The following is a 228567-nucleotide window of genomic DNA, read 5'->3' as shown; positions in this document are numbered from 1 at the left end:
GGGGACACAATCGACATGCGCGCTGATGCCCTGCCCTGGAAAGTATTCGTTCGCGATAACCTGATCAGGCAAGTTCTCGCAGTGGCCGTTCCTCACTAATCTTCTGGCGAATACGCCCAGCCATGGCGGCAAAGGCCCGAGATAAGGCATCCGGCGCAACTGCGCGGGCTTTATAGTCATACCGATAACCGAAATGCTGCACACGACGCTTCAGTTCCGTGCTCCATCCACCGGCATCCAATATGGTTGCGGTGGCAGCTTCCTCTTGCGGCGAAAGGAAGTCACCGAAATATATGACGCCGGGCGGTAAAGAAGATGGAATTACAGTATGATCCATTTGCGGGCTGTTCTCCCTTTACGATGACAAACGTGTGTTACAAACTCGTCATTCTCATCTAGCGCAGAGGTGCCGTCATCTTTCGTTTTATGTGTGCGTATCCCGGATAGTCGGAAAACTGAAACGGGTACGCAACCGGTCTAGCAAAACCACTGCGTTCAGCAGCCCGATCCATATCAAAGGCTCCATCGTAGTGAGAACTGTTTACGACAGTAATTGCAACTTTGCCGGAGCTCAAAAGATGGGCTGCGGCACTCCCAAGAAAACGGCGATCAATTTTGTTGTCACGAGCATCTCACGCCAAACGGTCACCGGAATGGCAAATCGCCAAGCTGGGCAAAAAATCCATTAAGCAAAGGTTAAGAATCTGCCAAACATCTGATATTTCTGGGATAATGTTAGCGGATGAAATACACTCACCCAAAAAACATATTTACGAGGATTTTCGCCTACCCGCCCACGAGGCAAATGTTTATTGCCATTATGGCTATCGTTGAATCTCAAAAGATTAGGTCGGATCGGTCCGAACACGCACCTATATAAATTTATCAGTCTGGAGATTTAATGGTGCCCGGAGGCGGATTTGAACCACCGACACGCGGATTTTCAATCCGCTGCTCTACCAACTGAGCTATCCGGGCACTTCAGGTCCTTGAAGAACCTCCGCTTTTCGCGGTCGGGGTCGTTTGCGCCCCGAAAGTGAACGGGGTTATAACATCTTGTTCGAACATGGCAAGCGCCCTTCCGAAGTTTTTTGACAGTTTTTTCACGGCGCCTGTGGATGGCTGGAAAGAGCGCAGGGCGAAGGCCGGTTCACGCAGGAAAACTCATTGTGTGGCCCCCTGATGCCAGAGCGCATTTGCCCGCCGTCATGTTTGCGAGGGACCGATCCCGGCCGGTGGCGGGCGCAGCATGGCAGGTGGGGCTATGCCCCTTCGCGGCGCCGTGCTGCGAAACCAAGCGCGAAAGGCACCACGGCTACCAGCGCCGCCATGACGGGCGAAGACGCAAAGATGCGGCTTGCAAGCGAGGTGACGGCTACGGAGCGCACGACCGTCATCAGGCGGGAATTCTCGCGGTCGCGTTCATGGTGGGGCTGTGCGGGCTTGTGGCGGGACATCCCGGCCGCCTCAAGCCGCTTGACATCACGCCGGATCTTTTCGACCTGTTGGCGAAGCTCGTCTAGTTCGGCACGCAGCGCCGGGTCGACGGTATTGGCGGCAGGTGTCCTCCTGGCTGCGGTTTTTTCCACCGTCTCTTCGGCGGCCACAGCTTCCGCCTCTTCGACCAGTTCGGCCAACTCGTCGTCCAGGTCTGATGGCTTATCGAAACCGTGGGATCGCAGTGGTGCTTTCATCGCTGTCTCCTGAGGCGTGCTGAATTGCGGCGGCGGGCGCTTTTGCCCGGTCAGCCTTTTCAACGCCTCAGCCCGGCAAAGGATGCATGGAAAGCGGGTAGACAGGCATAATAAAACAGGCCCCGAAGGGCCTGTTCAATCATCTCACTGGAGCCTCAGGCCGCCTTCGCGGCGCTGGCATAGGGATCGAAGCGACCGTAGAAGGTCTCGCCCTTGGCGGCCATATCCTTCAGCAGCGGCGTTGGCTGGAAGCGCGGTCCGTATGTCTCGCTGAGCTTTTCGGCGAGCGCCACGAAGCTCTTCACGCCCATGCCGTCAATGTAGGACAGCGCGCCTCCGGTATAGGGCGCGAAGCCGAAACCGAGGATGGAACCGACATCCGCCTCACGCGGATCGGTGACGATGCCTTCTTCAACCGTGCGAGCGGCTTCCAGCGCCACGGTGACGAGGAAGCGCTGCTTCAGCACCTCCATATCCACGTCTTCAGGCTTCTGCTGCGGATAGAGGTCCTTCAGGCCAGGCCAGAGGGACTTCTTGGCGGGCTTTGGCGGGTAGTCGTAAAAGCCCTTGGCGTTCTTACGGCCAAAGCGGCCCTCGCCTTCCACCAGCTTCTTCACCAGCTCCATATGGCGCGGATCGACCGCCTTTTCGCCGAGATCGGCGACGGTGGCTTTCAGGATCTTGTAGGAAAGATCGATGGCCACTTCGTCGTTCAACGCCAGCGGGCCGACCGGCATGCCGGCGAATTTCGCTGCATTTTCGATCATCGCGGGCGGCACGCCTTCGATCAGCATGTCGTAGCTTTCGGCCATGTAACGCAGCACGCAGCGATTGACGAAGAAGCCGCGGGTGTCGTTGACGACGATCGGGGTCTTCTTGATCTTGGCCACATAATCAAGTGCGACGGCGAGCGCCTTGTCGCCAGTTTCCTTGCCGAGGATCACTTCCGTCAGCATCATCTTCTCGACCGGCGAGAAGAAGTGGATGCCTATGAAATCGGTCGGACGCCTGGAGTTCTTTGCCAGCCCCGTGATTGGCAAGGTGGAGGTGTTGGAGGCAAAGATCGCTCCTTCGGGCAGAACGGCTTCCACGGCCTCAATGACGGCCTTCTTCACGTCGCGGTCTTCAAAGACGGCCTCGATAACGAGATCGGCATCAGACAATGCAGTGTAATCCGCCGTGGGAGTGACGAGATCGAGCAAGGCCTTGCCTTCATCCTGCGTCAACTTACCCTTGCCGATGGCGGCCTTGACGCTTTCCTCGCAATGGCCCTTGCCCTTGTCTGCGGCTTCCTGATCGCGATCCACCAGCGTGACGGGAATACCCGCTGCGGCGGTGACGTAAGCGACGGCCGCCCCCATGAAGCCCGCGCCAACGACGCCGACCTTTTTGAACTCCGTCTTCGGCTGGCCGGACGGACGGCGCGCACCCTTGCCGAGCTCCTGCATGGAAATGAACAGCGAGCGGATCATGCCGAAGGCTTCCTTCGAGCGAAGGATTTCGGTGAAATAACGCTGCTCTACCTTCAGCGCCGTATCGAAGGGTAATTGCAGGCCTTCATAAACGCATTTGAGGATGGCGAGTGCGGCCGGATAGTTGCCGGCACTTTCGCGGCGGAGGATCGCCGGAGCGGCGGGCCACAGCTGGGCAGCCGCAGGCGTCCAGATGCCGCCGCCGGGCGCCTTGAAGCCCTTTTCATCCCAGGGCGCGACCGGCTTCAGGCCGTCCTTGATCATCTGCTTTGCGGTTGCGACCAGCTGATCCGGCTCGACTACCTGGTGCACCAGCCCCATGGCCTTGGCGCGCGCACCGGTCAGCGACTGGCCTGTCGTCATCATCTGCAAGGCGGATTGCGCGTCCGTCAGACGCGGCACGCGCTGCGTGCCGCCAGCACCTGGAAAGATGCCGACCTTGACTTCCGGCAGTGCAATCTTGAGGCTCTTGGCGCTGGAGGCCACGCGGCCGTGGCAGGCGAGTGACAGTTCGAAAGCGCCCCCCATGCAGGTGCCGTTGATGGCCGAAACCCAGGGCTTGCCGTTGGTCTCGATCTTGCGGAACAGGCCGGTCATGCGGCCCACCAGCTCGAACAGCTTTGCTGCCGCCTGATCCGGGTTCTTCGTCTTCTCGTCATTGTAGAAGGAGAACATCGACTTGATCATCGACAGATCGGCGCCGCCGGAAAAGGTACTTTTGCCCGACGTGAAGACGACGCCCTTGACGGCGCTATCGGCGACGGTGGCGTCGAGAATGGCGTTCAGCTCGTCCATCACCTCTGACGTGAAGACGTTCATGGACTTTTCCGGCATGTCCCAGGTGACGAGGGCAATGCCGTCTGCGTCCGTCTCGATGGTGAAATTGGTGTAAGTGCTCATTTGGGATTCCTCTTCCCTGAATCGTAATGGCCGCTCCGCTTTCCTCGTCACCCTCGGGCTTGACCCGAGGATCCAAGCACCGGGGATAGATCCTCGGGTCAAGCCCGAGGATGACGGAAACGGGCCGTAGCCGCTGCCTTAAACCCGCTCGATGACGGTTGCTGTACCCATGCCTGCACCGATGCAAAGCGTGACGAGCGCGGTGTTCAGATCGCGCCGTTCCAGCTCATCCAGCACCGTACCGAGGATCATCGCGCCGGTTGCACCTAGCGGATGACCCATGGCGATTGCGCCGCCATTGACGTTCATCCGGTCGTGGTCGATGTCGAAAGCCTGCATGTAGCGCAGGACCACGGCGGCGAAGGCTTCGTTGAGTTCGAAGAGATCGATATCGGCAAGCGACATGCCGGTCTTCTTCAGAAGCTTTTTGGTAACATCCACCGGGCCGGTAAGCATCAGCGCCGGGTCGGAGCCGATATTGGCGAAGGCCTTGATACGGGCACGCGGTTTCATCCCCATTGCCTCGCCGCCCGCTTTCGAACCAACCAGCACGGCGGCGGCACCATCAACGATGCCGGATGAGTTGCCGGCGTGGTGCACATAGTTGATCCGCTCCACTTCCGGGTGGGCCATGATGCCGACAGCTTCGAAGCCGCCCATTTCGCCGGGCATCTGGAAGGACGGGTTGAGCGAAGCCAGCGCCTGCATATCGGTGCCGGGGCGCATGTGCTCGTCGCGGTCAAGGATCGTCAGGCCGTTCTGGTCCTTCACCGGAATGACCGACCTGTTGAAATAGCCCTTTTCCCAGGCGTGCGCGGCGCGCTTCTGGCTTTCGACGGCATAGGCGTCGACGTCGTCACGGGAGAAACCGTATTTCGTGGCGATCAGATCGGCCGACACGCCCTGCGGCATGAAGAAGGCCGGAAAGTTGACCGAGGGGTCCATGTACCAGGCGCCGCCCGACATGCCCATACCGACGCGCGACATGCTTTCGACACCGCCGGCGATGACGATATCGTCCGAACCGGCTTTGACCTTGCCGGCTGCGAAGTTGATGGCATCGAGACCGGAGGCGCAGAAGCGCGAGATCTGCATACCCGGCGCCTTGTTGGAGTAACCGGCCTCGAAGGCGGCGGCCTTGGGGATGACGGCGCCGGCATCCATGACAGGATCGACGCAGCCCATGATGATGTCATCGACAGCGGAAGTGTCGAGCCCGTTGCGGTCGCGGATGGCTTCCAGCGTCTTGGCGGCAAGGCGAACGGATGGCACCTCATGCAGGCTGCCATCCTTCTTGCCGCGTCCGCGCGGGGTGCGGACATGGTCGTAGATAAATACGTCGGTCATAACTCTCTCCCTGTGGCGTCAGAAACGCCAGATGTCTCAGAATGCTTCCGCGGCCAGTTCCATCATGGTGTCCGCCCCGGTTTCGATGCGGGCCTTGCGCAGCGCCGTTTCCGGCATGATGCGCTCCATGTAAAACTTCGCCGTGACAAGCTTGGTCTTGAGGTAATCCTCATCCGAAGCGCTGCCTGCTGCAAGCGCTTCGCTGGCGGCTTTCGCCATGCGCGCCTGCATGTAGCCCAGCACCACGATGCCGAAGAGATGCATGTAGTCGGTCGAGCCGGCACCGGCATTGTCTGGCTTGGCCATGGCGTTCTGCATGAACCACATGGTTGCGGCCTGAAGGTCGTTCAAGCCCTTCTTCAAACCCTTGGTGTAGAGGCTGAGCTTTTCATCGCCGCGGTTTTCCTCGCAGAAATCGCCAATCTCCTTGAACAGCGCCATGACGGCGCGGCCGCCATTCATGCCGAGCTTGCGGCCCACCAGATCAAGCGCCTGAATGCCGTTAGCGCCCTCATAGATCATGGTAATACGCGCATCGCGGACATATTGGCTCATGCCATGTTCTTCGATGTAGCCATGACCGCCAAACACCTGCTGCGCCATCACGGCGTGGTCGAAGCCCTTGTCAGTCAGAACACCCTTGAGGATCGGCGTGACGAGACCGAGCAGGTCGTCTGCCGCCTGCCGCTCCTTCTCATCGGTCGAGCGGTGGGCGATGTCCGATTGCAGCGCTGTCCACAAAAGGAAAGCGCGGCCAGCCTCGTTATAGGCCTTGATGGTCATCAGCGTGCGGCGGATATCCGGGTGCACGATGATCGGATCGGCCTTTTTGTCCGGGAATTTCGCGCCGGAAAGCGAACGGCCCTGAATACGCTCACGGGCATATTCCACCGCATTCTGATAGGCGATTTCGCCCACGGAAAGCCCCTGCAGGCCGACGCCGAGGCGCGCCTCGTTCATCATCACGAACATGGCCGAAAGGCCCTTGTTTTCCGCACCGAGCAGATAACCCGTCGCATCATCGTAATTCATGACGCAGGTGGCGTTGCCGTGAATACCCATCTTGTGCTCGATCGCACCACAGGTGACGCCGTTGCGCTCACCGGGCGTGCCGTCTTGGCTGACCAGGAATTTCGGCACGATGAAAAGCGAAATACCCTTCGTGCCTTCAGGTGCGCCCTCGATGCGGGCGAGCACCAGATGGACGATATTATCGGTCATGGAATGTTCACCAGCCGAGATGAAGATCTTCTGGCCGGAAATCTTGTAAGTGCCATCTCCCTGCGGCACCGCCTTGGTGCGCAGGAGACCGAGATCGGTGCCGCAATGGGGTTCGGTGAGGTTCATGGTGCCGGACCAGGTACCTTCAACCATATTCGGCAGATAGGTTTGCTTCTGTTCCTGCGTGCCATGCACGAGGATGGCGGCAATAGCGCCCTGTGTCAGGCCGGGATACATCATCAAGGACAGGTTGGCGGAAGACATATATTCGCCGATCGCCGCATGCAGCGTATAGGGCAGGCCCTGCCCGCCAAATTCCTGGGGAACGGCAAGGCCGATCCAGCCGCCTTCGCAATAGGCGTCATAGGCTTCCTTGAAACCATCGGGCACGGAGACAGAACCGTCATCGGCGCGCTTGCAACCCTGCTGGTCCCCGGAAAGATTGAGTGGGAAAAGCCGTTCCTCGGCAAGCTTTGCCGCTTCGCCGGTGATTGCCTCGATCATGTCGGGCGTCGCATCCTCGAAGCCGGGCAGGTTGTTATACCGCTCCAGGCCGAGAACGTCATTCAGGATAAAAAGCGTGTCCTTAACTGGGGCCTTGTAAACAGGCATTACCGATGTTCCTCCGCATCGTGGGCGCCGGAGATAATCCGGCCGATATGACGTGACAATATTTGACGTGCGCGTAAACGTCAAATAAATTCCATGGGGTTATCGCTCTCCCTTTTTGCGTAATTGTCCTCCGCACCACCGCGGGGCTCGGCCTGCATCGCAAAAGTTAAAAATTCCGACCTTGGTTAACCACTTCTTTACCACGTTTCGTGAATTCTCCCGATGGAGGTAACTGCTTCGTTCATCGGCGCATTTTCCTCCACGGGGGCAAATACCGGCTCTAGAATTGCTGCATGTTGCGGCGACGGCGTGTCCAAACAGGCAACGTCGCGACAGATAACCGGGCACGGCGGGCGGAAGCGAAGCGAGCGAAAAGATGAACGGATTGCGATCGAAAACCCAACAGCCAAGCGACAGGTCGTCTCTTGATGCTCTCAATCGCACCATTGAAGGCCTTGAAGCCCGCATCGAAGGGTTGATGAGCCAGAAGTTTCCGCGCGACCAGCGGGCCGCTGGCGCCACGCCGGAAACGAAGAGCGAAACCTATGCCGCACCACGCGAGCCACGCACAAGCGTGACGCCACCGCAACTTGATCCCGTCAATGAAATACGCCAGCGCCAGCGTCTGCTGGAGACCAGCTTCCAGCGCCCGCAGGAACCTGCCGCCCGCCCGGAACGCACGATCACACGGCCGCTCGCGCCGGAATATCGGCAGAGGGAGCCCCAGCCGGCTCCTCAGGCCGCACCGCGCGCACGCGCCATCCCGCCCTATCAGGAGCCACGCAATGACGCGGCCCTGCAGGAAATCGCGCAGGCACTCGTGAACCTCCGCCACGAATTGAAGCACGATATTGCCGAGGGCGTTGCGCGGGAGGCGCAGGGACTGCGCGCGGAAATCCGCAATATCCGCGCCGCGGCGGAAGACCAGCAATTCATCGGCGATCTGCGCGATGACATCGCACGGCTTGCCGGAAGCATCGACCAGCTCGGCAATCTGGCATCTCCGGATGTCTATGCGCTGCGCAACGAATTCGAGGACCTACGCCTCACCATTGACCAGCTCGCACGCGAAGACAGCGTCCATCGGATCGAAAGCCGCTGGAACAATGTGGAAGACACGCTGCGTGGTTTCGATGCCGGCGCCCTTCAGGATGAAATCGTTTCCCTCGCCTATCGTCTCGATGACATCAAGACGCAGCTCGGCGGCATGAGCAACAATCCGGCCGTTCGCGTGCTCGAGGAGAAGCTGATCGCGATCGCCAGCGCGGTCGAGCAGCTCGGCAAGCACATGCAGCCGAATGAAGCGGTCTTCAGCGAACAGTTTTCCGGTCTCGATCAGCGGCTGGACGAAATCAGCCGCGCCATTGCGGCGACCGGCACACGCCCCAATGCGCAGGCAACCGACAATGCGCTCGCCCAGCGACTGGAAAACCGCCTGAACGGCCTCGCCGAACAGCTCGGTGATATCAACCGCCTCGCCGCTGCAAAACCGGAACCCTCCGTTGATCTTACCGCGCGCCTCGAAGCGCTGGCCGGCAAGATCGATGAGCTGAGCACCGCGCGCGATGCAGCGCAACTGCATGAGCGACTGGACCAGCTTTCACTGCTTCTGGAACGGTCGCAGCGCCCTTCGCAACAGGCGGAGCTGACGTCTTTCCTCAGCGACATTTCCCGCAAGATCGATGCGCTCGACCACGGCACCGTCAATGAGGGTCTGGCCGAACGGCTCGACACGCTCTCTCGGCAGATCGAGGAGCTCGATTATCGCTATAGCCAGCCGCAGCTGGCATCGGGCCTCAGTGAAAGCGCCTTTTCGCGCCTGGAAGAGCGGCTTGGCACTATCGCCGCGCGACTGGATGAGACCGCCCATGCCGCCCCCGCTGACAGCCATGCGCTAGCGAGCCTTGAAAACCAGATCGCCCATCTCTCGACGCTGATCAGCCAGCCGGTTCAGATGCAGGCCGCAGGCATGTCGCCTGAACTCGATGCGCGCATGGCGGCGATCGAAGACTATATGGCTTCGAACGACGAATATATCATCGAAGCGGCCCGGCAGGCAGCCGAGGCCGTTCTCGACGCCTATACCCGCAACAACCTCTCGGCCGGCGCGAACATCGCCGACATGTCGATGCTGACCGACCTTGCGGCCGATTTGCGCAACCTTGAAGCGCTGAGCCGCAACACCGAAGAGCGCACGCACCGCACCTTCGAAGCACTGCACGAAACGCTGGTGCAGATTGCCGGCCGCCTGGATAATCTCGACAACGGACCGTCCTACCGCGAAGAGCCCACCCGTCACGTTGCACAGCAGGCTGTTGCCGCAGGCCGCGACGACGTCGCGATGCCGGCCGCCATATTCTCGGAAGAGGGCTATATAGCCGAAGAGCAGGCCATTCTCGAGGATGTCAGCGACAACGACGCGACCGCCATCGTGCCGCCCGCTGCCGTCAAGCCCGCAAAAGCAGAGAAAACGAGCCTGCTCGCCGGGCTGACGAAGCGCTTCAAAACAAGCACGGCGAAGCCCGCAAAGACCAAGGAAGAACCCGTATCGGCCTCTTCCGCCCGCACCCAGGTTGAGCCTGCCCCGTCGCTTGATCCGATCGACGTTCTGCCAGCCGGTCAGGAGAACGAACTCCTGGAGCCCGGTTCGGGCGCGCCTGATATCAAGAAAATCCTGGAACGCGTGCGCGCCAGCCAGGTGGCCGCCACCGGCAAGGCCGTGGACGCGGAAGGACGGACGGACTTCATCGCCGCCGCCCGCCGTGCCGCGCAGGCCGCCGCGATGGAAACAGCGCCGGAAAAGCTTGAAACCGGCAAGAAGAAAAGGAAGACCGAAACTTCGGCTCTTTCGCGTTATCGCCGGCCGCTGCTGCTCGGTATCGGTGCCATCCTTCTGGCGATGATGGCCATGCCCCTCGTCAAGACACTGATCAGCGGCACGGAAGCCCCGGCGCCGGTGATTGAACAGAAGATGGACAATGCACCGGTTTCCGCCCTTCCCGAAACCGGCGACAAGGCCGTCACCATACCGTCTGACCTCGCGATCGGATCCGAGCAGGCAGCCCCGGCCGACAGCATCGGGAACTCCGCTCCTGCACAGAATACCATTGACCACCGGACCATTGGCGGTGCGCCGCTACCCGAGGAGCCGCCGGTCGCCGATGTTCCCGCCGTGGATCCCGCAAAATCCGGCACCGTCGCGCAGGCGGAACCGCCGAAACCGGCTGAGGCCGTCTTCACGGCCGCTCCCGCCGACGGCGCCATCGTCGTTCCCGCCGGGATAGAGCCCGCATCGCTTGCTGAAGCCGCCGCCAAGGGCGACACGCAGGCGCTTTTCGAAATCGCAGCCCGCTACACCGACGGTCGCGGCGTTGCCGCCGACCGTGCCGAAGCCGCGAAGTGGTACAAACTGGCTGCCGATCGCGGTCTTGCGCCCGCGCAATATCGTCTCGCCAATCTCTACGAGAAGGCGAACGGCGTCGAACGCAACCTTCCGGAAGCCAAGCGCTATTACACGCTGGCCGCCGAACAGGGCAATGCGGGCGCCATGCACAATCTTGCCGTCCTGCTGGCTTCCGACGCGGCGGGCCAGCCGGATTTTGCTGCCGCCGCGCAGTGGTTCATCAAGGCCTCCGAACTCGGCGTCCGCGACAGCCAGTTCAATCTTGCCATCCTCTATGCGCGCGGCAGCGGCGTGAAACAGGATATCGAGGAATCTTACAAGTGGTTCGCCATTGCCGCCAAGGATGGCGATGCCGATGCCGCCCAGAAGCGCGACGAAGTGGCGGGGGCCTTGAACCCGCAGCAGCTCCAGAGCGCCAAGGCCAAGGTGGAGGCGTGGAAGGTCAAGCCGCTTTCGGAAGATGCCAACAGCGTCAACCCGCCGGAAGAGTGGGCTGGCAAGGAAGGCGTGAAAACCGCCTCCGTGGACATGGAAAAGGCGATCCGCAACATTCAGGCGATCCTCAACAAGAACGGCTTCGATGCCGGGCAGCCGGACGGCAAGCTCGGCAAGAACACCGTGACGGCCATCAAGGACTTTCAGAAATCCGTGGGCCAGACCCCGGACGGGCGCATTACCAACGAACTGGTGACAGCGCTTCTCGCCCGCAATAAATAATGGTTCTGAAACCCAAAAAGCGGCCCCCGGCCGCTTTTTTGCAACGCCTGACAGGAATGTGGGCGGCTGCCTTCGCCAGACCTCTATCTTTCCAAATTATCAACGTATTTACCGTTGAATGTTGACAGGTTAGGCCCTCGCGGGCATGACGGATGAAGGCTGGGCATGCCCGGTCTTTTCAGACAGAAAGTGTAAATCGCGGCAAGGCCCCCTCACCGGACAAGCCATGCCGCCCGGAACCATTTGCCCGAGGTCCGAGCCGTGACTGTCTATCTGCCGATCGCAGAACTGTCGGTGAATATTTTCATCATTCTCGGCATGGGCGCGGCCGTCGGTTTTTTGTCCGGCATGTTCGGTGTCGGCGGTGGCTTCCTAATCACCCCGCTTCTGATCTTCTACAATATTCCGCCTGTGGTCGCCGTGGCGACCGGCGCGAACCAGGTAGTGGCCTCCTCCGTCTCAGGCTCGATCACGCATTTCCGGCGCGGGACGCTCGACGTCAAGCTCGGCAGCGTTCTGCTCGTGGGCGGCCTCATGGGCGCCACGGTCGGCGTGTGGATATTCTCGTTCCTTCGCAGCATCGGCCAGCTCGACCTCATCGTTTCGCTGCTCTACGTCATCCTGCTTGGCACCGTTGGCGGGTTGATGCTGAAAGAAAGCATCTCGGCGCTGAGACGTGCCGCCCGCAACGAGACGGTGACGCTGCGCCGGCCGGGACACCACAACTGGGTACACCGCCTGCCGCTGAAAATGCGGTTCAAGAAATCGAAGATCTATCTCAGCATCATTCCAGTCGTCACGCTCGGTTTCGGCATCGGCATACTCACCTCTATCATGGGTGTGGGCGGCGGTTTCATCATGGTGCCGGCGATGATCTATCTGTTACGCATTCCCACCAGTGTGGTTGTCGGCACCTCACTGTTCCAGATCATTTTCGTCACCGCATACACGACCGTCGTACAGGCAGCGACCAACTACTCCGTCGATGTGGTGCTGGCTTTCATCCTGATGGTGGCTGGCGTCATCGGCGCGCAATATGGTGTACGCGTCGGCCAGAAACTGCGCGGCGAACAGCTGCGTGCGCTGCTGGCGCTTCTTGTTCTCGCCGTCGCCCTTCGCCTTGCGGTATCGCTGGTGGTTCGGCCGGAAGATCTGTTTTCGGTCGCCGTCGGGGGGTTAGGTTATTGACCCGCCATTTGTTGCTTGCCGCCCTTGCCCTGCTCTCCTGTCTTTCCTTCGGGCAAACTGCTTCCGCCCAGACGCCGCCGCTTGCGCTGCCGCCGGGTCCGCAGCAGCGCCCCCTGCAGGAAAACATCGAAATCGGCGCTTCGACGACGGAAATTCCGATAGCCTCGGATTTTCGCGGGGCGGATTTCACCCTCTTCGGCGCACTCAACAATACCGACCAGCTGCTACTGGCCATCGGGCAATATGATATCGTGGTGACGCTGGAAGGGCCGAGCGACTACATGACCGTGCGCAAGAAGGAGCGTGTGGCAGGCATCTGGATCAATACCAGCGCCATCACCTTCACGCCGCTGCCGGAATCCTACTCCATGGCCAGCACCCGCAATATCAGCGATGTCGCCTCCCCCGGAACGCTGCGCGCCATGGGGCTCGGCGTCGACCATCTGTCGCTCAAAAGCGCTGTCTTTTCGGGCGTGCCCGACAATGTCTTCGATTTTCAGGAGGCCTATCGTCGGCTCAAGCTTTCGAGCGGCATCTACCGCAATGATACGACCGGGGTGCGGCTGGAACGCACGGGCCTGTTTTGGGCGACCTTGCGCCTGCCCGCCAACGTGCCAAACGGGGTGCACACGGCACGCGCCTATCTCTTCAAGAGCGGCAAATTCATCGCCCAGCGCGAATTAAAACTGCGCGTCGTCAAGACCGGCATGGAACAGGCGATCACCGATGCCGCGCATCAGACGCCGCTTGCTTACGGCGCGCTTTGCGTTCTGCTCGCCGTCGTTACCGGCTGGGGCGCCAGCATCATCTTCCGCAAGGACTGAGCGTTTTCAATCGCGCAAAAGAGAGCGTCTGCCACCCGCACGGGCAAAGATAGCATTCGCTTCCTTCCGGGGTTTGCTGTAAAATTCAAGGCGTTACAAACGCACGCAGCTGATGGCGGCAAGTGCGGTTGTAACAGGGATGAAAAGGAGAAATGTCATGTTCAAGCACATTCTCATTCCCACCGATGGTTCGCCGCTGGCGCAGATCGCAATCGACCAAGGGTTCGCTCTCGCCAAGGAGGCAGGCGCAAAGGTGACCGTGGTGACGGTATCGGAACCCTTTCATGTGATTGCCAGCGATGTCGAGGACATTGCCGCCATTGCCGAAGAGGAATTCCACCGTTGCGAAGAGGCGGAGCATCTGCTTCGCGATACGCAGGCGCATGCCACCGCCATGGGGCTGGATTGCGAGGCCCTGCTGGCGCGGGCGGGGCGGCCGGACGAGGCGATCATTGAAATAGCCGACAAGACCGGCTGCGACCTCATCGCCATGGCCTCGCACCGGCGCAGGAGTTTCGTCGAGATGCTGCTCGGCAGTGTCACCGCCAAGGTGCTGAAGAATTCGAAGATACCGGTATTGGTCTACCGCCAATAGGCTGCGCTAAAATCTCAGCCGAGCAGACTGGAAAACCGCACCGAGTAGATGCGATCTCTCCCCATCAGATGCGCGACGAGAGCGGCATGATCGAACAGGCCGCGCATTGCCTTGTGGCGCAAATCCAGCCCGCCGCTCAAGACCCCGAATGCCGGCATCAACAGACGCGAACCATCGGTGGCGAAACAGGGCCGCCGCACCGTCTTCTCGCGGCGTCGCACAGTGGCGGAGGGGTGCAGGTGACCGGCGATTTCACCGGCCGCATCGCCCGGCTTAGGCTCGTGGCGGAAAACGAGATTGCCGTAAAACATCTCATCCACCGAAGAACCCGGCAGATCGACCGTGCCATCGGGGTCGTGGTTACCGTTGATCCATATCCATTCGCGACCGCGGGCCATCTCGCGGATAAGTTCGCGCAACGGCAGCGGCAGGTGCTGGGAGCCGACGCGATCATGAAAATTGTCGCCGAGGCTGACGACGATCTTCGGATCGTAGCGGCTGACGAGGGAAGACAGTATCTTGAGGGTGGCGATGGTGTCGTAGGGCGGCAGCATGCGTCCACGCCTTGCAAAAGCCGCACCCTTTTCCAGATGCAGGTCGGAAACGACGAGCAGCGACAGGTCGGGCAGGTAGAGCCCACCCAAAGGGTCGCACCATGCGGAAACGCCGTTGATGGCGGTCTCGCTGCCCAGGCATTCGAAGCCGTTGGAAAACCTGTCGCTCAATGTCAGCCGGCTCAGCACTTTTATCGTTGTTCCTTCAATGCATACTTCAGCACATGGGCATATTTCAGGACATGGCCTCGGCGATCAGCTCATCAGCGGCTTCCGCCAGCACATCGTCCATCGCTTCGCCCGCCACCGTCTCCCTCCCGATTTCCAGCATGACCGGAACGGCGAGGGGCGAGACGTGCTCCAGCGCGCGATGCGTGGTGTGTCCCTTGATTCGCTTCAGCATATCGCCAAGACGGCCAATATCCAAAAGTCCTGCTGCGGCATCCCGTCGCGTCGCTTCCAGCAGGATATGATCCGGCTCATGGCTGCGAAGAACGTCATAAATAAGATCGGCGGACACCGTGACCTGCCGGCCGGTCTTTTCCTTGCCGGGATGGCGGCGTTCGATCAGCCCGGAAATGACTGCGCAATTGCGGAAGGTGCGTTTCAGCATGAAGGATTCGTCAAGCCATGCTTCCAGATCGTCGCCAAGCATGTCCTCATCGAGAAGGTCGGCCAGCGACAGGCGGCGAGACTTCAGCCGCATGCCGATATCCTCCATGGCCCAGATGGCCAGCGAATAATCGGTGGCGACGAAACCCATCGGTTTTGCCCCGGCCCGCTCCAGCCGCCGCGTCAGAAGCATGCCGAGCGTCTGATGCGCCAGCCGTCCCTCAAAGGGATACATGACCATGAAGAAGCGCTTACGGAAGGGGAAGGTCTCCACCAATAGCTCGTCGCGCTTGGGAATGATCGACTTCTCCTTCTGGATTGCCAGCCAGTCGCGAACCTGATCCGGCAGGGCATGCCACCGTGTCGGGTCTGCCAGCATGGAGCGCACTTGATCTGCCAGGTAGGTGGAAAGCGGAAATTTGCCACCGGCATAGGAGGGTATCTTCGGATCCATGGAAAAGGCCTGTGAGACCAGGCATTCATTCTCCCTGATGCCCTCGAACCGCAGCACCTTGCCGGCAAAGAGAAAAGTATCGCCCTGCACCAGCTGCTCTAGGAAATATTCCTCGACCTTGCCGAGCGACATGCCACCGCGACCGACCGTGCCCTTGGCATTGCGCTTGACCATGCGGACATTGAGTTCCGCCGCCTCGACGATGGTGCCGAGGTTGAGGCGATATTGCTGCGCTACCGCCGGATTGGACACGCGCCAGCGACCGTCCTTCATCTGGCGGATGCGGGCATAACGTTCATAGGTGCGCAGCGCGTAGCCGCCGGTGGCAGTAAAATCCACCACCCGATCGAAGGTGGCACGCGGCAGGTCGGCATAGGGCGAGGCGCTGGTGACTTCGCGATAAAGTTCATCCGCATCGAAAGGCTCGGCACAGGCCATGCCGAGTACGTGCTGGGCGAGAACATCAAGCGCGCCTTCGGCGATCGGCGGCGTATCCTGCGCGCCGATATAGTTGGCATCCAGCGCTGCCCGGCATTCCATCACCTCGAAGCGGTTGGCGGGAACGAGGATCGCCTTTGACGGCTCATCCATGCGGTGGTTGGCACGGCCGATACGCTGAGCGAGGCGGCTAGCGCCCTTCGGCGCGCCGACATGCACGACAAGGTCAACGTCACCCCAGTCTATGCCGAGATCGAGGGTGGAGGTGGCAACAACGGCACGTAACCTGTTTTCCGCCATGGCCGCTTCCACCCTGCGGCGCTGCCCGGCATCCAGCGAGCCGTGATGCAGTGCGATCGGCAAATTGTCGTCATTGATCGTCCAGAGCTCCTGAAAGACCCTTTCCGCCTGCGAGCGTGTGTTGACAAACACCAGCGTCGTCTGATGCTGCTTCAACGCTTCGTATAAGTCCTTTCCGGCATAACGTGCTGAATGGCCGGACCATGGGATGCGTTCTTCCGTGTGCAAGATGGAAATATCCGGCTTTGCACCGCCTTCGACGGTTATCAAACCGGCGGGCGGCTTCCCCTGCCCCTGCGGTGCAAGATAACGGCGCAAATCCATCGGCTCCGCCACCGTGGCCGAAAGGCCGATGAAACGGACATCGGGCGCATGCCGGCGCACGCGGGCGAGCGCCAGCGACAGCAGATGGCCGCGTTTGGAGGTGACGAGCGAATGCAGCTCATCCAGCACCACATATTTCAGGTCACGGAAAAAGCGCTCGGCCTCCTTGTTGGCGAGCAGCAGCGAGACCTGTTCCGGTGTGGTCAGCAGGATATCCGGCGGGCGCACCTTCTGGCGCTGGCGTTTCGCCTGGGGCGTATCGCCGGTGCGGGTTTCGATGACAATCGGCAGACCCATTTCGGAAACGGGCTTGGTGAGATTACGCTCGATATCGACTGCAAGCGCCTTCAGCGGTGAGATGTAGAGGGTGTGCACGCCGACAAAGCCGGAGCCAGGCGGTATCTTGCCCCGCTCTGTCAGGTCGGTGAGCGAGGCCATGAAGCCGCCCAACGTCTTGCCAGCACCGGTGGGCGCGATCAGCAACATGTTCTCGCCGCCCCGTGCCCGCGCCATAAGCTCCAGCTGATGGGCGCGCGGAGACCACCCTTTTTCGACAAACCATTTCTGGAATGAAAGGGGCAAGGTGCCGACATCTATGCCGGAAATGGGGGGCTCGGTGTGTTCCACGCCTTTAACGTAGTGAAAAACCTGAGAAAAAGAAGGGCGGAACAGGGCCGCTTGACAGGAAAACATAATCATGGATAAATAATGTCCATGATAGCGCAGCAACAGGACATGGAAAAGACCGATGAAACTCGGGGACGGCGTTGAACAGGCCATTCACAGCGTGGGAATGCTGGCGGGACTTTCCGAAGGCGGCGTGTTGTCCGCGGCCGCGCTCGCGGAATTCCACGGCGTTTCCACCAGCTATCTTCTGAAGCACCTGCAATCATTGTCCAGCGCGGGAATAGTTGCCACGGTGCCGGGGCCGAAGGGCGGCTATCGTCTGGCGCGACCGACTGACAAGATCACCCTGCTGGACATCGTTCTGGCCGTTGAAGGGCCGCAGCCGGCTTTCCGTTGCGCGGAAATCCGGCAACGCGGTCCAAACCCATTGCCGGGCCGGTATTTCACCAAGCCCTGTGGTATCAATGCAGCGATGTTGAAGGCAGAGAAGGTCTATAGGGCCGAACTCGCCAAAACCACCATTGCCGATATTCTGGGCGATCTTGCCGCCACTGACGATGGTGGAATTGCTGCGCGTGGCTGTGCCTTCCTGGAGTTGAACGAGCGCAAGACAGCAGCGCGCTGAGACTGGAAAACAGGCTCCGAAGAAAAACCGATCTACGCTGGAGGGCTTCGTCGCTTTCCGGACTGATGACGCATGACTTCAAACTGACCCAACCAACGGAGAGACCCATGAAAACCCGTATCAACTATGCCAAAGCATCCCCCGAAGCCTTCAAGGCCGTCATGGCGCTTGAAAATTACGTTCAGGGCAGCGGACTTGAACGCCGTTTCGTTCACCTCATCAAGCTGCGTGCCTCGATCATCAATGGCTGTGCCTTCTGCGTGGATATGCATGTAAAGGAAAGCCGCCATGACGGGCTTTCCGAACAATGGATCAACCTGATGAGCGTCTGGCGGGAATCTCCCGTTTACACACAACAGGAACGCGCATTGCTCGGCTGGGTGGATGCAGTGACGAAGATTGCTGAGACCGGAGCTCCGGACGATGCCTTCGAAACGCTGAAAGCACATTTCTCCGATGAGGAAATCGTGAAGATTACGGTGGCCATCGGCGCCATCAACACCTGGAACCGTATTGCCGTCGGTTTCCGCTCGCAGCATCCGGTTGATGCGGCTGCGAAGGCGGCCTGACCTCGCAAACCCGCGACCGGCGACCGCTACATGGCAATGTAGCGGTCGTTCCTGTGATTGATAGCAAGCGTGAGGTTCATAACCAGTGCTCCGAGAACGGAGCAGATAATGACAAAAGGTGTGGCAACGAAGAATGAGCAGGCCAGCACCATGCCGTCAAAGGCGAGCTGCACGAGGCCGGCGCGCCAGCCGAAACGATCCTGCAGATAAAGCGCCAGAATGCCGAAACCGCCGAGGCTGGTGCGATGACGAAACAGCGCCAGCATGCCCGCCGCAACCGTCAATCCGCCGAAAAGTGCTGCGGCAACCGGATTGATGCTCTGAAAGGCGAAAAAGCCGGGCATATATTCCGACAGCAGCGCTGTCAGAGCGATGGCGCAGAAGGTCTTCACCGTGAAGGCGAGGCCGAGGCGGCGGAAGGCGAGATAATAAAACGGCAGATTGACGAGGAAGAAGACCGTACCAAAGCTGAGGTCGGTACCGTAATGCACGAGGAACGCCAGACCAACCGTGCCACCCGTCAAAAGACCGGCTGCGGAAAACAGCGTGACGCCGAGCGATACCAGCATGCTGCCCGCAAGAACGCCCTGCGCGTCTTCCAGCAGCGAATGACGATCCGGCGCGGAGGCCCAAAGATTAAGACGCCTGCGCGCGCTCGTATCGTCCATGCCTTGTCCCCTGAATACCAAGCCCTGCCGAGCTATTGCGCTGAAGTGCGGGAGATTTCAACCACCCTCGCTCAGCGCACGACGATATATCTGTCCGAACGGTGATTGATGGCCAGAAACATGTTGAGGACAAAGGCGCCGACGATCGAATAGACAACCGTGACCGGATCGATGACGAGGAAAGCACAGAGCATGACGAAGGCATCGAAGGCGAGCTGGATCAGGCCGGCGCGGATGCCAAAGCGATCCTGAATATAGATGGCCAGAATGCCGATGCCGCCAAGGCTGGCGCGGTGGCGATAAAGCGCCAGCAATCCGTAACCCAGCAGCAGACCGCCGAGCAGCGCCGCCCACAGCGGATTGATGCTGTCGATCACCATCCAGCGCGCTTCCACTTCCGTCAGCACCGAAACAAGGCCGATGGCGATGAATGTCTTGAAGGAAAAGGCAAGGCCGAGCCGACGGAAGGACAAGTAATAGAATGGCAGATTGACGAGGAAGAACAGCAGCCCGAAGCTGATGCCGAAGGCATAATGCAGAAGAAAGGCGACACCTGCGGTCCCGCCCGTCAAAAGGCCGACCTTGGCCAGCAGATAAAAGCCGAGCGCCGAGACAATGGCGCCGGTGACGATGCCCTGCACGTCTTCCACCGGCGCGTGTCTGGCCGGATCGGAACTCCACATGCCGTAAACGCTTCTCGTTCTCAAGCTTTGCCCTCGGTTTCTTTCATATTTTGCACTGCAAAACGAACCCGATCAAGATGGATACGTAAGGAAGGCTGACCTATCGAGAAAATGGAAAGAAATGAGATGTTCAGACCTTGGCCCGGGCAAGAAAAAGAATGCCGGAAAGGGGTTTTCCGGCATCCTTGCGAATGGTGGTCTTGCGAATTTCCATGAGATCAAAACCCGCCCGTTCCAGAAGACCGCTGACATAGGTTTTCGAATGGGCGTAACGAAGGGATTCCCGCAGAACGAAACCATCCTCCCCTGCCGCATCCTCAACCGAAAAGGCAAAGAAGCCGGAGGGCGCCAACAGGGCGGAAACGAGGGGCATGACGGTTTCGAGACTGCCGAGATACATCATTACATCGGCGGCGGCGACGAGATTGGCGCGCTTCGGCGCCAGGGTCGTGGTGAAGAGCCCCGAAGTTTCCGCTTCGAGGGAAAGATCGGCCTGGCCGAGGTGATCGTAGAGATCTTTTTCCTCCGCCTTGGCAAGCATGTTCTGTGAAATATCGAAACCTTCCAGCCGTTTTGCGAAGGCTCTGATTTCAACGCCGAGGAGTCCCGTGCCGCAGCCGATGTCGACGACAGTGTCGAACACCCCGCCATCCGCCGCCTTCTCGATCAGTTCCGCCAGTTTCTGCGGCACGCTGTAATCGAGCTTTTCGACCAGCGAAGTTTCGAAACGATCGGCATAATCGTCGAACAGCCCTTCCACATAACGGCTCGGCGGCTGTTCCGGTGTTTCTGCGGCGCCGAGAACCGCAAGCTTCAGTTCGGCTGCAAACAGCCCTTCCTCGTCCATCTCGGCGACCTTTTCGTAAGCCGCCACGGCCTTGTTCGTTTCCCCCGCCTTTTCGTGATATTCCCCGAAGCGAAACCAGCCCGCCGTCCACCGTGGCGCTAGTTCCAGCGCCTGTTCCATGAGTTCGGCGGCGGCGGGATAATCACCGCCCTCCGCCAACATGCGGGCATAGTCCGCCCGGCGGTCGGCAATGACGTCACCGGAAGAAAACTGGTTTGGGGCCATTCAAGATTCCTGAGAAGATGCGCGCTGTCATTTATCAAGCCATAAAAAAACTCAAGTCCTATTTCATGGCGCACTCGTGGAATTGGCTGATATGCGCGATATAGTGCGCAAAAACTTGCATCGATGTGGTCCGTTTCATATGTCAGGACAAAACAGGAGACTTGCTGATGGCCGGTGAGGTCAACAAATTGCTGGGCGACACAGTGGCCCGAACGGTGGTGAAGCTGCTCGTGGTTTCACTGCTCGTCGGCTTTCTGATGGCGATCTTCGGCTTGACGCCGTGGAACATCATTTACGGCGCGCGCGACTTCGTCGTCGACCTGTGGCGCAGCGGTTTCCATGCGCTGGGGGCGATCGGCGACTATCTGATCCTGGGCGCCACGATCGTCATTCCCGTCTTCATCATCCTGCGCCTTCTGAGCTATCGCCGCTGACATGACCGACACTTCTCTCCAGACGCTTACACGGCGCGGTTTCGTGCTGCTTTCCGCCGGTTCGGTTCTTTCCGCCTGCGTTTCCGTTCCAACCAACAAGGGCGTACCTTCAGGCACCCGCGATGAGACCGCAGCGGCGCTTCCAATGGTCAACGACCTGCGACGCTCGAAAGGACTTTCGCCGCTTTCCATCAATGGTGCAGCCAGCAGCGCCGCCGCCTATCAGGCCGGACGCATGGTCAAGGCGCAGAAGATGGCGCATCTGATCGGACTGACCGACAGTTTCCTGATCCGAATGAAGGAGGGGAATGTGCCGCTTCCTGCGGCGGAGAATGTGGCCGCCGGTCAGGATAGCGTGGAGCGGGTGGTGAAGGCCTGGATCGGCTCCAAACACCACCTCGAAAACATGCTTGGGCCTTATAACGGCCTCGGCGTGGCGGTCGCCTACGATGCCACCAGCCGCAACCGGCCCTATTGGGCGATGGTGCTCTGCGCCTGAGGTAAAGGGCGGGAAACCACCCTCGTCCCTCATTCCTGTGCTTGTCACAGGGATGTGGAGGGAGAGCCCCTGAGGAAGCGCTGCCCCGACCTTCCAGGCTCGCTGTCAGCCCAGCTTACGATCCGCCCAGCGGTCAACCGCGCTGTCGCGCAGATCGCGGATCGATTCCACGCCCTCACGGGCAACCAGCTTCGACAGGCCCTTGACGATGGCAGATGGCAGACCGGGGCCTTCATAGACCATGCAGGAGTACAGCTGTACCAGATCCGCACCTGCCCTTACCTTTTCCAAAGCCGTTTCCGGGGACGAAACGCCGCCGACACCGATGATCGGCAAATTGACGCCGACGCGACGGCGCACCTTGGCCAGAACCGTGGTGGAGAGCTCGAAGAGAGGCTTGCCGGAAAGGCCACCCGCCTCACCCTTGTGCGGGCTGGCTCGCAGGCCGTCGCGTGAGAGGGTGGTATTGGCAACGATCAGGCCGTCCAGATCATGGGCAAGCGCTTCTTCAGCAACGTCGTCCAGTCCCTCTTCGGTCAGATCGGGCGCGATCTTGAGGAAGACGGGGATGCGTCTGCCGAAACGTTCAGCTTCCGCCCTGCGGCGTTCCAGCACAGCCGAGAGAAGGGCGGCAAGGCTTTCGCGCGCCTGCAGGTCGCGGAGACCGGGTGTGTTGGGGGACGAAATATTGACGGTGAAATAGGATGCGACCGAATAAAACGCCTCGATGCCCTGCACATAATCGGCGATACGGTCTTCACTGTCCTTGTTGGCGCCGATATTGACGCCGACAATGCCACGCAGATGCGCCTGCTTCAGACGCTCCAGCGCAGCGGCATGGCCTTCATTGTTGAAACCGAGGCGATTGATGACGCCCTCATCTTCCACAAGGCGAAAGATACGCGGCTTCGGGTTGCCGGCCTGCGCCCGCGGCGTGACGGTGCCGATTTCGGTGAAGCCGAAACCGAGCTTCAGAAGCGGTCCCGGTACTTCCGCATTCTTGTCGTAACCCGCCGCCATGCCGAGCGGATTGGGGAAGACGAGGCCCGCCACGGTCTGCTGCAGTCGCGGATCGTGCGGCACCATGCAGGTGGGCAGGAAGCCGCTTTTCAGGGCCGCAATGGACAGCCCGTGGGCCTTTTCCGGATCGACCAGGAACAGGCCCTTGCGGCCGATCGAGGAAAATAATCCGCTCATCACAAAATCTCCGGAAACTGGTGCTGGCCGTCGTGATCGAGTGCAAGCGGCGTCTCCCAGAGCACGGCGGTCAAGGGAAGAGGCCCATAAAGGTGAGGGAAAAGATCGCCGCCTCTTGAGGGTTCATAGACCAGCTTGTCGCCGAGGGCCGCGCCGTCGACTGCAATCAGCAGCAGATCGGCCTGGCCGGAAAAATGCCGCGCGGCTGTTTCCGCCACCTGCCTGGCCGTGGAAAAATGGATGAAGCCATCGGTCAGGTCGATGGCGGCGCCGTCGAAGACACCCTTTGCCCTGGCCTCGTTCCACAACGTCTCCGGCACGATTTTATAGATGATCGCGGGCGTTTCCTGCATGCGCTCTCCATGGCTTTCCAACCATCGCGGTTTGCCGTAAAGCTAGGGGATTGTCCACAGTTTCCACGGTATTTTTATTGCTGAAAGCCTGAAAGACCGCCTGTCCACAAGCTTTTCCTTGTAAAGAGGAACCGATTGGCGCAACCTTTGGCGGAGGAGCCGGGCGTGTTTCGACCACCGGCAAAGGGAGTGAGTCAATAACTGGAAAAGAACCGCATAATGCCCTTGGGAGGGGGCCAGAATGTCGGAACTTGTCATTATCATTGCAGATGATCATCCACTTTTTCGCGGCGCCCTGAAACAGGCCGTATCCGGCCTCGACGGACACCAGACCATCGTTGAAGCCGGTGATTTCGAGGCTGCCAGACGCGCAGCCGCAGCCCGTAACGATGCGGATCTGATGCTGCTTGACCTTGCCATGCCAGGGGTCAGCGGGTTTTCGGGCCTCATGGCGCTGCGCGCAGAGTTTTCCAGCCTGCCGATCGTCATCGTATCGGCGACGGATGACGCGACGACCGTCCGCCGCTCAATCGAACTCGGCGCTTCCGGTTTCATTTCAAAATCCTCCGGCATCGATGACATCCGTGATGGCATCCGCGCGGTTCTGGAAGGCGACCTGTGGGTACCGGCCGGCCATCACGGCGAAAAGGAGCACGATCCGGATGTCGCCGATCTCATCGGCAGGCTGCGAACGCTGACGCCGCAGCAGAGCCGTGTTCTCGGCATGCTGGCAGAAGGCCTGCTGAACAAGCAAATCGCCTATGAGCTCAATGTCTCGGAGGCGACGATCAAGGCACATGTCTCCGCGATCCTGTTGAAGCTCAAGGTGGACAGCCGCACGCAGGCGGTCATCCAGCTCGCCAAGATCAACACATCGGCTCTTGTGGCGTAAGCAAGGATTTTATTCCTTTCCTTCCTTTACTCCGGACCGGATATGGTCTAGATTTCGAGGTGTTAACGACAGGAGCTTTTCCGCTATCGGCTCCGTTTGCGGGCTTTCTACCATGCTTTCACATGAGACGATCTGGAGCGCCATCGATACGCTTGCCGAACGCCATCAGCTGACGCCTTCGGCATTGGCGAAGCGTGCCGGTCTCGACCCTACTTCATTCAATAAGTCGAAGCGTTTCGGGCCGGACGGCCGCAAACGCTGGCCCTCGACGGAGTCCGTTTCCAAGGTGCTCGAAGCAACGGGAGCGAGCGTGGATCAGTTTTTCGGTTATGCTTTTGGAAAGGCGCAGACGCGACCTGCCGGTGCGGAAAGTGCCATCCCCCTGCTCGGTTTCGCTCAGGCCGGTTCCGGCGGTTTTTTTGACGACGGCGGCTTTCCGGCAGGTCAGGGCTGGGACGTGGTTGAGTTTCCCTCGTCTCCCGAACGCAAACAGGGAGTCTACGCGCTGGAAGTGCAGGGAGAGAGCATGATGCCGCTTTACCGCGACGGCGACATCCTCATCGTGGAGCCTGGCGCGCAGGTACGGCGCGGCGACCGCGTGGTGTTGAAGAGCCGTGACGGTGAAGTGATGGCCAAGGTGCTGGCGCGGCAAAGCCCCAAGAGCATCGAACTTCTTTCCCTCAATCCTGAGCATCCCAATCGGAGCTTCGAGATGGCCGATGTGGAATGGATCGCCCGCATCATATGGGCCAGCCAGTAGGCCGATATCCTACACGTCATAATCGCTTTCACCGCGACGGCTAAAAGCGCGCAGCACTGTGCCGTGCCTTAGAGGCCGAGTGCCGTCACGGCCGCGTCAACCGTCATGACTTTTGCGCCACCGGATGCCGCCTTACGCACGAAACCCTGAAACCTGTCTTCCGGGCAACCGTAAAAGCTTGGCGCAGACGACACATCGTGGGTAAAAATGACGAGCCAGCCGCCGTTTTGCAGGACGTCGTCAAGCCAGCGATCAGCGGCATCGAGATAGTTCGGATCGGGCCGCAATTCGACGGCAGCAAGATTATGCGGATCGATGCTGCCGCGGTTGATGCCGGGCATGATCCCGCGGGCAGTCCTGAACCTGCGCCGCAGCATGGGCTGCATGAGTGGCGAAGCCATGCCGAAGGGGGTGGAGAAATTCCGCCTGTGGCCGTTCTCGTCGAACGAGGCCAGCACCTTTTCATTACGATCGAGATCCTCTTCCAGCCCTCGCCGTGAAAAGCTTGAGAGTTTGCGATGGGAATAGGTATGGCAGGCGAGCTCATGACCGGCCGTAGCCAGTTCCGAACAGCCCCTAGCGGAAATCATGTCCTGCGGTTCGTCATGCCTGTCGATGAAGACCCCGGAAATATAAAAGGTCCCGCGAACATTCTCGTTTTCCAGAATGCGGGCACCGCTGGTCCAGGCGCTCGCCGGAACATCGTCGAATGTGAAGGAGACAATCGGTTCGGATGTCTCGATCCGCGCCGTCGGTCCAGGGAAATACCGCACGAGCCGGTTATTGACCCGGTCTGCGATTGTTCCGATTTTCTGCGTCATACTAGCCCCCCGGCCCGCCGTGCAAATTACTGTCCCTGTTCCAGTATGTCGTAAGCCTGATGTCTCAAACAATAGATCGCAATAAGAAGAGAAGACCAGATAGGCCCGGTTCCGGTAAAGAAATTACTCTCAAGACAGGAAGAAAGCAGCGCATATACCCAGATTCGCCCAAAAAGCCGCGTCAGGCCGGGATCCGTGCCTCTGTCCACCGCTGTTCGGAAATCATTTGCGGGGATGATCACGAGCCATATGAGAGTGAGGACGAAGGCGGGCAGTCCGCCATTCAAAAGGCTCTCGACATAGCCATTATGCGCGTGAAAGGCCGTGACCGCCCAAGTCTCGGCAATATCGGCCTGCGACAGAAGCCGGTCGCTTGTCCAGAAGGCCTGAAATCCCTGCCCGAAGATCGGCGATTGCGCAAAGGTGTCCAAAGAAAGGCGCCATATATCCGTCCGTCCGGTGAACGTGGAATCGATGCCCAGGCTTTCGACGAGGCTCTGTATGCTCGGGAAATAGGTGGAGCCGATTGCAACGATATTGAGAAACGCCAGAAGGCCACCGATCATCAGCAATGTCCGCCCGGCATGCCGCTCCATGACCCAGACCAGGGCGATGGTGACGGGCAAAAGCATCGCTGCAGTTTTCCCGTTGGTCTTCCAGAGAAAAAAGCCGGCCAGCAGCGTGATCGCTATTCCGCCCAGCGTGGACCAGGCATTGCGCAGATAAAGCCCCACCATGAAAAGAATGATCATTGCCGGCGCGGCGGCGTTCTTATGATTGAATATTCCGCGCCAATCGCCTGCAAGCGCCTTCTCATCGAGATCGTAAGGCTGATGGATTGCGCGCGAACTCAGGAAGATAACCCCGAGATAACAAAGCGCCAGCAGGAGAATGGCGAAAACGGCCATCATCCGGTCGAATTGCCGCCTGTCGCGCGGCATGACGACCAGCACGCTGGTGATAAAACACAGGAGCGCCGTGAAAATCAGGCGCTGCAACGACGTGCCGGGCTCCGCACCAAGGACCGAACAAAGCGCGAGCCAGGAAAAGAGCAGCAGGATTGGCAAGCGGGGCCTCAGCAAAAGCCCCGTCAGACGATGGCGCAGTGCGAAGACACCGAGGATCAGCGCGATCACCAGACCGGTCAGCTGATTGGCGGCGGCGCGCGGCACGGGCGGCGCCGCGAGATTTTCAAAGGGCGCGACAGAAATCCAGATGTAAAGCATCGTGGCGACAAAAAAAATCGCGTCGCGACGGCCGCCCGACAGGGACATGGCACTGCTGTTTTCCGCAGAAATGGACCGCGTATCAGCAAAACGCGGCATGGTAGCCTGCTTCGGCAACGGAAAATCGGATCATGGACCTGCCCTGCAACGAACAACGAAACCCTTCTGAACCGGGCGATGTCCTAATAACCATAAACAGTCATTATCATCATTATTGTGTAATTGCTTTAACCCTCTCTTACCTCAACAGGGCTAAGACAGGAGAAACTGTCATTCATTCAGGTCGTCGGTGTCGAGTACCGCCCGGTTGCCGCCCTTTCAGTTCGTAAGACTTTAAAAGGGACAGTCCTTTTGAATTCGCCCGGCAATGCCGGAAAAAACGGAGAATGAGGTGTCGTTGAACACGCCGCGGCTCGGCCATCTTGTCAGACTTGGATTGGCCTATATGGCATCCGGAGGCGCGCTGCTGATGTCCAGCGCCGCCCAGCTCTTGACCTTCGCGCTGCTAGCCCGCCATCTGGGTGTCGAACAATTCGCGCTTTACGCTTCGATCACGGCCGTGACCAATCTGGGCGTTCAGATTTGCGGTATCGGCTCACAGGAATCGCTCATTCGTCGCGTGGCGCAGGATCGCGGCATGTTCCCCGTCATGCTTGGCCACAGTTATCTCCTCAGCGCGGCGACGGGTGTGGTCCTGACGCTCATCGGCATGGTGACGATCCCGGTGTTTTTCCCGACGTCGGAAACGTTGCTGCACACGCTGATCACCACTTTCCTGATCCTGTTCACCAACCTCGTTCTCCTGAAGGTTATTTCGCTTTCCACGCAAAGCTTCATCGCCCATTCCGACTTTGCCTCGGCCAACAAGCTGGAGGTGATGTTTGCCATCGCCCGCACCATTGCCGCCGTGGTTGCCTGCCTCGTCTTCAAGGTGGAAACGGTCGAGGCCTGGGCACTCTGGAACCTCGCCGCCCACACGATTGCAGCCGTGATTTCCGTCAAGGCAATAGGAAGGCTCGGCCGACCGGTCTTTCGGATCGTCCGGGAGGAAATTCGCATCGGCATCCTGTTCTCCACCCAGTTCCTGTTCAAGGCGGTACGCGGCAATGCCGATATTCTCGTCCTTGGAGCCATCGCCAGTGCGGAGGTCCTGGGCAGCTATTCCATCGCCCGCCGGATTCTCGACAGCTCCTATCTTTCCGTCGAGGCTCTGAACCGGCTCATCTATCCCGGATCCGCCTCTGCAGCGCTGCAGGGTATCAGCAAAACCATCGAACGCGCCTATAATGTGCTGAAAGCGGCGCTGTTCATCGCGACAGGCAGTGCGCTGGCAATCTTCATCATCGCGCCCTTCCTGCCGCTTTTATTTGGCGACGAATATGTTTCGCTTCCCACCATCACCCGCGTGCTTTGCTGGGTCGTACTGCCGATGGCGGTGGCCGCTACCGCGCTGGAAGCGTTGGGGGCCTCCGGGCGCCAGGATATCCGCGCCAAGATATGGAATAGCGGCAATCTCATAGGCTCCGTCGTCGTTGCCTTCTTCACCTGGTCTTTCAGCATTTCGGGAACGATCGGCAGCTATTTCATCGTCGAAACCGCCATAGCGGCAGCTGTGTGGGTGGCGCTTCTACGGCTGCGGCGGAGCGAAGAGGCTTTCGCTGCGGTCAAATAGAGCCCGCCTCATTCAGTTGAATCGAGTCGGTCCGGGTCTCCCCTAGTAGAGCCCGTAGGGAAAATAACGACGATAGATCTCTTCGAGCCGGCCGTTGCGGGAAAGAGCGGCAAGCGCCTGATCGAAGGCCGGCACCAGCACATTATCCGGATCGACCGTCATGATGGAAAGGCCCTCGCCGAGGAACCTGTCCGACATATAAGGCCCCCCAAAAAGAGCGCAGCAGCCTTCGGATGCGCTTCCTGAAACCCAGAACGGCAAGCGCAGGGCATCGGCAAAGATGGCGTCGACCTTACCGGCCTTCAGAGCACCGTACATGGGTTCGTAGCCGTCAAAACCCTCAACCACCGCCTTGGGAAAAAATGCCTTGAGCATCTGTTCGTGCCGGGAACCGGTCACCACGCCCACTTTCTTGCCGGACAGTGCGTCGGCGCCGGAGCCGGCAAGTTTCGTCGCCTTGTTGACAGCCAGCCGGGCCGGCAACAGAAGATAGGGCCGCGAAAAGGTGAAGCTCTTGCGCAACTCGGCCGTGACGGCGAGACCGGAAATCACCGCTTCGCCCTCTCCCATCTCCAGAGCCGCCTCCAGCTCGTCAAAGGGTAAGGCCTGTACCTGACATTTGCTCTCCACCTTGAGCTGCGCGCACACCTCGCGGACGAGATCGACATGGAAACCCGCAAGCCGGCCTTCCTGATCGGTAAAATTGAAGGGCGGAAAATCCACCGACATCAAAAACCTGATGCGGGGGACGGAGGAAAGGTCGCCACCGGGAAACCGCTCCTGAGCGTCGAAAAGCACTGGCATGCGGTTCCCGTCCGACAGGCCCTCCGCATGAAGCTTTTCGAAAATACCGACAACTTGCAAAGCGAACACTAAAGTAAAAACAAGAATTATATTTCGCGTTACAATCGTCATTCTCATCTATACTATCCGCAGCAGGAAGTGGGGCGTTACCATGACGGTGGCGGCAGTGCATGGATTATTTGCGACACTATACACGAGAATCGTTTCGCACGACGCCTGCCGGGCGAAAAATTGTATTTTCCCGCATACGCGACAATCCACCCCAGACGGTTCCTGATCGGGGTGAAGCCGGACACATGCGCTTCCTTCGGGGGCTGGGATTTGGCAAGCCGTATATCAGCGCGTGCGAACGGCTGGCGCTGGAAAACGGCTCGACGCTGGAAGCGGAACTGCTCGCCGGCGGCCTTGTCGCGACGGATGCCTATTTTGGCGCTTTCGCCAGGTTTTTGCGGTTACCCTTTGTCGCGGAGATCGATCCGGAGCGGGTCGCAGATGTCCATCGTCTCGATACGCAGCTAGCCGAGCCGCGCTTGCTACGGCTGACGCCTGCGAACGGTAAACCAGCACTTCTGATCGTGCCCGAGCTGGCGCGGATGGAATTACTGAAAAGCCTGCTGGATCGACATCCGCATCTTCTGGACGAACTCGTGGTGACGACGCCGCATGCCATGCGCGATGCGATCTGGAAGGCGGGTGAAACACGCCGCTGTCGTGAGGCTCGCCAGCAACTCTTCAACACCGCGCCGCAGTACTCTGCCAGGATCACGCGTCAAGGTCATCAGGGCTTTTATAGCGGTATCGTCGTCACCCTGCTTACGCTCTCGCTGCTGTTTCACACGCAGACGGCCATGGCCGTCATCCACGTCGCCCTGACGATGCTTTATTTCTTCACACTGCTGTTCAGGCTGTTTGTGCTGATACAGACGTCAGGAGAAAAAGACACGACGACCGCAGCTGCGCTCGAACCCGACGGAAATCTGCCGGTCTATACCATTCTGGTGGCGCTCTATCGTGAGGACGCCATCGTCAGCCAGCTCATCGGCGCGCTGGAGCGGCTCGACTGGCCCAAATCCCGACTGGATATCAAGCTCGTCTGCGAGGCAGATGACGGGGCCACAATCGACGCCATCCTTAGATTAAATCCCGGACAGCATATTGAGATCGTGAGAGTGCCGCCTTCCCTGCCGAGGACCAAGCCCAAGGCGCTTACCTATGCGCTCTCCGGCGCGCGTGGGGCGTTCGTTGCCATCTATGACGCGGAAGATCGGCCACATCCGCTGCAATTGCGTGAAGCCTATGCGACCTTCCGCCATCAGCCGGAGAACGTGGCCTGCCTGCAGGCGCCGCTTATCATCAGCAATGCGCGCTCTTCCTGGATCAGTGCCTGTTTCGCCCTGGAATATGCCGGTCTGTTCCGTTCAATGTTGCCCGTGCTTGCGGCGCACCGGCTACCGCTGCCGCTTGGCGGCACGTCCAACCATTTCCGCACCGCCGTATTGCGTCGCGTCGGCGCCTGGGATCCTTACAATGTGACTGAGGATGCCGATATTGGCCTCAGGCTGCACCAACTCGGCTATCGATGCGGCGTCATATACCGCCAGACGCTGGAGGACGCGCCCACCACGCTTCCCGTGTGGCTCAACCAGCGGGCACGCTGGTACAAGGGTTGGCTGCAGAGCTGGCTGGTGATGACCCGCGCGCCCGTTGCGACGGCGCGCCGCATGGGATGGCTCTCCTATATCGTCTTCCAACTGTTGATCGGCGGCATGCTGGTGTCGTCGATGGCTCATCCCCTGCTCTTCGTTTCCGTGGCGTGGATGGCCACGGCTATCGGGGACAGCGGTGCAGACATGCTGTTTTCGTGGCAGGGCGTTCTGTTTCTTACCGATACGCTGAACATCGCCGGCAGTTACGCCATATTCGTGCTGATGGGCAGGAACAGGATGATCGATTACGAGAGGAGGCAGGTGGGAAAACGCTGGCTGGCAATTCCGCTTTATTGGCTGATATTGTCTCTGGCGGCCTGGCGTGCCGTGCTTGAGTTAAAAACCAAGCCTTTCGTCTGGAACAAGACGCCTCACGTACCAAGCGTTAGCAACACTACCTGAAACGGTTGCCGCTTCGATCCTTTACCTGGTCGCAGAAGGCGGCTTCTATTTTCTGCCGATATCGTCGCGGTTTGCAAAACCAAAGCCGGCCTTACGCAACTCGCCCACCGATGCGCATATAATCGACGTCTGCCGGAGCGCTTCGTCCGGCAGACGTCCCGTTTCATTTCAAGCGCGGTCGATTATCGTGCAACAAGCTTGTTCTTGATCAGGCCGACAATGACCTGGACGATCAAACCGCCGACACCGCCGCCAACGAGCTGGCCGGCAAGGACGCCGATATCCACACCGCCGGCTGCGGCGTCTCCCGCTGCCCCAAGCAGCGATCCGAGCACGGTTCCACCGCCAATACCGCCAATGGCCCCGGCAATCAGGTTGCCGAGCGCGCCAAGGTCAGAGTCCTTCAGTATCTTTCCACCGGCTGTCCCACCAGCCGCACCGCCGATGATCTGGGCCAATATCGAAGCAAGATCCATGTCATCCTCCTCACTTGTTTTCCCGACCATTCGGAAAAACAAAGCCTCCTAATCACGTCTGTGCGGGCTGGATGGAGCCGGCATGGCCGACCTTCTCTTCCTCACCGAAAATTTTCCAGATTACAGCGCCAATCGCCCCACCGACGATCGGGGCAAGCCAGAACAGCCACAGCTGCTGCAGAGCCCATCCACCGACAAACAGGGCCTGCCCCGTGGAGCGGGCCGGGTTGACCGACGTGTTGGTGACCGGAATGGAGATCAGATGAATGAGAGTAAGTGCAAGACCGATGGCGATCGGCGCGAAACCGACCGGCACCCTGCCATGCGTCGACCCCAGAATGATGATCAGGAAAAACGCCGTCAGAATAACCTCGATCAGCAACGCCGACAGGAGCGAATATCCCCCCGGCGAATGCTCCCCATAGCCATTGGCAGCAAAACCGCCAATGTCAGCCCCCGCCTTGCCGGTGACGATCACGTAAAGAGCCGCCGCGGCAACGACCGCCCCCAAGACCTGGGCAACGATATAGGGCAGTAGGTTTGCTGCCGGAAATTTACCGGCAACGGACAGGCCGACCGAAACAGCTGGATTGAAATGCCCGCCGGAAATACCGCCAACCGCGTAGGCCATGGTCAGAACCGTCAGGCCGAAGGCGAACGCGACACCCAGGAAGCCAATGCCGAGTTCAGGAAAAGCAGCAGCAAAAACCGCGCTGCCACAGCCACCAAAGACCAGCCAGAAGGTTCCCAAAAATTCAGAAAGAAGTTTGCGACTCATAACATTTCCCCATCATGTTACGACTGGATCAACTATTACGTGCAATTTAATCGTAGTCAAGCAAAATCACATAGTCCCGCGGCCACCGACGTGGCAGCAGACAGGGGCCAATATTTTTGGCGAGGGGATCAAGGGGAGACTGGAGCGGGTGAAGGGAATCGAACCCTCGTATTCAGCTTGGGAAGCTGCTGCTCTACCATTGAGCTACACCCGCACCCACAAACAAGACATCGGATAGTTCGCGGCGGGTGTCAAGCGCCCGCCGGGGCTCATTATCCGGCGCGAAAGTGCTTGGAGAGCTTCAGCCCCTGCGCCTGATAGTTGGAGCCGAGACCGGTGCCATAAAGGCCTTCCGGTTTCTGCAGCATATGCTCATAAACCAACCGGCCGACGATCTGGCCATGCTCGAGGATAAAGGGCACCTCATGGCTGCGCACTTCCAGCACGGCGCGGCTGCCGGTGCCCCCCGCCTGCGCGTGGCCGAAGCCGGGGTCAAAGAAACCGGCATAGTGCACACGGAATTCGCCCACCAGCGGATCGAAGGGCGTCATTTCGGCCGCATAAAGCGGCGGCACGTGGACGGCTTCGCGCGAAACGAGAATATAGAATTCGTCCGGGTCGAGGATCAGTTCGGCGCGGCCGCGCGCATAGAGCGGTTCCCAGAAATCGAGAACATCGTGCTGGGCCTTCTTGTCGACATCCACCACCGCCGTATGGTGTTTGCCGCGATAACCGATCAGCCCGTTTTCGCCAAATCCCTTGAGGTCGATCGAGAGTGCGATACCACCGCCCGTCACGTTCGGGCTTTCGCTGGCGACCAGCGTTTCCGTCTCGTGCAGTTTCAGAAGCTCGCTTTCATTCAGCAGCGAATGGCCAATGCGGAAACGGATCTGCGACAGGCGCGAGCCACGGCGAACCACCACGGGGAAGGTGCGCGGGCTGATTTCCAGATAGAGCGGACCTGTGTATCCCGCCGGTATCTTGTCGAATTCCTGCGCATTGTCGGTCATGACGCGGGTGAAGATATCGAGGCGACCGGTGGAACTCTTAGGATTGGCCGAAGCCGACATGTCCGCCGGCAGCGCAAGGCTTTCCATCAGCGGAACGATATAGACACAGCCGGTTTCCAGCACCGCGCCCTGACTGAGATCCACCTCGTGCAGGCTGAGACGATTGAGCTTGTCGATGACCTTGGTTCCGGGGCCGGGCATGAAACTTGCACGAACACGATAGGCCCTGGAGCCAAGCCTGAGGTCGAGGCTGGCGGGCTGCACCTGATCGACATCGAGATCGGCCTCGCTTTTCAGTTTGCCGCCTGCAAACAGCGCGCGGATTGCGCCATCCGCCAAAATGCCCGTGGTTCTCATCATGGTCGTCATTCCTTTTTACGGCGACAAAACCAAAAGGAAAGCATTGACGCAAGCCGGTAACGGCAGTATGGCAAGCTTATCCCGTGGTGATTTGGCCGGTCGGCTTGCAGCCACGTTAAACAAGTGGCTAAAAAGACCGGGTGCTAGGAACCGGTCTGCTTTTGCGGCCGGTTTTTTTGTTTTGAAGGTGATCACATGAGCAATAAATGGCGCCCGGCAACCCAGCTCGTTCACGGCGGTACGCTACGCTCCCCTTACGGTGAAACGTCGGAAGCGATTTATCTGACCCAGGGTTTCGTCTACGAAAACTCTGAAGCAGCCGAAGCGCGCTTCAAGGGTGAAACCGACGGCTTTATCTACGCCCGATACGCCAGCCCGACCAATGATATGTTCGAAAAGCGCATGTGCCTGCTGGAAGGCGCTGAAGACGCCCGCGCACTTGCTTCGGGCATGGCCGCCGTCACCGCCGCCATCATGTGTCAGCTGCGCGCCGGCGACCATATCGTTGCCGCCCGTGCCCTCTTCGGCTCCTGCCGCTGGGTGGTTGAAACGCTCGCGCCGAAATATGGCATCGAATGCACGCTGATCGACGGACGTGATCTCGGCAACTGGGAAAAGGCAATCCAGCCAAACACCAAGCTGTTTTTCCTCGAAAGCCCGACCAATCCGACACTCGAAGTGGTGGATATCGCCGGCGTAGCGAAGCTTGCCAACCAGATCGGTGCGAAAGTGGTCGTTGACAATGTCTTCGCCACACCGCTTTTCCAGAAGCCGCTCGAACTCGGCGCCCATATCGTCGTTTATTCGGCCACCAAACATATTGACGGCCAGGGTCGCTGCCTCGGCGGCGTGATCCTTTCCGACAAGAAATGGATTGAGGAAGAGCTGCAGGATTATTTCCGCCACACCGGCCCGGCCATGTCGCCGTTCAATGCCTGGACGCTTCTGAAGGGCATCGAGACGCTGCCGCTGCGCGTGAAGCAGCAGACGGCCAATGCCTCGAAGATCGCGGATTTCCTGGCCGACAGCGGCAAGGTCGCCAAGGTCATCTATCCCGGGCGCGCCGATCACCCGCAGGCCGACATTATTGCACGGCAGATGTCCGGTGGTTCGACGCTGGTGGCTTTCGAATTGAAGGGCGGCAAGGAAGCGGCCTTCAAGCTGCAGAACGCGCTTGAGATCGTGAAGATTTCCAACAATCTGGGCGACGCCAAGAGCCTCATCACCCATCCCGGCACCACGACGCACAAGAACCTCACAGACGAGGCACGGGCGGAACTCGGTATCTCCGGCGGCACTTTGCGCCTTTCCTGCGGCATCGAGGATACCGACGATCTGCTGGAAGATCTGGCAAAGGGTCTGGCAGCCGTTTCGGCCTGACATTCATATTCAATAATCGACATGGCCCCGCGGGAACGCCGGGCCATGTCGCGTTTGATGGCCTCGAAAGCCAGTATCAGGCAACTATTATTTACCTTTTCCGTTATCCCTGACGGTAAAAAACAGCGCAAGGGGAGACAGCTCCTGCCCCTCAAGTCATTCATTTTCTTGACGATAGCCAGAGCCTATAGTGTAGGATAAGCGGGCAGGGAAAATATCGAGGTGTGGCGCGTATGTATCGTGCTCTGACAAGGGATATCGAGGTGACGGTTGATCCGTATTATCTCGAAGAACAATCCGACCCGGATGACGACCGCTACGTCTGGGGCTACAAGGTCGTGATCGCGAATAACTCGGATGTTCCCGTTACTCTCGTCAATCGCTATTGGCATATCACTGACCAGAATGGACAGGTGGACGAAGTCTACGGACCGGGTGTCGTGGGAGAACAACCGCATCTCAAGCCCGGCGACACCTACGAATATTCCTCCGGCTGCCCGTTGGACACGCCGTCCGGCCTTATGTTCGGACATTACGAGATGGAAACGGAAAGCGGAGAAGTGTTCAACGTCACCATACCCGCTTTTTCGCTGGATTCTCCGGGGCTGATGCGGGTCTTGAACTGACCCGCAGGCCATGAAAAACCGCGCCTTTGCAGGCGCGGCCCTTATTCAGGCGTTTTCAAATTCACTGACATCGTAGCGATAAGTGGTCGAGCAGAACTCACAGGTCACGGCAATCGCGCCGTCTTCGTCGCTTGCCTTGATCTCTTCGGCGGTAAAACCCGAGAGCACGCCCTTGATCTTATCCCGCGAGCAGCTGCAGCGATCGAAAATGGACTGCGGATCATAGATGCGCACGCCGCTTTCATGGAACAGCCTGAAGAGGAGTCGTTCCACCGGCACCTGCGGATCCGTCAGTTCGTCCGTATCCACGGTGTTCAAAAGCGTCACGGCTTCCGTCCAGGCATCGTCCTCCTGCACATCGTGACCGCCTTCATCGCCATCGCCGCCGTGCAGGTCACGCATACGCAGCCGCTCTGGCGCCTGCGGCAGGAACTGGGCGATAACGCCGCCCGCACGCCAGCCATGACGCGGTTTGCCTTCCCCGTCGCGATCGAAGAATTCGGCCACACCGAGGCGCACACGGGTTGGAAGCTGCTCCGACTGACGGAAATAAACCCCGGCAATGTCTTCCAGCGACGAGCCATCGAGTGGCACGATGCCCTGATAGGGTTGCATGCCCACGCCCTGATCGATCGTGAAGGCCAGAATACCGTTGCCCAACAATTGTTCCGGCGAAGTCGCCCCTGCCGCAAGCGCCTCCGCCAGCCGCTCCTCATCAAAACGGGCATAAGCGCGCATGCTTTCCGGCGCGGTGAAATCCGCCACCAGCAGGTCCACCGGACCGTCGCCCTTGGTCTGTACCGTCAGCTTGCCGGAAAATTTGAGCGATGTGCCGATCAACGCCGTCAGAACGGTCGCTTCCGCCAGCAGGCGGGCGACCGCAGCCGGGTAATCGTGGCGCTCGAGAATGGCATTCAGCAGCGGACCCACCTGCACGGCGCGGCCGCGCACATCCAGACCTTCGACCTGAAAGGGCACGACCTTGTCGTCGCCAGCAAAATCGAGATCGTCCAGTTCAACCGTTACATCTGCCATGTCATACTCCCTGGCGCAGCCGTGGCGCCGCTACCGTCCAAAAGTCCGGCTTTCGAAATGTGCTTTTTCCGCTTGTCGCACAGAGACCCGGGAAGAGAAACCGCTTCCGGGGAAAAACGTGCAAATCGTGACGAGGGCCCGCCAGAAAACCGACGAGCCTCTTCGAAGTCCAACAGATGGTAATCGCTGCCGAGAAGTTCAAGCACCCGCCCGACGTTGATCAAACGGGTGATATTTTCAGATGACGCCCATGCACCAGGCGATGATGGATTTCTGCGCGTGGAGGCGGTTTTCCGCCTCGTCGAAGACCACCGATTGCGGGCCGTCGATCACCGCATCCGTCACCTCTTCGCCGCGGTGAGCCGGGAGGCAATGCATGAACAGCGCGTCTTTTTCCGCCTTGGCCATCAGGGCTTCATTGACCTGATAGGGCTGGAAGATGTTGTGGCCGCGCGCCTTGTGTTCCTGATTCATGGAGACCCAGGTATCGGTGACGACGCAATCGGCGCCCGCCACCGCCTTGTCGGCATCGTGGCACAACATTATCTCGCCGCCATTGTTGCGGGCCCAGTTCAGGAACTTGTCATGCGGTTCGGAGCCCATCGGCACTGCCATCGTCATGCGGTAGCCGAAACGGGCCGAGCCCTCCACGAAAGAATGCAGGACATTATTGCCGTCCCCTGTCCACGCAATAGTCTTGCCTTTGACCGAACCGCGATGTTCTTCGAAAGTCATGATGTCAGCCATGATCTGGCATGGATGCGTGTCATCCGTCAGGGCGTTGATGACAGGCACTGTCGCATGTTCGGCAAGCTCGAGCAGGCGCGAATGATCTGTCGTGCGGATCATGATGGCGTCAACGTAACGCGACAGCACCTTTGCCGTATCACCGATCGTTTCTGCGCGGCCGAGCTGCATTTCCGTACCAGAGAGGAAAAGCGTCTCGCCGCCAAGCTGGCGCATCCCCACATCGAAAGAGACGCGGGTTCGCGTGGATGGCTTTTCGAAGATCATGGCCAGCATCTTGCCGGCAAGCGGCTTTTCCGCCGTTCCGGCCTTGGTGGCCGCCTTGCGTTCGCGGGCATCGTCGAGAATTACCCGCAGGTCCTGCGAGCTGACGGCCGACAGGTCGAGAAAATGTTTAGGTGAAGCCATTTCAAACTGTCCCATGCTTGCGAGCCCCAGGAAAGAGGCCCGCCCTTCAGTGTTTCCTCAGGCGATTTTTGCCTGTTTCGCTGTGAGGGAAGCGGCGGCCGCTTCCACGCGTGCCAACCCCTCACGGGCTTCTTCCGCCGTGGTGACGAGCGGCGGCAGGAGACGAATGACATTATCGCCCGCTGGTACGCCCAGCAGATGCTCGGCGCGCATGGCCTGCAACAGCTCGCCCGAGGGCACCTTGGCCTTGATGCCGAGAAGCAGGCCTTCGCCACGGATTTCCTCGATAACGTCAGGATAACGGTCCTTCAGCGAAGCAAGGCCCTGGCGGAAAACCAGCGCGACATCACGAACCTTTTCCAGAAAGCCGTCCGAGAGGACGACATCAAGCACGGCATTACCGACTGCCATGGCCAGCGGATTGCCGCCATAGGTGGTGCCATGCACGCCCGCCGTCATGCCGGAAGCGGCATCAGCCGTCGCGAGGCATGCGCCCAGCGGAAAACCACCGCCGATGCCCTTGGCAACCGCCATGATATCGGGGGCGACACCAGTGTGTTCATAGGCAAAGAGCTTACCCGTGCGGCCAACGCCCGTCTGCACCTCATCGAAAATCAGCAGCAGACCGTGTTCGTCGCAAAGCGACCGCAGTAGCTGCAGGAATTCCTTGCTGGGTGCGCGAATACCGCCCTCACCCTGAATGGGCTCGATCAGAAGCGCTGCCGTCTCGGCCGTGATGGCGGCTTTCAGCGCATCGACATCACCGAAAGGTACCTGGTCAAAGCCTTCGACCTTGGGACCGAAACCTTCGAGATATTTCTGCTGGCCGCCGGCTGCGATCGTTGCAAGCGTACGACCATGGAAGGCGCCTTCGAAGGTGATAATCCGGAACTTTTCCGGGTGGCCCTTGGAATAATGATAACGACGCGCGGTCTTGATTGCACATTCCAGTGCTTCCGCGCCGGAGTTGGTGAAGAAGACCTTGTCTGCGAACGTTTCCTCCGTCAGGCGCTTGGCAAGCTTTTCCTGGCCCGGAACTTCATAAAGGTTCGAGACATGCCAGACCTTTTCGGCCTGCGTCTTGATCGCGTCGACAAGATGCGGGTGGGCATGGCCCAGCGAATTGACGGCAACGCCGGCCGCAAAATCGAGATATCGCTCGCCGCTTTCCGTGTACAGCCAGACGCCCTCGCCTCGCTCGAAGCGGAGGGGGGCTCTTGCAAATGTATCGAACAATGGCGCGGCGGCTTCGGCCATGGCTGTATCACTCCTTGCGCGGATGCGCTGTCAGACGGTTGTCAATAGGCTTCGAGGGTTATCCCTCGCCTGAAAATCAAAAATGCCGCCTCGCGGCGGCAGGGGCACTATTGTCACTTCGCTTGCCGATGTCAACAAAAGTCCGTATTTCCTAGGCTTCTCAAGCCCTAGTAGGTGGCAGGTCGCAAGGCCCAAGGCGTTGCCTTTCTGACTCAACTCGCCAGCAAGTTGGGGAAAACCGGAAAATCGATTCGAGATGATTCCCGCGACTCTTGCCACGGAGTCTGCGTGGCACTAGGTTAATCGCTAATTACTAGACTGCATTGCGGCGGAACTAGTCACCAAAAATCAGGCAGAAACCACGCTCGCGGCATGCCCGCGAGACGGAGAAGGATTCTGTCGAAATACACGCGAAAAGCGGAGAAGCGGCATGAACTGGACAGACGAGCGGGTCGAGAAACTCAAGAAATTGTGGGCCGAAGGACTGAGCGCCAGCCAGATAGCAGCTCAGCTGGGCGGCGTCAGCCGCAATGCCGTGATCGGTAAGGTCCATCGTCTTAATCTGCCCGGACGCGTCAAGGCTGGCGGCCCGGTGACGTCGGCGCGTTCTGCGCCCAAGCGGACTGCTGCACCTGCCCCGCGCACGGCGAATTTCGCTGGCCGCGTCAACGCTGGACCTGCTCGGATCCTGACCCGCTCCAACGCGGCGACCGCTCTTCAGGAGGAGGTCGGAATCGAAACTGCAGAAATTCTCGATTACGTTCCGTCCAGAAACGTCGTTACTCCGATCTCCCGCCGGCTGACGCTGACGGAACTGACGGAGCGCACCTGCAAGTGGCCGGTCGGCGACCCCCTGAAAGACGATTTCCATTTCTGCGGCTGTGAAGCGCTGGAATCTTCACCTTATTGCAAATTCCATGCGAAACTCGCCTACCAACCGGTCAGCGAGCGCCGCAAGGCTTGAGTGTTGCGGCACACATTTGACACTCAAAAACTACGGGCCTTCGGGCCCGTTTTTTTGTGACAAAATACCGCGCTTCCCGGGCAGCGACGGCAGAACACCAAGGCTTATTCATCGTCGTCGGGCTTCGCCCTTCAATCCGAATTTCGGTAGACCTTCAACCGCTCGTCAAAGAGATGAAAGTATCGTGCTTGCGGAAGGTTCAAAATGAAAAGGCCCGACACCATTCCGGTTTCGGGCCTTTCGATTCTGGCGGAACGTCATGCTGAGGGGAACCCTCAGTTCGGTTCCGATCAGGCTTCCATCGAATATCCGGCACCGCGCACGGTGCGGATGACATCCTGCATATGGGAAAAGTTGAGCGCCTTGCGCAGACGTCCGACATGCACGTCAACCGTCCGCTCATCCACATAGATATCGTGACCCCAGACGCCGTCCAGCAATTGCGAACGGGAGAACACGCGGCCCGGAGAGGTCATCAGGAATTCCAGCAGGCGGAACTCCGTCGGACCGAGACGCACCTCGCGGCTTTTGCGGTGAACGCGATGCGTCTCGCGATCCAGCTCGATATCGCCGCACTTCAGCACCGAAGACAGAACCTCCGGACGGGCCCGGCGCAGCATGGCCTTGACGCGGGCCATCAGTTCCGGCGTGGAAAACGGCTTGACCACATAATCGTCCGCGCCGGTGGCGAGGCCGCGAACCCGTTCGCTTTCCTCGCCGCGCGCCGTCAGCATGATGATGGGAAGGCGCTCGGTTTCCGGCCGCATCCTGAGCCTACGGCACAGCTCGATACCGGAAACGCCGGGAAGCATCCAATCCAGGATGAGCAGATCCGGAATACGTTCCTGCAGCCTGATCTCTGCCTCGTCTCCACGGGGTATGGTGTCGACGTCATATCCCTCAGCCTCGAGATTGTAACGAAGCAGGACGCTCAGCGCTTCCTCATCTTCCACAACTGCAATCTTGGGCACCATATGCTAACTCCGCAAGCCACTGCTTGTCTGTTACTCGGTCACCGAACCGAGCGTGTTGGAACTGTCGTCCTTCGGACGCTCGCCCTCCGGCTGGCTGCCGGTGGTCATGTAATAGATCGTCTCGGCGATGTTGGTGGCATGGTCACCGATGCGCTCGATATTCTTGGCGCAGAACAGAAGATGCGTGCAGGTGGTGATGTTACGCGGATCTTCCATCATGTAGGTCAGAAGCTCGCGGAAGAGCGAGGTATACATGGCGTCGATTTCCTCGTCGCGCTCGCGAATGGCATTGGCCTTTTCGGCGGAACGTGTCGAATAGACGTCAAGGACTTCCTTCAGCTGCACCAGCGCCAGCTCCGACAGGTGCTCTATGCCGCGGGCGAGTTTGCGCGGCACGCCCGTTCCGGCCACTGCGATGACGCGTTTTGCGGTGTTCTTGCCGAGGTCGCCAACGCGTTCGAGGTCGGCGGCGATCCGTAGGGTGCCGATGATTTCGCGAAGGTCTGCCGCCATCGGCTGGCGCTTGGCGATGGTGACGATGGCCTTGTCGCCGATCTCCCGCTCGGAATGATCGAGGATAGCGTCATCGGAAATGACCTTCTGGGCAAGCGCGGCGTCGGAATTGACGAGCGCACGCACGGCGTCAGCACACATCTGCTCGGCGAGACCGCCCATCTCGGCGATGCGTCGCGTCAGGAACTTCAGTTCGTCATCATAAGCAGACAGAATATGCGAATGGGTCGTTGTCTGGTTCACGGTCTATTCCTCCGGCTTGGCCTTGCATGCGACCGCCCGAAGCGGGCCCGCAGCGGCACCAGTCTTGTTGGGTTGCGATAAAGCGCCGGCCGCGATCAGCCGAAGCGGCCCATGATGTAATCCTGCGTGCGCTGGTCATCCGGATTGGTGAACATCTTGTCGGTTTCATTTTCCTCGACAAGGTGACCGAGATGGAACATGGCCGTACGCTGGGAAACACGTGCCGCCTGCTGCATGGAGTGCGTGACGATAACAATCGTGTAATTGGTGCGCAGTTCATGGATCAGTTCCTCGACCTTGGCAGTGGCGATCGGATCCAGCGCCGAGCAGGGCTCGTCCATCAGGATCACTTCCGGGCTGACGGCAACGGCGCGTGCAATGCACAGGCGCTGCTGCTGACCGCCGGAAAGACCGGTGCCGGATTCGTGCAGGCGATCCTTAACCTCGTTCCAGAGACCCGCCTTCTGAAGGCTCTGCTCAACGATCTGGTCCATATCCGCCTTGTTGCGGGCGAGACCGTGAATGCGTGGACCGTAGGAAATGTTTTCGTAGATCGACTTCGGAAAAGGGTTTGGCTTCTGGAACACCATGCCGACGCGGGCGCGCAACTCCACGACGTCAATCGCCTGATCATAGATATCGTCGGTGTCGAGCGTGATCTTGCCCGTGACCCGGCAACCGTCGATCGTGTCGTTCATACGGTTCAGGGTACGCAGGAAGGTGGATTTACCGCAGCCGGACGGGCCGATAAGCGCGGTTACCGTATTTTCGCGAACGTTGAGGTTCACGTCGTAAAGCGCGCGCTTTTCGCCGTAATAAACCGAAACGTCCTTGCCGATCATCTTGTATGAGACTTCATTCATTTTCTTGTCCAGCGCCTTTTCAACTGCTGCTTCCGACAACATGTTCATTGCTCAATCTCCCTTTACCAGCGCCGTTCGAAGCGGCGACGCAACAGGATTGCGCCAACATTCATGACGATGAGGAACAAAAGCAGGATGATGATAGCGCCTGAAGTCCTTTCGACAAAGGCGCGCTCCGCTTCATTCGCCCACATGTAAATCTGCACCGGCAGGGCCGTGGACGGGTCCATCGGCGTTGTCGGGTAATTTGCTACGAATGCCACCATGCCGATCAGCAGCAGCGGCGCAGTTTCGCCCAGCGCGTGGGCGAGGCCGATGATGGTGCCGGTGAGGATGCCGGGCATGGCGAGCGGCAGCACGTGGTGGAAGATCGTCTGCATCTTGGAAGCGCCGAGGCCCAGGGCGGCGGCGCGGATTGACGGCGGCACGGCTTTCAGGGCAGCGCGGGTCGCAATGATGATCGTCGGCAGGGTCATCAGCGTCAGGACGAGGCCGCCGACCAGCGAGGCCGAGCGGGGAAAGCCCATGAAGTTGATGAAGACGGAGAGGCCGAGCAGACCATAAACGATCGAGGGAACAGCCGCGAGATTGTTGATGTTCACCTCGATGAGATCAGTCAGACGGTTCTTCGGAGCAAACTCCTCAAGGTAGATCGAAGCCGCAACACCGATCGGCAGCGACAGCACCAGCACGATCAGCATCATGTAGAAGGAGCCAATCAGCGCCACGCCGACACCCGCCGCTTCCGGACGGCTCGAGGCGCCGTTGATGAAGATGCCGGTATTGAAATGCTTGCCAAGCTGCCCGCTTTCGGCGAGCTGGTTCATCCAGCCGAGCTGCTGGTTCGAGATACGGCGATTGGCTTCATCCGCCGTCAGATCGACCTGGCCCTTGAAGGCGCTGTCGACGTCGCCCGAGGCCAGCAGCGTCACCGTGCGGGTGGTGCCGATAACGGCGGGGTCGGCAACGACGATATCGCGAAGCTGCGTACGTACGCTATCGGAGATCAGAAGGTTGACGGCACGAAGACCGGTGCGGTCCGTTGGCGCGACACCCAGAACCTTGGCAACCGCATCACGGGCAAGAACGGGATAATTGGCCGTCATAAGCTTGGCCGGATTGGTGGCACGCTCATTCTTGGGATCGATGATCTGTTCGGAGAACTCGACCGGAACGGTGATCATCGTCTGCTGGAACGCGGTGTAACCCTTGGAGACAACCGAGAAAAGCAGAAGGAAGAGAAAGATGAGGCCGAAGGAAATCGCTGCCATGCCATAAGCACGGAAACGGCGTTCGGCGGCATAACGGCGCTTGATGCCGATATCACGACGCGTCGCCTTGACGGCGTTCGCACCAGCTGCGGGAGAGGCGATGTCGGTCATTCATATTGCTCCCGGTATTTGCGCACGATGTAAAGCGCGTAGATATTCAGGCAAAGCGTGATGGCGAAAAGCGTGATGCCAAGCGCAAAGGCAACCAGCGTCTGCGGCGAGGTGAATTCAAGGTCGCCCGTCAACTGGCTGACGATCTTGACCGTCACCGTGGTCATGGGCTCGAAGGGATTAAGCTGCAGTCGGGCAGCGACACCTGCCGCCAGAACCACGATCATGGTTTCGCCGATGGCGCGCGACGCCGTCATCAGCACGGCGCCGACGATGCCGGGAAGAGCAGCCGGAAGAATGACCCTCTTGATGGTTTCGGAGCGCGTGGCGCCAAGTCCGAGCGAACCATCGCGCAGCGAACGCGGCACGGCGGTGATGATGTCATCCGACAGCGACGACACATAGGGGATCAACATGATACCCATGACGAAGCCGGCGGTGATGACACTCTGCGCCTGGATGAAGTTGGCGTAGTTACCCGTCGCCAGCCCGTTGATCTGCGCAGAAATGTCTCTGAGGAAAGGGCCGACCGTCGTCAGCGCGAAAAAGCCGTAGACGATGGTGGGAATACCGGCGAGCACCTCGAGCAGCGGTTTTGCCACCGAGCGCAGGCGGGGTGACGCATATTCCGACATATAGATCGCCGAAAACAGTCCGACGGGCACGGCAACCAGCATGGCGACGAAGCCGATATAAAGTGTGCCGGCAAGCAGCGGGATCAGGCCGAACTGTCCCGATGAATCTGTCGCACCGGCAGCCGCAAAACGCGGATCCCACACTGTGCCGAAGAAGAACTGGTGAGCCGGAACCATGTTGAAGAACTGGATCGCTTCCGTCAGCATCGACAGAACGATGCCGATCGTTGTCAGGATAGCGATGGAAGATGCGACAAGAAGAGCGCCGAGAATGACCTTTTCGACCTTGTTGCGTGCCCGGAAGCGCGGTGCAATCGCCCGCAGCGCATAGGTGGCGCCGCCAAGCGCGGCCAGCAGCACGACAGCGATCATCGCAAGACGGCTCGTGGCGGTCATGGTGTTCAGCGTTTGGGCGGCGTCAACCATGAACCGTTCCGGATCACCGGCAATCGCCACGCCCTTGGATGCAAGCAGAGGCCTCACCGCGCTTGTGTCCGCATCGACCTGCGCCGTTTCTTCCGGTGTCAGCCGCTGAAGGCCGCGGGCGATGGAGGTTACCATGCCGTAGGTCAGGCTCTGCTGCGCTTCGGATTGCGCCCGGATGTCTTCCGGGAAATCGCCGCGGACCGCTGATGTCACGATGAGCGGGCTGATAATCAGCCAGACGCTGAGAATGAACGCCGCGGGCAGTACCGCCCAGACGACCGCGTATGAACCGTGATAACCGGCTCGGGAATGCATGCTGGAAGGACGCCCACCAGACAGGGCAACGGCACGGCGGCTGCCGAGCAGATAACTGCCGATGCCGATCAGCGCCAGTATCAGCAAAAGGATCGATGTGTTCATTAGAGTTCCCTCGGCGTGCCGCAGGAGCACGGTGCGATATAGGGCAAATCAAAAAGTCATCAAAACGAGACCGCTGGACCATCCCGGAATGCCTGCCAAGTGACTGTATCAAAGTCCGGCAAGCGTCAAGGTTGATACATCCTATCCATCTGTAATCCATAGACAATCATGTGGACGACGATGAATAGGAACTGTCAACCGGAGACATTCGCCCAAGCTGAGAGGCACCGGATGGTATGAGGGGCGCGGCAGGCCGCACCCCTCCTTCTTCATTACATCGTGGAACCGGCCGAGAACTTGGCACGGATTTCTTCGCGCTCTGCGTCCGGAGCGGCAACCAGGCCGTAATTTGCGAGCGGGGAATCCGGGCCGATCATTTCGTCGGAAACGAAGAACTCGACATATTCCTTAAGGCCCGGGATAACGCCCAGGTGAGCCTTCTTCACGTAGAAGAACAGCGGGCGGGAAACCGGGTACTTGCCGCTGGCAACGGTTTCAGTGGACGGAACGACGCCCGAAACGGTTGCGACCTTCAGGCGGTCGGCGTTGTTTTCATAGAAAGCGAGGCCGAAGACGCCGAGGCCCGTCTTGTTGGCGTCGATGCGAGCGAGCGTCTCGGTGTAGTCGCCGTCGATGTCGACTGCAGCGCCATCCTTACGGACTGCTACGCACTTGGCAGCAGCCTGCTTGGCGTCGGTGATCAGCGTCTTGATGACGTCGGTCGCCTTGGCTTCCTTGCAGCCGTCAGCCATGATCTTCTCTTCGAAGACTTCGCGGGTGCCGTGCTTGGAACCCGGGATGTAGGCAGCGATCGCTACATCCGGCAGTTCCTTGTTGATTTCCGACCACTTCTTATAGGGGTTGGCAACGAGCTTGCCGTCCTTGACGATTTCAGCGGCGAGAGCGAGGTAAAGGTCCTTCGGCTCAAGCTTGATGTCCTTGTTGGAAGAATCCATTGCGAAGACGATACCGTCGTAACCGATCTTCACTTCCTGAACGTCTGTAACGCCAGCAGCCTTACAGGCGGCCAGTTCGTCGCTCTTGATCTTGCGCGATGCGTTGGCGACGTCGATGGTGCCTTCGCCCACGCCCGAGCAGAACGCCTTCAGACCGCCACCCGTGCCGCCCGACTCGACGACCGGAGCCTTGAAGTTCGGGAAGGTTTCGGCAAAAGTCTCGGCAACGATCTTGGCATAAGGCAGAACCGTGGAGGAACCGGCAACCTGGATCTGGTCGCGAGCAGCGGCGGCGCCAGCGAAGGCGACAGAAGCCACCAGAGCTGCTGCGGAAAATTTAACGAAGTTCATTTGTCTCTCCCGTCGTGGGCTTGTTTGTGGACGCAGCCGATAGCGGCACTCGCTCTTAGCATGCGCTCGGCGACCTCTTCTTAACCACCGTAGCCCCATCCTTTTATGTCACTTCAATGAAAGATTTGTGACAATCTAAATAATTGATTTAAAATGCAAATTTACGTGATATTTTGTATGTGTGGGTATTTATGTCAGAATCTGACGGTAAAATCCGTTCCGCTGCCCAGTTCAGATTTAATGATGAGCCGAGCGCGGTGGCGGGTGAGAATGTGCTTGACGATGGCAAGACCAAGCCCCGTTCCCTTTTTGGAGCGGCTGTCGGCGACGCTGACGCGATAAAACCGTTCCGTCAGCCGCGGCACATGTTCGGCCGGTATGCCCGGCCCCCGGTCGACGACGCTCACCTCTACCGGCTTGCCGGGCTCAGCCCGCAGCCAGACATCAACAATCTTGCCTTCCTGGCCGTACTTGCATGCATTTTCCACGAGGTTCTGGAATACCTGCACCAGTTCGTCGCGATCTCCCTGCACCTCCGCAGGACCATCGGGCAGATGCAGGGTGATATCGACATCGAGTTCGTTGGCAAGCGGCAGAAGCGTATCGCGCACATGGCCTATGACGGGAACGAGATCGACCTTCTGATCCGGCGCGATATTGGCGCGCAGCTCCAGCCTCGAAAGGGACATGAGGTCATCCACGAGCCTGCTCATGCGGGTTGCCTGATCGAGCATGATGGCGAGGAAACGCTCCTGCGCCTTGGGATCGTTGCGTGCCGGCCCCTGCATGGTTTCGATGAAACCGCGCAGGGAAGCCAGCGGAGTGCGCAGTTCATGGCTGGCATTGGCGACGAAATCGCTGCGCATGCGGTCGATGCGGCGAAGTTCCGAGACATCGCGGAATGACAGGATGTAGAAAAGCGGGCCCGCCCCCTCGCCCATATCCGCACGGGCGATACGGACGATGAAGACCCGTTCTGAGGGGAAACGCTCGGAATGTTCGACCTGATTGGGCTCACCGGTGGCGATGGTTTCGCGAATGACATCCAGCAGGCCCGGCGAGCGCAGCCTTGCGGAAATATGCGCCCCGGCGGGAAGCTGACCAAACGCCCGTTCGGCCGCGCCGTTCTGAAACAGCACGCTGGCATTCTTATCGAGAATGAAAACGGGCGTATCCAGCACGGCAAGGCCCGCCCTGACGCCGGAAATGACACTTTCAGCCGGAACATCAGGCTCATCCACCTGTCCGGCCGCATTTTTGGCCTTTTCGGAAAAGGCCGGTTTTTCGCGAACGGCCAGAATGGCGATGACCGCGCAGAGCCAGAGGACGGCCGGCATATAGGGCGTGTGCAACTCGGAAACTGCCACAATGGCGAGCATGCTGACGACGAGCACAGGCAGCCAGTTCCGGCCAAGCTTCTTTGCCAAAAGCCTTAATCCACCATCGCCTTCCATGACTGCCATTTCAGCCTGCTTTCCACTCTCGCTCGACAGCGCATCGAAATCTCATAGGCCAGCTTCATGACAGAGATTCATCACCGCATATTTTCCACAGCGTATATGTGCAAATTCCACGCTGCAATCGTCACACCGCCACAGCTTTCTCAAGCAATCCTCTTTCGCTTGAATTCTGCCGGGCGATGTGAACTCATTGGCGGCGAGTTGCCTTTACACAACAACAGCCGGAGGAAACCATGGCCGATGAAACGAAGAAGCGGACAGTCGAGATTACCGTTGGCGGAAAGCTGCGCAGCTTTGACATCGACGATCCGGTTCTTCCCGACTGGGTGGAGGAAAACAAGCTCTCGGCCGGCAATTTTCCCTATGACAAAAAAATGAAGCGCGAGGAATACGATGCCGCGCTGGAGGCGCTGCAGATCGAGCTTGTGAAGGTCCAGTTTTGGCTCCAGGCCACAGGCAAGCGGGTCATGGCAGTTTTCGAGGGCCGCGATGCGGCCGGCAAGGGCGGCGCCATCTTCGCGATCCGCTCTTATCTCAACCCACGCTATGCCCGCGTCGTGGCGCTGACCAAGCCGACGGAAACCGAGCGTGGGCAATGGTATTTCCAGCGCTATATCTCGCATTTTCCCACGGCAGGCGAACTGGTTCTGTTCGATCGCTCCTGGTACAATCGGGCCGGAGTGGAACCGGTGATGGGTTTCTGCACCCCCGAGGAACATAAGCGCTTCCTCAAGGAAACGCCGCGCCTGGAAAAGATGCTCGCCCACGAGGACATCCACTTTTTCAAGTTCTGGCTCGATATCGGACGGGAAACGCAGATCGACCGTTTCCACGATCGCCGCCATAGCCCGCTGAAGTGCTGGAAACTTTCGGACATGGACATAGCCGCGCTGACGAAGTGGGACGACTACACGCAAAAGCGCGACGAGATGCTGGAAAAGACCCATACCGATGTCGCGCCCTGGACGGTGGTACGCGCCAATGACAAGCGCCGGGCCCGGGTCAATCTCATCCGCCACATTCTCAATTCGCTGGACTATGAAGGCAAGGACAGGAAGGCGATCGGCGAGATCGACAATAAGATATTGGGGGCGGGCCCGAATTTTCTCGGAAAAGCCGAAGGGAAATAAGGAGAGCCGCCTTTGGCGGCTGCTCGTACCCTTTTACTGACCCGGCAGGATGCGCACGGAATAAAGGTTAACCGGGCGGCCACTGCCATCGATATCGCTGTTGATGAAAATCCTGCCCGGCGCGTTGGGGGCCAGCGAACGCTCGAATGTCGCGTTCAGCAGCATGTCGGCGCGCTCGGCCGTGGCCGTAAAGCGGTGGCGCGAACAATCGCCCAAGGTAGCGAAATCGCATGCGACGGACACCTGTGTCTGCCGGTCACTGGAGGATTGCAGGGTAATGGATATGGTCGAGGATTTCCCGGCCATGTCCCGCATCACTTCGACTGGAACCTCGATGCTGACGGCGCCATCCTGCGCCACGCTTCTCGACGTCACCCGAATTGCCTTGCCGGCGGGCGTTGCGATATTTTCGACATTGGCGCGTGGACCTGCCGAAACTCCGGAATTACCGCGCTCGGCATTAAAAACCTCGACCCAGTCGTCCGAAAAGCCACGCCCGGCCGATAGGCTCGGGGCGGGTTCGGCGCCATTAAAGTCCTCTGCCTGCACCTGCGCCGGCGGATTGGGCACGCTGGTATCCCGCTGTTCCGGAGAGAGCAGGACACCCGAGGAATAGGCCCACCAGGCGCCGAAACCGACAAAGGCCAGAAGCGTGACATAGATGAAAAGCCGGGCAAAAAGCCCGCGGCGCTTGCGGCGACCAACAGCACCTTCGGGGCGGAAGGCAAGCGATGCGTCAGCCGCGCTGGAACCTCTCCTCGATGGTTTTCCGCCGCGCCGGCCTGGTCGGGGGGATTCCGGGGCCGTGGCGGCACCGGGTCGCGCATCGCGCGTTTCACCGCGCAGTTCCGGCTCGACAGCCACTTCATCCCGATGGGGCGGCTGCGAAACGGGATAGACGGAACCATCATCCTGCGCCGCGCTTTCCTGCACGGGCGGCCGCAATTGCTGCTCCACCCTGTCCAGAAGCCGGTTGCGTTCCTCGTTCTCGATGAGGTGGATCAGGCTTTCAAGCCGCTGGCGCTGCTGGGCAACAATCTGCGGGTCGTCGATGCCCTGCTTGCGCAGGCCCGCTTCCAGCGCCTGACGGGACGATTGATAAATACGTGCACGAACTTCGGCGTTCGATCTGTCCGATTTTTCCAGAGCATTTCTGATTGCCGTTTCCAGTCCGCTCACGACCGATCCTTGTTCTAATGCGCTTTGCAAAATATGCGGCGCTACGCCATGGGTTCACGATTCGGTAACGGCTATGCCGCCCCTCCGCAAGCATCGTTTGTGATAAAGACCGGATTGTCTTGGGGAAAATCGATCTATTGTGGCGCTACGAACGCAGGTTCGGCGACGCCTCGCGGTACTGTTTTCGCTTCCAATCCGACACCGAACACGATAATGACTTACGTGCGCGTAAACGTAATCTGGGGGAGGAGCCATGCTACCGTCCGTGCTGAAAGACAATCTGCGTCTTCCGGTCATAGCGTCACCATTATTCATCATTTCGCACCCGCAACTGACGCTGGCGCAATGCAAGGCGGGCATCATCGGCGCTTTCCCGGCGCTGAATGCGCGGCCGGAAAGCCAGCTCGATGAGTGGCTGGCGATGATCACCGAAGAGCTTGACGCGCACAACCGGGCCAACCCGGATCGTCCGGCCGCGCCTTTCGCGGTCAATCAGATCGTGCATATGTCCAACCGGCGACTGGAACATGATCTCGGCCTTTGCGTGAAATATAAGGTCCCGGTGGTTATTTCCTCGCTCGGTGCCGTGCCGGAAGTCAATGCGGCCGTGCATTCCTATGGCGGCATCGTCCTGCACGATGTCATCAACGATCGCCATGCAAGGTCGGCCATCCGCAAGGGCGCGGATGGGCTGATCGCCGTCGCGACGGGCGCCGGCGGCCATGCGGGCACACTTTCTCCCTTCGCTCTCGTGCAGGAAATCCGCGAGTGGTTCGATGGCCCGCTGCTGCTTGCCGGCGCCATCGCCAATGGCGGCTCCATCCTCGCGGCACAGGCGATGGGCGCGGACATGGCCTATATCGGCTCCCCTTTCATCGCCACGCAGGAGGCCCGCGCATCCGAAGCCTACAAGCAGGCAATCGTCGATGCGCAGGCCAAAGACATCGTCTATTCGAACTATTTCACCGGTGTTCACGGCAATTATCTGAAAAGTTCGATCGTCGCCTCCGGCCTCGACCCCGACAAGCTGCCGGAAGCGGATCCCTCAAAGATGGATTTCGAATCGGCTTCCGGCGGCGCAAAAGCCTGGAAGGACATATGGGGCGCGGGCCAGGGTATTGGCGCGGTCAAGGCGGTGGAGCCGGTAGCGGCTCTGGTTGATCGGCTGGTCCAGGAATACGAGGTTGCGAGGGGCCGCATCTGCGCCTTAGCCTGATACGCCCCCTTAAACATTGGACAGGCAAAGCTTTTTGCGGAAATTTCAAAAGCCACGCATTCAAGGCTTGAAATCCGTCGGCATTGCCTGTATCAGCCCGCCATGAAGCTGATCCGTGACAGACGGATCACAACCGGGCCGCTTTAGCTCAGTCGGTAGAGCACATCATTCGTAATGATGGGGTCACGTGTTCGAGTCACGTAAGCGGCACCATTTTCAAACACAATCCATCTCAAAAAGCACGTCCGTGTTTAAGTGAAACCAAATCGCCCCACACACGTTCTCCGGCTGGTCAACAGTCAACCGGAAAGCCTGTCATCGTGGACGTTATTCGTATTCTCATCGCCATCATCCTGCCGCCGGTTGGTGTATTTCTCCAGGTCGGACTGGGGCTGCACTTCTGGCTCAACATTCTTCTGACGCTGTGCGGTTATGTGCCCGGCATCATACACGCGATCTGGGTGATCGTGCGGAGGTGACGTTCCGCATCGCGTGACGATGGAATGTCCGCAATTTTTTAGCACGTGATTAAATTATCATGTGCTTCTGGAACCGCATCTTCTCCTTCACGTTATGGTGATGACATAGACAAGGAGAAAATCATGAACCAGATCATCTACATCGTCGGCCTCGTCGTTATCGTCCTGGCGATCCTTTCGTTTTTCGGCTTCCGCTGATCACCGTTGTCAATTCCATTGCTTGCGCTTATCCTAGGCGGTAGTGACACAGGACAGCGTTCATGGGTTGCTCCGCTGTCGGGTTTGTTTCGGGATCGCGTTGCTCTGGGAGGTGCACGATGAATAACGAGAGATGGACAGAGCCTGTTGAGGTCAATCTGGATGCGAACGGCAAGAGTGTCGTCGCCGGCCCATTCGAAGCACTGACATTGTTGACCGAAGGCTGGCCAAATCGGCGCGGATTGAGTTTCGTGAGAGCCAGAAGTGCCTGCCGCGCTGCACTTGACGGGCGAAAATCGCCGGAGGAAGCGCGTAAGTGCTTCACAGATGCGGTTTCCGACATGCAGAAGAACCCACATTAATGCAGAAAAAACGGCTCCTTCAGGAGCCGTTTTTGTCAGGCGTTTCCGGCTGAAAATCAGCTGAAAACGCCACAATGCCCGTTGGCAAGATTATTCGCCTTACATCCAGTAAGGGGCGACGCCGTAATAGTCGTAGACCTTACGATCCCTTGCGTTGAGCAATTCGTCATCGTCGAGATTGGCGAAATGCGGGGCATTTTCGATCTGTTCCTTTGTCAGGTCGATGCGGTAGCCGTCGAGCTCTTCGTCGTAATGCAGCTTTTCCCACGGCAATGGATAATAATCGTCGCCAATGCCGAGAAAACCGCCGAAGCTCAACACCGCATAGGCCACACGGCCGCCGCGCTTCTCAAGAATGATGCGCTGGATCGAGCCGATATGCTTGCCGTCGGCGCCGTAAACGCGGGTGCCTTCCACCTTGTCGCTGGCGATGAGGCTGGGCGTGTCCTTCACATAGGGGTCCTGGCCGGCGCGGGGTTCCTGATGCAACATGATAGTTTCCTCCTTGATTTCCTCAATGGGTCACGTCTGTAAACCCGTCGCCGGAGAAATCGTTCCGGTGCGTTTCGGATGCCGTCAGGGAATTTTTTGGAGAAAGAACGGAACAAAGGGCAGCTACTGGCGGCTCCTCTGCCAGACCGAGGGGGACACTCCGACCATCTTTCGAAAGACGCGGGAGAAGTGCGCCTGATCGGAAAATCCGGCTGCGATGGCAATGTCGGTAAGCCCCATCTCGGTTCGCATCATCAGATCCTTGACCCGATCAATACGCGCCTGCATCTGCCACTGGTGCGGCGGGACGCCGGTGGAGGCCTTGAAGGCATGGCTGAAATGGGATTGCGACAGGTTTGTAAGTTCCGCAAGTTCCTCAAGCCGGATCGACCGAAGGCAATGTTCGCGAATATAATCCGTCGCCGCCCTCAATTGCCAGGCGGCGAGCTTGCTGCGCTTTTTGACCGGCTCCCGCCTCACTTTCAGAAAATCCGTCAGCAGCGCCAGCACGAGGCTCTCGCCATAGAGATCGTGCAGCGGATCGGGATTGTCGCATTCGGCTGCGATCAACCGCGCCAGCGCCAGCAGGCGCTCATCCTCGAACATCAGATGCGGGTCGAGCAAACCGTGCGGATCGAAACCCTGCACCAACCGAGCCCCCAGCAGTCCAGCGTCGAAGTGCAGATCGAGGTGGCGGAGGAAGGAAACGTTGCTCAACTCCGCATGCACATCCAGATCGGCAGGCACGAAGGAAATACGGTTCACCGCGGAGGCGGTATACTTGTCGCGGCGGCAGCCGTTCATGACGAACCTGCCATCATCCTTTCCATCCATCTCCAGCAGAAAAACAAAACGCGGGTCCTTGCCGACATAACGTCCACCTGCTTTCGGTGCACAACGCACGTCCCAGAGATCGGCAACGATGCCGTTCCAGACCCTTGAGCGCGGGCCGCCTATAACGGCAAAACCGTCGATCTCATTTTCCATCCGCACGCGGAAAGCCATGGCTTCTCGATCCCGCATGGCGCGCCATGGCGCCACTATAATATGATAAGTTTATTCATGTTTATAGTGGCAAACCAATTTTCCCGCAACTGCGGCCTTTGACCAGGCCTTACCACTTCTTGGAAAGCTTGAAGGTGATGGTTCGGCTGTCACCCCAGCCGCAGACGGAGACACCGGCGCAGCCCTTGACGTATTCCTTGTCGAAGACATTGGCGACGTTGATGGATGCGGTCCAGTCGTCCTTCTGGTAACGGACCGCGGCATCGAAAACAGCGGCGTCAGGAACGCGCAATGTATTCGCCGCATCCGCCCAGGATTTGCCCTGATACCGCACACCACCGCCGATGCTCAGTCCGTCAAGTATATCCGTGGTGAAAGCATAGTCCAGCCACAGCGAAGCGGTATGGGCGGGCACGATCCATGGCGATTTGCCAATGAGATTTGGATTGGCATCGCGGGTAATGTCGATATCGGTGTAGGAATAGGAGGCAAGTGCCTTCCAGTTTTCATCGAGATTGGCTTTGGCCTCCAGCTCGAAGCCGGTGGATTCGACCTGTCCGAACTGGCCGCTGGTGGTCACCCCACCCGCCGTATAGGACACGATAGCATTATCCTTGACCAGCTTGAAGACCGAGGCGGTGATGCTGCCATCGAAGAACGTCGGCTCGTACTTGATGCCGGCTTCGAACTGGTGGCCTTCTTCCGGCACGGCGGGTGTGCCGTCTGCAAGCGTATCGATAAGCGGATTAAAGAAGGTGGCGGCGGAGACGTAGGGCGTCAGGCCATTGTCGAATTCGTAGGCAAGGCCGGCGCGGCCGCTCAGCGCGTCGTCACTGGAGCGGCGGGACAGGCCCGTCGGCAATCTGTTGTTCAGCTCCGTATCGACATAGTCGTAACGGCCATTCAGCGTCACAAGCCAGCCATCTCCGAACCGCAGCTGGTCCTGCGCATAAATGCCGATCTGCTGTTGTGTCACGATGTTATCGGCATAAACGAAATTCGTTCCCTGCGCCGAACCGTAAACCGGATTGAGCGCGCCGATCGCATTCGACCCGCAGCAGGCCTGCACCTGATCCAGCCGGTAATATTTATAGTCCAGACCAAAGAGCAGTGAATGGCTGACGGCGCCGGTATCGAACTGGCCTTCCAGTCGGTTATCCACACCGAAGCTATCGACCTTCGACACGCCGTCGTAACCGAAGCGGGTCAGCATATAGTCCTTGGTGATCGGATCGAGTCTCGGCTGGCCGTTGGCATCGGCATTTGCCCAGCCGCCGGAATAGGGCCCGGTCTCGTGCTTGTACAGATGCCCATAACGGGCGTTCTGACTGATCTTCCAGCCATTGTCGAATTCATGGCTGACCTCGTAGCCCACCATCGATTGATAGACGCGGCCGTTATCAAGGTCCGGCTCACCATAAAAGGCTTCACGGTTGAGCTTGCTGAAGGGCGCGTCGGCCACGGTGCCGACATAAGGCAGGAAACCGTTGCCCACATGCACCTGGTCAAGCGCCGAAAAATACCCATAGAGCGTGGCGCTTGTCTGCGCATCCGGCTCGAAAGTGACTTGCGGCATGATGAAGCCGCGCAAATCCTCGGAGTAATTCGTATAGTTGTCGCCGCCCGAGACCTTGCCGGTGACGCGGTATTTCCATACGCCCTCATCATCCACCTTGTCGCCGAGATCGAAACCGAAGAAAGCGTCGCCGAAATTATTGATGCCGATTTCCGTTTCGCGAACGGGTTCCTCCTGGGTGCGCTTGCGGATCATCTCAACGATGCCACCGGGATTGGCGCCGCCGTAGAGCACCGACGCAGGCCCCTTCAGGACTTCAACCCGCTCCAGACCATAGGCATCCATCTGGAAACCGCCGAAACCGTAACTGAACAGGTTCAGCCCATCCAAAAACACCCCAGTCTGGGTGGCCTGAAAACCGCGAATGTAAAACCAGTCCGTATCCGGATCCGTGCCAAAGGGCTCCGCCGTCACGCCTGGAGTATACCGCAGCACCTCGTCGATCTTCGTCACCGCACCGCGATCGTTCATTTCCTGGCGGCCGACGACCGATACGGATTGCGGAATATCTCTGGTTTCCGTCTCGGTTTTTGAACCCGTCGCGCTTTTCTTCGCGACGTAGCCCCGGACGGGACCGGTTGCGTTTTCCGCGCCCTGCCCGTCAACGGTAATCTGCTGAAGGACGGTTGTGTCCTGCGCGTGCACCATCGCAGGCGCCAGCAAAACTACGGCAGCCGTTCCCAAAGCCAGATGGCGCAAAAACATCCCATGCAAATTTTTCAAGATATGCCCCGAAAACATCGCGACCATATTGATATCCCAAGGGTCGCAGCACCTCAATTAAGCTGAGTATTTACATCAGGATTAAGGCCCGATGCTTGTCGTTTTCTGGGTGGATTTGAAGCTTATTGGCCTCTCGCACAATTTTGCGCCGCAATTTATCCAGCGGAGCTTCAATGTCAGTTCTTGCGCCGGCCGATCCTTGCAAGTTGCATGACCGGAAGCATGCCGATGACGACGATTGCCAGCGCTGCGATGGCCGCCTCCTCGTAGGTGCCACGCGCCGCTTCGCCATAAAGATGGGTGGCAAAGGTTTCGAAATTGAGCGGCCTCAACAGGAGCGTAGCGGGAAGCTCCTTGACGCAGTCCACGAAGATCAGCAGTGCCGCAGCCGCAAGTGAGGCCTTGGAAAGCGGAAGATGGACGTGTCGGAATGTCTGCGTCGCGGATCGCCCGAGCGTTCGCGAGGCGTGATCGAAGGACTGCGGGATGCGGCTGAGGCCAGCATCCACCCCACCGGCGGCAATGGTAAGGAAACGTGCGGAATAGGCGTAGATCAGCGCGGCGCCACTGCCGATGAAGATGAGGCCTGTCGATATGCCGAACCAGTCGCGCATGGTCTCGTCGACAAAGCGGTCAAAGCCGCCGAGCGCGATCAGGACGCCGATGGCGATGACCGTTCCGGGGGCAGCATATCCCACCGTCGAAAGACGATAGGACCAGAGCGACAGGCGGCCCGGCGCAAGGCGCATGGTGTAAGCGACGACAAGGCCGAGGATGAGGGTGATCACCGTCGCCACCCCGGCAAAGACGATGGTGTTCAGGGCCTCATCGGCAAAACGGGGGGACAATCCGTTGAAACGAAACCGTTTCCATGCCTCGGTGACGAGATAGCTGGCTGGCGCCATAAAACCGATCAGGACCGGCAAGCTGCCCAACAAGAAAGCGGCCCAACCCTTCAGGCCATTGAGCCGCAGCGGCTCCAGTTGCCTGCTTTTCTGCGCAGAGACCGCGTAGCGCTGCTTGCGTCGCGCCCAGCGCTCAAGCGCCACGAGGGCGACAACGATGAACAGCATGGAAAGCGCAATCTGCGCCGCACCCGGCAGGTCGGATTTCGTGACCCAGGTGGTGTAGACGGAGACGGTGAGTGTGCGGACGCCAAGAAATTCGGACGCGCCGATATCGTTCAGCGCTTCCATCAAGGCAAGGCTGACGCCGACCGCAATCGCCGGGCGCGCCAGCGGCACCGCTACCTTGAAGAAAGCCGCACCTCTGGAGACTCCGAGCGTGCGCGCCGCTTCCAGCAGGTTGCCTGCCTGCGTGAGGAACATGGCGCGCACGGGAATATAGACATAGGGAAACAGCACGAAGCCGAGAAGGACGATGCATCCGGTCATGGACCTTATGTCCGGAAGACGGAATTCACGCGGGCTGGAATAGCCGAGCAGCCAGCGGATCGCGCCCTGCACAGGCCCGATGGGATGCAGAATATCCAGATAGGCGTAAGCGACGATATAGGTGGGCATGGCCAGCGGCAGCAGCAGCGCCCATTCCAATATTTTGCGGCCGGGAAAATCATAGGCGGTGACCAGCCAGGCGGCACAGGTTCCGACGATACCTGCCAGCAGCCCGACACCGGCAAGAAGGATCGCCGTATCCGGAAGCGCCGTCCAGAGCACGGTTGAGCCCAGATGCGACCAAAGGCCATCAGAACCCTGCAACGCCTGCAAGACAAGCGCCATAACCGGAACCATGGCGCTGCAAACCGCCACCACTGAAAGGCACAGCCACCAGAAGGAGGATGAAAATCTGGCTCGGGCACGAGGTGTCAATGGCTGGGTGGCGTCTGGGTTCATGTGCTTCTGGAAAATACGCGGAAAGGCGCCCGCAATTGCGAACGCCTTTCACATGTTATCGCTGATTGGCCTTTACTTGTCGAAACCGACCTTGTCGACCAGCTCGCTCGCCTGCTTGCGATGCGATACGATTTCCGTCAGCGGCTTGTTATCGATCTTCAGCGTGCCGAACGAAGCGACGATCTCGTTGAGAGCCGCGCCCTGCTTGACCGGATATTCGTAGTTGGCCTCGGCATAGATCTTCTGGGCTTCGTCGGAAACGAGATATTCCAGAAGCTTGACGGCTTCCGCCTTGTTCGGCGCATTTTTCGCCACGGCTGCGCCGCTGATATTGACCTGCGTGCCGCCATTCTTGAAGGTCGGCAGAACCACCTTGATGGCGTCGCCCCACTTCACCTGCTCCTCGCCGCCCTTGCCCGAGCGCATCAGGCCGACATAATAGGAGTTGGCGATACCGATATCGCAAATGCCGCCGAGGATGTCCTTGGCGACATCGCGGTCACCGCCGCCTGCCTTGCGGGCGAGGTTTTCCTTGACGCCGGCAAGCCACTTCTCGGTGTCTTCAGCGCCATAATGGGCGATGTAGTCCGCAAACAGCGCCGTATTATAGGGATGCTGTCCGGCGCGAATGCAGACCTTGCCCTTCCACTTCGCATCAGCGAGATCTTCATAATTGAAGGAAGCGAGATCGAGGTCCTTGGCTGCATACAGAACGCGGGCTCGCATGGAAAGCGCGAACCAGTGACCCTTGGCATCGCGCAGTTCAGCGGGGATGGCCTTGCTCAGGGTCTCGGATTCGACCGCCTGCGTTACGCCCTTTTCAGCGAGATCGACAAGATTGCCGGCGTCTACCGTCATCAGAACGTCAGCCGGCGAACTCGCGCCTTCGCTCAGAACACGCTCCGCGAGGCCGTCCTTCAAAAACACGGTATTGACCTTCACGCCGCTCGAAGCGGTGAAGGAGTCCAGGAGGGGCTGAATGAGGCCCGGCTCGCGGGTGGTATAGATATTGAGTTCAGCGGCATTGGCTGCGCCGGCTGCAAAGGCAACCGTGCTGGCAAGCAGGGCGAACCCGGTAAATTTCTTCATGTTTTGTCTCCCTCTCCGATAACGGCAATAGGGGGAGCAGACATCATACATGATGATACAAATCAAGTTTTATTTCGCCATTTTCCGCCGGCTTTTGATCACCAAGAGTTGAAAACGGGGAGAAAACGAACATGCAAACGAGCTCATTCAACTTCAGGTAAATATCAGCACGCCCTTCGGATCAATTCCGAAGCGTATCGCCCGCGTCTTGGCGGCTGTACGCTGCATTGTTCTGACGCGAAGATCAGCTGGTAATCCGGGCACGGCGATGCCGAGCTGTTCGATCTCCCCCAGGAAGACCCGGCTCGATATTTCGCCAGCAATACCTTCTTTCGCGGCGTCTTCGATAATCGAAATCGCATTGGGCCGAACATAGGCAACCGCCGGGAGGCCATCGGGCAGATCGGAGGCATCCCCCAGCAGGCCAAGCGGCGTTTCCACGCGACCCTGCCTTACCCGTCCTTCAATCTTGTTGAAGGCGCAGAAAAAATCAGCGGCATAGCGGGTCTTGGGATTGTCGTGGATTTCATAACCCGTGCCGCTTTGCACAATCCGTCCGCGCTGCATCAGAACCACGCGATCGCCCGCCGAAAGCGCTTCTTCGGGATCGTGGGTAACCATGATTGCCGTCGTGCCCAGCTGGCGTAGAAGACCTAGCGTCTCATCGCGCACATCGTCACGCAATCCCCTGTCCAGATTGGAAAAAGGCTCGTCCATCAGCAGAAGGCCAGGCTGCGGGGCGAGTGCACGGGCAAGCGCGACGCGTTGCTGCTCACCGCCCGACAGCGTATGCGGATAACGTTTCGCAAGTTCTTTGAGATGCACATGTTCGATCATCTCCGCAGTGCGCGCCCGGGCCTGCGCTTTCGGCAGCGAGCGGAGGCCGAACATGACGTTCTGCTCGACGGTAAGATGCGGGAAGAGCGCATAATCCTGAAATACGAAACCGATATTGCGCTTTTCGGGCTCGATGAAAACTCCAGACCCGGCCACGACGGCGCCGTTCAGGGAAATGCTGCCTTTATCGGGTGTCTCCACACCTGCGATGATACGCAGCAAGGTTGATTTTCCGCAGCCGGAGCGCCCTACAAGACAAATGATCTCACCGCTTTCGACGGACAGATCGATGTCGGACAATACATCCGTATCACCGAATTTCTTGCCCACCGATTTCAGTTCTAGCGCTGCGCTGCCTGCCATTTCCAATCCTGCCCTGCTTTGCGAATTATGTTGATCGCTCAAATCAGGATTAAAGTCAAAAAAGACGGGGAAAATGCGTTTTCCATCACGAGTTGGCGAGATGTGCGGCAGCAATATTGACGTTTACGTTAGAGTTAAATAGGTTTCGCCGATAAGATGGACGTCAAGGGATTACGCGTCTATCATTCGTCACCGGGGAGCGGGAGGAGCAGTCGATCCGGTGACGTCACAAGTGGTTCCCTCACGCCGGCAGATCCCGGCAGGTGCGGGAGCCTCGTGAACATCAGGCAGCCGAAAGCGCTGGTCACGCGTTCCACAGAATGCGCGGCGCGAAGAGACTCTGGGAGGAGCAGCATGAGTGAATTGTCCCTGGGACACCCGCAGAACGCCGTCATTGGGAAGCGCTGGCTGGCTTCCTATCCGCCGGGCGTTCCTTCCGAGATTCCCGTATCGACCAATGCCTCCCTCGTCGATCTTCTCGAAAAGAGCTGCGTGCAGTTTGCCGACCGGAAGGCCTTTTCCAGCATGGGAAAGTCGCTGACCTACCGGGAACTGGACGCTGAAACCCGAGCCGTCGCCGCCTGGCTGCAGTCCAGAGGACTGGAAAAGGGCGACCGGGTTGCCGTGATGATGCCGAACATCCTGCAAAATCCGGTTGCGGTTTATGGAATCCTGCGGGCAGGCATGGTGGTGGTCAATGTCAATCCGCTCTACACACCGCGCGAGCTGGAACATCAGCTGAAGGATTCCGGTGCAAAGGCGCTTTTCGTGCTGGAGAACTTCGCGCATGTGGCGCAGCAGGCGGTGCCGAAAACGGCGGTGCGGCACGTGGTCGTCGCGGCGATGGGCGATCTTCTCGGCCTCAAGGGACATATCGTCAACCTGGTGGTCCGCAAGGTCAAGAAACTGGTGCCCGCCTATACCATTCCCGGCTCCATCAGCTTCAAGGCGATGCTGAAGGAAGGTCAGGGATTTTCGCTGAAGCCGGTCAGCCTCACGGCGCAGGACATTGCTTTCCTGCAATATACCGGGGGCACGACGGGTGTATCCAAGGGTGCGGTTCTCACGCATGCCAACCTTCTGGCCAACAAGCTTCAGATCAGCCTGTGGCTGGACGCCGCCTTCAACGGCCAAAAGGATCGCCCTGAAGTTCTCAACTTCATCTGCGCGCTGCCGCTCTGCCACATCTTCGCCTTGACGGTGAATTCGCTGATGGGCATTGCGCTTGGCGGCCACAATCTGCTGATTGCCAATCCACGCGATATTCCCGGTTTTGTGAAAGAATTGTCGCATTATCAGCCGCATATTTTCCCCGGCATCAATACGCTTTTCAACGCGCTGATGAACAACGAGGATTTCCGCAAACTCGATCTGTCGTCGCTCATTCTGGTTCTCGGCGGCGGCATGGCGGTGCAAAGGCCTGTCGCGGAACGCTGGCTTTCCATCGTCGGCTGCCCCATTGCGGAGGGTTACGGCCTCTCCGAGACATCGCCGGTTGCCACCGTCAACCGCCTCGATTCCACGGAGTTCAGCGGAACCATCGGCCTGCCGATCTCTTCCACCGAAATCGATATTCGCGACGAGGACGGCAACAGCCTGCCCACCGGAGAGGTCGGAGAAATCTGCATCCGTGGGCCGCAGGTGATGGCGGGTTATTGGCAGCGGCCGGACGAGACGGCAAAGGCGATGACATCAGACGGCTTCTTCCGTTCCGGCGACATGGGCTTCATGGATGAACGCGGTTATACCAAGATCGTCGACCGCAAGAAGGACATGATCCTCGTCTCCGGTTTCAACGTCTATCCGAACGAGGTGGAGGAAGTGGCCGCCAGCCATCCAGGCGTTCTGGAATGCGCCGCCATCGGCGTTCCGGACGAGCACTCCGGCGAAACCGTCAAGCTTTTTGTGGTCAAGAAGGACCAGTCGCTCACGGAAGCGGAACTCAAGGCGTTTTGCGCCAAGAACCTGACAAACTACAAGCGGCCGAAGATCATCGAGTTCCGTACCGAGCTGCCGAAATCGAATGTCGGCAAGATCCTGCGGCGCGAATTGCGCAATCTGAACTGAACGAAATCGAGCCGGGTGACCGGCTCTTTTCTTTTATCGAAGCCGCCTTGATTTGGCCGCCTGAAAAAGAATAGTTTCCTCATCCTTCCACGGAAGCCGAGGAGCACAAGATGCAGGCCACCATCGAAAAACTGAAAGCAACGGCGAGCAGCACAGCCGCAACCGATCTTCGCGCCGCCTTTGCGGCTGATGACAAGAGATTCAGCCGTTTCAGCGCCAAGTTCGATGACCTGCTGATGGATTATTCCAAGTGCGCCGTGAATGAAGAGATCGTCACGCTTCTCGAACAGCTTGCACAAGAAGGCGGCGTCGAGGCCAAGCGCGAGGAGATGTTCTCCGGCAAGGCGATCAATTTCACCGAAGACCGTGCCGTCCTGCATACCGCGTTGCGCAATCGCGCCAACACGCCGGTTCTCGTTGACGGCAAGGACGTGATGCCCGATGTGAACGCGGTTCTGTCTGCCATGGGCAGGTTTGCCGATGCCATCCGTTCCGGTTCGCTGAAGGGCGCGACCGGTAAAAGGATTACCGATGTCATCAATATCGGCATTGGCGGTTCCGACCTCGGCCCGGTCATGGCAACGCTGGCGCTGGCACCTTTCCATGACGGCCCGCGGGCGCATTTCGTCTCGAACATTGATGGCGCGCATATCGCCGATACGCTGAAGCTCATCGACCCCGAGACGTCGCTCTTCATCGTGGCGTCGAAGACCTTCACCACCATCGAGACGATGACGAACGCCGCCACGGCGCGCCGCTTCATCGCCGAAAAGCTGGGTGAAGACGCCGTCAAGCATCACTTTGCCGCGGTTTCCACAGCGCTGGACAAGGTTACCGCCTTCGGCATCGAAAGCGACCGCATCTTCGGTTTCTGGGACTGGGTTGGCGGCCGTTACTCGATCTGGTCTGCCATCGGGCTGCCGCTGATGATCGCCATCGGTCCGGATAATTTCGGCAAGTTCCTGGATGGCGCCCACGCCATGGATCGCCACTTCCGCGAGGCGCCGGTCCGTGAAAATCTGCCGATGTTGCTCGGCCTGATCGGTTTTTATCACCGCAACGTACTGAATTACCCGACGCGGGCGATCCTGCCCTATGACCAGCGGCTCTCGCGTTTCCCGGCTTATCTGCAGCAGCTGGACATGGAATCAAACGGCAAGGGTGTGACCATCGACGGCACGCCGGTCGAAGGCCAGTCCGGCCCGGTTGTCTGGGGCGAGCCCGGCACGAATGGTCAGCACGCCTTCTATCAGCTGATCCACCAGGGCACGAGCGTCATCCCGGCGGAATTCATGATCGCAGCCAACGGTTTCGAGCCCGAACTGCGCCACCAGCACCAGCTTCTCATCGCCAATTGCCTGGCGCAGTCGGAAGCGCTGATGAAGGGGCGGACGCTGGCTGAGGCAAAAGCCCAGCTCACCTCTAAGGGCGTGGATGACAGACATGCGGATTTCATTGCGCCGCACCGTGTCTTCACCGGCAATCGTCCGTCCATCACCTTCGTCTACGACAAGCTGACGCCATTCGCGCTTGGCCGCCTGATCGCGCTTTACGAACATCGCGTCTTCGTCGAAGGCGTGCTGTTCCGCATCAACTCCTTCGACCAATGGGGCGTGGAGCTTGGCAAGGAACTGGCGACCGGCCTGCTTCCGGTCGTCGAAGGAAAGGAAAGCGCCGCTGGCCATGACAGCTCTACGCAGGGCCTGGTGAAGGCGCTGGCGGGTCTGGCGGGGTAAATCCAGGCACTGCAATTTACGAAAGCCGGAGGGCGACTTCCGGCTTTTTTCAATGCAGCGTTGATCGAATGTCATTTGGAGGTGCATATGTCGTTCCGGCCGGGCAGAGACTTTCTGGAGTTTCACAACCTGAGTGCGGACGCGATCTTCTCGATCATCGACCGCGCGTGCGCTCTGGCCGAGGACTGGTTACAAGGCACGATGCCACAGACGCTCAAGGGAAAACGTGCCGGGCTGATCGTTGACGACACCGGCTGGCGCAATACCGCCGCCTTTGATCTCGGTATCCAGGCGATGGGCGGCACCTGCGTTACCGTTCCGATCAACTTTAACGGCCGAGAAGAGATTGCCGATCTGGCTGGTTATCTCGACAATTGGTTCGATCTTTTGATTATCCGCACGAAGGACCTCTCGACACTTCGGGCACTTGCAGCCGACATGCGCGCACCTGTCATCAACGCGCGGACAAAATTCAATCATCCATGTGAAACGCTTGGTGATTTAGCCTATGTGAAAAGCCTGAGAGGCCAGAAAGCCGGCCTCAAAATCGTCGGTGTAGCACCGGACGCCAATATTTTACGCTCTTGGATCGAAGCCTCGATTTCCCTGCCCATTCAGGTCACGCAGGTTTACCCGGATCAATGGCACGTCACGGATGCCGCGCTCATCAATCCGAACTTCCGGGCAAGCACGGACATGGATGAGCTACTGGATGCGGATGTGGTCATTACCGATTCCTGGCCGTCCGACGCCAATCATTATCTGGCCGATTATCGTATATCCGCGTCCCTTCTCGACAGGATGCGGCCTGATGTGATTTTTTTGCCCTGTCCGCCAGTCTCGCGTGGCCAAGAGGTGACCGCGGACGCAATGGCCCATCCGGCCTGTCAGAGCCGGTCGGCAAAAGCTTTTCTTCTACATGCCCAGAATGCCCTGATGGAATTTCTTCTCGCATGAGGCGCGGGCTCCAGCCTCAAATATAAAGCGCCGCCATCTTGCGCCACGCACCCGCCCGATGCGCGCGGCCTTCCCAGACATGCATCTGGTGCCCCACCTGCTTGCCCGAAAGCACGTGGCTTAAGTGGTGATTGTTGTCCAGAAAGGGGTCAGCGTCGCCAATGGTGAAGACCATGTCGATGCGGCGCAGGTGATCGAGCCGCCATGGGCAGTTTAACCCGGGGAGAAAGTGGCTCGGCATGTGGAAATAGACGTCATCGTCATAATAGCCGTCGAATAGATCACCGAAAGACTCCACCTCCATCGTCAGGTCATAGCGGCCGGAAAAGGCGACGAGCTTGGTGAAGAGATGCGGGTGACGGAACACGAGGCTGGCGGCCTGAAAGGCACCGAGGCTGCAGCCCTGCACGATGGTGCTGCCGTGCGGATTTTTCTCTGACATCAGCGGCAGCACTTCGCCCAGAATATAGGCCTCGAGTGCGGCGTGACGTCGGAGACGGTCAGCGGGGTGGTTGTGGCCCGCGTAGAAACTTTCCCGTGCCAGACCCTCGATACAATAAAGCTGGAGGTGGCCGGCCTCCAGCTTGTGAGAAAGACTTTCGACGACGCCCAACTCCTCATATTCGAAGAAGCGCCCGTCGCGTGTCGGGAACATCAGCACCTTCGCGCCGGCATGACCGAATATCAGGAGCTCCATGTCGCGATGGAGCCTGTGACTATACCAGCGGAGATATTCGCGTTTCATGGCACCTTGAAAAACCGTCTGACCTTGTCATTATGGACCGCATCTTGCGATGCGCTGTCAGGGTAATCGAAATGCCCGGCGTCGAGGATGAAGATTTCATTAAATTTTGACGGCGGCAAAGCGTTGGCCACCGCGAACTGGCAGGGCGGCGCCACGGCTGGATCAAAAAGCGCAGGCGCAATCAGCATGGGCACGCTTATGCGGGCGGCCGCGCAGGCCGCATCGAAGAGGCGCAACGTTTCAAGCACATGGGCGTGCGTCTTCGCATAGGTCTGGACGGCGTCCGCGCTGCCGAGTGTTGGCAGCGTCAGCCAAAACGGTCGGTGGCCGAAGGTCGGCACGACGAGATGGCCGCGGTCGATACGCTTATCATAAGGGATCGCAAGAGCGCCGATACCACCCCCGAAGCTGATGCCGCTATAACCCACCTGCCCTTCCAGCCAGGGATAAAGGCTGACGAGCGTCGATACCGCGATCCAAAGGTCATCGACACAGCCTCCGATAATATAATCGTCTTTCCGCTCGATATTATAGAGAACGTGAAGGGCCGGATCGGATGAAATCGGCGGACAGGCACTCAGCGACAGTCCACGAAAGCAGGGAAACAGCACGGCTGTCTCTTTCACCGGCACATCGAAATCAGGCTCGCCGCGCCCGCCATAACCGTGGCCGACGACCAGGCCGCGGCGGACCTGTCCTTCGCGCGGCAACAGCAGCCATCCACCGATACGGAAACCGTCGGTGGAGGTGTAGGTCAGATCGAGGACCTGCCAACGGGGATCGCTCAGCTTGCTCCGGCGCAGCACCGGGCGCGGATCAGTGGCGAGCGCGCGGCGATAGCGCTTCTCCCAGAAGTCATCGAAACCGGGTGGCGCTTCCGGGGGCGTGATGGCAAGCAACTGCTCGCGTTGCATGCCGTAGGTCGGGTCGAAATCAAAGGGATGGGCTGTTGAAACACTCATGCGACGCTTGTTTCTCGAAAAAACAGCAGACACAAGCTTGATAATACCGAAATAACGGTTTTTCACGATTTTGGCGGCGTGATGCGTGTTGAACCATCTTTTCAAAATGGTTCAACCCTAACCCATCACAAGCCGATTTCGTGCGCAAAAGGCGGATTGGCGCCAGCGCGCGAAACGGTGACTGCCGCCGCCTTTGCACCGAGCGCAAGCGCCTTTCTGATCTGCTCTTCCGTCAGTGACGCCACCTGCGCCTTGGTCAGCAGGCCCTGCATTTTTAGCGACGCAAGAATGCCGGCATCAAAGGTGTCACCCGCACCGACGGTGTCCACCACCTCCACGCGTTCAGAAGCAACTTCGACCTTCAGGCCGGTCGTATAGCCAACGGCGCCTTTCGCACCGCGGGTGACGACGACCAGCTTTGCGCCGTGGTGCAGCCAGTGGCGGGCGAGTGTATCCTCATCGCCTTCAAGACCGAACCAGGCAAGGTCCTCATCCGAGAACTTGACGATATCGGACATGGCAGCCATGCGGCGGATGCGGGCCATATGCGACTGCTTGTCCTTGATGAAGCCAGGGCGGATATTTGGATCGAGCGAGATGACACGGCTTTCTTGCTCGCGCGTCATCAGCGCTTCATAGGTGCTGCCGCAGGGTTCGGGGATGAGGCTGATGGCTCCGAAATGCAGCGCTTCGCAATCGGCGCCCAGCGCCGGAAGCTCGGCTTCGGTAATCATCCGGCCGGCGGTGTTCTCGTCATAGAAGGCATAGGTCGCGTGGCCGTCGACCAGCTTTACGAAGGCGATGGTGGTGGGGCGCGAAAGAGTGGCGCAATAGCTGAAATCGACATGGCTCGCCCTCAGGGTTTCCCGCAGGATATCGCCCATCATGTCATCGGAAAGACCGGTGAAAAAGGCGGAGGGAACGCCGAGACGTCCCAGCGCAATGGCCGTGTTGAAGACCGCACCGCCTGCATAAGGGGCAAAACCCGCCTCTCCCAGCGTTGTCTGCCGGGGCAGCATGTCGATCAGAGCTTCACCACAACACAGGATCATTACGGTCCTCCTCAAAACAGCAAATCAAATGGACTTAAATCGATTTAGACGAAGATGGATCGGAAGGCCAGCCACAAGCTGGCCACCCGCATCCGAAATTAGGATTGCGGCAATTCGCTGACACCGCCGCGCTTTGCCGACCAGGGCAGCGGGTTATCGAGGAAGGCTTCAACCTCGGAGAGGGTCTTTTCATCGAACAGTTTTTCAGCCCGGGCAACGGCCAGAACATCGCGCCAGGTCGTCAGGTAATGCAGCTTAACATTGCCGTTGGCAAAGCGTGCTTCCGCCTCCTGGAAGATGCCGTAATAGAAGAGTGCGATGCCGTGATCGACGATGCCGCCCGCCGCACGAATGGCGTCGATAAAGGTAAACATCGAGCCACCTGCGGTCGTCAGATCCTCGATGACGAGAACGCGGGCACCCTCGGGCATATGTCCTTCGATCTGGGCATTGCGGCCATGGCCTTTCGGCTTCTTTCGGCAATAGATCATCGGCAGGCCGAGGCGCTCGGCAAGGAAAGCGGCGAAGGGAATGCCCGCAGTTTCGCCGCCGGCCACACAGTCAAACTTCTCGAAACCGGCCTCACGCAGGACAGCCGCCGCCGCAAAATCCATGGCTGCGGAGCGAATGCGCGGGAAGGAGATGAGCTTGCGCATGTCGATATAGACAGGGCTCTTCATGCCTGACGCGAAGGTGTATGGGCTTTCGGAATTAAAATGGACCGCCTTGATTTCCCACAACATTTTCGCAACCAGTTCGGCAACGACGGCGCGATCGGTGAATGTGAAGTGGTTCATAGGCGTTCTCCTTTTAGGTCTTGGTTTCTCGCTCCGAAAACCCGGATCGGTGTTCGGAAAGCACGCGTCTTTGTTCGGTATTTCGTGCGCCAGCCGAGGTGCCGGCGGACCATAACAAAACCGCCGGCAGTGCCGGCGGTCATAAAATCAGTTTACATCCCAATGAAGCGGGAACATCGGATCGAATACGGTCACCGGCCCGGCGCCCGTTTCGATCTTGGCGGGGAATGACACTGGCTCGTCGCGCTTGACCAGCGTGATCGTCTCCTCATTCGGCGCCAGACCATACCAGGCCGGGCCGTTGAGCGAAGCGAAAGCTTCCAGCTTGTCGAGAGCGTTTTCGTCCTCGAAGACATGGGCAAGGCAGCTCATCGTATTGATGGACGTGTAAATGCCCGCGCAACCGCAGGCGCATTCCTTCAGCGGGTCCACGTGCGGAGCGGAATCCGTGCCAAGGAAAAAGCGCGCATCGCCAGAGGTCGCGGCAGCCCGCAGCGCCAGCCTGTGCTCCTCGCGCTTGGCGACGGGCAGGCAGTAATAATGTGGCTTGATGCCGCCAACCAGAATGGCGTTGCGGTTGATGATGAGATGATGCGTGGTGATCGAGCCGGCCAGATTGGCCTTGGAAGACTTGATATAGTCAACGCCATCGCGGGTGGTGATGTGCTCCATCGTCACCTTGAGCTCCGGGAGGCGCTGGCGCAGCGGTTCCAGAACCGTCTCGATGAAGACCTTCTCGCGGTCGAAAATATCAACTTCCGGCGTTGTTACTTCTCCATGCACGCAGAGGGGCAGGCCGATCTTCGCCATGCGCTCCAGAACAGGCATGGCCTTGTTAAAATCGCGGACACCGCCGTGGGAATTGGTTGTGGCACCGGCGGGATAAAGCTTTACGGCGGTAATCAGGCCGCTTTTCTTGCCCTCTTCCACGTCGTCGGCCTGCGTGTCCTCGGTCAGATAGAGCGTCATCAAGGGCTCAAAGCTGTCGCCCGCGGGAATGGCCTTGACGATGCGGTCGCGATAGTCGCGGGCATCTGCGGTGGTGACAACCGGCGGCACCAGGTTCGGCATGATGATGGCGCGGGCGAAATGACGGCTCGTATCCCCGATCACCCCTTCCAGCATGGCGCCATCACGAAGATGCAGGTGCCAGTCATCAGGGCGGCGCAGGGTGAGCGACTTCATCGGGATACCTCGGAGCATGATGGAATTGCGCCCGCTTAGCATCTTTTGTCGCGGGAAAACAGCCGCCCGACATGATCAGGCAGCCGTAAATGTCATTTTTTTGAAGCGCGCTTTAGATGTTGCCCGCTTCCGGACCCCAAACGTCGGTCATGGCAAAACCATCGGCCAATGGGTCGAATGGGTCGAGGCCGACCTGATGCAGACCAAAGGTAAAGCCGCGCCCGGCAATCGTGGGAATGACAGCCGGACGGCCCGCAACTTCGGTGACGGCGGAAAGGCCGACATCGAATTCCGAACCGATGATCGAGCGGGATTTATACTCGTCGCCCACCTTCACCTTGCCGCGCGCATAAAGCGTGGCGAGATTGGCGGAATTACCGGTGCCGCAGGGTGAACGATCCGCCCGGCCCGGCCACATGGTGGTGCAGGTGCGGATGGAGCCATCGGCGTCCACATCGCGGAACATCACATAGGCCACGCCCGATATGGCGGGGATTTCGGGATGCACAACGGTCATTTCGCGGTTGACCAGGTCCTTCAGGATCATACCCGCAGAGACCAGCTTCGCGGCATTGGCTTTTTCGATCGTTAGACCAATCTGACGCACATCCACCAGCGCATAAAAAATGCCGCCATAGGAGATGTCCATCGTCACCTTGCCCCATTGGGGTGTGTCGATGCTGACATCAAGCGCATGCACGAAAGACGGCACCATGGTCAACTTGACCTTTTCGCAGCGCCCGTCGCGGCAGGTGGCCGTTGCCTTCACCAGACCGGCCGCCGTTTCCAGAACGATAACGGTTTCCGGTTCGTGCATCTCCACCATGCCGCTTTCCAGAAGCGCAGTCGTCGCGCATATGGAATTCGATCCGGAGCTGGCATGCGCCTGGTCCGGCTGAAGGATGACGAAGGCGGCGTGCGCATCCGGATGCTTCGGCGGCAGAAGCAGATTGACCGAGCCCATGGGCGTGCCGCGCGGCTCCAGCGTCAGGAAGCGACGAAGCGCCTCTCCCTTTGGGTCGGTATTCATCCAGTGAAGCTGTTCAGCCACCGTATTGCCGGGAATTTTCGGCGCGCCGCCGGTGACGACACGGCCGATTTCGCCTTCGCAATGAACATCGAGAAGCTGAAGGGTGCGTTTCCAACGCATGGGGTCTTACTCCGAAAAGGGTTGTCGACCGACCATACAGATAAAAATACAAGCTGTATACAAATCTGCGACGCTCTGTGACAAAAAGCGCCTACGTTCCCGCTGCCCCTAACGCATCGCAGTTTAGCGATTGCGGCATTCCGCCCGGTTTCGATTGGCAGCGGCATCGCAGTTGATCCTTGACGACTGAAGCGCCTGATCGTCCACCACGGAGCCGGCCGTATCACCCACCGATCCCACGGTATTTTCCACCGAGCGGCCAAGCCGCTCCACCTGCCTGCCGTAGTTTTCCCGCGTGCGGGGATCGAACACAGCAATTGGCGCGCTGACCACAACGCTCGCTGCTGTTCCCACCGTCTGCGCGGCACCGATGCTGACGGCGCCCAAGGCTTCGCCCAGGCCGACATCGGAATCCGTCACGGTCTGGCCCGCGATGAGGCGGTCGCCGATCAGACGCACGACCTCCGGGCTTTCGGCAAACTTGCCGTGGTTCAGGCGGTCGCCCGATTGCAGCTTCGTCAAATCGAGAACCGTGATACCGGCCTTTTCCAGCTGGCTGCTGTAGGGCTCAACGGAAGGATCGATCTGGCCAAGACGGTCAACATTGCCGGAAATGCGGCGCGACAGGCTGAGCGCGCGGTCGTCCTGCGAAACGAAGAGCGTGAATTTCGGTGGTGTGTTGCCGAGGCTTGCGAACTGGCGGCTGAAGACATCCACGTCGAGATCAGGTGCTGCCAGAATAACGTTGCCGATCTTCGGATCGACGCGCCCATTGCGGATGGCCATCTGCCGCAACGCCTCCACCGCAAGCCAGGTGCCCATGGAGTGCGCCATGACCGTGACTTCACGGATGGATTTGTCTTTCGCCAGCCGCGTCAGCATCTCTTCCAGCGCGTCACGGGAATAGTTGGTGCTTTCCTTGTCGTAATTATAGTCGAAGATGCTGGCGCGTGACGGCCAGGTGAAGACGACGGGCACGACATCGGTTCTGGAATCATGGACGATCTGGGCAAATCGATAGACGGATTCCTCGTAGCGGTTGTTGAAACCATGCACGAAGACCAGCACGCGGCGGTCCTTTTCAATATGCCGGCCGATCCAGCTTCGCGTCTCGGCTTCGGAGCGAATGGGCTCGACCGCAACGGTAGTGAAATCCTTCAGCGGATTGGGCGGCAGCTTCTTCGGCCACTGCACCTGTCCGACCTTGCGGTTGGCGTCTGGCGGTATCGAGACGGTGACCGCGTCGACCTTCAGCCCCGTACCCCGCTCGCCGCCGAAAAGAACCGCAGGATTGTCAGACGGCGCGCGTGTCGTCGCGACAAGGAGATTCACCGGCGTCGTACCGGCCACTGTTTGTCCCGTTGGCGTCATCACTCCGATCGGCCGCCCACCGCAACCGGCAAGCAGGGCAACAATCGCGATCATGGCGACGAAGCGAATGGGCATCACATCACTCTCCTGCAACCCTGAGGCAGCCGGGTCGCTGCCGAGAGAGAGGATTTTCTACCGGAGGCGGAACTGACGCGCCAGCAACCACAGCGAAGTGGCGGATGATTTCCATCCCGGTGTGTCCAAACGGACCCAATTTCGCGTGAGCGCTTCCGATACCTCAGGCTGGATTCCTGATCCGCCGCTATTTCTGCGGCAGCATGGTGCCCCTTTCACGCAGGGCGCCATGCCACGAAAGCGCTTCTTCGATGAGATGCGGCGTGTGCCCTCCCCGCGAGACTGCCCGCTGGAAATAGTCCGTTAGCGCATCACGATAGGCCGGATGCACGCAGTTCTCGATGATGACCGCTGCGCGTTCACGAGGCGCAAGGCCACGAAGGTCGGCAAGGCCCGTCTCGGTCACGAGGATATCGACATCATGTTCAGTGTGATCGACATGGCTGACCATGGGAACGACGCTCGATATGGCGCCGCCTTTGGCGATAGACTTGGTGACAAAGATGGACATATAGGCGTTCCGGGCAAAATCCCCCGAGCCGCCGATGCCGTTCATCATATGCGTTCCCCCGACATGGGTCGAATTGACGTTTCCGTAAATATCGAATTCCAGCGCCGTGTTGATGCCGATGATACCGAGGCGACGGATAACTTCGGGATGATTGCTGACCTCCTGCGGGCGCAGAATGAGCCTGCTTTTATATTCGGCCAGACGCGGCATGACCCGCTCATTCATGGCGGAGGACAAGGTGATCGACGAACCCGACGCGAAAGTCAGCTTGCCCGCATCGAAAAGTTCGAATGTGGAGTCCTGCAGGACCTCCGAATACATTTTGAGATCGTGAAACGGCGTATCAATGAAACCGTGCATCACAGCATTGGCGATCGTGCCGATGCCGGCCTGAAGCGGCTGAAGTTCGTGGGTCATACGGCCTTGACGCACCTCGTTCAGCAGGAATTCAGTGAGGTGGCCGGCAATGGCCCTGGTTTCATCATCCGGCGGCAGCACTGTCGAGAAGCTGTCGCTCTTGTCACTCAGGACAATAGCGGCGATTTTTTCCGGCGGCACCGGAATGAAGGGCAGTCCGACACGGCTATCCGTCGCCACCACCGGGATGGGCATGCGGGTCGGACGTTTTGCGGGAATGAAGATGTCGTGCAGCCCCTCCAGCACCTCGGGCTGGGACAGGTTGATCTCGACGATCACCTTATCGGCCAGGATGGCGAAGCTCGCGGAATTGCCAACGGAGGTGGTGGGCACGATGCCACCTTCAGCCGTGATCGCCACGGCTTCAACGATGGCGATATCGACGCCATGAATCTGACCGCCGCGCAATTGCTCGACGGTCTCGGAGAGATGCTGGTCAATGAACATGACCTTGCCGTCATTGATCGCCTTGCGCAAAGCCGGATCGGACTGGAACGGCATGCGACGCGCCAGCATGCCCGCCTCGACCATGGTCTTGTCGAGATCATTGCCCAGCGATGCCCCCGTCATCAGGGTGATTTTCATGGGATGCAGCTTGGCACGCTCCGCCAGCGCCAGCGGCACCGCCTTCGCCTCCCCGGCACGCGTGAAGCCGCTCATGCCCACAGTCATGCCATCCCGAATGAGACTGGCGGCCTCTTCGGCACTGACGATCCGGTTCAAAAGGGACGCGTTGCGAATACGCTTTTCGAGCATGCACTTCTCCATGATCTGCAATCACGATGGCACGGCATTCGGCTGGCCACCTATTCGGCGACTATGGCGTGCAGTTTCATCGATGAAACTGACATAGATCAAGGGCAAGAAGGGAACCATCACTTCTGCGTATCAAATCCCGTTCAGCGACAATAAGTGACGCATTGGCGCGACAGGCTGGCAGTCCCTCACACCATACCGGCCCTGCGATCGGCAGGAGACTTCCGTTACGCCGTGATCGGCGAGGAGTGACGAGCCCACTTCGCGTCATCGCAGTGAGGAAAAAGCAACTCGTCAGGGGCCTTCGCAGACAGGCGCCCGCCCAAGCACGACCTGCCCCACTTCCACATCATAGGCACGCAGGCCGAACGCGCCGAGGCTTATGACCCGGTAACAGGGATTGCCGCCCGTCCACAGGGGATCGACGACGTCGATATCAGTGATAAAGCGATGCGCGCAGGCCTGACCGGAACTATAAGCGATGCCTTCGGCCGTCGTGCCTGCCATTGGCACATGGATATGGCCAAAGATGATGTGACGCACACCGGCCGGGTGAGCGACGAGCCGGCGCATGACAGCCCCGTCATCATGCATGCCGATATGTTCAAAATGGCGGATGCCACAATCCATCGGCGGGTGGTGAATGAAAACCGTCACGGGCAACTCGCCCGCGCTTTCCAGCGTGCTCTCCAGCCATGCCAGACGATCCTCACCATACATGCCGCCTATGACATCGGCTTCATGGCTGTCCAGAAACAGCAAACGACCAAAATCGGTGTCGATGAAGGACTGGATGTAACCGTTATCGTCGCGCGGCTGTTCGGGAAAGGCGGCCACGAATTCCGGGCGGCGATCGTGATTGCCGAGCATCAGCCGCACCGGCATGGAGACCGACGCGAGGATGCCGCGCAGCAGCTCATAGGCTTCCGGCTCACCGTAATTGCAAAGATCGCCCGTCATGACAAGAAGATCGGCGTCGGCGTGTTTTTCAACGATATCGGCGATTGCCGCGCGCAGCTGCTTTTCCGGGTCGACGCCATTTATGGCGACGCCGGGCAGCAGAAGATGGGTATCGGTGATCTGGATAATCTTCATTTGGGGCTTCCTGCGCAAAATGGCTGCGGGAACGGATTTCCCGCAGCCTCTCGATGGTGCTGATTATTTCAGCAGGGCGTTGGTCTGCTCGACGATCTGCTTGAGACCGGCTTCCGGCGTCACCTCACCGCGCATGACGGTGCCGATGATATCGCGCTGGGTGCGCCAGATGCGGACGGAATCGCCACCGGGGTAACCGGCCCAGGGCAGAGAACGGTCAGCCTGAAGCGAAGCGGTTTTCACATTCGGGTTCTCGACGTAATAAGGAGCGAGGAAGTCCGGCCCGGTTGCCAGCTTGTTGGTCGGCAGGTAACCGGTGATGCGAACGATGGTGTTCTGCGCTTCCGGACCGGTGATCCACTTCAGGTATTTCCAGGCAGCATCCTGCTTGGCCTTGTCCTGCGTCAGGATAACGGCAGAGTTACCGCCGGTCGGAACGCCGCCCTCTTCCTTGTTGTCCAGCGGGAAGGTCGCCGTCTTCAGCTTGAAGCGATCGCCAACCAGGCCCTGGATCGTCTGAACGTGAGCGGGCGTCGAAAAGATGAAGCCGGTGAGGCCTGCACCGAACTGCTGGCGGGACTGGTCCCAATCGAGCAGGTTCTGGCCACCTTCGGTGACGAACTGGCGGGTCATCTTCAGGGCGTTGAGGCCGATCTCGTTGTCGAAGGCAACGGTCTTGGCCTTCTCGTCAACGAGCTTGCCGCCCTGTTCGACGATGAGCGCCTGCCACAGCCAGTCATCCGGCCAGCCGTTGATATCGTAGCTCATGCCAGCAAACTTGGGGTCGAGAGCCTTGATCTTCTTGGCAAGAGCGATGAGCTCCGCAAAGGTCGTCGGCATCTTGTCCGGGTCGCCGCCGGCCTTGGTGACGAGGTCCGAGTTGATGTAGATGATCGGCGAGGAAGCGTTGACCGGCAGACCATACTGCTTGCCGTCGATCTGGCCGAGTGCCGCCATCTTCGGGCTGTAGTTCTTGTCGAGGAAAGCCTGACCGCCTTCAGCCTGAATGAACGGGCCGAGATCGGTGATCTGGTTACGCGGTGCGAGCGTGTGCACCAGTTCCGCCGTCAGATTGTAGCCCGAGAAATAAACGTCGGGCAGATTACCGGTAACGGCAGAGCGCAGAACCTGCTGCTGGCCTTCGTTATAACCGGCAGCCGGAGCGAGGAAGTTTATCTTCACGTCCGGGTTCTTCTTCATGAATTCATCGGCCAGCGGCTGATGGAATTTCGTGAAGCCCGGCAGGTTGTAGAGAACATTGAGCGTGATTTCGTTGGCGAAAACCGGCTGAGCGAGGCCCGCAAAAGCCATGCCAAGGGCCAGACCGCCCATCACAGCGCGTCGGTTGAGTTTCATGTCAGTCTCCAGAGAGGTTGGGAGGAGGAAGTCTGAACGGCGTCACTTGACGCCGGTCATGGTAATACCGGCGATGAAATGCCGCCGTGCCACAAGGAAGCACAGCACCATCGGCGCGGTAATCAGTGTCGCGCCCGCCATCAGCGCGCCGTAATTTGCGCCGGATTCAACATCGGCGAAAAACATCATGCCAAGCGGCGGTGGCGCGAGATGAGTGTCAGAGATAACGATCATCGGCCAATAAAGGTCGTTCCAGTGGGCGACGAGCGAAAAGACCGAGAAGGCGGCGAGTGAAGGCAGCGAACCACGCAGCACAAGCCCCCAGCAGATCTCCATTTCAGAGAAGCCGTCCATGCGTGCCGCTTCGATGATTTCATCCGGATAGCTGCGGAAGGACTGATTGAACAGGAAGATGGCGAAGACGGAGAGAAAGAAGGGCATCATCATCGCGAAATAGGTGTTCAGCAGCTCCGTCTTTGCCAGACCGACGAAAAGCGGCAGGGCAAGGGCCTGGATGGGGACGCAGAGCGCGGCGACGACCAGGCCAAGAAGCAGCTTGCGGCCCGGGAACCGCAGTTTCGCCAGAGCGTAGGCCGCCGGCACAGATGTCAGTATCTGGACGACAAGAATACCGACGCAGACGATGACGCCATTGAGCATGAAGCGTGCCATGGGCACTTGCCCGGCTGCACGGGTGTAATTATCGGCCGCGTCGAATTTCTCCGGGATCGGCCAGAGCGAAACGTTGAATATTTCCGCCGGCGAACGGATTGACGTCAGCACCATCCAGTAGAACGGCAGGAGCATCAGGAAAGCGCCGAGCGCCAACACAAGATGCGGAAGATATTTGCGGAGTGCGGCCATCAATAATGCACCTTCCGGTCCATATGCAGCGTCTGGCCGATCGAAAGCACCAGTACGATTGCGAGGAAGATCACCGTCAGCGCGGCGGCATAACCGGTGTTGGAATACTCAAAACCTTCGAGATAGAGATCGAACAGCAACGTCTCCGATCCGAAACGGCCCTTGGTCAGCACTGCCACCGTCTCGAACACCTTGAAGGCCGAGATGGAGGTGGTGACCACAACGAACATGGTCGTCGGTCCGAGCATCGGCCATGTCACCGTCAGGAAGCGGTCCACCGGGTTCTTCGCGCCATCGAGACGCGCCGCCTCGTGCAAATCCTTCGAAATGGCGGTGAGACCGGCAAGGAACAGCACCATGTTGAAGCCGAGTATCTGCCAGACGCCCATCAGCGCCATGGTAGGGATAAGGAGAACGGGGTTGGAGAGGAAAGCGACGGGTTCGAAGCCCATCCACTTGATCGCGGCATTCACCGGGCCGAGCGATGGATGGAGCAGGAATTGCCAAACGGTCGCCATGGCCACCAGCGTTGCGGTGACCGGAAGGAAGTAAGCTACTTCCCAGAAGGCGCGGCTGCGCTTGCGATTATAGACAAGCAAGGCTACGCCGAGCGCCAGAAACACACCGAAGGGAATGACGATGGCAGCGTAGATGGCCGTATTCGTCAAAGCACGCAGGAAAACCGGATCCTGAAACGCCTTGACGAAATTTCCCAGCCCCACAAAGCGCGTGGACAGCGCGCCAAGCTGATAATCCGTGACGGAAAACCCGGCGAGAACGAGCATCGGCACGATATAGATTGCCAGAAGCAGCAAGCTTGCGGGTGCCGCAAAGATCAGGCCGCGCCGGATCATCCGCCGGTCGGCCTTTGAAAGCCGCGGGCGAGCGCTGGCACGCGCCGCGCCAGAAAAATCAACCGCCGTCATGCCGGCACCTGCTCGCGAACGGTCACCTTGCGGCGGAGACCGTCAGCGGCGAAAAGATGCGCGCGCTCCGGCACAAAACCGAGGGTCATGACGCCATCCGCATCAGCGCCAAGCGTTTCGCCGGCACCCTGTCGCAGGGTTATGGCCACCGTCTCATCACTTAAAAGACGGCAACTCACGAAGCGGTCTGCGCCATGGGTTTCGCTGCGGACCACGCGCACGGCCAAACCTTCCGCGCCGGGACGCAGATCCTCTGCGCGAAGACCAAGCGTTGCGGGACCGGCGTCGCGGCCCGCGGCTTCGAGACCAAGATCCCGGGCGAAAGCCGTCACCTTGCCGCTGGCGGCGATTTCGACCGGCAGCAGATTGATGGAGGGCGTCCCGATGAAGCGCGCGACGGTGAGCGTGGCGGGCTTGCGGTAGAGTTCATCCGGCGTGCCAAGCTGCTCGATACGACCTTCAGACATCAACGCGATACGGTCGGACATCGTCATGGCTTCGATCTGGTCATGGGTGACATAGATGAAAGTCGCGCCGAGCCGCCGGTGCAGGCCGGCCAGCTCTTCGCGCATGTGGGCGCGAAGCTTCGCATCAAGATTGGAGAGCGGTTCGTCCATGAGGAAGGCGGCCGGCGAACGCACCAGTGCCCGGGCAAGCGCAACACGCTGACGCTGGCCGCCGGAAAGCTGCGCCGGCTTGCGATCCAGCAGATGCGCGATCTGCAGCGTCTCGGCCGCCTGCTCGACGGCTGCTTCGATCTCTCTCACCGTTTCGGCCGGGGCCGCAAACCGCCCGATCAGCGGTAGCCGCGCGGCAAAGGGCAAACGGCGCATCCTAAGCGGCGTCGCGATGTTCTGGCGCACGCTCATATGCGGATAAAGGGCGTAGGACTGGAACACCATCGCGAGATTACGGTCGCTCGGATCGATCTCGGTCACATCCTGTCCGCCGATGGACACCGAACCGCGATCCGGCGTTTCGAGCCCCGCTATGATGCGCAGCAGCGTGGACTTGCCACAGCCCGACATGCCCACCAGGGACAAAAACTCTCCAGGGCGGATGGAAAGATCGATCTCTTTCAGAACATCGTCGGCGCCGAAGCCTTTGCCGATGCCCGAAAGTTCAAGTGATTGTGGCGTCATTCTGCGCTCCTTTTCTGAAGCGCATATGCTTATATTGTATGACAATATGACGAAGGTTTGAGGAAAGTTCGATGACACGCGAAAGCCCGGAAATCTCGGACAATCGGAAACCGCGATGAATGGGCCTTTACTCAAAACCACTAATATTGATGGTATTTCCGCGCTTGTCCGTGAACCGAAAATCGCTGGGGGCGCAGACTTTATAATGCGGCGAGAATCACATGCGCCTGAATTTTGCCGGTAACCTCACCGCTGCCATGGCGGGCTTCAATGGCTGCGGTGACGTAATCTGTCGCAGCATCCAGTGTTCCGGGGGCCCTTGCCTCGATTTCCGTGCGCAGAACCGTTCCCTGGCAATAAGCGACCGCCGGAACACGGGGCGAAGCGGCCCGACTTTGCGCCGCCACCGTCTCGATCGTCACCCGGTAAAACCCCGCATCCTCCAGTTCGCGACGGATCGCGGCCACATCATGATAACCATGCGGGGTGCGTGCCAGGAAGCGGGGTGGATCATCGGGAAACAGGCGCGCCAACGCGTTTGTCACTTCATCGGCGAAGTGGTTTTCCCCGATGCGATCCCAGACATTGAATAAATAATGCCCGCCGGGCTTCAGCACCCGCTTTGCCTCACGATAGGCCGACGGCCGATCACCGAAGAACATTGCGCCGAACTGACAGAAGACAAGATCAAAGACAGCGCTTGCAAAAGGCAGGAGCTGAGCATCGGCCTGTTGCCATTTTATACGGTGATCCGGTGCCTGCTGCGACGCGGCGAAGTCGAGCATAGGCTGATTGAGATCGGTCACCACATAGCTGGCGGCAGGCAATAGTCGGGACGTGAGTTCGCGCGTGACGGCGCCGGTTCCTGCAGCGACCTCCAGAATATCAACCGGCATCAATGCCGCCGCCCGCCGCGCCAGATCAGTGGCGAAAGGTGCGAAAATCAACGGCACCATATAGCGGTCGTAATTTTCCGGAATCGACCCCGCAAATACCTTATCCGCTTCCAGCATGGCTTTCACCCCGAGCCATCTCACGATCGGATGATTTTAACATATATTCGGGATGTGTGGAATTCGTTCGGTCCTGCCGCGTGCCAGAGGGGCCGAGGAATCTGGCGGAACGGACTTGCTCATCCAAGCCGCATACGAGGCTAGAAATATCGCGTGTTTCAATGCTTGTTTTTAAGAAAGGAAATGGCGCGCCATCTATGACGAAAATCCGAACACATATGTCATTGAAATAGATAGGTAAAATGGTTGCGTTGGGTCTGAGAAGGAACGAATATCTTCGCCAGGAGGCTGAATTTTTATCAGCCTGTATGGAAAGATGAACCTGGTGCCTTGCCAAATTGAAGCTTTGGAAACTTTCATTCGGTAGGGCGAAGCACAATGGTGTATCTATTGATCAAGGAAGTTTTTTTGAGATGTCGTTACAATCAATAGCCGAGTATCTGGAGCCGGCCCAAGACCGAACACTTAGCAAAGGCCTGCATCTTTATCGTGGCGTAAATCTTCCAAATTCGGATGATATTAGAGCCGACCTTGGCAAGAATCTCTGGGTGTTTTCCTCCGAAGAGCGCGCTAGAGAATATATGCGAGCGTTTGAAGATAATGCTGTTAAAGTAATATTTGTCTTCACTGCAAATCGTGAACTCAGGCTCAGCGCCCTCAGATTGAATGCCGTGACAAGACACCTTTACTTGTCAAACCACTTTAGCGGGACGCCGCAAACGTATCAACGCGACAAGCTAATTGCTGATCTTGAGACGATATTACCAGGTTCGGTTGACGGGATATATGATGTTGGTACATCGGAAATCTTGATCAAAAATGGTCTGCTGGCGCACATCGAAACGCGACACTATCACGGGTAGTCGGCAGTGCGCATCTCTATGTCAGATTCGACGAACACTGCCGTCCGATCGGACTTCTAGGACCGGCCCCACAAGTTCGAAATCGGTTGCATTTTTCTCAAAAGACGCAAGCTTAGCTTGCGACTGCAAGAGGCTCATGAGGTACATATCAGTTGTTTGATGGCCGCCTTCGGCGGAGAAACCAGCGTCAATACCGACACCTCCGCAGTTCGTTAGCAGATAACGTGCGTGGAAATCGGCGCCTCCGGCTTTCTCCCGCCAGCAATAGATGGAAACGGCCATGTCCTCTGGGATAACCCCATCGAAAAGCCTTGCCACATCCCCTTCTAACTCGGCATTTGCGGGCTTATTGCCGTGATAGCGGTAGTGAATTTCACAAGTGGCGGCAGAATTGTATAACTTAACGACAGCGAGGCATGCCCTGAGAGTGCTCCTATAACGGGCGTTGTAGGGGTCGAAGAATGCATCAACAAACAAAATCAGGGTGCCGACTCGCAGAAAGCCACTTAACGTCTGGGCGATGGTTTCACTTTCGCGCGATACTGCACGGTCCTGCGTCACCGCCATGAGCGGTTGCTGGTCGTTTATATCGGCCACCGGTAATACCGACGCGTTCCCGCTGGGATTTTGCTGCGCTATGATTGCATGGAACGGCGCACGTTCATGCTCGGTTTGCGCATTATCGAGCCAGGACTTTTCGGCGTCGTAAGGTCGCCCAAAATCCACGACAACCGACTTCGCATTTTTCAGCCGCTCGATAATGCTTGCCATCCGAATGTCGGAGACGCCCGCCTCTTTCGCAGCCTGTATGACCTTTTTCTCCCATTTGCCCGGCAACCTCGAAATCAGCCGGCCGCGATCAAAACCGAACTTTTCTATCAAGTAAAGAAACGTCTGCCAGCTTGAACCGATTGCCTGAGGCTCGACCGCATACTCGTAGAGCATCAGAACAGCTCCTCCGCACGCTCTTCAAAGAAGCCCCTCGGCCAGCGGTCGATGAAATCTCCCTCGCGATCAACGCGAAGTGCCCGAAAGCGGACGCCATCATCAGTGTTCTCAACATAGATCACAGCAAGATCATTTGGCGAGAGGCCTATCATACCGGGCGGTAGTTCATTCTCGCTCATTTCGCGGATGCGGCGCAGGAGCCGAAGCATGATGTGCTCACTGTGCGTTTCGACGAGCAGCGTCTTGCCAGGTCCGAAAATGCTCTCGCTTTTCTGAATCGCCTGGATGAACAGATCGCCCAAGCCGACCTGAATGGCCGGGTGAATATGCAATTCAGGCTGCTCGATCGCAAGAATGCCTTGCTGGTTTCGAAGGCAGCCGACGATGACCGGAATCATCTGCGATATGCCAACGCCCACGTCGCTCGGCGCAACGATTATGCCCTTTTCGAAGTCGCGCAGGGCAATCTCAGAGCGACTGCTCAGCGTAACGTAAAGGTCTTGCAACTCGCCAAGATCGTCTTCGGAAAGACTCCGCTCGAAGAGCTGATGGAAACGGCTGGGAACTGGAACTTCCTTGAACTGAAACTTCTCCAGCCGATACCCGGACTTTAGCCGTTCTTCACCGCCGAGCCAGACATTGACCTCTGACAACAGCTTACCGGTGGGGTCCGTATAGAGCAGGTCCCAGGCGGCAAGGCCCTGCGCCCATCGCGATTCGTCCGGGGAAAGGCGCGGCCGATACTTTCGGCTGGGTATTTCGCGCAGCGGCCCCACATAGGTCATCGCGCTGAGATAGTCGCGTACCAGTCGCAGCGGGCCTACGATCACTTCGTCCACGAGTGCGTTCAGACCACGAACCCGTGGCGTTTTGGTTTCCAGTTCGAATTTCTTGACCTCTGGATCGCGAAGATCGCTGACCATCGGCCGACTGAGGTCCGGTAGCGCTCCGAGGAACGTTTCCACGCCAATGCGATAGTCGTGTAATTGCAGATCGTTGGTTCTGGACATCTGCCGAGACAGATCGAGGATTTCATCCGCAAGCGGATACGGTGAGAGTTCCTCTTCTGGTTCCCGTGGCTCATCCGCGTCGCGAAAACGACGGAACAGAGGATGATCGAAGTTAAACTTCGACAGTATCGCCTGACCTGACTGTGCCGGCGACATAATCGTGGCGATATGAGCGCCGTCCATCATCACAGTGATCGCCGAAACATAGGGCCCTGCCAGCAAGTCACTCCATGAGATTGACAGGCTGACGCCGATCGATTGCACGACCGCGTAGTCTTTCAGGTCGGTATTTTCACCCACAAGGTAACGGATCGGCAAATTTTCGAACTCCGCCGCGGACAGGGAAGCACCCGAGTTCAAGGGCAGGCGCTCGGAGCCATGACCGTCAACACCATCGATCTCAACCTTGATAACGATGGTTCGACTCAGGTCATGGCCGTGTACCAGCGTCGCAAACCCTCCAAGATCAATCAGCCCGCCGGCGATCGTCTGGTCTGGGTCCGCGTTTCGGCGCTCAAGGATTTCGCGGAGGTAGTGCAGCGATTGAAGGATCGTGCTTTTGCCGGCGCTGTTCGGGCCGAACAGCAGCGTGATTGGCCTCAGATCGATAACCTGTGCGGCGCCAATCCCCTTGAAGTTTTCGATTTCGATTCTGGAAAGCCTCATGGATCAAACCGCCCTAAGCTTGGAAAGTGTTCAGTGAATACATTTCGCACCGCTTCCCATTGGGCGGCGTCGCATTGCTTTTTGCTGTGGACTACATTCAGTACCGAGTAACCCGCCGCCGCCAACGCGTCTCGCAGCTTCTTCTCCAACGCGGCCATCTGATCCCGCACCGGAGTGTGCAGCAGCATCTGATCGGCACGAAGCTGGTCCTTGGTCATCCCGATTTCCGAAAAGATCGGACCGTAAGAGATCAGATCAAACTGCCCGCAACTTTCTGGTTCCACCCCGGCTTCGGTAAGTAGCCTTCTAAGACTGTTGGCGGCCTTGGAGAATCCAAGGTGCTGCCCCATGCGGGTGTAGGGGGCTGTGGCGTGGGGGCTGCTGCTGTCACCGGTGCGGCCCACATAGAGCCGCTCGCCCTTGGGGGTCTGGACCCGCCAGACATAGAGCCAGAACCCCCGCTGGAGCATCTGGCCGGGAAGCGTCAGGCGGTGCAGGCTAGCCGTCGTGGTGGCATTGCTTGGGGTCTGATCGTCCTGTTTGGTCTGGGTGCACATGCCATGATCCTATAGGTCACCTGAAAAGGCTCGTTGGGAGAGCGACGCAAACAAGTTGGACGACTTGGCGGCTGCCATCGTCATGACATCCCGGGAGTTGTTAAACTTCCGCACGATGGTCAGGAACCGTTGCTGTTCGTCATCATCGGGAACGGTAATCATGACCTCCCCCAGTCGATCTGTATCCAATCGCTTGGTGCCATGAGCGGCGGTGTCCACTTTGCCCAAGATATGCTCATGCTGGACCTTGAGGCACCAGAAGCCGAACAGCGGGTGAATGTCTTTGTCAAAAAGGATCGCCTTCATGTCTTGATTGATAGCAACATCCCGTGCAGTCATAGCCATCGGCACGGTATGAACTAGGATCATTCCACGCACAACTATGAGAGGAGTTCCAGCGTCGATCTTCTTCAAGTTGGTCTGTTCGAAGGCCAAATCAGATACGTGATCCTCAGCATCCGAAATGGTGTCAACCTTCATGTCCTTCGGGGACACCCATGGGAATTCGCCGACCCAGAACGCCGGGTTGGTCTTGCTCGGTGTAGCACCAGACGTAAAGCGGGAGCATGACCCCAAAGACCGCTGCGAGAATCCGAGGGGGTTGGTGACGGGATCACCAAACATCTCCAGAAAAACCGACCGGAGGAAGTCATCCGCCAAGGTGAGGGCCTGTTCGCGTTTGCGACGGATGGCATCGGCCTTATCCAGTATCATCGCGATCCTGCGTTGTTCATCAGGCGACGGGAAAGGGATTTCCACCGCGTCCAATTCCGATTTCCTGATGTTCTTGATCCCGACACCGGAAGAGTTTCGGGTCCAGTCGCGGAACCTCGGAGATTGGAGGTAATGGAACAGATATCGCGGATGACACTTGCCAGCTTTGGGCCGCACCACCGCACAAAATGCGCCGAATGAACCGTTCCAATCACGATCCGTGAATCCAGTTTTCCCAACAATTTCCGCACTGCCTGAAGACGTGCACATGACTATATCGCCACGACGGAGCCGCTGCTTTTCTGAGACCTTCCGCTCAGGGACATATACGAGATCGTCGTCCAAGATCAGATGACCCTGTATATTGCCCGCCCTCAACACGGGAGTGTATCCGTCCCGAGGCTCTGCAACCGCGTCACCCTTTGAGAACGTGACCCCCCGAATGACATCGGCCTTGTCTGCCAGTGGAGAAGGAACCGTGGCGATCATCCGAGCAGTTCCTCAAGTTCCGCCAGATCAGACGCAATGTCGTCATTCAGCTTTTTCATCTGATCCAAAATCACCGCCGGTGCGTCGTAGGCCTGAGAAACGTGGTGCCGAACCTTGTACTTGCTCAGCGACAGGTCGTAATTCGAATCCCTGATCTCCTGAGCCGACACGAAGAAGGCTTTTTGCGTTCGGTCGGTATCGCGGCCCGCTTCCTTGTTTCGCCATGCCGCGAGACATACGGGCAGATCATCCTTGTCAGGGGTAGCGTCCCGCTTGTCGTCGAGAGTGTACCCGTCAAACTCGACATCATAGAAGAACACATCATCCGTGCGCCCACCCTTGGTGAACACCAGAATGCCGGTGCTGACCCCAGCATAGGGTTTAAACACGCCTGAGGGGAGCGAGATCACCGCCTCCAACTGGTTGTGATCAAGCAGCAACTTGCGAAGGGCAACGTGGGCTGTCGACGAGCCGAATAGAACACCGTCTGGCACGATGGTCGCCGAGCGCCCGCCGGTCTTGAGCATGCGCAGGATGAGCACGAGGAAAAGCAGTTCCGTCTTCTTCGTCTTTACCTGACGCAAGAGCGAAGCGTGGACATCCTCAAAATCTAGTTGCCCCTTAAAGGGCGGGTTCGCCAAGATGATGTCGAAACCTTCGGCCGCAGTCTTCGGGAACTTGTCGGTGAAGCCTGCACTCAGCGTGTCCTGATAGTGGATGTCCGGATCATCGACACCGTGCAGCATGAGGTTCATGGCCGCAATGCGCAGCATCGTGGCATCGAAGTCGAACCCGTGGAACATGGCGCTGCGGATATGCTCGCGGTGCGCTTCAAGCAGGTCGCCGGTGTAGGTCCTTTCCGTTTTCCCCGTCTCGGGATCGGTCTCTTCCAGAATGCCCTCGGGCGAGGTGTAGGTTTCGAGGAGATACTGCATCGCCTGAACAAGGAAGCCGCCGGTCCCGCACGACGGATCGCCGATCACGTCGGTAGGCTTCGGTTCCAACATATTGACCATGAGCCGGATAATGTGACGCGGCGTGCGAAACTGACCGTTGATGCCGGCGGTCGTCAGCTTGCTGAGGAGATACTCGTAAAGATCGCCCTTAGCGTCGCCTTCGGTAAGCGGCAGTTGGTCGATCATGCTGACCGCCTTCACCAGAAGGCTCGGCTTCTGGATCATGAGCTGCGCGTCCTTCATAAACTCCGCGAAAGCTGTGCTGCTCGTCGATGATTTCCTGAAATGCGGGAACACCTTGTCCCGCACCAAAGGCAGCATGGTGTCGGCGCCCAGGTGCCGGAATTGCGACCAGCGCAGGCTTTGCTCGTCGTCCGAGAAGCGCTTCTGAAAAGACTTGCCGGTCCGCTTCAAGCGGTTCTCGTCGCGCGTTTCGTTGATGTCGAGCAGGCGCGCAAACATGAGGAACGTGATTTGCTCGATCACGGTCAACGGGTTGGTAATGCCACCCTGCCAGAACTCGGTCCAGAGGGCGTCCACCCTGCGCTTCAGGTCTCCAGTGATCATTTAGTCTTTCGTCCTTTCAGGAGAGTCTTTTGTTGCCGTGCTGGCCGCTTGCGGCGGCGCGAACACGGTTAGGATTGTAAGGAGATCGTCGATCTGCTCTGTCTTTTCGAAGACCCCATCCAGGCCGTCCGCGTCTACAACTGTGAATGGCTGCTCGTAGAGGCGGTCCACAGTTACAGACCCAAAGCGGGCGATGTGGTTCTGAAGCAACCCGAGGAAACGCGTTTGCTTCGCCGTGAGGCTCGGATGTCGGCGTGCGAATTCGGCGAACCGGACTGCAACCGCTTCTGGGTCCAGCCCGACGATTGACCGGATCGCGAAATCAAGCGGAACCGCTGTGTAGGCGAAGAACTCTTCGAGCACATCACGACTCGCGTTCGGGCTTTGTATCAGAATGAGCGAAACAAGAGCCTGAATATCGGCTTCAGAAACGGCCTCACCCCCGTGGATTTTTCTGAGAGTGGGGTTGGTATCGAAGTGCCGCTTCAGTTCGGCCTCGACGATCTGCTGGTACGCTTTCATGTCGACTGTCTTGAGGCTCGTCGCCCGCCTATTTGTCAGGATGCCAGCGGCATCTTCCGTCACGTCAATGATCTTGGCCGGCAGCGGCGTGGCACCCTGGCGGTCTCGGTGATGCATGATCTCTCGGAGCGGCTTTCGCACCGATTCAAGACCAGCGACGGTCACGCCATCCCAGAATTCATCGGACTTTACCCGCTTGATGATTTCAGCCTTTTCCCGCACCGGGTTGAGGTGCATCTGAAGTGCGGAGAGCCTGTCAAGCAGATCAATCTTTAGGTTGGCGACATCAGCGGACTTACGCAACACTGCGATCTGGGCCCGCGCCATCAACAAATCCAGCGCATAGGCATCGCTCAACCCGCGAACGTTTCGCCATTGCATAAGGGGTGCGATAACCTGCCGTAGCATTGCGACAGTCGCTGGCGCGAAAGCTCTGAGCGTTGCCGGAACTGCCACAGCTCGCTTCTCGCGCCACTTCTCGCGAACCGAGACGGAATCCTCGGGTAGCGCCTCGATGTCCTTCGCGATGAGCTCTATCACTTCGTCGAAGATCGCCACTTCGCTGACGCGTAGCGCCGTCTCTGCGAGCAAGACACGTTCTTCGAAAACCTGTTGAAGCAACGGTTTCGACTGGGTTGGTTCGGCTGGTCGATAGCCCATTTCAAAGCGTTCGAAATTCCCCCAGTGATCAAATATCCGAAAGATTTTTTTGTCCTTGCCGGGGCCGAACAGATCGGGCTTCAGGCGCGTTCCGCGACCGATCATCTGCCAGAACTTGACAGGGGAACGGACTGGTTTGGCGAAGACAAGGTTCAGGATTTCCGGGATGTCGATGCCGGTATCGAGCATATCGACCGAGATCGCGATCGTTAGCTCGGAGTTCGCACCGTCACCTTTGAAATCGTCAATAAGCTGCTCTGCGCGTGGGTCGTAGTTGTCGATAACCTGGCAGAAGTGCCCGCCGTACTGAGGATACATCTCATCGAAAATCTGTCGCATGAGCACTGCATGTTGGTGGTTCCGCGCGAAGATGATGCTCTTACCTGGAAGCTGCCCGGTGGCGTTTCGCAGCCCATTTTCCATTAGGTTGCGAATGATCGCGCGGTTTGTGTCCTTGTTGTAGATGATTTTGTCGATCTGCTCTGATGAGAAGTCGTACTGCGCGGGGTCCTCGCCCTGTTCCTCGAGCTCCTGAATTTGCTCCTTGGTCAGGATGTCGAGCTTGATCCCCTCACGCAGGAACTGCGTCGTATGCTCGAAAACTTCAAACGGGGTCAGGAACCCGTCCTGAACTGCCTGCTCAAGATCGTAGTTCGCTGTCGGCAGTTGCCCTTCGCATCCGAAAAGGCTGAACGTGTTCCGTGATACGAAATCAATCGGAGTCGCGGTCAACCCGATCTGGAGGCAATCGAAGTAGTGAAACATGTCGCCATAGACATTGTAGATACTTCGATGCGACTCGTCGGCGATGATCAGATCGAAGAACCCAACATCGAAGGACTGATAGACCTTCTGCATGGCGGGATAGGTCGCGAGGAATATGCGCTCGCTTGCCGATTGATTCACGCGAGAGTTGACGATGCGAATGGGCTCAGACAGGAAATCGCCGAAAGCATTTTTTGCCTGTTTGCGAAGTTCACGACGGTCGCAAAGAAACAAGACGCGCTTGACCCAACCGGCGCGAATGAGCAATTCCGCCAGGGCGATTGCAACCCGGGTCTTACCGGTGCCGGTTGCCTGAACGACGAGCGCTTTCCGATGGCCATCGGTAAACCGTTCTGACACGCGCTTGATCGCTTCAATCTGATAAAGGCGATTGACGACGGCGGCATTTGGTTCAAGCGAGTTCAGCGGCTTCCTGCATGCTCGCTGAAAATTCACGAGGTACTGCAGACTGTCCTTCGAATAGTAGCCGAACACTTTCCGGGGTGGATAACCTAGAACGTCGTCCCACATCCAGATGTCATACCCATTCGTGTAGAAGATGACCGGGCGCTGACCGTGCATCTTCTCAAGGCCGTCAGCATACAGTTTCGCCTGCTGCCTTCCCCGCTCCGGGTCCACGGCAGTCTTCTTGGCCTCTATGACCGCCAGAGGATTCCCGTTGTCGTCCCAGAGCACATAGTCGGCATAGCCAAGGCCTGACGCAGTGGGCTGATGTTTGACTTCAACCTCCTTGGCAACCTCCGCCGTACTGGCATTCCCAAGGCCAACGTTCCAGTTGGCCGTTGCGAGCAGGCTGTCAATGATACGGGCACGGGTCGTCGCCTCATTGAACGCCAGCAGGTTGGCCGTTGCCGCGCCGGATGACGCCAGCGACTGAATCTCTTCAACTTTCTTTTCCGCTGTCACGGCGGCTTCGCGGGCGACTTCCAGTTCGCGAAGAAGCGCCTCCATTTGTGCTTCTTGAGCGGCCAGCTTCTCCAGCACCTGGCGCTTCTCGCGCTTGAGCTGACCTTTGCTCTCATCGGCAGCTTCGGCCGTCGGTTGCACAAAGGCTGGGATAGAGGCTGCATCGCCTTTGCCAAACTGCACGAAAAGCCAGCGCCCCAAGTCGAACGCTTCTTGAAGCAGCCAGAGAGCGCTTCGAACAGTCGCGGGCTCACCGTGCGCGGCCTTGTTGCCATGAATTCGAAGGGCGTGGAGCTTATCGAGAACCACTTTCGGCGTAATGGCTACAAAAGACTGATTGGTCAGCAGATCAACGAAGGTCGGCCGCTCGGGCTTGGGCAAGCTCAATTCACGATAGATGTCCTTGGTAAGGTTCTCGGCAAAAAGCCGCAGCTTTACGAGCGCGCTCACTGGGTCGTCGTGCGCATACGCCTCGGCAAAGCCGCCAAGCGATGCGAGCTCCGGCCAAACTCCGCGAAGGATTTCGAAGTTGCGAGATTTCATCGGAAAGCCTCCGACGGTGCGGATAAAATTGCATCTTGAACTGCATTAAGTCTCGCAGCTTCGTTTCCTTCGAAAGTCAAACGAAAGCCTCTCGCCAAGCCTTTGATACTGTTTTCAACCCGAACCATGATCACCCCTTGGGGCCTGCGGCCTACCCCCCTCCTGCTCAAAGAACTCCGCGCGTGCCAATGCCGATTGCACATCACTGTAGCTTGAAACGACTATATGTTGTCGCCGCGCGGGCTCCTTGGAGGCATCTCCTAATAGACCGAGTCGGCGAAGAACATAAAACAGCATCGCGTATCGAACCGACAGGACACATTTGCCATCTGTCATTCCATAATCTTTAGCCACAACAATCTGCTGGCTGGGCGTAAGATTGGGATGGGGGACGATCTCAAAGCTGAAATACTCGTGCCAAAGCTTGTCATGGTCCCCCGACGCCCCCGACTCGCCCGGTACGCGGGCTTCCAGTGCCCGCGGCAGTAGGAAATCTTTGAATTTGCAGTCGATGTGGCAGAAGGCCCGCGCGTGCCATCGAAAACCGTCATAACCGAAGGCATGTGGCGTAATGCGGCGCCAGATCGGATCGGGCCGCTGGTTGCTCATGGACTGGTACAGGATTTCGATCGACCGGTTGTCGCGTACCGCTTCGAGCACGGCCCGTAACACGTCTGTATTGATGTCCCGCTTCGGGGTGAGGGCGATGTCGGTCTTCGGCGGATTGGCGATCCAGGACTCAACGGGCATCGACAGGCCTTCGCCCAGCGAACGCAGTCGCGACAGGTAGGCATCTGGATCGGGCTTCAGAAAGCGCGGCTCGAAATCTTTGGCGGCGACGTAGCGCTTGACGCTCTTGTCGTACTCGACATTCCCCGGCGCGCGCTCCTGGTAGAGCGAAAGGTCCTTGGAGGCCTGCGGCACCGACACGCCGAACACGTCGATGATGTCCGACCGGTTGACCCCGCCCTCCCAGAAAAGACGGAACTCGATGAATTCGAGCCGCTGCTCCACCCCCCACCGGATGCCGGGGTTTTCATTCTCCATTGTGTCCACCATAAAAGGGTATAGAAACTATATTGACAGCGAAACTAGACGCGTATAGTTTCTTATCCCATCAGCAGGCCGTGGTCAACAGGATTCGGGATTTCGTTCCCCGTGACCGCCCGGCGCTGCCGCGACCAACACCGAACCGTCCCGGCAGAGCTGAGGGCCACAGGAGATGAATATGACTGCGAAGCTTACCTTCCACCCCCTCGGCAATGCCGACTGCACCCGGATCGATTTTGCCGACGGCAAGAAGATGCTGGTCGACTATGCCGATATGCGGAACGATAACGACCCCTATGACAAGCGGATTGACCTTCCTGTCGAGCTGAAGGCCGACCTGCGGGCCGCTGGCCGGGACAACTACGACGTCGTCTGCTTTACCCATCTGGACGACGATCACTGTTGTGGGGCGGGCGACTTCTTCTGGCTCGACCACGCCGCGAAATACCAGGGGGAAGGCCGCATCAAGATCAAGGAATTGTGGGTTCCCGCCGCCGCCATCCTGGAGGATGGCTGTGAGGACAGCGCCCGGATTGTCCGGCAGGAAGCACGCCACCGGCTGCGGCAGGGCTACGGCGTCCGTGTTTTCTCCCGGCCGAAAAAGCTGGCCGACTGGCTGGCAAAGCAGGGCCTGTCGCTGGAGTCGCGGGCCCACCTCATCACCGACGCGGGCCAGTACGTTCCCGGTTTCTCCAAGACCGGCCCTGAACAGGCCGAGTTCTTCATTCACAGCCCCTTCGGCTGGCGTCAGAATGAGAATGGGATTGTTGACCGGAACCAGGACAGCGTCGTCTTTCAGGCCACCTTCCTCGAAGGCGGCCGCGAAACCTACGCGCTGTTCATGTCCGACATCCACGCCGATTCCATTGACCAGATCGTCCTGACCACCAAGCGCCACGGGCGCGAGGACCGTCTGCTGTGGGACATTTTCAAGGTCCCCCACCACTGTTCGTACACGGCCATTGGCTGGACCAAGGGTGAAGACGAGACCAAGCCCACCGAGCACGTCGAATGGCTGTGCGAGACGCAGGGCCGCGAGCGCCACATCATGGTCTCGACGAGCAAGCCGATGCCTCTCAAGGGGACGCCCGAAGACGCAGATGTCCAGCCGCCCCACCGGCAGGCGGGCAACTATTACAAGGCGGTCGCCCGCGGCGCCGACGGGACGTTCAAGGTGACCATGGAGTCGCCCTCGACGGCCCGGCCGAAGCCGCTCAGCATCGAGGTGACGATCCGCGGCGCGCAGCTCCTGACCGTCTCGGCTGTGGCCGGCGCGGCCAGCATCATCTCCACGCCGGCGCGGGCGGGCTGAGGATGACGGTGGTTCTCCATCCCTGGTGGTCGGCCTTCGGGCAGCCGGTGGCGCCGGATGCGGTGACACCTGATGCCGCACGGGCGGTCATGGCGTATGTCGTTTCCGCCAGCGCGCCGGTCGTCACGCTCGTCGGCACAAGGCAAACCGATGACGGCGCCCTGGCCGCGCTCCACCTCGATATAGAGGTGGAGCGGCCACAGGACCTGGCCGTTCCTATCCGCAGCGTGGAGCCGGTGGCCGTGGTGTTCGGGACGAGCGGCGAGCAGCCGGCGGTCCTGGCCCTGCGCCCTGATTTCCCGGAAACCATGCACCAGAACTGGACGCCGGACGACACGCCGCGTGCCTTGTGCATCGACGACCGGCCGTGGGCGGAAGCACGGCTGGCGTTTACGCCCGCTGACTTTATACGTCGCATCCAGCTCTGGCTCGCCAAGGCGGCCCGCGGCGAGCTTCATGATACGGCGCAGCCGCTGGAACCCCTTTTCTTCCGCAACCCGGCGACCATCATCCTGCCGGCGGCGGCCCTGACACCGGCCGACCGTCCAGCCGAACTGGTCGGCCATCTCCGCAACGAGCACGAGACGATCATCGTCACCGAGTTCGTGCGGCCGGGCGGGAACAGCCCTGATCCGCGGTTCGTGGTCGTCCCACTGCGCGCTACGCCGCAGGGTATGCAGCGCCTGCAGCACGCCCCGCAGACCCTGGATGCGCTTGCGCGGCACCTGCAGGGCTGCGGGATCGATCTTGGCGCTGAACTCCGCGCCCGCGTCATCGAATGGGCCGGGCTTGATGCCACGGCCGTCCGCCGCCTCCAGGCGCGGATCGCCCTTGTGGTCGCCTTCCCGGTCGCAGGGGACGACGGCCGCCAGGCCGATGACCTGCGCGCTTTCATTAGCCACGATTCCGCCGGGGATGTCGGAGTCGCCCTCGGCGTACTCGCGCGCAATGACAGCGACGTGGGCTCAGGTAGCGGCTATGTCAGGATGGTCGGCGTAGCCGCCGGCACGGCCGTGCCCGGCCTTCCCATCTCACCCGCCGATGTCCATCTGGGATTTGACCGCGCTGTTGGCGCGATGATCAGCGGGGAGGCCCAGCCGGACGGGCGCCGCTGCGTTCTGGTCGGCGCCGGCTCGCTGGGATCGCAGTTGGCGGTCAACCTCGCGCGCGAGGGCCGGTTCGATTGGACGATGATCGATCACGACAACCTGCTGCCGCACAACCTTGCCCGCCACGCGCTTTATCCGATCGATGTCGGCAGGCCCAAGGTCGTGGGCCTGGCGCACCGCGTCGGCGCCTTGCTCGGCGAGCCGGTCAGGTTCTTTCACGCGAATGTCCTCCATCCGCAAGAAGAGCTGGCACTGGATATCGACGCCGCGATTGCCGGCGCGGAGATCATCATCGATGCCTCGGCCTCCGTCGCCGTATCGCGGCATCTTGCCGATCTGCCGCGCCCCGGCGCCCGCCGCGTATCCGTCTTTTTCAACCCGGCCGGGACGGCGGTCGTGCTCCTGGCCGAAGGTACCGATCCGGACATCACGCTGCGCGACCTGGAAGCGCAGTATCACCGCCTCGTCCAGAGTGATCCGCCGCTGGCCGCGCACCTTCGGGCCGAGGCGGGCATCCGGTACAGCGGCTCCTGCCGCGCCGCGACCAACCGCATCCCGGCTGGGCGGGCAGCGCTGCTGAGCGCCATTGCTTCCCAGGCGATCACCGACGCTCTTTCCGCCCCGCAGGCGGCCGTCCGCGTCTGGACGCTGGGCGACAGCCATACTGTCAGCCTGTCCGAAGAGCCCGGGGCTCCGGTGCGCCGCATCGCCCTCGGCGACTGGACCGTGACGTACGACCAGGAACTCGCGCGCCAGATCGCCGCTCTCCGTGCGACGGGCCTGCCGCATGAAACCGGCGGCGTTCTTCTCGGGATCACCGACACGAGCCGCCGCGCGGTTCACATCGTCGTTGCTTTGCCGGCACCGCAGGACAGCACGGGGAGCGTTACGGCTTTCGAGCGCGGCGTGTCGGGGCTGGCGGCTTCGGTCACGGCCGCCGCCGAACGATCACTGTATCAGGTCCGCTATGTGGGCGAATGGCATTCCCATCCGCGGTGCGCGTCAACCCGCCCCAGCGCCGCCGACATCCGGCAATTGTGCTGGCTGACCGAGGAGCTGGAGAGCGAAGGCGTTCCCGCCCTGATGGTGATCGCGGGCGATGACGGAGAGCTGCGTGTTCTGCTCGCGGGCAGGGACCTCCAACTGCCCGGTGGAGACGCCGCATGAACAACGATCTCACTGTGGCGCAGGACATCCAGAGCCTGTTCGCGGCCAACGCCGCGCAGGACGATTTCTTGCAAGCCGGCAAGCTGGAAGACACCATCGGCCTGTGCCTTTCTGGCGGGGGCTACCGCGCAATGATTTACCACGTCGGGGCTCTCATTCGCCTCAACGAACTCGGCTTCCTGCCGCATCTCGCGGAGGTCGCCAGCGTCTCCGGCGGCTCGATCACCGCCGGGCTGCTAGCGCTGCGCTGGCCCGCCCTGCGCTTCGATGAGGATGGTCGCGCAGTCAATCTCGACCCGCTGTTCGTCTCGCCCCTGCTGCGTTTTGCCGGTAACGGGATCGATATCAAGGCCGCCTTCTATGGCCTGCTGCCGGGCTGCAGCGCGGGCGACAGCCTTGTCCGCGCCTACGACCGGCATCTCTTCGAGGGGGCGTGTCTGCAGGACATCACCGATTCCCCGCGCTTCACCTTCATGGCCACGAACCTGCAAACCGGCAGCGGCTGGCGCTTCGGGAAGAGCTACGCGGCCGACTACCGCGTGGGCCTGATCGACAGGCCGGTGATTCCGCTGGCGCGCGTCGTGGCGGCGTCATCGGCCTTCCCCCCGATCCTGTCTCCGGTGCGTGTCGACCTGTCGGGCGAGTACGTGCGGGCGACCGCCGGCGCCGACCTCCACCGGGCGCCGTTCACCAAGACGGCCGTCCTTGCCGACGGCGGCATCTATGACAATCTCGGTCTCGAACGCGTGTGGAAGCGGTGCCGGACCATCCTAGTCAGCAATGCCGGCCGCACGATGCCCGAAGTTGGCCGCCCCAGCGGGCGCTGGATTGGCCAGATGTTCCGCACCCTCGGACTTATTCAGCAGCAGGCCGAGCACTCAAGGCGGAGAATCCTGTTCGGCATGGCCAACACGAGACAGCGGCAGGTGGCCTACTGGAGCATCGATGCGGCATCGACCCACTATGCGCTTTCCGACGCTCTACCGCTCGCCGCTGACGAGGCAGTGGCCGCCGCTTCCCTGCGGACCCGCCTGAACCCGTTCTCCCTTGAGGAGCAACGCCTGCTTCTCAGGGCCGGCTATGCTGGGGCCGACGCGTCGCTACGCGCCCGCGGTATGGCACAAAATTCGCCGGCTGCCTGTTACGATTTCCTGCCCTGATACATGCACCTGCTTGGTTTGGCTCCGGCCGTCGTCCTTAATACACTACGGTAACGGGAAACAGTGAAGCGACAGTCTGTTTTGGTGGTGTACACGTGACAGTAACAAAATCCTGCTTGAGCCGTCGCGCGCGTTACTCGCGGGATGTTCAGCTCGGCAAGCGCTCTTATTCACTGCTGCCGAATGGAGTCGCCCCTTCAAGGTCCTGTGGAGCTTTGATCAAAGAAGTTCCAAATCGTACCGCAGGTGCACAGGTGTGAATGAAACATTTTGAAACTTTGGGAAACGTATCGAAACGGCAGGGCGGGCAGCGACCAATGTTTCCGAATATCGACCTTATGGTGCGGGTTGGTGCCGGCCCGGTGGAATGAGACGTAAGTAAAATTTTACCAGCTTTTACAACGAGCTTTGCACGAGTGCGCTGTATCCGGATGCGCAAAGTGATACAGACTGATGGAGGGAACGTTGCGCTTCAGAAACCGGATACTTCAACTGGATCGGGCCAACCGCCTGGAATACGGAACTGTCCCGCTGCCTCCGGAAGACGAACGGAGGCTCCTGCTGATGCTTCCCGATATCCTGCGGCGCATAGCCGATCCTGATATTTTCGAGTTCGCCTGGCAGGACTCTGGAATCCGTATCGACGACGACTACCTGGTCCATTATCCGACCGTGGAAGAATGGGAATGGGAGGAGGCGATGACCTGTCCCGTTCCGCATCCTCATGTCTGGATCGAAACGGCTGCCGTCGGCCCTGATGGCGCCAATGATCGCGTCTACATCTGGGATGTCACGCGGGACGGGGCGCGCGGATTTACGGCAACCCCGCTGGTGTTCGACCAGCAAGCGAACACCCTCACTCACTTCGGCACCTCTATCGTCGTAGAACAGAACGAAATCGACGATCTGGGCCGGCGCGGCACGGTGAAGGTGTTCAATGCCCTGACGCAATATGCCAACGACTACGAGACCGATGAATTTTACGAGCACGCGAACATGCTGGCCCGCCTCTTCCGGATGCTTTGCCATCCGAAGGCTATTGTGGAAGCAGCGCCCGCCGACGAACGCGTGAACCGGGAGCGCCGTCGCCGGGGCCGGGAGACCATCGCTCCCCAGCGGACGGTGCGGATTTCCGAGGACGCGTTTCAGTACCGAGGATCGAATGCTGCGAGCGGGCATGCCTCTCCGAAGGAACATTACCGGCGGGCTCACAAGCGCCGATATGCGGATGGCCGGGAAACGACGGTTCGCGAATGCGTGGTCAATCGTGGACAGGGTGGCGTTCCCCCCTTGCCGCAGCATTTCTCCGTCGACTGAAGCGGTCTTGCCGGTTCTGCGTTTGCGGCCGACGGTTTCGTGCGCCAGCATGGATGGAGGGAGACTGGCGATGAACAAGCGGAACGAGTTGCGGACAGCACGGACGATCGTCGCATCATCATGCACCGCGCTTGGTCCGTTACCGGCGGCGCGCGTGCTGCGCGACCATTATGCGACAATTGCTGGATGGCGAAACCAGGGGGCAAGCTGGGATCAGATCGCTACGATTCTGAGCGATGCCGGCTGGCGTTCGAAATCGGGCGGGATCGTCAGCGCCCCGGTAGTCAGGGCAATGGTCTCGCGGATACAGCGATCGCAGCCGGCACAACCACGACCATCGGCGCCCCTCGAAACCGTTGCGCCAGCCGCATCCGATATGCCTCGGCCTGCCATTAAGAGCGCAATGAAGACCGTCAATCCCACGAGCACCGATGTCGCGGATCGCATCCGGCGTGCGGCAGCTTTAAGGTCCGGCAAGGATGAGCGCTGATGCTGCGTGAGCAGAACAAAAGAAAAATCGAATCCGAAGAGGACCTGATCGAAGCTCTGAAGGAGGAAGCATTCGTCGCGGCTCTGAAGAACGCCTATCGGGAGCTTCTGACGATACAGGGGCGAAAGATCAGCTCCAGGGATTTTAGCGTCGCATTGAACGCGGTTGCCGGTGACCTGATGGCGACCGCCACGATATACAGGTTGAACCGTTCGGACGAGGTCTTGATACCGAGGGTGTCGGCAATATCGGGACAGTTGGCGGAGCTTTCAAACTATTCAATCCGGTTCGTCGAGCGCTGGTTACAGCGTGTGACAAAACTCGACGCCGCGACAATAGAGGCGCTTCTTGGCGGGTTCCCGTTTGCCGACATGCAATGTACCCCCGTTGAGGTTGACGTGAGCAGGAAAGCCGGCACGATCCCTGTCGGACGGTCCGCCTTCGTCCCGGCGGATGACCGGCAGCAGCGGCAGGACCTGAAACATCTGCTGAACGAGAGTCCGACGGGCCTCGTCAAGCCATCGATATTGCCGGGTTTCGTCGAGATGGTCTGCATGAAGGCGGATGCGGATGCGCTGGCCGGTATGATCTCGGACGCTATCGGGCTCCTCTTCGAAATGCCGAAGAGGCAAGTCTTGACACAGCATCTGGCCCGCCGATGGGCTCCGGTCGCGGCGGATATATTCGAGCGACTTATCCCGGCGAAATTCCACACGCTTGCGAATGCGATGGAAGACGATGCGGATCGTGCACCCGCTATTTTCCTCCGGTTTATCGCGGAGGAGGCGCCTCTGCTCTTCCGGGAATTGTCTGTAGAAGTGGGAACGGTAACAGCCGCAAGTCGTCTGGCGGCCGGGATCATCGAACCGATTTTGAAGGCGGGCAATCTTGCCGAGCGGCAAGCAGGGATGCGGCTCGTGGCGGCCAGAAACCCGTCCGTGTTCAAAGAAGCCCTGTTTTCGATCGTCGAACGGATCGAACAGCAATACGACAAGGCCATCAATCCGACTGGAATGGGACGGCGCACGACCCGATCCTATGTCGCACCGGCGACATGGACGCTGATCAACGATGTGCTCAATCGGATATGGCCGCCGGAAAACGGATCGCCGACGAAGACCACCAGGGTGCCGATATACTCTATTGTCGAGGCGACCCATACGCGTGGTGAACTCGAATTCAAACTTTTTGGATCGCCCGCCGAGAAACGCCATGCCGGCCGCAACACCGGCATCGGCAACATCGGCCTTAACAAGGCGGGCGTTCGGCGAGAGCCGTTGCTCGTTCACGACCACATAAGAACGGCCGCCACCTATCGCAGCGCCAGATATCAGTTGAATTGCGTGCTGGCGTTTCTGGAGGGGGTCATTCGAGAGGTCCGTCGCCAGTCAAGCGTGAACGACCAAGAGTCCCTGCGCCTGGAAGCGACGATCAGGGTCGTCCGTCTCTGGCGGGAGGAGATGGACTGGCGATTGCTGCACGGCGCCTATGAGAAGGAGCAATGGCGAACGTCTTCGATGACCTTCCCGCGCTTTCCGCAGATGAAACCCAGGCTCCCGATTGAAGAGCGTGTTGAAAAGATCGTGGTGGCTGCAAAGGCGCTCATCGATGTGATGCTGGCGAACATGACGAGAAAACCGGCCGGCGAACCCGTTGGCGCTGCGATTGAAGATGTCGAAGACAACGCCTTGATGGTGTCCGCGACAGAGACCTGAAAAACCTGGAGTCGCCCCCCCGGTTTGCGGAATGAACTGCGGCAGGCTGTTCCTGTGCACTGATGCACCGGAGACCAGCAATGCAGACCAATCATATTACCAGGACGCGCGACGATGCCGGCGTGCCCCCGCTCAAGGTCCTGAGCCTGTGCAGCGGCATTGGCGGCGACGTGGCCGCGCTCGAATATGCCGGCATTCCCCATGACGTTGCGGCCGTGGCCGAAATCGACCCCATCGCCTCGGCGGTTCTCGCCCAGAAATTCCCAACCGTGCCGAACCTCGGCGACCTTACCCTTGCAGACTGGAGCAAACATCATGAAGCCATCGACATCCTCATCGCGGGAATCCCGTGCCAGCCGTACTCGGTCGCGGGGCGCCAGCGCGGCGTCGAGGACCGTCGTGACGTCACGGCCGACATTGTCAGGATCGTCAGGGACGTGCGCCCCCGTTACGTCCTCTTCGAAAACGTCGCGCAATACGAAACCCTCCACGGCGGAAAGGCGCTCGACGAACTGCGTACCGGACTTGTCGGCTTCGGGTACACGGTTGACCATCTCGTCATCGATGCCGCGCAAGTCCTGCCGCAGCGTCGAAAGCGGTTGTTCATTCTCGGATGTCGCGGAGATGCCGGCGGATCACCTTCTCAGATACTCGCTGACGCCGCGAGCGGCGGCCGGCGTGCTGAGGCGTGCGGAACGGCACGGCTACCGTCTGCCGATGCCGCTTCTGGAGGCGCTTCTGTCCTGCATCCGCCGCGGCTCGGCACGTTGATGGCGAGCGGGTCGGGCATGAACCGGCCGGGCATGCGCGGACATGAGCTGGACTTTCTTGTCGTGCAGGCGTTTGAGGGGCTGGGGCTGGTCGTGCGTCGTCCAACGCCGCTGGAGGCCTTGCGGGCTCAGGGGTTTCCGGACGACTGGTTCGACGGCATCTCACTTGCAGGCAAGGCTCTGACCGATCTTCAGAAGTACAAGTTGATCGGCAATTCCTGGCCGGTGCCGGTGACGGCGGCGATTCTTGCCGGCATCTTTCGTCACGCGCAACCCGGGCATCTGGCGCAAGCGGCCTGACGAGATCATGCGCGAAGCAATATGACCAACGGCCGGCGAGAAATCGCCGGCCGTTTTCTATTTTGGTGCCGGACCTCACCCATCCGGCAAGATTCCGGAAGTCGCCCCGGCAGTTTGTCCCGCGGATTGTGACGGAATGCTCCTGTGCTCCAACCCAGGAGGTATCCATGAGCCAGAAACTGAACAAGACCGCAACCGCAACCGCGGCTCGACCATCGCAACCGCTTGTAACCTTTGTCGGGTCAGACAAGGGCGGGGTTGGAAAGTCCTTCCTCACCACCGTTCTCGCCGATCTGATGGAGGTGGACGCGATTGCGGCGACGATTGTGCAGATCGATGACCAGAACCGACTGCCCGCGCTCTATCCGGGACGGGTCACGACCGTGCTTCCGGCCAGCATGGACGATCTGCGGCGCGATCCGACGGCGATCGTTGCAGCTTTCGATCCCTTCTATTCCGCGTTCGAGAGGGCGTTGGCGTCCAGGATGCCGATGATCGTGGATATCGGTGGTCCGCAACAGACGGTGATCGAGGAATATCTGGCGCTGGTCGATCTCGACGCTGACCTCATCGAAGCGGGCGTTGCCGCCCGCTGGCTGATCCCGACGACGGCCGAACCGGAAGCGATGCGGGGTGCTGTTCGCACCGCGCATGCAGTCGGGCGCATCCTGCCTTCGGTAAGGCGCCATATCGTTCTCAACCGGCGGGACGGGCCGTTTCGTTTCTATCCGAACTCGCCTGCCGATCTGCTCTGGAAGGGTGGGCTTGAGCCGCTATGCGTGGAACTCGGTGCGATCGACATTCCGGCGATCGCACCTGGATCGTGGCAACCGTTCGAAGCGGCCGGCCGACGGCCGATCGATGTTGTTGCGGCCGAGATCGAGGATATCCGCTCGTGGACGGGACGCAGCCGCCCGGCGGCAAAAGTCCTGCGGGGCGATGTTGCGGCCTTCCTGGCGGCGGCAAGTCTCGCCATGGCGAACACTACTACCGGCATCCAGGCGGAGGCCGCCGATGAACGCTGAACCGATGGAGGTCAAACCGATTGACCAACAGGCTTTTGGAGCCCGGATAAAGACCGCGATAGCGGAGGGTCGGGCCGGGCGGCGCGAGATCGCGTCGCAGCTTGCCCGTCTCCCACCGGAGCAACTGGTGAAAGCACCGCCATCGACGATCGCCATGCTGGGGCCGCAGGGCTTCGAGATGCTGGTGTCGATGCGGCGGGATATTCCCGCCGGCGTGACGGCGCGGCAGAGCACGGTCGCGCCACCCGCTCCGCCGAAAACCGCCGTAGTCCCCCGGAAGGTGCGGCATCGTTGGCCGATATGGGCGGCCTGCGCTGTCCTGCTTGCCCTCGGCCCTATCTTCGACCGTTCCTGGCCGCTTGTGGAGCGGATGACGGGCAATAGCGCGCGGCCTATCCGGGTATCGACCTGGCCATCGTGCCGGCGACTGGACGGTCATACCGACGGTTGTCTCTACCGCACCGGCAATCCCCACAGCACAATCCGGCATCTTGCCGATCGGCTGGGTATGCCGGTCGATGAACTGCTTCGGTCCAACCGCCATCTCGCCATTACAGCCGATCTACCGCTTGCGCGTGGCACGTCGGTCGTCGTCTGGCGCGGCACGGCTACACTTTATCGATAGGAGGCGAGATCATGCACCTGCATCCCCTGACACCGCGCAAACCGGAACGGTTTGCTCTTGTCCTGTCTGCGATGGCCGGATTTGTCATCGCCGCCACGGCGTTTACGCTCGTCCTCACGCTCGCTCCGCCCACCGCCTGGCTCCATCAGGCGGACAGGGCGGTGGCAGCAAACCCCATCTTTCTCTTCCAGCTCCTTCGCTCCCTGGTCTTCTCGGGGGCAGGTAGTGGAGTGATTGGCGTGCTGACCGCTCTCCCTGCTCTTCCCGAAAAAGCGGTTCTGGCCGTCAATGAATTGGGTATCGGGCCGAGCCTCGCCATCCGAACGATCGCCGCCGGAATAGCCGGCGTCATCGTCTACGCGAAACTCCAAGCCTCGATACTGGCATCGGGGATTGCGGAGCCTGCTGTCCAGCACGTCGATGGCTTGCGGCTGCGGGCGGGTGGCGGAGCCTTGCGATGCCTCAAGGGGGAATGGGCGCGCCGCTATGGCCACAGCGCATCCGGCATCGCACTCGTCGACGGTTTGCCAATGCCAAGGCAGCTTGAAACGGAGCACATCCTGCTCGTCGGCGGGACTGGGGCCGGCAAAACGACGATCCTGCAAGGCATCCTTGATGGGGCGTTGAAACTCGGCGACCGAGTGCTGGCGCTCGACGTCAAGGGCGACATGACGGCCCGCTGGCCATCGGACGCGTTTGTGCTTCTCTCCAGCGACGACAAACGCTGCGCGCGCTGGGATATCGGTCGTGACATTCGCAACGCCGACGATGCGATGGAGTTTGCCATCGAGCTCATTCCGGAAACCTCCGACCCGTCCTGGAGTGCCGGGGCGCGACGGGTGCTGGCGGCGCTGGTCCAGGTGCTTCAGGCGAAGGCCGCCGCCCACCGTGCCGTATGGGGCTGGCATCATCTTGACGCGCTGCTGCGAAAGCCGGTTGCCGAGCTTCATGCCTTGCTCGCGGCGGATCATCCGGCCGAGGCATCGTTTATCGACGTGACCAATGACGCGACACTGAAACAGGCCATGTCCTTCTATCTGGTGATGGTCGCCAATGCCGGCCAGATCGTCCGGGTTTGCGCAAGGGCGGGAAAGAAGGGGAAGAATAACCCATCGCTGTCGATCCGCGAATGGGCAACCGGCAGCGGACCGAATGCCCTTCTGTTGCGCCAGTCACAGCGGCAACCGCAGCTTACGGCGACGATTGCCCGCCTTGTTCTGAAGATCGTGGCTGACGCCGTTGTCTCCGAGGCGTTGCAGGACGAGCCTGCACCGATCTGGATCGTCCTCGATGAGTTGCCACAGCTCGGTCGCAGCACTGCTGTCCCCCGGCTGGCGGCAATAGGGCGATCCGCCGGCATCCGTCTCGTTGCAGCCGTCCAGTCTCCGGCACAGTTGCGCGACATCTACGGCCGGGAAACGGCCCAGGCGCTGGCCGATAATTTTGCGACGAAGATTGTTGGCAGGGTGGCGTCCGGGAGCACCGCGTCGGAAATCTCCGCGACCTGGATCGGTACGAGAAGCGTGCGCTGGTGGGAGGAAACCGGACGGGATGCAAATGGCCGTCCTCGCCTGGAACCGCGGACGAAAGACATCCCGGTCGTCGATCCGGCGGTCCTGTCGAGCGCACTCGGCTTCCACGCCGATCTGGCTGGCCGGGCGGGCGTGCATGCGCTTGTCGTCGGGCATGGCGATATCGCACGGCTTGCCTGGCCGGTCGGCCGCTGGCCCGTCCAGCGTCCGGCAAGCCTCGATCGTGAGAACCCGGCATCGCCAAATTGATGGAGTCGCCCCCCCGGTTTCCGGTGTAGGTGACGCGACCATCGTCTCAGATACGGAGACGAGACAATGGTTGCGACCTGGACCCCGGCGGCGAATGCCGGATATTATTCGAGACAGACTGGCTACTATGCGAAGGGGGGCGGCGTCGAGCCACGCGGTGTCTGGTGTGCGCCGACCGGTGATCACGGGCTGACCGATGGCGCGCTGGTCAACGCCGATCTGTTCGAGCGGCTGTTCGCCGGGAAGGATGCGAACGGGCGGTCGCTCGTTACGAATGGCGGCGGTCGGCTCGACCGGGTGCCTGCCTTCGACATCACCCTGTCCGCCCCCCGTTCGGTCTCACTGGTCTGGGCGCTTGGCGATCAGCAGACGCGGCAGGCGATCGAAGCGGCCCATGCCAAGGCGGTACGGCAGACGCTGGAACTACTGGAGCGCGAGGCGGCCTTCGCCCGGCGGGGCCGGGGCGGCGAGCGGATCGAACGGGTGGCGCTGACGGCGGCGCTGTTCCGCCACGGCGAGAGCCGCCCGGCCGAACATGCCGACGGTGTGATCTTCGCGGACCCCAATCTCCATACGCATTGCGTCGTGCTCAATCTCGCCACGCGGGGCGACGGTTCGGTCGGCGCGCTGCATTCGACCGTTCTGCGTGACTGGAAAATGGCGGCGGGAGCGGTCTATCACGCGGCCCTCGCAGCAGGCGTGATGGACGCGGGCCCCACTCTCGACCGGATCGGCAGGAACGGAATTTTTGAGGTCGCTGGCATCGGTGACGATGCCATCCAATACTTCTCGGCGCGCCGGCAGGAGATCGTCGAGGAACTGGCGCAAGCCGGTGTCGAAAGCGGCAATGCTGCCGCTCTTGCCGCCGTCGTTGCAAGGACCACGCGCGCCGCCAAGACGGCCGGAACTGCCTCGCGCGAGGATGCCTGGTCAGCCGCCGCGCGACGCATCGGCTTCGATCTCGAAGCCTCCGTATCGATGACAGCCGAGCCTGGCGCGGACGGCCAGCCCCCCGAAACCCTGCTTGCCGAACGGCTGGCAGCCTTGCCAGCCCGTCTTACGGAAACCCGCAGCGTGCTCGATCGTCGCGACCTCTTCCGCGCGGTGGGAGAGGCTCTGGTCGGCACGGGTTTTGGCGCGGAACGTGTCGAACTGGAGATCGATCGCCTTCTCGCCAACGGTCTATTCATAGAGATCGGCCGCGACCGGCTGGGCCTTCCGCGTTATTCGACCCCGGAAATGATCCGCATCGAGCGTGATGTCGCAGAAATGGCGGCTGCGGCCGCCATCGCCCAGGCATATGTGGTGAGCAACACGATGCTGGTCGAGGAATGCCGCCGCAAGGGCCTGAGCGAAGAACAGACGGCTGCCGCCATCGAAGCGGGACGACCGGTGATGATCTCGGTCATCGAGGGAGCACCGGGCACAGGTAAATCGACACTGCTGTCGCCAGTCGTGCGGTGTTGGAAGAGTTCCGGCTATCGTGTTGTCGGTGCTGCGACCGCATGGCGTGTCGCCAATGCGCTACGCGACGATCTTGCCATCGAAGCGCGCGCGACGGCGTCCTGGCTTGCCCGATCACAGCAGGGGAAACCATTCCTTGACGATCGCACGGTGCTGATCGTCGATGAGGCCGGACTTCTGTCGTCGCGGGAGATGCATGCTCTTCTGACCGAAGCACGAAAGGCACGGGCCAAGGTTCTGCTGGTCGGCGACCGCGACCAGCTTCAGGCGATCGGCGCGGGATCGGGCCTGCGGCTGGTGGCGCATGCCGTGGATACAGCGAAGGTCACGATGATTGTGCGCCAGCATGAGCGCTGGGCGCGGGAGGCCGTCACAGCGTTCGGCGAGGGCGACGCGAAGGCGGCTCTCAACGCCTTTGCCGAGCGTGGCCTTCTGAAAGAAGTCGACGGCCAGGCGGCGGCGATCCGCGCGGCGGTCGATCGGGTCGAGGATGTCCTGCTAGGTGCGCATCCCGAGTCCGCGCTGATCCTCGCCAGGACAAACGCGGAGGTCGCGGCGATCGGCCACGAAGTGCGCGGGCGGCTGCGGGACCATGGCATGGTCACGGGTGGCGACGTGACTGTCACGGCCGTCACGCCCTCCGGGCATGCCACCGGTTTGTTGCTCGCCTGCGGCGACCGTATCCGGTTCCTGGCGCGCAATAACGATCTCGGCGTCGTCAACGGCACGGTCGGGACCATCACGAACATGTTCATGACGGACGAAGGCGTATCCGCGCAGCCGTCCGGCGCGATCATGATCGAGGCACGGATCGAGGAACGGACTGTCCGCTTCAGCACCGCCGACATCGCCGATGAGCAAGGCCGCGCCAGACTCGGCTGGGCTTATGCCTCGACATTGTACGGCGCGCAGGGAATGACCGTCGACAAGGCTTCCGTCCTGCTAACGCCGGCATTCGACCGGCACGACATCTATGTTGCCGCCAGCCGCGCCCGCAAGGAAACGGCGCTGATCGTCGATCGCACCCGCATTGATGCCGAAATGCGCGAAGGGACGAATGCACTGGGCGAACCCGATCCGGATCGCCGCCGCGAATGGCTGGCGGAGCGGCTTGCCGCACGGCACGTCAAGGAAACGACGCTCGATGTCGCCGTAGCCTTCGGGTCCGCCGCAAACGCCAAAGAACAGGAGGTTCCACCGCCGCCTACTTCTCTCACGCGGGCGACCCGCAGCGCAGGCCGGGAGATCGATCATGCGCTCTGATCCGGCCACGACGACACCCCCGACCATCCGTTACCGCCCTGGTGTTGCAAGGCCCGTGCGCCGGAAGGCGACGCTCGGCAACCGGACGGACAAGGCCCGCTTCACCGTCACCAGCGACTGGCCGGACCCCGTGCCGGCGACGGGCGGCGAGGCCGCGGTGATCGAAAGCTTCCTGTCGGAGGCCGTCAGCCATCTCTTGGCCGGGATCGGCCGGGGATGATGGCATTGGATACTGGAACGGAACCCTGTGGAGCGAATGCGGCGAAGCCGCAAGGCAATGGTTAATCGATCCCGGCTTTGCTGAAAATGAATTGAATAAAAATGCAGTAAAAATCAAAATATTCCAGAATATATTTTTTAACTATAATTGCGCCACAAATGTTGACATTGTCAGAGAAAGAATATAACCAGAAATAATACTTGATTTGTCGCCACAGTTGCGCCACCTTATCTCCATAGCCAATGGAGACAGCAATCATGTATTCCCGATAACCATCCCCGTCCCGCCTCATTGCCGAGCTTGAGGCCGCACGCCCGCGGCCGTTCCACGCCCGGCGCTTCCCCTTGACTATGCAGACGCCGGGCACAGCACCCCCTCGCAGGCGTTCTGTACCTACAAACACAACCATAGGATGCGTAACATGAAGACAACGACTACCTCCGGCTCCATCGCCTCCGCCACCCGTTCAATCCGTCGCACGCCGGGGCAGAAGCCGGACGCAACCATCGCCGCTCCCGTGATCCCGGCAATCGTGCCTGGCCGCCTGCACGATGTCGTCAACGACACCAAGTCCCGCGCCTTCTGCGGGCCGACGGCGGTGGCGACAATCACCGGGGAGCCGGTGTCGCGCGTGCGGGACGCCTTCCGTCTTGTTCGCCACGGTGCGGGCTGGACGGAATACGATCGCGCGCCGGCGATCACGGGGACGCGGGACTATGAAGTCCAGCGCGTGCTGCGGCTGTTCGGTTACGTCGGAAGCTGGCGCCGGATTGCGGGGCTGCCGACGCTTGCCGCCTATCTGGAAGGGCGAACCGGCGTGGAGCGGACGCATCCGTGCGTCGTTCATGTCACCGGGCACTGGGTCGCCGTCAGCGGCTGGGTGTTCTGCGACACGTTCAGCAAGGGAAAGGTCGTCGATGCCGACGAAGCTCCTGGTCGTCGCAAACGGGTCAAGGACGTGTTCGTGATCACCTCGCGCTGCCCACCGACCGCAGACATCCCGACGAAGGCCGCGACGGTTCGCACTGTCCGGTCCGCCGTGAAGCGCGGGACGGTGGCGGACATGACCGCTGTGACGCGGTAATGCGGGCATATGACCGGCATCCGGGCTCCATCGCCCCGGATGCCCCGGTAGGCTCACGCAATGAAAAGGAGTTCGCCATGACCATGCCCCTGAAACCAGAAGCCTTCGACGCGACAATCGCGCCGGTCTTGCGCGCGGTCGCCTATCTGCGTGTATCGACGGGACGGCAGGCCGAGAACGACCTGTCGATCCCCGACCAGCGCAAGCAGATCGCCGCCTTCTGCATCTCGAAGGGCTGGCGTCTGGTCGATGAACATGTCGAGCCGGGCGCGACGGCGACCGATGACAATCGCCCCGCATTCCAGCGCCTTATGGAACGGGCCACGGACGGCGACCGTCCCTATGACGTTGTTCTCGTCCATTCCTACTCGCGCTTCTTCCGTGACAGTTTTGGGCTGGAGATGTACATCCGCCGGCTCGCCAAGGCCGATGTTCGGCTGATCTCGATTACGCAGGAGCTCGGCGACGATCCGGCCCAGGTGATGATGCGCCAAGTGATCGCGCTCTTCGACGAATACCAGAGCAAGGAAAATGCGAAGCACGTCATCCGCGCCATGAAGGAGAACGCGCGGCAGGGCTTCCATAATGGTGCGCCCGTTCCTCTCGGATATCGCGCCGTCGAGGTCGAGCGGCGCGGTAACAAGGCAAAGAAACAGCTTGCGATCGATCCCGTGGAGGCGGAGACCGTCCGCATGATCTTCCGGCTCTACCATACCGGCGACGGCAAGTCCGGGCCGCTCGGCACGAAGGAGATCGTCAAGCGGCTGAACGCCATGGGCGAACGCACGAAGCGCGGCGCCCGTTTCGGGGTCGGTACGCTGCACGGCATCCTCACCAACCGCACCTATCTCGGCGAGATGGTGTTCAATCGGCGCGATTCGCGCACGTTGAAGGCAAAGCCCGCCTCCGAGCATGTGATCGTGGCTGTACCCGCGATCATCGACCGCGACGAGTTCGAGACCGTGCAAAGTATGTTGAAGGTCAGGAATCCGAGAGTAACACCGCCGCGCGTCGTCACGGGGCCGATCCTGCTGACGGGCCTTGCCACCTGCGCCACCTGCGGCGGCGGCATGACCTTGCGCACGGGCACGTCGAAGAACGGTACGGTGCATCGCTACTACACCTGCTCCAACGCCGCCCGCGCCGGCAAGAGCGTCTGTGCAGGCCGCTCGATCCGGATGGACACGCTCGACGAACTGGTTGTCGAACATCTGTCGGATCGCCTCCTCACCTCGACCCGTCTGACGGAAATCCTCGCTGCCATCTCGGTCGGCCGCGCCGCGAAGGCTGCCGAGGTCGATGGCCGAATTATTCGTCTGCAAGGAGAGCTAACGGAGACCGAAACCCGGCTCAAGCGCATCTACACGACGATTGAAGAGGGAATCGCAGAAATGGACGACATCCTGCGCGAGCGCATCGCTTCCCTCAAGATCGACCGCGAGCGCATCCAGGCCTCCCTCGATCGCGCAAGGACGCATGCCGTGCCCGCCTCCGACATCCCGCCCGCCGTCGTCGAGGAGTTCGTCAGGATGATGCGCAAGAACATCACCACCGGGGATACTCCCTTCCGCAAGGCCTACATCCAAGCCGTTGTCGATCAGGTTCAAGTCGGGGAAAGAGAGGTCAAAATCATCGGGAACAAGGCCGCGATCCATCAGGCCATGAGCGGCAGCAAAAAATTTTGGCCCGGTGTTCGCAGTTTTGAACGGAAATGGCGCACCCGAAGAGATTCGAACTCCTGACCCCCAGATTCGTAGTCTGGTGCTCTATCCAGCTGAGCTACGGGTGCGTGCCGTTCCGGTCGTTTCCGGTGGCGTGGCGATCCTCTAAAACGTCCTCATTCCGATTGCAAGCGATTTTGCTTCGAAATTGTCATTTTTCCGCAGCAATTCAATTATCGCATTGAAAATAAACGACATTCCTAAACGTGAGTTTTCGAGAGCGCGTGAGCCGCATATCATCCAGCGGGTATGAAGGCTGCGCTGGACTATCCGGCTGGGGGTCTTTCAGGCGGTTCTGGCCGCCTGCACCGTCGTGGCGCGATCGGCGATTTCGATGCGGAACTGCGTGCCGGGGCCCGGCTTCTCGACAAGCGCGATGGTGCCGCCGTGGGCCAGCACCAGTTCGCGGGCGATGACCAGGCCGAGCCCTGTGCCGCCGGAACGGGCCGAGCCCCTGAAGGCGGAAAACAGGTTCTCCTTGGCCTTCCGCGGCATACCCGGACCGTTATCGTCGATCACGATGCTGACAACGCTGCCGGCCCTCTGACCCGAGATTGAAAGATACCTCGGCGCGGCATTGGCGGCATCGGATTGCAGGGCCTGGACGGCATTGCGACACAGATTGTGGATTACCCGGAAAAGCTGCTCCGAATCCGCATCCACCGTCAACTCCGCGGGCACGCTGTCGCGGAATTCAATACCGCTGTCCGGCTCCAGCGCCAGGATATCGCGCACGTCCCGCACCAGAAGGCTCAACTGCACCATCTTGCGTTTCGGCGCACCTTCCGTCGCCTGGCCATAGGCCAGAACTTCGCCGGTATAGGCAACGGCACGGTCGATGGTACGCAGCAGTTTCGGCGCGAAGCTTCGCACCATCGGGTCCTTTGCATCCACCAGACGGTCAGACATCAACTGCGCGGATGAGAGGATGTTGCGCATGTCGTGGTTTATCTTCGAGACGGCGAGGCCGAGATCCACGAGGTTTTTCTGTTGCCGCAGCGTTTTCTGCAGTTCCGTCTGCATATCGGCGAGATGACGCCCGGCAACGGCCAGCTCGTCCGTTCCCTCCTCCGGCACGAAAATCCGCTCCGGGTTGCCAGGATCTTCCGAAAAATTCTGCATGCCGAGCGTCAGCCGGCGTATCGGCCGTATCATGATGCGGTTGATGGAGATGAAAATGAGGCCGGCGGTGATCAGCGACAGAACGATGGAAATGAGGAACACATTGCGGGCATAGGCCAGCATGGCAGCCCTGAGCTTGTTCTCGCCCAGCACCAGTTCGATGATGGTGTCGCTGTCGCCAACGACATCGAAAACGCGAATGACGCGGTTACCGCCGAACAGCAGGGTGGAAAAGGCATCGCGTACTGCGGCCACCTGCGACACATCGGAAAGATCATATTGCTCATCGACGCCGGGCGGGGTTTCCGCAGCCGCCAGCAGCCGCGACGTACCGTCCTTGCGCAGGGCTATCAGTTTTGCCCCTGTCGCCATCAGGGTATCGTTCTGCACACTTCGCGGCAATTCGGCCTGCAGTCCGTCAATCACCGCGCCGGCCGCGGCAGCCGTATTCAGACGATCCCGCAACCAGGACAGGCGCATATTGGCGACGGAAGGCACGAAGATGAGCACTTCCGCGATCATGACAAAAATGACCGTGAGCAACAGCAGCCGCCCGGAAAGACCGGCAGTCAATCCCGGCATGCCGTGCGCCGGATTGTCTTCCGTGCGGTCCAAGCTGTCTACGCCTTTAGAAAACACCGGGCCCTGATCCTGTATGCGCGCCGCCGCTTCGGTTGAACGGCTCGGTTTATATGCACCAACGATAATAGGACCTAACGGATTTTTTCCAATGCGCTGCGACGCAAGGTTTTCATCGCAATAAAACAAACGCCGCCACAAGGCGGCGTCTGAAGCAAAAAGGCGGCTTAGTTATCAGGCAACCCCGTCAGAATTCCTGCCAGTCCCCCAGCGCCGGCGCTACGGCTGGCTGAGCGCTGAGTGCCCGGCTGACGCTGTTCATCAATTTGCGCGCCGGAGAAGCCACCGCCGTCGTTCTGTCTGACACTGCAACGGGCCGCATGGGCTGCGCGGCGCGGGCCGGACGCGACACGGTCTCGGCGCGAAGGTTCCGCTGAACACCATCCGCGCCGACATTGAAGCGGGTCACCAGCGTGACAAGATGGTCCGCCTCGCTGCTGAGCTTATGGGTTGCGGCCGAGGTTTCCTCCACCATGGCGGCATTACGCTGTGTAACCTGATCCATCTGGTTAATGGCCGTATTCACCTCGTGCAGGCCTGTGGACTGTTCCTTCGCCGCGGTAGCTATGGAGTGGATATGCTCGTTGATCGCCAGGACGCGCGTTTCGATCTCACTCAAAGCGCTGCCGGTTCTCTGGACCAGCGATACCCCGCGCCCGACTTCCTCACCGGACTTGGTGATCAGCGCCTTGATGTCCTTGGCCGCCGTTGCCGAGCGCTGTGCGAGCTCACGCACTTCCTGAGCGACGACTGCAAAACCCTTGCCTGCCTCGCCGGCCCTGGCCGCTTCCACGCCCGCATTCAGAGCAAGGAGATTGGTCTGGAAGGCGATTTCATCAATAACATTGATGATCTGGCTGATTTCCCGCGACGCATGCTCGATACGGTCCATCGCCGAAACGGCATCGCGTACGACATTGGCGGATTCTTCGGTCTTCTGCTTGGTTTCAGCCACCATAGCGCTGGCTTCCTGGGCGCGGTCGGTGGAATTTCGGACGACGGCAGTGATCTCGTCCAGAGCGGCGGATGTTTCCTCGAGCGCCGCGGCCTGCTGTTCCGTTCGCCTGGAAAGATCATCGGCGGCCGAGCGCAATTCGCCGGCATTACCGCTGATACCCTCCGTGCTGCTGCGCACTTCGCGCATTGTTTCCCGCAGCTTGGCCAGCGTCTGGTTGACGTTCGACTGGAGTTCGGCGAACACGCCGCGGAACTCGCCATCCATCTTCTCCGTCAGATCGCCCCGCGCAAGACCTTCGATGACGCGGCTGGTCTCGGAGACACCATTGTCCACGCCGATGAGCAGGGCGTTGATCGTGGCTGCGAAACGGTTGAGGTTGTCGTCGCCATAATCCTTGTTGATACGGCGGCTGAAATCCCCCGCGGCGGCGGCATCGACGACAACGGCCATGCCGGCCTGCAGGTCGTCACTCTTGGCCCGCATGGCGGATTCCTGAGCGTTCATGCGGCGCACTTCGCGGCCATTGGTCTTGAAGACCTCGACGGCCGCGGCCATTTCGCCGATCTCGTCCTGGCGCCCAAGGTAGGGAACTGCCGCATCCAGATTTCCGTCGGCCACCTCGCTCATGACTTGGGATACCCGGCGGATCGGCGCACTCAGTTGACGCGTTCCGATATAGAGGCCGAAAGCAGCTCCCGTCCCCACGCCGGCGACAGTCACCGCGACAATCACCCAGAATATGGCAGTGCTGAAAGCGTCGACCCCCGCCTTGACGACTTCAAGCTCGGCAATGTCGTTTTTCACGATACTGTCGATCTCCGCCTGATAGGCCTTGCGATTAGCGCGGTTTGCTTCGTTGTTGCCCTGCTGGCTCGCCGCCTGCGGCCCGCTTTCCTTAGCCAGCCGGACGGTCTCCAGGCGGAAAGTCCGGAATTCCTTCGAGCGGCCGGCAAGCTTGTCGAAACCAGCCTTCTGTTCCGCCGGCACGAGCGGTGCCCAGCCGGTAATGAGCTTGTCCATGGCGTCGAGGTTCTTGACCATGCCGTCGGCAAAGGGTGCGGCCGCAGCAATGTCCGCCGCTGCATAGATGCCACGCGCCTCCATGACGACTGCCGTTACCAGACGGTTGAGCGCCTCGCCCTTGTAAGCCCGTTCGGCCGCTTGCTCGAAATGGTGCGACCGAACCCAGAATTCGTTGATCGCATAGATGGACAGCCCGCCGATGGTACAGGCAACAAGGCTCATCAGCCCGACAAGTAGATTGATACGACCGCGAATTCTCAATTTCGTTCCCCCAACAAAAACCAGCTGCGTTATGAAAATGGGAAGCTGGCATAACTTTTCGCGTCACAAGATTTATCAATGCGGCCTTAAGAAAGAATTTCAGATTTTATCGATTGCGGATGGGAATCGGCCCTCATCGGCCGTCGACGAGAGAAATCGCGGTGCGTTTTCCGCAAAAGGTGAAGGCCGAAAACCCCTTCGGCAATTGACTTTGCTTGGCCTATGCCCTTATAAGCCGCGCACGCTCGGCCATTGAAAGCTCGCCCAGGCGGGTTTAGCCGTGCAAAAAACGAAACGCTCTTGCAAATAATTGCAAATTCAAGAAGGGCCGCACACCGCGGTATTAAATAAATGTCGAAGCGTACCTACCAACCGTCCAAGCTTGTTCGCAAGCGTCGTCATGGTTTCCGTGCCCGCATGGCTACTGCCGGCGGCCGCAAGGTTCTCGCAGCCCGCCGTGCGCGCGGCCGCGCTCGTCTGTCGGCTTAATTGCCGATCTGTGGCCCGATGAAAGTCGCGGGCACATGAGCGAGACTAAGAAAAGCCCCGGCCGGCTTAAAAACCGGTCGGAGTTTCTTGCCGTTCAGGCAGGTGAAAAACGGCGGGGAAGCACCTTTCTTCTGGAAGTGCTTGATCGGAAATCCCCGGAAACCGAGCCTCGCGTCGGTTTCACCGTAACAAAAAGACAAGGCAACGCGGTCGAGCGAAATCGCATGCGCCGCCGTCTGAAGGAAGCCGTCAGGCTTTCTGCCGGGGTCGCAATGAAGCCCGGTCATGACTATGTGATTGTCGCCCGCAGGGATGTGCTTGATACGGCCTTCCCGAAACTTCAGTCTCTCCTTGCCGAGCGCATTGAAGGAACGGCGAAACCGAAACGGTCCCAGGAGACCCGCTCCAGGAAAGAATGATGGAAAAGAACCGCAATTACTTCATCGCGATAGCCCTTTCGGTTGTCATCGTCCTCGCCTGGCAATTCCTTTACATGAATCCGCGTATCGAGCAGCAGCGCCGCGCCGAAGAGGCCCGCCAGGCGCAGCAGCAGACCACGCAGCAACAGCAGCCGGCGCCGGGCGCCGCACCAGGTGCTGCCGTTGAAGGCGCACCGCCCGCCTCCTCACCGCAGACTGCCGCAACGGCGACCCGCGAAGAGTCGATTGCAAGAACCCAGCGTGTGGCCATCGACACCAACGCCATCGCCGGCTCGATCAATCTCACCGGCGCCCGCTTCGACGACATCCGGCTCAAGGACTACCATGAGACCGTCGATGACTCGAGCCCGATCATCACGCTGTTCTCGCCCGCTGACACCAAGGACGGTTACTTCACCGAACTCGGTTACGTTGCAGCGCAGGAAGTCGGCGGCGTTCCCGGTCCGACCACCGTCTGGACGCTCGCAAGCGGCGACAAGCTGACGGAAAACACGCCCGTCACCCTCACCTACACCAATGCCAAGGGTGTGATTTTCTCCCGTACGGTTTCGATCGACGAGCATTACATGATCTCGGTCGCCGACAAGGTTGAGAACCCCGGCCAGGCGGCCATCTCCTTCGCCACCTATGGCCGCGTGACGCGTAACAACAAGCCCGCAGTTCCCCCGGTCTTCGTCATCCATGAAGGTTTTCTCGGCGTTTCGGGCAAAGATGGCAGCCTGACGGAAGAAAAGTACAAGGACGTCGAAGAAGCACCGGTAACGGTTGCCAAGGCGACCGGCGGCTGGCTCGGCATCACTGACAAATATTGGGCTGCGGCCATCGTTCCGCCCCAGACGACGCCATTCGAAACCCGTTATTCGCACATCACCGGCAATCAGCCGAGCTATCAGGCAGATTTCAAGAGCGACCCGATGACGGTCGAGCCCGGCCAGTCGATCGAGCTGAAGAGCCTTGTTTTCGCTGGCGCCAAGGAAGTGCCGCTGGTTGACCGTTACGAGACGACCTACGCAATTCCGAAGTTCGACCTTCTGATCGACTGGGGCTGGTTCTACTTCATCACCAAGCCGATGTTCAAAATGATGGATTTCTTCTTCCGTTATTTTGGTAACTTCGGCGTAGCGATCCTGCTCACCACCATCGTCGTCAAGGCCCTCTTCTTCCCGCTCGCCAGCAAGCAATATGCTTCCATGGCGAATATGAAGCGCGTGCAGCCGAAGATGGAAGAGCTGAAGGCCAAGCACGGCGATGACCGTATGGCCATGCAGCAAGCGATGATGCAGCTCTACAAGGAAGAAAAGATCAATCCTGTTGCCGGCTGCTGGCCGATGCTGCTGCAGATCCCGGTCTTCTTCGCGCTCTACAAGGTCATCTACGTCACCATCGAAATGCGGCACGCGCCGTTCTTCGGCTGGATCCACGACCTTTCCGCGCCGGACCCGACATCGCTGTTCAACCTCTTCGGCCTTCTGCCTTACGATGTGCCGCACTTCCTGATGATCGGTGTCTGGCCGCTTGTCATGGGCATCACCATGTTCCTGCAGATGCGCATGAACCCAACGCCGCCCGATCCGACACAAGCGATGATCTTCAACTGGATGCCGCTGATCTTCACCTTCATGCTGGCCTCCTTCCCGGCCGGTCTGGTCATCTACTGGGCATGGAACAATACGCTCTCCATCACCCAGCAGGCGGTCATCATGAAGCGCCAGGGCGCCAAGATCGAGCTGTTCGATAACATCAAAGGGCTGTTCAAGCGAAAGCCGGTGCAATCGAAATGAGTGAAACCGGCGCGGCAACCGAAAAGCCACTATTCGGACGACCCTGGATTTTCATTCGCGGCGTCCCCGCGATGAAATTCCTGCCGCCTGAAGGGCCGCCGGAAATTGCCTTCGCCGGTCGTTCGAATGTCGGCAAGTCCTCGCTCATCAATGCGCTGGTGGGCCACAAAGGGCTTGCCCGCACCTCCAACACGCCGGGACGCACCCAGGAGCTGAATTATTTCGTTCCCGATGGTTACTCCGGTGCTGAGGGCGATCTTCCGCCGATGGCGTTGGTCGACATGCCCGGTTATGGTTATGCGCAGGCCCCCAAGGATCAGGTCGATGCCTGGACGAAGCTCGTCTTCGATTACCTCCGCGGCCGTGCGACGCTGAAGCGCGTCTACGTGCTGATCGATTCCCGCCACGGCGTGAAAAAGAATGACGAGGAGGTTCTGACCCTCCTCGACAAGGCGGCTGTGTCCTACCAGATCGTGCTGACGAAGACGGACAAGATCAAGGATGCCGGCGTGCCGCGGCTGATTGGCGAAACGCTTGAGAAAATCCGCAAGCGCCCTGCCGCCTATCCGGAAGTTCTCGCCACATCCTCGGAAAAATCAGTCGGGCTGGATAACCTGCGGGCGGAGATCATCAGAACGATCTCTCTTTGAGAGGCGTGCCTCTCAGGCGATGGTGAAAAGCAGAACGGCGGTCCAGAGCATCGCCGTCAAAGCCAGAAGGCGCCAGAAGCGCACGGAATGCCAGATTTCCGAGAGCATGGCTGCGAACATGCTGCCACTCCGCAACGGCTGGCTCCTGAATGGCAGACCGGATCGGCGGGGGTCCCGTTCCAGCAACGCAGCGACGGTCGCATTTTCGCGATATTCGGTTTCCGCCAGATTGTCACGCCAGCGCCTGACCATGGCCGCGAACTGCCTGTCGCGTTTTACGCGCTTGGCAAGCTCCGCCATGCTTTCCGGCGGCAGGGCACCCAGCACATATTCGCCCGCGAGCACTTCGTCCCGCAAACCGCTTTGCTTGTCTCGATCGGGTGCCGTCATGTATTTAATCACTCCTCGGTCGTTCAGGTGCACCATTTCCACGGCGCGAGACATCTCCATCACCCTGAATTAATCCCTCCCCTTCATCAGCAAGGCTGGTCCCATTGGCCCTTTATGTCAATCTCATTACAGGGCCGGAACAGGCAAAAAAAAGAAATTTGACCGCAGCCGACACAATAAGGCCCGGAGGTTATTTCATCCGTCAAAGACTTGCTTTAGAGCGGTGACAGGCTTCAACGGCCGCAACCACAGACCGAGGTTTTTAGATGACGTCTTCCGAAAGCGAAACTCAGGCGCGGCTGCTCGCACAGGCTCTGCCTTTCATGCAGAAATACGAGAACAAGACCATCGTGGTGAAATATGGCGGTCACGCCATGGGCGATTCCACGCTTGGCAAGGCATTCGCGGAAGACATCGCCTTGTTGAAGCAGTCGGGAATCAACCCCATCGTCGTGCATGGCGGCGGCCCGCAGATCGGCGCCATGCTGAGCAAGATGGGCATCGAGTCAAAATTCGAGGGCGGCCTGCGCGTCACCGACGCCAAGACGGTCGAGATCGTTGAAATGGTTCTGGCCGGCTCGATCAACAAGGAAATCGTCGCCCTCATAAACCAGACGGGCGAATGGGCCATCGGCCTGTGCGGCAAGGATGGCAACATGGTCTTCGCCGAGAAGGCGAAAAAGACCGTGATCGACCCCGACAGCAACATCGAGCGCGTGCTCGACCTCGGCTTCGTCGGCGAAGTCGTGGAAGTCGACCGCACACTGCTCGACCTGCTCGCTAAATCGGAAATGATTCCGGTCATCGCACCGGTCGCCCCTGGCCGCGATGGCGCGACATACAACATCAATGCCGATACCTTCGCCGGCGCGATTGCGGGTGCACTTCACGCTTCGCGTCTGCTGTTCCTCACCGACGTTCCCGGCGTTCTCGACAAGAACAAGGAACTCATCAAGGAGCTCACCGTCTCGCAGGCACGCGCCCTCATCAAGGACGGCACGATTTCCGGCGGCATGATCCCGAAGGTCGAGACCTGCATCGACGCCATCAAGGCTGGTGTTCAGGGCGTGGTGATCCTCAACGGCAAGACGCCGCATTCCGTCCTTCTGGAAATCTTCACCGAAGGCGCCGGCACGCTCATCGTGCCCTGATGTGCTTCAGGGTGGCGGACGGCAAACCTGTCCGCCACATCAGGCATTAGCCGAATGCCAGAAGCGACAGCACACCGACCACAATCAGCAGACAGCCGGACAGTTCAAGCCGGTTGATCTTCTCCTTGAAGAAAAGCACCGTCGAGGCGAAGGCGAACAGCATCTCCACCTGCGCCAGTGCCTTCACCACGGCGGCCTGCTGCAGGGTCATTGCCGTGAACCAGCCGAACGAGGCCGTGGCACCCACGAAACCGACCGCAAGCGACGGTTTCCACACCCTGACGATGCGCCGCAGTTCTTCCCTCTCCCGCCAGATGATCCACAGGAACATCGATACCGTCTGCATGACGATGACGATGACGAGGGTGAAGCCCGCCTGCATCATCGCATCCGGGGCAGGCAGGCTTGGTGCTAACGCCAGCGATGCCGACCGATAGGCAACAGACGACAGTCCGAAGAACGCACCCGAGGCGAGGCCGATACCCGCCGTTCGGCTGAAGATCGAGGTCATGAAGGAAGCGGGCGTTACTTCCGTGCGCGCCACGGAAATCAGCATGACGCCGGCGACCGAAATCGCTATCGCCGCCAATGTACCGCCCGTGACGCTCTCGCCTATGAAAATGAGAGCAAACAGCGCCGCCTGTGCCGGCTCCGTGCGGGAGTAGGCCGTGCCGACAGCGAAATTGCGGAAAGAGAACAGGTGCACCAGAAGGAATGTGGCGGCGATCTGCGCCATGGCCCCGACCGTTGCCCACACGGCGAAGGCCATGTTCGGCACCGGCAGCGGACGGCCAAGCCCAAGATGCAGGAATGCAAGATAAGCGAGAGCGAAGGGCATGCCGAACACGAAGCGCACAAACGTTGCACCCGTGGTGCCCATCATGCCCTTGAGGTGTTTTTGCAAAGTCGAGCGCAGGTTCTGCAAAAACGCGCTTGCGAAAGTAATGCCTATCCAGAGTTCCATGGCTTTGGCGGTATCATGCGCGCGAGGCCGCAGCCAAGCCCGAATTTCTGATCAATCGTCCTCTTTTCGATTTTCTTCAGCATTCGAAACAGGCATAAAGCTGCCCATGGACACAAAGCCGAAAAACCTGCCAGACGCCGCCGATTTCGCCCATGTCAGCGAATGGGTCTTCGATCTCGACAACACGCTCTATCCGCATCACGTCAATCTGTTTTCCCAGATCGACCGCAACATGACGGCCTATGTGGCGGAGCTTCTGAAGCTCGACCCCGACGAAGCGCGCGCCTTGCAGAAGCGTTATTATCACGACCACGGCACGACGCTGCAGGGCCTGATGATCCATTACGGCATCAGCCCGGACGAGTTTCTGGAACGCGCCCATGCAATCGACTACTCGGCGCTGAAACCGCATCCGGAACTGGGTGAGGCCATCAAGGCTTTGCCGGGTCGGAAGTTCATCCTCACCAATGGCAGCGTCAAGCATGCGCAGGCTGCCGCCGGAGCGCTCGGCATTCTCGATCAGTTCGAGGATATTTTCGATATCGTCGCCGCGGGTTATTTGCCGAAACCTGCCAGCGCAACCTACGAGAAGTTTGCAGCACTTGCAAAACTCGATACGAAAAAGGCTGCGATGTTCGAGGATTTGCCGCGCAATCTCGCGGCCCCGAAAGCGCTGGGCATGAAGACAGTGCTACTCGTGCCGTCAAATCTTGAGGGCGTCATCATGGAACGATGGGAAATCCCTGATGTGACGGATGAGCATATCGACTACGTTACCGACGATCTGACCGGGTTCCTGACAAAAACCATCGCCCGCTGAGTAGCGAACATTACCGAAGCTTCATGCACCTTACGGATGTTTAAGTGGTGGGCCTTGCTGGACGTCACTATCTTTTCTTCAGGGACACCAAAGAAAGGTAATGACGATGACCACACGCAAAATCGCCCTGTCTGCTCTTGGCGCAGCCCTTGTGCTCAGCACGGCCGCAACGGCCAGTTTCGCCGCACCTGGTAAAGGCCATAAGGATCGCATGCCGATCCGCCAGGAGGCTGCCTTCGTTCACCTGCTGAAGGTGGCCGACACGAACAAGGATGGCAAGATTTCCAAGGAGGAATTCACCGCCCGTCAGGATGCCCTGTTCGCTGAGATCGACAAGGACAAGGACGGCTCGATCACGCCAAAGGAAATGCGCGAATATCGTCAGGCAAAGATGGAGGCCTTCCGGGCCGCTCACCCGCGCCCCAAGCGGGAAGAGGCCAAGGCGGATGAAGCCAAAGCCCCTGAGGGCAAGCGTGCCGAGCGTGACCATGGTGGTCGTTTCGGCCATCAGGGCTGGGGCAAGCACGGCGGTAAAGGTGGCGGCTTCGCGCTGATCCGCTGGGCCGATACTGACGAGAACGGCCAAGTCAGCAAGGCCGAATTCGCCGCCGCCGGAGAAAAGATGTTCGAACGACTGGACAAGAACAAAGACGGCGTCATCTCCATCGACGACATGCCGGACCGGCCGTTCCTGTAAGCCAAAAAAGCAGAAAGCCCGCTCAACCGGCGGGCTTTTTCTTAATGCAGACTGACGGTTTTAAGATCGTCTTCCGCCGCCTTGAAGAAGGTGCTCGAACGATTGTCTGTCAGGAGAATTGGCGTCCCGTCCGCGCCGAACAATGCCCAAAGGTCCAATTGCGGATCTAGATCGGGCGCCTCCGGGAAACAGCGGCTGACGTCTTCCGCTCGGATCTTGCGGATATATCCCACTTCTCCTTCGCCGATATGGGCGAGCTGGGATTGGGTGAGACGCGCATGCGCTTCTTTCAAAAGCATATTTCAGCCTCCTTCTTCACGCCGAGCGATTCATGTCCGATTCCGGCGTTCATGGTCTACTCTGAGACGGAAATATTAATTTTCTTTACCACGTTTGAAATTTCGGGCCGGACCAGATCGATGGAAAGAAGGCCGTTGCGCAGGCGCGCCTCCCTGACTTGCATGCCATCGGCAAGCACGAAGACCCGCTGGAACTGGCGTGCCGCGATGCCTCGATAGAGAAAATCGCGCTTCTCCTGTTCCTGCTGGCGTCCGCGAATGACGAGCTGATTATCAGCCGTCGTCACGTCGAGATCATCCTCGGAGAACCCCGCCACGGCAATGGTGATGCGCAGGCGTTCCGGTACGTCATCGCTGCCGGGCAGGCGCTCAATATTGTAGGGAGGATAGCCGTCATTGGCCTTCGCCATGCGCTCCAGCGTCTTTTCCATGGCATCGAAACCCAGCAAAAGCGGGTGGGTGAATGGCGTCATGCGGCTCATATCTGTTCTGTCCTTGCAACCAAGCGACGTTTAGCGGCCCCGCTTCCGGCAACCTCGCCGGTCAATCGCACCGGCCCCTGCAATATGGGAAGCCGAACCGCGATGCGCAAGTCAAAGCGACCGGTGAGCGCCGGCAGGAAGAGGCTTGACAAGTGAGCACCCGCGGCTCGAAAAAAGCGCTCATCTCAACGGCGGGCAAGACATGGCAGAACGCAGAAAAATCATTATCGACACCGATCCGGGACAGGACGACGCAGCCGCGATCATGCTGGCTTTCGGCAGCCCGGAAGACATCGAAATTCTGGGGTTGTGCGCAGTTGCCGGCAATGTTCCCCTGAAGCTGACAAGCCGTAACATTCGCATCATCTGCGAATTGTGCGGTCGCACCGACATTCCCGTTTACGAGGGCGCCGAAAAGCCGCTGGTGCGCAGGCCCATCACCGCCGAACATGTTCACGGCAGTACAGGTCTCAACGGCCCGGTTCTCGACGAACCGACCATGGAGGCAGAAAAGCAGCACGCGGTCGATTTCATCATCGAGACGGTGATGCGGGAGCCTGAGGGCACCGTTACCCTCTGCACCCTCGGGGCCTTGACCAACGTGGCGCTAGCGCTCCTGAAGGCGCCGGAGATCGCCGATCGCGTCAAAGAATTGGTGATGATGGGCGGCGGCTTCTTCGAGGGCGGCAACATCACGCCCGCGGCGGAATTCAACATCTATGTGGATCCGCAGGCTGCCGACATCGTCTTCCGCTCCGGCATGCCCATCGTCATGATGCCGCTCGATGTCACGCATCAGTTGCTGACGACCAAGGCACGCGTCAATCGCATTCGGGAGATCGGCACGAGGCCGGCGATCGCCATGGCGGAAATGCTGGAATTCTTCGAGCGGTTCGACATCGAGAAGTACGGTTCGGATGGCGGTCCGCTGCATGACCCAAGCGTTATTGCCTATCTCATCAAGCCCGAACTGTTTGAGGGCCGCGAATGCAATGTCGAGATCGAGGTCCATTCCGAACTGACCATGGGCATGACCGTGGTGGACTGGTGGCGCGTGACGGATCGCCCCGCCAATGCTCGCGTGATGCGGAAGGTGGATGCAGATGGTTTCTTCGAGTTACTGACGGAGCGTTTCTCGCGTCTTTGACAGACGCTGATGATAAAAAAGGCCGCTGGCGATACCAGCGGCCCTTTATATTTCAAACGGAAAACCGCATCAGAATTCCGTCCAGTCATCCTGAGCCAGCGCATTTGCGCCGCTGGTTCTAGGACGCGCGCGGGGCGCAGCTGGACGGGCGGACGTCGGGGCGGCAGCAGCGGGAGCGCGCATGGCCGCAGCGGCGGCACGCAATTGCTGGCTGGGCTGACCGCCGGAAACTACGAAACCGGCGACAAGCGATTTGAGCGTTTCGGCCTCGCTGTTGAGCGTCACGCTGGCCGCAGTGGTTTCCTCCACCATCGCCGCATTTTGCTGGGTGACCTGATCCATCTGCGTAACGGCGGAGTTGACTTCCTTCAGGCCCACCGCCTGCTCACTGGCTGAGGCCGAAATCTGCCGTATAAGCTGGTTGATCTGCAGAACCTGATCGGCGATCTTTTTCATCGTGTCGCCGGCCTTGCCGACCAGCTGAACACCCTCGCCCACCTGCGTGGCCGAGGTATTGATCAGACCCTTGATCTCCTTGGCAGCAGTTGCAGAGCGCTGCGCGAGTTCGCGCACTTCCTGTGCGACAACGGCAAAGCCCTTGCCGGCATCACCCGCGCGGGCCGCTTCCACCCCCGCATTCAGCGCCAGAAGATTGGTCTGGAAGGCGATCTCGTCGATGACGCCGATGATGCGAGAGATTTCCGCCGAAGATTGTGCAATGCCCTGCATGGAGTTCACGGCCTGCTGCACGACCTCGCCAGACTTGCCGGCGTCTTCACAGGCATGGCTGACGGCACCGGCCGCCTCTGCGGCGTTTTCGGCGCTGGAATTGACCTGGGCGGTCAGCTCGTTAAGCGCAGCGGCAGTTTCTTCAAGGCTGGCGGCCTGCTGTTCCGTGCGATGCGAGAGATCGCTGGCGGCGCGGGTGATCTCACCGGTGCCATTGCCGATGCTGACGACGGTTGCGTTGACGGTGGAAACCGTTTCCTCGAGGCTGGCAAGCGCCGAGTTGAAGTCCTCGCGCAGCTTTGCATACTCACCCGGGAACTCGTCCTGAATGCGGTAGGTCAGATTGCCCTGCGACAGGGCATTCAGGCCGGAACCGAGAACGCTGACAATGTGCTGCTGCATACGGCTGTTTTCATTGCGCTCGAATTCAGAGCGCTGGCGCTCCGTTTCGGCGTGACCACGCTGGGCGTCGGCTTCGGCCTCCATCTCCCGGATACCGGCAAGCTTGGCGCGGAAACCTTCAAGCGCTGTCGCAACCGAACCGGTCTCATCCTGCCGGTCTTGACCGGAGACGGGCACATCGTAGCGACCGTCGCTCAGCGTCCTGACGTCGGTAACCAGCGATGCAAGCGGGTTGCGGACGAAATAACGGACTGCAAAATAAAGCGCTGCAATGACGGCGGCAAGAATGACGATCGCACCGATGATCATCAGATAGGTCTGCTCCTGAACCGGAGCGTTCAAGGCCTGATGGGGAATATCCACAAGGACGACCCAGGTTGCGTTGAGCCCTGGAACGGCGAAGGGATAAACGAGACGGTTATACGGCGCGTCGGTATCAAGGCCGAGGTCTTCGATGAGGCCCTGCTTGCCCGAAGCGATCGCGGTCTGGACAGTGGCTGCGCCCTCTCCGTCATAGGCTTTCATGTTCTGCTCGGGCGTCGGCGGCACCAACCACTGGCCACCCTGGGAGACGAGCGTCACACGGCCGGTTTCGAAAGGATGCAGAGCCTGCAGTTTCTGGGTGAGAGACGCGAGCGAAATATCGACACCCGCCACGCCGATCATCTTGCCATCCGACATGACGGGATAGGCAAGAGAGGTCATGGTGGTCGGCACTTCCGTGCCTTCGGCGAGATAAGGTTGGGTAATCGCTCCCTTGCCGGTCTTGGCGGCCAGCGCATACCACTCCGCTGCGTAATCGTTCTTGAAGGTCGAGAACTGGATATCGCCCCTCTGGGTCTTGGACCAGTAAGGTGCGAAGGCGCCGGTCGCGTTGGTGCCGAGATCGAGCCTGTTGGCGATCTCTGTCGTCTGACCATCGAAAAGACCGAGCTGTTCGCAGAACCAGCTGCCGAATGCAAAAGTATTCTGCTCCACATTGGCCTTGAGGATGTTGACGATGCCAGGGCGATCCATCGACTTCGCCTGATGCGCCCGACCGATGACGCCAGCCATTGAGCGGGCAGCGCTGCCGAGTTCACCGACATCGGCGGCGATGACGTTGGCGATGGCGCGGGCTTCCGTATTGGCCTGATCCATGGTCAACGCGTGCACGCGCTCACTGGTCTGGGAGATGAGGAAAGAATTGGATGCAACGAGAACCGTGGTGATGGCACAGCCGGTTACGAGGATCAGCTTGGTCGCAAGCGACTTCACTTTGAGATTGAACATTTAGGCCCCAATGGAAATCGTCAACCCGAAGGAGCTGACGTCAACGGATGACAATCTCCGTCATGGAGGCCCGTCCGCATGGGACAGTGCGCTGCAGCGCGACAGGGCGAAGTTAGAATATGATTGCTAATTAAGCCCTAATAATACTTCGCCGCGCCGTGCATCTTCAGTGTTCGTAGTAGTCGGAGATGATCTTCCAGGCATCGTCCGCCGTTTCGGCAAAGTGCAGGAGATTCATATCCTCGGGAGCGATGGTGCCGAAATCCGCCAGGAACTCGAAATTGACGACGGATCGCCAGAACTTTTCTCCAAAAAGAATGAGAGGGATCGGGGCCATGCGCTTGGTCTGGATCAGCGTCAAGGCTTCAAAAAGCTCATCGAGCGTGCCAAAACCGCCGGGGAAAACCACCACGGCCTTTGCCCGCATCAGGAAGTGCATTTTCCGGATCGCGAAGTAGTGGAAATTGAAGCTCAGTTCCGGCGTTACATAAGGGTTGGGCGCCTGCTCGTGCGGCAGGACGATATTGAGGCCGATGGAAGGGCCGCCGGCATCCATGGCGCCCCGGTTACCCGCCTCCATGACGCCGGGACCGCCGCCGGTGACCACCACATATTCCAGGTGACCGGATTTCGCGCCGTAGTCGGTGCAAAGGCGGGCGAATTTGCGTGCTTCGTCGTAATAAACCGAGGATTGCTCGAGATTGCGCTTCTGCGTTTCATTGCGCGCCGCCCAGGCCTCTCCTCCCGGTTCGGGAATGCGGGCGCCGCCAAACATGACGACGGTGGAATTGATCCCGCGTTCGGTGAGCGCCATTTCCGTCTTCAGAAGTTCCAGCTGCAGCCTGACGGGTCGCAATTCCTCACGGCAGAGAAAGTCCGTATCCACATAGGCCAGCCGGTAGGACGGGGAGTCCGACTGCGGCGTCTTGACAACGACCTCGGCCTGCTGCTTGTCCACAGCGCTGCGCTTCAAGGGGTCCCATACCCCGTCCTTGCGCCGCAATTTGCCGTTTTTCAGTCGTGTCATTTCCATGCCTTTCGTCTGCGGCGCCAAATCACCCAAATCGCATTGACGCCTTTCCAACACTCCCTTAGATCAAATGGCCAAAGCCTTCCAGCGGCACGGAACCCGCCGTGAGCACGAACACACGCGACTTTAAGGAATTTTCCATGAGCCTCACGGATCTCTCTTCCCTCGAAACGATCATCGAAACCGCCTTCGACAACCGCGACAGCGTGAATGTATCGACGAAGGGCGAGGTTCGCGACGCCGTGGACACATCTCTTCAACTTCTCGACAGCGGCGAGGCACGCGTTGCTGAAAAGCAGGCGGATGGAAACTGGAAGGTGAACCAGTGGCTGAAAAAGGCCGTGCTTCTCTCCTTCCGTCTCAATGACATGGAAATCGTGACCGGTGGTCCGGGCGAAGCCACCTGGTGGGACAAGGTTCCGTCGAAGTTTGAAAACTGGGGTGAAAATCAGTTCCGCGCCGCCGGTTTCCGCGCGGTGCCAAACGCCGTCGTGCGCCGCTCGGCTTACGTGGCCAAGAACGTCGTGCTGATGCCTTCCTTCGTCAATCTCGGCGCCTATGTTGATGAAGGCACGATGGTCGATACCTGGGCAACGGTCGGCTCCTGCGCGCAGATCGGCAAGAACGTGCATCTCTCCGGCGGCGTCGGTATCGGCGGCGTTCTGGAGCCGCTGCAGGCAGGGCCCACCATCATCGAAGACAATTGCTTCATCGGTGCGCGTTCGGAAGTCGTGGAAGGCTGCATCGTGCGCGAGGGCGCTGTTCTCGGCATGGGCGTCTTCATCGGCAAATCGACCAAGATCGTTGATCGCGCCACCGGCGAGATCACCTACGGCGAAGTCCCGCCCTATTCCGTCGTCGTTGCCGGCACCATGCCGGGCAAACCGTTCCCGAATGGCGAGCCGGGCCCCAGCCTCTATTGCGCCGTGATCGTCAAGCGCGTCGATGAAAAGACCCGCTCCAAGACCGGCATCAACGAGCTTCTGCGCGACTGATATAAAGCTGATACCATGACCACGACCGATCCCGTTGCCAATCTCGCCGCCCTCATCCGTTGCCCTTCGGTGACGCCTGCGGAAGGCGGCGCGCTTACTCTGCTTGACAACCTGCTTTCTCCGCTCGGTTTTGCGGTGGAAAAAATGGTGGCGAGCGAGGCGGGAACACCCGATGTAGAGAACCTCTATGCCCGTCTCGGCAACGAGGGGCCACATCTGATGTTTGCGGGCCATACGGATGTGGTTCCCGTTGGGGATGAGGCCGCGTGGAGTCACCCACCTTTTGCCGCAGAGATTGCCGGTGGCGAAATGTTCGGTCGCGGTGCGGTGGACATGAAGGGCGGTATTGCCTGTTTTGTTGCCGCCATTGCCCGCCATATTGAAAAACACGGCAAGCCGCAGGGCTCCGTCTCCTTCCTGATCACCGGTGACGAGGAAGGCCCATCAATCAACGGCACTTCCAAGCTGCTGGAATGGGCTGCTGCAAAGGGCGAGACGTGGGACGCGTGTGTCGTCGGGGAACCGACCAATCCCGACCAGCTGGGCGACATGATCAAGATCGGCCGCCGGGGATCGCTCTCCGGTCGCATCACGGTCCATGGCGTGCAAGGCCACGCCGCCTATCCGCATCTCGCCGACAACCCAATTCGCGGTCTGCTGCAGTTGACGCATGCGCTGATGCATCCGCCCTTTGATCACGGCACGGATAATTTCCAGCCTTCCAATCTCGAAGTAACGACCGTCGACACCGGCAACGCCGCCACCAATGTGATCCCGGCGCGGGCGACCGCCTCCTTCAACATCCGTTTCAACGACACATGGACAGCGGAGAGCCTTCGGGCGGAAATCATCCGCCGCCTCGATGCCGCTGCGGCAGACGGCGAGCTTCGCCCCGACCGGACACCGGTAAAGTACGAGATCGTCTGGGCGGACCGACCGGCCCATGTCTTTTTGACCCGGAACAATGCCCTCATTTCGTCGCTGTCAGGCGCGGTGGAGGCCGTGACCGGCAAGGAGCCGAAGCTTTCAACCACCGGCGGCACGTCGGATGCGCGCTTCATCAAGGACTATTGCCCTGTCGTGGAGTTCGGCCTTGTCGGGCAGACCATGCACATGGTCGATGAGCGGGTAGCCATTGCCGATCTTGAGACGCTGACGCTTATTTACGAAACCTTTATCGAGCGCTGGTTCGCCCATGCCGACGGCAAGTGAAGTAAGGCTCTATCTGACGGGCCTGTGGCTGTTGCTGCTCGGCGACCATAATGGCGCACGTTACCTGGACCTGACCGAACGCGGCATGTGGCGGTCCTTCTATTCCGTCCTTTGGTGCCTGCCCGCCATGCTGGTTTCCTGGCTGTGGCTGCGGGCAGCGTTTCTCGCCAGCTACCCGCCGGGAACAGGAACGGGGTTCATCTTCTTCTTTCGCCTGGCGATGGTGGAGGCCATTTGCTGGATCGTGCCGCTGCTTTTGATCGGCATGTTGCTCTTTGCCTTTGGCGCACGTGAAAAATTCACGCCTCTCGTTACCACCATGAACTGGCTGTCGCTGCCCTTCTCATACGCCTACGCAGTTCTGATCCTGATTGCGTTCTTCCTGCCACCGTTGCAGGGGCTGATCGCGATTTTGTGGCTGGCGCTGCTTCTGTCGCTGGTCTTTGCCTTTTCACGGATCGTGCGGTTTTTTATCCGCGACCAGTCGCTGCTCGTCTCCGCCATCGTCATGACGCTACTGGTGCCCGGCATGCTTCTGTCGGAAGCGTTGCAGCGCTTTCTCGGTGTCTATCCGGCCTGAGAGAATTAGACGTCAATCCGCATCCTGCATCACCTCGGCTTCGGGGTGGCGGCGCGGCGGAATGACGTCGGGATAATCGACCTGCATGAAATAAAGACCGTCCGGCGGTGCGACCGGGCCACAGGCTTTTCGATCGCGTGCCTCCAGTGCGGCACGCACGTCCTCTGGCGTCAGCGTGCCTTCGCCTGCCAGTTTCAGCGTGCCGGCGAAAGAGCGGATCTGGTTATGAAGGAAGCTCTGCGCCGTCGCGCGTATCTCGATGAGATCGCCATTGCGCGTCACATCCAGCCGGTCGAGCGTGCGCACGGGGCTCTTCGCCTGGCAGTGCACGGAGCGGAAGGTGGTGAAATCATGCCGGCCGACGAGCATCTGGGCAGCTTCATGCATGCACTCGTGATCGAGGTCCTTCGACACCCACCACGCCCGCTTGTGCTCCAGCGCCAGCCGGGCTTTGCGGCAGATGATGCGGTAGAGATAGTGCCGACGAAGGGCGGAAAAACGGGCGTCGAAATCCTCAGTCACGGAAGCGGCATCGAGCACGGCCACCGCTTCACCCGCCATGGCGAGATGCGCATTGAGGGCATTGCGAAGCTTGTAGGGCTCCCAGTCTCGCGAGAGATCGACGTGAACGACCTGGCCAACGGCATGCACGCCGGAATCGGTGCGGCCAGCGCCGCGAATGGAAACGCTCTCGCCGGTCAGCGACCGAACCGCAGCCTCCAGCGCACCCTGAACCGAGGGGCCGTTTTCCTGTCTCTGCCAGCCATAATAGGGCGTACCGTCATATTCGACGGTCATGCGGAAGCGTGGCATCAGCCGAGCCTCGTAGTGGCCGGAACCGGGGTACCGCGCACGAAATCGGCCGCCGACATCGGCTTGCCACCCGCCTTCTGCAAACGGGTGAGCCGTACGGCGCCGCTGCCGCAGGCAATGGTGAGAACATCATCCAGTGCGCTGCCTGCCTCGCCCATTCCGCTGGCGAGCTCGGACGCCAGTACCTTGACGCGCTCGGGCTTGCCGCCGATCTCCATCTCCAGCCATGCGCCGGGAAACGGCGAAAGGCCGCGAATATGATTATGCACATCCTGCGCCGGTCTTGAAAAATCGATACGGGTTTCACCCTTGTCGATCTTTGCGGCGTAGAGCACACCCTCTTCCGCCTGTGTGACGAGGGGCAGGTCATCTGCTTCCAGCTTGTCCATCGCCTGACGCATCAACCGAGCGCCTGTCAGCATCAGGCTGTCATGCAGCTCGCCGGCCGTCATGTTCTCGGCAATCGCGACTTTAGCGGTCAGCGCGACAGGGCCGGTATCCAGACCCTTTTCCATTTTCATGACCATCATGCCGGTTTCGGTGTCACCCGCCATGATCGCCCGCTGGATGGGAGCCGCGCCGCGCCAGCGCGGCAGCAGCGAAGCGTGACCATTGTAACAGCCAAGCCGCGTGCCGGAGAGGATCGCTTCAGGCAGCAGCAGCCCGTAAGCCACGACAACAGCCACATCGGCGTCGAAGTCCCGGAATTGCTGGCGATCTTCCTCCGCCTTGAAATTCAAGGGTGTCAGTACCGGTAAGCCCAGCAGTTCCGCAGCCTGATGCACCGGCGATTTCTGCAGATCAAGGCCGCGACGGCCGCCTGGACGCGGTGGCTGGGTATAGACGGCAGCAATCTCGTGGCCCGCTTCCACCAGTGCACGCAACGTCGGAACGGAAAAATCCGGCGTGCCCATGAATATGATGCGAAGAGCCATGATTGCCCCCTGCCCTGTCTTCCGCTCCGTCAGCTGTGCGACGGATCAGACTTTTGCGCGGGCTGCTTTCGTGAATTTCTTGATGACCATGTCCCGCTTCAACCGCGAGATATGGTCGATGAACAGAACACCATTCAGGTGATCGATCTCATGCTGAAGGCAGGTTGCCAGCAGACCATCCGCCTCGACCGTCTGCTGCTTGCCGTCACGACCGACATATTGCACCGTGAGCGACGCAGGGCGCTCCACCTCGGCATAATAATCGGGAATCGAGAGACAGCCTTCCTCATAGGTGGAAATGTCATCGGAAACCTTGAGGATTTCCGGATTGATGAAGACGATCGGGGTCTTTTCTTCGCCTTCACGCGCAACATCGATCACCAGCAACCGGCGCGGCACACCGATCTGGATGGCGGCAAGGCCGATGCCGGGGGCATCATACATCGTTTCCAGCATGTCGTCCGCCAAACGCAGCACCTCGGCATCCACCTTTTCGATGGGCTTCGATTGCTGGCGCAGCACGGGATCGGGCAAAATGATAAGCGGTTTGATGGTCATGGCTTCCCATAACGTATCTCTCGCGCGGAGGAAATAAAAAACACGACGATGAAAACGGCTCGCGGCATCCGTTCTGCCGGACTCATTTCCGCCGCAGGAATGTTCTTGTTTTGATCTTCCGAATCAATCGAAATCTGCTAGATTTAGTCATGAACATAGACTTCTCCGTTCTCCTTCAACCCGCGCTGCGGGCCGGCTCAGTCGATATCAGCTTCGGCGCGCTTCTCGCTGCCGCGATTTTCGGCCTTGTCGTTACATGGCTTGTGACGGCGAACCGGTCGAAGAAAGCTGGGGCCGATGGCGAGATCTCCGACCTGCTCAAAACCCAGTCCGAACTGCATGGCCGGATCGCGGCCATGGCGGAAACGCTCGGCACGCGTCAGACGGAGATGAGCCAGACGCTGAACCAGCGTCTTGATGGCATGTCGCAGCGGCTGGGCGAAACGCTGACGGAGCAGACCCGGTCTACCCATGAAAATCTGAGCCGCCTTCAGGAGCGCCTGGCGGTCATCGATGCCGCACAGGGCAATATTCAGGATCTGGCCAAGGACGTGGTCGGGCTTCAGGCGATACTTTCCAACAAGCAGACACGCGGAGCCTTCGGACAGGCGCGCATGGAGACGCTGATCGCCGACGCCCTGCCGCCGGGTGCCTTCCAGCTGCAGCCGACACTTTCCAATGGTTACCGACCGGACTGCACCATCAAGATGCCAAACAATGCGCCGCCGCTCGTCATCGATGCCAAGTTTCCGCTGGAAGCATGGAACGCCATCAAGGCGGACGAGACGCCGGAAACCAAACGCGCCGCCGTGCAGCAGTTCCGCCGGGACATGGAAGTGCATATTCGCGATGTCGCCGAGAAATATCTCATTCGCGGCGAGACACAGGATACCGCCTTCATCTTCGTGCCGTCGGAATCGATTTTCGCCGATATTCACCAGCATTTCGAGTATCTGGTGCAGCGCGCCCACCGCGCCCGGGTGGTCATCGTTTCGCCATCGCTGCTGATGCTGTCGGTGCAGGTCATCCAGTCCGTGCTCAAAGACCAGCGCATGCGCGAACAGGCGCATCTCATTCAGGGTGAGGTGGCGCTGCTCATGGACGATGTGCGGCGGCTGGACGATCGGACGCGGAAGCTGCAGGCCCATTTCGGGCTGGCGCAGAAGGACGTCGACATGATGCTTATCTCCTCCGACAAGGTACTGGCGCGCGGACAGAAAATCGAGGGCCTCGATTTCTCCCCGACGGAAAAAGACGCGCCGCACGGAGAAATCGAACAGGCGCGTCGCTTTGCCGAAAACCGAGCCGGTGCGGCCAAGTTGCGGGTGGTTGACGACGAGTGATCGTCTCGGGCAAAGTCGCCGCCTTGCTTAAATTTCATACGGACCCAGCGCCCCATGATTACTGTTTTCGGCTCCATCAACATGGACCTCGTCGCGACCGCCAAACGTCTGCCCAAGCCCGGTGAAACCGTAACGGGAGAGACATTCTCCACGGCCGCCGGCGGCAAGGGAGCCAATCAGGCGCTGGCCGCACGGCGTGCGGGCGCCACGGTCAAGATGGCGGGCGCTGCGGGTGATGACACCTTTGCCGCTCCAGCACTAACCTTGCTGCGCGACGCGGGAACCGATCTGTCATTGGTCAAAACCGCGCCCGGCCCGACTGGAACGGCGGTTATCCTGATCGGCGAAGGCGGAGAGAACATGATCTCGGTCATTCCCGCTGCGAATGGTGAGGTCTCGGCATCGGACGCGGCAAAGACCATATCCGAAATGGCTGCAAGCGATATTCTCATGCTGCAGTTCGAGATACCGGCACCTGCCATCGAAGCTGCACTGACGGCCGCAAAGGCGAAACGCGTCACCACCGTCATCAACACAGCACCGCTGACCGCGGACGGACCGCGTCTCGCCGGCCTTGCCGATATCGTCATCGCCAATGAAACCGAGTTCGAGCTGCTGATCGGCAAGAGTGGCCTCTCCAGCGACGAGCGGGAAAACGAACTCAAGGCCCTTCACGAGAGGACCGGCCAGACTTTGATCGTCACGCTCGGTGCGGATGGCGTGATCGCCATTCGTAATGGCAAGCTCTACAGGGCTTCCGGCCTGAAGATCGAGCCGGTCGATACGGTTGGTGCGGGCGATACCTTCTGCGGATATCTCGCCGCGAGCCTCGATCAGGGAATGGATTTCGAAAGGGCTCTGAAGCGGGCCGCAGTCGCAGGCTCGCTCGCCTGCACGCGTGCCGGCGCGCAGCCTTCCATTCCGCAGGCAGCGGAAGTTGACGCGGCCCTTTAAGGGGTCTTGCCGTTAGCGCATTTTCCGGACGTAAAACCGCTGCACACTTTTACTTGAAATGCTTTAGCGACGGATGAAGGTGAGATAGGCCGAGCTGCGGCCTTCTCTTTTTGCCTTGTTCTCGTAACGCGTGCCCGGCCAGTTGGCATAGGGCGTGCGCCAGTCATCAGCGCTTGTCGCCGTCCATTCAAAGCCGCCATGCCGGGCGCAATGTTGCAGCGTCCAGTTGACGTAAGTGTCGATGTCAGACGCAAAGCAGAACTTGCCGCCGGGTTTCAACACACGATGGAAACGGGCGAGATTGACGTCTGACACGAAACGCCGCTTCCAGTGCTTCTTTTTCGGCCAGGGATCGGGATAAAGCAGATCGATGTGATCGATCGATCCTTCAGGCAGCCAGTCGAGCAGCTGCGTCGCATCATCGTCGTAAAGGCGGATATTCATCAGTTCACGTTCGCGAACCGTGGCAAGCAGTTTGGCCATGGAATTGACGAAGGGTTCGACACCGATGAAACCCGTCTCGGGATTTTCGACCGCGCGGTGGGCGAGATGTTCGCCACCGCCGAAACCGATCTCCAGACGGATCGATCGCACATCTGCCGGAAAGAGCGCGGCGAGATTTTGCGGGGGCGCGCTTTCCAGATCGATTTTCAGCAAAGGCAGCAGATTTTCGATCGTATCGACCTGCTGATGGCGCAAAGGCTTGCCCTTGCGTCTGCCAAAAAACGCTTCCGTCGCGCGCGAACGCCGTTCTTCCGTCATCTCATACTCTCAAGACCAAATAGACTTAACCCGCACAGCACCCCGTGAGGCACTGTGCGGGTTACAAAACTCGGTGACGGTATCTCTCAATCGCCGCCAAATAACAAGCGCGATATCCAGTTGACGCATTTTCCGGACGTAAAACCGCTACGCACTTTTACTGGAAATGCTTAGGCGCTCAAAGCTTCCTTGAGCGGTTTCACCAGATCGAGCTTCTCCCAGGAGAAGGAGCCGTCACGGCCAGCCTTGCGGCCGAAATGGCCGTAGGAAGACGTCTTGGCGTAGATCGGCTTGTTGAGATCGAGATGACGGCGAATGCCCGATGGCGAAAGGTCCATGACCTTGCGGATCGCAGCCTCGACCTGATCTTCGCTGACCTTACCGGTGCCATGCAGATCGACATAGATCGACAGCGGCTGGGCAATGCCGATTGCATAGGAAATCTGAATGGTGCAGCGCTCGGCGAGGCCGGCAGCCACGACGTTCTTGGCGAGGTAGCGGGCGGCGTAGGCGGCGGAACGGTCGACCTTGGTCGTGTCCTTGCCCGAGAATGCGCCACCACCGTGCGGGGCAGCACCGCCATAGGTGTCGACGATGATCTTGCGGCCGGTCAGACCGGCATCGCCATCAGGGCCACCGATGACGAACTTGCCCGTCGGGTTGATATACCACTGGCAGTCGTCAGCGATCTTCAGATCACCGAGAGCTTCGCGGATATAGGGTTCGACAACGGCGCGAACCTTTTTCGAATCCCAGCTTGCATCGAGATGCTGCGTGGACAGCACGATGGACACGGCTTCGGAAGCCTTGCCGTCGACGTAACGAACCGTCACCTGGCTCTTGGCGTCGGGGCCGAGCTTCGCCGCCTCGCCTTCGCCGCTTTTACGGGCGGTCGCCAGCAGCTGCAGGATACGGTGGGAATAATAGATCGGCGCCGGCATGAGGTCAGGCGTTTCCTTGCAGGCGTAACCGAACATGATGCCTTGGTCGCCGGCACCCTCGTCGCCCTGCTTGTCGGAAGCGTTGTCCACACCCTGCGCGATATCAGCCGACTGCGGATGCAGGAGAACGTCGATCTTGGCGGTCTTCCAGTGGAAACCATCCTGCTCGTAGCCAATATCGCGGATAGCCTTGCGGGCGGCGGATTTGAACTTCGAGGGATTGATAACCGGATGGCCGGCTGCGTCCTTGAGGACCTTGCCGTCCTTGTCCTTCTTCAGCAGCGTATCGGGAACCCGAACCTCGCCCGCAATCACGACGCGGTTGGTCGTTGCAAGCGTTTCGCAGGCGATGCGCACGGTCCACGGGTCCACGCCCGTTTTGGCCGCTTCACGGTAAATGAGATCCACGATTTCATCGGAAATACGATCACAAACCTTGTCCGGATGACCCTCGGCCACGGACTCGCTGGTGAACAGATAATTGGCACGCATGCGGGATTCCCCTCAAAGAACGGTCTTCGAGTTTGTTAGTCATTTCGGCCGCGAAAAACAAGGACACAACCACATAAATATATCTTTATGTGAGAATTCCTTTTTAATCTGGCACAAAAAAACGGTCCCTGCGGACCGTTGAGTGCCCGGCATCCCGTGCCGGAAATTTTCTGCGCTGCAGGGGCCGAGCCCTACTCGGCATCGCCCTCGGCGGCGAGCGCCTTGACGAGGTCTACCAGACGGCGACGGACTTTCGGGTCGGCGATCTTCACGAAGGCGCGGTTCAACTGCAAACCTTCAGCCGAAGACAGGAAGTCGACGACGTAATTGGAGCTCGAGGCTTCCGCCATGCCGGATGTACCGCCAGCCTGATCGCCGGGTGCGTCTTCGAAAAAAAAGGAAACCGGTACATTGAGGATCGCCGAGATATTCTGCAGGCGGCTGGCGCCAACACGGTTCGTGCCCTTTTCGTACTTCTGAATTTGCTGAAAGGTAATTCCGAGACTTTCACCCAGTTTTTCCTGGCTCATGCCGAGCATGGTTCTGCGAAGACGAATTCGGCTTCCGACATGAATGTCGATGGGGTTAGGCTTTTTCTTATTTTCGGTCATCATGCGGTCCTGACACTCGGATGGGTTGATATATCGCTTCATTACTATTCGAAGAAATGAGCCGGTATTTCGACAGCAGCTAAACTTGTTTTACGACTGACGTATTCACTATGCAATTGCAGGAGTTCCCGGTCAATTCTGGCGCCGGGCAAAACTCCAGGCAGGAAATACCGCAGCGATCATCATCACGGAAAAAATCAACCAGAAATACGTCCGATGTGTGTCGTAAGTAAATGCGTCGTTTGACCCACCACTCAAAGTGGCGTCAACAATGCCCACCCGACCGTAATCCAATCCGGCAATAATGCGGCCATAAGGGTCTATAACCGCCGAGATACCCGTATTGGCACCGCGAATCACCGGCACACCCGTCTCAACCGCCCGCACCCTGGCCTGAAGAAAGTGCTGATACGGCCCAGGCGTATCACCAAACCAGCCGTCATTCGTCACGTTGAGGATCGCCGCCGAGCCAGCGAGAGCCGGAGTCATCTCACCGGGAAAAATGATCTCGTAACAGATCAGCGGATAAAAGGTCTTTCCGGATGGAAGCGTCAGGGGCGTGCGCGAAGAGGCTGCTGAAAAGCCCCCGGGCAGGGCGATGACATTATCAATGCCAAACTCCCGCAGGATACCCTCGAAGGGAACATATTCTCCAAAGGGGGTCAGATGGACCTTGTCCGTCGCGCCGATGATTTCTCCCTGACTGTCGATGGCGTAGACCGAGTTATAATAACGCGGCGGCCTGCCAGCACCCGCATCTTCCATCCTGACGGCTCCGGTGAAGAGCACCTGCCCGTCTTGCAGCGTCTTTGCGATCTCGGCCAGCGCGTCAGGATTTTGCGTCAGGATGAACGGCACCGAGGTTTCGGGCCAGACAATGATGTCGGGGCGCTTTTTGCCTTCGCCCGGAGGCAGGGCTGTCAACCGCAGATGCTCGCCAAAAATCTCGGCGCGGTCATCATTCAGCATCTTGCGAGACTGATCGATGGACGGTTGGACGATTCTGACTGTCACCGCATCTGCCGGTGTCTCCGCGGGTGTCTGGAGGCGGTAGAAGCCATAACCCACATGGCTGGCCAGCAGCAGCGCCGCCAGGGAAAGGCCGGGCCACATGCCTTTTCTCGTGGCGATGAGCGCGGGGGAGGCGAAGATGAAAACGGCTAGCGTGGTCACACCAAAAAGACCGATCAGATGCGCCGACTGCATCATGACCGGGATCGGCATGATGCCGTAACCTATGGCGTTCCACGGAAAGCCCGTCGCCAGGAAACTGCGCAGCCATTCCGTAAATCCGAATGCGGCGGCAAGGGCGGCGATCCGGCCTAGACCGTTCGACCACACAAGATTGGCCGCAGCAACCGCGAAACCGTAAAACAGCGCCAGAAAGGCCGGAAGCCCAAGGATGGCAAGCGGCAGCGCCCAGGCAAATTCATCCGCTTCAAGCAGAAGCGCGTTGCCCAGCCACCACAGGCCAGCCACGAAATAACCGAGACCGAAACACCAGCCTATACCAAAAGCGGGAAGGATGCGGCTGAAGAGGCCGCCGCCCGGCTTGCCGGTGCAGCCATCCACCAGCCAGACCAACAGAGTGAAAGACAGGAAAAGCGCTGCGAAGAAACCGAATGGAGGCAGGGCGAGCGCTCCGACCGCGCCTGCAGCAATCGCCATCACTGCGCGGCTCATGCCGCCGGCCAGCATCACCCTGCCTGCAAGACGCTCCATGCCATCTCCGTATCATGCGCATCCGGAAACCCGCTCCAGACAAGCCATTCCGCGAAATTTCCCTTTGTTTCGACGTAAAGGAAAAAAGATTCGCCGTCCACATCAGGCAGGGCAGATGGAGCGGGATCTCATGCCCGGGTAGTCGAACCCGCAGAATCCGGAAGATCAAACGGCGGGATCGACGGGGGTTACCCGTCTATCCTTTCAATCCACGTTCTGCTGATGGGCTATCAACCGCGTCTCCGGCGGCGGCAATGCAATCACCTCACCGGCATCGCCGGGGGCGCGGTCGTCTTCCCCTTCGGAGCCATGATCGCGTACGATACGGACACCCTTGATACGCCTCGTATCCGCATCGAGGATCTGAAACTCGAAACCGGGCACTGCGCGAACGACCTCGCCCTTGGCGGGAATACGGCCCAGCGCGAAGAAGATGAGTCCACCGAGCGTATCGATTTCTTCCAGATGTTCGCGCACGTCGAATTCCGGACCGATAGCCTCGGCAAGTTCGGTGAGTTCCGCGCGGGCATCCGCCACGAGCACATCGGCAGAAAGACGCGAGAACATCGCCTCGTCCTTGTCGTGCTCGTCGTCGATGTCCCCAACCACCATCTCGACGATGTCTTCATGGCTGACAAGACCGTCGGTACCGCCATATTCATCGATCACCACCGCGAGCTGGGTTCTCTGGGCCTGCATGGTCTTCAGAAGATCGGAGGCCAACATGGACGGCGGCGCGAAAAGAATCTTGCGCACCAGCCCGGCGTCAGCAACCGTCTTTTCCAGATCGACCCGCGCCAGATCGAAATTCGGCCGCGGCGACCGCGGCGCCTTCACTTCACCGTAAGCGACGCCACGCGATCCCACCCGGCGCTTGTTGCGAGCCTGTTTGGCAACATAGGCAAGCAGATCGCGGATATGGATCATCCCCTTGGGGTCGTCCAGCGTCTCTTCATAAACCGGCATGCGGGAACGTCCGGTTTCCTCAAACAGAATCAGCGCGTCACCGATCGTCATATTCTGATCGAGACCGTCAATATCCACCCGCGGGATCATGATATCTTCGACCCTGATCTCACGGAAACGGAGGATGTTGTGTAGCATCGCCCGTTCTTCGGGCGTAAAGGCGGCGCCTATTTCAGTGTCGTCCATTAGCGCGTCGGTCAGATCCTCGCGCAGGCGCTCACCCTGAGACGGTTTCAGCAACCGCGCGATGCGCGACCAGATGGTCGATCTCGGTTTGGCATTGTAGTCCTGACGTAAGTGACTACTGCCCTCCTCCGAAGAGGACTGCTCGCCGTTTTCTCTGCCCTCATTGGCAGGTCGTGCAGAATGTTCGTTCATGGCTCCAGACAATATTTAAAGCGGTTCTTGACCCGCATAGGGATCAGATAGGCCAAGCACCGCCAAAATGCGAGTCTCAAGCGACTCCATTTCTTCCGCTTCTTCCTCGTCCATGTGGTCATAACCAAACAAATGCAGGAACCCATGAACGAGAAGATGGGTCAGATGATCCTCGAAACTCTTCTCAAGTTCAAGGGCCTCTCGCTCTACCGTTTCTCTCGCGACGACGATATCGCCCAGCATAGGGCCGGGCATTCCGCCCGGTTCCAGCGGAAAAGCAGGGAAAGACAAGACGTTGGTCGCCTTGTCCTTGTCACGCCACTCGGCATTGATTTCCCGGATATTTTCATCGTCGGTGAAGACCAGCGAGAGCTCGACCGGCATTTTCGGGAAGGGTTGATCCTCTTCCCGCTTCAGAAAATCGACCGCCGCATCCAGCGTCTTTGACGCAAAGGCAGACAGGTCCTCTTCCGAGGACCAGCCTTCGGCCTCGACGCTGATTTGAATATCCAGAGCTGTCATTGTCTTTTCGTCAGTCGCCCTTCAGCAGGCTCTCATCCGGCACAGCCGTATGGGATTCATAGGCCCGGACAATGCGCGCCACCATCGGGTGACGGACAACGTCCACATCCTTGAACCGCACAACGGACACGCCTTCCACATCCGTGAGGATCTGCAGGGCTTCCACGAGGCCAGACTTCACGCCGCGCGGCAAGTCCACCTGGCTTGGGTCGCCGGTCACAATCATGCGACCGTTTTCGCCAAGGCGCGTCAGGAACATCTTCATCTGCATCGTCGTCGTGTTCTGGGCTTCGTCCAGAATGACGGCGGCATTGGCAAGCGTGCGGCCGCGCATGAAAGCCAGAGGTGCAATTTCTATGACGCCCGCCTGAATGGCGCGCTCCACCTTGTCTCCGGGCATCATGTCATACAGCGCGTCATAAAGCGGGCGGAGATAGGGATCGACCTTTTCCTTCATGTCACCAGGCAGGAAGCCCAGACGCTCACCCGCTTCAACGGCGGGACGCGAAAGGATGATGCGATCGACCGCGCCACGCTCCAGCAGCTGCGCGGCATGCGCCACGGCCAGATAGGTCTTGCCCGTGCCGGCGGGGCCAACACCGAAAACGAGTTCGGATTGTTCCAAGGCGCGCATATAGACGTCCTGCGTGGGCGTCCGCGCCGAAATGGTTTTCTTGCGCGTTGAAATCTGCGCCATGGAAATCTTCGCCTTGCGCTCCATGGTCGGCAGCGTCAGCTGGTCGTCCGCTGCGACGGCCATGCGGATCGCCCCCTCGACGTCAGAAAGCTCGACGGCGCCACCCTTCAGCAAACGCTCATAAAGGAAATCAAGCGCGCGGCGGGCCTGATTGGTGGAGACCACATCGCCGGTGATGGCGACCGAATTTCCACGCGGACGAGCGTCGATATTAAGGCGCTGCTCCAGAAGCTTCAGGTTCTGATCGAACTGACCGAATAGCTCTCCCGCTATCCTGTTATTCTCGAACGTGAGGACGAAGTGATTGGCGTCGGTCGCGGCTTGGCGTGGCTGGCGCGATGAATTTGATACCAATTCGTGTGCGTTCAAGCGGTCAGGCTCCTGTCCCAATCAGTGTCGGCTCCCCACTCTAACTCTCTGCCACCTCGGCAAACAAGCTGTTTGGACCCGTTGCGGTGATTCGTACATTAACAATGTCACCGATTTTCAAAGTCTTTGCATCAAGATTCACGGATTGCAGCCACGGAGAACGACCTATCAACTGCTCAGTCATGCGGCCGGGCTTTTCCAGCAGCACATCCATGGTCTTTCCGACCAGCGATTCGGCAAATTCCTTCTGTTGCCGCAGCAAGAGAGCCTGCAATCTTTCCAGCCGCTCGGCCTTCACGTCTTCCGCAACCTGGTCCGTGAGGTCGGCCCCCGGCGTGCCGGGACGGGTGGAGTATTTGAACGAGAAGGCCTGCGCGTACTTCACCGTTTCGACCATCGCCATCGTATCTTCGAAATCGCGATCCGTCTCGCCGGGGAAACCGACAATAAAGTCTCCAGACATGGCAATATCAGGGCGGGCGACGCGGATTTTTTCAATAAGCTGGATATATTCCTCGCCCGTATGGCGACGGTTCATCGCTTTCAGAATTCGGTCCGAACCGGACTGAACCGGCAGATGCAGATAGGGCATCAGGATGCGCAGGTCGCGATGGGCGCCGATCAGGCGATCGTCCATGTCGCGCGGATGGCTGGTGGTGTAGCGAAGCCTCGCAAGGCCCGGAATTTCCGCCAGCCGGTAAAGCAGTTCGGCAAGGCCCCATTTTTCGCCCTTCGGGCCTTCGCCCTGCCAGGCGTTGACGTTCTGCCCGAGCAGCGTGATCTCACGCACGCCGGCATCGACAAGCTTCATCGCCTCATCAACAATCTGGCGCACGGGACGGGAAACCTCCGAACCGCGCGTATAGGGCACGACACAGAAGGTACAGAACTTGTCGCAACCTTCCTGCACGGTCAAAAAAGCCGTAACACCGCGCGTTCGCAGCGTGGATTTCTCGGCAACCGGCAGGTGTTCGAACTTGTCCTCAACCGCGTATTCGGTCTCGATGACGCGCTCGCCTCCACGTACCCGTTTCAGTGCTTCCGGCAGGCGGTGATAGGTCTGCGGGCCGATGACGACATCCACGGCGGGCGCCCGGCGAAGGATTTCCTCGCCTTCCGCCTGCGCCACGCAGCCGGCAACGCCGATCATGAATTCCCGACCCTGCTCTTCGCGCGACTTTTTCATGTCCCGCAGGCGGCCAAGCGCGGAGTAGACCTTTTCCGCCGCCTTTTCTCGAATGTGACAGGTATTCAGCAGAACCAGGTCCGCCTCGCCCATATCCTCCGTCTGAACATAACCGTCCTTCGCCAGCGCATCGCTCATGCGGACGGAATCGTAGACGTTCATCTGACAGCCATAAGTCTTGATGAAGACTTTTCTGCTGTTTGCCCCATCGCGCGCGATGGATGCGGGCTGGCTGTTCGAACCCTCGCGGGCGATCATGGGTGGGGCGTCAAGGCCAAGCGTTTCCTGGGTCATGGCGGCTATCTAGTGTTTTTCACGGCCAGATTAAACAGAAAAATGCCGGAAAAGCTACGATCTCACGAATTCCGCCAGCCGCCGCGCAGACTGAAGGCCAGCATTGAGCGGATGGAGGCGGCGATATCGGTCGCCAGTCGCTTGCGGTTGTCGGTGCTGTGGAACGGGACGCTGTCACCAAATGTCACGTCGACATCGATGGCGCCCGCTTTGATGATGCCGAGCAGATGCGGCACGAGCGTGATGCTGCCCGGCCAGGCGGCGATGACGCGATGGTAGCGCCCCATCGCCATGCCATGCAGCCGCGTATAGGCGATGGCGACCGGCTGGACATAAACAAGCTTGCCCGGTACCTGTTCTGCGGCGGTGGACGCCGCACCGAAGAGGGAGGATTTGACGGCCAGCATGCGGTTTCCATCCGAGGTGGTTCCTTCGGGAAAGAGGACAACGATCTCGCCATCGGCCATGCGGCTGGCGATCTCGCTCACCTGCATGCCGGTGCTGCGTTTCTGCTCGCGTTGAACGAAGATGCTTTTCTGCAGCCGCGCGAGCCAGCCGAAAACCGGCCAGTCGCGCACCTCGGTCTTGGCGATGAACACTACGTCGGCAATGCTGCCCAAAACGAGGATGTCTTTCCATGAGGCGTGATTGACCGCGAGCATTAACGGCTTTGCCCGCTCCACTTCCCCGTGGACATGCACGCGTATACCGAGAACATGGCAGGCGATACGATGCCAGACGCGGGGAATGCGGCGGCGGAGCCGCCAGTCGAAGGCAAGGCCCAGCAGTTGAAGCGGCAGCAAAACAAGCGTGACGATCAGGAGTACGACCGCAATATAGGCTGTCCGCAGCCACATCATGATGGGAACGCCCGCTTGTTCACCGGCGTCTCAGTGTTCGCCAGGCTTCAATGGCACGCCGTAAAGTTCCAGCCGGTGATCCACGAGCCTGAAGCCGTGTTCGCGGGCGATCTTCTCCTGCAGAGCTTCGATCTCGGCCGAGTGAAATTCAATGACGACGCCATTCTTCAGGTCGATCAGGTGATCGTGATGCTCTTCAGGCACGGTCTCGTAGCGTGAACGGCCGTCGCGAAAATCGTGACGCTCGATGATGCCGGCATCCTCGAACAGCTTCACCGTTCTATAGACGGTGGAAATCGAGATGCGCGGGTCCACGGCGGAGGAACGGCGGTAAAGCTCCTCGACATCTGGATGGTCGGCCGATTCCTGAAGGACGCGGGCGATAACACGGCGTTGATCGGTCATCCGCATACCGCGTTCGGCACAAAGCTCCTCCAGCGTTTTCGAAAGGTCTGTCACGTCTTATGGCCTTTTGAGAATTCCGGTTTGCGGCTTTCGCCGAAAAAATGCCTGTCGCAGGGAACTAGCGAAGATCGCGGCGCATGACAAGCGCCGTCGACTTCGTTCCATCCTTGGCGGTGTAATAGGCCTTGCGTTCCGCGACGGTTTTGAACCCGAGCTTCCTGTAAAGACCCAGAGCGGACGCGTTGTTATTATCAACTTCAAGGAACATGGTTTCTGCGCCGCGCATCATCGCCTCGCGGATGGCCGACTGCATCAAACGCCAGCCGAGACCCGCACGTGCGAACTTGTCGGCAACGGCCACGGTCAGGATTTCAGCTTCGCCCGCCACTTCCCTCGCCAGCACGAATCCACCGAGCGGCTTGCTGAAAAAGGCGTTTGTCTGCCGGGCAACGGCACCGAAAACCGATCCCTGCGTCAGCAGTCCCGAAAACTCCCCGTCGTTCCACGGGCGCGGAAAGCGCAGTGAATGCAGTTCCGCAACCGCGGCGCAATCCTCATGCTGCATCGGCACGATCTCGAAATAGGGCTTCCAGCTTAGATATTCGTCAAACATAACAGGAATCGGGAATCAGAAACATGCACTCATGCATGCCGTATCAGGCAACGTCCTGACGTGCCAGCGCAAAACCGGTTTGTGGCCGGGCATCCGGCCCACGCAGATAAAGCGGTGCCGGTTTCGCCTGCCCTTCCGGCTTGCGCGCGCCAGCACGGGCAACGGAGGCAATCGGAAAGTGGTCCGGCCCGGACCCGCTTTCCTCTCCTGCAAACAGCGGAGCGGCGGAGCCGATGACGGAACCATTAAAACCGGAAAGAACACTCTTGGCGTCATCCAGAGACAGAAGCGCCGCCTCGTTGAGTGGTAATCCGTCCATGCCGAATGTCTGGAGATAGGTTTCGCCACGCTTGGCATCCAGACCGACCGCCACTGGCCGGTCGGGGTTTTGCAGCAGATGATGCAGGGCGAGCGTTTCAAGCGTGGTGACGCCGACGGCCTCGACGCCGAGCGACAGGGCGAAACCGCGCGCCGCGGCAACACCGACCCGGATGCCCGTGAAGGACCCGGGGCCGATGGTCACGGCAATACGCCCGACATTCCGCAGCGACAGTTGCGCCTGCTCCAAGCCTCCATCGATCACGGCCATAAGCCTTTCGGCATGGCCCTTTCCAATTGTTTCGCAGACTTCTCCAAGCACCCTGTCCGAGGTGCTGTCATAGATACAGGCGGAACAATCCACACCTGCGGTGTCGAGTGCGAGAACAATCATGATCTGGCTTTACAGCATTATACCGCTTCGACTTCGCGCACTTCCGGCACGAAATGGCGAAGCAGATTCTGAACACCATGCTTCAGCGTGGCGGTGGAGGATGGGCAGCCCGAGCACGCGCCCTTCATGTTCAGGAACACAGTGCCGTCGCGGAAGCCGCGGAAGGTGATGTCGCCGCCGTCCTGCGCCACGGCGGGACGGACGCGGGTTTCCAGCAGTTCCTTGATGGTGGCGACGATGGTTTCATCACCCTCTTCGAAGAACTCGCCTTCCTCATCCGATACTTCGGCCGCAATGGCAGTGCCCATGATCGGGCGTCCGGACATGAAGTGTTCCATGATCGCGCCCAGAATGGCGGGCTTCAGGTGCTGCCATTCCGCGCCGTCCTTGGTGACGGTGATGAAATCGAAACCGAAATAAACGCCGGTCACACCCGGTATCATGAAGAGGCGCTCTGCCAGCGGCGAAGCCTGGGCCTGCGACGGGTTGAGGAACTCCACCGTTCCGCTTTCGAGCACGACCTTGCCCGGCAGGAACTTCAGCGTTGTCGGGTTCGGCGTGGCTTCCGTCTGAATGAACATCGTCTGTCTCCTTCGAGGTCGCCGTTCACGCCCCGCAATTTAGAATTCTTCCAAAAAATACGCCCGGCGAAGCTACACTTCAAGCCCTGACATGATAATTACATTCAAGAAATCGTCAGGCCCTGAATCTCGCCCGAAACCGGATCAGCAGAGAGCGTCGATTTCCTCATCGGACAAAGTATCCGGCAACACGGTGACGGGGATCGGGAAGGCTGCCCCTCGCCCGGCGATGGAGGAAACGAGCGGTCCCGGACCTTCCTTCGTCGATCCCGCCGCCAGAACGAGAATGGCGATATCGCGGTCTTCCTCGATCAGCCCGTGGATCTGCTCGGTGGCGCTGCCTTCGCGGATCACCGCTTCCGGCTCGATGCCGATCGTCTCGCGCACCTTCTGGGCGATCTTGGCAAGCGTGGCTTCCGCCTCCTCGCGCGCCTCGGCCCGCATGATCTGCTCGACGCCAAGCCACTGCTGGAAATCGCCTTCCGGGATCATGTAAAGCAGCACCAGTCCGCCATTGGAGTTCTTGGCGCGACGACCGGCATAGTGCACGGCCCTCTCGCATTCCGGCGTGTCATCGATAACTGCAAGAAACTTGCGCCGATGCCCTTCCAGACGCGACAGCCGTTTTGAAACCATTCTGCACTCCCTAGGTCCGCCGTGATCCGTAAACCGCCCGACGGTTCGGGCGGAGATTATATCAAATCACGACAGGCGCAAACCACCCGACGCATTCGAGCAGCGGCGACCTGTCAGCGCAGGAAGCCGATGATGTCGCGCACCTCGTTCATGGTCTTTTCGGCAATGGCGCCCGCCCGTTCGCCGCCCTGCTTGAGGATGGCGTCGATATGGGTCGGGTCATCGAGAAGGCGGCGCATCTCATTGTTGACGGGGGCCAGCACATTCACCGCGAGCTCGACCAGGGCCGGCTTGAAAGCCGAGAACTGTTGTCCGCCAAATTCGGAAAGAACCTCGGCCTTCGTCTTGTCGGAAAGCGCGGCATAGATGCCAACGAGGTTGTCGGCCTCGGGGCGACCTTTGAGGCCTTCCACTTCGCTCGGCAGCGCATCAGGATCGGTCTTTGCCTTCTTGATCTTCTTCGAGATGGCATCGACATCATCCATCAGGTTGATGCGCGACAGATCGGACGGGTCGGACTTCGACATCTTCTTGGTGCCGTCCTTCAACGACATCACGCGCGGGGCCGGACCGCCGATCAACGGCTCCACCATCGGGAAATAGGCGTGCACCGGCTCATCGCCGACCGTTATATCGAGCCCGAGGCCCGCCTTGCGGATATGGTCGCTGAAATCGATGTTGAATTTCTGGGCGATGTCGCGGGCGAGTTCCAGATGCTGTTTCTGGTCGTCACCAACAGGAACATGGGTGGCACGATAAACGAGAATGTCGGCAGCCATCAGGCTCGGATACGCAAGGAGGCCGAGCGACACCTGTTCGGCATTCTTGCCGGACTTGTCCTTGAACTGCGTCATCCGCTCCATCCAGCCGATGCGCGCCACGCAGTTGAACACCCAGGCCAGTTCCGCATGCTGCGGCACGGCCGACTGGTTGAAGACGATATGCTTCACCGGATCAATGCCCGAGGCGATGAAGGCGGCCGCGATAGAGCGGGTCTGCGCCTTCAGGTCCGAGTGAACGAGCTGGGCGGTGATGGCGTGCATGTCGACGACGCAATAGATGCAATCATTATCTTCCTGCAGCGCCACGAATTTGCGGATCGCGCCGAGATAATTGCCGAGATGCAGATTGCCGGTCGGCTGGACGCCCGAGAAAACCAGCGGCTTGAATGCGTTCATTGTCGTCCTCGAAAAGGCTTGTGGAGGGCCCCGCCCCGTGATTGGAATTGCACGCGCGCTTATGCACCCGCAGCCCCTCGCAATCAAGCGCTTTCAGGGCCTGTCAGCCGCGCGGCTCCAGAAGATCCCAACGATTTCCATAGGGATCGACAAAGACCGCAACGGAACCGTAAACCTCATGGCGAGGCTGTTCCACAAAGCGCACGCCGCGGGCAAGCATCGTCTCATAATCGCGATGGAAATTGTCGGTATGCAGGAAAAATCCGACACGGCCGCCGGTCTGGTTGCCGATGGCAAGGCGCTGCTCTTCACCATCGGCCTCGGCGAGCAGAAGGGCGCCACCGTCAGCGCCCCGCGGCTTGACCACCAGCCACCTCTTGCCGTCGTCCAGTGGCTGATCGGAGAGGCACTCGAAGCCGAGAACATCGCAATAAAACGCTTTCGCCCGATCGTAATTATCAACCACGAGGGTAACGAGGGCGATGCGGCGGTTTTCAGCAAAGGACATCAGCCAGCCTCCGTCTCGACGTTCTTTTTTCCGCGCTTGCGGACGGCCCGCTTCACCATGCCGATGTCGGCACCTCCAGACACGAAAGCCAGGACGAAATAAACCAGCATGGCGGCAAAGACGAGGCCCATGATCGTGCCGGCCCGCACGAAAATGGACGAGGCGGAAGACAGCTCGAAGGTCAGCCACGTCAGCGCATAATGCACAAATACGGCCATCAGTGCCGCGGCCAGGAGCAGGCGCGGGATACGGGTGAGTAGCGGAATATCCAGGTGCCAGTGACCGCGCCACAAAAGCATGCCGAACAGCAGGGCGGCATTCACCCAGCCGGCGGTGATTTCGGCAATGGCGATGCCGGGACCGCCGAGGCGCGGGAAGAGCGTCAGTGCCAGCGAGACATTCACGACAACCGAAATCGCCGCGAAAATCATTGGCGTGCGGGTATCCTCGCGCGCGAAGAAGCCCGGAATAAAGGCCTTGATGAGCACGAAAGCCGGCAGGCCCAGACCGTAGATGCCAAGAATTTGCGCAACGGTGAAGGTGGCCGAGGGCGAGAAATTGCCGCGCTCGTAAAGGAAACGAACGATGGGTTCGGCCATGACGAGAAGTGCCGCGGCAGCGGGCAGGGTTAGGAACAGCACGAACTCGACCGAGCGGTTCTGCAGGCTTCCGGCCTCCACCATATGGCCGCCGCGCAGCGCCCGCGCCAGTTCCGGCAGGAGCACCGTGGCAACAGCAATGCCGACGACGCCGAGCGGCAGTTGATAGATTCGGTCCGCATAGGCAAGCGAGGATATGACGCCTTCGCCGCCGGAAGCGATGTTGGTGTTGATAAGCAGATTGATCTGGGTAATGCCGCCGGTGATGGCTGCCGGCAGGGCAAGGACCAGAAGACGCTGCACGTTCTTGGTCAGCCGTGGTCTGCGGAAACCAATGCGCATGCCGGCATTGCGCACCGCAATCCAGACGATGGCGAGCTGCACAAGACCTGCCGCCATCACGCCCCATGAGAGCGCGTAACCGACCTGAAGCGGATCGTAATTTTTCCACCATGCCAGCGCGAGCACGCCGATGAGAATGATGTTGAGGAAAACGGGAGCAATAGCAGCCGCAAAATAGCGGTGCAGAGAGTTCAGCATGCCGCCCATCATCGCCGCCAGCGACATGCAGGCGAGATAGGGGAACATGATGGTGGCAAGGTGGATGGTGTTTTCGAACTTCACCGGGTCATCGACGAAACCGGGAGCAATCACCGTGCGCACGATGAAAGGCATCGACAGTTCCATCAGGATCGTCAAGGCCAGCAGCACCGTGAATAGGACGCCGAAGACCTCTTCCGAAAAGCGCCTTGCGCCTTCCATGCCATTCGCTTCGATTTCCTTGGCGAAAAGCGGCACGAAGGCAGAGTTGAATGCACCCTCGGCGAAAAGCCGCCGGAAGGTATTGGGAAAGCGGAAAGCGGCGTTGAAAGCATCCGCCACCGGCCCGGTGCCGACGGCGGCTGCCATCAGCGTTTCGCGCAGGAAGCCGAAGATGCGGCTGCCGAGCGTGGCTGTGCCGACTGTGGCGAACTTGCCGATGAGACTCATGGGACTTTCAAGCCTTTGCCGTGCGCGCGGCCGGCAGCGCCGCCACGTCTGGATGGGCGATGATGCCGTTTGGCATGCGGTCGCGCAATTCGTCTTCCTGCTCGCTCATGACCGCCTTCAAACGTTGCGCGATGCTGGCCTGCCGGTTGTCGTTCGTCACCTTCTGACCGAAGAGATCAGTGACGTAGAAGGTATCGATGACTTTTTCACCAAATGTCGTGATGCGGGCGGAGTGAATGTCGAGTGACAGGTCGGCGATGACAGCCGTCATGTCGGCCAGAAGCCCCGGCCGGTCGAGGCACTCGACCTCGATGACGGTGAACTTGTTGGACAAGCCATTCGAGATCGTCACCGAAGGCGGAATGGTGAAGGCGCTCTTTTTCTTCCGGCTCTTGGTGCGCGTGGCGATCATTTCCGGCAGGCGCTGCTTGCCGGAGAGTACTTCCTCGATCAGTTTGCCGACATTGTTGCCGCGCCGCGTCTCGTCCTCGTCGATCGGAAATTCGCGGTTGATGAGGATCGTATCGAGCGCCCGCCCATCGGAGGTGGTGAAAATCTGCGCATCGGCAATGTTGGCGCCGGCCGCGGCGCAGGCGCCGGTTATGATCGAAAGCAGGCGCGGATGGTCGGGCGCCAGAACGGTGATTTCCGTGATGGCGTGGAAGGAATGGGTGCGCACCATGGTCGAGAGCGCCTTTTCCTGCTTGTCCGCCTCGCGGATGAAGCGGGTGTGTCGCACCTGATCTTCCAGCGCCACCGTCAGGAGATAAGGCTCGTAATGCAGCTTGGTGTATTTGCGCCGCGCCTTCTGGCCCCAGTCATCAAGGGCGTCGTAGAGCGCCTGCCGGGCAATCTGCGCGCGCTCCTTGCGCGAAACTTCCGAGAAACCGCCGGAGAGAAGCAGTTCCGTCTCATAATAGAGCGAGCGCAGCAGCTGGCCCTTCCAGCCATTCCACACACCCGGACCGACAGCCCTGATATCGCAGACGGTCAGGATGAGCAGCATCTTCAGCCGCTCCATGGATTGCACCTTGTCGGCAAAATCGGTGATGGTCTTGCGGTCGTGCAGGTCGCGCGTCTGGGCAACCATGGACATCAGAAGATGCTGCTCGATAAGCCAAACGACGGTTTCGGTCTGCTTGCCGGTGAGACGGAAGCGCTGGCAGAGCTTGCGGGCGACGCGGGCACCGGCGATCGAATGATCTTCCTGCCGGCCCTTGGCGACATCGTGCAGCAGTACCGCCACATAAAGCGCCTCGCGTTCCTCGACGCCGGGCATCAACTGATTGGCGAGCGGATGGGCATCGACAGCCGTTCCCTTATCCACTTCCGACAGCACGCCGACAGAACGAATGAGATGCTCGTCCACCGTGTAATGATGATACATGTTGAACTGCATCATCGCGACGATCTTGCCGAATTCGGGGATGAATTTGCCGAGCACGCCTGCCTCGTTCATACGGCGCAACGTCAGCGCCGGATCGCGCCGCGAGGTGAGGATCGACAGGAAAAGCCGGTTTGCTTCCTCGTTTTCCCGCAGCTCGTCATTGATGAGCGAAAGCGAACGGGTGACCACGCGCAAGGCATCGGGGTGCAGTTCGAGATTGTTGATATCGGCGATGTGAAAGAGCCGGATGAGATTGACCGGATCGTTCTTGAACACATCAGGCTTCGCGAGCGCGATGCGCCCCCGGTCCTCGACGAATTCCACCGAGCCAGGGATTTTACGCACGCGATGGGCAAAACGGCTGAGCACGCCGGAAAGGCCCGGCACGTCCTTCGCCTGCCTGTCTTCCAGCCCGGCGCAGACGATGCGGGTGAGATCACCGACATCTTTTGCGACGAGGAAATAGTGCTTCATGAAGCGCTCGACGGCGGAGAGGCCGGGGCGCGGCTGATAGTTCAGCGCATCGGCAATTTCGCGCTGAATATCGAAGGAAAGGCGTTCTTCCGCCTTGCCGGTGATGAAATGCATCTGGCAACGGACGGCCCAGAGAAAATCATCCGCCTTTTCGAACAGTTTCAGTTCGGATCTCGACAGGACACCGAGCTTCACCAGATCGGCCGTGTCGCGAACGTGATAATAATATTTGGCAATCCAGAACAGCGTGTGCAGGTCACGCAAGCCGCCCTTACCTTCCTTGACGTTCGGCTCCACCAGATAACGCGTATCGCCGGCCTTGCGGTGGCGCTGGTCACGCTCGGCGAGCTTGGCGGCGATGAATTCCGGGCCAGTTCCGGTGACGACTTCTGACTCGAAGCGTTTTTCGAGATCGTCGGTCAGGGATTTCTTGCCGCAGATCGCCCGCACTTCCAAAATAGCGGTGCGGATCGTCATGTCGGATTTGGAAAGCCTAATGCATTCATCCACGGTGCGGGTGGCGTGGCCGACCTTGAAGCCGAGATCCCAGAGGAGATAGAGAACGAACTCCACGGCCTTGTGCATGTCAGGCGTGTTCTTGGTGGGAAGCAGGAACAGGAGGTCGATATCCGATCCCGGCGCCAGCGTGCCGCGTCCATAACCGCCAACCGCGGCGACAGCGATCTGCGGCGCATCTTTCGGATAGACGTATTGGCAGGAGAGATCATAGAGCGTTTCGATCAGCCGATCCTGCAGCCAGGAGATGCGACGGGCGCAATCAATACCGCTGCCATCGGCCTTGAGCAGTTCCCTGGCCTTTTCCCGGCCTTCCGTACTGGCCTTGCGGAAGATCGGCAGTAAATCGGACTTGATATCGGCTATGCGTTTGCCGTCTTCCCTGAAGATGACGTCGCAGTCTCGCTTCAGCGCCGATACATCGAGAATGTCGGAAAAATCCAGGTCCTTGATGGCCATCTATGCCGTTATCCGTGTCCTGTGGGAACCCCACCGCTTGCGATGGGAGTGTCCTATAAAGAGTTTCAGAGGCTATGGACAGGCACTCTATGCCTTCAAGCCTTGCCAAGTTCTTTCTTCAACGCATAGAGCGCGTCCAATGCCTCACGCGGTGTCATTTCGTCCGGATTGAAGCTTTTCAGGGCTTCCTCCACCTTTGATGGTACTGCCTTGCGCGTTTCCTCGCGGCGAACCGCGATCTGGAACAGCGGGAGATCATCAATCAGCTGGCTTGCCGGGTTCTTGCGGTCGGCATCTTCGAGCTTCGTCAGCACCTCGCGGGCGCGTTCCACCACCGAAGCCGGCAAGCCCGCAAGCCGTGCGACCTGAATGCCGTAGGAACGATCCGCAGCGCCCGGTCCGACTTCGTGCAGGAAGATGACGTCACCTTCCCACTCCTTCACCCGCATCGTGGCATTGGAAAGGCGGCCGAGTTTTTCCGAGAGCACCGTCAACTCATGGAAGTGGGTGGCAAAAAGACCACGGCAGCGATTGACCTCATGCAGGTGCTCCACCGACGCCCAGGCGATGGAAAGTCCGTCGAAGGTCGCCGTGCCCCGGCCGATCTCGTCCAGAATGACCAGCGAGCGGTCCGTCGCCTGATTGAGGATGGCGGCAGTTTCCACCATCTCCACCATGAAGGTCGAGCGGCCACGCGCCAGATCGTCAGACGCGCCGACACGCGAAAACAACCGGTCCACAACGCCGATATGGGCAGCTTCCGCCGGCACGAAGGAACCGATCTGCGCAAGGATGGCGATCAGCGCATTCTGGCGCAGGAAGGTCGATTTACCGCCCATGTTGGGACCGGTGAGCAGCCAGATCGCGCCGTTCTTGCCGCCATTGACCGCCGACAGGTCGCAATTGTTGGCGATGAAGGGCCCAGCTGACTGCCGCCTGAGCGCCTGTTCTACAACCGGGTGTCGCCCACCCTTGATCGAAAAGGTCATGGAGGCGTCGACGATCGGCCGGCAATAGGCCTGTTCGGTTGCGAGATAGGCCAGGCTCGAGGCGACATCGATGACCGCTAGCGCCAGCGCGCCGGCCTTGATCGCGTCGGCCTGCTGCACCACCGCCTTGACCATCCGTTCGAAGGCTTCCAGCTCCATGGTCAGGGCTTCGGCAGCAGCATTGGCGATGCGGCTTTCGAGATCGGCAAGCTCGGTGGTGGTGAAACGCATGGCACCGGCCATCGTCTGGCGGTGGATGAAGCGGGCCTTCGCCTCGTCGGTCGCCGTCATCACATCGGCATTGCCCGCCGTCACCTCGATGAAATAGCCAAGCACATTGTTATGCTTGATCTTGAGCGACTTGATGCCGGTCTCCTCGGCATATTGCAGCTGCAGCCCGGCGATCACCCGACGCGACTGATCGCGCAGCGCCCGCACCTCATCGAGTTCGGGATTGGCGCCCTCACGCAGGAAGCCGCCATCGCGCTTCAGAAGCGGCAGATCGTCGGCCAGCATCGAGCCGAGCATCGCTTCCAGCCCGCTCGGCAAGGCTTTCAGATCCGCAAGGGCTGAGGCAAGCTCCTCCGGCAACAGCCCCTGATCGAGAATGGCGGCAATTCTCTCGGCCGACGCCAAGCCCTGCCGGATCGCGCCGAGATCGCGCGGGCCGCCGCGCTCCAGCGCAAGGCGGGAAAGCGCGCGCGGCATATCGGCCACCTGCTTCAGCGCATCGCGCAGACCGTCGCAGAGGGAGACATCGTCAATCAAATAAGCAACCGCGTCGAGACGGGCATTGATCCTCTCCGGATCGGTCAAGGGTGACATCAGCCGCTCGGCGAGAAGCCGCGCACCGCCGCCAGTGACCGTGCGGTTCAGCGCATGCAGCAACGAGCCGTCCCTCTCACCCGAGAGCGTCTTCACCAGCTCCAGATTGGCACGGGTCGCGGGATCGATGAAGAGCGTGGAGGCAGCACTTTCGCGTTCCGGCGCGCCGAGCGGCGGGCGCTCGGCGATCTGCGTTTTTTCGACATAGGCAACGGCGGCAGCGGCAGCGGCCATTTCCACGCGCGAAAATGTGCCGAAACCATCGAGCGTCGAGACGTTGAAGTAACGCGCGATCCGCCCTTCAGCCGTAGCGCTGTCGAACAGAATGGCCGGCTGCGGCACCGCCACGCGGCCCAGCATATCGAACACCGGCCGCAATTCCTCGTCGTGGAACAGGCTGTCGGCAACGATCAGCTCGCGCGGGTCGATACGCCAGATATCGGCAAGAAGCCGCGTCAGCGTCGTTTCCGCCAGACGGAAGACGCCGGTGGAAATATCAATCCAGGCAAGCGCGAACTGTGCCTCCGCACTGCCGCGAATACGAGCAAGCGCCATCAGATAGTTGGATTCCGTTGGCGAAAGCAGCTTTTCTTCGGTGAGCGTGCCAGGCGTGACAAGCCGCACCACATCGCGTTTTACCACGGATTTCGATCCGCGCTTCTTCGCCTCGGCCGGGTCTTCGACCTGCTCGCAGACGGCAACGCGATAGCCGCGCATGATGAGCTTCTGGAGATAATCATCCGCAGCATGGACGGGAACGCCGCACATGGGAATATCGTGACCCATGTGTTGGCCACGTTTCGTCAGCGTGATACCGAGAGCGCGGGAAGCTTCCACCGCATCGTCAAAGAACAATTCGTAAAAATCGCCCATGCGGTAGAACAGCAGCGAACCGGGATTGTTCGCCTTGATTTCGATATATTGCTCCATCATCGGAGTGGCCGTCGCACGGCTCTCTTCCGAGATCAGGGAAGCGGTTGTCAGAACGTCCGTCAATGGCCTGCCGATGTCATATCGTGTTGCGGAAAAGGAGCGCTGACACTAACGGGAATGGCTACTCCAAGACAACACGCACGGCACCGCTGCCCACAGGAACATCCCCTCCGGCTACGCAGAACCCGCTCAGCCGTTGATACGTTCGGTCTCGCCGCCATAATAGCTGATGTATCGGCCGGCGATCGACGAAACCGGCAGCACCACCAGCACGTCGGTCGTGTTGAAGGCGTGGTCTACCACTGCGCCGGAGCCGAACATGGCGCCGAGGCGCATATAACCCTTGATCAGAGGCGGCATGGCGTTCAGCGCCTTGCGGGCGTTCAGGGCTTCTGCCGGAACGAGGTCCATTTCATGGTAGAGCTCAGGAAGAGCAACCGCCTCCCACTCCCCCTTCGCAAGGCAGTTATGGTGCAGGAAAGACAAGGCGAGCGCATGTGCTTCCGGCTGCACACCCGGGAAGGAGGCGCAGCCGATCATGGCGTCCATCCGGTGTTTGACGGCGTAGGACCAGTTGCCCTGCCACAGAAGCTCGACGGTGCGCTTGGTACGATATTCCGGCAGCACGCAGGAGCGGCCAAGCTCCATGAAGCGCTTGCCCGGGTGGCGCGCAACGAGACCGGCGATGTCGAATTCGCTGGCGGAATAAAAGCCATTATTGGCGAGCGCGACTTCCTGACGCAGCAGGCGATAGGTGCCGACGATCTGATCTTCGCTGTCACCCTCGATCGACTTGTCGAGCACGAGCAGATGGTCACACACACTGTCCCAGGCGTCGAAGTCGCGCTGGCGCCGCATCGCTTCTGCCGGAAGCCTTGCCTTCATCTCATCGACGAACACCCGGTACCGCACGGACTGCGCAGCATCAATCTCGCGTTCATTTCTGGCAAGCCGGGTTTCCAGCGTGCCGATGCGACCGAAAAGGCCCTCATTGTCCTGAGCTGTCTCCGGACGAGGAGTAATGACAACATTGTTTTCACAAATGTCGTGATTGAGGATTTCGGCAACCATGGGGAATCGCTCCGCCACCAAAGAATTTTCCTGTCATAAATCACTATTTAACGACAGAATAGTGACAAAATGCAGCCAGAGCGAGTCTGTCAATTTACGATAGCGACAGGCGTTTCGCCTCCAGCAGACGACGGATTTCCTCAACCAGCCGTCGCGGGTCGGCAGGTTTCGTCAAAATCGCGCCAACACCAGCCTTCAGCAGGATTTCGGCGGTCGCGTCACTGGTATCGCCGCTGAGCACGATGACAGGAATATTTCTTTCGCCTTGCAGCATATGGATGAGGTCAGGGAGCGCTTGGAGCCCGTCGCCGCCCGGCATGTTGAGGTCGGAGACTATGAGATCAGGCAAACGGGATACGCCCTGCTCCAGAGATTGCCGCAACGCCGCAAAATCCCCGACGGCGCGGACGATATAGCCGCTTTTTTCCAGAACGGCGCGGATGATGCGCTGATTAACAGCATCGTCTTCCGCCACGAGTATCTCGATACCGCTCGCTCCCTCCACCACCCGCGAGGAAAATCCCACATCCGGGTGGTTGTCGTTGATGGCGTCCCGTCGCTCTATGCCGCGCAGACGACCGCACAATACGTCGATCAGGGATTTTTCCCGCAGCGGCCGGATCAACCACGCGTCGAAGGCCACATGCATTGTCGACGGCCGTTCTTCGGGGCTGACGAGCAGCGTGCGGCGGACATTGCCGTCCGGCCAATCCTTCAGTGCATCTTTGAACAACGGCGAAATGCGCCGGTCGACGATGACATCGGTAAGGGGGGCGGTCCCGATGGCGGAACTCTTCCTCAGCTTTTCCAGATCTTCAGGCTGATGGATAAGTGTGCATTGCCCGCCGAAGGCCTCGATCGCCTCCATCGTGACCGCTGCCGCCACACCCCTTGGTGCGACGAGCAGGACATTTGTATGTCGCAGGCAATGGCGCCGCGCCGGATCCGCCATCTCGGCAGGCGCGCCTCCCGGGCGAAACGCCAGCCTGAAAGTGCTACCCTTGCCCTTGCGGCTGGAAACCGTGAGACGGCCGCCGAATTCCCGCACGATACGGGCGGAGATCGCAAGTCCAAGGCCCGTGCCTGCGCTTCGCTGCGACAACGGGCCAGCCTGTTCGAATTCCCCAAAAATACGGGCCTGTTCCGCCCGGCTCATGCCTGGGCCGGTGTCTTCGACGGCGATGTGCAATTCGTCACCAATCATGCGCGCCCGGATGACGACGCCGCCTTCCCGCGTGAATTTGACGGCATTGCCGAGGAGATTGAAGAGGACCTGACGCAGCCTCGCCGGATCGAAATCGAGATGATCGGGTACTTCAGGCGCAACGAAGGATGTAATCTCTATACCTTTTTCATGGGCGCGATGGGCGAGCATCTCAACGATGCTCTCAATCAGCCGCCGCAGGTTCTCCGCGCGCGGATTGAGCCTGAAGCGACCAGCCTCCATGGTCGAATAATCCAGCAGATCCTCGACCAGCTGCACCAGCGACTGGCCGGATTGCCGCATGCCATCGAGATAGTTGCGCTGCTCGTCGCTGAGTTTCGTCTGCGACAGAAGATGGTTCATGCCGAGCATGCCGGAAAGCGGCAGGCGGATTTCATGACTTACCGTGGCAAGCAGCCTCGCCTTTTCCGCCTCGGCCTTTTCGGCGCGCAGGCGGGCATCTTCCCTTTCGGCAAGTGCAAGCCGCTCCTCAGTCACATCTCGGGCGATGCTGCTGATGTGAAGACGGCTGCTTGCCAGATCGCGGGTCACGACATCATGCCAGGAGAAGATGCGCTGGCCGAACGGGGTCGCGATCTCCACATCATAAGCGTGGACCTTTTCGCCCGGGCGGAAAGCGATGCCGATTTCCTCGCAGCTCAACCCTTCCGGGGCCGTGCAGCCAGTCATTTCGCGAAACACTCTATTCGCCTCGACAATACGCCGGTTCATGTCGCGGATCACGACTATATCGCCCATGAACTCCTGCATTTCGGCAATCAGAGACCGGTTTTGCGTCTGGCGCAGCCGGAGATCTGCTTCTGCAGCCAGGGCATCGGGCCGATGCAAAGACTCATCAAAGAGCGCATGGAAAAGGACACCGACGAGCACTGCGCCGAAAAAGATCGCCATCGCAACAGTGACAGCATAAGGCACTGCAAGCGCGATAAGGGCAGCGGAAAAAGCCCCCACCGATAACGACACGGCGACATAGAGCGCAATCGACCCGGTACCGGTCGCATGTCCTTCATCTGCAGGGCGTGCCGTCGTATCGAGACGATCCGCAGGCTGCACCGCCGTGGCAGCCAGGCCAAGGCCATCCGAGACTTTTTGCCGAAGTTTTGCCAGTTCGCTCATAGGCAACCGCTACCACGGCAGCGGTTTTGATATGTTTGGCCGAAACGGTAAAATTTTACTTTTTAGCCGCCCGGGCGTGCAAAAACTCGTCGAGAATGACGCAGCCTGCACCGATGGTTATGAAACTGTCAGCAAGGTTGAAAACAGCGAAGGACCATGTCTGTGTGTGGAACAGGATATAGTCGATGACGTGACCGTAAAAGAAGCGGTCGAGAAGATTACCCGCTGCTCCGGCGATGATGAAGGCAAAACCGAGATGGGCGAAGGTGCGATCGGCAGCCGTCTTGCGCCATAGCCACAGAACGAAGACAACGATGACGAGCCGCATGCTGACGATGAACCACCCGTGCATGTCTTCGAGCATGGAAAAGGCGACACCAAGATTGTAGGTGCGGTAAAGCGCCAGAAACGGCGCGACAGGCACCATCTCCTGCAGCGGCAGATAGGCCTCGACCAGCTGCTTGACGATTTGATCCAGCACCAGCGCGGCGACGATCAGGGCAAAGGCCGGGCCGAATTTCGAGAACAATGCCGCCTTGGCCATTACGTCACCGGTGCGAGTTCGAGGAGATGTCGCCGTGCTTCGAACAGCATGACGGCGGTTGCGATGGCGAGATTAAGGCTGTCTGCGCGACCCTGCTGGGGAATGCGCGCCAGCTGGTCGGCCTTGCCGGCAAGCTCCGGCGGAAGGCCGGATTGTTCATTGCCCATCAGGATCACGACCGGCTTGCCGGCATAATCAATCTTTCGATAATCCACAGAACCGGCAAGATGGGTGGCGACGACGCTGACATGTGCCGATTTTTTCCAGGACAGGAATTCCTCGACCGAGGCGCGCGCAACGGGCGTGGCGAAGACCGAACCCATGGTGGCGCGTACCGTTTCCAGCGAAAATGGGTCCGTGCAATCCCCGACCAGAATGACCCCCGAGGCACCAGCCGCGTCCGCTGTGCGGATGATGGTGCCGAGATTGCCGGGATCACGAACCCGGTCGAGTGCGATATAGGTCTCGCCCTTTTCCGGCCGGATATCCTTCAGCGGCTTCCATTTCTGCTCGAAAATGCCAACGACCATTTGCGGATTGTCGCGGCGGGTGATCGAGGCGATGACCTTTTCGCTGACTTCGAGCACCAGCCCGCCGGATGCGACCGTCTTCACCGCCGCCTGCTCCACCAGCGGCTTGCCCTTGGCGGCTTTGGCGTAAACCAGCGTCTTTATCGTCCAGCCGAGTTCGAGGGCATCGATGACCAGCTTCAGGCCTTCCGCCATGAAAGTGCCGGTCTCCTCCCTGCCCTTTTTCTGGGTGAGCGCCTTAATGTCCTTGATGATGGGATTGGCGAGGCTGGTCACTTCCTTGACCTGACCAACCCGGCGCGTTGTATTTTCGCGCATATCCTTCATTTCGGCTCCCAGCGGCTGAACAGCGATGTGGAAAGCACGCGGCCCGGCGTCTTGCCGTCCAGCCCGGCTTCACGGATGACAAGTTCGCCGGACGTGACGACGCCAGCGGCGCCGCGCATGGTTTCACGCATCAGCTCATGCATTGAATAGAAGCTCGCCCTGATCGAATAGGCTGTCAGCACCAGGCCGAGCGCCTTGGGCGACAGGATTTCCCGGCAGATGTCCAGCATCAGAGGCAGATGGTCGAACAATTGCCAGACCTCGCCGTGGGTCCCGCGGCCGAACTTCGGCGGGTCGGTAAGGATGATATCGTAGCTGTTGCCGCGGCGTTCCTCACGCTGGATGAACTTCATGGCGTCTTCGCAGATCCAGCGGATCGGCGCCTGCTCGAGCCGGGCAAGGGCCTGATTTTCCTTGGCCCAGCCGATCGCCTTCTTGGAGGCATCGACGTGGGTGACTTCAGCGCCCGCAGCCGCCGCGACCAACGAGGCGACGCCTGTATAACCGAACAGATTAAGCACCTTCAGCGGCCGGTCAGCCGTCTCGATGGAATGTTTCAGCCACTCCCAATGAACGATCTGCTCGGGAAAGACGCCAACATGCCGGAAAGCCGTGAAGCGACCGAGAAAATCGACGCCCAAGAGCGACAGGGGCCAGGTTTCTCCGAGCGCTTCCCTGGGAAACCGCCAGCGGCCCATGCCGTCCTCGTCCGTATCGCCGGTAAAGACGGCATCGGCATTCTGCCATACGCGGTCGGGGATCGAAGGTCTCCAGAGCGCCTGCGCCTCGGGACGGACGATGCGATAGTCGCCATATTGCTCGAGCTTCAGGCCGTTGCCGCTATCGATGAGGTGAAAATCACCGGCGCCGCTCGATTCCAGAATGACGGGAACCTGTTCCGCAGGCAGTGCGCCGGTGCGCTGCATCAGTGCGCGCGCAGGAACCTGTTCGATGGCGGCGGCTACAACGGTTTTTTCCTTCGGTGCGGCCTTCTGCACGCTGCGCACCGCATCCGGCTCGCGCTTTTTCGGCGCGGCATCCGCGCGGCGCGCCGGCTTTGCGGCATGAACCTGTTTTTTCTCGTTTCCGGCTCGCGCGCGATTGCCCGGCCGGCTGTCTTTTTTCTTCAATGGAAATCTTTCCGCTTTTGCCCGCGTCTTATCGCGCCAGCAAATAACATTCCGTAGGCCGCTCGACTAGAGCCGGGACCAATGCTGGCGCCATCACTTTGCCGGGAGTTGTCCCGCCTGTGGAAGCTGGCCGGCCGCGGCAGCCTTTTGACGGTTGGCCTCGTCGTGCCAGCGAACGGCTTCCTTCGCCTCGATGCGGGCGCGTTTGCGATGTTTGCCCTGAGCGAACCAGGTGGCCGCAGACCCAAGCAGCACACCAAAAATGACCGCCAGAAACAGGAAAACGAAAAATGGCGCGGTGAAGGACAGAACGCCGTCTTCCGGTCGGAAGGGGTTGAGCGCCAACGTCACGGACTGACGATTGGCAACACACAGGATGACGAGGATGATCGCCAGCGGAAGCAGGATGATGAGGTTGATGATTTTTTTTGACATCCGAAAATACTCCATCGCCGCGAGGAAGGCCGGCTCCGTTTCAGTCGCCGGCGTCAAGAACGATCAATCGTCCTCTTCGTCACCCATTCCGGGGTTCAGGCGTTCACGCAGTTCCTTACCCGTCTTGAAGAAGGGCACCCATTTTTCCTCGACGAAAACCGATTCACCCGTGCGCGGGTTCCGGCCCGAGCGCGACGGACGGTTTTTCACCGAAAACGCGCCAAAACCGCGGAGCTCAACACGATTTCCTGCCGCCAGAGCGTCGGTGATTTCATCCAGCACCGCATTGACGATGTTTTCCACGTCACGGTGATAAAGGTGCGGGTTACGCGCAGCAACGATCTGCACCAGTTCAGATTTGATCACGGTTGCCCCCTGAAAGAATTGGCTTTTTAACGCGGCTCAACCTGCCAAACGGAAACAAGACCGTCAAGAAACAACTTGTCCGTACCGAGCTGGCCAGGCCCTGCGAAGGGAATTAAATCGTCATATCCCAGAAACTTCGCTATTTGCGCAACACTGAAAAGCGCGAAAGGCGAATTGGAGGACGGCGCACGCCATTCGACAATCGGCAAATCCTTTGCCACACCGCGGGTTTCGAAATAGGTGCGAATTTCCTTTTCGCCGCCGAGCGTGTCAACCAGCCTGTTGGCAACAGCCTGACGGCCGGTATAGATCGATCCATCAGCCAGTTTCAGCACATCCTCGCGTGGCAGTTTGCGGCGATCTGCCACAAGGTCCACAAACCAGCCATAGCTGTCCATCACCATGGCGCGGATCATCGTCTTTGCTTCTTCCGGCGCCTCGTGGAACGGTGAAGGCTCCGCCTTCATCGGCGACGACTTGATTTCCTGCAACGAGACGCCGAGCTTGTCCATCAACTGGCCAAGTTGGGGATATTGGAAGATCACGCCGATCGAACCGGTGATCGAGGTTTCGCCGGCAACGATGACATCGCCCGCCGATGCGATCATGTAACCTGCGGAGGCAGCGAGCGTGCGCACATCCGAAACGACCGGCTTCTTTTCTGCGACCCCTCGAATGGCCTTAAAGATGCGCTCACCGCCATAGGTGGTGCCGCCTGGCGAAGAAATCGACACGATCAGTCCTTTGACATTGTCGCTCTTGGCGATCCTGTCGAGCCGCTCGAGAAGTTCGGTATTGTCGGTGATCAGGCCAGAGACCTCGACGCGGGCAATATGGGGCTTCGCACTCTGCTGCGGTCCATCCCAGAAAAGACGGTAGAGGCCGAAGAAACCGGCAACGAGCAGAAGAACGGCGGCAATCCGCCAGAAAGTCAGCTTGCGGCGCAACCGCCTGCGATCCGCTATCGCCATATTGTCCATAAAAACCTCTGTCATCCGCTCTTGCGCTTCAGGCCATATGGTTCTTCTAACGCGAAGCCGCAAGGAAACAATAAGGAAACCAGAATTACGATAAAATTCGCATTTCCCTTGCACCTTTCCAGACAAAAACCATATTGGCAGGACAAAGCACTCGTGCCAAAGACATTTAGATAGAGACACAAGCTTCAATTGTGCGCCTGAAAGGCGCCGAGAAGCATTCCGGACCCGCTCTTATGCTCGAAAGACTCCGCGAACCCGCGCCAGCATTTCCGCTGCCCAATGACCAGAACGGCGCTTACGGGCGTGCGCTCCGGCATTCAGCGCGTGTGAAACGGCTGAAAATCATTCTGCCGCTCGCGGCGGCAATCGTTTCGCTTGCCTTCATCGCTGTCTCGGTTATCCGAACCTGGGCGCCTGAAGAAGTCTCCCTCGAAAGCGCGAGGATAGAAGACGGCAAGATCGTGATGGAAAAACCTGCCGTTGCGGGCCGCAACGAGAAGGGAATCGATTACTCCATGAACGCCGACCGCGCGTTGCAGGACATCGCCAACCCCAATCTGATGACGCTCGAAAAGGTTCTGGCGGCGGTTCCGGTAAACGACAGTGTCGCGCAGGTGATCGCCCAGGAAGGCATTTTCGACCGCGCCACGAACAAACTAAAGATGACCGCCCCTTTTGACATCAATCTCAGCAATGGCATACAAGCGAAATTCCAGTCTGCGGAAGTCGATCTGAAGGCCGGGAAAATGAGCAGCCAGCAGCCGGTTTCAATCAAAACAAACGACGGCTCGATTGTTGCGCAATCGATTGACATCGCCGATAATGGCAAGACAATTACATTTTCGGGGCAGGTACGGGCACGTATCGCTGCATCCAATATCAAAAATGAAGGCAAGTGAGAGCCCGGTCCAGATGATGCAAATTTCCCGTCCCGTTTTCCTTGGCAAATCCGCAGGCTTAACAGCCGCAGGTCTTGTTTTTTCGTGTCTTGCAACTGTGGCTTTCGCCCAGAACACCACCAGCAACATGCAGGGTGTCAAGCTTTCCGGCGATCAGCCGATTGCGATTGAAAGTGACCAGCTCGAGATTCGCGATCAGGAGCGCAAGGCATATTTTACCGGCAACGTGAAGGTTGTGCAGGGAACGACCACCCTGCAGGCCGGCAAGATGACGGTGAATTACAAGGGCGAGGGTTCTTCGCTCACCAGTGGCGACGCCAACATCGAAAAAATCTTCGTGGACAATAATGTCTATCTGACGTCCGAGACCCAGAAGGCGACGGCCGATCACGGCGAATTCGACATGGCGGCGCAGACCTTCATTCTGACGGGAAAGCAGGTCGTGCTGTCCGAAGGCACCAATGTCTTCACCGGCTGCAAGCTCACTGTTCTGATGAATACGGGACAGGCCAAGCTCGAAAGCTGCGGCGGTCCTGTCCGGATCATGCTCGATCCGAAATCGCAGAAGAAACAGTAGTCTTTCCTCGTGAAGATACCCTCGATCTCAAAAATATTCGGCGGCGGGCGCCACCGATCCGCGGACTCCGCCTCACCGGCGGACAAGACCCCCTATCAGGGCACGCTGATCGCGCATGGTTTGACCAAGACCTATAATACGCGTCGCGTGGTCAACGGTGTTTCGCTGGTCGTTCGTCGCGGCGAGGCCGTGGGCCTGCTCGGGCCGAACGGCGCCGGCAAAACCACCTGTTTTTATATGATCACGGGCCTGGTTCCGGTCGATACCGGCAAGATCGCCATCAACGGCAATGATGTGACCACCATGCCGATGTATCGGCGCGCCCGTCTCGGCGTCGGTTACCTGCCGCAGGAAGCCTCGATCTTCCGCGGGTTGACCGTGGAGGAGAACATCCGCGCCGTGCTGGAAGTGCACGAGCCGGACGCAGCCAAGCGCAACCGCAAGCTCGATGAGCTGCTGGAAGAATTCCATATCGCGCAGCTGCGCAAGTCGCCCGCCGTGGCGCTTTCGGGTGGCGAGCGCCGCCGTCTGGAAATCGCACGCGCGCTTGCGACAGATCCGACCTTCATGCTGCTCGACGAGCCCTTCGCGGGCGTCGATCCGATTTCGGTCAGCGACATCCAGAATCTGGTAAGGCATCTGACAGCGCGCGGCATCGGCGTTCTCGTCACTGATCATAATGTCCGAGAAACGCTTGGCCTCATCGACCGCGCTTACATCATCCATGCAGGCGAGGTGCTGACGCATGGACGTCCCGACGATATCGTCAACAATCCGGATGTGCGTCGCCTCTATCTCGGCAATAATTTCAGCCTTTAAGCTGTAGGGCGCGAAAGATTCTTCGTCGCGCCCTGCCCTGACGCTTGACCAAACAAAATAAAAAAGCAATTTTTGGGCCAAGTTCTGTCGTCTCGGTAAAATTTCTGGAAAATCTGGCGACGGAGAAGCTGTAAAGGGAGTTTCGCGTTCGCCATGGCATTGTCTGCCAGCCTTTTGCTGCGTCAAAACCAGTCTCTCGTGATGACACCGCAACTGATGCAGTCCATCCAGCTGCTTCAGATGACGCATTTCGAGTTGACGCAGTTTATCGCGCAGGAGGTGGAACGTAATCCGCTGCTGGAAATTGCGGCAAACGATGGCGATTTGAGCAATGACATGCCGGCGGAAGCCGACAATTTCGGCGACAGCGATGGTGACGGCGCGGGAAAATCCCCCAGCGTGACCGCGGATAGTGAAGACTGGTACGGGGATCGCGCCGCCAATCTTGGCGAGCAACTCGACACGAGCTTCGAAAACGTCTTTCCCGACGATGGCGAGCCGAGAAAGGCCGATGCGCCCGAACTGGCGAGCCAGTGGAAATCGATGCCGGGGCAGGAATCCGGCGAAAGTTACGATCTCGATGACTTCGTCGCTGCAAAACAGAGCCTGGGCGACCATCTCAGTCAGCAATTGCCGCTCTCCATCTCTTCCCCCGAAGACAGGATGATCGCCGATGTGCTTATCGGCCAACTCGATGAGACCGGCTATATCGCCGCAGACGCTGTCGACGAGGTCGCCGAGCGGCTGGGAGCGGCTCCTTCGACTGTCGAGCGGGTCTTGAAGACACTCCAGGGCTTCGATCCTCCCGGCGTATTTTCACGTTCACTGAGCGAGTGTCTGGCGATCCAGCTCGCGCAGAAGGACCGGCTCGACCCGGCCATGCGGGCTTTCATCGACAATCTCGAGCTTCTGGCGAAGCGGGATTTCGCCTCCTTAAAGAAACTCTGTGGGGTCGATGAGGAAGACCTGCTCGACATGCTGGCGGAAATCCGCACGCTCAATCCACGCCCCGGTGCAGGCTACGATTCAGCGGTTTCGGAGACCATCGTTCCCGACATCATCGTTCGTCCCTCCTCTTCCGGCGGCTGGCTGGTGGAAATCAATCCCGAGACCCTGCCACGCGTGCTCATCAACCAGAGCTATTTCGCCGAAGTCTCGAAACACAAGGCTCGCGCAGGAGAGGACCAGGACTTTCTGGCTGAATGCATGCAGACCGCCCATTGGCTGACCCGCAGCCTCGACCAGCGCGCCCGGACGATCATGAAGGTTGCGACGGAGATCGTGCGTCAGCAGGATGCCTTTCTCCTCAATGGCGTGGATCACCTGCGGCCGCTGAACCTGAAGACGGTTGCGGACGCCATCAAGATGCACGAATCCACCGTCAGCCGCGTGACATCAAAGAAATACATGCTGACGCCACGCGGGCTGTTCGAGCTCAAATATTTCTTCAGCGTATCGATCAGCGCTGTGGAAGGCGGTGACAGCCATTCAGCGGAAGCAGTTCGTCACCGCATCAAGGCCATGATTGCGCAGGAAGCGGCTGATGCGGTGCTTTCCGACGACGATATCGTAGACAATCTAAAGAAGAACGGTATCGATCTCGCCCGCCGCACCGTCGCCAAATATCGGGAGGCGATGAACATCCCCTCCTCCGTGCAGAGACGCCGGGAAAAGAAGGCTCTTGCCAGGTTGTCCGCCTTCTGAGCGATGAACCCGATCACGTTTATGGCGGTTTTTTGCCGCACCATTGACTCTTGCCGCGGCAAGGGCTAGAAGCCCGCCGCACACGTAAGCAAGGTCATTTGTAACGGATTCATCTCCACCGTCCATGGGCGTAAAATTCGAATGAGGGCTTTTTAAGGTCTTCGAAACGCTTGGATGCGCGCGCGGCTTGACGTAAGCTGGTACTCGCAAATCACTACAAAAAGGAAAATTTCCATGAGTGTGCGTGTATCTGGTAAACATATGGAGATCGGTGAATCTTTCCGTCAGCGGATTGAGGACAATATAGGTCTGGCGGTTACCAAATACTTCGATGGGGGGTATTCAGGCCAAGTGACCGTAGAGAAGTCCGGATCGCGTTTTGCGGCCGATTGCAAGCTGCATCTCGATACGGGCGTTGTATTGCATGCGGCGGGTCAGGCGAATGATCCGCAAGCGAGCTTCGATGCCGCCGCCGAGCGGATCGAAAAGCGCCTGCGTCGCTACAAGCGCAAGCTCAAGGACCATCACAATGGTGCGAACGGCGTGTCGCAGGAAATCGCCTATACGGTGATGGATGCTATTCCCGATGAGGACCACGAGGTCCCCGAAGATTACGCACCCACCATTGTGGCCGAGAGTTCGAAACAGATTAAGACCATGTCTGTTGCCAGTGCCGTGATGGCGCTCGACATGACCGACGAACCGGTTCTGCTGTTCCGCAGCCCGGGCAAGGAATATCTCAACATCGTCTACCGGCGTCACGACGGCAATATTGGCTGGATCGACGCGGAAACGATCAAGAGCTGAACAGTCTGACAAGACGTGGAAGGCAGAACGCGAAAGTGCATCTGCCTTCCGCCTCGTCTCGATGGCATGAAGGAAAAAGAGAATGGCGTTGGCAGATTTGCTGCAACAAGATGCGATTATTCCCGCCCTCAAGGTGAATTCCAAAAAGCAGCTGCTTCAGGAGCTGGCCGCAAAGGCAGCCAGAATTACCGGAGTCTCGGAACGGGAAGTGTTCGACGTCATCCTCCAGCGTGAAAAGCTCGGTTCCACCGGTGTGGGCCACGGCATTGCCATTCCCCATGGCAAGCTCAACAGCATCCAGCAGATCACCGGTGTTTTCGCACGTCTTGAAACGCCGGTCGATTTCGAAGCGCTGGACGATCAGCCTGTTGATCTGGTTTTCCTGCTGCTGGCGCCGGAAGGTGCCGGCGCCGACCATCTGAAGGCACTTTCACGCATTGCGCGTGCCCTGCGCGACCCTGAACTGGTGGCCAAGCTGCGTGCTACAGATTCCGATACGGCGATCTACGCCTTCCTTAATCAGGAACAGGCAACGGCTGCCTGACGGCAGGCCTTCTTTTCCCAGTTAATGGCAATAAAAAACGCGCTCTGAAGGCGCGTTTTTCGTTACGTCGGCACAAATGGCCTCAAGCGTCTTTTTCATTGACGGACGCGGTGCCCGGTTCGGCCGAGGCAGCGGTTTCCGCCTTCGGGCCACCCTTGGAGACACCGACCATGGCGGGGCGCAGAACGCGATCGCCAATGGTGAAACCGGCCTGAATCACCTGCAATACGGTATTGTTGGGAACCGTCGTGTTGGGAATCTCAAACATGGCCTGGTGGAAATTCGGGTCGAACTTCTGGCCCTCGGCATCGATCTTCTTCACGCCATGGCGTTCCAGCGTCGACAGCATCGAGCGCTCGGTCATTTCGACACCTTCAATCAAGCCATTCAGACCGGCTTCGCCATTGGTCTTGAGCTCAGCGGGAATGGCCTCGAGAGCGCGGCGAAGATTGTCTGAAACCGCCAGCATGTCGCGGGCAAAAGCGGCCATGGAATAGGTCTTGGCATCCTTCACGTCGCGTTCTGTGCGACGACGAAGATTGTCCATTTCCGCGGCAAGGCGCAGGAACTTGTCGCGCAGGTCGGCATTTTCCGCCTTGAGCGCTTCGACCGGATCGGGCTCCGCCGTTTCAGCCTGTTCTTCGCCTGCCTGAACAGGTTCGACAAACTCTTCCGCGACGTCCGCGTCAGGTCCGGGCTTTTTTGTATCGTCGGTCATGACGTTCTCCAGATTAGACTGTTAGTGGTTGCGCCCGATATCGAGCTTTGGCGGGCAAAAATCAAGGCTTGCGGCGAAAAGCTTGCCGCATTCTCCTTCCTTGCCGGCTTGTCTATCTCTGTTTGCGGGAAAGGCGGGCCATGATCTGCGCGGTGTAATCCACCATGGGCACGATACGGGCATAATTCAGCCTGGTGGGCCCGATGACGCCGACCGCACCAACGACACGATTGTCCTCGTCACGATACGGCGCGACGATGAGCGAGGAACCCGAAAGCGAAAAGAGCTTGTTTTCCGAACCGATAAAAATCCTCACTCCCGACCCACTTTCCGCGAGGTTGAGGATTTCAATGAGGTTTTCCTTACGCTCCAGATCGTCAAAGAGCAGGCGAACACGATCGATGTCTTCCTCGCCGGCCAGTCCCTCCAGCAGATTGGACCGTCCGCGAACGATGAGACGACCAAGCTTGCCGTCCTCGCTATCGCCCGCCCAGACAGCCAGACCGCGTTCGATGAGATCCTGTGCCAGCTTGCCGAGTTCGGACTGCAGCTCCGCCTGCTGCTTCTGGAACTGGCCACGCAATTCCTGCAGCGTCTGGCCGGACAGATGGGCATTGATGAAATTCGCAGCCTCGGTCAATTGTGACGAAGAAATGCCAGTCGGTAACTCTATGATGCGATTTTCGACCTGATTATGATCACCCACCAGCACGGCGAGCGCCTTGGTGGGTTCGAGCCTGATGAATTCGACATGCTTGAGCACCACATCGTTCTTGGCCGTCAGCACCAGGCCTGCGCCCCGCGACATCCCGGACAACATGCGGCTCGCCTCCGTCAGCAGCCCTTCCAGCGATTGCTCGTGACCGGCGACCGGCCCGATCTGACGATCGATGCTTGCGCGTTCCTCCGCTGGCAGATCGCCTACCTGCATGAAGGCATCAACGAAAAAGCGCAACCCGGTCTGGGTGGGAAGGCGCCCAGCGCTGATGTGAGGGGAATAGATGAGGCCCAGTTCCTCCAGATCGCTCATGACGTTCCGGACGGAGGCCGGTGAAAGCGACATCGGCAGCAGCCGCGACAGGCTGCGTGAGCCCAACGGTTCGCCGGTATCGAGATAACCTTCGACGATGCGCCGGAAAATTTCCCGCGACCGTTCATCGAGAAGCGATGCCTGATCTTTTGAAAGCGGTGCAGAAAAGCCCATTCGTCCGTTCTTTGTCGTCCATATCCTGTCTGCCATCAATATAATGCGTCGCGCGGCCGCGGCAAAATGGAAATTGGCTTTGCAAAAGCCAGGACCTCGCCTTAGAAGGCAGGGACCAACATGGAGAGTGGATCATATGCGGCCTTCAGGCAGAAAAACCGACCAGATGCGCAAGGTTTCCTTCGAGCGCAATTTCTCGAAACATGCTGAAGGCTCCTGTCTCGTGAAATTCGGCGACACGCATGTGCTCGTCACCGCAAGCCTCGAAGAAAAGACGCCGCCGTGGCTGCGCAACAGCGGCAAGGGCTGGGTTACCGCAGAATATGGCATGCTGCCGCGCTCCACCCATGAACGCATGAAGCGCGAAGCTGCTTCCGGCAAGCAGGGCGGCCGTACGCAGGAAATCCAGCGCCTCATCGGCCGCTCGCTGCGCGCCGTCGTTGACCTTCAGGCGCTCGGCGAACGCCAGATCAGCATCGATTGCGACGTCATCCAGGCCGATGGCGGTACCCGCACCGCCTCCATTACCGGCGCGTGGATCGCGCTGCACGATTGCCTGAAGTGGATGGAAACCCGCAACATGATCAAGGTCGAGAAAGTCCTGAAGGATCATATCGCGGCGATCTCCTGCGGTATATTCGCCAACCAGCCGGTTATCGATCTCGACTATCTCGAAGATTCCTCCGCCGAGACCGATGCGAATTTCGTCATCACCGGCTCGGGCGGCATCGTCGAGGTTCAGGGTACTGCTGAAGGCGCGCCCTTCTCCGAAGAAGAATTCCTGACGCTGCTCGGCCTGGCCAAAGCCGGCTGCAGCGAATTGGTCGCCCTTCAGAAACAGGCCATCGCCTGAGCCGACAGGAAAGCGTGATGCGCAAGCTCGATACCAGAACCATCGTCGTCGCCAGCCACAACAAAGGCAAGATTGCCGAAATTGCCGATCTGATCGGCCCTTTCGGCTTTTCCGCCAAGTCGGCGGCTGAGCTCAACTTCGAAGAGCCGGACGAGACAGGTACGACCTTCGAAGAAAATGCCGCCATCAAGGCGCTTGCCTCTGCGAAGGCATCCGGTCTTCCGGCTTTGTCCGACGATTCCGGTCTGGTTATCGACGCGCTTGACGGTGCGCCCGGTGTCTACACCGCCAATTGGGCGGAGACGGCCGACGGCACACGCGACTTCGCCATGGCGATGCGGAAAGTTGAAGATGCGCTGGCCGAGCACGGCGCATCGAAACCGGAAGATCGCACGGCCCGCTTTGTCAGCGTGCTGTGCCTGGCCTGGCCCGACGGTCATGTCGAGTATTTCCGTGGCGAGGTGGAAGGCACTGTCGTCTGGCCACCGCGCGGAACGAGCGGATTTGGCTATGATCCGATCTTCAAACCCGAGGGTTACGACACCACATTCGGTGAGATGACCGCGGACGAAAAACACGGCTGGAAACATGGCGACAGCTTTGCGCTATCGCACCGTGCCCGTGCGTTTAAAAAATTCGTAGAAACCTGCCTGGAGGCATGAACCCGATGGTCGGGGAGCACCAACTTTCTGCCCCCGGCGCATTGCTTCTGCCGGATACGGGCGATCCCGGTTTCGGGATTTATCTGCATTGGCCCTTCTGCGCGGCCAAATGCCCCTATTGCGATTTCAACAGCCATGTCCGCCACCGGCCGGTAGATCAGGAGCGGTTTACGGCTGCCTTCCTGCGTGAAATGGAACATATGCGGTCGCTGAGCGGCCCGCGCGTCGTCACCAGCATCTTCATGGGCGGCGGCACGCCATCGCTGATGGACCCGCAGACAGTCGCAGCACTTCTTGATGGCGTCTCGCGCTTCTGGCATGTGCCGGATGGTATCGAGATCACCATGGAAGCCAATCCTTCGAGCGTCGAGGCAGAGCGGTTTCGCGGTTACCGGGCGGCGGGCGTCAACCGCGTCTCTCTCGGTGTGCAGGCGCTGAATGACCGCGACCTGAAATTCCTCGGACGGCTGCATGATGTCGCTGACGCCCTGAAAGCCATCAGGCTGGCGCGTGAGATTTTCCCGCGTATGTCCTTCGACCTCATCTATGCCCGCCCGAACCAGACGGTGGCCGAATGGGACGCCGAGCTGAAGGAAGCAGTCTCCTATGCCGTTGACCATCTGTCGCTCTATCAGCTGACGATAGAAGAAGGCACGCCCTTCTACGGCCTGCACAAGGCCGGCAAACTCATCGTGCCAGATGGCGAGCATTCGGCCGTGCTTTATGAAGCCACTCAGGAAATCACCGAGCGTTACGGCATGCCGGCCTACGAGGTTTCCAACCATGCCCGGCCCGGTGCTGAAAGTCGCCACAACCTCACCTACTGGCGTTATGGCGATTACGCGGGCATCGGTCCTGGCGCGCATGGGCGCCTGACGCGCGGCTCCTCCAAGCTCGCAACGGCGACCGAACGCCACCCTGAGACCTGGCTGGAAACCGTTGAGCGGGAAGGCCACGGCATGATCGATCAGGAACTGCTCGGCGTCGATGAACAGGCCGACGAATTGCTGCTGATGGGCCTTCGCCTGCGGGAAGGCATCGATCTCGCCCGCTGGAGCGATCTTTCCGGACGCGACCTCGACCCGGAAAAGGAAGAGTTTCTTCTCCAGCACGGCTTTGTGGAGCGGCTCGGAAACTCCCGGCTGCGCTGCACCCCATCGGGCATGCTCATTCTGGACGCCGTCGTCGCCGACCTCGCCTGCTGACACCCGCGCATCCGGCTTTAGTCATCAAACAAGAAGAGAATAAAAAGCGGCCCGGAGGCCGCTTTTTTCATGCGTTGTTTTCGTTGATCAGGCGCTTCAGCAGCTCGACCTCATGACCGAGCTTGGTATCGCCGGAGATCAGCTCCTCGATCTTGCGCACCGCATGCAGAACCGTGGTATGGTCACGTCCGCCAAAACGGCGGCCGATCTCCGGGAAAGACCGCGGCGTCAGCATCTTCGCCAGATACATGGCGATCTGGCGTGGCTTGACGATGACTCGGGTGCGGCGGTTGGACACCAGTTCCTGCCGCGACACGTTGTAATGCTTGGCGACGATCCGCTGAATATCCTCAATACGCACGCGCTTGGCCTCGCCCGTGCCGACGAGATGCGACAGTAGTTCATCGACCCGGTCGACCGACAGATTCGGTTCGAAAGAGCGCCGGAACATCAGCTGGTTGAACGCACCCTCAAGTTCGCGACCGCTCGCCGTAACGCTTTTGGCGACATGGGTCAGGATTTCGTCCGAAATATCAAAGGAAGGATCTTCCTGACGGGCCGAACCGAGGCGGCGGTTGAGCATTTCATAACGCATGTCGTAATCGGGCCCTTCGATCTCGATGGCCATGCCGCCCTGAAGGCGGGAGCGCACGCGCGGATCGAGCGATTCCAGTTCCCATGGAGCGCGGTCAGCCGCAACCACGACCTGCTTGGCGCTGTCGAGCAGCATGTTCAGCAGGTGGCAGAATTCGTGCTGGATCATCTTGCCCTGCAGAAACTGCATGTCATCGATGACGAGCAGATCGATATTGCGCAGCGTATCCTTCAGCGTCAGAGCGTCATTGTCACGGATCGCGGTTGCGAAACGCCACATGAAATATTCGGCCGTCAGATAAACCACGCGCGGATTGCGCGGGCTGTCGATGGCCGCATTCGCGATGGCCTGCAGAAGATGTGTCTTGCCGAGGCCCACACCCGCATGGATGAACAGCGGATTAAAACGCACGGCACCAGCGCCGGCTTCTGCGATCGTCTTTGCGGCTGCAAGCGCAACACGGTTGGAGGAACCTTCTACAAACGTCTCGAAGGTGAAACGGGTATCCAGCGGTGACCCGAACAGCGGACCGGAGCCGCCCTGACGCAGGGTTGCCTGCGCGGCCACGGGCTGCGCAGAAGGCGCCGCCGCGGGCTGCTGCGGGACAAAAGGCTTGTTGCGCTGAACCGCCCCGATTTCCTGAGCGGGCTGTGTCCGTTCCTCAGCCTGGGCCGGGCGCACCGGGCGGCTGGCCGAGCGGACCAGAATCTCCACCTTCAGCACATCCGGATCCTCGCTCTGCACGAGGCTGGTGATCAGGTCCATATAACGGTTATTGATCCAGGACTTCAGAAAGGTCGTCGGAACGGTAAAACGAACGACGCTTTTTGAAACGGAATGGAGTTTCAGCCGTGCAAACCAGCTCGCATAGACTTCCGGACCAACCTGTGCCTTGAGCCGCGCGCTAAAACGTTCAAACAGCGCATCATGCTTCATTGCCGATTTGTCCCCTGCCGCCTCTGAGCAAGCTGCATCACATGCCTTTGGTGCGCGGTCCCCATCAGCCACCGCACCCATCGCCAAATTCAATTGCATATTGCCGCCTTTCAAATTGCCAATCATAGCCTGACGATCAAAATAGATCGCCAGAGATCCCCCTCGTTTATTCCCGCCTCCAGCGTTCCCCTCGAAAGAACGTCAAAGACTATTCTCGTTTGCGAGCCGGTTTCCCATTTCTCTCTCCCTCATGGAGAGGCCTGCGACACGCTCAAAACGCTCCTTTCGCCACAACCTTAAGGCGCATTTTTGAGGACAAAAAGCTCCCGCCCGTTCCGAGACCGAAACGGTACAAAAAGCTCCATGACCTGAAAAAACGGACCTCGAAAGACCCGTCAGCAAGAAGGTGAATATCGTCGATACGAACATCGAGATAATCTGTGGACTGAGATCCGCACCCCTTGTTGGAATGCATTTAGGCAGGATCGTGGGGAGAGATCAATGGCGTTTTTTCTGCAAAAACGTAGATCGGCCATTGACTCGCAAAGGCCGTTTTGCATCACCGTCAAGGTTCAAAGCAGAATCGCTTATGAATCAATGAGATTCAATTTTGGCGTTTTTTGAGAGCCTGTTTTGGCAAAAAAATAAAAATCTTCTTGACTCAAAACTTGCCCCGACTTCCGTAGAGCAAGCTTCCCATTTTGGAGAAGACCTCCAGCAAGTAATTGTTTTTGCTTAGTTTTTCCTGTCGTTCAGTTGACACGCATTTGTCACGTTACGGGAGGAATGATTAACAGGCGGTTAGAATCAGAAAAAGCCCGGTCAAAGACCAGGCTTTTTGAATAATTATTTGTAATTAGCCGGATTAGGCGGAAAGAGCCTTCACGCGCTGTGCAAGACGCGACACCTTACGGGATGCCGTGTTGCCATGCAGAACGCCCTTCGTAGCGGCGCGCTGGATCTCGGGCTGAGCTGCCTTCAGAGCTTCGGTAGCGACAGCGAGATCACCGGTAGCGATTGCTTCCTCGACCTTGCGGATGAAGCCGCGAACGCGCGAACGGCGAGCCTTGTTGACTGCGGTACGGCGAGCGATCTTGCGGGTCGCCTTTTTCGCCGAAGTTGTATTGGCCATGTATGCCTCTCTTCGAATTCAAACCAAATTCCGCAACCAGAGGATCGGGTCTTTCGAAGACCTCACGTAACCCAAGAATGCGGGAGTAATTTCGGACAAGCCGGATGGCTTTCCTTAACCGTGGGCGGGCATATACCGCTAAAGCTTACGCCCGTCAACGCGCAAAACGCTTAAAAGCGCCGATATTCCGAATCCTTAGCGATTCCGGAAAGCAGGTTTGCGCTTTTCGACGAAGGCCGCCATGCCCTCCTTCTGATCTGCCGTGGCGAAAAGCGACTGAAAGGACCGTCTTTCATATCTCAGACCTTCCGAAAGCGGCACTTCGAAGGAACGATTGACACTTTCCTTGGCCATGAGCACGGAGGCACGCGACAGCGACGCGATGCGGGTGGCGGCCTCCACCGCCTCGTCCATCAGGTTCGCGGCCGGTACGATTCTCGATACGAGACCGGCGCGCTCGGCTTCCGCCGCATCCATCATGCGTCCAGTCAGAACGAGGTCCATCGCCTTTGCCTTACCCACCGCACGCGTCAGCCGCTGGGAGCCGCCCATGCCTGGAATGACACCCAGCGTGATCTCCGGCTGGCCGAACTTTGCCGTATCGGATGCTATGATGAAGTCGCACATCATGGCGAGTTCGCACCCGCCCCCGAGGGCAAAGCCGGAAACGGCGGCGATGACGGGTTTGCGGGTGGCCGCAACCTCGTCCCAGCCGCCAAGAAAATCGCCGACATAAGCATCGACGAAATCCAGCCCCTGCATTTCCTTGATATCGGCGCCAGCCGCAAATGCCTTCTCAGAGCCGGTGATAACGACCGCACCGATGGAATCGTCCACGGAAAATGAAGACAGGATGTGTCGCAGCTCTTTCAGAAGCACGGAATTGAGTGCGTTTAGCGCCTTTGGACGATTGAGCGTGATGACCCCTACCTCGTCGCGCTTTTCGACCAATATCGTTTCATAATCCACGGCAGTCTCCCCTTCTCCGTCGTTGGTTCATTTCTGGCAGGCGGCGCAATAAAAGGTGGAGCGGCCAGCCTGCACCACCCTTTCAACCGTACCCCTGCAGCCGGGGGTACGGCAAGGCTGCCCCTCCTGATCGTAGACCGAAAAGGAATGCTGGAAATAACCAAGCGTTCCGTCCGTCTGTATATGGTCGCGCAATGATGAGCCCCCGGCGGCGATGGCATCGGCGATGACGTCGCGGATTTTCTCTGTCAGATCGACGAGTTGTGCTTTGGGCTTGCCAGCTTTCGTCACCAGCGTTCCCGCCGCCCGCAGTGGCGACAGATGCGCACGCCAGAGCGCCTCGCAGACATAGATATTGCCGAGGCCGGCAATGACCTTCTGGTCCAGCAGCGTGCTTTTCAGCGGTTGGCTTTTACCGTCGAACCGGCTCGCGAGATAATCCGCGCTCAGCGTATTGCCTGTTGGCTCCGGGCCAAGTTCCGCTAAGGCGGGATAAAGATCGAGCTTGCTGCGCTCCACCAGATGCATGAAGCCGAAGCGACGCGGATCATTGTAGATAACGCAGATGCGCTCTTCGCCTTTATCCAGATGAAAGACGACGTGGTCGTGCTTGCCGTCCTTCGAGCGGGGATGGTGGAACACGCCGGGTATGCTGCCTTCTGCATCGGCTTCCGCTTCCACGCGGAAAGAGCCGGACATGCCGAGATGGGACACGATTGTCAGCCCGTCCTCCAGCTCGATCAGAAGATATTTTGCCCGCCTTCCGAGCGAGATGATTGTCTTCCCCTCGATAAGCCCCGCGAAATCCTCTGGAAACGGAAACCGCAGGTCGGGGCGGCCGAGATGGAGCTTGCGAACCCTTGCCCCTTCCATGGCGGGAGCAAGGCCGCGTCTGACGGTTTCGACTTCTGGCAATTCTGGCATCTGGCTTATCCGGCAGTTTTTCGTTAGGACCATGTGGTCTATAAAGTGCACGCGAAATGTCGCGCCCAGGCGATGCGGCAACAGATAGCGTCGCCATGGCGTTTCCGCTATGGTCCGCCACGCAATAAATATGGAGACAGACGATGACCGACGCCCGTACCACCGCCCAAGGCGGCATGGAAACGTCCTATGGCTTCCACAAGGTGGACGAAGGCCAGAAGCAGGGGATGGTCAACGAGGTCTTCCACAAGGTGGCCAAGCGCTACGATATCATGAATGACGTGATGTCGGCCGGCCTGCACCGGCTGTGGAAGGACGCCATGGTGTCCTCGCTTTCGCCGCGCAAGGATCCCTCCTACAGGGTTCTGGACGTGGCTGGTGGTACCGGGGATATTGCCTTCCGGATCATCGAAGCTTCCAACCGTCTGGCGCATGCCACCGTTCTCGATATCAACGGCTCAATGCTTGCCGTCGGCGAAGAGCGCGCGGCGAAAAAGAAGCTTTCGGACAATTTGACCTTCGTGGAGGCCAATGCCGAGGAACTACCTTTTGAGGCGAACAGCTTCGACGCCTATACGATTGCCTTTGGCATTCGCAATGTTCCGCGCATCGACGTTGCGCTGAAGGAAGCGCACCGTGTGCTGAAGCGCGGCGGGCGGCTTCTGGTGCTGGAGTTTTCCGAAGTTGAGATGCCGCTGCTTGATCGCGTCTACGACGCGTGGTCGTTCAATGCCATTCCGCAATTCGGCAAGATGATCACCGGCGACGCCGAACCCTATCAGTATCTGGTCGAATCGATCCGTAAATTCCCCAATCAGGAGAATTTTGCGACGATGATCCGCACCGCCGGCTTCTCCCGCGTGACCTATACCAATTACACCGGCGGCATCGCCGCCCTGCATTCCGGCTGGAAGCTCTAAGACCATGGCCGGCACAGGCAGGAGACAAGCATAAGCATGAGCACTTTGGGCGCATATTTCCGCCTCGCAAGGGTTGGCTGGGTTCTCGTGCGCGAAGGCGTCGTGCTGGCCCTGCCGTCCGATGACCTGCCCGCTCCCGCGCAGGTGTTAAAAGCCCTGCTGAAGCCATTCGCCCGTAGCAAGGCGAAAAGAGCGCAGCGTAGTGATCGGCTGGCGGTGGCCGTCGAGCGGCTTGGGCCGTCCTATGTGAAGATGGGTCAGTTTCTGGCCACCCGTCCGGATGTGGTGGGCGCGGAGTTCGCAGACGATCTCGCAAGCCTTCAGGACCGCATGGCCTTTTTCCCAGCAGCCGCCGCCAAAGCGAATATCGAGGGATCGCTCGGACGGCCGGTTTCGGAACTCTACAGGGAATTTGGCGACCCGATCGCCGCCGCCTCCATCGCCCAGGTCCATCCGGCGATTGTGGATACGCCAAAGGGGCCACGCAAGGTTGCCGTGAAGGTGATCCGTCCCGGCGTGCGACAACGCTTCCAGAACGATCTCGAGGCGATGTATCTGATCGCCGACCTGCAACAGCGCTTTGTCCGCTCGGCCCGTCGTCTGCGCCCGGTCGAAGTGACGCGCACGCTGGAGCAGACCACCAAGATCGAGATGGATCTGCGGCTTGAGGCCGCCGCCCTTTCCGAGCTTGCGGAAAACACCAGGCAAGATCCCGGTTTTCGTGTTCCCGAAGTCGACTGGGAACGCACCGGTCGTGACGTCGTCACCATGGAGTGGATCGACGGCGTCAAGATGTCGGACATTGAAGGCCTGAAGGCCGCCGGTCACGACCTGAACAAGCTCGCCGACACACTGATTCAGTCCTTCCTGCGGCACACCCTGCGCGACGGTTTTTTCCATGCCGACATGCATCCCGGCAATCTTTTCGTCGATCCGCAGGGCATGATAGTCGCGGTCGATATGGGCATCGCCGGACGGCTCGGGAAAAAGGAGCGGCGGTTTCTCGCCGAAATCCTCTACGGCTTCATCACGCGCGATTACATGCGGGTGGCGGAAGTACATTTCGAGGCCGGTTACGTGCCGGGCCATCACGACATAGCGAGTTTCGCGCAGGCGATCCGCGCCATCGGCGAGCCAATTCACGGCCAGCCGGCCGAGACGATCTCCATGGGCAAGCTCCTGACCCTTCTCTTTGAAGTCACCGAGCTTTTCGACATGGAAACCCGGCCGGAACTCGTGATGCTGCAAAAGACCATGGTGGTGGTTGAAGGCGTGTCGCGTATGCTCAATCCGCGCTTCAACATGTGGAAGGCGGCTGACCCTGTTGTCAGTGGCTGGATAAGGGACAATCTTGGCCCGAAACGTATCGTGACCGATCTGAAAGACGGCGTGAAGGCCGCCCTGAAGCTCGCCGAGGCAGCGCCGGAAATCGCCGCCAAGACGGAGAAGCTGCATTCCGAACTGATGTATATGAGCGAGCACGGCTTGCGTTTCGACGCCCAGACCGCAGAAGCCATCGGCAGGGCGGAAGCGCGCCATACCAGATGGGGGCGGATAGCGCTGTGGGTTATTGCGCTGACGCTTGTCTTTATTGCCATCAAGGTAAGCTGAACATCTCGGCACGTTTCCGTGCCATGTTTGTGTAACGTCTCGAGGTAATAAAGACCTGGCCTTTCCTCGGGTCAGGCAGTTGTGCGGGTAAGGGCTGCTTTGAAGCCGCGATAGTGCGCGGGTGTTAGAGACGGATGGTGCCGGACGGGATTTGATTGTGATGGCAAAAGCGCAGATACTGAAACAGACCCTCTCCTATTCCTCCTGGCCACTCGTCTTTGTTGGCGGCCTCGTGGGGTCTTATTTCGCCTTCACGAGCAGCCATCCGATCGCGGCGTTTCTCAGTGTTTATGCCTGCGCGGTTATCACTCTCTTTCTTCTCGAACGCTATATTCCCTATGAAGTCGAATGGCTCGAAGGGGATGGCGAGACAATGACGAGCATCGGCCACACGCTTTTGACCAAGGGGCTGGTGCAACTTGCCGCCGCAGCATCGGCCATCTTCCCGATGCTGGCCGCGAACGTGCTCCAGCCGCTTGCCGCAATGCGCTTTGACCTGTGGCCATCGCATCTGCCAATGGTGGTGCAGGTCTCGCTTGCGGTAACGATTGCCGAATTCGGTCTCTACTGGGCCCATCGCATCGCGCATGAAACCGTTTTTTTCTGGCGGTTCCATGCCCTGCATCACAGCGTCGTACGGCTATGGGTCGTCAATACCGGGCGGTTCCATGTGGCCGATTCCCTTTTCAAGATCGCGCTCAGCCAGATTCCGCTTTATTTCATGGGTGCGCCGCTGCAGGTGTTCTGGTGGCTGGGTGCTGTGACCGCATTCATCGGTATCTTGACCCATTGCAATGTCGACATGAAAACGGGTGTGCTCGACTATGTCTTCAGCACGCCGCGCCTACATCGTTGGCACCATTCAAAACAGCTTCCGGAAGGCAATACCAATTACGGCGAAAACCTCGTCATCTTCGATATTCTCTTTGGCTCCTACCATAACCCTGACCGACCCTCATCAACTGATATCGGCATCAAGGGTGAGATCGCCAAGGGGTTTTTGCCACAGCTCGTGCAGCCCTTCACCAAAGAAGGCGTCCGCCAGATCATCGGCAAGGACAAAAAGGTCAATTGAAGCGGAAATTACAGGGCGGGTGCGGGATCGATCACGATGCCCAGCTCGCCCCGCAGTTTTTTTGTCAGGCCGGCTGCCACAAGCTCATAGGAGCGGCGCACATAGTGCTCCACTTCTTCCCGTTCGAGCGGAGAATGATCGGCAATCGATATCCATTTGCGTTTGGCAAAATACGGCGCCTGGGCGATCCCTTCGAGCGCAGTGAGGATTTCAAAGCTCTCCTCCGAGCATTTCACCACCAGCCGCCAGTCTTCCCGTTCGCCCAGCACGGCAAAGACCTTGTCGCCCACCTTGGCAACATGCGAATCCCATTGATCGACGAAACGCACGCCCGGCCATTCGCCAAGCATCCTGTCGAATGTCTTGCGATCAAAGATGGTCATGTGAGTTTCTCCGCGACAAAGGCTGCCAGACGTTTTGCCACTTCGGCCTTATCGAGATCCGGCCATGCCTCAACACCCTCAGCCGAAATGATTTTCACGCTGTTGCGGTCTCCACCCATGATTCCGGTTTGCGCCGAGACGTCGTTGGCGACGATGTAATCCGCGCCCTTGCGTTCCAGCTTGGCGCGACCGTTTTTTTCCACGTCCTGCGTTTCGGCAGCGAAGCCCACCACAAGCTTTGGACGGTATTCATGGTGGCCGACGGTTTTGAGAATATCGGGATTTTCTGTCAGCTGGAGCGCCGGCGGCGCATCACCCGGCTGTTTCTTGATCTTTTGTTCTGATGAACCCGCCACCCGCCAGTCGGCGACGGCGGCAACCATGACGGCGATATCCGACGGCAGCCTTGAGATCACCGCGTCCCGCATTTCTTCGGCGCGCTCGACATGGATTACCGTCACACCGGCGGGATCAGCAATGGTCACCGGCCCGGAAACCAGCGTTACGTCTGCACCGAGTTCCGCGAGAGCCGCTGCAATCGCATGGCCCTGCTTGCCCGATGAACGGTTGGCGATGTAGCGCACGGGATCGATCGGCTCATGCGTAGGGCCGGAGGTCACGATCGCCGTCTTGCCCTTCAGGGGCTTCGTCCCCCCATCCAGCAGCGCTTCAACGGCTTGGACGATCTGTAAAGGCTCCGCCATTCGGCCGAGACCAGCCTCCCCCTTCTCAGCCATCTCGCCGGCCATTGGTCCGACGAAAAACACACCGTCTTTCTTCAGCGTATCGACATTGCGCATTGTTGGCTTTGCCGACCACATTTTTGGGTTCATCGCCGGCGCAACCAGCACCTTGCGGTCGGTCGCAAGAAGGACCGCCGAAGCTAGATCATCGGCCAAACCATGTGCCATCTTCGCCATGAGATCGGCGGTGGCGGGCGCCACGAGCACGAGATCGCAATCGCGCGCCAGCCTGATATGGCCAACATCCTGCTCGTCCTGCCGTGAAAAAAGCTCCGTGAAAACATGGGTGGCAGACAATGCACCAACGGCGAGCGGGGTGATAAATTCCTGCGCGCCTTTCGTCATGACAGGCGTAATCTTTGCGCCGCGCTCTTTCAGACGGCGGATGAGGTCGAGGCTCTTATAGGCCGCGATGCCGCCTGATATGATGAGGAGAATATGTTTGTCTGAAAGCGCCATGATGCCGGACCAGTTTCCCGTTTCAGCGGGAAACTAGAGCATTTTCGGTGAAAACGTAATCACCTTCAATGCTCTAGCCCTTTGTTTTTCGCATTTCTGGACGGAAAACCGCTTGCGCATTTTTCCTGAAAATGCTCGGCCCTTGGCATACAAAGTGCAACCCGGCCGATATCACGCCGCCTTGGCGACGTGATATTCCTTGATCGCAACCATCTTGATAGCGGGGAAACGCTCGGATTCATAACGCAGCGAAAAGGCATCCTGCGCCAGAAATACCGGATCGCCATCCAGGTCGCGGGCGATATCGCCACGCTTGACGTTGAGGAACTTGTCCATTTCTGCCGGCTGATCGGACGAAATCCAGCGGCAGACCGAGAAGCGCGACATTTCGAAGGAAACCGGCAGGCCATATTCGCCCATCAGCCGTTCCTTCAACACGTCAAGCTGCAGCGCACCGACGACGCCGACGATGGCTGGCGAGCCGTCTTCCGGCGAAAAGAGCTGCACGACGCCCTCTTCCGCCATTTGCTGGAGGGCTTCCTTCAGCTTCTTCGCCTTCATCGCATCTTCCAGACGCACACGGCGCAGGATTTCCGGCGAGAAGTTCGGCACACCCTGGAACACGAGGTTTTCACCCTCGGTCAGCGTATCGCCGATGCGGAGCGTGCCGTGGTTCGGAATGCCGACCACATCACCTGCAAAGGCTGTGTCGGCCAGCTGGCGTTGCGAGGCGAAGAAGAATTGCGGCGCGGTGAGTCCCATCTGCTTGCCGGTGCGTGACAGGCGCGCCTTCATGCCGCGCTCCAGCTTGCCGGAGCAGATGCGGGCAAAGGCGATACGGTCGCGGTGGTTCGGGTCCATATTGGCCTGAATCTTGAAGACGAAGGCAGTCATTTTGTCTTCGGCCGCATGCACGGTGCGGGTATCCGCCACCTGATCGCGCGGCGGCGGTGCGAAATCGCCGAGCGCATTGATAAGGTCACGCACACCGAAATTGCGCAGCGCCGAACCGAAGAAGACCGGCGTCATATGGCCTTCGAGGAAAGCCTGCCGATCGAAGGGACGGCAGGCTTCCATCGCCAGTTCCGTTTCTTCGATGAAAGCATCGCGCTCATTTTCCGGCAGTCGATCCGCCACCGCCTGCGGGCCGTTAACCTTCATGGCCTCCACCTGCGTGTCGACGCCGCGGAACGTGCTGTCGGCAAGATGATAGGCGCCGCAGAAGGTTTTGGCGCGGCCCACCGGCCAGGTGATCGGCGCCGTATCGAGCGCGAGCTTCTCCTCCACCTCGTCCAGTATCTCAAACGGGTCGCGGCTTTCGCGGTCCATCTTGTTGATGAAGGTGATGATCGGAATATCGCGCATGCGGCAGACTTCGAACAGCTTCAGCGTGCGCGGCTCGATACCCTTGGCGGCGTCGATGACCATGATCGCCGCATCCACGGCCGTCAGCGTACGATAGGTATCGTCGGCGAAATCTTCGTGGCCGGGCGTATCGAGGATATTGAAGACGCGGTCGTTATATTCGAAAGTCATGACCGACGTGACGACAGAAATGCCGCGCTCGCGCTCGATCTTCATCCAGTCCGAACGGGTCTGGATGCGGTCCTTTTTCGCCTTCACCTCACCGGCAAGCTGAATCGCTCCGCCGAACAGCAGCAGCTTTTCGGTGAGCGTGGTTTTACCCGCGTCCGGGTGCGCGATAATAGCAAAGGTGCGGCGGCGGGAGACCGCCTCGGCAAGTGTTTCGGCCATCTGACAAATCCTGTGGAATTGCGGGGTATCTAGCGTTTCAGGCCCGGTTTTGCAATTGACCTTGCCGCGATCTCGGCAAACTAATGCCGCATGACCGTTCAAAACAACAATCTGCCTCCTCTTCGTCTCGCCCGCCTCGCCCACGGCGCGGGCCTTGAACTCCCCTCTTACGAGACCGGCGGCGCCGCCGGCATGGACCTGCGTGCAGCTGTGTCCGTGGGTGAGCCGTTGACCCTGAAACCCGGTGAACGGGCGCTGGTGCCGACCGGTTTCGTGTTCGAAGTTCCCGCCGGTTATGAGGCGCAAATCCGCCCCCGCTCCGGCCTTGCCATCAAGAACGGCATCACCTGCCTCAATTCCCCGGGCACGGTGGACAGCGATTATCGCGGTGAGGTGAAAGTCATCCTCGCCAATCTCGGCCAGGACGATTTCGTCGTCGAGCGCGGCATGCGCATTGCGCAGATGGTCATCGCGCCCGTGACGCAGGTGACTGTTGTCGAAGTGATGGAAACTTCGCAGACGGCGCGTGGCGTCGGCGGTTTCGGCTCTACCGGCGTTTAGCGACACCCCTGGTGCAGAGGAGCGGACTGATTGTCTTTGCCCGGCATTTTCGCTATGGATCTGGCGGATTTTCAGGGAACACGATCATGACGCTGACCACCCTATTCGCTTATGCCACCGCCCTCTTCATCGCTGCCGCCATTCCCGGCCCCGGCATGACGGCAATCGTGGCGCGGGCGCTGGGTTCGGGCTTTCGGGAAACCTTTTTCATGGGTCTCGGGCTGGTGCTTGGCGACATGATCTATCTGACCGCTGTGATCCTGGGGCTGGCCTTCGTCGCGCAGACCTTTCAGGAGGCCTTCATGGTCCTGAAATTTGCAGGTGCGGCCTATCTTCTCTATATCGCCTGGAAGCTCTGGACCGCCGGTCTCTTGCCGCAGGACCTGAAGGCGAAGAAGAGCACCAGCATGTCCATGTCCTTCCTGTCCGGCCTGCTGATCACCCTCGGCAATCCAAAAACCATGCTTTTTTATGTGGCGCTGGTGCCGACGCTGATCGACATCCGCATGATCGGCCCTTCGGAATATGCAACGCTTCTTGCCATCACCTTTGTCGTGCTGATGGCGGTTCTCCTGCCTTACATCCTGCTTGCGGCCAAAGCGCGCAACCTCCTGAAAAGACCGAGCGCCCTGACAATTCTCAACCGCACCGCGGCGGGTATTCTGGCCGGAACCGCGACGATGATCGCCATCCGCAGCACGTAAAACAAATTCGTGCATTTCCGCGATCTGGCGTGAAATTATTCCCGCAATTCACGGATATTAGGACGAACGTTCGCTAGCTTGCGGAGGTTATTGCTCCTATTCTGCCGCTCAAATCTTGCGGTCTTTACACAGGAGAGCATCATGCCGGAAGCCAGAAAGCCCGGACGCGGACGCGTCTATTCCTCGATTACGGAAACAATCGGCGATACACCGATCGTGCGGCTCGACAAGCTGGCGAAGGAAAAAGGCGTGAAGGCCAACCTTCTTGCCAAGCTCGAATTTTTCAATCCCATCGCTTCGGTGAAGGACCGCATCGGCGTCGCCATGATTGAAGCTCTGGAAGCCCAGGGCAAGATTACGCCCGGAAAGACGACGCTGGTGGAACCGACCTCCGGTAATACGGGGATTGCGCTCGCCTTCGCTGCCGCCGCGAAAGGCTACAAGCTGATCCTGACCATGCCTGAAACCATGTCGGTCGAGCGTCGGAAAATGCTGGCTCTCCTGGGCGCGGAACTGGTGCTGACCGAAGGCCCGAAGGGCATGAAGGGCGCCATCGCCAAAGCGCAGGAACTGGCAGAAACCCTGCCTGACGCCATCATTCCGCAGCAGTTTGAAAACCCCGCCAATCCGGAGATCCACCGCAAGACGACGGCTGAAGAAATCTGGAACGACACCGAAGGCACGGTTGATATTCTGGTCTCGGGTATCGGCACCGGCGGCACGATCACAGGCACGGGTCAGGTTCTGAAATCCCGCAAGCCCGAGGTGAAGGTGATTGCGGTGGAGCCCGCCGACAGCCCCGTTCTTTCCGGTGGCAACCCCGGCCCCCACAAAATTCAGGGCATCGGCGCCGGTTTTGCCCCCACCATTCTCGACACCGGCATTTATGACGAGATCGTCACCGTCACCAATGATGAGGCTTTCGAAACCGCACGTCTGGCGGCGAGGCTGGAAGGCGTGCCCGTTGGCATCTCCTCGGGTGCGGCGCTGGCGGCGGCAATCAAGGTCGGTGCGCGTGAGGAAAATGCCGGCAAGAACATTGTCATCATCATTCCCTCCTTCGCGGAACGTTATCTTTCGACAGCACTTTTCGAAGGGCTTGGGCTCTAGCCCCTTCTCGGCACCCAGTTGCGGAAGAGCGAATATTTGACGTGCCGCCGGTTTGCCGGCGGCACTTCTGTTTCAAGGCCCCCTCATTCGGCCCATCACCTACCGAGCTGTCCAAACAGCATTTTTACCCGTCATTCCCGGAACCACCTGATTGACCGGCAGGCATAAGCGTCCTTCCCAGACAAAGTGCCCGTAGCTGGTTTTACGCCGCGGCGGTTAGCCTTTCGCCGGCGATACGATAGGACACTGCTTCGGCAATATGGATACGCCCAACCGTTTGCCTGCCATCCAGATCCGCCAGGGTGCGGGCCACCTTGAGAATGCGATGGTAACCGCGCGCGGAAAACTTCATGCGCTCCGCCGCATCACGCAGCAATTGCAGGCCGGACTGGTCCGGTTCGGCGTATTTTTCGATCATTGCTGTCGTGCAGCGGGCGTTGGTGCGGATGGCAGGGAAGCCCGCTGCCGCATAACGTTCCTGCTGGGCAAGGCGCGCTTCGGCGACGCGCGCCCCAACCACGGCGCTCGGTTCGGCCGTCACGGGCCGAATGAGATCGGCGGCGGAAACGGCGGGAACGTCGATACGAATGTCGATGCGATCGAGCAGCGGGCCGGAAATGCGAGCCTGATAGTCTGCCACACAACGTGGGCCTCTGGCACAGGTAAAACCCGGCTCTCCCGCCATACCGCAACGGCAGGGATTCATTGCCGCGACAAGCTGGATTTGCGCGGGATAGCTGACACGGTGATTGGCACGCGCAATAATGCATTCGCCGGTTTCGAGCGGCTGACGCAGGGCATCCAGCACCTGCGGCGAAAATTCCGGGAACTCATCCAGAAAAAGAACGCCATGGTGAGCAAGCGAAGCCTCGCCCGGTTTGGCCCGCAGCCCGCCGCCGATCAGGGCCGCCATGGTGGCGGAATGATGCGGCGTGCGGAAGGGCCTGCGATCCGAAAGCTTGCCACCCGACAATTGGCCGGCAATGGAATGGACCATGGACACTTCCAGCAGTTCTGCCGCCTCCAGCGGCGGCAGGATCGAAGGCAAGCGGGCGGCGAGCATGGATTTTCCCGAGCCGGGCGGGCCGACCATCAGCAGATTATGGCCGCCGGCGGCTGCCACCTCCAGCGCCCGCCGGGCGCTCTCCTGCCCCTTTATGTCAGCTAAATCAGGCAGATTGACCGGATTGGCGCGAATGGCGGGCGTCGGGCGCGAGAGAATCTGTGTGCCACGAAAGTGATTAGCGAGCGCAATCAGGCTGCGCGGGGCGAGAATATCGATCCCGGCTCCGGCCCATGCCGCCTCCGGGCCGCTGTCAGCCGGGCAAATCAGTCCCTTTCCAAGCGCATTGGCCCCGATCGCTGCCGGAAGCGCGCCCGCAACCAAGCCGATAGTACCATCGAGATTGAGTTCGCCAAGGACCACGTAACGCCCCAGCGCGTCGGCCGGTATGGCTCCCAGGGCGGCCATGAGGCCAAGGGCAATGGGAAGATCGAAATGCGATCCTTCCTTTGGCAGATCGGCAGGGGCAAGATTGACCGTGACCTTCTTTGCCGGCAGCGCCAAGCCTGAGGCATGTAATGCCGCCTGCACGCGCTCCCGGCTTTCGGCGACGGCTTTATCCGGCAGACCGACAATCTGGATGCCGACCCTTCCCGGTGCCACCATGACCTGCACCTCAACAGGCACACCCTCTATGCCCTGAAATGCCACCGTATTGACCCGTGCCACCATGGCCTGCCCCCGCAAACCGCCGCGCTTTCAGAGCCTTATGCCCCATCCACGACCATTGCCAAGCAACGTGCCACAGCTCAAAGAATAAAACAAGAACATCCAGCGAACAATTTATCGCATCCGCTGTATTTTAGTTGTATCGAGTTGTATAGCCGGAACAAACCGAGAGCGATTTATGTCTCGTCAAAAATCCTGAGCTTCGCGCTTTTTCTCGATGGCGTCCCACAGCAGGCTCGCCACATCGGCGCCGCCGAATTTCCGCACCTCTCGAATGCCGGTCGGCGAGGTGACGTTGATTTCGGTGAGGTAATCGCCAATGACATCAATTCCAACGAACAGGAAACCACGCTCGCGCAGGGCGGGGCCGATACGGCGGCAGATTTCCTTTTCGCGCGCGGTCAGTTCCGTAGGCTCAGGCCGGCCGCCAGCGTGCATGTTGGAACGGGCGTCGTTTTCCGCTGGAACGCGGTTGATCGCACCCACCGGCTCTCCATCCACCAGCAGGATGCGTTTATCGCCCTTGCGGACATCGGGCAGATATTCCTGAGCAATGTAAGGTTCGCGGAACATCTGACCGAACATTTCCAGCAGCGAGGAGAAATTGCGGTCGTCCCGCGCTGAATGAAAGACGCCCGCACCGCCATTGCCATAAAGCGGCTTGAGAATGATATCGCCCATTTCGTTGCGGAAGCGCGCGATTTCCGCGACATCCTTCGTGATCAGCGTCTTCGGCATGAGATCCGCGAATTCGGTGACGAAGATCTTCTCCGGCGAATTGCGCACCCAGGCGGGATCATTGACCACCAGGGTCCTCGGATGAATGCGCTCCAGCAGATGGGTGGAGGTGATATAGGCCATGTCGAACGGTGGATCCTGACGCAGATGGATGACATCCATCGTGGAAAGATCAACGCGCTCCGGTTCGGAAAGCGAGAAATGGTCACCCTTGATGTCGCGCAGCTCCATCTGCTCGACGGTCGCGTAAATCTTGCCATCGCGCATGGAAAGGCGGTCGGGCGTGTAATGGAACAGCCGATATCCACGCGCCTGCGCTTCAAGGCTCATGGCGAAGGTGGAATCACCGCCGATGTTGATGCCGGAGACATGATCCATCTGGATCGCGACGTTCTTGATCTTCGCCATGCGCATGTTCCTCTCGCAGCATACGGACGCCTGCGATCCGCCATGCCGTGTCTCATCTTTCAAGCGTTCCGGCAGGACCGGAAGAGACCCGGAAATGCTTCAGAAAACTTGAAAGATGTAGGGCAGCGACCATTCAAACGCAACTGCTGCGAGCCGTGGTTTCTGTGAGTTTTATTGAACCTTCATAATTCCCACGGCGAAGGCACACCCGCGCCCGCCAACGGCATGGGCGACGGCTCAGGCTGCCAGCTTGTAGGAGCGACCGGCGAACAGCTTGTTCTTGACGCGATAGGCAAATGCCAGCGCCGTGGGGAACGGACGACGCATGAAGGCAACCTTGCGCACATAATGATCAACACGCCAGGTGGCCCATGTTCCGGCCCTGAAATAAGCGACGTCACCGACCCGCAGGATGCTGACCGAGCCGTCCTCGGCCGTCACATGCACCTCGCCTTCCAGAATATAGACGGTCTCATCCCAACCGAAGAACCAGCGGAATTCGCCTGCAGTGCAATCCCACATGGCGGTGCTTGAGGCACGGTCGCCGCTTCGGGAATGATCCGCAGCACGTGCCTGCGGGTTGCCGGCAATGATCCATTCAGGATTGATGGGCGCCGGCTGAAGCCGCAGATCGGTGCAGGATGCGCTGACCACGGCATCGTCTTTTTTCCGACGCAGATAGGCCGGCAATATCGGCACCGTACGGATAGCCATGGTTGCGGCCGCCGCGAACATCATTTTGAACGACATATGAGAAAACCCCCGTGAAATATTGGAGGCCTTCTATCATCGGGATCGTAACAAACCAGTTTTGACAATCGGCGCAATTTTAGCCATCGCGCCGATTTCAGGTGACGCAATCAGGCCGTCGCCAGTTGAGCATCCTGCGCCACCGTCTGTTCCGCTCCGCTGGCGATACGCTTGCCAGTTTCGCTGGCGAAGAAGTGCAGTTTTTCCGGAGCAATCGTCACCGAAAGCGCGGACGGAACCTCGACGTCAGGCGGAAAGGCCACGGTCAGGCTCTGATCGCCGATCATGCCGTGTATAAGGCGTTGCGAACCCAGCTCCTCAATATAATCCACGCGAAGTGCGAAACCCTGGGCGTCAGCAGCAGCGAGACGAAAATCTTCCGCCCGCATTCCAACAGTCACCGGGCCGGACGTGGGGGCAAAGCCATTGAGCGCAAACAGCGACGGCCCGATGGCAAGGCTATCGCCGTGCAATTCGGCGCTGAGAAGATTCATGGCCGGAGAGCCGATGAAACTTGCGACGAAGGTTGAGGCAGGCGTGTGATAGACATCCAGCGGCGCACCGATCTGCTCGATACGGCCGCCATTCAGCACGACGAGACGGTCGGCCAGCGTCATGGCTTCCAACTGGTCATGGGTAACGTAGATCGATGTCGTGCCTAGACGTTTTTGCAGCCGCTTGATTTCGCCGCGCATGGAAACACGCAGCTTGGCATCGAGATTGGACAGGGGTTCGTCGAACAGAAAGGCAGCAGGCTTGCGAACGATCGCGCGCCCCATGGCGACGCGCTGCCGCTGACCACCGGAAAGGGCGCGTGGCTTGCGGTCCAGATAGGGTTCGAGTTGCAGCATACGCGCCGCTTCAGCCACACGGGCGTCAATTTCCGCCTTGGGTGTCCTGCGGTTCTTCAGCCCGTACTCCAGGTTCTCGCGTACCGACATATGCGGGTAAAGCGCGTAGTTCTGGAAGACCATGGCGATATCGCGGTCGGCCGGATCGGTCTGGTTGACCACCCGGTCGCCGATCTTCACCGTGCCTTCTGAAATATCCTCAAGCCCGGCGACCATACGCAAAAGCGTGGACTTGCCGCAGCCGGAGGGACCGACGAGAACGATGAACTCGCCGTCCTTGATGTCGATATCGACGTGATGCACGGCGCGCACGCCGCCATGATAATCCTTGCAGACCTGACTGATTTCTATCGCGGCCATTTCGGTCTCCTTATTTATCGCTTTCGGTCAGGCCCTTGATGAACCAGCGCTGGAAAATCACGACGATCAGTACGGGTGGCAGCATGGCCAGCACGGCGAGCGCGAAAGCTTCGTTGTAATCGGGGATTTGCGAACCGACCCAGACCTGCAGGATCGACTTGATGCCACGCATCAGGGTGAAGAAACCCTCATCCGTCGTCATCAGCATGGGCCAGAGATACTGATTCCAGCCATAGACGAACATGATGATGAAGATCGCCGCCATCATGGTGCGCGACAGCGGAATGAGAACGTCGACGAAAAATTTCACTGGCCCCGCACCATCGATACGGGCAGCCTCCAGCAGCTCTTCAGGCACGGATTTGAAGAACTGCCGGAAATAGAAGGTGCCCGTCGCCGAAGCGAGAAGCGGCACGATCAGACCGGTATAGGAGTTCAACAGTCCGAGTTTGCTCATTACCTCGTAGGACGGCATGATGCGCACTTCGAGCGGCAGAAGCAGCGTGGTGAAAATGATCCAGAAGGCGAGCGTCGCAAAACGGAAGCGGAAATAGACGATCGCATAGGCCGCCGTCATCGACAGGACAATTTTGCCGACGGCAAAGCCGATGCCGAGGATCAGCGAATTCAACACCATGTTCAGGCCTGTAACCTGTCCGGTGAAACCACCCTTCTGGGTAAGGACCTTCTCATAGGTTTCGATGAAATTGTCGCCGGGAATGATCGCAAGGCCGCTGCGGTGAATTTCAGCCGCCGTGTGGGTGGACGTCATGAAGGCCACGACAACAGGCAGGATTAGAAACAATGCGCCAATGATCAGCACCAGATGATCGAGGGGTTTGGTCTTGTACATCGTCTTTTCCCTCAATTGTAATGGATGCGCTTCTCGATGAAGCGGAACTGGATGATGGTGAGGACGAAAACGACCAGCATGAGGATGACGGACTGGGCCGAGGAACCGCCGATGTCATTGCCGCGGAAACCGTCGAGGAACACCTTGTAGACCAGCGTGATCGGGTTGTTCGCGGCCTTATCCTTCACCATCACGTCGATGACACCGAACGTATCGAACAACGAATAGGTGATGTTGATGATGAGCAGGAAGAAGGCCGTGGGCGCCAGGAGCGGCATGATGACGGTCCAGAACCGGCGGAAGCCCGAACGGCAATCGATGGAGGCGGCTTCCCGCACGGAGACCGGAACGCCCTGGAGACCGGAGAGGAAGAAGATGAAGTTGTAAGGAATCTGCTTCCAGACCGCGACAACGATCATGGCAAAGGCCGTATCGAAATAATTGAGGCCGACCTTCATGTCCCAACCGAGAAACGCGGCCATCTTCACGAAGGGGCCGATATGCTGGTCGAAAAACATCATGCCGATAAGGCCGGCGACCGGCGGCGCAATGGCGTAAACGGAAATCAGCAGCGTCTTGTATGTCGAACTGCCGCGAATGACCGCATCCGCCTTGACGGCGAGCAGCAGGCCGAGCGCCAGCGAAAAGAAGGTGACGAGCACGGTGAAGACTACCGTGAATTTCGCGATGCTGAGATATTCGGGGCTGAAGATCGCATCCGAATAATTGGCGAGTCCAACGAAGGAAGCGCCGAACCCGAACGGGTCTTCGATATAGAAAGAAGAATGGATGGCCTGAACGGATGGCCAATAGAAGAAAATGAAAATCACCGCAAGCTGCGGTGCCAGAAACAGATAGGGCACAAAGGACGAAGAGAACTGCACGCGCTTCATGCCGGCTTCTGCGGGCTTGGCGGGTTTTCCAGCCTTTGCGGACCGACCGGACAAAAACCGGCGCGGTTGAGACGATGTATAGGCCACGCTTGCGCCTCCTTATCCAGAAGTGAGCCTCCCTTCCGTCAGAAAGGAGGCTCGACAAGATCAACGGTTTCGAAGAGATCGATCAGCCGGCCGTCTTGGCGAAGCGGGCCAGAAGGTCGTTGCCTTCCTTCTCGATGATTTCGAAAGCAGCCTTCGGCGTGACTTCGCCGGAGAAGATGCGGTTATATTCGCGTTCCATCACGGCGCGGATCTGCGGGTAGAAGCCGAGGCGATAACCCTTGGACCAGTCGCCACCCTGCAGTGATAGCTGCTGGATGCCGACTTCGGCGACCGGCTTTTCCTTGTAGTAGCCTTCAGCCTTGGCCTTTTCATAAGCGGCCTTGGTGATGGCGACGTAACCGGTTGCCTTGTGATAGAAGACCTGGATTTCCGGCGAGGTCAGGAACTGGAAAAAGTCGGCCACACATTTGTTTTCGGCTTCGGACTTGCCCGACATTGCAAAGAGGGCAGCGCCGCCGATGAAGGAGTTGGTACCCGCGCCCTTGATGGAGCCCCAGTAAGGGAGGAAAGTTGCCGAGAATGGCATTGTGGCCGTCTTCTGAAGGCCGCCGAAGGAACCCGACGAACCGATCCAGAGTGCTACCTTACCTTCTTCGAAGGGCTTCTGGTTGTCGTTCCAGCCGGCGCCATAATAGGCAAACAGGCCCTTGTCCTTCCAGTCCTTCAGCTTCTCGAACATCATGACGAGGTTCGGGTCGGTGACCTTGAGCTTGGTGTCGGTGACGCTGTCGTAACCATTGTTGTTCGTGGCGAACTGGATGTTGTTACGCGAGAAGAAGTTCTCCGTGAACTGCCAGGTCAGCTGCGACTGGACGAGCGGAATATAGCCGGCTTCCTTCAGCTTCGGGGCGACCTTTTCAAAGTCTTCCCAGGTCTTGGGAGCTTCGACGCCGGCCTTCTTCAGGGCCTCGTCGTTGATGTACATGATGGGAGCGGAGGAATTGAACGGCATGCCGACGAACTTGCCGTCAGCGGCAGCGTAGAAGTAGCGCACGCCGTTGATAAAGGCGTCGCGATCGAACTTGTAACCGGCCTTGGTGATCAGGTCTTCGGCAGGAATGACCGCGCCCTTGGCGTTGATGATGGTGGCAGCACCTGCATCGAAAACCTGAAGAATGTTCGGCTGTTCGCCCGAACGGAAAGCTGCGATGCCGCTGGCGAGAGCTTCTTCATAGGAGCCCTTGGAAACCGGCGTCAGCGCGCATTCTTTCTGGGCTTCGTTGAATTTCTGGGCGACTTCGTTGATGACTTCGCCGTTACGGCCGCCCATGCCATGCCACCAGGTGATGTTGGTCGCAGCCATGGAAGAGGTCGCGGAGATGCTGACAGCCACAGCGGCCATGGAAATCTTCTTGAACATATCAAATCCTCTCCACCATTTATTGGGGTGAGGATGCGAATAGAGAGGTTCAATGACGCCTCTTTGACAGTTCCATGTCAGATTTATTACAGCGGCGGATGAAAATCTCAGTCGGATATGCGTTTCAGGGGCCGCGCCGGGTTCCCGACCACCGTCACGCCAGCAGCGACGTCGCGTGTGACGACCGAACCGGCACCGACAATCGCACCGTCACCCACTGTCACGCCCGCAAGCAGAATCGCTCCGCCGCCGATCCAAACGTCGCGACCGATTGCCACGGGTTTTGCGATTTCAATGCCTTGGGCACGCGGCACCGGGTCGAGATGGTGTTCCGCACAGTAAATCTGCACCGCAGGCCCCAGCATCGCGCCGTCGCCTATCGTTACCTTAGCGGAATCGAGAATGGTGCAGCCCGCGTTGAGATATACATTCTTTCCCAGCGCGATATTAAAGCCGTAAGCGCAATGAAACGGCGCTTCGAGAAACGCGCCTTCCCCGACAGAATTAAACAGCGCGCGCAGCAGCGGTGCAATTGCCCCGCGCTCATCCGGCGGCATCGTATTGTGCTGGTGGACGGCCCCTCGTGCGCGCCGGCGCAATATATCCAGCTCGCCATCCATGCAGCTGTACCATTCGCCCGCGGCCATTTTTTCACGCTCGGTGGACATCGTCTCCCCTTCAAAAGGCATCGATAAAATGCTGCGGCAGACCTCGCGGCAGAATGGCGACGATATCGAAGCGCAGTGAAAGCCGCCCGGCATCGCCGTGGCGGGCCAGCCACAGGTCCGCAGCCGCCCGGATGCGTTGCTGCGAATGAAAGCCGACGGCATCGATCGCGCTGATGCCGGACGGCCGGGCCTTGACCTCCACAAACGCGACGACGTCCGCCTTGCGGGCGACAAGGTCAATCTCCCCCAGCCGGGTGCGATAACGAATGGCGAGAATGCGATATCCCTTCAGCAGCAGAAAAAGTGCCGCCCAATATTCCGCAGCATGACCACGCCGCTCGGCTTTTCGCCTTTTATCGTTTCGCCAGTTAGCGGCCATCCGCTTCCTTCATGTCCAGCAGCCTTTGATAAAGCTCCTTGCGCGGCAGGCCCGTCAGCTTCGCGGCTTCGCCTGCAGCCCTTGCGGCGGGCATGGTGGCGACCAGATCCTTCAGCAGCTTCTCGACATCCTCGATATCGGGAATCTCGTCATAGGAAGGCGGCTCCACCAGAAGCACGATCTCGCCCTTCACTACACGGTCACCGTCATAGTAATCCGCAAGCTCACCGAGCGTGCCGCGGCGGAATTCCTCGAACGTCTTGGTCAGCTCGCGGCAGACCACGGCACGGCGCTCACGGCCAAGCACTTCCGATGCGACCTTGATGGAAGCGCTGATGCGGTGCGGTGATTCAAAAAAATGAGGGTCGCGGGGATTTTCGCCAGTTCGGCAAAACGGTCGCGCTTGCCGCGGTCCTTTACCGGCAGGAAACCCGCAAATAGGAAGGCGTCACTTGGCATGCCCGAACCGACCAGCGCGGCTAACGGCGCCGAGGCGCCCGGCACCGGCACGACGCGATGCCCGGCCTCGAGTGCAAGCTGGCCAAGCCGGTAACCGGGATCGGAAACAAGCGGCGTTCCCGCATCCGACACCAGCGCCACGGATTTTCCTGCTTCCAGCGCCGCGATGAGCTTTGGCCCCACTTCGTTCGAATTGTGCTCGTGATACGCAAACGGACGGGTACGGATACCGTAACGCTCGAGCAGGATGCGCGTGACGCGGGTATCCTCGCAGGCGAGAACATCAGCAGAAGCCAGCGTCTCCAGCGCGCGAATGGTGATGTCGCCCAGATTGCCGATGGGGGTAGCGACGAGATAAAGCGCGCACTCCAGCGGACGCGCGGGAATTGTGGCCGCCCCGATCCTGAATTCCTTCACCGCCTGCCTGGCGTCAATCTTCGATGTTTCTTCCGTCACACGGCTTCCAATCATTCTTGCCGATCATTTCCGGCCGGTCGCTCCAGTTATTCCTCTTTATGGGCAATTGAAAACCGGCGAACAAGGGCAACGGACGGCGCCAGCCTGTGGATCATGCTGTATAGCAGCAAAATGACCCGCGGCAGACGAACTCGGCTCTTGCATTCTCCGCAATAACTCTGCCATTTTGCCCGTCCACATTATCCGGCATTTGCCGGTGAAGACTCTTCTTGCCGATCCGGCGGTGGCCGGTTCGCAACGGTTGAAAGCGGTAGTGTCCATGCGTATTACTCTTGAGCGGTCGAACCTTCTGAAATCGCTGAACCACGTCCACCGGGTCGTCGAGCGTCGCAACACGATCCCGATCCTGTCGAACGTTCTGCTGCGCGCTTCCGGCGCCAATCTTGACATGAAGGCGACCGACCTCGATCTCGAAATAACCGAAGCGACCCCGGCCATGGTGGAGCAGGCGGGCGCCACCACCGTGCCGGCACACCTGCTTTATGAAATCGTGCGCAAGCTGCCGGATGGTTCCGAGGTGCTTTTGGCGACCAATCCGGACGGTTCCTCCATGACCGTCGCCTCTGGCCGCTCGAAGTTCTCGCTGCAATGCCTGCCCGAGGCGGATTTCCCTGACCTGACCGCCGGCACCTTCAGCCACACCTTCAAGCTGAAGGCGACCGATCTGAAGATGTTGATCGACCGCACGCAATTCGCGATTTCGACGGAAGAGACACGTTATTACCTGAACGGCATTTTCTTCCACACCATCGAAAGCAATGGCGAGCTGAAGCTGCGCGCTGTCGCAACCGATGGTCACCGTCTGGCACGCGCCGATGTGGATGCGCCGTCCGGTTCCGAAGGCATGCCTGGCATCATCATTCCGCGCAAGACTGTCGGTGAATTGCAGAAGCTGATGGACAACCCCGAGCTTGAAGTCACCGTCGAAGTCTCGGATGCGAAAATCCGCCTGACCATCGGCTCGGTCGTTCTGACCTCGAAGCTGATCGATGGGACTTTCCCGGATTACCAGCGCGTGATCCCCACCGGCAACGACAAGGAAATGCGGGTCGACTGCCAGTCTTTCGCCCAGGCTGTCGATCGCGTTTCGACCATTTCGTCCGAACGTGGCCGCGCCGTGAAACTTGCCCTCACCAATGGACAGCTCACTCTTACCGTCAACAATCCCGATTCGGGCAGCGCGACGGAAGAAGTTGCCGTCGGCTATGACAATGATTCGATGGAAATCGGCTTCAACGCGAAATATCTGCTCGACATCACCTCACAGCTTTCCGGTGACGACGCGATTTTCCTTCTGGCAGATGCAGGGTCGCCGACGCTGGTTCGTGACACCGCCGGCGACGACGCCCTGTATGTTTTGATGCCGATGCGCGTGTGAGTACGCTGATTTCTTTCCATTTTAGCCAAAACGCCGGTGGATCGCTCCGCCGGCGTTTTTTGATTCGATTATCGCCACCTTGGAGCCGGAGGCGAATTTTCCCAGTTACGACATTTTGCCTTGTTTTTGCGCCAAATGGGATCAACATTGCGTAACAGTTTTTTGACAATGACCAAATGTATCTGAGGGGAATTATGGCACTTAACCTGAAGCAACGCCTTGAACAGAAATTCGAGGAAGAAATCCGCTTTTTCAAAGGCATGGTCAGCCAGCCGAAAAAAGTCGGCGCCATCGTACCGACATCAGCTATCACAGCGAAGAAGATGGCGAGTGTCATCAATCCCCATTCCGGCCTGCCGGTTCTTGAACTCGGCCCAGGCACGGGTGTCATCACCAAGGCCATCCTGGCGCGCGGCATCAAGCCGGAGAATTTGACCGCCATCGAATATTCGACCGATTTCTATAATCAGCTGCTCAAAAGCTACCCCGGCGTCAACTTCGTCAATGGGGATGCCTTCGATCTCGATGCGACGCTCGGCGAACACGGGCATCAGATGTTCGACAGTGTCATTTCAGCCGTGCCCATGCTGAATTTTCCGATGGCCGCCCGCATCAAGCTTCTCGACGAATTGCTGAAGCGCGTGCCGCATGGCCGCCCCGTGGTGCAGATATCCTATGGCCCGATCTCGCCGATCGTCGCACAGCCGCATCTTTACCACATTCGTCATTTCGATTTCATCGTGCGCAATATTCCGCCGGCGCAACTGTGGACCTATACTCGGGCCTGACGTCCGGCAGATCGAGAAAATCCGTCATTTGCCGGTCGTAGCGCATGGTCAGGGTGTCGATGCCCTTTCCATGGCCTTTTGGGGACCGATTGCCGTGCATGCTCTCTACATTACCCACCCCCAGGTCAGAATAGATCTGGCTGTTCCCGTTCCTCAATGGGGGCTTTCGGAAAGAGGTGCCGAGCGGGCGCGAGAGGCAGGCCGCCTGCCTTGGGCGCTGGCATTGCGCCATATCGTTTGCAGCGCCGAGACGAAGGCGATTGAAACCGCCCGTATCCTTGCCGAGACATCCGGAGCGGAGATAGAAATCGTCGAGGAGATGCATGAAAACGACCGGTCCTCCACCGGTTTCCTGACGCCACCGGAATTTGAGAAGGCGGCGGACTGGTTCTTCGCTCACCCGCAGGAAAGTTTTCGCGGCTGGGAGCGGGCAATTGATGCGCAGGCGCGGATTGTCAATGCCGTCAGAGCTATTCTTGACCGGCACGATACACAGCGGCCTATCGCCTTTGTCGGCCATGGCGGTGTGGGCACACTTCTGAAATGCCATATAGAAGGCCGCCGCATCAGCCGCAGCGAGGACCAACCACCCGGCGGCGGCAATCTCTTTCGCTTCTCCATCGCCGACTTTTCACTTGCAGCCGCCTCCCCCGCATGCGACTGGACGGCAATGGAAACATGGCAGGGATAAGACAATGACCGCGCGCGAAAAACTCATCGTCGGGCTCGATGTTCCGACTGTGCAACAGGCCGAAGACATCGTTTCAAAAATCGGCGACGAGGTTCTTTTCTACAAGATCGGTTATCAGCTCGTCTTCGCCGGCGGTCTGGAATTCGCGCGCGACCTTGTCCAAAGCGGCAAGAAGGTCTTCCTCGACATGAAGCTGCTCGATATCGACAACACCGTCGCCTCCGGTGTCGAAAACATCGCCCGGATGGGCATGTCGATGCTGACGCTGCATGCCTATCCCAAAGCCATGCGTGCTGCCGTCAAGGCAGCGGAAGGTTCCGGCCTCTGCCTGCTCGGTGTCACGGTGCTGACGTCGATGGATGACAGCGATCTGGCCGAAGCCGGTTACGCCGCGGATGCCCGTTCGCTGGTGCTGCGCCGCGCGGAACAGGCGCGCGAGGCGGGCATGGGCGGCATCGTCTGCTCGGCGGAGGAATCGACCGCCGTCCGCGAAATCCTCGGCCCCGATCTTGCCGTCGTGACCCCCGGCATTCGCCCCGCGGGCGCCGATCTCGGCGATCAGAAACGGGTGATGACGCCTTACGACGCCATCAAGGCTGGTTCGAGCCACCTGGTCGTCGCCCGACCGATCGTCAGGGCGGAAGATCCCAAAGCGGCGGCCCGCGCCATTCTCGATGACATGCTGCGCGCCAGCTTTCCAGCCAATCAATAATGACGACAGGAGGAGATGAAATGGCAAAGGGATATTGGATCGCCCGCGTCGATGTTCGCGACAGCGAGCGTTACAAGGACTACGTCTCAACGGCAAAACCCGCCTTCGAGCGGTTCGGTGCGAATTTCCTCGCTCGTGGCGGTGCTTTGACCGAGCTTGAGGGCAAGGCACGGGCGCGCAACGTCGTCATCGAGTTTCCTTCGGTGCAACACGCCATCGATTGCTATAATTCCCCCGAATACCAGGCAGCCGCCAAAATCCGCCAGGAAGTCGCAGATGCGGAAATGGTGATCGTCGAGGGAATTTGACCGTCGTCAACCCTATGTCCCAAACCCGCCTCTTCCCGGCGAGAACATCTCTTCCCGTGCGCGCGGCTTTGGGCTAAGAGACTGAAAAACGCTTTATCGACAGCTTCTGAGGAGCCTCCCATGACCTTGGCCAACCTTCCACCCCTCGTCACCGTATTTGGCGGTTCGGGTTTCGTCGGGCGGCATGTGGTGAGACTGCTCGCCAAGCGCGGTTATCGCATTCGTGTCGCCGTGCGCCGACCCGATCTCGCCGGCTTTTTGCAGCCGCTTGGCAATGTCGGCCAGATTTCCTTTGCGCAGGCCAACCTGCGTTACCGCGATTCCATCATCAAAGCCGTGGAAGATGCGGATCATGTGGTCAATTGCGTCGGCATCCTGACCGAAAGTGGCCGCAACACCTTTGACGCCGTGCAGGAATTCGGCGCGAAAGCCATCGCCGAGGCCGCCCGCGATGCCGGCGCCACGCTGACGCATATTTCCGCCATCGGCGCGGAAGCCGGTTCATCCACGGGTTACGGCCGCACCAAGGGCCGCGCCGAAGCTGCTATCCATTCCGTTCTGCCCGCCGCCGTTATCCTGCGTCCTTCGATCATCTTCGGACCGGAAGATGATTTCTTCAACAAGTTCGCGAAGATGGCCCGCGGCATGCCCTTCCTGCCGTTGATCGGTGGCGGAAAAACCAGGTTCCAGCCGGTTTATGTCGAGGATGTCGCGGAGGCCGTCGCCCGTAGCGTTGACGGCAAGCTGAAACCCGGCGCCATCTATGAGCTCGGCGGCCAGGATGTGATGACGTTCCGCGACTGTCTTGAGGCCGTTCTTGCCGCCACCTATCGCGAACGTCCGTTCGTCAATCTGCCTTTCGGCGTTGCCTCGATGATCGGCAAGGTTGCTTCGATGGTGCCGCTGATCACGCCACCGCTGACATCCGATCAGGTGACCATGCTGAAAAAGGACAACGTCGTTTCCGCCGAGGCGGAAAAGAACGGCCTGACGCTGGAAGGCATCGGCATTACGCCCGTTCGTGTTGCGTCTGTTCTGCCGTCCTACATGGTGCAATATCGCCCGCACGGCCAGTTCTCGAACGCGGGCAAGGCGGCCTGAGATCTGCCGCCATGCGGCACCTACTTGAAAGGCGGGACTTGTTCCCGCTTTTTTTGTGCATTCTTCATCGCAACCAAACCGCTTTCGGTGCATTTCTCCTTCGATAACGGGAAGGAGACGACATCAATATCGGAGCGGGCGAGCCGCTGGAAAAGGTTAACGGCGGAAAGGTCTCCGCAGGCAAGCGTGGCACAAGCGCAACTGTGGAAAAGACTTCGCATTAACCCGGTATTCAACAAGCTGCTTTATTGATATTCGCCACATTCCAAACATATCCCGAACCCTCAATTCACACACGGCGGCACGATCCGCGCGAACGAACGTCTGAAAGGCAATCATAAAATGGGCAGATCTATCGCACTCTTTTTTGCGTGTGCGGCTTTGGTGGTTCTGGCGGGTTCATTCATGGCACCGGGCACGGTTGCAGCGGGCAAGAGCGGTTGTGCTCCGGCTTATGGCGTGGACCCCTGCGCGACGGCTTCGATCAGCACCAACTGACCAGCCTTTAGAAGTTTTGAAAAAAAGCGCCGCCGGTTTTCCGGGGCGCTTTTTCTTTTTCAGTCCATATAAATTAAAGCCTCAGCCTAGGACCAGAAGCGCGATAAGTCCCAGAGACCCGATGGCGATGCGCCACCAGGCGAAGGGCGCGAAGCCCCGTCGCGAGACGAAATCCAGGAGCGAGCGAACGACAAATAGACCCGAGACGAAAGCGGCGATGAAGCCGACGGCGATCAGAGCGCCGTCATCGAAACTCAGGGCATCGCGGTTCTTGTAAAGATCGAGCGTAAACGCGCCGAGCATGGTCGGCATCGCCAGGAAGAACGAAAATTCGGCGGCGGAGCGCTTATCCGTGCCCATCAGCAACGAGCCGACGATCGTGGCACCGGAACGCGATGTGCCGGGAATCATCGCGAGGCACTGGAAGAGGCCGATCTTGAATGCAAGCGATGGCGGGTAATCCATGATGTCGGTATATTTCGGATTCAGCGGCATGCGGTCGACGGCAAGCAAAATGACCCCGCCGATGATCAGCACCACGCAGATGAGCATGGGCGTTTCAAACAGCACGGTCTTGATGAAGTCATGCGCCAAGGCGCCGATGATGGCCGCCGGCAGGAAGGCGAGAGCGACGGCCAGCACGAAGCGGCGCGCTTTCGCGCTTGTCGGCAGAGCGAGCGCTATCGATACAAGCTTTTGGGAATAAACAAGAAGTATCGCAAGGATCGCACCGAGCTGGATGAGAACCGCAAAGGTGTTGCCGGGTGATTTGAAGCCGAGGAAGTGCCCGGCCAGTAGCACATGCGCCGTTGAGGAAACGGGAATGAACTCCGTAAGACCCTCGATGATACCCAGCAGAAGCGCGCTGATGATCGATTGGTCACCCATGGGGAATCCTTCTTTTCAGGGGGAAGTGGCAATGGAAGGCAATTGCGTTAAACTTGTTTTAAAGTAGCCAAGCTCTTATAGCGTCTTGATGAAGCGAAACTGAAAAAGTTTTCCGGCAGATGCCGATCATGACAACCAATCGTAAAAATTGAGTACCGATGCCAACTCTCTATCACTCTCCGATGTCGACCGCATCCCGGTTCGTTCGTCTGATCCTTGCGGAATACGGGTTCCAGACCGATCTCGTGGAGGAGCAACCGTGGGAAAGACGGCGGGAGTTTCTGGCGCTCAATCCGGCCGGCACCCTGCCGGTCTATCTCGACGACAATATGCGCTCCCTCAGCGGGCCTTACGTTCTTGCGGAATTTCTCGATGAAACCCATGGGGTTTTGAAGCGTGACAGGCGTCTTCTGGCGGAAGACCCGTTTCAGCGGGCGGAAATTCGCCGCCTGACGGAATGGTTTCTGCAGAAGATGGAAAATGACGTGACCCGGCCGCTGGTGCGGGAGCGTGTTTACAAATTGCAGATGACGACCGCGCAAGGCGGCGGCCCGCCGGATTCCAAATTGCTGCGCACAGCCCGCAACAATATCCGCCAGCACATAAAGTATCTGGAATGGCTGGCCGGTTCGCGCACATGGCTGGCGGGTGATCGGCTGAGCTATGCCGATCTTGCTGCTGCTGCCGCGGTTTCGGTTCTGGATTATCTCGGCGAGATCAACTGGCTCGAGGCGCCCATCGCCAAGGAATGGTACCAGCGGGTGAAATCCCGTCCGTCCTTCCGGCCGTTCCTGAGCGAGCGTATTCCACGCCTCGCCCCCTCCTCCCATTATGCCGATCTGGACTTTTAAGTTCAGCCTTTCGGTTGTTTGCTGCGGCCCGGGACTGCGCCTATATATGACGCGCAACAACCCGCAGGAGAGACTACCATCGACGTTGCCGACGAGAAGCAGCGGATACGCGCGCGCAAACTGACGGATTTCATTCGTCACGAAGCCCTTTCGCTTGGCTTCGATCTATGTCGCGTCACAGCGCCGGACAGCATTCCGCTCGCACCGGAACGGCTGAGAGAATTTCTCGGCAAAGGTTATCACGGCACGATGGCGTGGATGGAAGAAACCGAGGCCCGGCGGGCGGAGCCGAAAACGCTGTGGAGCGATGTACGCTCCATCGTCATGTTCGGCCTCAATTATGGTCCCGACGAAGACCCGCGCAATCTGCTCTCGAAACCGGACAAGGCAGCCATTTCGGTCTATGCCCGCAATCGCGATTACCACGACGTCATCAAGGGGCGGCTGAAGGAAATCGCCACGCGCTTCGCCGCACGCGCCGGCGAGGATGTGAAGGTCTTCGTCGACACCGCCCCGGTGATGGAAAAACCGCTCGCCGCCGCCGCCGGTCTTGGCTGGCAGGGCAAACACACGAACCTCGTCAGCCGCAGCCATGGTTCCTGGCTGTTCCTCGGCAGCATGTTCACCACCGCTGATCTCTGTCTCGATGAGGCCGAGAAGGATCATTGCGGCTCCTGCCGGGCCTGTCTTAATGCCTGTCCAACGGCGGCCTTTCCCGCCCCCTATCAACTCGACGCCCGTCGCTGCATCTCCTATCTCACCATCGAGCACAAGGGGCCAATTCCGCATGAGTTTCGGCCGATGATGGGCAATCGCATCTACGGCTGTGACGATTGCCTCGCCGCCTGCCCATGGAACAAGTTCGCGGCCAGCGCCTCGGAAATGAAATTGCAGGCGCGCGAGGATCTGAAAGAACCGTCCATCGATTTCCTCCTGACATTGGATGATGCTGCCTTCCGCAGCTTTTTCAGTGGCTCTCCCGTCAAACGCATCGGCCGTAGCCGATTTATCCGCAATGTGCTGATTGCGGCCGGCAACTCCGGAAACCGGCAGTTCGTGGAACGATGCAAGGCTCTTGCCGAAATGGACCCTTCGCCGGAGGTACGCGGCATGGCCGCGTGGGCTTTATCGCGGCTTATGGACAGGCAGGAATTCCGTACATACTCTGCCACGCGCGCACCGGAGACTGATCCGGAGGCGGAAATGGAATGGCAATTGGCAGAGGCGTGAACCATGCATGTGATGATTTTTGGCGCGGGTTATTCGGGGAAAGCCATTGCCAACGCGCTGAAATCCCAAGCAGCAGGGATCTCCGGCACCACGCGCAGTCAGGACAAATTCTCTGGCCTCGCCAGCGCACAGATGACGCCCTTGCTCTTTGACGGCGTCCAGCTCAATGATGAGCTCGTCGCTGCAATGGACAATGTCACGCATCTCATACAATCCGTCGCGCCGGGCAAGGATGGCGATCCTCTCCTTCCGCTTCTGGGCGGCGACTTGAAAAAGCTCCTGCCCAATCTGGCATGGATCGCTTACCTTTCCACCGTGGGTGTTTATGGCGACCACGGCGGCGCTTGGGTGGACGAGACAACACCCTGCCGCCCCGTTTCCCCACGTTCTGTGGAGCGGGTAGCGGCTGAGGCCGCATGGACTGAAGCGGCCCGCGACGCCGACGCGCCGCTTTCCATCCTGCGTCTATCCGGAATTTATGGCCCGGGGCGCAATGCCTTCATGAATTTCGAGAAGGGAACGGCGCGGCGGCTGGTGAAGAAGGACCAGGTATTCAATCGCATCCGCGTGGAGGATATCGGCGCGGCGGTTGCCTTCCTGGCACAGAAACACGAAGGCGGCATCTTCAACGTGACCGATGATGAACCCTGCCCCCCGCAGGATGTGGTAAGCTTCGCGGCAGCGCTGATGGGAGTGGAACCACCACCCGAACAGGCCTTTGAAACTGCCGATCTAACACCGATGGCGCGCTCTTTTTATGGCGAGAACAAGCGCGTTTCCAACGCCAGAATTCGCGATCTGGGCTTCGATTTTCGCTTCCCGGAGTACAGGGCCTCGCTTCGACAATTATGGGAAAACGGCCTCTGGCGAGGCTGAAAAATGCCATCTCCAAAAAGCGATGAAAAATCCTTCCAATCCCGCTTTTGCGGATGGTTTTCGTCTTATTTCAGCCAATTAGGATTTTATTAACCAAGCCGAAATGACTAAAATCGTAGTCATTAGAAAAATATTTCACTCACATTTCGTGAAGTGGATTCACGAAGCCGTGACTTGCAACAGCATTCCCATTGAGCATTGATTCTGCGTTATTTTTTCCGCTTCTTCAAACGGGCGCGGCAATGGCAGCTTCCCGTCGATGATCACGAATGTTACAGTCTGTAACAGTTCGTGATTTGAGATCAGCTTTTTTTCGCCATTTTTCCCTCGCCCTACAATCTCGCATCAAAAGGCGTTCAGGCCAGTTCATGGCCGTTTAGCAAGGGCACAATCAATCGGCGCGGGGCCGATTTTCAGGGAAGCACTGTTTTGAATATCCGTCGTATAACTTTCACCGCTGCAACTATCGCCGCCTGTTCCATCATCGCGCCTCTTCAGGCGAATGCGGCAAATGGTTGTGGAGGCGCATCGTGGTATGCGTTGACCTCCAAGACTGCTTCTGGCGAGCGTATGAACGCCGCCAACCTGACCGCCGCTCACCGCTCCCTGCGGTTCGGCACCAAGGTCAAGGTTACCAACGCGCGCAACGGCAAGGCCGTTGTCGTTCGCATCAATGACCGCGGGCCATTTATCAAGGGTCGCGTTCTCGATCTTTCCAAGGCTGCGGCCAAAAACATCGGCATGATCAACTCCGGCACTGCCAAGGTCTGCTACGAGGTCGTCAAAGCCGATTGAGCCTTGCCCTCGCCGCCATTCGCGTCTACCAACCGGACTTGTCAGGAAAACGAGGTAGACAATGCGATTAGGCGGGCGTTTGGCCGGAGCAATCGAAGTATTGGCGGATATTGAGGGACGCAGGCGTCCCGTCGCCGATGCTCTGAAGGACTGGGGCCTTGCCCATCGTTTCGCCGGGTCGGGCGACAGGGCCGCGATCGGCAACATTGTCTATGATGCGTTGCGCATGAAACTGTCGCACGCCTGGCTGATGGATGACGACAGCGCCACCTCACTCGGCTACGCTGTTCTGTTGCGTCAATGGGGCAAGAGCTTCACGGAACTGGCAGCGGAATTCGATGGTGACAAATTCGCGCCTGCCGCACCGGACGCTGAAAGACAGCAGGCATTTCTCTCCCGTTCCCTTGCCGAGGCGCCGGCCCATGTTCAGGGCGACATTCCCGATTGGGTGCAATCTTCCTTCGAGACCGCATTCGGGGAGCGCTGGCTGACTGAGGCTCAGGCGCTCAATGAGCGCCCTACTCTCGATCTGCGTGCCAACACCTTGAAGGCGACCCGTGAAAAGGTTTTGAAGGTTCTTGAGGAAAGCGGCGCGGAGGCCACGCACATCGCCCGTCAGGGTGTTCGCATTCCCGCAGGCGAAGGCCCATCCCGCCTGCCGAACGTCACCGCCGAACTCTCCTTTCAGAAGGGCTGGTTCGAAGTGCAGGACGAGGGGTCGCAGATCGTCGCCGATCTCGCCGGCGCGCATGAGGGTGATCAGATCCTCGATTATTGCGCAGGCGGCGGCGGCAAGACGCTGGCCATGGCTGCCAGCATGAACAACAAGGGTCAGGTCCACGCCTTCGACGCCGACCGCAAGCGCCTTGCGCCGATCATCGAACGGCTGAAGCGGGCCGGCACGCGTAATGTGCAGGTTCATGACCGCGCATCGGGCCTCACGCCGTTTCAGGAAAAATTCGACCGCGTTCTCGTCGATGCCCCCTGCACCGGAACCGGAACATGGCGGCGGCGCCCCGATACCAAATGGCGGCTGACCGCGCGCAATCTGGAAGAGCGCGTGCAACAGCAGAGCGAGGCACTTTCGCAGGCCAAGGGATTCGTTCGCCCGGGCGGAGAGCTGCTCTATGTAACCTGTTCGGTGCTTCCCGAAGAAAACGAACAGCAGGTCCGTCGCTTCTGTGAGCAAAATCCAGATTTTGCCATTGGTTCGGCGTTGGAGCGGTGGCAAACGACTTTCGGCAGCAGTGCCAACAAACCGCATTCTTCCGACGGCAAGACAGTGACGCTCACGCCTGCAACCACAGATACGGACGGTTTCTTCTTCTGCCTGATGAAACGCAGAGCATAAAAGCATTTTGCATCCAGGGATTTTACCTGGGAAATACAGCACAGGCTTGTTTCAAAGCATTCTAAACTAGAATGTTTGACACAAGTTTGTGATTGGGTCAGAACTCGCTTGCCGCAGCGTGAAGTTATTTCATGCCTGCTCAAGGAGAGGGATCATGATCCGCAAAACCATTCTCAGCGCTTCTTTCGCGCTTCTTGCCGCATCGGCGGCTTTCACCGCGGTTCCTGCAAAGGCTGCCACCGACGCGGCCGCTGTTGTCAAGCACTATGCCGATGTCGCGCATGCGAAATACGAGGATTCGCTGATCACAGCGAAGGCGCTGGATAAGGCCATCGACGCATTGATCGCCACACCGAGCGAAGAAACGTTAAAGGCCGCGCGGGAAGCCTGGATCAAGGCACGTGTTCCCTATCAACAGTCGGAAGTCTATCGTTTCGGCAACCCGATCGTTGACGATTGGGAAGGCAAGGTGAACGCCTGGCCGCTGGACGAAGGCCTGATCGACTACGTCGACGGTGCCTATGGCACGGAAAGCGACGAAAACGAGCTTTATGTTGCGAATATCATCGCCAACCCGAAGATCAAGATCAGTGGTGAAGAGGTCGACGCCTCCAAGATCACCCCGGAACTCATCGAAAGCCTGCACGAGGCGGGCGATGTCGAAGCCAATGTGACGACCGGTTACCACGCCATCGAATTCCTGCTCTGGGGCCAGGATCTGAACGGCACCGGGCCGGGCGCAGGCAACCGCCCTTACACCGATTATGACAAGGCGAAATGCACGAACGGCAATTGCGATCGCCGTGCCGATTATCTGAAATCCGCCTCCACCCTGCTGATCAAGGATCTGCAGGAGATGGTCGACGCCTGGGCGCCGGAAGGCGAAGCAACCAAAACGCTGGAAGGCGATCCGAAGGCAGGCCTCACCGCCATTCTCACCGGCATGGGCTCGCTCTCCTATGGTGAATTGGCCGGCGAACGCATGAAACTTGGCCTTTTGCTGCACGATCCGGAAGAGGAGCATGATTGCTTCTCCGACAATACCTATAATTCGCATCTCAACGACGCGATCGGCATCGCCTCGGCCTATACCGGCGACTATACCCGTGTGGACGGAACGAAGATGACTGGCGCGTCGCTCTCGGAACTGGTCGGCTCCAAAGACAAGGCGTTGAACGACGAGATGCTGGCGAAGCTGGACAAGACGCTCAATGCCATGCACGCGATGGAAAAGCGCGCTCAGACGGTCGAGGCCTACGATCAGATGATCGGCGAGGGCAACAAGGAAGGCAACGCCGTGGTTCAGGCCGCCATCGATGGCCTCCTCGACCAGACGAAGTCGGTCGAACGCGTCATTGCTGCACTCGATCTCGGCAAGATTGACCTCGAAGGATCCGACAGCCTCGATAATCCGAACGCCGTTTTCAAATAAACGGCAAAAACTGGCCGCAGGGAGACTGCGGCCTGTTGCTCCCCGTACGCGTTTGACTTTCATGGAAATGTCTCTGTCGCCGATCCGTAGGCCGTTCTTATTCGCCGGGGCAGCCTGTCTTTTGGCGACGGCGACGCTTGCCGCATCCTTGCGTGACGATCTGACGGAAAATGACAGAAACCGCGTTCTTGCCGTAACCGCTCCGGCGATCGATTTTACCGGCCCGGAGCCTTTCGAGGCCATGTCTGGCGGGGCGTCGACCAATACCAACAGAACTGACAGCAACGCGTTTTCCCATCCGTCAGCCACCATGCCCCCGAAGCGGAGGCTGGACTTTAAGCTCGGCAACGCGCTGTTTCAGAAATTGTGGGTCTCTTCTCCTTCTTCCACGCAGGCTTCAGACGGTTTGGGGCCGCTCTTCAACGCCCGATCCTGCCAGACGTGCCATGTGAAGGATGGCAGGGGCCGTCCGCCTCTTGCCGGCGAAGACGCCGTCTCCCTGTTTCTACGGCTGGCAAGGCCTGCTCGAGACGAGGCGGAACGGACGGCGATCGCGCGCCATGAAGTGTTGAACTTTCCTGACGACACTTATGGACGGCAGCTTCAGAATCTTGCCATTCCCGGCCTTGAGGCCGAGGGCAAGGCTGTCATCACCTATACGGAGAAGCGGGTGTCCCTGGCGGATGGCGAGATGGTGACGTTGCGCCAGCCTGATTATGCCGTGGCAGAGTTGAAATATGGCCCGCTCGGCGCCGATACTTCGCTGTCAGCACGCATTGCCATGCCGACCCTTGGGCTCGGCTTGATAGAAGCTATCAGCGACACCGATATTCTGGCCAACGCCGATCCGGACGACAAGAACGGGGACGGCATTCAAGGGCGTCCCGCTTGGGTCAAGGATCATCGCACCGGCGAAACGAAAATCGGGAGGTTTGGTTGGAAAGCTCAGAACGCGAGCGTACGCGACCAGAGCGCAAGCGCTTTCTCCCACGATATCGGCATCTCCACACCGGATGCGCCGAATGCCTATGGCGACTGTACCGACAGGCAGAAAAAATGTCTCGCCATGCCAACGGGCGTGCAACCGCGGCTCGGGCCGGTGGAGGCGCCGGATCAGGTTCTCGATCTCGTGACCTTCTACACTGAAAACCTCGCCGTGCCGCAACGGCGTGATGTCGGTGAGCCGATGGTGCTGCGGGGCAAGCAACTCTTTTACGCATCGGGCTGCACGGCCTGCCACACCCCAAAATTCGTCACCCGACGCGATGCCGCCGATCCGATGCATGCGTTTCAGCTTATCTGGCCCTATTCCGATTTTCTGCTGCATGACATGGGAGAGGAGCTTGCCGATGGCCAACAGGTGGGCGAAGCAAGCGGACGACACTGGCGGACCCAGCCTCTCTGGGGCATAGGTCTGACAGAACGCGTGAATGGCAATGGTTTTTACCTACATGACGGGCGCGCACGCAGCGTGACGGAAGCGATATTATGGCATGGCGGCGAAGGGCAGAAAGCGCGCGACGCCTTTGCCGTCTTGAAAAAATCCGACCGGCAGGCTTTGCTGGCCTTTCTGGAGTCTCTTTAATGAACAAAGCCATGCGAAAAATCTCCGGCCTCATATCCGTACTGATGCTTTTGACCACACAGCCGGCCATGGCCCAGGATGTGGAACTGATGCCGCCGCCACCGCTCGACCCCGCACAGGTACGCGGCGTCATGGAAAAGGCAGTGAACGGTTTCATCCGACCCGGCTACGACCACTTCCGACGCTCCGCAGAGACGCTGGAGGACAGCATGAAGGCTTTCTGCGCGGCGCCTTCTGCTACGACGGAGAAGACGGCGAAGGACGCCTTTGCCGATGCGGTCTCAAGCTGGTCGACCATAGAGATCGTGCGTGTCGGCCCTGTCATCGAACAGAACCGTTTCGAGCGCGTCCTTTATTATCCCGACAAGAAGGGGCTCGGGCTGAAACAGGTTCAGCGTTACCTTTCCGACAAGGATGAAAGCGTTACCACCGCCGAAGGCCTGAGTGGCAAGAGCGTTGCCGCACAGGGGCTGGGCGCCCTGGAATTCATTCTCTACGGCACCGGCGCGAACGAACTTCTTGATAAGAAGGGCGATTTCCGCTGCCGTTTCGGAGCCGCCATTGCCGGCAATATCGCCGATGTCGCGGCAGAGCTTTCCGATAGCTGGAACGCGGCCGATGGCGCACAGAAAAACTGGACGCAGCCGGGGCCTGATAACCCCGTCTTCCGCGACGAACGAGAGGCGCTGGTTGCCCTGCTCGGCATTCTGGTGCACGGCGCCGAGGCGATCCGCGACCAGCGGATCGAGACCTTTTACAAGGGGCCGGACAAGGCGACGTTTCCCCGCACCGCCATTTATTGGCGGTCTGGCCTGACATGGAGAAGCATCTCCACAAACATCAAGGCCATTCAGACACTGCTGCATACCGCCGATATGGCCGAACTCGTCCCCCCCGACCAACGCTCCATCGTAAATTCCATCGACTTCATTGCCAAATCGATGATCCGCGTGGCCGGGACAATCGATGCAGATGTGCAAAAGGCGCTGGATCAGGACGATCAGCGAGCGAAGGTGGATTATCTTCTGCTGAACGGCAAAGACCTTATCTACCGGTTAAACGATCAATATGGCGGCGCGATTGGCCTCAGTTCCGGCTTTTCTTTCGCCGATGGGGATTGAGCCGATGATCTCCGGCACCAGGCGGACACTGATAGATCGGCGCAGCTTCATCAAAGCGGCGGGAGTTTCCTTCCTCACCGCCTTGGCTCCCCGTTCACTTTATGCGCTTGAGCGGACAGACGCGGTCTTTGCTTCTGCCTTCCGCGCCCGTGACGGGTCCTACGGCATTGCGACGGTGAGCGAGGGCGGCGAGATCATCGACCGCGTCACGCTTCCTGCCCGTGCCCATGGAATGGCGACGAGCCACGCGACCGGCGTGACCGTGGCCTTTGCCCGCCGGCCGGGGACATTCTTTATGGCCTTCGACCCCGGGGGGCATCGCGAACCGATCGTGATGCACACGCCGGAAAACCGCCATTTCTACGGTCATGGACAGTTTTCGCCAGATGGGTCGATCCTCTATGCCAGCGAAAACGACTTCGACGGCAATCGTGGCGTTATCGGGCTCTATGACGCCAGAAACGGCTTCATACGCATCGGCGAATATGACGCGCATGGCGTCGGCACGCATGACATGACGGTGAGCGACGACGGGCGAACGATCATCATCGCCAATGGTGGTATCGAAACCCATCCGGATTTCGGCCGCACCAAGCTCAACGTCGACAGGATGCAACCTTCTCTCGTGCTGCTGGACGCAGCAACCGGCCATTTGATTCAGAAACACGCGATGCCGAACGGACTGCGGCAGCTATCCACACGTCATGTCGATATCGGGGATGACGGGCGCATCTGGTTCGCCTGCCAGTATGAAGGACCGCGCAACGATCTTCCGCCACTTGTCGGCCATTTCTCTAGGGGTGAGGATGTAACCTTTGTGGATCTACCGGAAAAAACAACGGTCCGCCTTGCCAATTATGTGGGTGCCATCGCCGTCAACCGACGCGATCAGCTGGTTGGCCTGACCTCGCCCAACGGCAACGCCGCCGTGACGCTGGATGCAAAAACCGGGCGTGTGGTTTCCGAGACGACAGTGCGGGACGCGGCAGGTGTTGCGCCCGCCTTAAGAGGCATCGCGGTTTCGTCCTATCAGGGGTTTTTCGGAACCCGGCGCAGCGATGTGGCATGGGACCAGCACATCGTGCGGCTATCCAGCTAAAATATTGAAAAAACAGGGGAACAAAAGCCCAGCCGGCGCATTGGACCGATCATGAGAAATCTTGCGATCTATATTGTCTTTGTGGTTGTCGTTGTTGCCGTAGGGGCGTTGATCGGCGTCAACAATGTACCCGGCGAATGGTATCAATCGCTGCAGAAGCCTTTCTTCAATCCGCCCAACTGGATTTTCGGGCCTGTCTGGACCGCGCTTTACGTGCTGATCGGCGTTGCTGGCGCGCGGACATGGATTCGCAGGCCGATGGGAACGCGCATGCGGCTCTGGTTCACCCAGATGGTACTGAACTTTCTGTGGTCGCCGATCTTTTTCGGCATGCAAAGTCCGGCTGGCGCATTGATTGTCATCATCCCGATGCTGATCAGCATCGTCGCCTTTATAGCGCTTTCCTATCGTCGTGACCGCATATCAATGTGGCTTTTCGTACCCTATGCCGTATGGGTCGCCTTTGCGACGGTGCTCAACGCAAGCATCGGCATGCTTAACTAAAGTGCTTGCGCATTTCCAAAGGAAAAGCGCGCTGGATTTTTCCTAATTTCTCTAATTTGCCGCATCGCCCTTGTCTTGCCTGCCGCCCCGCGCCATGTCAGTTTGCGATGAGGCAGAAGCAGGCAGGCAGGCCATGGAGATCACTGATCCCGGCGATTTTCGTCAGCGGATAGAAAGAAGCTTTGCGCGGCAGGGCGTGGTTCAGGCGATTAACGCCGAAATCAGCCGTATCGAACACCGGCTGGTGGAAATCGAACTCCCTTTTCATGAAAAGCTGACGCAGCAGCACGGCATACTGCATGCGGGTGTCATCGCCGCCGGTCTGGATACCGCCTGCACCTATGCCGCCTATACGATCATTGAGCCGGAAGCCTCGCTGCTGACCATCGAGTTCAAGGTGAACCTCATGTCGCCGGGACGCGGCGAGCGGTTTCTGTTTCGCGGCGAGATCATCAAGCCCGGCAATAATCTTATCGTCGCCGATGGTCGCGCCTATGCCCTGTCCGATGGGCCGGCAAAGCTGATCGCCTCAATGACGGGCACGATGATGGTGGTTAAAGGACGCGAGGATATTACCGGATGAGCTACCGGCTTATGCATGTCGCGGATAAATCACTCCTGTTCGTCATGGCGGCTTCCGCCGAATACGGTCCCCACCTGCAGGCACGCATCACACCGCTGATGACCGGTGTTGGACCCGTCGAAGCGGCTATTGCGGTCACGACCGTTCTTGCCGGTCTCGATACGGCGGGCCATCTGCCAGACCTCGTTGTGTCGCTCGGCTCCGCCGGTTCCCGCACGCTCGAACAGACCGCAATCTACCAGGCAGTGTCGGTTTCTTATCGTGACATGGATGCCTCTCCCTTCGGTTTTGCGAAGGGTTGCACACCGTTTCTCGACCTGCCGGCGGAGGTGGCCTTGCCATTGCGGATACCCGACGTTGCCGGGGCGCGGCTTTCCACCGGCGCCAACGTCGTTTCCGGCGAGGCCTATGGGCTGATCGACGCCGATATGGTGGAAATGGAGACATATGCAGTTTTAAGAGCATGCCAGCGTTTCGGTTTACCGCTGATTGGCCTGCGCGGTATTTCCGACGGCAAGGCCGATGTGAAAAACGTGAATGACTGGACCGAGTATCTGCACATCATCGATGAAAAACTGGCGGATGCCGTTGACCGGCTCTGTCGCGCTATCGAAGACGGCGCGATAGCCCTCTGAACCTTGCGATTTTCGCGATTTTCTACCGTTTGCCACCCGCTTCCGGGTTGCCTAAAGCCGCCATTTTCTTTAAAGGCTCGCCATGACCCAGATAGCCCATCCCGACAGCATTCTCATCATCGATTTCGGCAGCCAGGTGACGCAGCTGATTGCGCGCCGCATCCGCGAAGCCGGGGTCTATTGCGAAATCCACCCGTTCCAGAATGCCGCAGAGGCGTTTGAGAAACTTCAGCCCAAGGGCGTGATCTTCTCCGGCGGCCCCGCATCTGTCACGGCGGAAGGAAGCCCGCGCGCGCCCCAGGCAGTGTTCGACAGCAAGGTACCGATCCTCGGCATCTGCTATGGCCAGCAGACACTGTGCACACAGCTCGGCGGCGTTGTCGAGGGCGGCCATGCGGCGGAATTCGGCCGCGCCGATATCGACATCAAGAAGGCTAGCCCGCTGTTCGAAGGCTTCTGGGAGCAGGGCAAAAGCTACCCGGTGTGGATGAGCCATGGCGACCGCGTGACGAAGCTGCCGGAAGGCTTCGAGGTCATCGCAACCTCCGAAAACGCACCGTTCGCCATCGCAGCGGACGAGACGCGCCACTATTACTCCACCATGTTCCATCCGGAAGTGGTGCATACGCCCGATGGCGGCAAGCTGCTGTCAAACTTCGTGCACAAGATCGTTGGCCTGAAATCCGACTGGACGATGGCGGCCTATCGCGCCGAGATGATCCGCAAGATCCGCGAGCAGGTCGGCACCGGCCGGGTGCTCTGTGCACTTTCAGGCGGCGTCGATTCTTCGGTTGCAGCCATACTCATTCATGAGGCTATCGGCGACCAGCTGACCTGCGTTTACGTCGATCATGGGCTGATGCGGCTTGGGGAAAGCGAACAGGTCGTCGGCATGTTCCGCGACCACTACAATATTCCGCTTGTTCATGTGGACGCATCCGACCTGTTCCTCGGCGAACTCTCCGGCGTTTCCGATCCGGAAGTGAAGCGCAAGACCATCGGCCGTCTGTTCATCGAGGTTTTCGAGGCCGAAGCGGCCAAGATTGCCGCCGATGGCAAGGGTGCTCCGAACTTCCTCGCGCAGGGCACGCTCTACCCCGACGTCATCGAAAGTGTCTCCTTCTCCGGCGGCCCTTCGGTGACCATCAAGAGCCACCACAATGTCGGCGGTCTTCCCGAGCGCATGAACATGCAGCTCGTCGAGCCGCTGCGTGAACTCTTCAAGGATGAAGTGCGCGCTCTTGGCCGCGAACTCGGCCTGCCGGAAAGCTTCATCGGCCGCCATCCCTTCCCCGGTCCGGGTCTTGCGATCCGATGCCCCGGTGCGATTACCCGTGAAAAGCTCGATATTCTGCGTAAAGCGGATGCGATCTATCTCGACGAGATCCGCAAGGCCGGTCTTTACGACACCATCTGGCAGGCTTTCGCCGTGCTGCTGCCGGTCCAGACTGTTGGCGTCATGGGCGACTACCGAACCTATGACTTCGTCTGTGCGCTGCGCGCGGTGACCTCGGTGGACGGCATGACTGCGGATTTCTATCCCTACGACATGAACTTCCTCGGCCGTGCGGCAACCCGCATCATCAACGAAGTGCGCGGCATCAACCGTGTCGTCTACGATGTCACGAGCAAGCCGCCCGGCACGATCGAGTGGGAATAGGACCATACTCGATACGGTGAGGTTGCTGCCGCAACGCCACCGTATCTAAGGAAGAAAGACGACGCCGCGACTAGTTCGCGGCGTTTTTGTTTTGTCGGATGAGATAGATCATCTGGGCAGTCAGGCCGACCACGAGGATCGCCAGCAATCCTGCCTGGGCGCCGAGAAGCAGCGGCGATTTCAGGTCTGTCACTATCGGATGACCGTCGGGAACACGGCGCAGAATTTCACTCACCGTCGGGACCATCAACATAAACGCGGTAATGCTGAGACAGATGGTTTCAATATATCTGGCGATACGCGTTGAACCCAGAACGCGTTCGATACCGTAGCCTGCAAGCAGGAACAGGATGGTCAGGACGCCAACGACGTAGCTGATTGGCTGATGCGCCACAAGAAAGACAGTTGCAGCGCCAATCAGCATGGACACAAAGTAGATTGCCCCGGGCGTGGATCGGGGGACGATGCGACCGTAACGGGTAAACATGAAAATGGCCGCGGGAATGGCGGGCAGACTGCCGAGCGTGTGGATCCAGCCAAGCGAAGAAATACCGAACATGCGAAATTGCCTTTCTCTTCCTGAAAGATGGGGTGGTCCGGAACGCAGATTGTCGCCGGCATGTCTGCCCGAGCAGCGTCATTAGTTGATCGGTCGGTCTCGTTTGGGTCATGCGTCGACGCCCCTCGCAAGATGCAGTTCAAGCGGTGATGCGCTCCAGCATCGGGCGGGTTATGGCGCCAAAGCTTGCGGCATCGCCATGTGCGCGCGCTGAGAGCATTGCGCCGTGCACGGTGGCCATGAACATCTCAGCATTGACCCGCGCTGTGCCGGTTAGTGCAAGGCGCCCCTGGGAAGCGCCGCGCTCCAGCACGGCTGTAAGCCAGTCCGAGAGACTCCGAAAATGCGCACGCACCTCGAGAACGACCGCTTCGGGAAGAATCGGTATTTCGCCGGCAAGCAGCGCACAGACGCAGAAGGGGTGGGTTGCATCGGCGATGCAGCGCTCCCAATAGCCGATATAGGCGCGAAGCTGCTCCAGCGGATCTGGAATGTGCTGCTCCAGCGCGGCGATACCGGCTTCGGCCTCGTGCCTGTACTGTGACACCAGTTTCGCGACCAAGTCCGCCTTGCTGGGAAAATGGTGATGAATACTCGCGTTGCGAATGCCGACTACATGGGAAATATCGGCATAGCTAAAACTGTTATAGCCCCCTCTCACAATCAGGGTCCGGGCGCACTGGAGAATGTCATCGGCTTTGGTTTTAGAGCTTTTCATGCTTTTACCTACCAACTAGTAGGTAGAATGTCAAACACGTTCTTCGCAGTGAATAAGCCCCGGCGATGGGATCCGGACGAGGATCGACCCCGACGATCACAGGCGGAGAACCATAAAAGAAAGGCATGCCCTCAGCCGTTGCCCCGTCATTGCCTGGCCCCATCGACATATCACTCGCATTGGCTTCTTGGTTGGCCCTGCTTCCCGCCACCTTGGCTAGCGGATTGCTGGTCCTGCGGACCAGCTGGGAAGATCGTCTGCCCCAGACCGAGTTGCCGGGTTATACGGATTGCGTTAGCGAAAGTCCGTATCAGATGAAGTTTTGTTCGCTTTTTGTTCTTTCAATTTTCCTCGGCGATGATAATATTGCGGCCTTGAGCAAAGGCCGTGGAGCATCGTCGTGAGTTTCGAGTTGACGGATAATGGAGGGTTAGGGCAGCTTTTCCTCGAAGGCTTTGATCTGGAGAAGCAGCGACGGGTCAATCCGCGATTTAGCAACAAGGTCTTGATCGTGCTGAAGCCGCCGGTGGCCTTGGCGGAAAGAATTTTCACCGATGCATCGTGCCATGCCGCCGGGCGGACGAAGCGGGCGGCCCATCCAGCCGAGCTTCTGCATATCACCCTCCTTTGCGTCGGGTGTTTCGACACCGTGCCTCGCGGTTTTGCGAACCGGCTGAAGGCGGCACTGGCGGAAATAAAGGCGCGTCCCGTTCCGATTACATTCGATGGCAGCTCGCTTTTCGGCAATCGCAGCTGTCTGGCGCTAAGCAGCCGCCGCGAGATGCTGGAGCTCAGAGCATTGGCGAAGATGGTGCAGCGCGCCCTTTGGCGGGCCAATCTGCCCTTTGTCGCCGCATCGTCGTTCACGCCGCATCTCACCGTGGTCTATGGCTGCGGGAAAATCGATATCATGCCTGTTGAAAAACCATATAGCTGGCTGGCGGGCAGCTTCGAACTCATCTTCAGCCATAATGGACAGACGCGGCACGAATCTCTCGCGCGCTTCCCGCTTTCGGCGAAAGCGGACCGCTATGAGCAGCCGGAAAGTCAATTATATCTGCCGGAAAAAATATTCAGGCCGCAGAAGCGGTCGGCGCACAAGATGGCGGCACGATAACGCTTGCGTGAAAAAGCACGGCATACATGCCTAGCATTAGCTGCCCCACTGCTGTTAGACGCAGAGGATGCGCCAGCAAAAGCGCAGTTTGTAGCGCCCGCCGAGAACCGGGTGTTCCGGTATCTGGCGCGAGCGAGGCGGTGCCGCCTCGCCGGGAACGATAACCAGCTTAGAGCTGAACCTTGTCGAAAGCCTTGCCATCGATGCCGAGGGCTTCGAGATCGGCACGGGCGGGCTTGCGATGCGCGCGAACAGCGGCCGAAACCGAGAGCGCTGCACCGAGAACGGCGAAAGTTTCACCGAAGAAGTTACGCGATGTCTTTGCAACCTGACGCATTTTTCTCTCCATCTTTGATGCCCAGATAATGGGCATTTCCGCACCGTTCTACAACTCATGATGTAGCAGGGAAGCCATGCAGCTTTGCTCGCGCTCGTTCGGATATCAGCCATTGCGATTTCGCATGGCTCAGGCTTGGCGTCTTCAAAAGGACGCAGGGCGCCTCAGCCGGCGGGTTGAATAAGGCGGATATTTTGTTATGCCGGAAAGCTTGAACACAAAGAGGCTGGCAGCATGACGATCATCATTTACGGCATCAAGAACTGCGACACGATGAAGAAGGCCAGAAGCTGGCTGGAAACCCATGGCGTCGACTATTCTTTCCATGACTACAAGGCCTCGGGCATTGACCGCGCCCATCTGGAGACATGGTGCGATGCCGCGGGCTGGGAAATGGTTCTCAACCGCGCCGGTACGACCTTCAAAAAACTCGATGACGGCCAGAAGGCTGGCCTGAGCCGCGAGAAGGCCATTGCACTGATGCTGGAGCAGCCCTCTATGATCAAGCGTCCGGTGCTGGAGGCGAAGGGCAAGATAACCGTCGGTTTCAAGCCTGAAACCTACCAGACTCTTTTTGCGTGACTGCAATCTACCATGTCCAAAACAACCCGCGCCACCCAGATGCTGAACAAGGCGGGCGTCGCCTTCACCACCGTTACCTATGATTACGACCCGAATGCAGACCGCATTGGCCTGCAGGCGGCCGAGGCGATCGGCGAGCCACCGCATCTGGTGCTGAAAACGCTGATGGCGGAGCTGGACGGCAAGCCGGTCTGTGTCGTCGTCCCTTCGGATCGTGAGGTCAGCATGAAGAGGCTTGCGGCCGCTTTCGGAGGCAAATCCGCCAGCATGATGAAACCTGCCGATGCCGAGCGTGCCACCGGTTACCATGTCGGCGGCATCAGCCCTTTCGGGCAGAAGAAGCAGGTGCCTACGGCCATCGAGGCCGAAGCGATGACGCATGATTATGTCTACATGAATGGTGGGCAGCGCGGCTTGCAGGTGAGGCTTTCTCCCCGAGATGCCCAAACGGCACTGAAGGCCATTGCCGCACCGCTGGTCGCCGATTGAGGCGCAGGGGCGCGCCTGAAAGCGTTTGGCTTTCAGGAGGAATGGGCTATGGTCGGCGCCTCCGATTGAAATAGACGAAGGCAGATCATGACTGTTTCCCCCATCGATCCCGTCAAACTCGAAAAACTGGCCGAAGTCGCCATCAAGGTCGGTCTGCAATTGCAGAAGGATCAGGATCTGGTGATTACCGCGCCGCTGGCAGCGCTGCCGCTGGTGCGATTGCTGACAAAACATGCCTATATGGCGGGCGGCGGACTGGTTACCACCTTTTACTCCGACGAAGAAACCACGCTTGCCCGCTATCGCCATGCGAGCGACGCCAATTTCGACCGGGCTTCCGGCTGGCTTTATGATGGCATGGCAAAGGCCTATTCGAACGGCGCGGCGCGGCTGGCAATTGCCGGCGATAACCCCATGCTGCTGGCCGAACAGGACCCCGCCAAGGTTGCCCGCGCCAATAAAGCAAACTCCACCGCCTATAAGCCGGCGCTCGAGAAGATTTCCAACTTCGACATCAACTGGAACATCATCTCCTATCCGAACCCCTCCTGGGCAAAGCAGGTGTTTCCCGACGTGACGGAAGACGAAGCGGTCCGCAGGCTTGCCGACGCCATCTTCGCTGCCTCGCGGGTGGATCTGGCTGATCCGGTCGCCGCATGGGCTGGGCACAATGCCAACCTTGCCAAGCGCTCGGCGTGGCTGAATGGCGAACGTTTCGCTTCACTGCATTTCACCGGCCCTGGCACGGATGTGAAGATCGGCTTGGCGGACGGCCACGAATGGCATGGCGGCGCCTCCACCGCCAAGAATGGGGTCACCTGCAACCCCAATATCCCGACCGAAGAAGTGTTCACGACACCGCACGCGTTGCGGGTCGACGGTTACGTCTCCAGCACCAAGCCCCTGTCGCATCAGGGAACGTTGATCGACGATATCCAGGTGAAGTTCGAGGGTGGACGTATCGTCGAAGCCAAGGCTTCGAAGGGCGAAGCTGTATTGAACAAGGTACTCGACACTGACGAAGGCGCGCGGCGCCTCGGTGAAGTGGCGCTGGTGCCGCATTCCTCGCCGATTTCGGCAAGCGGCATCCTGTTCTACAACACGCTGTTCGATGAAAATGCCTCGTGCCACATCGCGCTCGGTCAGTGCTATTCGAAATGCTTCCTCGACGGCGCGTCGCTGTCGCAGGATCAGATCAAGGCGCAGGGCGGCAATTCCAGCCTGATCCACATCGACTGGATGATCGGTTCCGACAAGGTGGATATCGATGGCGTGAGGCCGGATGGCTCCACGGTTCCTGTCATGCGCAAGGGCGAATGGGCCTGACGACACCTATCTCTGCAACTGGCTGCGCTGACTGAGCCAGATGCTGAAGAGCACCGCAACGAAACCTGAGATCTGCGCTGGCGTGAGGCTTTGGCCGAGCGCCAGCCAGCCGAGCAGGGTTGCAACGACCGGGCTTAGAAAACCAAGCGATGCGGCGGCGGCGGGTTCGATGCGGGCAAGTCCGCGGAACCACAGAAAATAGGTCAAGGCAGCGCCGATAAGACCTAGATAGGCCATGCCGAGAATATTGGCGGCCGTCGGCGTCGGCAGAGCGGGTTCAAAAAAATACGCGACCGGCAGCAGCAGGATACCGCCGGCTGTCAGTTGCCAGGCGGTAAACGTCAGGTTCGACACCGGCGGACGCCATTTGCGGGTCAGCACTGTTCCAAAAGCCATGGACACGGCACCGGCAAGGCCTGCCGCCACACCGATACCATCCATCGCAGCACCCGGCGCCAGAACCAGAAGCGCCACACCGACAATACCCAGAAAACCGGCCGCGATAGCCAGCGGCCGGACCGGTGTCGCGAGAAACAGCCGGGAAAGGCCAATCACGATCAGGGGCTGGACCGCGCCCACCGTTGCCGCCACGCCGCCGGGCAGCCGATAGGCCGAAACGAAAAGCATCGCCCAGAAGAACGAGAAATTCAGTGCCCCCAGAATGAGGCTGCGCGGCCACCAGATACCGTTTGGCAGTTTTCTCACGAAAAGCAGCAGCAACACGCCAGCCGGCAATGCGCGCAGCATGGCGACATGCAGAGGGTATCCATGAGGCAAAAGCTCGGTGGTGACGAAATAGGTCGTGCCCCAAATAGCGGGAGCAAGAGAAGTCGTCAGCACATCGGCGGCATAGGCTGTATTTTTCTTCATTTCAAGAATCTCTATATCAAGACAAATGCACCCTAAGTGATTTTATCTTGACGTCAAGATACTAATTGTTATGCCTTGATGATGAGCAAAGAACCACTTGACCGCGTCGATCACATTCTGGCGCAATGGCGCAGGGAGCGGCCCGATCTCGATGTCGAACCCATGGCGCTGCTGGGGCGCCTGAACCGTCTCACCACCCATCTAGCGCGAGAGGTGGAGACCGTGCTGCTGAAGCACGGACTTTCCTCCTCCGCTTTCGATGTTCTCGCGACATTACGGCGTTCCGGATCACCCTACCGGCTTTCCCCCGGCGATCTGCTGGCGATGACAATGGTAAGCTCCGGCACCATGACCAACCGCATCGACCAGCTCGAAAAAGCTGGGTTTGTGAAGCGCATACATAATCCCGACGACCGGCGCAGCGTCTTGATATCGCTAACACAACCGGGATTTTCCATTGTCGAGGAAGCGGTCGGTGCACATGTCGAGAACCAGCAGCGCCTGGTCTCCAGTCTGAGCGAGGAAGAGCGCACGACGCTGAACCAGCTGTTGAAACGGTTCTTGCGGGATTTCGAAGCGTAGGCATTTCCGCCTGGCAAACATAATGCTCCGTGATGCCGCTTGTTTCGCGCCGAAAAATCCTGTAAGCAATTTTCCGTAAACCTGTACTACAGGTTGGAGGAAAAATGTTAAGTGCCATTTCGCATGAATCCGGTCTCGTCAGCAGCACGATCGGCGCGATCACCCGTCATATCCGCGAAAACGAACTTGCGCCCGGCGCAAAGCTCCCCAGCGAACTTTCGCTCTCGCAGCAGCTCGGCGTTTCCCGCACCGTCGTCCGTGAGGCCTTCCGGTCCCTATCGGCCATGCGGCTGATCGATGTCAGCGCCGGCAAACGCGCTACGGTAGCGACGCTGGATCATGGTGCGATGTCATTGATGTTCGAACACGGCATTCACACCGAACAGATCAATATCCAGCAGATCTACGATGTGCGCCGCACGATCGAGGTCAGAACCGTGACGCTCGCGGCGCTCAGAAGAACGGATGCGGAAGCGCTCACCATTCTCGACCATGCCAACAACATGGAGCGGGACTTTGGCGACAATGACAAGGTCATGGAACATGATCTGGCGTTTCACCTTGCTGTTGCAAGAGCCTCCAAGAACCCGGTTTTCGAACTCATTCTCGGCGCCTTTCAGAATGTGACGCGCCAGACGTGGCCGATCGGCTGGAAAAGCCGCACATCCGATGCACAGCGACATGCTGCAGGCGAACTTCACATCGCCATCGGACAGGCCATTGCCGCCGGTGACCCGCAAACCGCTTCAACGCTGATGGCGCGTCATTTCGATGAAAGCGTTCACGCGCTTCTGGCGGCCGGCATCGCCTGATTTTTTTCAACGCAGTCCCAGACGGAAACTGACTGCCTCTGGAGGAGACACTTCATGAAAATCACCAAACTCGAGACCGTCCGCGTGGCGGAACGGGCAAACCTGCTCTGGGTTCTGGTCCATACGGATGAAGGCATTACCGGGCTTGGCGAAACCTTTTATGGCGCCGAGACGGTGGAGACCTATGTGCATGAATATATTGCACCCAGGGTCATCGGCCGCGATCCGCTGCAGATCGACCTTCTGGCGCAGGATCTCGTCGGTTATCTCGGCTTCCGCTCATCCGGTGCGGAAGTGCGCGGCAATTCGGCATTCGATATTGCGCTTTGGGATATTTTCGGCAAGGCCACCAACCAGCCGATAGCCCAGCTGCTCGGTGGTTTCAGCCGCAAGGAAATCCGCACCTACAATACCTGCGCGGGCACGGAATATATCAAGAAAGCCACCGGCCAGCAGACGGCCAATTACGGCCTCTCCGGTGGCAAGGATTATGACGATTTGAACGGCTTCCTGCATCGCGCGGACGAGCTTGCCCATTCGCTGCTGGAAGACGGCATCACGGCCATGAAGATCTGGCCTTTCGATGCAGCGGCGGAGAAGACGCGCGGGCAATATATCTCGATGCCGGACCTGAAGGCAGCGCTTGAGCCGTTTGAAAAAATCCGCAAAGCGGTGGGCGACAAGATGGATATCATGGTGGAGTTTCACTCCATGTGGCAGCTTCTGCCCGCCATGCAGATCGCCAAGGCGCTCACGCCATACCAGACCTTCTGGCATGAAGACCCGATCAAGATGGACAGCCTTTCCAGCCTGACGCGATATGCCGCTGTTTCGCCCGCACCGATTTCCGCGTCCGAAACGCTGGGTTCCCGCTGGGCCTTCCGCGACCTGCTCGAGACAGGTGCTGCCGGTGTGGTGATGCTTGATATCAGCTGGTGCGGCGGGATTTCCGAAGCGCGCAAGATTGCCTCGATGGCGGAAGCCTGGCATCTGCCGGTCGCCCCGCATGATTGCACCGGGCCGGTGGTGCTCTGCGCCTCCACACATCTGTCGCTCAATGCGCCGAATGCGCTGGTGCAGGAAAGCGTGCGTGCCTTCTACAAGACCTGGTATCGCGATCTCGTGACCGCATTGCCGGAAGTGAAGAACGGCATGATCACCGTGCCGCCAGGCGCTGGCCTCGGCATGGAGCTGCATCCCGATATCGAAAAGACCTTCACCGTCAGCCGCCGTTTTTCAGATGCGGCATCAATCTGATCAGAACAGGCTGCCTTGATTGCCAGGGTCCGAAGAAGCCGGTTTTACCGGCTTCTTTTTCAACGCGACGGGCGTATCCGGGGACGGCGTCCCCTCTCCCGTTGTGATGGCGGAGACGCGACCGTCAGCAAATTCCATAGAGACAACAGCGCCTGACGCGATAGCCGCCGCGCGAGTCAGCGGCCGGTTCTCATCATCGCGGATCACCGCATAACCGCGATTCAGCACGTTCTTGTAGGACAGCGATTGCAGGATACGATCATGGGCGGCGAGACCCGAACGGTTCTGCGCCATGCGATGCAACACGGCGGTATCGGCGCGGCGAGACGCGCTGACGATGCGTTCCTTCTGCCGCTCCACTTGGCCGAGAAGTCGGGCGGGGAGCGAACGCAACGCGGAATCAAAAGCATCAACGCGGCCCTTGCCCTGCAACAGGCGGCGTTCCACAAGGGTCTCAGCCCGGTGCATACGTTCAGTAATCCGCTGCCTGTGGTGTTTGAGACCGTTCAACAGGGTTTCCGGCCTGAGACCCGAGGCAGAACGTTCGAAGGCACGGCGCTTGTTGAGAGCTGTTATTTCCAATCCGCGACCGAGACCGCTCGCGGCTTCGTCGAACCGGCGGCGCGGTAAAGCAAGAAGCTGATCGAGCGAAGGCAGCGCGCGCACCAGCGCCCGCACACCTTGACGGCGATTGTCCATCTGCCGCAAGACCGAACCGGAAAGGCGGGCAGCGAGGCCCGACAGCTGCGCTTCGAGTTCCGTCCGCACCGGCACCGCCATTTCGGCGGCTCCCGTCGGCGTCGGGGCGCGCACGTCGGCGGCATAATCGATCAATGTCGTATCGGTCTCGTGTCCGACGGCGGAAATCAGCGGGATTTCGCTCTCGGCAGCGGCGCGCACGACGATTTCGTCGTTGAAGCTCCAGAGGTCTTCGAGGCTGCCGCCGCCGCGCGCAACGATCATTACATCGGGGCGGGCAATCTCGCCGCCGGGCTGAAGCGCGTTGAAGCCGCGAATGGCGTTCGCCACCTCCTCACCCGAGCCTTCGCCCTGCACTTTGACCGGCCAGACGACGACATGGACCGGGAAACGAT

General features: G+C 59.2%; 210 protein-coding genes, 4 tRNA genes, 2 pseudogenes and 1 riboswitch (2 of these 217 running past the window's edge). Of the genes and pseudogenes, 92 read left to right on the top strand and 124 right to left on the bottom strand.

Translation table 11 applies throughout. The features are described 5' to 3' along the window. The 7 genes from AGR2A_RS03805 to AGR2A_RS03780 form a co-directional block, all read right to left on the bottom strand. A protein-coding gene (locus AGR2A_RS03805; protein WP_234797406.1) for an alpha-ketoglutarate-dependent dioxygenase AlkB crosses the window boundary here: on the bottom strand, positions 1-150 show its 5' portion. The gene continues 255 nt to the left of window position 1, outside the view; only the first 150 of its 405 coding nucleotides appear in the window; the start codon lies at positions 148-150; its stop codon lies beyond the left edge, outside the window. Continuing rightward, on the bottom strand, positions 65-337 hold the full coding sequence (locus tag AGR2A_RS29950; protein ID WP_234797415.1) for a hypothetical protein: 273 nt from the start codon (positions 335-337) through the stop codon (positions 65-67). The genes AGR2A_RS03805 and AGR2A_RS29950 overlap by 86 nt, the downstream gene beginning before the upstream one ends. 565 nt (positions 338-902) lie before the next feature. Next, positions 903-978 (bottom strand) — tRNA-Phe (locus tag AGR2A_RS03800). A 284-nt stretch (positions 979-1262) separates the two neighbouring features. After that, on the bottom strand, positions 1263-1694 hold the full coding sequence (locus AGR2A_RS03795; RefSeq protein ID WP_072493962.1) for a hypothetical protein: 432 nt from the start codon (positions 1692-1694) through the stop codon (positions 1263-1265). A 155-nt stretch (positions 1695-1849) separates the two neighbouring features. Continuing rightward, entirely contained in the window at positions 1850-4066 is a 2217-nt protein-coding gene (locus tag AGR2A_RS03790; RefSeq protein WP_072493961.1) for a 3-hydroxyacyl-CoA dehydrogenase NAD-binding domain-containing protein, read from the bottom strand. Between the two features lie 138 nt (positions 4067-4204). Further along, positions 4205-5413 carry an acetyl-CoA C-acetyltransferase gene (locus AGR2A_RS03785; protein WP_072493960.1) on the bottom strand — a complete coding sequence of 403 codons (1209 nt, stop codon included), beginning with the start codon at positions 5411-5413 and terminating at the stop codon, positions 4205-4207. Positions 5414-5449: 36 nt separating this feature from the next. Continuing rightward, a complete protein-coding gene (locus AGR2A_RS03780; RefSeq protein WP_072493959.1) occupies positions 5450-7246 on the bottom strand; it encodes an acyl-CoA dehydrogenase C-terminal domain-containing protein in 1797 nt (598 codons plus the stop codon). 376 nt (positions 7247-7622) lie between these two features. On the opposite strand from AGR2A_RS03780, the gene podJ reads away from it, so the two are divergent. From podJ to AGR2A_RS03755, 4 genes are all read left to right on the top strand, one after another. Continuing rightward, complete coding sequence (podJ, locus tag AGR2A_RS03770) at positions 7623-11366, top strand: cell division protein PodJ (protein ID WP_080822404.1); 3744 nt, start codon at positions 7623-7625, stop codon at positions 11364-11366. Between the two features lie 261 nt (positions 11367-11627). Continuing rightward, positions 11628-12554 carry a sulfite exporter TauE/SafE family protein gene (locus AGR2A_RS03765; RefSeq protein ID WP_072528763.1) on the top strand — a complete coding sequence of 309 codons (927 nt, stop codon included), beginning with the start codon at positions 11628-11630 and terminating at the stop codon, positions 12552-12554. Then, positions 12551-13378 carry a TIGR02186 family protein gene (locus tag AGR2A_RS03760; RefSeq protein WP_006697646.1) on the top strand — a complete coding sequence of 276 codons (828 nt, stop codon included), beginning with the start codon at positions 12551-12553 and terminating at the stop codon, positions 13376-13378. Before AGR2A_RS03765 ends, AGR2A_RS03760 begins: the two co-directional genes overlap by 4 nt. 157 nt (positions 13379-13535) lie before the next feature. Then, positions 13536-13973 carry a universal stress protein gene (locus AGR2A_RS03755; RefSeq protein WP_006697645.1) on the top strand — a complete coding sequence of 146 codons (438 nt, stop codon included), beginning with the start codon at positions 13536-13538 and terminating at the stop codon, positions 13971-13973. Between the two features lie 14 nt (positions 13974-13987). On the opposite strand, the gene pdeM is transcribed toward AGR2A_RS03755, so the two are convergent. Then, a complete protein-coding gene (pdeM, locus tag AGR2A_RS03750) occupies positions 13988-14716 on the bottom strand; it encodes a ligase-associated DNA damage response endonuclease PdeM (protein ID WP_004439820.1) in 729 nt (242 codons plus the stop codon). A 46-nt stretch (positions 14717-14762) separates the two neighbouring features. Beyond that, entirely contained in the window at positions 14763-17354 is a 2592-nt protein-coding gene (locus AGR2A_RS03745) for a ligase-associated DNA damage response DEXH box helicase (protein ID WP_223215410.1), read from the bottom strand. A gap of 49 nt (positions 17355-17403) precedes the next feature. Between AGR2A_RS03745 and AGR2A_RS03740 the strand changes: the two genes are divergently transcribed. Together AGR2A_RS03740 and AGR2A_RS03735 are read left to right on the top strand one after the other, a co-directional pair. Then, positions 17404-17907 (top strand): RrF2 family transcriptional regulator, encoded by a 504-nt coding sequence (locus AGR2A_RS03740; RefSeq protein ID WP_004439813.1) that lies wholly within the window; start codon positions 17404-17406, stop codon positions 17905-17907. A 107-nt stretch (positions 17908-18014) separates the two neighbouring features. Then, positions 18015-18476, top strand: a complete 462-nt coding sequence (locus tag AGR2A_RS03735) for a carboxymuconolactone decarboxylase family protein (protein WP_006698962.1) — start codon at positions 18015-18017, stop codon at positions 18474-18476. Positions 18477-18502: 26 nt separating this feature from the next. Here the strand turns inward: AGR2A_RS03735 and AGR2A_RS03730 are convergent, their stop codons facing one another. From AGR2A_RS03730 to AGR2A_RS03720, 3 genes are all read right to left on the bottom strand, one after another. Beyond that, positions 18503-19144 carry a YitT family protein gene (locus tag AGR2A_RS03730; RefSeq protein WP_004439810.1) on the bottom strand — a complete coding sequence of 214 codons (642 nt, stop codon included), beginning with the start codon at positions 19142-19144 and terminating at the stop codon, positions 18503-18505. Positions 19145-19215: 71 nt separating this feature from the next. Continuing rightward, on the bottom strand, positions 19216-19827 hold the full coding sequence (locus AGR2A_RS03725) for a YitT family protein (protein WP_072493957.1): 612 nt from the start codon (positions 19825-19827) through the stop codon (positions 19216-19218). A 130-nt stretch (positions 19828-19957) separates the two neighbouring features. Beyond that, positions 19958-20899, bottom strand: a complete 942-nt coding sequence (locus AGR2A_RS03720) for a class I SAM-dependent DNA methyltransferase (RefSeq protein ID WP_072493956.1) — start codon at positions 20897-20899, stop codon at positions 19958-19960. Between the two features lie 167 nt (positions 20900-21066). Here AGR2A_RS03720 and AGR2A_RS03715 point away from each other — a divergent pair, with 167 nt between their 5' ends. After that, on the top strand, positions 21067-21333 hold the full coding sequence (locus tag AGR2A_RS03715; protein ID WP_004439806.1) for a DUF6460 domain-containing protein: 267 nt from the start codon (positions 21067-21069) through the stop codon (positions 21331-21333). A gap of 1 nt (position 21334) precedes the next feature. Continuing rightward, positions 21335-21832: a CAP domain-containing protein gene (locus tag AGR2A_RS03710; protein ID WP_004439804.1), complete on the top strand. Its 498-nt coding sequence runs from the start codon at positions 21335-21337 to the stop codon at positions 21830-21832. A gap of 105 nt (positions 21833-21937) precedes the next feature. Here AGR2A_RS03710 and AGR2A_RS03705 read toward each other — a convergent pair whose 3' ends face one another. Next, positions 21938-23029 (bottom strand): quinone-dependent dihydroorotate dehydrogenase, encoded by a 1092-nt coding sequence (locus AGR2A_RS03705; RefSeq protein WP_072493955.1) that lies wholly within the window; start codon positions 23027-23029, stop codon positions 21938-21940. Beyond that, positions 23029-23382 (bottom strand): DUF952 domain-containing protein, encoded by a 354-nt coding sequence (locus tag AGR2A_RS03700; protein WP_004439797.1) that lies wholly within the window; start codon positions 23380-23382, stop codon positions 23029-23031. Before AGR2A_RS03700 ends, AGR2A_RS03705 begins: the two co-directional genes overlap by 1 nt. Positions 23383-23623: 241 nt before the next feature. Between AGR2A_RS03700 and AGR2A_RS03695 the strand changes: the two genes are divergently transcribed. Then, positions 23624-24274 (top strand): response regulator, encoded by a 651-nt coding sequence (locus AGR2A_RS03695; RefSeq protein WP_006698958.1) that lies wholly within the window; start codon positions 23624-23626, stop codon positions 24272-24274. 112 nt (positions 24275-24386) lie between these two features. Beyond that, positions 24387-25034, top strand: coding sequence for a S24 family peptidase (locus tag AGR2A_RS03690; protein WP_004439793.1), 648 nt, complete (start codon positions 24387-24389; stop codon positions 25032-25034). Between the two features lie 68 nt (positions 25035-25102). On the opposite strand, the gene AGR2A_RS03685 is transcribed toward AGR2A_RS03690, so the two are convergent. After that, positions 25103-25855 (bottom strand): polysaccharide deacetylase family protein, encoded by a 753-nt coding sequence (locus AGR2A_RS03685; RefSeq protein ID WP_004439791.1) that lies wholly within the window; start codon positions 25853-25855, stop codon positions 25103-25105. A gap of 26 nt (positions 25856-25881) precedes the next feature. Further along, positions 25882-27180, bottom strand: coding sequence for a Wzy-type polysaccharide biosynthesis protein UppY (gene uppY / locus AGR2A_RS03680; protein ID WP_072493954.1), 1299 nt, complete (start codon positions 27178-27180; stop codon positions 25882-25884). Positions 27181-27448: 268 nt separating this feature from the next. Between uppY and uppX the strand changes: the two genes are divergently transcribed. Then, positions 27449-28753, top strand: a complete 1305-nt coding sequence (gene uppX / locus AGR2A_RS03675) for a Wzx-type polysaccharide biosynthesis protein UppX (RefSeq protein ID WP_072493953.1) — start codon at positions 27449-27451, stop codon at positions 28751-28753. Between the two features lie 42 nt (positions 28754-28795). Here the strand turns inward: uppX and AGR2A_RS03670 are convergent, their stop codons facing one another. Continuing rightward, complete coding sequence (locus AGR2A_RS03670) at positions 28796-29557, bottom strand: transporter substrate-binding domain-containing protein (RefSeq protein ID WP_072494857.1); 762 nt, start codon at positions 29555-29557, stop codon at positions 28796-28798. Positions 29558-29727: 170 nt separating this feature from the next. On the opposite strand from AGR2A_RS03670, the gene AGR2A_RS03665 reads away from it, so the two are divergent. Beyond that, positions 29728-31665: a glycosyltransferase family 2 protein gene (locus AGR2A_RS03665; protein WP_080822403.1), complete on the top strand. Its 1938-nt coding sequence runs from the start codon at positions 29728-29730 to the stop codon at positions 31663-31665. 182 nt (positions 31666-31847) lie between these two features. On the opposite strand, the gene AGR2A_RS03660 is transcribed toward AGR2A_RS03665, so the two are convergent. The 4 genes from AGR2A_RS03660 to AGR2A_RS03645 all read right to left on the bottom strand — a co-directional run bounded on the left by AGR2A_RS03660 (position 31848) and on the right by AGR2A_RS03645 (position 34289). After that, positions 31848-32141, bottom strand: coding sequence for a hypothetical protein (locus AGR2A_RS03660; RefSeq protein ID WP_004439782.1), 294 nt, complete (start codon positions 32139-32141; stop codon positions 31848-31850). Between the two features lie 52 nt (positions 32142-32193). Continuing rightward, positions 32194-32919 carry an aquaporin Z gene (aqpZ, locus tag AGR2A_RS03655; RefSeq protein WP_006698951.1) on the bottom strand — a complete coding sequence of 242 codons (726 nt, stop codon included), beginning with the start codon at positions 32917-32919 and terminating at the stop codon, positions 32194-32196. Between the two features lie 140 nt (positions 32920-33059). Then, positions 33060-33133 (bottom strand) — tRNA-Gly (locus AGR2A_RS03650). Between the two features lie 58 nt (positions 33134-33191). Next, positions 33192-34289, bottom strand: a complete 1098-nt coding sequence (locus tag AGR2A_RS03645) for a 2'-deoxycytidine 5'-triphosphate deaminase (RefSeq protein WP_072494856.1) — start codon at positions 34287-34289, stop codon at positions 33192-33194. A gap of 73 nt (positions 34290-34362) precedes the next feature. After that, a riboswitch (SAM riboswitch) is annotated at positions 34363-34441 on the top strand. 43 nt (positions 34442-34484) lie between these two features. Between AGR2A_RS03645 and AGR2A_RS03640 the strand changes: the two genes are divergently transcribed. Next, positions 34485-35669: an O-succinylhomoserine sulfhydrylase gene (locus tag AGR2A_RS03640; protein ID WP_006698949.1), complete on the top strand. Its 1185-nt coding sequence runs from the start codon at positions 34485-34487 to the stop codon at positions 35667-35669. A 233-nt stretch (positions 35670-35902) separates the two neighbouring features. Further along, positions 35903-36295 carry a Co2+/Mg2+ efflux protein ApaG gene (gene apaG / locus AGR2A_RS03635; protein WP_006698948.1) on the top strand — a complete coding sequence of 131 codons (393 nt, stop codon included), beginning with the start codon at positions 35903-35905 and terminating at the stop codon, positions 36293-36295. A gap of 45 nt (positions 36296-36340) precedes the next feature. Here apaG and AGR2A_RS03630 read toward each other — a convergent pair whose 3' ends face one another. From AGR2A_RS03630 to AGR2A_RS03620, 3 genes are all read right to left on the bottom strand, one after another. Beyond that, entirely contained in the window at positions 36341-37330 is a 990-nt protein-coding gene (locus AGR2A_RS03630; protein ID WP_072493952.1) for an Hsp33 family molecular chaperone, read from the bottom strand. A 237-nt stretch (positions 37331-37567) separates the two neighbouring features. Next, positions 37568-38485, bottom strand: a complete 918-nt coding sequence (gene argF / locus AGR2A_RS03625; RefSeq protein ID WP_072494855.1) for an ornithine carbamoyltransferase — start codon at positions 38483-38485, stop codon at positions 37568-37570. Positions 38486-38542: 57 nt separating this feature from the next. Then, the gene (locus AGR2A_RS03620; protein WP_004439775.1) at positions 38543-39742 is read right to left on the bottom strand and encodes an aspartate aminotransferase family protein; all 1200 of its coding nucleotides are present in this window, start codon (positions 39740-39742) and stop codon (positions 38543-38545) included. A gap of 430 nt (positions 39743-40172) precedes the next feature. Here AGR2A_RS03620 and AGR2A_RS03610 point away from each other — a divergent pair, with 430 nt between their 5' ends. Beyond that, complete coding sequence (locus tag AGR2A_RS03610) at positions 40173-40706, top strand: GcrA family cell cycle regulator (RefSeq protein ID WP_072493951.1); 534 nt, start codon at positions 40173-40175, stop codon at positions 40704-40706. 290 nt (positions 40707-40996) lie between these two features. Here the strand turns inward: AGR2A_RS03610 and phoB are convergent, their stop codons facing one another. The 7 genes from phoB to phoR form a co-directional block, all read right to left on the bottom strand. Beyond that, entirely contained in the window at positions 40997-41680 is a 684-nt protein-coding gene (phoB, locus tag AGR2A_RS03605; protein WP_003493692.1) for a phosphate regulon transcriptional regulator PhoB, read from the bottom strand. 30 nt (positions 41681-41710) lie between these two features. Continuing rightward, positions 41711-42436 carry a phosphate signaling complex protein PhoU gene (phoU, locus tag AGR2A_RS03600; RefSeq protein ID WP_004439770.1) on the bottom strand — a complete coding sequence of 242 codons (726 nt, stop codon included), beginning with the start codon at positions 42434-42436 and terminating at the stop codon, positions 41711-41713. A gap of 95 nt (positions 42437-42531) precedes the next feature. Continuing rightward, on the bottom strand, positions 42532-43347 hold the full coding sequence (gene pstB / locus AGR2A_RS03595; RefSeq protein WP_003519986.1) for a phosphate ABC transporter ATP-binding protein PstB: 816 nt from the start codon (positions 43345-43347) through the stop codon (positions 42532-42534). A 14-nt stretch (positions 43348-43361) separates the two neighbouring features. After that, positions 43362-44681, bottom strand: a complete 1320-nt coding sequence (gene pstA / locus AGR2A_RS03590) for a phosphate ABC transporter permease PstA (RefSeq protein WP_006698947.1) — start codon at positions 44679-44681, stop codon at positions 43362-43364. Continuing rightward, a complete protein-coding gene (gene pstC / locus AGR2A_RS03585) occupies positions 44678-46162 on the bottom strand; it encodes a phosphate ABC transporter permease subunit PstC (protein ID WP_004439765.1) in 1485 nt (494 codons plus the stop codon). The genes pstA and pstC overlap by 4 nt, the downstream gene beginning before the upstream one ends. Positions 46163-46434: 272 nt before the next feature. Beyond that, on the bottom strand, positions 46435-47469 hold the full coding sequence (locus tag AGR2A_RS03580) for a substrate-binding domain-containing protein (RefSeq protein WP_004439763.1): 1035 nt from the start codon (positions 47467-47469) through the stop codon (positions 46435-46437). 194 nt (positions 47470-47663) lie between these two features. Next, complete coding sequence (gene phoR / locus AGR2A_RS03575) at positions 47664-48932, bottom strand: phosphate regulon sensor histidine kinase PhoR (protein WP_072493950.1); 1269 nt, start codon at positions 48930-48932, stop codon at positions 47664-47666. 230 nt (positions 48933-49162) lie between these two features. Between phoR and ppk2 the strand changes: the two genes are divergently transcribed. Continuing rightward, complete coding sequence (gene ppk2 / locus AGR2A_RS03570; protein WP_072493949.1) at positions 49163-50059, top strand: polyphosphate kinase 2; 897 nt, start codon at positions 49163-49165, stop codon at positions 50057-50059. A 33-nt stretch (positions 50060-50092) separates the two neighbouring features. Here ppk2 and AGR2A_RS03565 read toward each other — a convergent pair whose 3' ends face one another. Next, positions 50093-51238: a hypothetical protein gene (locus AGR2A_RS03565; RefSeq protein WP_072493948.1), complete on the bottom strand. Its 1146-nt coding sequence runs from the start codon at positions 51236-51238 to the stop codon at positions 50093-50095. A gap of 253 nt (positions 51239-51491) precedes the next feature. Here AGR2A_RS03565 and AGR2A_RS03560 point away from each other — a divergent pair, with 253 nt between their 5' ends. From AGR2A_RS03560 to AGR2A_RS03545, 4 genes are all read left to right on the top strand, one after another. Continuing rightward, entirely contained in the window at positions 51492-52454 is a 963-nt protein-coding gene (locus tag AGR2A_RS03560) for an NAD(P)H-dependent flavin oxidoreductase (protein ID WP_045532894.1), read from the top strand. Positions 52455-52591: 137 nt separating this feature from the next. Beyond that, a tRNA-Thr gene (locus AGR2A_RS03555) sits at positions 52592-52667 on the top strand. Between the two features lie 107 nt (positions 52668-52774). Next, complete coding sequence (locus tag AGR2A_RS03550; protein ID WP_004439740.1) at positions 52775-52933, top strand: YqaE/Pmp3 family membrane protein; 159 nt, start codon at positions 52775-52777, stop codon at positions 52931-52933. 317 nt (positions 52934-53250) lie between these two features. Continuing rightward, entirely contained in the window at positions 53251-53493 is a 243-nt protein-coding gene (locus tag AGR2A_RS03545; protein WP_072493947.1) for a DUF982 domain-containing protein, read from the top strand. A 99-nt stretch (positions 53494-53592) separates the two neighbouring features. On the opposite strand, the gene AGR2A_RS03540 is transcribed toward AGR2A_RS03545, so the two are convergent. The 6 genes from AGR2A_RS03540 to AGR2A_RS03515 all read right to left on the bottom strand — a co-directional run bounded on the left by AGR2A_RS03540 (position 53593) and on the right by AGR2A_RS03515 (position 61431). Continuing rightward, positions 53593-53985, bottom strand: a complete 393-nt coding sequence (locus AGR2A_RS03540; protein WP_004439734.1) for a PRC-barrel domain-containing protein — start codon at positions 53983-53985, stop codon at positions 53593-53595. 123 nt (positions 53986-54108) lie between these two features. Further along, entirely contained in the window at positions 54109-54990 is an 882-nt protein-coding gene (locus AGR2A_RS03535) for a helix-turn-helix domain-containing protein (RefSeq protein WP_072493946.1), read from the bottom strand. A 109-nt stretch (positions 54991-55099) separates the two neighbouring features. Beyond that, a complete protein-coding gene (locus AGR2A_RS03530; RefSeq protein WP_072494854.1) occupies positions 55100-57307 on the bottom strand; it encodes a TonB-dependent siderophore receptor in 2208 nt (735 codons plus the stop codon). Positions 57308-57465: 158 nt separating this feature from the next. Continuing rightward, positions 57466-59142, bottom strand: coding sequence for an ABC transporter permease (locus tag AGR2A_RS03525; RefSeq protein ID WP_072528661.1), 1677 nt, complete (start codon positions 59140-59142; stop codon positions 57466-57468). Positions 59143-59214: 72 nt separating this feature from the next. Further along, positions 59215-60231: a Fe(3+) ABC transporter substrate-binding protein gene (locus AGR2A_RS03520; protein WP_004439728.1), complete on the bottom strand. Its 1017-nt coding sequence runs from the start codon at positions 60229-60231 to the stop codon at positions 59215-59217. 153 nt (positions 60232-60384) lie between these two features. Continuing rightward, positions 60385-61431 carry an ABC transporter ATP-binding protein gene (locus AGR2A_RS03515; RefSeq protein ID WP_072493944.1) on the bottom strand — a complete coding sequence of 349 codons (1047 nt, stop codon included), beginning with the start codon at positions 61429-61431 and terminating at the stop codon, positions 60385-60387. A gap of 354 nt (positions 61432-61785) precedes the next feature. On the opposite strand from AGR2A_RS03515, the gene AGR2A_RS03510 reads away from it, so the two are divergent. From AGR2A_RS03510 to AGR2A_RS03500, 3 genes are all read left to right on the top strand, one after another. Further along, a complete protein-coding gene (locus tag AGR2A_RS03510; RefSeq protein ID WP_072493943.1) occupies positions 61786-63498 on the top strand; it encodes a long-chain fatty acid--CoA ligase in 1713 nt (570 codons plus the stop codon). A 110-nt stretch (positions 63499-63608) separates the two neighbouring features. Continuing rightward, positions 63609-65234, top strand: coding sequence for a glucose-6-phosphate isomerase (gene pgi, locus AGR2A_RS03505; RefSeq protein WP_080822399.1), 1626 nt, complete (start codon positions 63609-63611; stop codon positions 65232-65234). 87 nt (positions 65235-65321) lie between these two features. Then, complete coding sequence (locus tag AGR2A_RS03500) at positions 65322-66191, top strand: ornithine carbamoyltransferase (RefSeq protein WP_072493941.1); 870 nt, start codon at positions 65322-65324, stop codon at positions 66189-66191. A gap of 16 nt (positions 66192-66207) precedes the next feature. Here the strand turns inward: AGR2A_RS03500 and AGR2A_RS03495 are convergent, their stop codons facing one another. From AGR2A_RS03495 to AGR2A_RS03430, 14 genes are all read right to left on the bottom strand, one after another. Further along, on the bottom strand, positions 66208-66936 hold the full coding sequence (locus AGR2A_RS03495) for an esterase family protein (RefSeq protein ID WP_037089368.1): 729 nt from the start codon (positions 66934-66936) through the stop codon (positions 66208-66210). Further along, entirely contained in the window at positions 66933-67898 is a 966-nt protein-coding gene (locus tag AGR2A_RS03490; protein WP_072494853.1) for an acetylxylan esterase, read from the bottom strand. The genes AGR2A_RS03495 and AGR2A_RS03490 overlap by 4 nt, the downstream gene beginning before the upstream one ends. 125 nt (positions 67899-68023) lie before the next feature. Further along, complete coding sequence (locus AGR2A_RS03485; protein ID WP_037089369.1) at positions 68024-68950, bottom strand: carbohydrate kinase family protein; 927 nt, start codon at positions 68948-68950, stop codon at positions 68024-68026. A gap of 98 nt (positions 68951-69048) precedes the next feature. After that, positions 69049-69747 carry an orotate phosphoribosyltransferase gene (locus AGR2A_RS03480; protein ID WP_004439706.1) on the bottom strand — a complete coding sequence of 233 codons (699 nt, stop codon included), beginning with the start codon at positions 69745-69747 and terminating at the stop codon, positions 69049-69051. A 147-nt stretch (positions 69748-69894) separates the two neighbouring features. Next, the gene (gene pyrC, locus AGR2A_RS03475) at positions 69895-70932 is read right to left on the bottom strand and encodes a dihydroorotase (RefSeq protein ID WP_072493940.1); all 1038 of its coding nucleotides are present in this window, start codon (positions 70930-70932) and stop codon (positions 69895-69897) included. A gap of 112 nt (positions 70933-71044) precedes the next feature. Next, complete coding sequence (locus AGR2A_RS03470) at positions 71045-72082, bottom strand: 4-hydroxyproline epimerase (RefSeq protein WP_072493939.1); 1038 nt, start codon at positions 72080-72082, stop codon at positions 71045-71047. 123 nt (positions 72083-72205) lie between these two features. Further along, positions 72206-73528: an alpha/beta hydrolase gene (locus tag AGR2A_RS03465; RefSeq protein ID WP_006698933.1), complete on the bottom strand. Its 1323-nt coding sequence runs from the start codon at positions 73526-73528 to the stop codon at positions 72206-72208. A gap of 187 nt (positions 73529-73715) precedes the next feature. Beyond that, positions 73716-75212: an acetyl-CoA hydrolase/transferase family protein gene (locus AGR2A_RS03460; protein WP_006698932.1), complete on the bottom strand. Its 1497-nt coding sequence runs from the start codon at positions 75210-75212 to the stop codon at positions 73716-73718. 294 nt (positions 75213-75506) lie between these two features. Next, positions 75507-76307: a phosphodiesterase gene (locus AGR2A_RS03455; protein ID WP_072493938.1), complete on the bottom strand. Its 801-nt coding sequence runs from the start codon at positions 76305-76307 to the stop codon at positions 75507-75509. Positions 76308-76370: 63 nt separating this feature from the next. Next, complete coding sequence (locus tag AGR2A_RS03450) at positions 76371-77663, bottom strand: ABC transporter substrate-binding protein (protein WP_072493937.1); 1293 nt, start codon at positions 77661-77663, stop codon at positions 76371-76373. Positions 77664-77705: 42 nt separating this feature from the next. After that, positions 77706-78527 (bottom strand): carbohydrate ABC transporter permease, encoded by an 822-nt coding sequence (locus AGR2A_RS03445; protein ID WP_072493936.1) that lies wholly within the window; start codon positions 78525-78527, stop codon positions 77706-77708. Further along, positions 78527-79453 (bottom strand): carbohydrate ABC transporter permease, encoded by a 927-nt coding sequence (locus tag AGR2A_RS03440; RefSeq protein ID WP_035206712.1) that lies wholly within the window; start codon positions 79451-79453, stop codon positions 78527-78529. Before AGR2A_RS03440 ends, AGR2A_RS03445 begins: the two co-directional genes overlap by 1 nt. After that, positions 79450-80595, bottom strand: a complete 1146-nt coding sequence (locus AGR2A_RS03435; protein ID WP_072493935.1) for an ABC transporter ATP-binding protein — start codon at positions 80593-80595, stop codon at positions 79450-79452. The genes AGR2A_RS03440 and AGR2A_RS03435 overlap by 4 nt, the downstream gene beginning before the upstream one ends. 200 nt (positions 80596-80795) lie before the next feature. Beyond that, positions 80796-81608, bottom strand: coding sequence for a class I SAM-dependent methyltransferase (locus tag AGR2A_RS03430; RefSeq protein WP_072493934.1), 813 nt, complete (start codon positions 81606-81608; stop codon positions 80796-80798). Between the two features lie 338 nt (positions 81609-81946). Here AGR2A_RS03430 and AGR2A_RS03425 point away from each other — a divergent pair, with 338 nt between their 5' ends. Continuing rightward, positions 81947-82471 carry a hypothetical protein gene (locus AGR2A_RS03425; RefSeq protein ID WP_080822398.1) on the top strand — a complete coding sequence of 175 codons (525 nt, stop codon included), beginning with the start codon at positions 81947-81949 and terminating at the stop codon, positions 82469-82471. A 21-nt stretch (positions 82472-82492) separates the two neighbouring features. Here AGR2A_RS03425 and AGR2A_RS03420 read toward each other — a convergent pair whose 3' ends face one another. The 7 genes from AGR2A_RS03420 to AGR2A_RS03390 all read right to left on the bottom strand — a co-directional run bounded on the left by AGR2A_RS03420 (position 82493) and on the right by AGR2A_RS03390 (position 92842). Then, positions 82493-83416, bottom strand: a complete 924-nt coding sequence (locus AGR2A_RS03420; protein ID WP_072493932.1) for a hypothetical protein — start codon at positions 83414-83416, stop codon at positions 82493-82495. Further along, positions 83416-85095 (bottom strand): AAA family ATPase, encoded by a 1680-nt coding sequence (locus AGR2A_RS03415; RefSeq protein WP_072493931.1) that lies wholly within the window; start codon positions 85093-85095, stop codon positions 83416-83418. The genes AGR2A_RS03420 and AGR2A_RS03415 overlap by 1 nt, the downstream gene beginning before the upstream one ends. Continuing rightward, positions 85092-85652 carry a RidA family protein gene (locus AGR2A_RS03410; RefSeq protein WP_072493930.1) on the bottom strand — a complete coding sequence of 187 codons (561 nt, stop codon included), beginning with the start codon at positions 85650-85652 and terminating at the stop codon, positions 85092-85094. Before AGR2A_RS03410 ends, AGR2A_RS03415 begins: the two co-directional genes overlap by 4 nt. A 9-nt stretch (positions 85653-85661) precedes the next feature. Then, a complete protein-coding gene (locus tag AGR2A_RS03405) occupies positions 85662-86855 on the bottom strand; it encodes a restriction endonuclease subunit S (RefSeq protein WP_072493929.1) in 1194 nt (397 codons plus the stop codon). Next, complete coding sequence (locus tag AGR2A_RS03400) at positions 86852-88378, bottom strand: type I restriction-modification system subunit M (protein ID WP_072493928.1); 1527 nt, start codon at positions 88376-88378, stop codon at positions 86852-86854. Before AGR2A_RS03400 ends, AGR2A_RS03405 begins: the two co-directional genes overlap by 4 nt. Beyond that, complete coding sequence (locus AGR2A_RS03395; RefSeq protein ID WP_072493927.1) at positions 88379-91795, bottom strand: DEAD/DEAH box helicase family protein; 3417 nt, start codon at positions 91793-91795, stop codon at positions 88379-88381. Positions 91796-91909: 114 nt separating this feature from the next. Continuing rightward, positions 91910-92842 carry a WYL domain-containing protein gene (locus AGR2A_RS03390; protein WP_072493926.1) on the bottom strand — a complete coding sequence of 311 codons (933 nt, stop codon included), beginning with the start codon at positions 92840-92842 and terminating at the stop codon, positions 91910-91912. Positions 92843-93023: 181 nt separating this feature from the next. Between AGR2A_RS03390 and AGR2A_RS03385 the strand changes: the two genes are divergently transcribed. The 12 genes from AGR2A_RS03385 (at position 93024) to AGR2A_RS03330 (ending at position 108563) form a co-directional block, all read left to right on the top strand. Then, the gene (locus tag AGR2A_RS03385) at positions 93024-94157 is read left to right on the top strand and encodes a hypothetical protein (RefSeq protein WP_072493925.1); all 1134 of its coding nucleotides are present in this window, start codon (positions 93024-93026) and stop codon (positions 94155-94157) included. A 2-nt stretch (positions 94158-94159) separates the two neighbouring features. Beyond that, positions 94160-96433, top strand: coding sequence for a Mov34/MPN/PAD-1 family protein (locus AGR2A_RS03380; protein ID WP_072493924.1), 2274 nt, complete (start codon positions 94160-94162; stop codon positions 96431-96433). After that, the gene (locus tag AGR2A_RS03375) at positions 96430-97593 is read left to right on the top strand and encodes a patatin-like phospholipase family protein (RefSeq protein ID WP_072493923.1); all 1164 of its coding nucleotides are present in this window, start codon (positions 96430-96432) and stop codon (positions 97591-97593) included. The genes AGR2A_RS03380 and AGR2A_RS03375 overlap by 4 nt, the downstream gene beginning before the upstream one ends. Positions 97594-98157: 564 nt before the next feature. Next, positions 98158-98910: a hypothetical protein gene (locus tag AGR2A_RS03370; protein ID WP_167378171.1), complete on the top strand. Its 753-nt coding sequence runs from the start codon at positions 98158-98160 to the stop codon at positions 98908-98910. A 70-nt stretch (positions 98911-98980) separates the two neighbouring features. Then, the gene (locus tag AGR2A_RS03365) at positions 98981-99400 is read left to right on the top strand and encodes a hypothetical protein (protein WP_072493921.1); all 420 of its coding nucleotides are present in this window, start codon (positions 98981-98983) and stop codon (positions 99398-99400) included. Continuing rightward, on the top strand, positions 99400-101115 hold the full coding sequence (locus tag AGR2A_RS03360; RefSeq protein ID WP_072493920.1) for a hypothetical protein: 1716 nt from the start codon (positions 99400-99402) through the stop codon (positions 101113-101115). Before AGR2A_RS03365 ends, AGR2A_RS03360 begins: the two co-directional genes overlap by 1 nt. Positions 101116-101195: 80 nt before the next feature. Further along, the gene (locus AGR2A_RS03355) at positions 101196-102185 is read left to right on the top strand and encodes a DNA cytosine methyltransferase (RefSeq protein WP_072493919.1); all 990 of its coding nucleotides are present in this window, start codon (positions 101196-101198) and stop codon (positions 102183-102185) included. A gap of 167 nt (positions 102186-102352) precedes the next feature. Then, the gene (locus AGR2A_RS03350; RefSeq protein WP_072493918.1) at positions 102353-103210 is read left to right on the top strand and encodes a hypothetical protein; all 858 of its coding nucleotides are present in this window, start codon (positions 102353-102355) and stop codon (positions 103208-103210) included. Then, complete coding sequence (locus AGR2A_RS03345) at positions 103200-103835, top strand: hypothetical protein (protein WP_080822396.1); 636 nt, start codon at positions 103200-103202, stop codon at positions 103833-103835. The genes AGR2A_RS03350 and AGR2A_RS03345 overlap by 11 nt, the downstream gene beginning before the upstream one ends. Before the next feature lie 11 nt (positions 103836-103846). Continuing rightward, positions 103847-105616 carry a type IV secretion system DNA-binding domain-containing protein gene (locus AGR2A_RS03340; protein ID WP_072493917.1) on the top strand — a complete coding sequence of 590 codons (1770 nt, stop codon included), beginning with the start codon at positions 103847-103849 and terminating at the stop codon, positions 105614-105616. A 66-nt stretch (positions 105617-105682) separates the two neighbouring features. Next, the gene (mobF, locus tag AGR2A_RS03335; protein WP_072493916.1) at positions 105683-108343 is read left to right on the top strand and encodes a MobF family relaxase; all 2661 of its coding nucleotides are present in this window, start codon (positions 105683-105685) and stop codon (positions 108341-108343) included. Beyond that, positions 108333-108563 (top strand): hypothetical protein, encoded by a 231-nt coding sequence (locus AGR2A_RS03330; RefSeq protein ID WP_072493915.1) that lies wholly within the window; start codon positions 108333-108335, stop codon positions 108561-108563. Before mobF ends, AGR2A_RS03330 begins: the two co-directional genes overlap by 11 nt. A gap of 61 nt (positions 108564-108624) precedes the next feature. On the opposite strand, the gene AGR2A_RS03325 is transcribed toward AGR2A_RS03330, so the two are convergent. Then, positions 108625-108972, bottom strand: a complete 348-nt coding sequence (locus AGR2A_RS03325; RefSeq protein ID WP_072493914.1) for a hypothetical protein — start codon at positions 108970-108972, stop codon at positions 108625-108627. 12 nt (positions 108973-108984) lie between these two features. Here AGR2A_RS03325 and AGR2A_RS03320 point away from each other — a divergent pair, with 12 nt between their 5' ends. Together AGR2A_RS03320 and AGR2A_RS03315 are read left to right on the top strand one after the other, a co-directional pair. Continuing rightward, entirely contained in the window at positions 108985-109647 is a 663-nt protein-coding gene (locus AGR2A_RS03320) for a hypothetical protein (protein ID WP_072493913.1), read from the top strand. A 128-nt stretch (positions 109648-109775) separates the two neighbouring features. Continuing rightward, entirely contained in the window at positions 109776-111389 is a 1614-nt protein-coding gene (locus AGR2A_RS03315) for a recombinase family protein (RefSeq protein WP_345787898.1), read from the top strand. On the opposite strand, the gene AGR2A_RS03310 is transcribed toward AGR2A_RS03315, so the two are convergent. The 3 genes from AGR2A_RS03310 to AGR2A_RS03295 all read right to left on the bottom strand — a co-directional run bounded on the left by AGR2A_RS03310 (position 111360) and on the right by AGR2A_RS03295 (position 115371). Beyond that, positions 111360-111436, bottom strand: a tRNA-Arg gene (locus AGR2A_RS03310). The genes AGR2A_RS03315 and AGR2A_RS03310 overlap by 30 nt on opposite strands. 217 nt (positions 111437-111653) lie before the next feature. Further along, the gene (locus AGR2A_RS03300) at positions 111654-113072 is read right to left on the bottom strand and encodes an ATP-binding protein (RefSeq protein WP_006698926.1); all 1419 of its coding nucleotides are present in this window, start codon (positions 113070-113072) and stop codon (positions 111654-111656) included. Positions 113073-113316: 244 nt separating this feature from the next. Continuing rightward, positions 113317-115371: a methyl-accepting chemotaxis protein gene (locus AGR2A_RS03295; RefSeq protein ID WP_072493887.1), complete on the bottom strand. Its 2055-nt coding sequence runs from the start codon at positions 115369-115371 to the stop codon at positions 113317-113319. Between the two features lie 351 nt (positions 115372-115722). On the opposite strand from AGR2A_RS03295, the gene rpmH reads away from it, so the two are divergent. Genes rpmH through yihA form a run of 4 tightly spaced genes read left to right on the top strand, consistent with a single transcriptional unit; the run spans position 115723 to position 118731 of the window. Continuing rightward, entirely contained in the window at positions 115723-115860 is a 138-nt protein-coding gene (gene rpmH / locus AGR2A_RS03285; protein WP_003493611.1) for a 50S ribosomal protein L34, read from the top strand. Positions 115861-115895: 35 nt separating this feature from the next. Further along, positions 115896-116279, top strand: a complete 384-nt coding sequence (gene rnpA / locus AGR2A_RS03280; protein WP_004439680.1) for a ribonuclease P protein component — start codon at positions 115896-115898, stop codon at positions 116277-116279. Next, entirely contained in the window at positions 116279-118081 is a 1803-nt protein-coding gene (gene yidC / locus AGR2A_RS03275; protein ID WP_004439678.1) for a membrane protein insertase YidC, read from the top strand. Before rnpA ends, yidC begins: the two co-directional genes overlap by 1 nt. Then, a complete protein-coding gene (gene yihA / locus AGR2A_RS03270) occupies positions 118078-118731 on the top strand; it encodes a ribosome biogenesis GTP-binding protein YihA/YsxC (protein WP_004439676.1) in 654 nt (217 codons plus the stop codon). Before yidC ends, yihA begins: the two co-directional genes overlap by 4 nt. 12 nt (positions 118732-118743) lie before the next feature. On the opposite strand, the gene AGR2A_RS03265 is transcribed toward yihA, so the two are convergent. Further along, positions 118744-119121 (bottom strand): hypothetical protein, encoded by a 378-nt coding sequence (locus tag AGR2A_RS03265; protein ID WP_022555534.1) that lies wholly within the window; start codon positions 119119-119121, stop codon positions 118744-118746. A gap of 266 nt (positions 119122-119387) precedes the next feature. Here AGR2A_RS03265 and argB point away from each other — a divergent pair, with 266 nt between their 5' ends. Next, positions 119388-120272: an acetylglutamate kinase gene (gene argB / locus AGR2A_RS03260; protein ID WP_004439672.1), complete on the top strand. Its 885-nt coding sequence runs from the start codon at positions 119388-119390 to the stop codon at positions 120270-120272. 46 nt (positions 120273-120318) lie between these two features. Here the strand turns inward: argB and AGR2A_RS03255 are convergent, their stop codons facing one another. Continuing rightward, a complete protein-coding gene (locus AGR2A_RS03255) occupies positions 120319-121236 on the bottom strand; it encodes a DMT family transporter (RefSeq protein WP_006698923.1) in 918 nt (305 codons plus the stop codon). Between the two features lie 106 nt (positions 121237-121342). Between AGR2A_RS03255 and AGR2A_RS03250 the strand changes: the two genes are divergently transcribed. Both AGR2A_RS03250 and AGR2A_RS03245 read left to right on the top strand, forming a co-directional pair. After that, positions 121343-122056 (top strand): pyrimidine 5'-nucleotidase, encoded by a 714-nt coding sequence (locus AGR2A_RS03250; RefSeq protein ID WP_004439667.1) that lies wholly within the window; start codon positions 121343-121345, stop codon positions 122054-122056. A 100-nt stretch (positions 122057-122156) separates the two neighbouring features. Further along, positions 122157-122753 carry an EF-hand domain-containing protein gene (locus AGR2A_RS03245; protein ID WP_006698922.1) on the top strand — a complete coding sequence of 199 codons (597 nt, stop codon included), beginning with the start codon at positions 122157-122159 and terminating at the stop codon, positions 122751-122753. Between the two features lie 41 nt (positions 122754-122794). Here the strand turns inward: AGR2A_RS03245 and AGR2A_RS03240 are convergent, their stop codons facing one another. Together AGR2A_RS03240 and AGR2A_RS03235 are read right to left on the bottom strand one after the other, a co-directional pair. After that, on the bottom strand, positions 122795-123052 hold the full coding sequence (locus tag AGR2A_RS03240) for a DUF1150 family protein (RefSeq protein ID WP_003503706.1): 258 nt from the start codon (positions 123050-123052) through the stop codon (positions 122795-122797). A gap of 56 nt (positions 123053-123108) precedes the next feature. Next, entirely contained in the window at positions 123109-123534 is a 426-nt protein-coding gene (locus tag AGR2A_RS03235; protein WP_006698921.1) for an Hsp20 family protein, read from the bottom strand. Positions 123535-123736: 202 nt separating this feature from the next. Here AGR2A_RS03235 and AGR2A_RS03230 point away from each other — a divergent pair, with 202 nt between their 5' ends. Next, positions 123737-124681, top strand: a complete 945-nt coding sequence (locus AGR2A_RS03230; RefSeq protein WP_006698920.1) for a nucleoside hydrolase — start codon at positions 123737-123739, stop codon at positions 124679-124681. A 69-nt stretch (positions 124682-124750) separates the two neighbouring features. Here the strand turns inward: AGR2A_RS03230 and AGR2A_RS03225 are convergent, their stop codons facing one another. Together AGR2A_RS03225 and AGR2A_RS03220 are read right to left on the bottom strand one after the other, a co-directional pair. Continuing rightward, the gene (locus tag AGR2A_RS03225) at positions 124751-127084 is read right to left on the bottom strand and encodes a methyl-accepting chemotaxis protein (protein WP_072493886.1); all 2334 of its coding nucleotides are present in this window, start codon (positions 127082-127084) and stop codon (positions 124751-124753) included. A 166-nt stretch (positions 127085-127250) separates the two neighbouring features. Further along, the gene (locus AGR2A_RS03220; RefSeq protein WP_004439649.1) at positions 127251-128111 is read right to left on the bottom strand and encodes a TIGR00730 family Rossman fold protein; all 861 of its coding nucleotides are present in this window, start codon (positions 128109-128111) and stop codon (positions 127251-127253) included. Between the two features lie 143 nt (positions 128112-128254). Between AGR2A_RS03220 and dapD the strand changes: the two genes are divergently transcribed. From dapD to AGR2A_RS03205, 3 genes are read left to right on the top strand one after another with little or no spacing between them, the layout of a single operon-like run. Further along, complete coding sequence (gene dapD, locus AGR2A_RS03215; protein WP_006698917.1) at positions 128255-129109, top strand: 2,3,4,5-tetrahydropyridine-2,6-dicarboxylate N-succinyltransferase; 855 nt, start codon at positions 128255-128257, stop codon at positions 129107-129109. 15 nt (positions 129110-129124) lie between these two features. Continuing rightward, on the top strand, positions 129125-130321 hold the full coding sequence (gene dapE / locus AGR2A_RS03210) for a succinyl-diaminopimelate desuccinylase (RefSeq protein ID WP_072493885.1): 1197 nt from the start codon (positions 129125-129127) through the stop codon (positions 130319-130321). After that, the gene (locus tag AGR2A_RS03205; RefSeq protein WP_004439642.1) at positions 130305-130901 is read left to right on the top strand and encodes a hypothetical protein; all 597 of its coding nucleotides are present in this window, start codon (positions 130305-130307) and stop codon (positions 130899-130901) included. The genes dapE and AGR2A_RS03205 overlap by 17 nt, the downstream gene beginning before the upstream one ends. Positions 130902-130913: 12 nt before the next feature. On the opposite strand, the gene truA is transcribed toward AGR2A_RS03205, so the two are convergent. Genes truA through def form a run of 3 tightly spaced genes read right to left on the bottom strand, consistent with a single transcriptional unit; the run spans position 130914 to position 133207 of the window. Next, on the bottom strand, positions 130914-131714 hold the full coding sequence (gene truA / locus AGR2A_RS03200; protein ID WP_072493884.1) for a tRNA pseudouridine(38-40) synthase TruA: 801 nt from the start codon (positions 131712-131714) through the stop codon (positions 130914-130916). Then, a complete protein-coding gene (fmt, locus tag AGR2A_RS03195; RefSeq protein ID WP_072493883.1) occupies positions 131714-132649 on the bottom strand; it encodes a methionyl-tRNA formyltransferase in 936 nt (311 codons plus the stop codon). Before fmt ends, truA begins: the two co-directional genes overlap by 1 nt. 45 nt (positions 132650-132694) lie before the next feature. Continuing rightward, positions 132695-133207 (bottom strand): peptide deformylase, encoded by a 513-nt coding sequence (gene def, locus AGR2A_RS03190; protein WP_004439632.1) that lies wholly within the window; start codon positions 133205-133207, stop codon positions 132695-132697. A gap of 149 nt (positions 133208-133356) precedes the next feature. Between def and AGR2A_RS03185 the strand changes: the two genes are divergently transcribed. Both AGR2A_RS03185 and AGR2A_RS03180 read left to right on the top strand, forming a co-directional pair. Continuing rightward, the gene (locus AGR2A_RS03185) at positions 133357-134550 is read left to right on the top strand and encodes a DNA recombination protein RmuC (protein WP_072493882.1); all 1194 of its coding nucleotides are present in this window, start codon (positions 133357-133359) and stop codon (positions 134548-134550) included. A 54-nt stretch (positions 134551-134604) separates the two neighbouring features. Further along, entirely contained in the window at positions 134605-135504 is a 900-nt protein-coding gene (locus AGR2A_RS03180) for a ribokinase (RefSeq protein WP_072493881.1), read from the top strand. Positions 135505-135567: 63 nt separating this feature from the next. Here AGR2A_RS03180 and trmB read toward each other — a convergent pair whose 3' ends face one another. The 27 genes and pseudogenes from trmB to sppA all read right to left on the bottom strand — a co-directional run bounded on the left by trmB (position 135568) and on the right by sppA (position 164833). Beyond that, positions 135568-136266, bottom strand: coding sequence for a tRNA (guanosine(46)-N7)-methyltransferase TrmB (gene trmB, locus AGR2A_RS03175; RefSeq protein ID WP_072493880.1), 699 nt, complete (start codon positions 136264-136266; stop codon positions 135568-135570). 170 nt (positions 136267-136436) lie between these two features. Then, positions 136437-137699: a methionine adenosyltransferase gene (gene metK / locus AGR2A_RS03170; RefSeq protein ID WP_004439623.1), complete on the bottom strand. Its 1263-nt coding sequence runs from the start codon at positions 137697-137699 to the stop codon at positions 136437-136439. 191 nt (positions 137700-137890) lie between these two features. Continuing rightward, on the bottom strand, positions 137891-138310 hold the full coding sequence (locus AGR2A_RS03165; RefSeq protein ID WP_004439621.1) for a helix-turn-helix domain-containing protein: 420 nt from the start codon (positions 138308-138310) through the stop codon (positions 137891-137893). A gap of 132 nt (positions 138311-138442) precedes the next feature. Next, complete coding sequence (lnt, locus tag AGR2A_RS03160) at positions 138443-140032, bottom strand: apolipoprotein N-acyltransferase (protein ID WP_072493879.1); 1590 nt, start codon at positions 140030-140032, stop codon at positions 138443-138445. A 204-nt stretch (positions 140033-140236) separates the two neighbouring features. Beyond that, positions 140237-141376 (bottom strand): hemolysin family protein, encoded by a 1140-nt coding sequence (locus tag AGR2A_RS03155; RefSeq protein WP_004439615.1) that lies wholly within the window; start codon positions 141374-141376, stop codon positions 140237-140239. 15 nt (positions 141377-141391) lie between these two features. After that, positions 141392-141898: an rRNA maturation RNase YbeY gene (ybeY, locus tag AGR2A_RS03150; RefSeq protein WP_006698908.1), complete on the bottom strand. Its 507-nt coding sequence runs from the start codon at positions 141896-141898 to the stop codon at positions 141392-141394. 10 nt (positions 141899-141908) lie between these two features. After that, complete coding sequence (locus AGR2A_RS03145; RefSeq protein WP_004439610.1) at positions 141909-142964, bottom strand: PhoH family protein; 1056 nt, start codon at positions 142962-142964, stop codon at positions 141909-141911. 40 nt (positions 142965-143004) lie between these two features. After that, complete coding sequence (gene miaB / locus AGR2A_RS03140; protein WP_072493878.1) at positions 143005-144444, bottom strand: tRNA (N6-isopentenyl adenosine(37)-C2)-methylthiotransferase MiaB; 1440 nt, start codon at positions 144442-144444, stop codon at positions 143005-143007. 62 nt (positions 144445-144506) lie between these two features. Continuing rightward, positions 144507-145304 carry a lysophospholipid acyltransferase family protein gene (locus tag AGR2A_RS03135; RefSeq protein WP_045532949.1) on the bottom strand — a complete coding sequence of 266 codons (798 nt, stop codon included), beginning with the start codon at positions 145302-145304 and terminating at the stop codon, positions 144507-144509. Positions 145305-145334: 30 nt separating this feature from the next. After that, entirely contained in the window at positions 145335-145763 is a 429-nt protein-coding gene (locus AGR2A_RS03130; RefSeq protein WP_004439602.1) for a Fur family transcriptional regulator, read from the bottom strand. 64 nt (positions 145764-145827) lie between these two features. Continuing rightward, complete coding sequence (locus AGR2A_RS03125) at positions 145828-146322, bottom strand: GNAT family N-acetyltransferase (protein ID WP_072493877.1); 495 nt, start codon at positions 146320-146322, stop codon at positions 145828-145830. Between the two features lie 43 nt (positions 146323-146365). Next, positions 146366-147034, bottom strand: coding sequence for a tRNA (adenosine(37)-N6)-threonylcarbamoyltransferase complex dimerization subunit type 1 TsaB (gene tsaB / locus AGR2A_RS03120; protein WP_072493876.1), 669 nt, complete (start codon positions 147032-147034; stop codon positions 146366-146368). Positions 147035-147051: 17 nt separating this feature from the next. Then, positions 147052-147615, bottom strand: coding sequence for a NifU family protein (locus AGR2A_RS03115; RefSeq protein WP_006698903.1), 564 nt, complete (start codon positions 147613-147615; stop codon positions 147052-147054). A gap of 144 nt (positions 147616-147759) precedes the next feature. Further along, positions 147760-148251 carry a universal stress protein gene (locus AGR2A_RS03110; protein WP_003503758.1) on the bottom strand — a complete coding sequence of 164 codons (492 nt, stop codon included), beginning with the start codon at positions 148249-148251 and terminating at the stop codon, positions 147760-147762. A 113-nt stretch (positions 148252-148364) separates the two neighbouring features. Then, on the bottom strand, positions 148365-149429 hold the full coding sequence (gene trpS / locus AGR2A_RS03105; protein WP_072493875.1) for a tryptophan--tRNA ligase: 1065 nt from the start codon (positions 149427-149429) through the stop codon (positions 148365-148367). Positions 149430-149532: 103 nt separating this feature from the next. Further along, positions 149533-149937, bottom strand: a complete 405-nt coding sequence (locus AGR2A_RS03100; protein ID WP_045532956.1) for a VOC family protein — start codon at positions 149935-149937, stop codon at positions 149533-149535. Continuing rightward, positions 149937-151526, bottom strand: coding sequence for a murein biosynthesis integral membrane protein MurJ (gene murJ / locus AGR2A_RS03095; RefSeq protein ID WP_034496109.1), 1590 nt, complete (start codon positions 151524-151526; stop codon positions 149937-149939). The genes AGR2A_RS03100 and murJ overlap by 1 nt, the downstream gene beginning before the upstream one ends. 7 nt (positions 151527-151533) lie before the next feature. Next, positions 151534-154362, bottom strand: a complete 2829-nt coding sequence (locus AGR2A_RS03090; protein ID WP_035206692.1) for a [protein-PII] uridylyltransferase — start codon at positions 154360-154362, stop codon at positions 151534-151536. Positions 154363-154457: 95 nt separating this feature from the next. After that, positions 154458-157109: a DNA mismatch repair protein MutS gene (gene mutS, locus AGR2A_RS03085; protein ID WP_080823005.1), complete on the bottom strand. Its 2652-nt coding sequence runs from the start codon at positions 157107-157109 to the stop codon at positions 154458-154460. Positions 157110-157298: 189 nt separating this feature from the next. Beyond that, complete coding sequence (locus AGR2A_RS03080) at positions 157299-158180, bottom strand: GNAT family N-acetyltransferase (protein ID WP_072493873.1); 882 nt, start codon at positions 158178-158180, stop codon at positions 157299-157301. 94 nt (positions 158181-158274) lie between these two features. Further along, complete coding sequence (locus AGR2A_RS03075) at positions 158275-160521, bottom strand: hybrid sensor histidine kinase/response regulator (protein ID WP_072493872.1); 2247 nt, start codon at positions 160519-160521, stop codon at positions 158275-158277. A gap of 55 nt (positions 160522-160576) precedes the next feature. Then, positions 160577-161065 (bottom strand): signal peptidase II, encoded by a 489-nt coding sequence (gene lspA / locus AGR2A_RS03070; protein ID WP_004439571.1) that lies wholly within the window; start codon positions 161063-161065, stop codon positions 160577-160579. Continuing rightward, entirely contained in the window at positions 161065-161922 is an 858-nt protein-coding gene (locus tag AGR2A_RS03065; protein ID WP_004439569.1) for a TrmH family RNA methyltransferase, read from the bottom strand. Before AGR2A_RS03065 ends, lspA begins: the two co-directional genes overlap by 1 nt. Further along, on the bottom strand, positions 161919-163052 hold the full coding sequence (locus tag AGR2A_RS03060) for a class I SAM-dependent methyltransferase (protein WP_072493871.1): 1134 nt from the start codon (positions 163050-163052) through the stop codon (positions 161919-161921). Before AGR2A_RS03060 ends, AGR2A_RS03065 begins: the two co-directional genes overlap by 4 nt. A gap of 93 nt (positions 163053-163145) precedes the next feature. Continuing rightward, positions 163146-163487, bottom strand: coding sequence for a LapA family protein (locus AGR2A_RS03055; RefSeq protein WP_004439562.1), 342 nt, complete (start codon positions 163485-163487; stop codon positions 163146-163148). A gap of 63 nt (positions 163488-163550) precedes the next feature. Next, positions 163551-163856, bottom strand: a pseudogene (locus tag AGR2A_RS03050) (integration host factor subunit beta); the annotation flags it as partial. Positions 163857-163879: 23 nt separating this feature from the next. Next, complete coding sequence (sppA, locus tag AGR2A_RS03045; RefSeq protein WP_072494850.1) at positions 163880-164833, bottom strand: signal peptide peptidase SppA; 954 nt, start codon at positions 164831-164833, stop codon at positions 163880-163882. A gap of 233 nt (positions 164834-165066) precedes the next feature. On the opposite strand from sppA, the gene lptC reads away from it, so the two are divergent. From lptC to ptsN, 6 genes are all read left to right on the top strand, one after another. Then, positions 165067-165732 carry an LPS export ABC transporter periplasmic protein LptC gene (gene lptC / locus AGR2A_RS03040; protein WP_035206688.1) on the top strand — a complete coding sequence of 222 codons (666 nt, stop codon included), beginning with the start codon at positions 165067-165069 and terminating at the stop codon, positions 165730-165732. 13 nt (positions 165733-165745) lie between these two features. Continuing rightward, positions 165746-166309 carry an LptA/OstA family protein gene (locus AGR2A_RS03035; RefSeq protein ID WP_004439544.1) on the top strand — a complete coding sequence of 188 codons (564 nt, stop codon included), beginning with the start codon at positions 165746-165748 and terminating at the stop codon, positions 166307-166309. A gap of 9 nt (positions 166310-166318) precedes the next feature. Further along, positions 166319-167128 carry an LPS export ABC transporter ATP-binding protein gene (gene lptB, locus AGR2A_RS03030; RefSeq protein ID WP_006698893.1) on the top strand — a complete coding sequence of 270 codons (810 nt, stop codon included), beginning with the start codon at positions 166319-166321 and terminating at the stop codon, positions 167126-167128. Between the two features lie 153 nt (positions 167129-167281). Continuing rightward, complete coding sequence (rpoN, locus tag AGR2A_RS03025; RefSeq protein WP_072493870.1) at positions 167282-168832, top strand: RNA polymerase factor sigma-54; 1551 nt, start codon at positions 167282-167284, stop codon at positions 168830-168832. Positions 168833-169066: 234 nt separating this feature from the next. Beyond that, complete coding sequence (gene hpf / locus AGR2A_RS03020) at positions 169067-169639, top strand: ribosome hibernation-promoting factor, HPF/YfiA family (protein ID WP_003520085.1); 573 nt, start codon at positions 169067-169069, stop codon at positions 169637-169639. An 82-nt stretch (positions 169640-169721) separates the two neighbouring features. Beyond that, a complete protein-coding gene (gene ptsN / locus AGR2A_RS03015) occupies positions 169722-170183 on the top strand; it encodes a PTS IIA-like nitrogen regulatory protein PtsN (protein WP_004439537.1) in 462 nt (153 codons plus the stop codon). A gap of 82 nt (positions 170184-170265) precedes the next feature. Here the strand turns inward: ptsN and grpE are convergent, their stop codons facing one another. Continuing rightward, positions 170266-170901 carry a nucleotide exchange factor GrpE gene (gene grpE, locus AGR2A_RS03010; RefSeq protein WP_022555501.1) on the bottom strand — a complete coding sequence of 212 codons (636 nt, stop codon included), beginning with the start codon at positions 170899-170901 and terminating at the stop codon, positions 170266-170268. A 112-nt stretch (positions 170902-171013) separates the two neighbouring features. Next, complete coding sequence (gene hrcA, locus AGR2A_RS03005; protein WP_004439533.1) at positions 171014-172105, bottom strand: heat-inducible transcriptional repressor HrcA; 1092 nt, start codon at positions 172103-172105, stop codon at positions 171014-171016. 136 nt (positions 172106-172241) lie between these two features. On the opposite strand from hrcA, the gene rph reads away from it, so the two are divergent. Genes rph through hemW form a run of 3 tightly spaced genes read left to right on the top strand, consistent with a single transcriptional unit; the run spans position 172242 to position 174825 of the window. Further along, positions 172242-172958 carry a ribonuclease PH gene (gene rph, locus AGR2A_RS03000; protein WP_003503798.1) on the top strand — a complete coding sequence of 239 codons (717 nt, stop codon included), beginning with the start codon at positions 172242-172244 and terminating at the stop codon, positions 172956-172958. A 17-nt stretch (positions 172959-172975) separates the two neighbouring features. Next, positions 172976-173620: an RdgB/HAM1 family non-canonical purine NTP pyrophosphatase gene (rdgB, locus tag AGR2A_RS02995; RefSeq protein ID WP_004439530.1), complete on the top strand. Its 645-nt coding sequence runs from the start codon at positions 172976-172978 to the stop codon at positions 173618-173620. 5 nt (positions 173621-173625) lie between these two features. Continuing rightward, entirely contained in the window at positions 173626-174825 is a 1200-nt protein-coding gene (gene hemW / locus AGR2A_RS02990) for a radical SAM family heme chaperone HemW (RefSeq protein ID WP_072494849.1), read from the top strand. 67 nt (positions 174826-174892) lie between these two features. Here the strand turns inward: hemW and dnaA are convergent, their stop codons facing one another. From dnaA to mutM, 4 genes are all read right to left on the bottom strand, one after another. Continuing rightward, on the bottom strand, positions 174893-176356 hold the full coding sequence (gene dnaA / locus AGR2A_RS02985) for a chromosomal replication initiator protein DnaA (RefSeq protein WP_006699682.1): 1464 nt from the start codon (positions 176354-176356) through the stop codon (positions 174893-174895). Positions 176357-177221: 865 nt separating this feature from the next. Beyond that, positions 177222-177488 (bottom strand): 30S ribosomal protein S20, encoded by a 267-nt coding sequence (gene rpsT / locus AGR2A_RS02980; RefSeq protein ID WP_004439523.1) that lies wholly within the window; start codon positions 177486-177488, stop codon positions 177222-177224. Between the two features lie 195 nt (positions 177489-177683). Continuing rightward, positions 177684-178457 (bottom strand): enoyl-CoA hydratase, encoded by a 774-nt coding sequence (locus tag AGR2A_RS02975; protein WP_004439522.1) that lies wholly within the window; start codon positions 178455-178457, stop codon positions 177684-177686. A gap of 27 nt (positions 178458-178484) precedes the next feature. Then, positions 178485-179381, bottom strand: coding sequence for a bifunctional DNA-formamidopyrimidine glycosylase/DNA-(apurinic or apyrimidinic site) lyase (gene mutM, locus AGR2A_RS02970; RefSeq protein WP_072493869.1), 897 nt, complete (start codon positions 179379-179381; stop codon positions 178485-178487). Positions 179382-179524: 143 nt separating this feature from the next. On the opposite strand from mutM, the gene ubiE reads away from it, so the two are divergent. The 3 genes from ubiE to AGR2A_RS02955 all read left to right on the top strand — a co-directional run bounded on the left by ubiE (position 179525) and on the right by AGR2A_RS02955 (position 182987). Then, a complete protein-coding gene (gene ubiE / locus AGR2A_RS02965) occupies positions 179525-180301 on the top strand; it encodes a bifunctional demethylmenaquinone methyltransferase/2-methoxy-6-polyprenyl-1,4-benzoquinol methylase UbiE (RefSeq protein WP_072493868.1) in 777 nt (258 codons plus the stop codon). 36 nt (positions 180302-180337) lie between these two features. Next, on the top strand, positions 180338-181912 hold the full coding sequence (gene ubiB, locus AGR2A_RS02960; protein WP_004439518.1) for a 2-polyprenylphenol 6-hydroxylase: 1575 nt from the start codon (positions 180338-180340) through the stop codon (positions 181910-181912). 160 nt (positions 181913-182072) lie between these two features. Beyond that, entirely contained in the window at positions 182073-182987 is a 915-nt protein-coding gene (locus tag AGR2A_RS02955) for a sterol desaturase family protein (RefSeq protein WP_072493867.1), read from the top strand. A gap of 8 nt (positions 182988-182995) precedes the next feature. On the opposite strand, the gene AGR2A_RS02950 is transcribed toward AGR2A_RS02955, so the two are convergent. The 3 genes from AGR2A_RS02950 to AGR2A_RS02940 all read right to left on the bottom strand — a co-directional run bounded on the left by AGR2A_RS02950 (position 182996) and on the right by AGR2A_RS02940 (position 186327). Continuing rightward, complete coding sequence (locus tag AGR2A_RS02950) at positions 182996-183370, bottom strand: MmcQ/YjbR family DNA-binding protein (protein WP_004439515.1); 375 nt, start codon at positions 183368-183370, stop codon at positions 182996-182998. Continuing rightward, positions 183367-184572, bottom strand: coding sequence for a bifunctional phosphopantothenoylcysteine decarboxylase/phosphopantothenate--cysteine ligase CoaBC (gene coaBC, locus AGR2A_RS02945; protein WP_080822393.1), 1206 nt, complete (start codon positions 184570-184572; stop codon positions 183367-183369). Before coaBC ends, AGR2A_RS02950 begins: the two co-directional genes overlap by 4 nt. A 171-nt stretch (positions 184573-184743) precedes the next feature. Further along, positions 184744-186327 carry a peptide chain release factor 3 gene (locus AGR2A_RS02940; protein ID WP_022555492.1) on the bottom strand — a complete coding sequence of 528 codons (1584 nt, stop codon included), beginning with the start codon at positions 186325-186327 and terminating at the stop codon, positions 184744-184746. A 90-nt stretch (positions 186328-186417) separates the two neighbouring features. Here AGR2A_RS02940 and dut point away from each other — a divergent pair, with 90 nt between their 5' ends. The 3 genes from dut (at position 186418) to cysK (ending at position 188702) form a co-directional block, all read left to right on the top strand. Then, a complete protein-coding gene (gene dut / locus AGR2A_RS02935) occupies positions 186418-186888 on the top strand; it encodes a dUTP diphosphatase (protein WP_004439510.1) in 471 nt (156 codons plus the stop codon). 86 nt (positions 186889-186974) lie between these two features. After that, positions 186975-187592 (top strand): LysE family translocator, encoded by a 618-nt coding sequence (locus AGR2A_RS02930; RefSeq protein WP_006699689.1) that lies wholly within the window; start codon positions 186975-186977, stop codon positions 187590-187592. 141 nt (positions 187593-187733) lie between these two features. Continuing rightward, positions 187734-188702 (top strand): cysteine synthase A, encoded by a 969-nt coding sequence (gene cysK, locus AGR2A_RS02925; RefSeq protein ID WP_080822392.1) that lies wholly within the window; start codon positions 187734-187736, stop codon positions 188700-188702. 202 nt (positions 188703-188904) lie between these two features. On the opposite strand, the gene AGR2A_RS02920 is transcribed toward cysK, so the two are convergent. From AGR2A_RS02920 to rsmI, 10 genes and pseudogenes are all read right to left on the bottom strand, one after another. Further along, positions 188905-190437 (bottom strand): YifB family Mg chelatase-like AAA ATPase, encoded by a 1533-nt coding sequence (locus AGR2A_RS02920; RefSeq protein ID WP_072493864.1) that lies wholly within the window; start codon positions 190435-190437, stop codon positions 188905-188907. 183 nt (positions 190438-190620) lie between these two features. After that, on the bottom strand, positions 190621-191580 hold the full coding sequence (gene gshB / locus AGR2A_RS02915; protein ID WP_022555488.1) for a glutathione synthase: 960 nt from the start codon (positions 191578-191580) through the stop codon (positions 190621-190623). A 237-nt stretch (positions 191581-191817) separates the two neighbouring features. After that, positions 191818-192330 (bottom strand): cupin domain-containing protein, encoded by a 513-nt coding sequence (locus AGR2A_RS02910; RefSeq protein WP_004439501.1) that lies wholly within the window; start codon positions 192328-192330, stop codon positions 191818-191820. 110 nt (positions 192331-192440) lie between these two features. Continuing rightward, positions 192441-193541, bottom strand: coding sequence for a sn-glycerol-3-phosphate import ATP-binding protein UgpC (locus tag AGR2A_RS02905; protein WP_045532985.1), 1101 nt, complete (start codon positions 193539-193541; stop codon positions 192441-192443). A gap of 10 nt (positions 193542-193551) precedes the next feature. Further along, positions 193552-194394 (bottom strand): sn-glycerol-3-phosphate ABC transporter permease UgpE, encoded by an 843-nt coding sequence (ugpE, locus tag AGR2A_RS02900; protein WP_072493863.1) that lies wholly within the window; start codon positions 194392-194394, stop codon positions 193552-193554. A gap of 11 nt (positions 194395-194405) precedes the next feature. Then, complete coding sequence (locus AGR2A_RS02895) at positions 194406-195374, bottom strand: ABC transporter permease subunit (protein ID WP_185933339.1); 969 nt, start codon at positions 195372-195374, stop codon at positions 194406-194408. 82 nt (positions 195375-195456) lie between these two features. Then, the gene (locus AGR2A_RS02890) at positions 195457-196755 is read right to left on the bottom strand and encodes an extracellular solute-binding protein (RefSeq protein WP_022555483.1); all 1299 of its coding nucleotides are present in this window, start codon (positions 196753-196755) and stop codon (positions 195457-195459) included. Between the two features lie 107 nt (positions 196756-196862). Beyond that, complete coding sequence (locus tag AGR2A_RS02885) at positions 196863-197423, bottom strand: sugar O-acetyltransferase (protein ID WP_072493861.1); 561 nt, start codon at positions 197421-197423, stop codon at positions 196863-196865. 10 nt (positions 197424-197433) lie between these two features. Further along, positions 197434-197802: a YraN family protein gene (locus AGR2A_RS02880; protein ID WP_004439484.1), complete on the bottom strand. Its 369-nt coding sequence runs from the start codon at positions 197800-197802 to the stop codon at positions 197434-197436. Next, a pseudogene (gene rsmI / locus AGR2A_RS02875) lies at positions 197792-198732 on the bottom strand (16S rRNA (cytidine(1402)-2'-O)-methyltransferase). The gene AGR2A_RS02880 and the pseudogene rsmI overlap by 11 nt, the downstream one beginning before the upstream one ends. 265 nt (positions 198733-198997) lie before the next feature. On the opposite strand from rsmI, the gene dnaN reads away from it, so the two are divergent. From dnaN to AGR2A_RS02845, 6 genes are all read left to right on the top strand, one after another. Beyond that, positions 198998-200116 carry a DNA polymerase III subunit beta gene (gene dnaN / locus AGR2A_RS02870; protein WP_006699698.1) on the top strand — a complete coding sequence of 373 codons (1119 nt, stop codon included), beginning with the start codon at positions 198998-199000 and terminating at the stop codon, positions 200114-200116. Positions 200117-200310: 194 nt separating this feature from the next. Then, positions 200311-200904 (top strand): phospholipid N-methyltransferase PmtA, encoded by a 594-nt coding sequence (gene pmtA / locus AGR2A_RS02865; RefSeq protein ID WP_006699699.1) that lies wholly within the window; start codon positions 200311-200313, stop codon positions 200902-200904. A 94-nt stretch (positions 200905-200998) separates the two neighbouring features. Next, positions 200999-201595, top strand: coding sequence for a histidine phosphatase family protein (locus AGR2A_RS02860; protein ID WP_072494848.1), 597 nt, complete (start codon positions 200999-201001; stop codon positions 201593-201595). A 4-nt stretch (positions 201596-201599) separates the two neighbouring features. Beyond that, positions 201600-202307, top strand: a complete 708-nt coding sequence (gene pyrF / locus AGR2A_RS02855) for an orotidine-5'-phosphate decarboxylase (RefSeq protein WP_004439469.1) — start codon at positions 201600-201602, stop codon at positions 202305-202307. A gap of 20 nt (positions 202308-202327) precedes the next feature. Next, positions 202328-202615 (top strand): DUF1330 domain-containing protein, encoded by a 288-nt coding sequence (locus AGR2A_RS02850; protein ID WP_004439466.1) that lies wholly within the window; start codon positions 202328-202330, stop codon positions 202613-202615. A 120-nt stretch (positions 202616-202735) separates the two neighbouring features. Further along, complete coding sequence (locus AGR2A_RS02845) at positions 202736-203716, top strand: complex I NDUFA9 subunit family protein (protein ID WP_045532999.1); 981 nt, start codon at positions 202736-202738, stop codon at positions 203714-203716. Between the two features lie 579 nt (positions 203717-204295). Here the strand turns inward: AGR2A_RS02845 and AGR2A_RS02835 are convergent. Continuing rightward, on the bottom strand, positions 204296-205102 hold the full coding sequence (locus AGR2A_RS02835) for an undecaprenyl-diphosphate phosphatase (protein ID WP_072493857.1): 807 nt from the start codon (positions 205100-205102) through the stop codon (positions 204296-204298). A gap of 158 nt (positions 205103-205260) precedes the next feature. Between AGR2A_RS02835 and AGR2A_RS02830 the strand changes: the two genes are divergently transcribed. The 13 genes from AGR2A_RS02830 (at position 205261) to guaA (ending at position 218824) form a co-directional block, all read left to right on the top strand. After that, a complete protein-coding gene (locus AGR2A_RS02830; protein ID WP_006699702.1) occupies positions 205261-205953 on the top strand; it encodes a glutathione S-transferase family protein in 693 nt (230 codons plus the stop codon). A gap of 78 nt (positions 205954-206031) precedes the next feature. Beyond that, positions 206032-207183, top strand: coding sequence for a tRNA epoxyqueuosine(34) reductase QueG (queG, locus tag AGR2A_RS02825; protein ID WP_072494847.1), 1152 nt, complete (start codon positions 206032-206034; stop codon positions 207181-207183). A 3-nt stretch (positions 207184-207186) separates the two neighbouring features. Then, positions 207187-208059, top strand: a complete 873-nt coding sequence (locus AGR2A_RS02820; RefSeq protein WP_072493856.1) for an SDR family oxidoreductase — start codon at positions 207187-207189, stop codon at positions 208057-208059. Between the two features lie 429 nt (positions 208060-208488). After that, the gene (locus tag AGR2A_RS02815) at positions 208489-208854 is read left to right on the top strand and encodes a septal ring lytic transglycosylase RlpA family protein (RefSeq protein WP_004439454.1); all 366 of its coding nucleotides are present in this window, start codon (positions 208489-208491) and stop codon (positions 208852-208854) included. Positions 208855-208915: 61 nt separating this feature from the next. Next, positions 208916-210205, top strand: coding sequence for an RsmB/NOP family class I SAM-dependent RNA methyltransferase (locus AGR2A_RS02810; protein ID WP_035206665.1), 1290 nt, complete (start codon positions 208916-208918; stop codon positions 210203-210205). Positions 210206-210359: 154 nt separating this feature from the next. Next, on the top strand, positions 210360-211637 hold the full coding sequence (locus AGR2A_RS02805; RefSeq protein ID WP_072493855.1) for an imelysin family protein: 1278 nt from the start codon (positions 210360-210362) through the stop codon (positions 211635-211637). Positions 211638-211698: 61 nt separating this feature from the next. Continuing rightward, positions 211699-213222 carry a di-heme oxidoredictase family protein gene (locus tag AGR2A_RS02800; RefSeq protein WP_072494846.1) on the top strand — a complete coding sequence of 508 codons (1524 nt, stop codon included), beginning with the start codon at positions 211699-211701 and terminating at the stop codon, positions 213220-213222. Further along, positions 213222-214343: an imelysin family protein gene (locus AGR2A_RS02795; protein ID WP_072493854.1), complete on the top strand. Its 1122-nt coding sequence runs from the start codon at positions 213222-213224 to the stop codon at positions 214341-214343. Before AGR2A_RS02800 ends, AGR2A_RS02795 begins: the two co-directional genes overlap by 1 nt. Before the next feature lie 4 nt (positions 214344-214347). Then, positions 214348-215442 (top strand): DUF1513 domain-containing protein, encoded by a 1095-nt coding sequence (locus tag AGR2A_RS02790; protein ID WP_072494845.1) that lies wholly within the window; start codon positions 214348-214350, stop codon positions 215440-215442. A gap of 51 nt (positions 215443-215493) precedes the next feature. Next, positions 215494-215946 (top strand): TspO/MBR family protein, encoded by a 453-nt coding sequence (locus AGR2A_RS02785; RefSeq protein ID WP_004439437.1) that lies wholly within the window; start codon positions 215494-215496, stop codon positions 215944-215946. 133 nt (positions 215947-216079) lie between these two features. After that, positions 216080-216529, top strand: a complete 450-nt coding sequence (locus AGR2A_RS02780) for a PaaI family thioesterase (protein ID WP_003520131.1) — start codon at positions 216080-216082, stop codon at positions 216527-216529. Then, positions 216526-217164 carry a 5'-methylthioadenosine/S-adenosylhomocysteine nucleosidase gene (locus AGR2A_RS02775; RefSeq protein WP_045533017.1) on the top strand — a complete coding sequence of 213 codons (639 nt, stop codon included), beginning with the start codon at positions 216526-216528 and terminating at the stop codon, positions 217162-217164. The genes AGR2A_RS02780 and AGR2A_RS02775 overlap by 4 nt, the downstream gene beginning before the upstream one ends. Before the next feature lie 82 nt (positions 217165-217246). Next, positions 217247-218824, top strand: coding sequence for a glutamine-hydrolyzing GMP synthase (gene guaA / locus AGR2A_RS02770; protein ID WP_072493853.1), 1578 nt, complete (start codon positions 217247-217249; stop codon positions 218822-218824). 70 nt (positions 218825-218894) lie between these two features. Here the strand turns inward: guaA and AGR2A_RS02765 are convergent, their stop codons facing one another. Continuing rightward, complete coding sequence (locus AGR2A_RS02765; RefSeq protein WP_072493852.1) at positions 218895-219383, bottom strand: hypothetical protein; 489 nt, start codon at positions 219381-219383, stop codon at positions 218895-218897. Positions 219384-219522: 139 nt separating this feature from the next. After that, complete coding sequence (locus AGR2A_RS02760) at positions 219523-220101, bottom strand: TetR/AcrR family transcriptional regulator (protein ID WP_006699714.1); 579 nt, start codon at positions 220099-220101, stop codon at positions 219523-219525. Between the two features lie 400 nt (positions 220102-220501). Here AGR2A_RS02760 and AGR2A_RS02750 point away from each other — a divergent pair, with 400 nt between their 5' ends. Next, positions 220502-221218, top strand: a complete 717-nt coding sequence (locus AGR2A_RS02750; RefSeq protein ID WP_072493850.1) for a 2'-5' RNA ligase family protein — start codon at positions 220502-220504, stop codon at positions 221216-221218. A gap of 169 nt (positions 221219-221387) precedes the next feature. On the opposite strand, the gene AGR2A_RS29460 is transcribed toward AGR2A_RS02750, so the two are convergent. Beyond that, entirely contained in the window at positions 221388-221555 is a 168-nt protein-coding gene (locus AGR2A_RS29460) for a hypothetical protein (RefSeq protein ID WP_003503889.1), read from the bottom strand. A gap of 234 nt (positions 221556-221789) precedes the next feature. On the opposite strand from AGR2A_RS29460, the gene AGR2A_RS02740 reads away from it, so the two are divergent. The 3 genes from AGR2A_RS02740 to AGR2A_RS02730 all read left to right on the top strand — a co-directional run bounded on the left by AGR2A_RS02740 (position 221790) and on the right by AGR2A_RS02730 (position 223952). Next, positions 221790-222137, top strand: a complete 348-nt coding sequence (locus tag AGR2A_RS02740; protein ID WP_004439419.1) for an ArsC family reductase — start codon at positions 221790-221792, stop codon at positions 222135-222137. A gap of 12 nt (positions 222138-222149) precedes the next feature. Next, positions 222150-222626 carry a Cys-tRNA(Pro) deacylase gene (gene ybaK / locus AGR2A_RS02735; RefSeq protein ID WP_004439416.1) on the top strand — a complete coding sequence of 159 codons (477 nt, stop codon included), beginning with the start codon at positions 222150-222152 and terminating at the stop codon, positions 222624-222626. An 87-nt stretch (positions 222627-222713) separates the two neighbouring features. Next, the gene (locus AGR2A_RS02730) at positions 222714-223952 is read left to right on the top strand and encodes an aminopeptidase (RefSeq protein ID WP_072493849.1); all 1239 of its coding nucleotides are present in this window, start codon (positions 222714-222716) and stop codon (positions 223950-223952) included. Positions 223953-223958: 6 nt separating this feature from the next. Here AGR2A_RS02730 and AGR2A_RS02725 read toward each other — a convergent pair whose 3' ends face one another. Next, on the bottom strand, positions 223959-224822 hold the full coding sequence (locus tag AGR2A_RS02725; protein ID WP_072493848.1) for an EamA family transporter: 864 nt from the start codon (positions 224820-224822) through the stop codon (positions 223959-223961). An 81-nt stretch (positions 224823-224903) separates the two neighbouring features. Between AGR2A_RS02725 and AGR2A_RS02720 the strand changes: the two genes are divergently transcribed. From AGR2A_RS02720 to AGR2A_RS02710, 3 genes are all read left to right on the top strand, one after another. Then, positions 224904-225404 carry a MarR family winged helix-turn-helix transcriptional regulator gene (locus tag AGR2A_RS02720; protein ID WP_006699719.1) on the top strand — a complete coding sequence of 167 codons (501 nt, stop codon included), beginning with the start codon at positions 224904-224906 and terminating at the stop codon, positions 225402-225404. A 104-nt stretch (positions 225405-225508) separates the two neighbouring features. After that, entirely contained in the window at positions 225509-226216 is a 708-nt protein-coding gene (locus AGR2A_RS02715; RefSeq protein WP_004439405.1) for a FadR/GntR family transcriptional regulator, read from the top strand. Positions 226217-226270: 54 nt separating this feature from the next. After that, on the top strand, positions 226271-227473 hold the full coding sequence (locus AGR2A_RS02710; protein WP_072493847.1) for a mandelate racemase/muconate lactonizing enzyme family protein: 1203 nt from the start codon (positions 226271-226273) through the stop codon (positions 227471-227473). On the opposite strand, the gene xseA is transcribed toward AGR2A_RS02710, so the two are convergent. Further along, on the bottom strand, positions 227474-228567 hold the 3' portion of the coding sequence (gene xseA / locus AGR2A_RS02705; protein WP_072493846.1) for an exodeoxyribonuclease VII large subunit. It continues 505 nt past the right edge of the window; the window shows 1094 of its 1599 coding nt (coding positions 506-1599); its start codon lies beyond the right edge, outside the window; it ends in the stop codon at positions 227474-227476.

The organism is Agrobacterium genomosp. 2 str. CFBP 5494, from assembly GCF_900013495.1.
GTDB lineage: Bacteria > Pseudomonadota > Alphaproteobacteria > Rhizobiales > Rhizobiaceae > Agrobacterium > Agrobacterium pusense.
Note: the sequence above shows the minus strand (reverse complement) of the source record. Positions and strands in the feature narration are given on the sequence as shown.

Excerpts from the sequence above, each read along its gene's own strand:
- AGR2A_RS03630 (WP_072493952.1), bottom strand. The coding sequence starts at position 37,330 with ATGGCAGATGTAACGGTTGAACTGGACGATCTCGATTTTGCTGGCGAC.
- argF (WP_072494855.1), bottom strand. The coding sequence starts at position 38,485 with ATGGCTTCACCTAAACATTTTCTCGACCTGTCGGCCGTCAGCTCGCAG.
- hrcA (WP_004439533.1), bottom strand. The coding sequence starts at position 172,105 with ATGGGCTTTTCTGCACCGCTTTCAAAAGATCAGGCATCGCTTCTCGAT.
- AGR2A_RS03115 (WP_006698903.1), bottom strand. The coding sequence starts at position 147,615 with ATGTTCATTCAGACGGAAGCCACGCCGAACCCGACAACGCTGAAGTTC.
- AGR2A_RS03525 (WP_072528661.1), bottom strand. The coding sequence starts at position 59,142 with ATGAACCCAGACGCCACCCAGCCATTGACACCTCGTGCCCGAGCCAGA.
- AGR2A_RS02885 (WP_072493861.1), bottom strand. The coding sequence starts at position 197,423 with ATGTCCACCGAGCGTGAAAAAATGGCCGCGGGCGAATGGTACAGCTGC.
- AGR2A_RS02795 (WP_072493854.1), top strand. The coding sequence starts at position 213,222 with ATGAACAAAGCCATGCGAAAAATCTCCGGCCTCATATCCGTACTGATG.
- pstB (WP_003519986.1), bottom strand. The coding sequence starts at position 43,347 with ATGAACATGTTGTCGGAAGCAGCAGTTGAAAAGGCGCTGGACAAGAAA.
- AGR2A_RS03255 (WP_006698923.1), bottom strand. The coding sequence starts at position 121,236 with ATGGAACTCTGGATAGGCATTACTTTCGCAAGCGCGTTTTTGCAGAAC.
- AGR2A_RS02725 (WP_072493848.1), bottom strand. The coding sequence starts at position 224,822 with ATGAAGAAAAATACAGCCTATGCCGCCGATGTGCTGACGACTTCTCTT.
- AGR2A_RS03500 (WP_072493941.1), top strand. The coding sequence starts at position 65,322 with ATGTCGTTCCGGCCGGGCAGAGACTTTCTGGAGTTTCACAACCTGAGT.
- AGR2A_RS03080 (WP_072493873.1), bottom strand. The coding sequence starts at position 158,180 with ATGGTTGCCGAAATCCTCAATCACGACATTTGTGAAAACAATGTTGTC.
- murJ (WP_034496109.1), bottom strand. The coding sequence starts at position 151,526 with ATGAGTCTCATCGGCAAGTTCGCCACAGTCGGCACAGCCACGCTCGGC.
- AGR2A_RS03620 (WP_004439775.1), bottom strand. The coding sequence starts at position 39,742 with ATGGCCGAAGCCGCCGCGCCATTGTTCGATACATTTGCAAGAGCCCCC.
- AGR2A_RS02730 (WP_072493849.1), top strand. The coding sequence starts at position 222,714 with ATGACTGTTTCCCCCATCGATCCCGTCAAACTCGAAAAACTGGCCGAA.
- AGR2A_RS03560 (WP_045532894.1), top strand. The coding sequence starts at position 51,492 with ATGCTACCGTCCGTGCTGAAAGACAATCTGCGTCTTCCGGTCATAGCG.
- dnaN (WP_006699698.1), top strand. The coding sequence starts at position 198,998 with ATGCGTATTACTCTTGAGCGGTCGAACCTTCTGAAATCGCTGAACCAC.
- sppA (WP_072494850.1), bottom strand. The coding sequence starts at position 164,833 with ATGGACAATATGGCGATAGCGGATCGCAGGCGGTTGCGCCGCAAGCTG.
- AGR2A_RS02760 (WP_006699714.1), bottom strand. The coding sequence starts at position 220,101 with ATGAAAAGCTCTAAAACCAAAGCCGATGACATTCTCCAGTGCGCCCGG.
- AGR2A_RS02810 (WP_035206665.1), top strand. The coding sequence starts at position 208,916 with ATGCGATTAGGCGGGCGTTTGGCCGGAGCAATCGAAGTATTGGCGGAT.
- AGR2A_RS03665 (WP_080822403.1), top strand. The coding sequence starts at position 29,728 with ATGGATTATTTGCGACACTATACACGAGAATCGTTTCGCACGACGCCT.
- AGR2A_RS03370 (WP_167378171.1), top strand. The coding sequence starts at position 98,158 with ATGCTTCCCGATATCCTGCGGCGCATAGCCGATCCTGATATTTTCGAG.
- AGR2A_RS03740 (WP_004439813.1), top strand. The coding sequence starts at position 17,404 with ATGAAACTCGGGGACGGCGTTGAACAGGCCATTCACAGCGTGGGAATG.
- AGR2A_RS03230 (WP_006698920.1), top strand. The coding sequence starts at position 123,737 with ATGGCAGAACGCAGAAAAATCATTATCGACACCGATCCGGGACAGGAC.
- rnpA (WP_004439680.1), top strand. The coding sequence starts at position 115,896 with ATGAGCGAGACTAAGAAAAGCCCCGGCCGGCTTAAAAACCGGTCGGAG.
- AGR2A_RS03785 (WP_072493960.1), bottom strand. The coding sequence starts at position 5,413 with ATGACCGACGTATTTATCTACGACCATGTCCGCACCCCGCGCGGACGC.
- AGR2A_RS03715 (WP_004439806.1), top strand. The coding sequence starts at position 21,067 with ATGGCCGGTGAGGTCAACAAATTGCTGGGCGACACAGTGGCCCGAACG.
- AGR2A_RS03670 (WP_072494857.1), bottom strand. The coding sequence starts at position 29,557 with ATGCCAGTGCTTTTCGACGCTCAGGAGCGGTTTCCCGGTGGCGACCTT.
- AGR2A_RS02720 (WP_006699719.1), top strand. The coding sequence starts at position 224,904 with ATGAGCAAAGAACCACTTGACCGCGTCGATCACATTCTGGCGCAATGG.
- miaB (WP_072493878.1), bottom strand. The coding sequence starts at position 144,444 with ATGACCCAGGAAACGCTTGGCCTTGACGCCCCACCCATGATCGCCCGC.
- AGR2A_RS03640 (WP_006698949.1), top strand. The coding sequence starts at position 34,485 with ATGAGCAATAAATGGCGCCCGGCAACCCAGCTCGTTCACGGCGGTACG.
- AGR2A_RS02905 (WP_045532985.1), bottom strand. The coding sequence starts at position 193,541 with ATGGCCGCGATAGAAATCAGTCAGGTCTGCAAGGATTATCATGGCGGC.
- def (WP_004439632.1), bottom strand. The coding sequence starts at position 133,207 with ATGACCATCAAACCGCTTATCATTTTGCCCGATCCCGTGCTGCGCCAG.
- AGR2A_RS03465 (WP_006698933.1), bottom strand. The coding sequence starts at position 73,528 with ATGCCCATTCGCTTCGTCGCCATGATCGCGATTGTTGCCCTGCTTGCC.
- ppk2 (WP_072493949.1), top strand. The coding sequence starts at position 49,163 with ATGGCCGATGAAACGAAGAAGCGGACAGTCGAGATTACCGTTGGCGGA.
- AGR2A_RS03725 (WP_072493957.1), bottom strand. The coding sequence starts at position 19,827 with ATGTGGAGTTCCGATCCGGCCAGACACGCGCCGGTGGAAGACGTGCAG.
- AGR2A_RS03055 (WP_004439562.1), bottom strand. The coding sequence starts at position 163,487 with ATGTCAAAAAAAATCATCAACCTCATCATCCTGCTTCCGCTGGCGATC.
- AGR2A_RS02775 (WP_045533017.1), top strand. The coding sequence starts at position 216,526 with ATGAGCTACCGGCTTATGCATGTCGCGGATAAATCACTCCTGTTCGTC.
- AGR2A_RS02710 (WP_072493847.1), top strand. The coding sequence starts at position 226,271 with ATGAAAATCACCAAACTCGAGACCGTCCGCGTGGCGGAACGGGCAAAC.
- AGR2A_RS03240 (WP_003503706.1), bottom strand. The coding sequence starts at position 123,052 with ATGCTTTTGAAAGAAGCGCATGCGCGTCTCACCCAATCCCAGCTCGCC.
- AGR2A_RS03430 (WP_072493934.1), bottom strand. The coding sequence starts at position 81,608 with ATGCTGGAAGCGGATAAGGTATTTGCGGGGTCGATTCCGGAAAATTAC.
- AGR2A_RS03495 (WP_037089368.1), bottom strand. The coding sequence starts at position 66,936 with ATGAAACGCGAATATCTCCGCTGGTATAGTCACAGGCTCCATCGCGAC.
- AGR2A_RS03660 (WP_004439782.1), bottom strand. The coding sequence starts at position 32,141 with ATGGATCTTGCTTCGATATTGGCCCAGATCATCGGCGGTGCGGCTGGT.
- AGR2A_RS02930 (WP_006699689.1), top strand. The coding sequence starts at position 186,975 with ATGACGCTGACCACCCTATTCGCTTATGCCACCGCCCTCTTCATCGCT.
- AGR2A_RS03440 (WP_035206712.1), bottom strand. The coding sequence starts at position 79,453 with ATGACGGCGGTTGATTTTTCTGGCGCGGCGCGTGCCAGCGCTCGCCCG.
- AGR2A_RS03445 (WP_072493936.1), bottom strand. The coding sequence starts at position 78,527 with ATGGCCGCACTCCGCAAATATCTTCCGCATCTTGTGTTGGCGCTCGGC.
- metK (WP_004439623.1), bottom strand. The coding sequence starts at position 137,699 with ATGCGTGCCAATTATCTGTTCACCAGCGAGTCCGTGGCCGAGGGTCAT.
- AGR2A_RS03450 (WP_072493937.1), bottom strand. The coding sequence starts at position 77,663 with ATGAAACTCAACCGACGCGCTGTGATGGGCGGTCTGGCCCTTGGCATG.
- fmt (WP_072493883.1), bottom strand. The coding sequence starts at position 132,649 with ATGGCTCTTCGCATCATATTCATGGGCACGCCGGATTTTTCCGTTCCG.
- AGR2A_RS03390 (WP_072493926.1), bottom strand. The coding sequence starts at position 92,842 with ATGGAGAATGAAAACCCCGGCATCCGGTGGGGGGTGGAGCAGCGGCTC.
- AGR2A_RS03400 (WP_072493928.1), bottom strand. The coding sequence starts at position 88,378 with ATGATCACTGGAGACCTGAAGCGCAGGGTGGACGCCCTCTGGACCGAG.
- lspA (WP_004439571.1), bottom strand. The coding sequence starts at position 161,065 with ATGGCCAAGGCGGCATTGTTCTCGAAATTCGGCCCGGCCTTTGCCCTG.
- AGR2A_RS02890 (WP_022555483.1), bottom strand. The coding sequence starts at position 196,755 with ATGTTCAAGAAGATTTCCATGGCCGCTGTGGCTGTCAGCATCTCCGCG.
- AGR2A_RS02920 (WP_072493864.1), bottom strand. The coding sequence starts at position 190,437 with ATGGTGGCACGGGTCAATACGGTGGCATTTCAGGGCATAGAGGGTGTG.
- AGR2A_RS03225 (WP_072493886.1), bottom strand. The coding sequence starts at position 127,084 with ATGTTCAATCTCAAAGTGAAGTCGCTTGCGACCAAGCTGATCCTCGTA.
- yihA (WP_004439676.1), top strand. The coding sequence starts at position 118,078 with ATGAGTGAAACCGGCGCGGCAACCGAAAAGCCACTATTCGGACGACCC.
- AGR2A_RS03705 (WP_072493955.1), bottom strand. The coding sequence starts at position 23,029 with ATGAGCGGATTATTTTCCTCGATCGGCCGCAAGGGCCTGTTCCTGGTC.
- truA (WP_072493884.1), bottom strand. The coding sequence starts at position 131,714 with ATGCCACGCTTCCGCATGACCGTCGAATATGACGGTACGCCCTATTAT.
- AGR2A_RS02835 (WP_072493857.1), bottom strand. The coding sequence starts at position 205,102 with ATGGGTGACCAATCGATCATCAGCGCGCTTCTGCTGGGTATCATCGAG.
- pstA (WP_006698947.1), bottom strand. The coding sequence starts at position 44,681 with ATGACCGACATCGCCTCTCCCGCAGCTGGTGCGAACGCCGTCAAGGCG.
- pgi (WP_080822399.1), top strand. The coding sequence starts at position 63,609 with ATGCAGGCCACCATCGAAAAACTGAAAGCAACGGCGAGCAGCACAGCC.
- AGR2A_RS03365 (WP_072493921.1), top strand. The coding sequence starts at position 98,981 with ATGAACAAGCGGAACGAGTTGCGGACAGCACGGACGATCGTCGCATCA.
- AGR2A_RS03205 (WP_004439642.1), top strand. The coding sequence starts at position 130,305 with ATGCCGACGGCAAGTGAAGTAAGGCTCTATCTGACGGGCCTGTGGCTG.
- AGR2A_RS03470 (WP_072493939.1), bottom strand. The coding sequence starts at position 72,082 with ATGCGTTGGAAACGCACCCTTCAGCTTCTCGATGTTCATTGCGAAGGC.
- AGR2A_RS03535 (WP_072493946.1), bottom strand. The coding sequence starts at position 54,990 with ATGGCTTTCCGCGTGCGGATGGAAAATGAGATCGACGGTTTTGCCGTT.
- AGR2A_RS03355 (WP_072493919.1), top strand. The coding sequence starts at position 101,196 with ATGCAGACCAATCATATTACCAGGACGCGCGACGATGCCGGCGTGCCC.
- AGR2A_RS03710 (WP_004439804.1), top strand. The coding sequence starts at position 21,335 with ATGACCGACACTTCTCTCCAGACGCTTACACGGCGCGGTTTCGTGCTG.
- pyrC (WP_072493940.1), bottom strand. The coding sequence starts at position 70,932 with ATGAAGTCGCTCACCCTGCGCCGCCCTGATGACTGGCACCTGCATCTT.
- rpoN (WP_072493870.1), top strand. The coding sequence starts at position 167,282 with ATGGCATTGTCTGCCAGCCTTTTGCTGCGTCAAAACCAGTCTCTCGTG.
- dapD (WP_006698917.1), top strand. The coding sequence starts at position 128,255 with ATGAGCCTCACGGATCTCTCTTCCCTCGAAACGATCATCGAAACCGCC.
- AGR2A_RS29460 (WP_003503889.1), bottom strand. The coding sequence starts at position 221,555 with ATGCGTCAGGTTGCAAAGACATCGCGTAACTTCTTCGGTGAAACTTTC.
- AGR2A_RS02950 (WP_004439515.1), bottom strand. The coding sequence starts at position 183,370 with ATGACCATCTTTGATCGCAAGACATTCGACAGGATGCTTGGCGAATGG.
- phoR (WP_072493950.1), bottom strand. The coding sequence starts at position 48,932 with ATGGCAGTCATGGAAGGCGATGGTGGATTAAGGCTTTTGGCAAAGAAG.
- AGR2A_RS03695 (WP_006698958.1), top strand. The coding sequence starts at position 23,624 with ATGTCGGAACTTGTCATTATCATTGCAGATGATCATCCACTTTTTCGC.
- AGR2A_RS03690 (WP_004439793.1), top strand. The coding sequence starts at position 24,387 with ATGCTTTCACATGAGACGATCTGGAGCGCCATCGATACGCTTGCCGAA.
- AGR2A_RS03265 (WP_022555534.1), bottom strand. The coding sequence starts at position 119,121 with ATGACGGCACCCGATCGAGACAAGCAAAGCGGTTTGCGGGACGAAGTG.
- AGR2A_RS03220 (WP_004439649.1), bottom strand. The coding sequence starts at position 128,111 with ATGACACGACTGAAAAACGGCAAATTGCGGCGCAAGGACGGGGTATGG.
- gshB (WP_022555488.1), bottom strand. The coding sequence starts at position 191,580 with ATGGCGAAGATCAAGAACGTCGCGATCCAGATGGATCATGTCTCCGGC.
- AGR2A_RS03155 (WP_004439615.1), bottom strand. The coding sequence starts at position 141,376 with ATGAACGAACATTCTGCACGACCTGCCAATGAGGGCAGAGAAAACGGC.
- AGR2A_RS03345 (WP_080822396.1), top strand. The coding sequence starts at position 103,200 with ATGAACGCTGAACCGATGGAGGTCAAACCGATTGACCAACAGGCTTTT.
- AGR2A_RS03795 (WP_072493962.1), bottom strand. The coding sequence starts at position 1,694 with ATGAAAGCACCACTGCGATCCCACGGTTTCGATAAGCCATCAGACCTG.
- AGR2A_RS03065 (WP_004439569.1), bottom strand. The coding sequence starts at position 161,922 with ATGAAGGATATGCGCGAAAATACAACGCGCCGGGTTGGTCAGGTCAAG.
- dut (WP_004439510.1), top strand. The coding sequence starts at position 186,418 with ATGACCGTTCAAAACAACAATCTGCCTCCTCTTCGTCTCGCCCGCCTC.
- pmtA (WP_006699699.1), top strand. The coding sequence starts at position 200,311 with ATGGCACTTAACCTGAAGCAACGCCTTGAACAGAAATTCGAGGAAGAA.
- AGR2A_RS03490 (WP_072494853.1), bottom strand. The coding sequence starts at position 67,898 with ATGAGTGTTTCAACAGCCCATCCCTTTGATTTCGACCCGACCTACGGC.
- AGR2A_RS03415 (WP_072493931.1), bottom strand. The coding sequence starts at position 85,095 with ATGAGGCTTTCCAGAATCGAAATCGAAAACTTCAAGGGGATTGGCGCC.
- lnt (WP_072493879.1), bottom strand. The coding sequence starts at position 140,032 with ATGGAGCGTCTTGCAGGCAGGGTGATGCTGGCCGGCGGCATGAGCCGC.
- AGR2A_RS02820 (WP_072493856.1), top strand. The coding sequence starts at position 207,187 with ATGCATGTGATGATTTTTGGCGCGGGTTATTCGGGGAAAGCCATTGCC.
- AGR2A_RS03110 (WP_003503758.1), bottom strand. The coding sequence starts at position 148,251 with ATGGTTTCAAAACGGCTGTCGCGTCTGGAAGGGCATCGGCGCAAGTTT.
- AGR2A_RS03735 (WP_006698962.1), top strand. The coding sequence starts at position 18,015 with ATGAAAACCCGTATCAACTATGCCAAAGCATCCCCCGAAGCCTTCAAG.
- dnaA (WP_006699682.1), bottom strand. The coding sequence starts at position 176,356 with ATGAAGCATGATGCGCTGTTTGAACGTTTTAGCGCGCGGCTCAAGGCA.
- AGR2A_RS03405 (WP_072493929.1), bottom strand. The coding sequence starts at position 86,855 with ATGATCGCCACGGTTCCTTCTCCACTGGCAGACAAGGCCGATGTCATT.
- AGR2A_RS03180 (WP_072493881.1), top strand. The coding sequence starts at position 134,605 with ATGATTACTGTTTTCGGCTCCATCAACATGGACCTCGTCGCGACCGCC.
- AGR2A_RS03385 (WP_072493925.1), top strand. The coding sequence starts at position 93,024 with ATGACTGCGAAGCTTACCTTCCACCCCCTCGGCAATGCCGACTGCACC.
- AGR2A_RS03520 (WP_004439728.1), bottom strand. The coding sequence starts at position 60,231 with ATGAAGAAATTTACCGGGTTCGCCCTGCTTGCCAGCACGGTTGCCTTT.
- lptC (WP_035206688.1), top strand. The coding sequence starts at position 165,067 with ATGCTCGAAAGACTCCGCGAACCCGCGCCAGCATTTCCGCTGCCCAAT.
- AGR2A_RS02790 (WP_072494845.1), top strand. The coding sequence starts at position 214,348 with ATGATCTCCGGCACCAGGCGGACACTGATAGATCGGCGCAGCTTCATC.
- yidC (WP_004439678.1), top strand. The coding sequence starts at position 116,279 with ATGGAAAAGAACCGCAATTACTTCATCGCGATAGCCCTTTCGGTTGTC.
- AGR2A_RS02955 (WP_072493867.1), top strand. The coding sequence starts at position 182,073 with ATGGCAAAAGCGCAGATACTGAAACAGACCCTCTCCTATTCCTCCTGG.
- AGR2A_RS03530 (WP_072494854.1), bottom strand. The coding sequence starts at position 57,307 with ATGTTTTCGGGGCATATCTTGAAAAATTTGCATGGGATGTTTTTGCGC.
- mutM (WP_072493869.1), bottom strand. The coding sequence starts at position 179,381 with ATGCCAGAATTGCCAGAAGTCGAAACCGTCAGACGCGGCCTTGCTCCC.
- AGR2A_RS02715 (WP_004439405.1), top strand. The coding sequence starts at position 225,509 with ATGTTAAGTGCCATTTCGCATGAATCCGGTCTCGTCAGCAGCACGATC.
- AGR2A_RS03485 (WP_037089369.1), bottom strand. The coding sequence starts at position 68,950 with ATGATCCTGTGTTGTGGTGAAGCTCTGATCGACATGCTGCCCCGGCAG.
- AGR2A_RS03515 (WP_072493944.1), bottom strand. The coding sequence starts at position 61,431 with ATGGCAGGCAGCGCAGCGCTAGAACTGAAATCGGTGGGCAAGAAATTC.
- aqpZ (WP_006698951.1), bottom strand. The coding sequence starts at position 32,919 with ATGAGTCGCAAACTTCTTTCTGAATTTTTGGGAACCTTCTGGCTGGTC.
- AGR2A_RS03380 (WP_072493924.1), top strand. The coding sequence starts at position 94,160 with ATGACGGTGGTTCTCCATCCCTGGTGGTCGGCCTTCGGGCAGCCGGTG.
- mobF (WP_072493916.1), top strand. The coding sequence starts at position 105,683 with ATGGTTGCGACCTGGACCCCGGCGGCGAATGCCGGATATTATTCGAGA.
- uppX (WP_072493953.1), top strand. The coding sequence starts at position 27,449 with ATGCCGGAAAAAACGGAGAATGAGGTGTCGTTGAACACGCCGCGGCTC.
- AGR2A_RS03545 (WP_072493947.1), top strand. The coding sequence starts at position 53,251 with ATGAATAACGAGAGATGGACAGAGCCTGTTGAGGTCAATCTGGATGCG.
- AGR2A_RS03685 (WP_004439791.1), bottom strand. The coding sequence starts at position 25,855 with ATGACGCAGAAAATCGGAACAATCGCAGACCGGGTCAATAACCGGCTC.
- argB (WP_004439672.1), top strand. The coding sequence starts at position 119,388 with ATGACGTCTTCCGAAAGCGAAACTCAGGCGCGGCTGCTCGCACAGGCT.
- AGR2A_RS03410 (WP_072493930.1), bottom strand. The coding sequence starts at position 85,652 with ATGTGCACCCAGACCAAACAGGACGATCAGACCCCAAGCAATGCCACC.
- hemW (WP_072494849.1), top strand. The coding sequence starts at position 173,626 with ATGGTCGGGGAGCACCAACTTTCTGCCCCCGGCGCATTGCTTCTGCCG.
- AGR2A_RS02850 (WP_004439466.1), top strand. The coding sequence starts at position 202,328 with ATGGCAAAGGGATATTGGATCGCCCGCGTCGATGTTCGCGACAGCGAG.
- AGR2A_RS29950 (WP_234797415.1), bottom strand. The coding sequence starts at position 337 with ATGGATCATACTGTAATTCCATCTTCTTTACCGCCCGGCGTCATATAT.
- AGR2A_RS03320 (WP_072493913.1), top strand. The coding sequence starts at position 108,985 with ATGAAGACAACGACTACCTCCGGCTCCATCGCCTCCGCCACCCGTTCA.
- hpf (WP_003520085.1), top strand. The coding sequence starts at position 169,067 with ATGAGTGTGCGTGTATCTGGTAAACATATGGAGATCGGTGAATCTTTC.
- tsaB (WP_072493876.1), bottom strand. The coding sequence starts at position 147,034 with ATGATTGTTCTCGCACTCGACACCGCAGGTGTGGATTGTTCCGCCTGT.
- trpS (WP_072493875.1), bottom strand. The coding sequence starts at position 149,429 with ATGAACGCATTCAAGCCGCTGGTTTTCTCGGGCGTCCAGCCGACCGGC.
- AGR2A_RS03100 (WP_045532956.1), bottom strand. The coding sequence starts at position 149,937 with ATGTCCTTTGCTGAAAACCGCCGCATCGCCCTCGTTACCCTCGTGGTT.
- rpmH (WP_003493611.1), top strand. The coding sequence starts at position 115,723 with ATGTCGAAGCGTACCTACCAACCGTCCAAGCTTGTTCGCAAGCGTCGT.
- AGR2A_RS02845 (WP_045532999.1), top strand. The coding sequence starts at position 202,736 with ATGACCTTGGCCAACCTTCCACCCCTCGTCACCGTATTTGGCGGTTCG.
- AGR2A_RS03745 (WP_223215410.1), bottom strand. The coding sequence starts at position 17,354 with ATGATTATGTTTTCCTGTCAAGCGGCCCTGTTCCGCCCTTCTTTTTCT.
- mutS (WP_080823005.1), bottom strand. The coding sequence starts at position 157,109 with ATGATGGAGCAATATATCGAAATCAAGGCGAACAATCCCGGTTCGCTG.
- AGR2A_RS03720 (WP_072493956.1), bottom strand. The coding sequence starts at position 20,899 with ATGGCCCCAAACCAGTTTTCTTCCGGTGACGTCATTGCCGACCGCCGG.
- pyrF (WP_004439469.1), top strand. The coding sequence starts at position 201,600 with ATGACCGCGCGCGAAAAACTCATCGTCGGGCTCGATGTTCCGACTGTG.
- AGR2A_RS02785 (WP_004439437.1), top strand. The coding sequence starts at position 215,494 with ATGAGAAATCTTGCGATCTATATTGTCTTTGTGGTTGTCGTTGTTGCC.
- AGR2A_RS03610 (WP_072493951.1), top strand. The coding sequence starts at position 40,173 with ATGAACTGGACAGACGAGCGGGTCGAGAAACTCAAGAAATTGTGGGCC.
- uppY (WP_072493954.1), bottom strand. The coding sequence starts at position 27,180 with ATGCCGCGTTTTGCTGATACGCGGTCCATTTCTGCGGAAAACAGCAGT.
- ugpE (WP_072493863.1), bottom strand. The coding sequence starts at position 194,394 with ATGTACAAGACCAAACCCCTCGATCATCTGGTGCTGATCATTGGCGCA.
- AGR2A_RS03435 (WP_072493935.1), bottom strand. The coding sequence starts at position 80,595 with ATGACGCCACAATCACTTGAACTTTCGGGCATCGGCAAAGGCTTCGGC.
- AGR2A_RS02765 (WP_072493852.1), bottom strand. The coding sequence starts at position 219,383 with ATGTTCGGTATTTCTTCGCTTGGCTGGATCCACACGCTCGGCAGTCTG.
- AGR2A_RS03755 (WP_006697645.1), top strand. The coding sequence starts at position 13,536 with ATGTTCAAGCACATTCTCATTCCCACCGATGGTTCGCCGCTGGCGCAG.
- AGR2A_RS03235 (WP_006698921.1), bottom strand. The coding sequence starts at position 123,534 with ATGAGCCGCATGACGCCATTCACCCACCCGCTTTTGCTGGGTTTCGAT.
- trmB (WP_072493880.1), bottom strand. The coding sequence starts at position 136,266 with ATGACGGAAGAACGGCGTTCGCGCGCGACGGAAGCGTTTTTTGGCAGA.
- AGR2A_RS02800 (WP_072494846.1), top strand. The coding sequence starts at position 211,699 with ATGGAAATGTCTCTGTCGCCGATCCGTAGGCCGTTCTTATTCGCCGGG.
- AGR2A_RS02880 (WP_004439484.1), bottom strand. The coding sequence starts at position 197,802 with ATGGCCGCTAACTGGCGAAACGATAAAAGGCGAAAAGCCGAGCGGCGT.
- AGR2A_RS02740 (WP_004439419.1), top strand. The coding sequence starts at position 221,790 with ATGACGATCATCATTTACGGCATCAAGAACTGCGACACGATGAAGAAG.
- AGR2A_RS03250 (WP_004439667.1), top strand. The coding sequence starts at position 121,343 with ATGGACACAAAGCCGAAAAACCTGCCAGACGCCGCCGATTTCGCCCAT.
- phoB (WP_003493692.1), bottom strand. The coding sequence starts at position 41,680 with ATGGTGCCCAAGATTGCAGTTGTGGAAGATGAGGAAGCGCTGAGCGTC.
- AGR2A_RS02830 (WP_006699702.1), top strand. The coding sequence starts at position 205,261 with ATGCCAACTCTCTATCACTCTCCGATGTCGACCGCATCCCGGTTCGTT.
- ptsN (WP_004439537.1), top strand. The coding sequence starts at position 169,722 with ATGGCGTTGGCAGATTTGCTGCAACAAGATGCGATTATTCCCGCCCTC.
- AGR2A_RS03125 (WP_072493877.1), bottom strand. The coding sequence starts at position 146,322 with ATGTTTGACGAATATCTAAGCTGGAAGCCCTATTTCGAGATCGTGCCG.
- AGR2A_RS03375 (WP_072493923.1), top strand. The coding sequence starts at position 96,430 with ATGAACAACGATCTCACTGTGGCGCAGGACATCCAGAGCCTGTTCGCG.
- AGR2A_RS02805 (WP_072493855.1), top strand. The coding sequence starts at position 210,360 with ATGATCCGCAAAACCATTCTCAGCGCTTCTTTCGCGCTTCTTGCCGCA.
- AGR2A_RS03330 (WP_072493915.1), top strand. The coding sequence starts at position 108,333 with ATGCGCTCTGATCCGGCCACGACGACACCCCCGACCATCCGTTACCGC.
- guaA (WP_072493853.1), top strand. The coding sequence starts at position 217,247 with ATGACCCAGATAGCCCATCCCGACAGCATTCTCATCATCGATTTCGGC.
- AGR2A_RS02940 (WP_022555492.1), bottom strand. The coding sequence starts at position 186,327 with ATGGCCGAAACACTTGCCGAGGCGGTCTCCCGCCGCCGCACCTTTGCT.
- apaG (WP_006698948.1), top strand. The coding sequence starts at position 35,903 with ATGTATCGTGCTCTGACAAGGGATATCGAGGTGACGGTTGATCCGTAT.
- AGR2A_RS03395 (WP_072493927.1), bottom strand. The coding sequence starts at position 91,795 with ATGAAATCTCGCAACTTCGAAATCCTTCGCGGAGTTTGGCCGGAGCTC.
- rdgB (WP_004439530.1), top strand. The coding sequence starts at position 172,976 with ATGCGCAAGCTCGATACCAGAACCATCGTCGTCGCCAGCCACAACAAA.
- AGR2A_RS03165 (WP_004439621.1), bottom strand. The coding sequence starts at position 138,310 with ATGACCGAAAATAAGAAAAAGCCTAACCCCATCGACATTCATGTCGGA.
- AGR2A_RS03780 (WP_072493959.1), bottom strand. The coding sequence starts at position 7,246 with ATGCCTGTTTACAAGGCCCCAGTTAAGGACACGCTTTTTATCCTGAAT.
- AGR2A_RS03510 (WP_072493943.1), top strand. The coding sequence starts at position 61,786 with ATGAGTGAATTGTCCCTGGGACACCCGCAGAACGCCGTCATTGGGAAG.
- ybaK (WP_004439416.1), top strand. The coding sequence starts at position 222,150 with ATGTCCAAAACAACCCGCGCCACCCAGATGCTGAACAAGGCGGGCGTC.
- coaBC (WP_080822393.1), bottom strand. The coding sequence starts at position 184,572 with ATGGCGCTTTCAGACAAACATATTCTCCTCATCATATCAGGCGGCATC.
- AGR2A_RS03460 (WP_006698932.1), bottom strand. The coding sequence starts at position 75,212 with ATGCTCGAAAAGCGTATTCGCAACGCGTCCCTTTTGAACCGGATCGTC.
- AGR2A_RS03340 (WP_072493917.1), top strand. The coding sequence starts at position 103,847 with ATGCACCTGCATCCCCTGACACCGCGCAAACCGGAACGGTTTGCTCTT.
- AGR2A_RS03245 (WP_006698922.1), top strand. The coding sequence starts at position 122,157 with ATGACGATGACCACACGCAAAATCGCCCTGTCTGCTCTTGGCGCAGCC.
- AGR2A_RS02780 (WP_003520131.1), top strand. The coding sequence starts at position 216,080 with ATGGAGATCACTGATCCCGGCGATTTTCGTCAGCGGATAGAAAGAAGC.
- grpE (WP_022555501.1), bottom strand. The coding sequence starts at position 170,901 with ATGACCGACGATACAAAAAAGCCCGGACCTGACGCGGACGTCGCGGAA.
- AGR2A_RS02910 (WP_004439501.1), bottom strand. The coding sequence starts at position 192,330 with ATGTCGTTCAAAATGATGTTCGCGGCGGCCGCAACCATGGCTATCCGT.
- AGR2A_RS03790 (WP_072493961.1), bottom strand. The coding sequence starts at position 4,066 with ATGAGCACTTACACCAATTTCACCATCGAGACGGACGCAGACGGCATT.
- AGR2A_RS03645 (WP_072494856.1), bottom strand. The coding sequence starts at position 34,289 with ATGATGAGAACCACGGGCATTTTGGCGGATGGCGCAATCCGCGCGCTG.
- dapE (WP_072493885.1), top strand. The coding sequence starts at position 129,125 with ATGACCACGACCGATCCCGTTGCCAATCTCGCCGCCCTCATCCGTTGC.
- podJ (WP_080822404.1), top strand. The coding sequence starts at position 7,623 with ATGAACGGATTGCGATCGAAAACCCAACAGCCAAGCGACAGGTCGTCT.
- AGR2A_RS03580 (WP_004439763.1), bottom strand. The coding sequence starts at position 47,469 with ATGAACTTCGTTAAATTTTCCGCAGCAGCTCTGGTGGCTTCTGTCGCC.
- AGR2A_RS03455 (WP_072493938.1), bottom strand. The coding sequence starts at position 76,307 with ATGAAGATTATCCAGATCACCGATACCCATCTTCTGCTGCCCGGCGTC.
- AGR2A_RS03075 (WP_072493872.1), bottom strand. The coding sequence starts at position 160,521 with ATGAGCGAACTGGCAAAACTTCGGCAAAAAGTCTCGGATGGCCTTGGC.
- rpsT (WP_004439523.1), bottom strand. The coding sequence starts at position 177,488 with ATGGCCAATACAACTTCGGCGAAAAAGGCGACCCGCAAGATCGCTCGC.
- ybeY (WP_006698908.1), bottom strand. The coding sequence starts at position 141,898 with ATGACAGCTCTGGATATTCAAATCAGCGTCGAGGCCGAAGGCTGGTCC.
- AGR2A_RS03035 (WP_004439544.1), top strand. The coding sequence starts at position 165,746 with ATGATGCAAATTTCCCGTCCCGTTTTCCTTGGCAAATCCGCAGGCTTA.
- AGR2A_RS03350 (WP_072493918.1), top strand. The coding sequence starts at position 102,353 with ATGAGCCAGAAACTGAACAAGACCGCAACCGCAACCGCGGCTCGACCA.
- AGR2A_RS03540 (WP_004439734.1), bottom strand. The coding sequence starts at position 53,985 with ATGTTGCATCAGGAACCCCGCGCCGGCCAGGACCCCTATGTGAAGGAC.
- AGR2A_RS03360 (WP_072493920.1), top strand. The coding sequence starts at position 99,400 with ATGCTGCGTGAGCAGAACAAAAGAAAAATCGAATCCGAAGAGGACCTG.
- pstC (WP_004439765.1), bottom strand. The coding sequence starts at position 46,162 with ATGAACACATCGATCCTTTTGCTGATACTGGCGCTGATCGGCATCGGC.
- AGR2A_RS03480 (WP_004439706.1), bottom strand. The coding sequence starts at position 69,747 with ATGAACCACTTCACATTCACCGATCGCGCCGTCGTTGCCGAACTGGTT.
- AGR2A_RS03325 (WP_072493914.1), bottom strand. The coding sequence starts at position 108,972 with ATGGTTGTGTTTGTAGGTACAGAACGCCTGCGAGGGGGTGCTGTGCCC.
- rph (WP_003503798.1), top strand. The coding sequence starts at position 172,242 with ATGCGGCCTTCAGGCAGAAAAACCGACCAGATGCGCAAGGTTTCCTTC.
- AGR2A_RS03300 (WP_006698926.1), bottom strand. The coding sequence starts at position 113,072 with ATGCCGGGATTGACTGCCGGTCTTTCCGGGCGGCTGCTGTTGCTCACG.
- ubiB (WP_004439518.1), top strand. The coding sequence starts at position 180,338 with ATGAGCACTTTGGGCGCATATTTCCGCCTCGCAAGGGTTGGCTGGGTT.
- ubiE (WP_072493868.1), top strand. The coding sequence starts at position 179,525 with ATGACCGACGCCCGTACCACCGCCCAAGGCGGCATGGAAACGTCCTAT.
- AGR2A_RS03135 (WP_045532949.1), bottom strand. The coding sequence starts at position 145,304 with ATGATGTGGCTGCGGACAGCCTATATTGCGGTCGTACTCCTGATCGTC.
- AGR2A_RS03700 (WP_004439797.1), bottom strand. The coding sequence starts at position 23,382 with ATGCAGGAAACGCCCGCGATCATCTATAAAATCGTGCCGGAGACGTTG.
- AGR2A_RS03730 (WP_004439810.1), bottom strand. The coding sequence starts at position 19,144 with ATGGACGATACGAGCGCGCGCAGGCGTCTTAATCTTTGGGCCTCCGCG.
- AGR2A_RS03420 (WP_072493932.1), bottom strand. The coding sequence starts at position 83,416 with ATGCTCTACGAGTATGCGGTCGAGCCTCAGGCAATCGGTTCAAGCTGG.
- cysK (WP_080822392.1), top strand. The coding sequence starts at position 187,734 with ATGCCGGAAGCCAGAAAGCCCGGACGCGGACGCGTCTATTCCTCGATT.
- AGR2A_RS03090 (WP_035206692.1), bottom strand. The coding sequence starts at position 154,362 with ATGGCCATCAAGGACCTGGATTTTTCCGACATTCTCGATGTATCGGCG.
- AGR2A_RS03185 (WP_072493882.1), top strand. The coding sequence starts at position 133,357 with ATGAACATAGACTTCTCCGTTCTCCTTCAACCCGCGCTGCGGGCCGGC.